At 29.9% G+C, this 179659-nt stretch carries 139 protein-coding genes and 1 tRNA gene (1 of these 140 cut by a window edge); 60 read left to right on the forward strand and 80 right to left on the reverse strand.

The window, feature by feature from the left end; translation table 11 throughout:
* The 4 genes from tig to BM335_RS06555 form a co-directional block, all read right to left on the reverse strand.
* Nucleotides 1-248 carry the beginning of a trigger factor gene (gene tig, locus BM335_RS06540; RefSeq protein ID WP_090224517.1) on the reverse strand. Its footprint begins 1075 nt before the window's first position, so 248 of the gene's 1323 nt are visible here — the first part of the coding sequence; it begins with the start codon at nt 246-248; the stop codon falls past the left edge of the window.
* Between the two features lie 91 nt (nt 249-339).
* A complete protein-coding gene (locus tag BM335_RS06545) occupies nt 340-690 on the reverse strand; it encodes a phage holin family protein (protein WP_090224520.1) in 351 nt (116 codons plus the stop codon).
* 57 nt (nt 691-747) lie between these two features.
* Entirely contained in the window at nt 748-1512 is a 765-nt protein-coding gene (locus tag BM335_RS06550; RefSeq protein ID WP_090224522.1) for an alpha/beta fold hydrolase, read from the reverse strand.
* Nucleotides 1513-1573: 61 nt separating this feature from the next.
* Nucleotides 1574-2293, reverse strand: a complete 720-nt coding sequence (locus tag BM335_RS06555; RefSeq protein WP_090224524.1) for a pyridoxine 5'-phosphate synthase — start codon at nt 2291-2293, stop codon at nt 1574-1576.
* A 97-nt stretch (nt 2294-2390) separates the two neighbouring features.
* On the opposite strand from BM335_RS06555, the gene BM335_RS06560 reads away from it, so the two are divergent.
* From BM335_RS06560 to murI, 8 genes are all read left to right on the forward strand, one after another.
* Nucleotides 2391-3047 (forward strand): CBS domain-containing protein, encoded by a 657-nt coding sequence (locus BM335_RS06560; RefSeq protein WP_090224527.1) that lies wholly within the window; start codon nt 2391-2393, stop codon nt 3045-3047.
* A gap of 2 nt (nt 3048-3049) precedes the next feature.
* Entirely contained in the window at nt 3050-3931 is an 882-nt protein-coding gene (locus BM335_RS06565; protein WP_090224529.1) for an NAD kinase, read from the forward strand.
* A gap of 119 nt (nt 3932-4050) precedes the next feature.
* Entirely contained in the window at nt 4051-4731 is a 681-nt protein-coding gene (gene porG, locus BM335_RS06570) for a type IX secretion system protein PorG (protein ID WP_090224531.1), read from the forward strand.
* Entirely contained in the window at nt 4731-5492 is a 762-nt protein-coding gene (locus BM335_RS06575; protein ID WP_090224534.1) for an isoprenyl transferase, read from the forward strand. The genes porG and BM335_RS06575 overlap by 1 nt, the downstream gene beginning before the upstream one ends.
* Nucleotides 5479-8040, forward strand: coding sequence for an outer membrane protein assembly factor BamA (gene bamA, locus BM335_RS06580; RefSeq protein ID WP_090224537.1), 2562 nt, complete (start codon nt 5479-5481; stop codon nt 8038-8040). The genes BM335_RS06575 and bamA overlap by 14 nt, the downstream gene beginning before the upstream one ends.
* A 66-nt stretch (nt 8041-8106) precedes the next feature.
* Nucleotides 8107-8892, forward strand: a complete 786-nt coding sequence (locus tag BM335_RS06585) for an OmpH/Skp family outer membrane protein (RefSeq protein ID WP_090224539.1) — start codon at nt 8107-8109, stop codon at nt 8890-8892.
* Between the two features lie 20 nt (nt 8893-8912).
* A complete protein-coding gene (locus BM335_RS06590) occupies nt 8913-9413 on the forward strand; it encodes an OmpH/Skp family outer membrane protein (protein WP_090224541.1) in 501 nt (166 codons plus the stop codon).
* Between the two features lie 86 nt (nt 9414-9499).
* Entirely contained in the window at nt 9500-10300 is an 801-nt protein-coding gene (gene murI / locus BM335_RS06595; RefSeq protein WP_090224544.1) for a glutamate racemase, read from the forward strand.
* A gap of 30 nt (nt 10301-10330) precedes the next feature.
* Here the strand turns inward: murI and BM335_RS06600 are convergent, their stop codons facing one another.
* The 23 genes from BM335_RS06600 to BM335_RS06705 all read right to left on the reverse strand — a co-directional run bounded on the left by BM335_RS06600 (nt 10331) and on the right by BM335_RS06705 (nt 30376).
* Nucleotides 10331-11194: a CPBP family intramembrane glutamic endopeptidase gene (locus BM335_RS06600; protein WP_245780622.1), complete on the reverse strand. Its 864-nt coding sequence runs from the start codon at nt 11192-11194 to the stop codon at nt 10331-10333.
* Nucleotides 11195-11206: 12 nt separating this feature from the next.
* Nucleotides 11207-11590: a hypothetical protein gene (locus BM335_RS06605; RefSeq protein ID WP_090224547.1), complete on the reverse strand. Its 384-nt coding sequence runs from the start codon at nt 11588-11590 to the stop codon at nt 11207-11209.
* Nucleotides 11591-12026: 436 nt separating this feature from the next.
* The gene (locus BM335_RS06610) at nt 12027-12533 is read right to left on the reverse strand and encodes a hypothetical protein (RefSeq protein WP_090224550.1); all 507 of its coding nucleotides are present in this window, start codon (nt 12531-12533) and stop codon (nt 12027-12029) included.
* A gap of 26 nt (nt 12534-12559) precedes the next feature.
* Complete coding sequence (locus BM335_RS06615; RefSeq protein ID WP_143102387.1) at nt 12560-12913, reverse strand: hypothetical protein; 354 nt, start codon at nt 12911-12913, stop codon at nt 12560-12562.
* Between the two features lie 108 nt (nt 12914-13021).
* Nucleotides 13022-13726, reverse strand: coding sequence for a VIT1/CCC1 transporter family protein (locus BM335_RS06620; RefSeq protein WP_090224555.1), 705 nt, complete (start codon nt 13724-13726; stop codon nt 13022-13024).
* 107 nt (nt 13727-13833) lie between these two features.
* On the reverse strand, nt 13834-15408 hold the full coding sequence (locus tag BM335_RS06625) for a carboxypeptidase-like regulatory domain-containing protein (RefSeq protein WP_090224557.1): 1575 nt from the start codon (nt 15406-15408) through the stop codon (nt 13834-13836).
* A 97-nt stretch (nt 15409-15505) separates the two neighbouring features.
* Nucleotides 15506-15664 carry a hypothetical protein gene (locus BM335_RS15710; protein ID WP_177219171.1) on the reverse strand — a complete coding sequence of 53 codons (159 nt, stop codon included), beginning with the start codon at nt 15662-15664 and terminating at the stop codon, nt 15506-15508.
* 16 nt (nt 15665-15680) lie between these two features.
* Nucleotides 15681-16424, reverse strand: a complete 744-nt coding sequence (locus BM335_RS06630) for a hypothetical protein (protein ID WP_090224560.1) — start codon at nt 16422-16424, stop codon at nt 15681-15683.
* Nucleotides 16425-16497: 73 nt separating this feature from the next.
* Nucleotides 16498-17409: an alpha/beta fold hydrolase gene (locus tag BM335_RS06635; protein WP_090224562.1), complete on the reverse strand. Its 912-nt coding sequence runs from the start codon at nt 17407-17409 to the stop codon at nt 16498-16500.
* Between the two features lie 336 nt (nt 17410-17745).
* The gene (locus BM335_RS06640) at nt 17746-18102 is read right to left on the reverse strand and encodes a hypothetical protein (RefSeq protein ID WP_143102388.1); all 357 of its coding nucleotides are present in this window, start codon (nt 18100-18102) and stop codon (nt 17746-17748) included.
* A gap of 74 nt (nt 18103-18176) precedes the next feature.
* The gene (locus BM335_RS06645) at nt 18177-18362 is read right to left on the reverse strand and encodes a hypothetical protein (RefSeq protein ID WP_143102389.1); all 186 of its coding nucleotides are present in this window, start codon (nt 18360-18362) and stop codon (nt 18177-18179) included.
* A gap of 194 nt (nt 18363-18556) precedes the next feature.
* The gene (locus BM335_RS06650; RefSeq protein WP_090224570.1) at nt 18557-19135 is read right to left on the reverse strand and encodes a hypothetical protein; all 579 of its coding nucleotides are present in this window, start codon (nt 19133-19135) and stop codon (nt 18557-18559) included.
* Between the two features lie 326 nt (nt 19136-19461).
* A complete protein-coding gene (locus BM335_RS06655) occupies nt 19462-19848 on the reverse strand; it encodes a hypothetical protein (RefSeq protein WP_143102390.1) in 387 nt (128 codons plus the stop codon).
* Nucleotides 19849-19978: 130 nt separating this feature from the next.
* Nucleotides 19979-21844 (reverse strand): mucoidy inhibitor MuiA family protein, encoded by a 1866-nt coding sequence (locus tag BM335_RS06660; protein ID WP_090224845.1) that lies wholly within the window; start codon nt 21842-21844, stop codon nt 19979-19981.
* Nucleotides 21845-21973: 129 nt separating this feature from the next.
* Nucleotides 21974-22486, reverse strand: a complete 513-nt coding sequence (locus tag BM335_RS06665; protein WP_090224574.1) for a hypothetical protein — start codon at nt 22484-22486, stop codon at nt 21974-21976.
* A 182-nt stretch (nt 22487-22668) separates the two neighbouring features.
* On the reverse strand, nt 22669-23106 hold the full coding sequence (locus BM335_RS06670) for a VOC family protein (protein ID WP_090224576.1): 438 nt from the start codon (nt 23104-23106) through the stop codon (nt 22669-22671).
* Between the two features lie 95 nt (nt 23107-23201).
* On the reverse strand, nt 23202-23966 hold the full coding sequence (locus tag BM335_RS06675; RefSeq protein ID WP_090224578.1) for a hypothetical protein: 765 nt from the start codon (nt 23964-23966) through the stop codon (nt 23202-23204).
* A gap of 29 nt (nt 23967-23995) precedes the next feature.
* Nucleotides 23996-24937, reverse strand: a complete 942-nt coding sequence (locus BM335_RS06680; protein WP_090224581.1) for an aldo/keto reductase — start codon at nt 24935-24937, stop codon at nt 23996-23998.
* Between the two features lie 169 nt (nt 24938-25106).
* Nucleotides 25107-25823, reverse strand: a complete 717-nt coding sequence (locus tag BM335_RS06685) for a hypothetical protein (RefSeq protein WP_090224583.1) — start codon at nt 25821-25823, stop codon at nt 25107-25109.
* A 52-nt stretch (nt 25824-25875) separates the two neighbouring features.
* Nucleotides 25876-26343 carry a DinB family protein gene (locus BM335_RS06690; protein ID WP_090224586.1) on the reverse strand — a complete coding sequence of 156 codons (468 nt, stop codon included), beginning with the start codon at nt 26341-26343 and terminating at the stop codon, nt 25876-25878.
* A gap of 63 nt (nt 26344-26406) precedes the next feature.
* Nucleotides 26407-27525, reverse strand: a complete 1119-nt coding sequence (locus BM335_RS06695) for an alpha/beta hydrolase-fold protein (protein WP_090224587.1) — start codon at nt 27523-27525, stop codon at nt 26407-26409.
* 156 nt (nt 27526-27681) lie between these two features.
* Nucleotides 27682-28233 (reverse strand): GNAT family N-acetyltransferase, encoded by a 552-nt coding sequence (locus tag BM335_RS06700; RefSeq protein WP_090224590.1) that lies wholly within the window; start codon nt 28231-28233, stop codon nt 27682-27684.
* 166 nt (nt 28234-28399) lie between these two features.
* Nucleotides 28400-30376 (reverse strand): hypothetical protein, encoded by a 1977-nt coding sequence (locus BM335_RS06705; protein ID WP_090224593.1) that lies wholly within the window; start codon nt 30374-30376, stop codon nt 28400-28402.
* A gap of 562 nt (nt 30377-30938) precedes the next feature.
* On the opposite strand from BM335_RS06705, the gene BM335_RS06710 reads away from it, so the two are divergent.
* A complete protein-coding gene (locus BM335_RS06710; RefSeq protein ID WP_090224847.1) occupies nt 30939-31340 on the forward strand; it encodes an HU family DNA-binding protein in 402 nt (133 codons plus the stop codon).
* A gap of 171 nt (nt 31341-31511) precedes the next feature.
* On the opposite strand, the gene BM335_RS06715 is transcribed toward BM335_RS06710, so the two are convergent.
* From BM335_RS06715 to BM335_RS06725, 3 genes are all read right to left on the reverse strand, one after another.
* Nucleotides 31512-32024: a gamma carbonic anhydrase family protein gene (locus BM335_RS06715; RefSeq protein ID WP_090224595.1), complete on the reverse strand. Its 513-nt coding sequence runs from the start codon at nt 32022-32024 to the stop codon at nt 31512-31514.
* 67 nt (nt 32025-32091) lie between these two features.
* The gene (locus BM335_RS06720) at nt 32092-33066 is read right to left on the reverse strand and encodes a PorP/SprF family type IX secretion system membrane protein (RefSeq protein ID WP_090224597.1); all 975 of its coding nucleotides are present in this window, start codon (nt 33064-33066) and stop codon (nt 32092-32094) included.
* Between the two features lie 80 nt (nt 33067-33146).
* Nucleotides 33147-33416, reverse strand: coding sequence for a hypothetical protein (locus BM335_RS06725; RefSeq protein WP_090224600.1), 270 nt, complete (start codon nt 33414-33416; stop codon nt 33147-33149).
* 159 nt (nt 33417-33575) lie between these two features.
* Between BM335_RS06725 and BM335_RS06730 the strand changes: the two genes are divergently transcribed.
* From BM335_RS06730 to BM335_RS06755, 6 genes are all read left to right on the forward strand, one after another.
* On the forward strand, nt 33576-33992 hold the full coding sequence (locus tag BM335_RS06730) for an HYC_CC_PP family protein (RefSeq protein WP_090224602.1): 417 nt from the start codon (nt 33576-33578) through the stop codon (nt 33990-33992).
* 112 nt (nt 33993-34104) lie between these two features.
* Nucleotides 34105-37920 carry an efflux RND transporter permease subunit gene (locus BM335_RS06735; protein ID WP_090224604.1) on the forward strand — a complete coding sequence of 1272 codons (3816 nt, stop codon included), beginning with the start codon at nt 34105-34107 and terminating at the stop codon, nt 37918-37920.
* Nucleotides 37917-39173: a TolC family protein gene (locus BM335_RS06740; protein WP_090224607.1), complete on the forward strand. Its 1257-nt coding sequence runs from the start codon at nt 37917-37919 to the stop codon at nt 39171-39173. Before BM335_RS06735 ends, BM335_RS06740 begins: the two co-directional genes overlap by 4 nt.
* A 1-nt stretch (nt 39174) precedes the next feature.
* The gene (locus BM335_RS06745; protein WP_090224850.1) at nt 39175-40959 is read left to right on the forward strand and encodes an efflux RND transporter periplasmic adaptor subunit; all 1785 of its coding nucleotides are present in this window, start codon (nt 39175-39177) and stop codon (nt 40957-40959) included.
* A gap of 23 nt (nt 40960-40982) precedes the next feature.
* Nucleotides 40983-41348, forward strand: a complete 366-nt coding sequence (locus tag BM335_RS06750; protein WP_090224610.1) for a heavy metal-binding domain-containing protein — start codon at nt 40983-40985, stop codon at nt 41346-41348.
* A gap of 85 nt (nt 41349-41433) precedes the next feature.
* Nucleotides 41434-43917 carry a heavy metal translocating P-type ATPase gene (locus BM335_RS06755; protein WP_090224612.1) on the forward strand — a complete coding sequence of 828 codons (2484 nt, stop codon included), beginning with the start codon at nt 41434-41436 and terminating at the stop codon, nt 43915-43917.
* 53 nt (nt 43918-43970) lie between these two features.
* Here BM335_RS06755 and leuB read toward each other — a convergent pair whose 3' ends face one another.
* The 4 genes from leuB to leuC form a co-directional block, all read right to left on the reverse strand.
* Complete coding sequence (gene leuB / locus BM335_RS06760) at nt 43971-45029, reverse strand: 3-isopropylmalate dehydrogenase (protein WP_090224615.1); 1059 nt, start codon at nt 45027-45029, stop codon at nt 43971-43973.
* Nucleotides 45030-45040: 11 nt separating this feature from the next.
* Nucleotides 45041-46558: an alpha-isopropylmalate synthase regulatory domain-containing protein gene (locus BM335_RS06765; RefSeq protein WP_090224618.1), complete on the reverse strand. Its 1518-nt coding sequence runs from the start codon at nt 46556-46558 to the stop codon at nt 45041-45043.
* Nucleotides 46559-46670: 112 nt separating this feature from the next.
* Nucleotides 46671-47267, reverse strand: a complete 597-nt coding sequence (leuD, locus tag BM335_RS06770) for a 3-isopropylmalate dehydratase small subunit (protein WP_090224621.1) — start codon at nt 47265-47267, stop codon at nt 46671-46673.
* A 91-nt stretch (nt 47268-47358) separates the two neighbouring features.
* Nucleotides 47359-48753, reverse strand: coding sequence for a 3-isopropylmalate dehydratase large subunit (leuC, locus tag BM335_RS06775; RefSeq protein ID WP_090224623.1), 1395 nt, complete (start codon nt 48751-48753; stop codon nt 47359-47361).
* A gap of 557 nt (nt 48754-49310) precedes the next feature.
* On the opposite strand from leuC, the gene BM335_RS06780 reads away from it, so the two are divergent.
* Nucleotides 49311-50315, forward strand: coding sequence for a sugar kinase (locus tag BM335_RS06780; RefSeq protein ID WP_090224627.1), 1005 nt, complete (start codon nt 49311-49313; stop codon nt 50313-50315).
* Nucleotides 50316-50376: 61 nt separating this feature from the next.
* Here the strand turns inward: BM335_RS06780 and BM335_RS06785 are convergent, their stop codons facing one another.
* The 23 genes from BM335_RS06785 to BM335_RS15720 form a co-directional block, all read right to left on the reverse strand.
* Nucleotides 50377-52212 (reverse strand): glycoside hydrolase family 2 protein, encoded by a 1836-nt coding sequence (locus tag BM335_RS06785; RefSeq protein ID WP_090224629.1) that lies wholly within the window; start codon nt 52210-52212, stop codon nt 50377-50379.
* A 26-nt stretch (nt 52213-52238) separates the two neighbouring features.
* On the reverse strand, nt 52239-53771 hold the full coding sequence (locus BM335_RS06790; protein ID WP_090224632.1) for a CotH kinase family protein: 1533 nt from the start codon (nt 53769-53771) through the stop codon (nt 52239-52241).
* A gap of 29 nt (nt 53772-53800) precedes the next feature.
* Nucleotides 53801-56113 carry a glycoside hydrolase family 3 N-terminal domain-containing protein gene (locus BM335_RS06795; RefSeq protein ID WP_090224634.1) on the reverse strand — a complete coding sequence of 771 codons (2313 nt, stop codon included), beginning with the start codon at nt 56111-56113 and terminating at the stop codon, nt 53801-53803.
* Nucleotides 56114-56142: 29 nt separating this feature from the next.
* Complete coding sequence (locus BM335_RS06800) at nt 56143-57405, reverse strand: glycoside hydrolase family 5 protein (protein WP_245780625.1); 1263 nt, start codon at nt 57403-57405, stop codon at nt 56143-56145.
* A 15-nt stretch (nt 57406-57420) separates the two neighbouring features.
* Nucleotides 57421-59550, reverse strand: a complete 2130-nt coding sequence (locus tag BM335_RS15975; RefSeq protein WP_317041027.1) for an ADP-ribosylglycohydrolase family protein — start codon at nt 59548-59550, stop codon at nt 57421-57423.
* Nucleotides 59551-59562: 12 nt separating this feature from the next.
* Nucleotides 59563-61488, reverse strand: coding sequence for a glycosyl hydrolase (locus tag BM335_RS06810; protein WP_090224640.1), 1926 nt, complete (start codon nt 61486-61488; stop codon nt 59563-59565).
* A gap of 51 nt (nt 61489-61539) precedes the next feature.
* On the reverse strand, nt 61540-62562 hold the full coding sequence (locus BM335_RS06815) for a glycoside hydrolase family 2 TIM barrel-domain containing protein (RefSeq protein ID WP_143102392.1): 1023 nt from the start codon (nt 62560-62562) through the stop codon (nt 61540-61542).
* Nucleotides 62563-62610: 48 nt separating this feature from the next.
* Nucleotides 62611-64971 (reverse strand): glycoside hydrolase family 3 C-terminal domain-containing protein, encoded by a 2361-nt coding sequence (locus tag BM335_RS06820; RefSeq protein ID WP_218157808.1) that lies wholly within the window; start codon nt 64969-64971, stop codon nt 62611-62613.
* Between the two features lie 20 nt (nt 64972-64991).
* Nucleotides 64992-66434 carry an MFS transporter gene (locus BM335_RS06825; protein ID WP_090224642.1) on the reverse strand — a complete coding sequence of 481 codons (1443 nt, stop codon included), beginning with the start codon at nt 66432-66434 and terminating at the stop codon, nt 64992-64994.
* A gap of 70 nt (nt 66435-66504) precedes the next feature.
* A complete protein-coding gene (locus tag BM335_RS06830; RefSeq protein WP_143102393.1) occupies nt 66505-67782 on the reverse strand; it encodes a glycoside hydrolase family 17 protein in 1278 nt (425 codons plus the stop codon).
* Nucleotides 67783-67816: 34 nt separating this feature from the next.
* A complete protein-coding gene (locus tag BM335_RS06835) occupies nt 67817-71263 on the reverse strand; it encodes a hypothetical protein (RefSeq protein WP_090224645.1) in 3447 nt (1148 codons plus the stop codon).
* Between the two features lie 23 nt (nt 71264-71286).
* Nucleotides 71287-72606 (reverse strand): glycoside hydrolase family 2 TIM barrel-domain containing protein, encoded by a 1320-nt coding sequence (locus tag BM335_RS06840; RefSeq protein ID WP_143102394.1) that lies wholly within the window; start codon nt 72604-72606, stop codon nt 71287-71289.
* Nucleotides 72607-72614: 8 nt separating this feature from the next.
* Nucleotides 72615-74129: a sugar porter family MFS transporter gene (locus BM335_RS06845; RefSeq protein ID WP_090224648.1), complete on the reverse strand. Its 1515-nt coding sequence runs from the start codon at nt 74127-74129 to the stop codon at nt 72615-72617.
* Nucleotides 74130-74157: 28 nt separating this feature from the next.
* Complete coding sequence (locus BM335_RS06850) at nt 74158-75645, reverse strand: glycoside hydrolase family 30 protein (protein ID WP_090224650.1); 1488 nt, start codon at nt 75643-75645, stop codon at nt 74158-74160.
* Nucleotides 75646-75661: 16 nt separating this feature from the next.
* Nucleotides 75662-77098: a glycoside hydrolase family 30 protein gene (locus tag BM335_RS06855; protein WP_090224864.1), complete on the reverse strand. Its 1437-nt coding sequence runs from the start codon at nt 77096-77098 to the stop codon at nt 75662-75664.
* A 196-nt stretch (nt 77099-77294) separates the two neighbouring features.
* Complete coding sequence (locus tag BM335_RS06860; RefSeq protein ID WP_245780626.1) at nt 77295-78383, reverse strand: glycoside hydrolase family 16 protein; 1089 nt, start codon at nt 78381-78383, stop codon at nt 77295-77297.
* An 80-nt stretch (nt 78384-78463) separates the two neighbouring features.
* The gene (locus BM335_RS06865) at nt 78464-79414 is read right to left on the reverse strand and encodes a hypothetical protein (protein ID WP_090224656.1); all 951 of its coding nucleotides are present in this window, start codon (nt 79412-79414) and stop codon (nt 78464-78466) included.
* An 18-nt stretch (nt 79415-79432) separates the two neighbouring features.
* Nucleotides 79433-81502, reverse strand: a complete 2070-nt coding sequence (locus tag BM335_RS06870; RefSeq protein WP_090224658.1) for a hypothetical protein — start codon at nt 81500-81502, stop codon at nt 79433-79435.
* Between the two features lie 15 nt (nt 81503-81517).
* Nucleotides 81518-83029, reverse strand: a complete 1512-nt coding sequence (locus tag BM335_RS06875; RefSeq protein WP_090224867.1) for a RagB/SusD family nutrient uptake outer membrane protein — start codon at nt 83027-83029, stop codon at nt 81518-81520.
* A gap of 17 nt (nt 83030-83046) precedes the next feature.
* Nucleotides 83047-86142, reverse strand: coding sequence for a SusC/RagA family TonB-linked outer membrane protein (locus BM335_RS06880; protein ID WP_090224660.1), 3096 nt, complete (start codon nt 86140-86142; stop codon nt 83047-83049).
* Nucleotides 86143-86787: 645 nt separating this feature from the next.
* The gene (locus BM335_RS06885) at nt 86788-87486 is read right to left on the reverse strand and encodes a SusE domain-containing protein (RefSeq protein WP_090224662.1); all 699 of its coding nucleotides are present in this window, start codon (nt 87484-87486) and stop codon (nt 86788-86790) included.
* A gap of 5 nt (nt 87487-87491) precedes the next feature.
* Nucleotides 87492-90728: a carbohydrate-binding protein gene (locus BM335_RS06890; protein ID WP_090224664.1), complete on the reverse strand. Its 3237-nt coding sequence runs from the start codon at nt 90726-90728 to the stop codon at nt 87492-87494.
* Between the two features lie 151 nt (nt 90729-90879).
* Nucleotides 90880-91053 (reverse strand): hypothetical protein, encoded by a 174-nt coding sequence (locus tag BM335_RS15720; protein ID WP_177219172.1) that lies wholly within the window; start codon nt 91051-91053, stop codon nt 90880-90882.
* A 34-nt stretch (nt 91054-91087) separates the two neighbouring features.
* Here BM335_RS15720 and BM335_RS06895 point away from each other — a divergent pair, with 34 nt between their 5' ends.
* Nucleotides 91088-93850 (forward strand): triple tyrosine motif-containing protein, encoded by a 2763-nt coding sequence (locus BM335_RS06895; protein ID WP_218157809.1) that lies wholly within the window; start codon nt 91088-91090, stop codon nt 93848-93850.
* 76 nt (nt 93851-93926) lie between these two features.
* Here BM335_RS06895 and BM335_RS06900 read toward each other — a convergent pair whose 3' ends face one another.
* From BM335_RS06900 to BM335_RS06910, 3 genes are all read right to left on the reverse strand, one after another.
* Nucleotides 93927-96740, reverse strand: coding sequence for a helix-turn-helix and ligand-binding sensor domain-containing protein (locus BM335_RS06900; protein WP_090224869.1), 2814 nt, complete (start codon nt 96738-96740; stop codon nt 93927-93929).
* Between the two features lie 88 nt (nt 96741-96828).
* Entirely contained in the window at nt 96829-99456 is a 2628-nt protein-coding gene (locus BM335_RS06905; protein ID WP_143102395.1) for a CHASE domain-containing protein, read from the reverse strand.
* Nucleotides 99457-99564: 108 nt separating this feature from the next.
* Nucleotides 99565-100404: an endonuclease/exonuclease/phosphatase family protein gene (locus BM335_RS06910; protein ID WP_090224671.1), complete on the reverse strand. Its 840-nt coding sequence runs from the start codon at nt 100402-100404 to the stop codon at nt 99565-99567.
* Between the two features lie 498 nt (nt 100405-100902).
* On the opposite strand from BM335_RS06910, the gene BM335_RS06915 reads away from it, so the two are divergent.
* From BM335_RS06915 to BM335_RS06955, 9 genes are all read left to right on the forward strand, one after another.
* Nucleotides 100903-103698, forward strand: a complete 2796-nt coding sequence (locus tag BM335_RS06915; protein ID WP_177219174.1) for a LuxR C-terminal-related transcriptional regulator — start codon at nt 100903-100905, stop codon at nt 103696-103698.
* A 223-nt stretch (nt 103699-103921) separates the two neighbouring features.
* Nucleotides 103922-106942, forward strand: a complete 3021-nt coding sequence (locus BM335_RS06920) for a SusC/RagA family TonB-linked outer membrane protein (RefSeq protein WP_090224675.1) — start codon at nt 103922-103924, stop codon at nt 106940-106942.
* 16 nt (nt 106943-106958) lie between these two features.
* Nucleotides 106959-108494: a RagB/SusD family nutrient uptake outer membrane protein gene (locus BM335_RS06925; RefSeq protein WP_090224677.1), complete on the forward strand. Its 1536-nt coding sequence runs from the start codon at nt 106959-106961 to the stop codon at nt 108492-108494.
* A 27-nt stretch (nt 108495-108521) separates the two neighbouring features.
* Nucleotides 108522-110273: a LamG domain-containing protein gene (locus BM335_RS06930; protein ID WP_090224680.1), complete on the forward strand. Its 1752-nt coding sequence runs from the start codon at nt 108522-108524 to the stop codon at nt 110271-110273.
* A 108-nt stretch (nt 110274-110381) separates the two neighbouring features.
* Nucleotides 110382-111758 carry a glucoamylase family protein gene (locus BM335_RS06935; protein ID WP_090224683.1) on the forward strand — a complete coding sequence of 459 codons (1377 nt, stop codon included), beginning with the start codon at nt 110382-110384 and terminating at the stop codon, nt 111756-111758.
* Nucleotides 111751-113130, forward strand: coding sequence for a glucoamylase family protein (locus BM335_RS06940; protein ID WP_090224685.1), 1380 nt, complete (start codon nt 111751-111753; stop codon nt 113128-113130). Before BM335_RS06935 ends, BM335_RS06940 begins: the two co-directional genes overlap by 8 nt.
* Nucleotides 113120-113914, forward strand: coding sequence for a carboxylesterase family protein (locus tag BM335_RS06945; protein ID WP_090224687.1), 795 nt, complete (start codon nt 113120-113122; stop codon nt 113912-113914). The genes BM335_RS06940 and BM335_RS06945 overlap by 11 nt, the downstream gene beginning before the upstream one ends.
* A 2-nt stretch (nt 113915-113916) precedes the next feature.
* Nucleotides 113917-116226, forward strand: coding sequence for a beta-glucosidase BglX (bglX, locus tag BM335_RS06950; protein WP_090224690.1), 2310 nt, complete (start codon nt 113917-113919; stop codon nt 116224-116226).
* Nucleotides 116227-116246: 20 nt separating this feature from the next.
* Nucleotides 116247-118019 carry a discoidin domain-containing protein gene (locus BM335_RS06955; RefSeq protein WP_090224693.1) on the forward strand — a complete coding sequence of 591 codons (1773 nt, stop codon included), beginning with the start codon at nt 116247-116249 and terminating at the stop codon, nt 118017-118019.
* A gap of 14 nt (nt 118020-118033) precedes the next feature.
* On the opposite strand, the gene BM335_RS06960 is transcribed toward BM335_RS06955, so the two are convergent.
* Nucleotides 118034-119224 carry a serine hydrolase domain-containing protein gene (locus BM335_RS06960; protein ID WP_090224695.1) on the reverse strand — a complete coding sequence of 397 codons (1191 nt, stop codon included), beginning with the start codon at nt 119222-119224 and terminating at the stop codon, nt 118034-118036.
* 407 nt (nt 119225-119631) lie between these two features.
* Between BM335_RS06960 and BM335_RS06965 the strand changes: the two genes are divergently transcribed.
* The 9 genes from BM335_RS06965 to BM335_RS07005 all read left to right on the forward strand — a co-directional run bounded on the left by BM335_RS06965 (nt 119632) and on the right by BM335_RS07005 (nt 135860).
* Entirely contained in the window at nt 119632-120186 is a 555-nt protein-coding gene (locus BM335_RS06965) for an RNA polymerase sigma-70 factor (RefSeq protein WP_090224698.1), read from the forward strand.
* A 76-nt stretch (nt 120187-120262) separates the two neighbouring features.
* On the forward strand, nt 120263-121447 hold the full coding sequence (locus BM335_RS06970; RefSeq protein WP_090224700.1) for a FecR family protein: 1185 nt from the start codon (nt 120263-120265) through the stop codon (nt 121445-121447).
* 201 nt (nt 121448-121648) lie between these two features.
* A complete protein-coding gene (locus BM335_RS06975; protein WP_245780628.1) occupies nt 121649-124996 on the forward strand; it encodes a SusC/RagA family TonB-linked outer membrane protein in 3348 nt (1115 codons plus the stop codon).
* A 21-nt stretch (nt 124997-125017) separates the two neighbouring features.
* Nucleotides 125018-126565, forward strand: a complete 1548-nt coding sequence (locus BM335_RS06980; protein ID WP_090224704.1) for a RagB/SusD family nutrient uptake outer membrane protein — start codon at nt 125018-125020, stop codon at nt 126563-126565.
* Between the two features lie 162 nt (nt 126566-126727).
* Nucleotides 126728-128710 (forward strand): MGH1-like glycoside hydrolase domain-containing protein, encoded by a 1983-nt coding sequence (locus BM335_RS06985; RefSeq protein WP_090224707.1) that lies wholly within the window; start codon nt 126728-126730, stop codon nt 128708-128710.
* Between the two features lie 5 nt (nt 128711-128715).
* Complete coding sequence (locus BM335_RS06990; protein WP_090224710.1) at nt 128716-131745, forward strand: aminotransferase class III-fold pyridoxal phosphate-dependent enzyme; 3030 nt, start codon at nt 128716-128718, stop codon at nt 131743-131745.
* A gap of 19 nt (nt 131746-131764) precedes the next feature.
* Entirely contained in the window at nt 131765-134908 is a 3144-nt protein-coding gene (locus BM335_RS06995; RefSeq protein ID WP_090224713.1) for a beta-galactosidase, LacZ type, read from the forward strand.
* Between the two features lie 75 nt (nt 134909-134983).
* Nucleotides 134984-135265, forward strand: a complete 282-nt coding sequence (locus BM335_RS07000; RefSeq protein WP_090224715.1) for a LysO family transporter — start codon at nt 134984-134986, stop codon at nt 135263-135265.
* Nucleotides 135255-135860 (forward strand): LysO family transporter, encoded by a 606-nt coding sequence (locus tag BM335_RS07005; protein ID WP_090224718.1) that lies wholly within the window; start codon nt 135255-135257, stop codon nt 135858-135860. Before BM335_RS07000 ends, BM335_RS07005 begins: the two co-directional genes overlap by 11 nt.
* Before the next feature lie 497 nt (nt 135861-136357).
* On the opposite strand, the gene BM335_RS07010 is transcribed toward BM335_RS07005, so the two are convergent.
* Nucleotides 136358-136430 (reverse strand) — tRNA-Met (locus BM335_RS07010).
* 96 nt (nt 136431-136526) lie between these two features.
* Between BM335_RS07010 and era the strand changes: the two genes are divergently transcribed.
* Nucleotides 136527-137408 (forward strand): GTPase Era, encoded by an 882-nt coding sequence (era, locus tag BM335_RS07015; protein WP_090224720.1) that lies wholly within the window; start codon nt 136527-136529, stop codon nt 137406-137408.
* On the opposite strand, the gene BM335_RS07020 is transcribed toward era, so the two are convergent.
* A complete protein-coding gene (locus tag BM335_RS07020) occupies nt 137409-137912 on the reverse strand; it encodes a GTP-binding protein (protein ID WP_245780629.1) in 504 nt (167 codons plus the stop codon).
* A gap of 119 nt (nt 137913-138031) precedes the next feature.
* Here BM335_RS07020 and der point away from each other — a divergent pair, with 119 nt between their 5' ends.
* Nucleotides 138032-139333, forward strand: a complete 1302-nt coding sequence (gene der, locus BM335_RS07025) for a ribosome biogenesis GTPase Der (RefSeq protein WP_090224724.1) — start codon at nt 138032-138034, stop codon at nt 139331-139333.
* Between the two features lie 51 nt (nt 139334-139384).
* Here the strand turns inward: der and BM335_RS07030 are convergent, their stop codons facing one another.
* The 3 genes from BM335_RS07030 to BM335_RS07040 all read right to left on the reverse strand — a co-directional run bounded on the left by BM335_RS07030 (nt 139385) and on the right by BM335_RS07040 (nt 144578).
* Nucleotides 139385-141910, reverse strand: a complete 2526-nt coding sequence (locus tag BM335_RS07030; protein ID WP_245780630.1) for a S9 family peptidase — start codon at nt 141908-141910, stop codon at nt 139385-139387.
* A 134-nt stretch (nt 141911-142044) separates the two neighbouring features.
* Complete coding sequence (locus BM335_RS07035) at nt 142045-143586, reverse strand: glycine--tRNA ligase (RefSeq protein ID WP_090224727.1); 1542 nt, start codon at nt 143584-143586, stop codon at nt 142045-142047.
* A gap of 107 nt (nt 143587-143693) precedes the next feature.
* On the reverse strand, nt 143694-144578 hold the full coding sequence (locus BM335_RS07040) for a hypothetical protein (RefSeq protein WP_090224730.1): 885 nt from the start codon (nt 144576-144578) through the stop codon (nt 143694-143696).
* Between the two features lie 186 nt (nt 144579-144764).
* Here BM335_RS07040 and BM335_RS07045 point away from each other — a divergent pair, with 186 nt between their 5' ends.
* The 3 genes from BM335_RS07045 (at nt 144765) to BM335_RS07055 (ending at nt 147997) form a co-directional block, all read left to right on the forward strand.
* Entirely contained in the window at nt 144765-145451 is a 687-nt protein-coding gene (locus BM335_RS07045) for a ComF family protein (protein ID WP_177219175.1), read from the forward strand.
* 79 nt (nt 145452-145530) lie between these two features.
* Nucleotides 145531-147132 carry an Ig-like domain-containing protein gene (locus BM335_RS07050; protein WP_143102396.1) on the forward strand — a complete coding sequence of 534 codons (1602 nt, stop codon included), beginning with the start codon at nt 145531-145533 and terminating at the stop codon, nt 147130-147132.
* A gap of 61 nt (nt 147133-147193) precedes the next feature.
* The gene (locus tag BM335_RS07055; protein ID WP_090224736.1) at nt 147194-147997 is read left to right on the forward strand and encodes a THC0290_0291 family protein; all 804 of its coding nucleotides are present in this window, start codon (nt 147194-147196) and stop codon (nt 147995-147997) included.
* 3 nt (nt 147998-148000) lie between these two features.
* Here BM335_RS07055 and BM335_RS07060 read toward each other — a convergent pair whose 3' ends face one another.
* The gene (locus BM335_RS07060) at nt 148001-148456 is read right to left on the reverse strand and encodes a DinB family protein (protein ID WP_090224738.1); all 456 of its coding nucleotides are present in this window, start codon (nt 148454-148456) and stop codon (nt 148001-148003) included.
* A gap of 77 nt (nt 148457-148533) precedes the next feature.
* On the opposite strand from BM335_RS07060, the gene BM335_RS07065 reads away from it, so the two are divergent.
* Nucleotides 148534-148875, forward strand: a complete 342-nt coding sequence (locus BM335_RS07065; protein WP_090224740.1) for an arsenate reductase family protein — start codon at nt 148534-148536, stop codon at nt 148873-148875.
* Between the two features lie 124 nt (nt 148876-148999).
* Nucleotides 149000-149911 carry an outer membrane beta-barrel protein gene (locus BM335_RS07070; protein WP_090224741.1) on the forward strand — a complete coding sequence of 304 codons (912 nt, stop codon included), beginning with the start codon at nt 149000-149002 and terminating at the stop codon, nt 149909-149911.
* A gap of 58 nt (nt 149912-149969) precedes the next feature.
* Here BM335_RS07070 and BM335_RS07075 read toward each other — a convergent pair whose 3' ends face one another.
* The 5 genes from BM335_RS07075 to BM335_RS07095 form a co-directional block, all read right to left on the reverse strand.
* On the reverse strand, nt 149970-150443 hold the full coding sequence (locus BM335_RS07075) for a DUF4252 domain-containing protein (protein WP_090224743.1): 474 nt from the start codon (nt 150441-150443) through the stop codon (nt 149970-149972).
* Nucleotides 150444-150505: 62 nt separating this feature from the next.
* Nucleotides 150506-151108, reverse strand: a complete 603-nt coding sequence (locus BM335_RS07080) for a DUF4254 domain-containing protein (protein WP_090224745.1) — start codon at nt 151106-151108, stop codon at nt 150506-150508.
* Nucleotides 151105-152106, reverse strand: a complete 1002-nt coding sequence (locus BM335_RS07085; RefSeq protein WP_090224748.1) for a DNA adenine methylase — start codon at nt 152104-152106, stop codon at nt 151105-151107. The genes BM335_RS07080 and BM335_RS07085 overlap by 4 nt, the downstream gene beginning before the upstream one ends.
* 18 nt (nt 152107-152124) lie before the next feature.
* Entirely contained in the window at nt 152125-152760 is a 636-nt protein-coding gene (locus tag BM335_RS07090) for a hypothetical protein (protein ID WP_090224750.1), read from the reverse strand.
* Between the two features lie 6 nt (nt 152761-152766).
* Nucleotides 152767-153528, reverse strand: coding sequence for a hypothetical protein (locus BM335_RS07095; RefSeq protein ID WP_090224753.1), 762 nt, complete (start codon nt 153526-153528; stop codon nt 152767-152769).
* Between the two features lie 179 nt (nt 153529-153707).
* Between BM335_RS07095 and BM335_RS07100 the strand changes: the two genes are divergently transcribed.
* The 3 genes from BM335_RS07100 to mscL are packed head-to-tail and all read left to right on the forward strand — an operon-like array spanning nt 153708 to nt 155889.
* On the forward strand, nt 153708-154325 hold the full coding sequence (locus BM335_RS07100; RefSeq protein ID WP_090224755.1) for a thymidine kinase: 618 nt from the start codon (nt 153708-153710) through the stop codon (nt 154323-154325).
* Complete coding sequence (alr, locus tag BM335_RS07105) at nt 154315-155424, forward strand: alanine racemase (protein ID WP_090224758.1); 1110 nt, start codon at nt 154315-154317, stop codon at nt 155422-155424. Before BM335_RS07100 ends, alr begins: the two co-directional genes overlap by 11 nt.
* Before the next feature lie 60 nt (nt 155425-155484).
* Nucleotides 155485-155889, forward strand: a complete 405-nt coding sequence (mscL, locus tag BM335_RS07110; RefSeq protein ID WP_218157811.1) for a large-conductance mechanosensitive channel protein MscL — start codon at nt 155485-155487, stop codon at nt 155887-155889.
* Between the two features lie 68 nt (nt 155890-155957).
* Here mscL and BM335_RS07115 read toward each other — a convergent pair whose 3' ends face one another.
* The 6 genes from BM335_RS07115 to BM335_RS07140 form a co-directional block, all read right to left on the reverse strand.
* Nucleotides 155958-156506, reverse strand: coding sequence for an MOSC domain-containing protein (locus BM335_RS07115; protein WP_090224763.1), 549 nt, complete (start codon nt 156504-156506; stop codon nt 155958-155960).
* The gene (locus tag BM335_RS07120) at nt 156503-157999 is read right to left on the reverse strand and encodes a GH3 auxin-responsive promoter family protein (protein WP_090224765.1); all 1497 of its coding nucleotides are present in this window, start codon (nt 157997-157999) and stop codon (nt 156503-156505) included. Before BM335_RS07120 ends, BM335_RS07115 begins: the two co-directional genes overlap by 4 nt.
* Nucleotides 158000-158002: 3 nt before the next feature.
* Nucleotides 158003-158872 carry a M23 family metallopeptidase gene (locus tag BM335_RS07125; RefSeq protein ID WP_090224768.1) on the reverse strand — a complete coding sequence of 290 codons (870 nt, stop codon included), beginning with the start codon at nt 158870-158872 and terminating at the stop codon, nt 158003-158005.
* 84 nt (nt 158873-158956) lie between these two features.
* The gene (gene nadD, locus BM335_RS07130) at nt 158957-159538 is read right to left on the reverse strand and encodes a nicotinate (nicotinamide) nucleotide adenylyltransferase (protein ID WP_090224770.1); all 582 of its coding nucleotides are present in this window, start codon (nt 159536-159538) and stop codon (nt 158957-158959) included.
* Entirely contained in the window at nt 159539-160111 is a 573-nt protein-coding gene (gene gmk / locus BM335_RS07135; protein WP_090224773.1) for a guanylate kinase, read from the reverse strand. It abuts the gene before it with no gap.
* Between the two features lie 11 nt (nt 160112-160122).
* Nucleotides 160123-160980 carry a YicC/YloC family endoribonuclease gene (locus BM335_RS07140; protein WP_090224776.1) on the reverse strand — a complete coding sequence of 286 codons (858 nt, stop codon included), beginning with the start codon at nt 160978-160980 and terminating at the stop codon, nt 160123-160125.
* Between the two features lie 130 nt (nt 160981-161110).
* Between BM335_RS07140 and BM335_RS07145 the strand changes: the two genes are divergently transcribed.
* Entirely contained in the window at nt 161111-162139 is a 1029-nt protein-coding gene (locus BM335_RS07145) for a glycosyltransferase family 9 protein (protein WP_245780631.1), read from the forward strand.
* Nucleotides 162140-162203: 64 nt separating this feature from the next.
* Nucleotides 162204-162854, forward strand: a complete 651-nt coding sequence (upp, locus tag BM335_RS07150; protein WP_090224778.1) for a uracil phosphoribosyltransferase — start codon at nt 162204-162206, stop codon at nt 162852-162854.
* On the opposite strand, the gene BM335_RS07155 is transcribed toward upp, so the two are convergent.
* The gene (locus BM335_RS07155) at nt 162849-163772 is read right to left on the reverse strand and encodes a hypothetical protein (RefSeq protein ID WP_090224781.1); all 924 of its coding nucleotides are present in this window, start codon (nt 163770-163772) and stop codon (nt 162849-162851) included. The genes upp and BM335_RS07155 overlap by 6 nt on opposite strands.
* Nucleotides 163773-163812: 40 nt before the next feature.
* Here BM335_RS07155 and BM335_RS07160 point away from each other — a divergent pair, with 40 nt between their 5' ends.
* The 13 genes from BM335_RS07160 (at nt 163813) to BM335_RS07220 (ending at nt 178195) form a co-directional block, all read left to right on the forward strand.
* On the forward strand, nt 163813-164010 hold the full coding sequence (locus BM335_RS07160; RefSeq protein ID WP_090224783.1) for a DUF6341 family protein: 198 nt from the start codon (nt 163813-163815) through the stop codon (nt 164008-164010).
* A 48-nt stretch (nt 164011-164058) separates the two neighbouring features.
* A complete protein-coding gene (gene trmB / locus BM335_RS07165) occupies nt 164059-164730 on the forward strand; it encodes a tRNA (guanosine(46)-N7)-methyltransferase TrmB (protein WP_090224786.1) in 672 nt (223 codons plus the stop codon).
* 5 nt (nt 164731-164735) lie between these two features.
* Complete coding sequence (locus BM335_RS07170; RefSeq protein ID WP_090224788.1) at nt 164736-165350, forward strand: LysE family transporter; 615 nt, start codon at nt 164736-164738, stop codon at nt 165348-165350.
* Nucleotides 165347-165685 (forward strand): MGMT family protein, encoded by a 339-nt coding sequence (locus tag BM335_RS07175; RefSeq protein ID WP_090224791.1) that lies wholly within the window; start codon nt 165347-165349, stop codon nt 165683-165685. The genes BM335_RS07170 and BM335_RS07175 overlap by 4 nt, the downstream gene beginning before the upstream one ends.
* 107 nt (nt 165686-165792) lie before the next feature.
* Complete coding sequence (locus tag BM335_RS07180) at nt 165793-166917, forward strand: Mrp/NBP35 family ATP-binding protein (RefSeq protein WP_090224793.1); 1125 nt, start codon at nt 165793-165795, stop codon at nt 166915-166917.
* Between the two features lie 9 nt (nt 166918-166926).
* Nucleotides 166927-167175: a NifU family protein gene (locus BM335_RS07185; RefSeq protein WP_090224795.1), complete on the forward strand. Its 249-nt coding sequence runs from the start codon at nt 166927-166929 to the stop codon at nt 167173-167175.
* Nucleotides 167176-167482: 307 nt separating this feature from the next.
* Nucleotides 167483-168643 carry a homogentisate 1,2-dioxygenase gene (locus BM335_RS07190; RefSeq protein ID WP_090224797.1) on the forward strand — a complete coding sequence of 387 codons (1161 nt, stop codon included), beginning with the start codon at nt 167483-167485 and terminating at the stop codon, nt 168641-168643.
* Between the two features lie 11 nt (nt 168644-168654).
* Nucleotides 168655-169812 carry a 4-hydroxyphenylpyruvate dioxygenase gene (gene hppD, locus BM335_RS07195; protein WP_090224799.1) on the forward strand — a complete coding sequence of 386 codons (1158 nt, stop codon included), beginning with the start codon at nt 168655-168657 and terminating at the stop codon, nt 169810-169812.
* A 106-nt stretch (nt 169813-169918) separates the two neighbouring features.
* A complete protein-coding gene (locus BM335_RS07200) occupies nt 169919-170716 on the forward strand; it encodes a DUF3108 domain-containing protein (RefSeq protein WP_090224802.1) in 798 nt (265 codons plus the stop codon).
* Nucleotides 170717-170775: 59 nt separating this feature from the next.
* A complete protein-coding gene (locus BM335_RS07205) occupies nt 170776-172038 on the forward strand; it encodes a peptidoglycan DD-metalloendopeptidase family protein (protein ID WP_090224804.1) in 1263 nt (420 codons plus the stop codon).
* Between the two features lie 3 nt (nt 172039-172041).
* A complete protein-coding gene (gene pgi / locus BM335_RS07210; protein WP_090224806.1) occupies nt 172042-173619 on the forward strand; it encodes a glucose-6-phosphate isomerase in 1578 nt (525 codons plus the stop codon).
* A 211-nt stretch (nt 173620-173830) separates the two neighbouring features.
* Nucleotides 173831-176359: a TonB-dependent receptor gene (locus tag BM335_RS07215; protein WP_090224808.1), complete on the forward strand. Its 2529-nt coding sequence runs from the start codon at nt 173831-173833 to the stop codon at nt 176357-176359.
* Nucleotides 176360-176377: 18 nt separating this feature from the next.
* Nucleotides 176378-178195, forward strand: coding sequence for a hypothetical protein (locus tag BM335_RS07220; RefSeq protein WP_090224810.1), 1818 nt, complete (start codon nt 176378-176380; stop codon nt 178193-178195).
* A gap of 489 nt (nt 178196-178684) precedes the next feature.
* Here BM335_RS07220 and BM335_RS15955 read toward each other — a convergent pair.
* Nucleotides 178685-179659, reverse strand: a 975-nt coding sequence (locus BM335_RS15955; RefSeq protein ID WP_143102397.1) for a T9SS type A sorting domain-containing protein, incomplete at its 5' end; no start/stop codon positions are given.

Here is a 179659-nt window from a genome sequence, read left to right on the forward strand (position 1 = left end):
TTCTCTTCTACCAAGAAATTATTTAATGATTCTTGTAATAATTTGTTTACCTCATCAATCATTATAGATTTTCCATATTGTTTTTTAACCAATCCCATTGGAACTTGTCCTTTTCTAAATCCAGGAATATTGGCTTTCTGACGGTAATCTTTTAAAATTTTATCTACTTTATCTTGGTAATCAGCAGCCGAAATTTCTACCTTCACAACTGCATTTAATGCATCAATACTTTCTTTTGTAATATTCATTTTATGCTATTTTACTTAAAATCATTAAAAATTGGGTGCAAAAGTACTATAATTTATACACTTTTCAAATATTTAATTCATTCAAACTCAACTATTTTTTATCATCTTCATTTAAAAATGAATAGAGTATAGATTGCAGTATTGATAATAAGATGCTAAATAAAAGTGCTGTCCAAAACCCTGCAACCTCAAATCCATCAACAAAATAACTTGCTAATAAAATTATGATGGCATTTATTACCAATAAAAATAAGCCCAAAGTTAAAATGGTGGCTGGCAATGTTAAGATTATTAAAATGGGTTTTACCGTAATTCTTAAAAAAGCAAGTACAATAGCTAAAAACAAAGCACTTACAAAATTAGTAACGGTAACTCCTGGTAAAAAATTTGCTATTACAACTACCGCAACAGCAGTTAAAAGCATTCTTAAGATAGTTTTCATTATATTCATTTATAATTATAAACTATAAACTTAACTATAATTATGCCATTTTGCTAATTAGTTTAAAAAAGAAATCACTTCACTATAAAACTGTGTTGGATTTTCAGCATGAAGCCAATGTCCTGCATTTTTGACAGTTACTATTTTTGCATTTGCAAAATGTGCGTTTATTAACGGAATTTCTTCTGAAGTGATATAATTAGAATTTTCACCTTTTAAAAATAATGTTGGTCCATCAAAATGCGTAAATGATGGTAAGGCTTCGCCTACTTCACTGTTATTTACGGTTAAACTATGTAAATTAAAACGAAAAGCTAACGTTTGTTTATTTTTTCTGAAGACATTTTTTAACATAAATTGCAACACACCTTCATCTTTCATATAAATTCTTAAAGCTTCCTCTACTTTGCTTCTGGTATTATGCAATGAAAAATTAACTGAATTTAATGCAGCTAAAATTGATTGATGATGTGGCTCGTAATATTTTGGGCTGATATCAGCAATGATTAGTTTATCAACCAATTCTGGATACGTAACAGCAAATAACATCGCTACTTTTCCACCCATTGAGTGGCCTAACAATAGTACTTTTTCTAATTTATAATGTTGAATATAAGCATACAAATCTTCAGCTAAAAGTTCATAATCAAAATAATCGGAATGAAAACTTCTACCGTGATTGCGCTGATCTATTAAGTGAACTTCATAATTTTCAGAAAACTGATTTCCCAACGTTTTCCAATTATCACTCATTCCAAAATAGCCGTGCAAAATTAAAAATGGATGACCTTTTCCTAAAATTGTTGAATGTAATAATTGCATGTACTTGCTAATTTTTGAGTTTCAAAAAAAGAGATTCCTGCCTTGGCAGGAATGACAATTTTTATTTAGAACTTAATCTATATTTATACATATTCACCACATTTTCTAATCCTAAATATAATGATTCAGAAATTAAAGCATGTCCAATAGAAACTTCTAATAAATTGGGAACATTTTCTGCAAAAAACTGAATATTATCCAAACTTAAATCGTGTCCCGCATTAATACCTAAACCAAGTTGTGTAGCTAAAATGGCGCTTTTTGTAAACGGCTCAATAGCTTTTTTGTTACCTAAAGCAAATTGTGTAGCGTATTCTTCGGTGTATAATTCAATTCTATCGGCTCCTGTAGTTGCAGCTGCTTCAATAAGTTTGCTGTTTGTATCAATAAAAATAGAAGTTCTAATACCTTTTAACTTAAATTCTGCAATGATTTCTTTTAAAAACGATTGATGTGTAATAGTATCCCAACCAGCATTAGACGTAACTGCATCAACTGCATCTGGCACTAAAGTAACTTGTGTTGGACGAATGGCTAACACCATTTCCATAAATTTTGGAATTGGATTTCCTTCAATATTAAATTCTGTGGTAACCACTTTTTTTAAATCGTAGGCATCTTGATATCTAATATGACGTTCATCGGGTCTTGGGTGAATAGTAATTCCTTCAGCACCAAAACTTTCAATATCACAAGCAACTTTTACCACATTTGGAAAATCTCCTCCACGTGAATTCCTTAAAGTTGCAATTTTATTTACATTTACGCTTAACTTTGTCATTTTTAATACCTTTTATGAAATGAGTTGGCAAATTTACGAACTAAGAATATGTTTTTGGTTTTATTTTTGATTAATTTGTACTATAATACAAAACTAAATGGAAACTACCCCATATATTTTAAATGATTTAAAAGCCTTTTCTCTTGAAAATACAATTGAAGAAGCAAAGCTATTGTTTGATGAAACCTCATTTTCACATTTTCCAGTTTTACAAAACAATCAATTGATTGGTTTAATTTCTGAAGAATCTATTAAAGACCTTGAAGAAAATGAGAAAGAAATTGGCTATTTTCAATATTTATTTAGCCATTTTCATATTCAAAAAAACAGTAACTTGTTAGATGTTTTAGGTGTTTTTGCTAGTAATAATACTAATTTAATTCCTGTAACTGATAACAACGACTATGTTGGTTATTATGAAATTAATGATATTCTTCAACTAATTAATGACACTCCGTTTTTAAAAAGCGAAGGTGTTGTAATATTGTTAGAAAAAGAAACTGGCGGCTATTCATTTAGTGAAATTTGTCAAATAGTTGAGTCTAACAATGCAAAAATTGTTGGTTTGTTTGTGTCGGAATCTAGCGCAACTACTGTAAAAATTACAGTAAAAATTAATTCAAATGAAATTAATGAAATATTACAATCATTTAGACGCTATAATTACACCATTCTTTCCTCTCATAAAGAAGATTTTTTTATAGAAGACTTAAAAGAAAGATCTAATTATTTACAAAAATATTTAAACATATAGCTATGAAGGTAGCCATTTATGGGCAATATTATAAGCCTGAAGACAAAGAATATCTTAAAGAACTTTTTCTGCTTTTAGAAAAAAATTCTATTGAGTATATTATAGAAAATCATTACTATACAGGCTTAAAAAAAGAAATTGATTTAAAAAATGTTGTTACCTTTTCTTCACACAAAGATTTAAATGAATCATTTAATTTTATGATTACCATTGGTGGTGATGGAACTATTTTAAGAGCTGTAACTTATATACGAAACTCCAACATACCAATTGTTGGTATTAATACAGGACGTTTAGGCTTTTTAGCCACTGTTCAAAAAGATGAAATAAACAATGCTATTGAGCAACTTTTAAGTAAAAACTACAAAATTAAAGAACGCTCTTTATTAAGCGTTACTACCAATCCACCAATAAAAAGCTTAAAATCATTAAATTTTGCTTTAAATGAAGTTTCGGTAAGTCGTAAAAATACCGCATCTATGATTACCATTGAAACCTTAATCGATGAAGAATATTTAAATTCATATTGGTCTGATGGATTAATCATTTGTACTCCAACTGGCTCTACGGGTTATTCATTAAGTTGTGGCGGACCAATAATAACGCCGCAAGCAAAAAGTTTTGCAATAACACCAATTGCTCCGCACAATTTAAATGCACGGCCAATGGTTGTTCCTGATGAAACAACAATTTCATTAAAAATTAGCGGACGTGAAGATGAATTTTTTTTATCGCTTGATTCTAGAATAGTTTCGGTAAATAATGCTACTGAAGTGTGTATTAAAAAAGCTGCTTTTAGCTTAAAAATGATTCAAATTAACAATCAAACCTTTATAAAAACATTACGCGAAAAATTATTATGGGGACAAGATACCCGTAACTAAATTAATATTAGCACTAAGTTATACCACAATAAAGTAACGTTTATGTTGTTAATCAAAAAAGACATTGTATAACTTCAATAAGCAAATAGATTTATTTATATTTGCACGCTAAAATATTTATGAAAAAAATAATTATCTTTTTTATACTCAGCTGTATAACTATTACATCTAAGGCGCAACTTTACGAAGCAGGAATATTTGTAGGTGGCAGCAATTATATTGGAGATATAGGTTCAGAATATTATATTAAGCCAAATAGTTTAATGGGAGGTGTTATTTTTAAGTGGAATTCAAATTCGCGTGTAGCTTTTAGAGGGACTTTTACCTATGCTCAAATAAAGGCTGATGACAAAGATGCTACCAACAGAGCTCGTTACTACAGAGGTATTGGTTTTACAAACACCATAAAAGAATTAGCAGTTGGTTTAGAATTTAATTACTTTGAATACGACTTAAGTGATTTTAGAAAAACTCATACACCATACATCCTTTTAGAATTAGCTGCGTTTAACTACAGCATAGTTACCAAAGAAACCGGAGTAGAACAATATGAATATAGTTCAAATACCTCTTTTGCTATTCCTTTTGGTTTAGGCTATAAAACTAAATTAGGCGGTGGCTTTGCTATAGCAGCTGAAGTAAGAGCCAGATATACATTTGTTAACGATATAGATTATAATAATAACAATATAAACTCATTAACATTTGGAAATCCAAATAGTAATGATTGGTACGTTTTAAGTGGTATTTCTTTAGTGTACACTTTTGGAAGACCCCCTTGTTATGTGACGCCTTATTAATGGAAAATTTAAAATTAAAAATACAAGAGCACAATGTTCCAAACCACATAGCCATTATTATGGATGGCAATGGAAGATGGGCGAAACAAAAAGGACAACCACGCGTTTTTGGACATAAAAATGGTGTAGATTCTGTTAGAGATGTTATTGAAGGCTGTGCTGAAATTGGAATTAAATTTTTAACACTGTATGCTTTTTCTACGGAAAATTGGAACCGTCCAAAAATAGAAGTTAAAACTTTAATGTCTTTACTAGTTTCATCACTAAAAAAAGAACTAAAAACACTTCAAAAAAACAATATTAAACTCAATACAATCGGAAACTTAAATGACCTTCCCAAAGGCGCTCAAAAAGAGCTACTTGAAGTTATTGAAAAAACTAAAAATAATACAACTTTAACATTAACGTTAGCCCTTAGCTATGGGTCGCGCCATGAAATTGTTAATGTTATCAAAAATATATCAAAAAAAGTTGTTAATAATGAGATGACGATTGAAGAAATTAATGAAAATATTATTAATAATCATTTATATACGTTTTCTTTGCCTGATGTTGATTTTATGATCCGCACAAGTGGAGAAAAAAGAATCAGCAATTTTTTATTATGGCAAATAGCCTACGCAGAATTGTATTTTACAAATACGCTTTGGCCAGATTTTAGAAAAGAAAACCTTTTCAACGCCGTAATAGAGTATCAAAATAGAGAAAGACGATTTGGTAAAACAAGTGAACAAATTGAAAAAATCAATGAACAAAATTAAAATAGCCCTTTTACTTTTTACAATTATTACATCCGTTAATATAGCAGTCTCACAAGAAGTTGAGAATACCATTGTAAAAAATGTTGAAATTAAAAACGACTCAATTAAGCGAGATTCCATTTTACCAATCAAAAATACAGCACCTTTTCTAAAAGATAATTCATACGAATTAGGTGGTATTACAGTAACAGGTTTACGCAAATTTGAAGAAGAAACAGTAAAAGTTTATACAGGTTTACTTGTTGGACAGGAAATAAAATTACCTGGAGACAAACTTACAAGCGCCATTAAAAAATTGTATGAAACCAAACAATTTAGCAATGTTGATGTATACATTTCTAAAATTGATGGCAACACAGCTTATTTAGAGTTTGAAGTTGAAGAACTACCGCAATTAAACAACATAAAAATAACAGGCGTAAAAGAAAGCAAAGCAAAAGAATTACAAAAAGATGCTGAACTAAAAAAAGGCGCTATGGTAACAGACAATTTAATTGTTACCACAACAAATTATTTTAAAAAGAAATACCAAGAAAAAGGATTCTTAAAAACAAAAGTAACTTTAGATACGAAACCAGATACCTCATCGGTAAATACAGTAAATATGTTAGTTCATATTGACAAAGGTGAAAAAGTAAAAATTAAAAATATCACCTTTACTGGTAACGAAGCTTTCTCTGATAAAAAATTAAGAAAATCACTTAAAAAAACAAAAAAAGCAGTTCTTGGTAGGTTTTGGAAAACATCCAAATATATTGAATCTAACTTTCAAGAAGACTTAGAGAAACTAATTGAAACGTATAGCGAAAAGGGTCATAGAGATGCACGTGTTGTTGACCATACAATGACTTGGAACGATGACAATACTTTAAACTTAAATATTGAAGTTGAAGAAGGTAAAAAATATATTTTTGGTGATATTAAATTCTTAGGAAACAGCAAATATACTGATGAACAATTACAAAGAATTTTACGAATTGAAAAAGGTGACACCTACAACGGTAAAATTTTAAAAGAACGTGTTACTGGAGATGGATCACCAGACTCTGAAGACATAGCAACAGTATACCAAAATAATGGATACTTATTTTCTAGAGTAATGCCCGTTGAAACAAGAGTAAATAACGATTCAATTGATGTTGAAATTCGTATTTATGAAGACCAACAAACAAAAATTAAAAAAGTTACTGTAAATGGAAACGACAGAACCAATGACCATGTAATTTACAGAGAAATTAGAACTAAACCTGGGTATTTATATAGCAAATCCGATATTATTAGAACCATTAGAGAAATAGGGCAATTAGGCTTTTTTGATGCCGAATCTATTACTCCAGATATTCAACCAAATTATAGTGATAAAACTGTTGATATAGATTATACTGTTGCTGAAAAAGGTTCAAGTCAAATTGAATTACAAGGTGGTTACGGAGGTGGATCATTTATTGGAACACTTGGCTTGTCCTTCAACAACTTTTCAACAAGAAATATTTTCAACAGAAAAGCATACAAACCTTTACCAATGGGTGACGGACAAACTTTATCATTACGTTTACAAAAAAGCAGGTATTATACAACCTCAAGTTTTTCATTTATGGAGCCTTGGCTAGGTGGCAAAAAACCTAAATCATTATCATTCTCTATCTACAATTCAAAACAGTTTAGATATGACTATTACTCTAATAAAGTTGATAAAGACCAACGTTTAAACATTATTGGAGCATCAGTTGGCTTAGGACAGCGTTTACAATGGCCAGACAACTATTTTACATTGTCTCAAAGTGTCAGTTACCAATTGTATGACCTAAAAGAATATGGAATGCGTATTGGTAACTTAACGTTAAGTAATGGTAATTTAAATAATTTAGCATATAACATATCGTTAGGAAGAAACTCTGCAGGCCCAAACCCAATTTTCCCAAAATCAGGTTCTGAATTTACCATTGGAGCTAAACTTACCATTCCTTATTCATTATTAAATGAAAAAGATTATACCAATATGGAACTAGCCGAAAAATATAAATGGCTAGAGTATTACAAAGCTTTTTTTAAAGGAAAATGGTATACTGCATTAACCAAAGATTTAGTGATAATGACCAATGCTGAATTTGGGTTTTTAGGAAATTATAATAAAAAATTAGGCGATTCTCCTTTTGAACGTTACTTTGTTGGTGGAGATGGAATGGCATCTTATCAATTAGATGGTAGAGAAACCATTGCATTAAGAGGTTATGAAAATGGTAGACTTTCATCTATTGATGGTGGTACTGTTTATAATAAATTCCAACTAGAATTAAGATATCCAATAACATTAAAACCATCAGCATCAATTTATGCTTTAGGATTTCTTGAAGCGGGTAACTCTTATGATGGGTTTAAGAATTTCAATCCTTTCCAAATGAAAAGATCAGCAGGGCTTGGTTTAAGAATATTTATGCCTGCCTTTGGTTTATTAGGTATTGATTTTGCTCACGGATTTGATGCATTACCTGGAACAACTGTAAAATCTGGATGGCAAACACACTTCATTATAGGACAACAATTTTAATGTAAAACAGTTATATTTGTATATGAATAATAAATTGGCACGATTTTTTCTAAATACATTATAGTTATGACAAAAAATGTTCTTTTACTTGCTTTTCTAATTTTAAGCCTAAATTCAATAGCCCAAAAAGCACAACGAATTGGATATATAGATATGGAGTATATTTTACAAAATATACCAGACTATAATGAAGCTCAAAATAAAATAAATGCAAAAGCCATCACTTGGCAAAATAACATTGCGTTGCAACAAAAGGAAATTGAAGATTTAAAAACAGAATTAAATAACGAAAAAGCATTATTAACAAAAGAACTAATTGTTGAAAAAGAAGAAGACATTCAAATTAAAGAAACTGAATTAAAAAAATTACAAGAAACCTATTTTGGTAGCAATGGTGATTTATTTTTTTTAAGACAGCAGTTAGTACAACCTATTCAGGATTTAGTTTATAACGCTGTTCAAGACATCGCATCAAAACGTAATTATGATTTTATTTTTGATAAATCAAGCGATTTAATTATGTTATTTTCAAACAAACAATACGATGTTAGTGAACTTGTAATTAGCAGTATTACCAGAACTGAAAAATTAAATGAAGTAAAAGCTAAAAGAGAAGCCTTAACAAATAAAGAATCAGCAACTGTTACAAATGATGATGGCGCTACTGAAAATGCACTTTCTGAAAGGGAACAAAAAAGAGCTGAATTACAACAAAAACTAGAAGAAAAAAAAGCCGAACAACTTAAAAAAAGAGAAGCTTTAAAGAAAGCTATAGAAGATAAAAGATTACAAAGAATAAAAGAAATAGAAGAGGCTAAAAAAGCCAAAGAAGCAAAAAAAGAGAATAATTAATTTAAACATCAAGCAAAAAAATGAAAAATTTTAAAACTTTATTACTAATTGCAATAGTAACTTTAGGGTTAAACACAGTACAAGCACAAACAAAAGTTGCTCATATTAATACTGATTTACTATTAAGTTTAATGCCAGAAACAAAAGTATTAAATGCTGATTTAGAAAAACTAAGCAAAACATACGAAAACGAACTAAAAGCCGAAAGTGATAAATTTACAGCTAAATTAAAAAAATATGAAGCTGAAGTAAATTCACAAACTGATGAAGTAAACCAACAAAGAGGTGCTGAAGTTGAACAAGATCGTCAAAATCTTTACCAAGCTTCTCAAGTTGCAAGAGAAGAAATTGCTAAAAAAAGAGATGAGCAATTAAAGCCAATTTTAGACAAAGCTAAAAAAGCTATTGAAGATGTGGCTAAAGAACAAGGTTTTGTATATGTATTAGACGCTTCAAGTTTAATTGTTGCTAACGGTACAGATTTATTACCTGCAGTAAAAGCTAAATTAGGAATTAAATAAATCTATGATTTATATCTTATAAAACTAAATCCCGCTATTTTGCGGGATTTTTTTTACATTTATATTTTACTAAAAATTAGGCATTCGTGAACACTCAACCCATAGGTTTATTTGATTCTGGTATTGGAGGTACATCTATTTGGAAAGAAGTTATAAAATTACTTCCTAATGAAAACACTTTGTATTTAGCAGATAGTAAAAACGCACCATACGGAGAAAAAACTTCCGATGAAATAATTGCTTTATCAGTTAAAAATACCGAATACTTATTATCTAAAGGTTGTAAATTAATTATTGTAGCCTGCAATACTGCAACAACTAATGCAATAGATTATTTAAGAGCTACATACAACGTTCCTTTTATTGGCATTGAACCAGCCATTAAACCTGCAGCACTATTCAGTAAAACAGGTGCTATTGGAATATTAGCCACCAAAGGCACATTAAGTAGTAAACTGTTTGAAAAAACAGCAAATGAATACACTAAAAACATTACAAAAATAGAGCAAGATGGTGAAGGTTTAGTTCCTTTAATTGAAGCTGGCAAAATAAATTCACCGCAATTAATTAATTTACTTACAACCTATTTAAAACCTATGCTAAATTTTAATATAGATCATTTAGTATTGGGCTGCACACATTATCCCTATCTAATTCCTCAAATACAAAAAATTTTAGGCGAACAGGTTAAAATTATAGACTCTGGCGAAGCAGTTGCAAAACAAACAAAAGCCATATTAGAAAAAAATAATTTGTTAAATACCCTATCTAAATCAGCAACAAAACAACCAACACATCAATTATTTAGCAATATAAATATAAATATTTTAGCGCAGTTGATTAAAGACGTTCCGGTACAATACACCGTTGAGAAACTAGACTTTTAATTTCAGTGTATATTACTTAAAATTTAGGGTCTAATACTCCACTCTTTTGTTAGTTTTTTTCCTTTCGTAATAAAGCCAAATTCCACCAATTGAAATTACCATAGCAATTACAGATAATATAGAGCCTTCAAATCCAAAAGCACCTCCGTTTAATAGCGTATTTTCAGAAATACTAAACTCTATTAATGAATACGAATCTTGTCCGCTTACGTTAAATCCTAAAATTGTTTGAAATAAATTCCAGCTTAAGTGCAATGCTATAGGAAACCATAAATTTTTGGTATGGATGTATGACATGCCTAATAAAATACCTGCTAAAAAAATATTGGTCATACTAAACAAATCAATATTAGGATTAAATCCGTGCATTAATGCAAAAATAACTGATGATGTTACAAGCGCAATATATTTATTAAATGAAAGCATTAAATTTCTTAAAATATAGCCTCTTAAAAGTATTTCTTCCATAAAGGCAACTATGGTAAACAAAATAACTGAAAGTATAATTTCTTTAAAATTAAATACGGTTTTTACATATATTATTTCATTTAAATACAGTAAAATAAAATATCCTAAAATCATTATTACTGCGCCAAGTACAATACCAAAAATAAAGTCAGTTAATCTATTTTTTGTTTGAAAACCTAGATTTACAAATTTTTCTTTATCTAAATATTTTATAAAAATCCAAATTACAAGTAACGTTCCAATTAATGAGAAAAGTGACATTATAACGTGTTGTTCTGAGCTTTTTTGAAAATTAGGATCCATTATATCAGCTCCTGCAACTATAGTTCCGACATATTGGAAGATTCCAACAATAAAAATGTAAGGTAAAATAATCAGTAATACTCTTTGCCAACCTCTATGCTTGTTTTCCATTTTAATAGTCATTTTTTAACAATTTTAAACGGACATATCTAGTAACACCCAATTGACCGCAGCATCCATTGTTGAAAAAGGTTTAATATTTAATTCTCTTTCTTGCTCATGACCTAAAATTGGAAAAATTATAGTTTTAGGATTATCAGCAATTACAGCAATTTTAATGTTTTTTATATATTTCATACTTTTCATATAGTTTAGTAGCAATGTAAAACTTTCCAAATCCATCATAAGTTCACAACCTTGCAAATTATTTATTAACCCTTTGGTACTATCATTAATAAGTTGATGTTTATACAAATATTTCCAAGATTCTATAATATCGTTAGCCACAACCTTTCCAACAAAATTTCTAATTAAAATAGCTTCTGGATACAAACTATGCTTTTCATAAGTAATATTCATATAAGCGCTGCCTTATTATTTTAAATAATTAAAATTTTATGATATTTAATTAAGCTATAAACAATTAGTTTTTATAACGTTTTACATTAAAAAAACCGATGCTTATTTAATCTTAAATATACATAAATTTTAATAATGTTAGAAGAGTGCGCGCTATTATTAATTACTACCTAATTTTTATATTTGATAATAGCACATCCATGTATTTTTTATTTTTATATCCTTTTAATTTATAAGGTTAAATAAGTTCATCTTGTATAGTTCAACTTTTTTTAACCATCCTATTCGATTGTATTTTTTACCCCTCAAGGTTTTATGTAAATAAATATTTAATATACAAAAGAGGTTATGGTTTAAACCATAACCTCTTTATAGTTAAATTTAATATAGTTGTTTGCTAGAAACAAACTATACTTTCTTATCAGAAATATTTTAATCAATCATCATCGTTCTCTGAATGATTACTTTTTAGATTTTCATCGCCACCTTGATTGATATTACTAACTGTTCTAATTTCAGAGTGTCTTATTTGTCCTCCTAAATTACCTACCTGAGCAAATAAACCAAATGTAACTATTGAAACAATTAAAGTAATTAAAGTTAGTGTTTTTGAAAATGATACTTTTTTTAAAATTGCAACTAAACTAATTAATGATAAAACTCCTAATAAACCCATAACCCAAATTGCTTTTTCGGCAAGTTCTTCGTGGTTTTCAATTAATTGTTCTGAAACTCCTGCTATATTTTCAACAGTTTCTGCTGCTTCTTCTCCTGTAAGAAAAACTGGAATTGTTAATAAAGCCATAACTATAAAAGTTACTAGTGCTACTTTTTGAATTTCTATTTTTTTTAAAATTTGACCATATATCAAAATTCCAATTCCTATAATTGTTCCCACTATAGGGAAGTGTGTTAATATTAAATGAAGATGTGTTGCATCCATAATTTTAAATTTTTATTGTTACTAATTTATATCTTGAATTCATTGGTTATAAGAGCAGGAGGGCCTCTTACACCATGCTGTGTAACAATAAATAATGTATAAATATTAGATTTTAAATTTTTATAAACTTTTTTGTTTACAATTTTTGAGGTATTAAAATATGTTATAGCAATCGCTAGATGTTGGTTCTCAACTTTAATTTTCTTATCAATGTTATATTGAGCAAAAACTAAAGAATCTAAATTTTCATCGTTGCTTTCGTGAAATATTAATCTTAAAACACCATAAATGGAGTGCGAATTAGAATGAAGCTTACGATGTTCTTTTAAACCCAAATCCTCCGAATGTGGATGCGGAATGATTGTGTGAAGTAAAATCACAAGCAAAGCACTATGAAACAATATATTTCTAAAAATTTTATGCATTCATTTTTACTTAAAAAAAACTATAAAATTACTTTTAAACAACGCTTCATTTAAAACATATTATTACACATTTACACCAAATAAATACCCAACTAAAGCAGTCAACCCCATTGCAATAGTTCCCCAAAATGTTATTCTAACAATTGCTTTTCTTAAACTTGAGCCACCTGTTTTAGCAGCTAATGAACCTAAAATGATAAGAAAGAAGAGTGCAAATCCATAAAGTGAATATTCCATACCTTTTAATGGTAAAAAAAGAGCAACTAAAAGTGGCAGAGCACCACCAAAAGTAAATGCAGCACCTGATGCAAAAGCTGCTTGAATTGGTTGTGCCTGACTTATTTCATTTAGTCCTAATTCATCTCTTATGTGCGCACCCAAAGCATCTTTTTCGGTTAATTCTTTAGCTACAGTAAGTGCAGTTTCTTTTTTTAAACCTCTTTTTTCATAAATTTCTGCCAAACGTTGTAGTTCTAATTCTGGCATTTCTATTAACTCTTGTTTTTCTCTTTCAATATCAGCTTTTTCAATATCTGTTTGAGAGCTTACGGAAACATATTCACCCGCAGCCATAGATAATGCACCAGCAACTAACCCTGCTAAAGTTGTAAAAACAATTAATTCTCTACTATCACTTGCTGCGGCAACACCAATTGCAAGACTTGAAGTTGATAAAATTCCATCATTTGCGCCAAGCACAGCTGCTCTTAACCAATTACTTCTATGAATGTAATGATTATCTAAATAATTATCTGCTAAGTCTTCCATCTTTTATATCTATTTATCTAACTTAAACTTCTTGTTTTTATTGCTATTTAAATTTATTATTTAAACCCTTTTTTAATTATTTTTTCGCAATGTTTTTAGTAAGCACCTTAATCTTTTTCATCTTTAATACCTACGGGTGTATTCATCCAATAGTTGTTTTCACCAGAAAATTTTGAAATACAACTATTAAATAAAGGATTATTACCCAAATAACAACTATCCTTAAATTGTATTTTATCATTGTATTCCTGTACAAATAATTCTCGGTATTGGTAGTATTCTAATAGCTTTTTTTGATTGATACGATTTCCATCAATATCTTTAAAGTTACTTGTATTTATACTACATTCAATCTCTATATAATTCTTTTTATTGTTAAAGTTAATAACCACAGTACTATCTTTTACTAAAATACTTTCGGTTTTTAATCGATTACCATCACCTAAAAAAACATAAAAATCTTTATTATTAACGGAGTTTTCATCCACTAGTTTATTCATTTTAAATTCAACATACGAATTATGAACTTCCCTTTTTAAAATTTTAAAGTATAGAGAGTCTTTTTCATCAATAACATTAAATAGATTATTGAAAGAGAGGTATTTTAACCGCATAGTAGAATGCGTTTGTTGCGTGTAACCATATTCAATTTTAAAATTGAATATTTCTTTGTTTGTAGTGCTATTTAAGCAAGTGTAACTAATTTTATGTATAGAATAATCTTTTGGTTGAATAAAAATTTCTCCCGAAGCTGTAACTAAACCGCGTTCAATGTATGGTTTTGTAGTAAATTTAATTTTAAAGAGTAGTAAATCATTATTATAAACGGGTTCAATTTTTGAGAAATTATGATTTTCTAGGAAATTTTTCGAAAACACATTTATAAATGAAAATGAGTTTGATTTGTAATTTCTTATAGGATCGTGCGCCAAAAGAATAAATAATTCATTTCCACCTTGGTTGGGTAAATATGCATTTGGAATAAACTTATTTGGATTTTCATAATTAGGTGCATCTATCGTATCGTATAGCAAAAAAAGATTGTTTCTTACAAAACTAGAATCGGTTTTATAATTTAATAATCTAAAATCATTTAACACATCATCGGTAGTAAATCCATTATCATAGGTATGAATTATAGCTTCATTTAAATTTAAATATTCTTTGTCTTTTTTTTGATAATCTCTATAATACGACACATGAGAAAAAGGAGTTATAGCATAGTTGTTAGGAATGTTTTCAATTGCTTTTTTAATTAGTTTTTTAGCATTTATTTTTTTGTATCTATTGGAGTTGTTGCGGGTGTTATTTTTATTATTTAAACCACTTATTTGTACTTCTTTTAATTGTATTACAGCCGGATTTAAATAAAAATTATTAACGTTTTTAGCACTTAATTCACTGTATTTAATAAGTTTTTGATCGTACCCAATGCAAGAAATTTTTAGCGTATCTGATAAAAATTTTGGATTGATATTAATTTTAAAATCGCCTTCTTCATTGGCAATAATTCCCAATTTATTTTGATTAAGTGTTATAAATGAAAATGGAATTGGTAACTGGGTTTTTGAATCAAAAACTTTTCCTTGAATATACACTGTAGATTGCCCAAACAAATTCACCGAAATAGTAAAGTAAATTAAAATTACAATTAATATATGTTTAGTTGTGATGGGTATCATTTATACAAAACCATTAGTGTATGCTACTTCAAATTTAAGCATAACTTTTTACAAGTTGTTGTTAAAATGTGTCAATAAATTATAAATGTAATGTTCTTTAGTTATTTTTTATCTCTTGTTCAACTAATGCAATAGTAGCGTCAACTTTGGTTAATATTTCGGTGAGTTGTTGCATTAAAAGATCATTATTAAAACTTGCTAAAGTAAATCCATTTTTAATCCGTTTACTTTTAAGAGCTATTTCAACATCCTCCATAGATAATTCAATATTTTTATTTAAAATGATTTAATATAATTGTGCCTTCAAATTCTTCAAAGACTTTTTTAAGGGTATAATCTCTGTGATCAGCACCTACTAAAAAAATCATTTTCTTTCCATGGTTACTTTTAATTATTTCCAAAATATTTTCAGCAATCATTTCATCTCTTTTTTTATAAAAGTCAGCTAAGGGTTTAAACTCTGTGTTATTTAAGAGTAATTTTAATTGCTCATAATAAATATGATTCATCAAATCATATTTTCCATCATTTAATTCCGTAAGAGAGGCGCTTACGACAAGTTTATTCTTTTCCTGTTGAATTACATTTGTTATAGATAGTTGCTGTTGCATACTACTATCGGCAGCCAATTTAAGTTGTAATTTTTTAATAGTACTTTTTTCTTTCCAGTAGTTTTCAGGTATTGCTTTACCAGCTATAGCATCACCCAACCAATCAAAACCAACTACTTTCTTTGAAGCATACTTAGTTATACATTCGTACATCTCAAAAGGGTAATTACTTTTTAGATATAAAACAGTACTATCAATATCTTCTTTTCTTATTTCAACCCCAATTATATCCGGATTATATGTTTCAATAAATGTAAAAAGCGAATCATACGAATAATTCGGATTGACTTTATGTGCTCCATGAATGGTACTAATTATCAATACTTCACTTTTTTTGGTTTGTGCCATTACGGAAATGACTGCAAGTGTTGCTAATGTAAATAGTAGTATAGTCTTTGTTTTCATGCATTTCTTTGTTAAAAATTTTATTCAAAAGATACCATAAATAACAACTCCTATTAGGTTTGGTTTATTGAAATTACAAATGGAATTTTTTTACAAATTTATCTATTGCTTTTGCTAAATCCTCTTTATTTTCTATGAATGGAACGTGACCTACTTTACTCTTCCATAATAGCATATTAGGAAATAAAACGCCTTTATAATGGTTAGGACCAATAGTCCAATCATTTTCACCATAAAAAAATAATACCGGCATTTTAATATCTGGAGTGTATTTTTTAAAATTAGTCATGTAATCTTTGTGAGAGAGACCGATACTACCGAAATCATTATTCCAATTAGGGATTTCGTTAAAAGTTGCATTCATTAACGTTTCATTATCTTTATTTTCATAGGCTAATTTCCACGTTAAATCTTTTTCATTGAGCAATGGAAAAATGCGGTTCAGTTTATCGTGTATATCAATAGTATCATTTTTAAAATAAGACACATCTTTTAAACTAAGAACTTCACAAGCTTTAGGTATCCAACTCTCATTAATGCTCTGTGTAAGATCTAGCGAGCAATTAAACATCATTATCCCATTTATAGATTCTGGATGCTCTTTTGCGTAGCCTGTTACCATTGTGCCTGAAAAAGAGTGTCCCATAATAATCCAATTTTCAAATCCCAAAAATTTTCTAATTTCTTCAAAATCTTGAATCATTCTATCCATACTATAATTACCATCAGCTGGGCTGCTTGAACGACTAACACCTCTTAGGTCAAGATAAATCATGGTAAAACGTTTTTCTAAGATGTCACCAGAAAATTTTTCCATCCAATAACTTCCAGAACCAGGTCCGCCGTGAATATAAAGGCAAGGATTGCCTTTTCCTTTAACTTTTACATATAAGTGTACGCTATCAGAGGTGGTAAAATTGTATTCTTGAGCTTTACTAGTTAGTGTAAATAAAGTCAATGAAATTAATATAAGTAGTTTATTCATTCCTAAAATTTGTTTAAGTCTATATTATTTTTATCAATTTATTACAGCATAGACGATAAACCCAGGAGTTTTGTTACACGTGTTTTAAGTTGATCAATCAACTCAAATTTAAAATTATTTTTGTTGTTTGCAAACCGCTTTAAGCAATGGTATTTAAGAGTTGTTATCTGTGTAAATAATAACAATATCATTTATCATTCACGTTGTTAATAACAAGATTTGAAAGCGCTTTTTAAATGATTTGCACTTAATTAATCTTCTAATTCAACTATTAAAATTCAGTTTTTAATAGCTTTAATGGATATTAAAAGTGCTAATAACTGTGTTTTAAATCTATTAAAATCTGTAAGTTATTTTAACTTTTCCTTTAGTTGCTTTATAAGGATCGAAAGTTATATATTCTGGTGCTCCACCATAATAGTCACTTCTAATTTCCTTTTTAAAATCACCTGTTAAATAATAATAGTAGTCTTTTGAATCATCTGCTTTACTTGGACTTATTCTAATTGTATCATTTGAAGTTCCTTCAATTTTAATATAATAAACAACATAAGATTTATTAGGAATAGGTATTAAGCTATCTACAAATTTTTCATTAAAATTATCAATTGTAATTTTTTTACTATCCGTTGAATTTCCACATGAAATTAGCAATAGTGTTATTGTAATTAATTGAATGTAAGTCTTTTTCATTTTGGTAGTTTTTATTTTAGTATCAATTTTATATTCTGGTAAAATATATGGTTCCAAGGAATAAGAAAACGCTATTATTTAACAGTTCTGAAAGTTCCTAAAACGGTAGCTAACAGCAATAATCCAAGTCCAATTCCTATGAATGAACCTTTCATTAAATCAGGTAATACAATATAGTAAGAAAGTACTTGAGAAATGGCAATTACAAACATTCCCATTGCTAATAAAATCAATGCTTTTCTTTTCGTGATTTTCATCATTTTAAATACGTTTTTAATTATTGGTAGCTGAATTTTGATAGTTGTTACAGCGATGCCTACAAATTTTAGCAACTTGTTGGAGTATCATTTCATTAAATGTTTCATTAAATACTTACCAAATAAAAAATGCTATCGAGTTTATCATAAGCAAACGAACCTCAACAAATAATTATACAAGCTGTAGTAACCAGTACTTATTCAAATTTAGAACTTAAAAATGCATCCAGCATTTGCTGTTCAATTGTTTTATCTACAGCAGTAATATTCATTGTGAATTCCTTTTTATCAAATAAACGGCTAAAACCGATAGTTTTCATTTTTATTCCATTAGGATACTCTATGGAAACGTCAAATCGATAAAACTCTAATCCGCTTACATTTTGAATAGATGAAACTGAATCGAGTTTTGCATCAGGTATTTGGTTTTCATACGTTTGATATAACATCTTGTTTATTTCAGCATAAGTATCCAAGTATGCTCCGTCAATTTCAACATCAAAAGGTTGCCAATTTGCTTCAAAGTTGTTATACTGTCCATTTTTATAGGTAAATAGGGTTACAGCGTTATTTTCTACCTTTTCATCAAAGGTATTTTCAATAGCATTTATTCCTTTATTTAGGGTTTTGTTCCATTCTTCTTTATTTATTGGTTCAAAATTTTCCGGAATGCTTACCGTCCAATTAAACTCTTCTATTTTTAAAGTTTCTGAATCACTGTTACAACTCAAAAAGGTGATTATCAATAATAAGTAAACTATTTTTTGTGTTTTCATTTTTTGTATTGGTTAGAACTTGTTTGTGTATAATTTTGTTAGATGTTTACGCAACTAATATATTGAATATTAACCAAATATAAAATGCTAATGGATTTTTGTAAGCAAACTAACATCGGTAATTAATTATGTACGCTGATGTACTGCTGTTAATTATCTTCTATTTCAATAGTAATACTTTGTCTAATTTTTTAAAAGAATTTTATCACCAGTTATTGGTTTGTTATAATAAAAACATAACGTATTTGTGTAATGTTTAGTTATATTAACAATAACTAAGTTAACAAAAAAACTGAGTAATTATTTTCGCCTTTTTTTGAGTGCCGTTAGTCTTTTATTCTGTTAAAAATCATTTCATTATTTTCTGTGAAATCAGTAGGACGTTCTCCATTAAAACCAATAGAGAATAAAATCTTATCATTATCTATTTTTTTTGCTATACACAATAATCTTTTCGTTTTATTGCCATCAAATATTGTAAAAATAAAATCTATCTCCATTGGAGATTTAGAGTAATCAATTTCATACTTTACACTCCCTCTTTTTCCTTCTATCTCAAAATCTTTTCCGCCAATTTTAAGTCCTTTAACCTCTATATACGCATAGCCTTCTTCATCAAAAAGAAAATAACCAGTTTCATTTCCGTCATCTCCTTTCCATTTTCCTACAATGCTAAAATCAGAAATATTATCCGTTTTAAATGAGGATAGCATCAAAGTAGTTATAAGTAATAAAATAATTTTTTTCATAGTTTCGTTTTTTTTATAATCGTTGTAAATGTTTTAAAAACATTCTATTTTACTCAATTACGCGATTTTTTATACACATTGTTTTATATAGTTTTTACTCTATAATCAAATTTCTATTCTTTGGATATTTAACCGTGTACTTTAGTTCAAATTTTTTACTTTCATTAGGATCAATTGAAAAGTCCCATTTAATTTCACCTGTCTCAATGTTGTGTTTTGCTCCTGAAGTTTCAGAAATATCTACTTTAATTTCTTCAAGTGTTGAAACAGGAACTTGATCAAAAATTAACATATTAATTGTTTGACTTTTATTATTTTTTACATTTATACTCCAAACTCTAGATTCCTCTTTTTTGCTTCCAATAAATTGCTTAGTAGTAAAGTTTTTTACTTTTTCTCTTTTTACAGAAACATTTTTATCTCTTCCCAATGAAATTTGTAATGTGTCAGTTGCATACCTAATGTCTAATAATGTTTTTCCTATATACGTATCCTCGAAAAAAATATTAGCTTCTCCCTCAAGTAAATTATATTTTTCCCAATCAGAAATGTTTGCAATCAAAAATGCATCTTTATCTATTTTTGGTACACAAAAATATTTATATTCTGCAGGTAAATTGTAATTTGCCATATCAACAGAATAACTTTTGTTATCTGATTTTATTGAATATGGAATTTCAATTTCAAAATCTACAGTTGTTTGTTTTTTAACTTGTGTTGAAGGAATTTGTAAACTACTAGCTCCTTGTATTTCTAAACCTGCAACTCTACCTTCTAAAACTTCTGTAACCGATTTTTTATTTTTTCTTCCATACCCAACAACTACAACCTCTTCTAGACTTTGACTATCTTCTTTTAAGTAAACATTTAGTGTAGTGCTTGTTATTGGTATAATTTGACTTTCATAACCGATATAAGAAAACTCTAACTGACTTGAATTATTTGGTATTGTAATTGAATAATTCCCATCAAAGTCAGTACTTGCGCCAATAGTAGTACCTTTAACAACAACGTTTACACCAGGTAATGGTAATTGATTTTCATCAACAACTTTTCCTTTAATTTCATTAGATATAAGATTATATGTAGGTGGTAATGTATTGTAATTTAAAAAATAAGTTTTCAATTCTGGTGCAACTCCTGAAATATTTGGATTAGCAGAGGATAAACTTAATTTTACATTATTCCAGTCAATTTTGGTATCTTGTTTCACATTCGCTTTATAAATAATCGCAATAGGTTCGTTTATATTTTTGGCTCTTATATCATATGATGGATACCAACCTGAATTACCTACTAAATATGAAAGTTCAAAATTTGCTTTGGTATTATTTTTCGAATCAATTTTAACAAGTATTTCTCCATTAGGAAAATCTCTTTTACTGGTTAATGTTTTAATCTGAAGATTTAAATCAATTTTTGATTTGTTTAACTCGCTTAAAGTTTTATTTCTTTCTATTTCTTTAAGTTTTAGTGCAGTTAATTTTGAGCTGTAAAAAATGGATGCCTCTTTAAGATTTGTTACACTTAATTCTTGATTTTTTCCTCCTATATTTCTGTTTCCTTGTAAAAAAGCTAGTTCTTCTTTTAAAATATCTAAATACGTTTTTTCAATATTCATTTTACTCTCAATTTCTTGAAGTTTTGATTCCAAGTCTAATAATTCTTGTTGTTTTTCAAGTTTGTCAATGTAATTTTGTTGATGGTTTACAGATAACACGGTTACATTTTCATTGGCCTTAACTTGAATACTTTTAGCATCAATAAATGGTGATAAATTAATGAATTTTAAGGTGGTTATACCCTGTGATAAATCAACAGTTTTTTTTCGTGTAATTTGAGCATCTTTAATAAATACTGTTACTTCATTTACTACAGTTATAACTTTTTTCTCATTTATTTCTTGAGAGTATATGTTGCTAAATATCAAGCAAATAATTAAAATCAATAGTTTTTTCATAGTTTCGTTTTTTTTAATCGTTGTAATTGTTATAAATGTTTTAATATAACCCACGTTATGGTTTTGTTATCGCAATTTTTTGTTGTTTCTTAATTGAAAGTAAAGGATTAATGGTATTGGTTGTAGCTTTTAATCGACTAGTGATTTGGAAATCGTTAAATAATCATCTCTTAAATTATCTTTATATTCAGATAAAGTCCAACATAATATTTTATAAAAATGCTCTTTTGTTTCAACAACAGTTATTAGCATATAAATACTACCTTCCTCTGAATTCCAACTCATTTCAACTTGAGCGTGCTGATTTTTATTTGATTTAAATTCAGTTATTTCAGAGATTGTTCTATTTTCAGATTCTAATTGATATTCTTTTGTAAAGTTTTCAAGAAACTCTGTAGGGTTTTGAAAAATCATACTTAAAGAATTTAACTCTTCTTTAGAATCTTCAATAACAATAACATACGCTTCTTTTACTGCATTTTTATATTGTAAAGTTGCAGCATCATTCAAATCATAGGTTTTAGCCATATAATTTGGGATGCTTAAACTATAACAGTTTCCAGCATTTTTTGTTGTAAAATTTTGAGAAAAAGAATGAGTTGTAATTGATAGTAGTAAAATAATCATGTAAAGTTTTTTCATAGCTTCTTTTTTATAATTGATTTAATTGTACAAATGGTTTTAGTATCATCAAAATTGCGGTTTGATGATTGCCATTTTTTGTTAGATAAATTTAATAAATTAAAAGTTTAGAATTATTCTATTTTAGTGGATGTAGTATTTTTTTATGGATGTTATTGCTTACTCCTAGCTTTACTCCTTAATTATTTTTGTCCGTGATATTTTGGATCAAAATCTACCATCCATTCAATACCGTATTTGTCTCTAAACATTCCAAAATAAGAACCCCAAGGACTGTCGCTAAGAGGAAATTCAACAACTCCACCAGCAGAAAGTCCCTTAAACAATCTATCGGCTTCTTCACGAGATTCGGCGCTAACAGATATCTTAGATCTGTTTTCATTTTCATTAACACGTCCCAAATGTTCTGGAACATCATTAGCCATTAAAATATTATTGCCAATTGGTAAAGCAATGTGCATAATTTTATTTGCTTCTTTTTCCGCTACAGGAAATTCTGCGCTTGATAAATCTTTGAAACGCATAATTTTTGTGAACTCACCACCAAATACTGATTTGTAAAAATTGAATGCTTCTTCAGCATTTCCGTTGAAGTTAATGTAAGGATTAATAAGAGCCATAATTTTATTTTTTAGATAGTTTGTAAATCTCAAAGTTATTACAACTTTAAATTCATAAAAATAGTATCATACAAGAAATGATGTTTTTTATTTTTTTACCATGAATGAAAGTAATGCATAAAACTTCCGTCCTTTTTTAAATATAGCGTAAATCTTTCTCCTTCTGAATACATATGAACAACAGTTGCCACTGAATTATATTTCAACGGATTTTTGGTAAAATACAATCCGGTCAAATTTCTATCATACAATCCAGTTATTGATTTTTGCCAAATTACATTTCCATTTTTGTCTTTACTTGTAAGTATGGTCTTATCATCAACCTTTGAAATAATTAAGGTTCCAAATGCAGTTTCCTGAATTTTAATTGGTTTTAATTCAAATTTTTCATCATAGTTAATTCCGTAAAAAGGACCATCATCAAAAGTCATTGTCATTTTTGGTAGGTAATTTATATTTTCTACCTGAGAATAGAAATCTGCTCGTATAAAATCAATTTTTTCAGCAATTGATTTATTTAGTAGTTGGGTACTATCTATTTCTCTTATTTTCAAATACACTGCTGTAATTGTATTAAAATACAATGTGTCAATTTTCTTAGTGCACTTAGGGTGAAACTCTTTTAACTGATACACAATCATTGGAATTAGAACGTTTGTCTTAATTTCAGATTGCCTGTTGTCTTTAGCAAAATCCATTTTCAACAATCCATCAAGCTCCGATGGAGGCCATTTTGTTACTTCTGTTTGATCTAATCCAAAAAAGTCAAGATATTTTATTTCATAGCAATCTGTTGATTCAGATTCTTGTCCAAATAAAGTCAGATTTAATGTTAAAAGTACTAATGTTAAAATTTTCATTTTTTGTTACCAAGTTACACAACGTATTTTTACCAAGGCAGGTTTCGTTTTTTAATTTCAGTGTGATATAAATTTTCAAGTTCTCTAATAATACTTGGTGAAATAGAAATATCTGCACTTTGCACATTGCTTTTTAACTGTTCAATAGTTACATTACCAGGAATAACCGTAGAAACAGCATCATACGCCAAACAGAAAGCTATGGCTTTTTGAGCCAAGTTTTCATCTGTTCCAAATACAGCTTTCACTTTGTTTACTAAGTTAGCTCTGGTTTCAATATCTTGTTTAGACCATCTACTTCTAATATCATTAAAGCTACTTTCGGCATTATATTTACCTGTTAACCAGCCAGAATCCAATGGAATTTTTACGATAATACCTACTTCTTCTTTTTGTGCTTGTTCAAATCCGCGCAAAGTATCTTGATGTAAAATATTAAAAAACACCTCCATTACTTTTGAGTTTGTGGTATTCATTAATAACTTCATATCATCATAAGTATCTAAAGAAGCACCGTATGCTTTTATTTTTCCTTCATCAATTAACCTATCAAGTATTTCGTAATGGTCATTTTTATTTCCATCAAAACATTCAGAAGGTGGGTTATGAATAATCAGTGAATCAACATAGTCTACTTGCAACCTTTTTAAACTTCCTTCTAAAGATTCACGTATATTATTAGCATTATAGTTTTGTGTACCGGTATGTGTATGACCAAATTTTGTGTTAATTACAACTTTACTTCGATCAACTCCCTTAAGCGCTTTACCCAAACGTGCCTCGCCTGTTCCGTGTCCATAATTTGGCGCTGTATCAAAAAAGTTGATTCCAAAATCTAACGATTTATGCACAAGTTGAGTGGCTTCAGTTTCTGTCATGCTTTTCCAACCAGAGTTTTGTCCTAATTGCCAAGCACCAAGGCCTATTTCAGATATATTTATGGTGTTTTTTATGTATTTTTTATATTTCATTGTGTAGAAATTTCTTTGTATTTGATTTTAAATATTGAGTATAAATAACTATTTTTTATAGTTGCCAACCGTTTTGGCTATGCAAAGTTACAATTTTGAAAACGCAATTTTCCAACGATTAAATTTAATACATTAAAGCTTTAGAATTATTCTATTTTAGTTACTGTAGTTAATTTTTTAGTTTTAAGTCTTTTAAATTGTACTGTCCGCTGGGTATTTGTTTATCATTTACGCGATAATATAACTTGCCATTATTTAAAGATAGCCCTGCTCGCATTGTGCCATTTACGCCTTTTTTAAAAAGTGTTATCACATAAAATAATGCTGTTTCATTGGGCGGTATTGTGCTGTGAAGTGAACCATAATTATAAAGATTACCACCCAAAGTAGCAGCTATATCCGCTATTCCATAATTAAATAATGGCGCTTTATCAAGTGTCATTTTTTCCAGTGGAAAAACTATTTTAAAATAATTATTTGGTGATGATGGTAATTCAAAAAATTCTGAAGACACTTTTAAAGACAATTCAAACGGATTGGTTGTTTCATTTTTTATCCGCGTCCAAAAAATAGCATACACATATTTTGTATTACTAGAATCCGTATATGTTAGCCCACCTTTTGGCAAACTATTTTCTATTGTTAGCCGTTGGTTGTTAACAGCAACATATTCATATTTAGTATCAATGTATTTTTCAAGTGCTATTGCAGCACTATCTTGCAAGCCTACATTATTAATGGTATTAGAAATATTTATATCATTTTTAATTTTAGCTGATTTTGATGTATTTTCTTGCCCACAAGCATACAATACTGGAATTAAAATAAGGAATTGAAGCAACTTTCTTTTTATATGTATACTGTTGTGGTTTGTATTATAATACATCACTTAAAAAGTATTTTTCTATTTACCAATTGTTGGCTGTAGTGTTTTTATTTTAATCCCATAATTCAGGTCTATTAATATTCATTGCTCTTAAATACGATAAAAATTGTCCTGCGTGAACAGCTTCGTGATACCCTATTCTTAATAAATATTTACCGAGTGTTTTATGTTCTCCATTTCCTGGATGAATGACTTTCGTTTTTTTTAATTCAGTTTCTGAAAATTTGCTAACACTTTCCAAGAATTCTTTTCGATAAGGTGCAGCAAATTCCAGTTCATCCGCAACACTCACAAAAGGTTTGTTTTCCCAAGGCGTTTTGTAATTTGTCATATCTCCTTGATTGATAATTATATTCCATCCATAATCAGCTTGTAACACGTGTCTAATCATTTCTATTGCGGTTATTGCTGTTTCATCAGGTTTCCAATTGTAATAGCTCTCTGGCAGTGCTTTCCAAAGTTTTATACTTTTTCTTCTTATTTCATTAAAATTTAAAATTATAAATTCGGTCTGTGTCATTTTCTGTTATATTTTATCATATTAACAACATAAATTATAGTAAGGTGTTACCCATTGCATTTATTAACTCTTGGTATTAAGTTCAAGTGCTTTTTTATAGTTTTCGGTTGCTTTTTTCTTATTACCTAAAATTTCATAAGCCTCTCCCAAACTATCATAGGCATTGGAAGAATTAGGGAAATTTTCTGTATTTAATATAAAGAATTCTAATGCTTTTAATTTGTTGTTTTCGTTTCCACTCCTTAACATACTATATCCTATTTGGTTCACAAGTTGTTCAGGTGGTTTAAAACTCCAAGAAAGTCGTTGAGAAATAGATTGGAAATGTTCAATTAGCTGTGCTTTGGTATCTACATCTCTGAAAGAAATATCATAATCTTTAAAAATCGTAGAAATTCCATCATAAAAAGCAATTGGAGGAACGGTACTATGGCTTTCATTCTCAAAATATGCTAGTTTCGCATAAAACGCTCCTTCACATTTACTATTTAATGCTTCATACAATCGTATATGGCGATCTCGGTTTCTAAAATTTCTTTTACCCCAATTGGCTGTTGCAAAGTAAATAAACCTTTTAAAAGAATTAGCCGTTACGGAATCTAATTTTTCATCCATAGTTTTGGCGTCCCAAGTTCCAAGACTTGGATCAACGCTAATGAATGCGTTAAAAAGAGTTTTTTCTTTCATATAGGCATAAGTAGCAAGTAAACCACCTAAAGAATGACCATATAAAATTCTATAAGGTTCTGTTCTGTAGTTTCTATCCAGTTCAGGTATAAGCTCATCTTCCAGAAATCTTAAAAATTTCTCCCCTCCTCCTGAATTATTTTCTCTTACTGTAACGATTTTGTCTGGCGTAAAGTCTCGTCTTCTATCTACATTTTGAACAGCTACAACAATCATTTCCGGAATTTTTCCGTTGCCACTCATATGGCTTACCATTCCAGTTATAGGTTTAAAATGAGTATTCCCATCAAGTATAATAAGAATAGGGTACTTTTTGTAAGATTCCTTACTATTATGGTATGATTCTGGTAGGTTAATCCAATACGCTCTTTCTTCATTTAAAATATTGGAATGTAGTGTATGTTTTGTACCGATTATAATTTGTTCAATATTTTGTGATTTTACCTGATTTAATCCGAATAGAAAAAACAGTGCTGCAATTATAATTTTACTCATTCTGTTGATGTTATATGATTACCAAAGGGTTTGTACAACATTCGTTGCGTTGATAAAAAAACTAATATAATAAATATTAATTGACCTCTAAAATTAGTAAGGATTTTTGTAAGTAGGCTATAACCAACAATTACGTATAGCTATTGCAAAGCGTTATTATTTATTCCATTCATCTTTTAAGATACTATAATACAAAGTATCTCGTCTTCGATTATTTGTCATCAAAGTATGACTTCTTAAAACGCCTTCTTTAATGAGGCCAACCTTTTCCATTCCTTTTCTAGCAGGTATATTCAGAATGTCTGTCTTAAATTCAATTCTTAAAGTTGCTGTTTCACTAAATAAATATTCAAATAGTAGTTTTTTTACGTGTCCGTTAATTCCAGTGCCTTGATATTCTTTCGAAATCCAAGTCCATCCAATTTCAACTCGTTTATTTACCTCTGAGATATTGCCAATTCTTGTTGTTCCAATAATATTCTCCTTTTTAGGATCTACAATTGTTAAAGGTAGTGCTTTATGCTGCTTTAGGTCAGATATGGCTGTTTTAATCCATTGCTTTAAAATTATTTCATCAGATAAGTCAGCAGTAAAATAATACCACATTTTGGGGTCAGTTGTCAAACTTTTCATTTTTTCAAAGTCGTCGGTTTTCATCGGTCTAAGAAAGACTCTTTCAGAACGTATTATTTTTTTAAAATCTATCATTTATTTAGGACGAGTGATAATATTGTACAACTAGTTAGAATATGAAAAGTTATAAGTTTTAAAACGTAATTTTCCGTTTTTTAAAATTAATATTTATTTGTTCTATAAATATTCTATATTGTTGAATTTAGCAATTTTTTATATGTATTGTTGGTAGCTGGCTTTTTTATGTTAAGCTCAATTTTTCAAATAAAACTCTATTCCGTTCATTTGAGTCTTTCAATATTTTATCAAAGCTCATTATTTCAACGTACATATTGTAATTGTCGTTGAAAAAGAAATAACCATCTCCACTCGGTAAAAGTTTGTAACCTGCATCTGATGCACTTGCTTTAAGTTTCGTAGTTAAATCACAAACTATGTAAGCATAAATTGGTGTATTTTTTCTTAAATCAAATTCTCTTTTATTCTTGTCTTTAGCAATACCATTAATTACCTCTCTTGCATAACGATTTACTTGCGTAATCGGATTTTCTTTATCCGAATAATCATCTCTCATTGGTCTTTTAAACTCAATGATTACAATAGATTCGTATGGTTTTTCATCATTGGCAAATGCAAAAGGTTTATTAAAAATCAATAAATCGGGTCTTTCGTTTGATTCCGATTCCATTGCCTTTACTTTATTAAATTTTTTGTCAGAAGCCAAGTATTTATGATAAGAAAGTTTCTCATCTATCATCCATAAATTATGCTCTTCAAATCCTATTTCGTCAGATAATTTTTGTAATGGAAATATTAAGTTATGTACTGCCTTTTCAGATGCTTTTTCTTTTAAAAACTTGCCAAACAAGTCTAAAACTAATTTACGATGAATTACATATTCTGATAATTTCGAGTTACCAACTTCAATTATTTTTGCATATAATTCTTGATGTTTTTTTGAAAATGCTTCTTTGTCTTCGTCACTTTCAATGAAGCGCAATATCTGTCTTGCTTCTTGCTTAACTTCTAACTCAAGTTCTTGTTGAATCTTAAAAAGTTCCAATTCCATTTTCTCCTCATTGAGTGTCGAAGGAATTTTTTTGATTTGACTTGGTTTGTATTTTAGAAGTTGTCTATATCTCGGATGCTGCGAAACAAACTCTTTAACTTTTGTAAATCGAGTTTGAGACAGTTTTTCAATTTGGTCTTCAAATTCGTTATAAATCATGGAAGTTATTTCTTTTCTTAATTCTTCTTGTGAAGTTTCATCTGGAAATTTCACTTCACCTTTTGCAAAAGTTATGGAAGTTCTTTCATCGTTAACATTATTATCTAAATAGTCCCCTTCTACGTAAACAGAAATTGAGAATGGATTACCTTCTTTATCGTAAAGAAAATTATCCATTTCTGGGATATCTGTTGAAATTTTATCAAATGTTACTTCTCTGGTATTTGCACAATAATGGATTTTGTTATCAATTTTATTACTGTAAAGTTTTACAACGCTTAATTTAAAAGCATTGGTTCTAACTTTTATATTTTTGGTTTTTACTTGTCCTTTGGTGAAAAGTTTAAAAAGGTCGTTTACAACTATTTTATTATCCAAATCATTTATTATTATTCGAGGACAATCATCACTTAAAAAGTATACGAATGTGTGTTCAATAATTTTTAGAGCAATATCTTCTGGATTATTGTTACACCATTTTCTGTAATCAGCTTTTAATCCTCTCAAAGCTACTATTGTGTATCTCTCTTGTGTTGTATTTACTTGATTTAAAGTATGATTCTCAATCCCTTTTTTTGTAGGTTCAAATTGAAACTTTCTTAAATTCCATTGTCCGTTTTCTTTATAGCGACTTTCAATTTCAGCTTTTCGGAATGCTCTCAACCAAGTAAATCGTCCGATTCCTTTTCCTCCTTTACCGTACTTGTATGTTGAGTGAGCAAAATTAAAAGAATCGTAATTATTTTCATTAAAGCCAATTCCATTGTCTTTTACTACAAAATCAATTATTTCGGGTAAAATTTCGTTTTCGGATAGTTCTAATTTTTTTTGAGTTGAACGAATTATATCAATTTCAATAATTCCAGTTTTGGTTGAACTATCTTCTTCTATTGCTTGAATAGAATTAACAATTGCCTCAAATAAAGGAAGTAGTGTATTGCTATAAGCAAGTTTCTTTTCGTTAATTTTTCCTTTGATGTCTATTTGCATATTGTTCTTTTTTCAGCTTAACCACAACTATATATCTCCAACCAAATACAACCCTACAGTATTACTATTTTCTGTATAAACCTTTGTTTTATAGTTGTTTTTGAATTTGCAATTTTTTTATGTGTATAAAAATACTAAAAAAATAAAAAGGGAAACCTCTTTGTGTATTTTTTTTTAACAGTACGCCCTCACTTTTATATGGTACTGCCTTAGGGCTTTTTAAAAAAATACAGCTAACAAATAATATACAGTGCTAAGTGCTTATAATTTAATAAAGACTTTTGTACAATTTATTAAGGACTTTATTATAATTTGTGCTGAACTTTAATAAAAATATTGTACAATTTTGTGTAAAAAAATTGTAGAATTAAATTAAAATTATTGTACAATTAATTTGAAGAATTTGTACTATTAAAAAATAGTAGTAAATTAACAGGCAGTTAATACAGGATGGTTAAAGATACATAATTAACATTATTTAACCGCTGTTATGGGTTATTTTTTATTAACAATAACCTTTATAATATTAAAATAGTAACCACCCATTTAAAAAATGTTAAAAATGCCTATACGCTACAGAATTACCAAAAGAAGCAACAACATTGCCCTAGAAAAGAAATCGAACTATATTATGCAGGCCGTTAGTACCGGAACTATAGATATTAATAGGCTTAGCTATGAAATTAGTAACGAATGTACTTTAAGCAAAGTAGATGTAAAAGCGGTTTTGTTTGCCCTTGGTGAAAAACTAGAATTTCATTTAAAAGAAGGCAAAACCATAGATATTGAAAATATTGGAAAATTTAAAATTGGTTTTAAAAGCATTGCTGCTGAAAACGCAAAAGATTTAACACCTAAAAAAAGTATTGTAAAGTATCATTTAAATTTTCAACCATCGGTATACATCAAACGTTGGCTAAAAAAAGGACTAAAAACCTATAAAGAAGGCAGTACTAGTAACTAACTGTTTGCTGTTAAAATTATAAAACCAACAACGTTCCTTTTAAAGTTACACTGTTGGTTTTATATACTTATTTTTATGGTTTGCATAGCGCAATTTGGTTGCCTCTTTTTAAAGTTTTTACAAACAGTAAAAAGCAAGTAACCTTAGCCTAGCTTACAAGGTAACGCCCAACTATTGTTTATACCAACCTGCGTATTTAACGTAGTTATTGGCAATTCTATCAATTTCGCCAGAAATTAGTTCTTGACTAATATCTTTTACTTTTTTTGCTGGCACACCTGCGTAAATAGTTCCAGACTCAATATGTGTACCTTTGGTAACCACCGCACCTGCAGCAATAATACTATTGCTTTCTACCACACAATCATCCATTACAATGGCGCCCATCCCTATTAAAACATTGTCGTGAATGGTACAACCGTGTACCAAAGCATTGTGTCCTATAGATACGTTGTTGCCAATATTTGTTGGGTATTTTTGATAGGTTGCGTGTATCACAGCACCATCTTGTACATTTACTTTGTTTCCTAATTTTATATAATGTACATCGCCACGTAATACCGCATTGTACCATATACTACATTGGTTGCCCATACTTACTTCTCCTATAATTACTGCGTTTTCTGCAATAAAACAGTCTTCACCAAACTGTGGCTTGTTTCCGTTTAATTCTTTAATAATCATATTTTATAATACTAAATAATACCTTCTGTTTAGATGGCAAAATTACTTAAATAAAATTGAAAGTGTATTAAAATGAGCCATTGATATTAGGACAACCACCAATTCTTCTTGGTGAACGGCAACCAAAATTAAACCCTAAAGATATTTGATGATACCCAGCATCATCAAATAAAATTTCACCAGATTGCTTGGTGTATGTGTAAGAAATCATAAAGTTATTAAAGTTAACACCTACAATGGGTGTTAGGTAGTTTAACTCTTCGGTATTGGCATTATCAAAACCTTTTCTGTAAGAAAAAGCTGCCCATATTTGCGCATCTTGTACTTCTTTATATACTTTTAAATTAAAGTCTACAAACTTCTCTCCTGTTCTTTCAATAGTTTGCGCCATTACAGATGGCTCTAGCTGAAAATTATCGTTTTGGTCATAATAATACCCCAAGGTTACTAAATACCTGCGTAGGTTTAAAGATTCATAGCGGTCGTTATACAAATTACGCGCACTTAATAAAATGTTTTTTGCAGTAAAATACGAGAAAAAACCGCCTTTGTGGTACGCCATACTAACATCGGAATTAAAGTAACTTTCACTTTGTACAATTTGTGAAATTACAGGATCTGGAATGGTAAAATCACGTTCATCAACATTGTTATTGACCACCATAAAAGAAAGTCCGAATGATAATTGGTTTACCTCATCATATCTATTGCCAAGTTGAATGTGGTACGCATACGCACCTTGAGCTCCTTGTTGCGAGTGATAGCCATTTTTATCATTAAATAAAATAAGCCCCAAGCCCATATTTTCACCCACTTTGGTATGGGCGCTTAATGTTTGTAATGATGGTGCATCTTCTATTCCTGCCCACTGTGTTCTTGCAGTAAACCTTAATTTTCCACAATTTCCAATTCCTGCTGCTGATGGATGTACTAAAAAAACATTGTCTGATAAATAATCAGCATAAATAGGCAATGTTTCCTGTGCATTTAAAAAAGGAAGCGTTAAAAAAAATGTTACTACAAATACTTTAAAAAATTTCATTACGTAAAAAAATCGACCTTCAAATATATGCTATTTATACGTATTTATGAATTGAGAAAAATTATAATTGCCACTAAGCTTTAAAAAAGCGATAAAACTTTTGTTTGTGATTCTTCGTTTTTACCAATAAAAATTTTAATTTTCATAAATTCTAATACTTTTAAAAGTGTTCCAAAATGGTAATCTTTATCCGTTAAGTGCGCACTTAAAATACTGTTAACAGCAGTTTTACTTAAATTGGTTCCGTTTATAATTTCAATCTTTTTAATGCCATTATTCTCCATTTTTTCACGAATAATTTTAGCAATTTGCGCTTTACTATTTACTTCAAACAAATGAATTGATAACATACTATAAAATTTAAATTTACCACTACTATATACTGTATGTAAGTTACGGATTTTTAATAAATTAGAAAAAAATCAACCGTAAGAAATTAAAAAACAATTTTAACATTTAACAGCATTTTAATACACATTTGTTATTTTTTTTTACCTTTGTAACACCTTATGAAGCAATTATTTAGAAAAATAACAGCTATATTAATGGCATTTGTAGTATTGTTTTCTACAATGTCATTTACCTTTAGTGAGCACTATTGCGGTGACTTGCTTGTAGATAGTGCGTTGTTTTCTAAAGCAGAAACTTGCGGTATGGCCATGGAAACAGCCCCTGCAACTAGTGATTGTAATGCTATAAAAAAAGATTGCTGTTCAGACACGGTGAAACAAATTGAAGGACAGTCCAATCTAAAAATTGACTTTCAAAAAATTTCTTTTCAGCAAGCATCATTTGTGATTGCTTTTACCTATGCTTACTTAAATTTATTTGAAGGAACTAATACTACAGCTGTTCCTTTTACAGCATATTCGCCGCCGCTGGTCAACAAAGACATTGCGGTACTTTATCAGGTTTTCAGAATTTGATTTTAAACTTTTTAAATTGAATTGCTATTGTTTTGGTCTTTCTCCAAAATAACAGCTAACCACCTAATGCTATTAGGTTTAAACATTCATTTAAAGTTTAAAATTCATTTTTATGTTGCATAAAATAATAAAATATTTTTTAGAGAATAAGTTGGTAACGGCGCTCTTATTGCTGGTTTTTATTGGTTGGGGTATTGTAACTTCTCCGTTCAATTGGAATGTCGCATTTTTACCAAAAGATCCTGTGCCTGTTGATGCCATTCCTGATTTAGGAGAAAATCAACAAATTGTATTTACAGAATGGCCTGGCCGATCACCACAAGATATTGAAGATCAAATAACATATCCGTTAACAACGTCATTGTTAGGAATTCCCAACGTAAAATCTATCCGAAGTTCTTCTATGTTTGGAATCTCTAGTATTTACATCATTTTTGAAGAAAAGGTAGATTTCTATTGGTCGCGCTCCAGAGTACTAGAAAAATTAAATTCCCTACCCTCAAACTTATTACCAGAAGGCATCAATCCTGGGTTAGGACCTGATGCTACAGCTTTAGGCCAAGTGTATTGGTACACCATTGAAGGTAGAGATCCTGATGGAAATGTAACAGGTGGTTGGGATTTACAAGAGCTACGTTCTGCACAAGATTATTATGTAAAATATGCTTTAAACGCCGTTTCAGGAGTTTCAGAAGTTGCTTCTGTTGGTGGATATGTTAGAGAATATCAGGTAGATGTAAATCCAGATGCATTAAAAGCCTACAATATTGGTATTGATATGGTAATGATGGCGGTTAAAAATTCTAATCGTGATATTGGTGCTAAAACTATTGAAATTAATAAAGCAGAGTATTTTATTCGCGGATTGGGGTACATTAAATCTACCAAAGATTTAGAAAATACGGTGGTGCAAGTAACCAACAATAAGCCTATTTTAATTAAAGATATTGCTACTGTTAATTTAGGTCCAGCCACTAGAAGAGGTGTTTTAGACAAAGGAGGTGCAGAAGTTGTTGGCGGTGTAGTTGTAGCGCGTTATGGTTCTAATCCGCTAGAAGTAATTAATAATGTTAAGGCAAAAATAAAAGAGTTTGCACCTGGTTTACCTAAAAAAACATTGGCAGATGGCACTATTAGTCAATTAACTATTGTTCCTTTTTATGATAGAACACAATTGATTCACGAAACGATAGGAACCTTAGAAACCGCACTATCACATGAAATATTAATAAGCATTATAGTAGTGCTAGTGTTACTTTTTAATTTAAGAGCCTCTATCATTATTTCTAGCTTATTACCTGTGGGTGTTTTAATGACGTTTATTGTGATGCGCTATGCAGGTGTTGATGCAAATGTAGTGGCACTTTCTGGTATTGCTATTGCCATTGGTGTTATGGTTGATATTGGAATTGTATTTGTTGAAAATATTATTCGGCATTTAGAAATGCCCGAAAACATAGGTGCTAAAGGAAAAGCCCTACTACAAGTAATTTACCGAGGAACCACAGAGGTTGCTTCTGCAATTACAACTGCCTTAGCTACCACCGTAGTAAGTTTTGTACCTGTTTTTGCCATGCAATCTGCAGAAGGTAAGCTATTTATACCGCTTGCTTTTACCAAAACTTTTGCGCTGTTAGGTGCATTTGTGTTAGGTATTGTTGTTTTACCATCATTAGCGCACGTTATTTTTGGTATTAATTTCAATAACAAAAGAGTAAAACGCATTTGGGGAATTGTGCTAATAGTGGCAGGTTTAATAATGGCTATTACTTACCTTACTTGGCTTCCATTAGTGCTTTGTATTTTAGGAGCTCAAACACTTTTTGAACATCAAATACCAGCAAAATTTAGAAAACATTCAAACAAAATAAATGTTGGTTTAATGCTATTTATAGCCACGTTTTTTCTTGCACAAGCTTGGATGCCTTTAGGTCCACAAAATAGTGTATTTGCAAACTATTTATTTGTTATAATTATCATGGGGTTAATTTTAGGCGCCTTATTCTCTATTGTGCATTTTTACGAAACTATTTTAAAATGGTGTTTAGATAACAAAGCAACATTCTTTTTAATTCCAGTATTTACCTTGTTTTTAGGGGTGTTATCTTGGATTGGTTTTAACAACACTTTTAGCTTTGTTAGAAATGGCACTGAAAAAATAGGTTGGAATATTAGCGAAACCACGGTTTGGAAAACCGCATCGAATACTTTTCCTGGGATGGGTTCTGAATTTATGCCCTCATTAAATGAAGGTAGTTTTTTATTAATGCCAACAACCATGCCACACGCTGGTATAGAAGAAAGTAAAAACACGCTTCAAAAATTAGACATACTTGTCGCAAATATTCCTGAAGTAGAAAACGCCGTAGGAAAATTAGGAAGAGTTGAAAGCGCCATTGATCCAGCACCAATTTCAATGTTTGAAAACATCATAAACTATAAGTCAGAATTTATTGTAAATGATGAAGGAAAACCTAAAAGATTTCAGGTTGATAACGATAATAACTTTGTATTAAAAGATGGAACGGCAATTTCAAATGAAGATGCATTAAAACAAGGCATTACGGAAACAAACTTAGTATTAGATGCAAATGGCGAGTACTACAGAAACTGGCGATCGCACATTAAGAATAGTGATGATATTTGGAATGAAATTGTAAAAGTTACCAATATTCCGGGAGTAACATCAGCACCTAAACTTCAACCGATTGAAACACGATTAGTAATGTTACAAACGGGTATGAGAGCGCCTATGGGTATAAAGGTTTACGGACCTGATTTAAAAACCATTCAAGATGTTGGTTTAACGCTAGAAAGTATTTTAAAAGAAGTGCCATCAGTTAAAAGCAATGCTGTGTTTGCCGATAGAATTGTTGGAAAACCTTATTTAGTAATTGATATAAATAGAGACGCCATTGCCAGGTATGGTTTAAGTATTGAAAAAACACAACAAATACTTGAAACGGCTATTGGAGGTATGAAAACAACGACCACTGTTGAAGGCAGAGAGCGTTATCCGGTGCGAGTTCGCTACCCACGTGAGTTAAGAGATGATCCAGAGAAAATTAAAAAAATAGTAGTCCCAACACCTACAGGTGTGCAAGTTCCTTTAGGAGAATTGGTAACAATTAATTTTATTCGCGGACCTCAAATGATTAAAAGTGAAGATACTTTTTTAGTGGGATATGTGTTATTCGATAAAAAAGAAAACTATGCTGAAGTGGATGTGGTAAATGATGCACAAGCATTAATTGATTCTAAAATTGCTGATGGTAGTTTAGTAGTTCCTAAAGGGGTGAGTTTTAAATTTTCAGGAAGTTATGAAAACCAAGTACGTGCAGTTAAACGATTATCTATTGTAATTCCAATAAGTTTAGTGGTTATTTTTCTGTTATTGTATTTTCAATTTAAAACCGTTATTGCATCTTCTATCCATTTTTCAGGTGTGTTTGTTGCCTTTGCCGGTGGTTTTATAATGCTTTGGTTGTATGGGCAAGATTGGTTTTTAAACTTTTCTGTTTCAGGTGTTAATATGCGCGATTTATTTCAAATTCATACTATTAATTTAAGTGTGGCTGTTTGGGTTGGATTTATTGCCCTCTTTGGAATTGCAACCGATGATGGCGTTATTATGGGAACTTACATTCATCAAGTATTTGAAGAAAAAAAACCAACTACAGTTTCTGAAGTGCGTGCCGCAGTACTAGAAGCAGGTAAAAAACGTGTACGACCAGCAATGATGACTGCCGCCACAACCATAATTGTATTACTGCCAGTGTTATCTTCAACAGGTAAAGGGTCAGATATTATGATTCCTATGGCAATACCCACTTTTGGTGGAATGATCATTCAAATTATGACCATGTTTGTGGTCCCTGTTTTACAAGCATATTGGAGAGAGTCTGTCATTAAAAAAAATAATAAATGAAAACGAAGTTTATATATAAAATATTAAATATTAGATATTTAATTATACTAAGTTTGCTATTTTCATTTCAAGTAAATGGACAAACTTTAGATGCGTATTTACAAATTGCGTCAAAAAACAATCCTGAGGTAAAATCGGCTTACGCAAAATTTGAAGCTGCTTTACAAAAATCGCCTCAGGTAAGTGCTTTACCTGATCCTACTTTAACTGTAAGCGCATTTGGTAGGATGATTGAAACCAGAATTGGTAGACAAGAAGCGCGCTTTAGTTTAATGCAAATGTTTCCGTGGTTTGGCACTTTAGCAGCAAAAGAAAACGCCGCAAATTTAATGGCTGAAGCACTGTTTCAAAACTATGTTGATACCAAAAATGAAGTGTTTTTAAATGTAAAAAAAGTATATGCTGAAATGTACGAGTTACAGCAAATGATCACGTTAGAAGAAGAAAATTTAAACATTTTAAATACTTATAAAGACTTAGCCTTAAACAAATTTAAAAATGGAAAAGGTGTCATGGTTGATGTAGTTAGAATTGATATTAAAAGAAACGAAAGTATTACCAATATTCAGATTCTAACAAATAAGAAAAAACCTTTACAAATAGCACTCAATACTTTGTTGAACAGAGAAAATACGATAGAGATTCTTTACCCAACTAAATTACCTACAACAAACTTAAATGTGTTGATAGCTTCAGATTCACTGTTGAATAACAATCCGAAATTGGTGCAATTAGACCGGCAAAAAGAAGCATTTGAAGCACAAAAAAAAGTTGCTGTAAAGGAAAGTTATCCAAAAATAGGCATTGGACTAGACTATTCAATTATTGCTAAAAGAGATGTGCCTGATTTAGCAATGAACGGACAAGATGCTATAATGCCTATGCTTTCTGTTACACTACCTATTTTCAGTAAAAAATATAAGGCGGCACAAAAAGAAGCAGCGTATATGATAACAGCCACTGAAGCGCAAAAAATAGCCACAACTAATAATTTAATAAGCAGTTATAGCAGTTCGCAATATGAGGTGTCAAAATCAACTGATTTATTGAAATTATTTGAAAATCAGGTAAAAAGCACCAAACAAGCAATGTCGCTTTTAATTGCTGCTTACAGTAATTCTAATGCAGATTTTATTGAAATATTACGGTTAAATCAAGATGTTTTAATGTATAAAAAAGCAATGGCTACTGAAGTTAAAAATCAATTTATTGCAGCAGCAAAACTTGCGTATTTACTTTCTAAAAATGACTAAAATGACAACAAAAATAAAAAACACTCTAAAAATAGTAGGCCTCCTTTTTATAGGAATTTTACTAGGTTGGATACTTTTTGGTGGTAACGATGCCGCTAATAATACACACAATCATACTGCTGAACAAGAAGCAACTATTTGGACTTGCTCTATGCATCCTCAAATTCGTAAAGATGAAGCAGGCCAATGTCCGCTTTGTGGGATGGATTTAATTCCTATGGCTAAAAATGATGTAGAAACCGATCCAAACGCACTTCAAATGAGTGAAAATGCACTAAAGTTAGCAAACGTTCAAACGATGATAGTAGGCACTAAAGAAGCCAATAAAGAACTTCGCTTAAATGGAAAAGTACAGGTTGATGAACGAAAAGTGTATACGCAATCTTCACATATCCCTGGAAGAATTGAAAATTTAAGCATCAATTTTACGGGTGAAAGCGTGTATAAAGGGCAAACTTTAGCTTATATATATTCGCCTGATCTTGTAACTGCGCAAGAAGAATTGTTACAGTCGTATGCTATCAAAAATTCGCAACCTGAATTGTTTGATGCTGCCAAACAAAAATTAAAGAATTGGAAAATTGGTGAAAAAACGATCAATACAATTATTAGTACTAGTAAAACAATACAACAGTTTCCAATTACTGCAGATGTTTCAGGAATTATTACCGCTAAAAAAGTGGAGCTTGGTGATTATGTAAACCGAGGAATGCCAATATATGAAATTGCCGATTTATCATCACTTTGGGTACTTTTTGATGTGTATGAAAGTGATATGGCTTGGGTAAAAGTAGGTGACAAAGTTTCATATACCGTTCAATCAATTCCAGGTAAAACGTTTGAAGGAACAATCTCTTTTATTGATCCTATAATTAATGCGCAAACAAGAGTTGCCACAGCAAGAGTTGAAGTTAAAAATGATAAAAATAACTTAAAACCTGAAATGTTTGTGACTGGAATTTTAAAAAACAACCTGAGTACAAACAATTCAAAAGAACTTATAATTCCTAAATCTGCTATTTTGTGGACAGGTGAAAGATCGGTAATCTATGTAAAAAATAAAACTGAAAATGCTATAAACTTTACCTTAAGAGAAGTAACATTAGGCGCATCGCTTGGCAATGCTTATATTATAAAATCTGGTCTTGAAACTGGTGAAGAAATTGTAGTAAACGGAACATTTACGGTGGATGCGGCTTCGCAATTAGCAGGAAAACCAAGTATGATGAATTTAGAAGGTGGCAAAGCTGCTACTGACCACTCAAACCACAACAATACAGCAACAATAAATAATTCAACAGACAGTCAAACAAATATGGAAACTACCATGGTGGTTTCAAAACAATTTCAACAACAATTAAATAATGTATTTGAAATATACCTAAATTTAAAAGATGCATTGGTTGCTGATAATGGTAATAAAGCTAAAACAGCTGCTCAAAATTTATTAAAACAACTAAGTAAGGTTAATATGAAATTATTGACTAATAATGAAGCACATACCCAATGGATGGTTATACATACAAAAATTAAAACCCTAACAACGTATGTTTCTGAAACTTATGATATAGAAATTCAAAGAGATCACTTTAAAGATATTTCTACACAACTTATAAAAGCCATTAAACTATTTGGCATAAATAAAATGGTATATGAGCAATTTTGCCCAATGGCTAATGATGACCATGGTGCTTATTGGTTAAGTACATCAGCAGCAATTAACAATCCGTATTTTGGTAGTAAAATGCTAAAATGTGGCTCAACAACAACAATAATTAATAAATAATAACACTTTAAAATAATTAAAAAATGAAAACAAAAATTAGTATTGTACTCATGGCTTTTGTACTTTTTTCAATAAGTACAGCAAAAGCACAACAAAAAGAAGTAAAAACAACTGCACACAAACACGTAGAAAAAGTAATGTATGTGTGCCCAATGCATGCGGATATTAAAAGTGAAAAACCGGGCACTTGTTCTATTTGTAAAATGGATTTAAAAAAAATGGAACTGAAAACTGATTCTACCAAAATGAAACATAAACTTATGAAGCAGCCGGTATATTCTTGTCCAATGCATGCAGATATTAAAAGTAATAAACCTGCCAATTGTTCTAAATGCGGTATGAAACTCGTACTTAAAAAAGAAACGAAAGACACCGATCAAAAAAAGTAATTTTTACGAGTGTTGGATACTTTAACACGAATGAATTCAACACTCATTTTTCTTTCAATATTAATTTTCTTAAATTAAACTAATTATGAAACACCTATATAAAATAACTGGAATGTCATGTAATGGCTGCAGAACCAACGTAGAAAATACTTTAAACAATATAAATGGTGTACTAAATGCAACTGTTGATTTAAAAGAAGAAAAAGCCACTATTGAAATGGAATCTCATATTCCAATTGAGAAATTACAACAAGAATTTTTAAATGCTGGATTGCATTATACCATTTCAATAGATGATCCAAATGAAAAAAATACACCAAAAGTAACCGTAAAACCAGTAGATGGTAATGGCGTTTTTTATTGCCCAATGCATTGTGAAGGAAACAAAACCTATAACAAAATGGGAGATTGTCCTGTTTGCGGTATGGATTTAGTAGAACAGCCAAAACTTACTGAAGACAGTCAATATACTTGCCCAATGCATCCTGAAGTAGTAAAAGATAGTCCTGGAGATTGTCCTGTTTGCGGCATGGATTTAGTTCCTACAACTCCAGAAAAAAGCGCAGAAAGCAAAACGTACGATCGTTTGTTAAAAAAAATGAAACTATCTATTGCTTTTGCACTTCCTGTTTTTATTATTTCTATGTCAATGCATTTACCATCAAATCCATTGCCAAAATTAATGCCACAAGTTTATTGGGACTGGTTGCAATTCATTTTAACACTACCCATTGTATTTTATACCTGTTGGATGTTTTATGAACGTGCCTGGAAATCTATAATTACCTGGAATTTAAACATGTTTACTTTAGTTGGTATTGGAACTGGAGCCGCATTTTTATTTAGCATTATTGGTTTGCTATTTCCTGCCATTTTTCCAGATGAATTTAAAAGCGCATCCGGGGAAGTTGGTTTATATTTTGAAGCAACTGCAGTAATTTTAACCTTGGTTTTATTGGGACAATTGTTAGAAGCTAGAGCCCATAGCCAAACAAGTGGCGCTATTAAAGCACTTTTAAAACTAGCACCTTCACAAGCAACATTGGTTAGTGATGGTGAAGACAAAATAGTATCTATAAATTCCATAAAAAAAGGTGATTTACTACGCGTTAAACCTGGCGAAAAAATACCAGTTGATGGCGTTATTACTGAAGGAGCTAGCAGTATTGATGAATCTATGATTACAGGTGAACCAATTCCGGTTGATAAAGAAGAATCTGACAAAGTAAGTTCAGGAACCATCAATGGCACAAAATCATTTATAATGAAAGCTGAAAAAGTTGGTGCAGAAACTTTGTTAGCTCAAATTATTCAAATGGTAAGTGATGCCAGTCGCTCACGAGCACCTATTCAAAAATTAGCAGACACTATCTCAAAATATTTTGTACCAATTGTGGTGATAATCGCTATTATAACTTTTATAGTTTGGGCGTATTTTGGACCTAATCCTGCATTAGTATATGCTTTTGTAAATGCTGTAGCTGTTTTAATTATTGCTTGTCCGTGTGCATTAGGTTTAGCAACGCCAATGTCAGTTATGGTGGGTGTTGGTAAAGGTGCACAAAACGGAATTCTTATAAAAAATGCTGAAGCTTTAGAATTAATGAACAAAATTGATGTATTAATTACCGATAAAACGGGAACGCTTACTGAAGGAAAACCATCAGTAGAAAAAGTATATTCTGTAGATAATGAATCAACCGACTTGCTTGGTTATATTGGCTCTTTAAATCAAAACAGTGAACATCCTTTAGCACAAGCAATAGTTGATTATGCTAAAAAAAATGACAGTCAATTTTCAACAGTTAAAAACTTTGAAACGTATGCTGGAATGGGTGTTGTTGGTACTATTGATAAAGAAAATATTGCCTTAGGAAACGAAAAATTGATGCTAAAATTAGATGTTACGGTTTCAAATACCTTAAAAAATGAAGTGCTTAAAGAGCAGCGTTTAGGGAAAACAGTTTCATTTATTGCTATAAATAATACAGCCGTTGGTTATGTAAGTATTTCTGATGCTATTAAAAAAACTAGCAAACAAGCTGTTGAACATTTAATAGCCAATGGCGTTGAAGTAATTATGCTTACGGGTGATAATGAAAACACTGCAAAAGCAGTTGCCAAGGAATTGAATTTAACTAGTTTTAAAGCAAGTTGTTTGCCTGAAGATAAATTAGAGTTTATTAAAAAATTACAATCTGAAGGTAAAATTGTTGCAATGGCAGGTGATGGTATTAATGATGCACCAGCTTTAGCACAAGCAAATATAGGAATAGCAATGGGCACAGGAACAGATATTGCTATTGAAAGTTCTGAAATAACTTTGGTAAAAGGCGATTTAAAGGGTATTGTTAAAGCAAAATATTTAAGTCACGCTGTGATGAAAAATATCAAACAAAATTTATTTTTCTCATTTGCTTATAATATTTTGGGTGTACCAATTGCTGCCGGTTTGCTTTATCCATTTTTTGGCATGTTACTATCGCCAATTATAGCTGCTTTGGCTATGAGTTTTAGTTCCGTTTCGGTAATTACAAATTCGTTAAGATTAAGGTCTGTTAAATTATAAAAAAAGAAAAAGCCGTTTATATAAACGGCTTTTTCTTTTTTTATAATAGTTATTTAAATATTTTTAGCTAACCAATCTCCTACTTCACTTGTTTTATAGGCTTTGTTTTTTCCTGATAAATCTTCAGTTACAATACCTTCTACCAAAGATTTATTTACAACATTTTTAATGGCTTCAGCTTCTTGAGTTAAACCAAAAGCATCTTCAAACATCATAGCTGCAGATAAAATTGTTGCTAACGGATTTGCAATATCTAAACCTGTTGCTTGTGGATAAGAACCATGAATAGGTTCGTATAACGATGTTTTTTCACCCACAGAAGCACTTGGCATTAATCCCATAGATCCTGAAATTACAGAAGCTTCATCCGTTAAAATATCTCCAAATAAATTTTCGGTAATTAAAACATCATAACTATTTGGCCATTGAACTAAACGCATTGCAACAGCATCAACAAATTCATACGAAACTGTAACTTCTGGATATTCATTTTCCATGGCTTGTACTGTTTCTCTCCATAAACGTGAGGTTTCTAATACGTTTGCTTTATCCACACAACATAATTTTTTTGAACGTGTCATCGCTAATTCAAACCCTTTTTTTGCTAAACGTTGAACCTCAGCACGTGTATATACGCAGTTATCAAATGCTGTTTCTCCATCATCTCTTCTTCCTTTTTCTCCAAAATAAATTCCACCTGTTAATTCACGTAAAAAAACCAAGTCAGTTCCTTCAATACGTTCTCTTTTTAACGGAGAATTATCAATTAATGATGGAAAAGTAAATGTTGGGCGTACATTGGCAAATAGGCCTAATTTTTTACGCATTTTTAACAAACCTTGCTCTGGACGAACTTTTGCTGATGGATCGTTATCATATTTTGGATGTCCAATTGCGCCAAATAATACAGCATCTGCATTTACGCAAATTTCATGAGTTTCATCAGGATAAGGTTCACCACAAGCATCAATAGCTGCAGATCCAGTTAATGCAGGCGTCCAATTAATTTCATGGTTAAATTTTACAGCAACGGCATTACAAACTTTTACTGCCTGATCAATTACTTCAGGACCAATTCCATCTCCTGCTAAAAGTGCAATATTCAATTTCATTTATTCTAATTTTATATATTTAACATTCTTTGTGTGGCTTTAATTGCAGATACTGTTTGATCCGAATCTAGCCCTCTTGTTATAAATCTTTTATGGTCGTTTTCCCAAGTTATAATAGTTTCACACAAGGCATCAGAAGTACTTCCTGGCGGAATTCTAACTGCGTAATCTACTAACTTTGGCAATATCATTTTTTTCTTTTTATACAATTTTTTTAAGGCATTCATAAAAGCATCAAACTGACCATCACCTTGCGCATGTTCTTCGTAAGCATTACCATCAATTTTAACTAAAACAGTTGTTGAAGGTTTTAATCCTTTTGAATGCGTAAGTACATACGACTCAATAGTAATGCGTTCTTGATATAAATTACTATTTAATACATCAGAAATAATGTACGGTAAATCTTCTTTGGTAACCAATTCTTTTTTATCACCCAATTCAATAATACGTTGGGTAACTTTCTTTAAATCTTCATTATTTAAAGTTAGCCCTAATTCTTGAAGATTCTTTTCAATATTCGCTTTTCCTGATGTTTTTCCTAATGCGTATTTACGTTTTCTCCCAAAACGTTCAGGCATTAAATCGTTAAAATACAGGTTGTTTTTATTATCACCATCTGCGTGAATACCCGCAGTTTGTGTAAACACATTATCACCAACAATTGGTTTGTTTGATGGAATTCTAACTCCTGAAAAAGTTTCTATTAACTTACTTACAGAATATAATGAAGTTTCTTTTACTGACACTTCAATTTCATCTTTAAAGAAATCGTTAATTACAGCAACAACACTTGCTAAAGGTGCATTTCCAGCGCGTTCACCCATTCCATTCACAGTTAAATGAACACCTTTTGCACCTGCATATAATGCCTCCATTACGTTTGCAACGCTTAAATCATAATCATTATGCGCGTGAAAATCGAAATGAATATTTGGGTATTTAGCAGTTATTTTTGAAACAAATTCTTTAGTTTCTGCAGGCGTTAACACACCCAAAGTATCTGGTAATAATATTCTGGCAACAGGTTGTGTTACTAAAAAATCTAAAAATTGAAATACATATGCTTCAGAATTTCGCATTCCATTACTCCAATCTTCTAAATACACATTTGTTGTAATTCCTTCTTTTTGCGCTAAATCAATTACTTCTTTTATTTCAGCAAAATGTTGTTCTGGTGTTTTTTTTAGTTGATGTGTTAAATGATTTAAAGAACCTTTGGTTAATAAATTTTGAACTTTTGCACCAGCACCTTTCATCCATTGTATCGATTGGCCTCCATCAACAAAAGTTAACATTTCAACCTTATTAATATGTCCATATTTTGATGCCCAATCTGTAATGTTTTTTACTGCCTGAAATTCTCCTTCTGATACTCTTGCCGAGGCTACTTCAATTCTATCAATATGTAGTTCTTCTAATAGTAATTTTGCAATTGTTAATTTTTCTGCAGAAGAAAAAGAGACTCCTGAGGTTTGTTCACCATCACGGAGTGTGGTGTCCATTATTTCTATTTTCCTTTTTTGCATCTTTTATAAATAAGATTATTGTCATTTCGAGCGCAGTCGAGAAATCCTTTTTTCTAAATTGTTAAACATTTCGACTGCGCTCAATGTGACAATTTAATCATTTAATTTTTTACTAAAACGGCCTGTTTTCAGCAAATTCCTGAATTTCAGCTTTCATTTTTGTTAAATAATCTATATCATCAAAACCATTGATCATATTTTGTTTTTTATAGTCATTTATTTCAAAAGATTCTTGCGCACCAGTTGCTAATAACGTGATGGTTTGTTTTGGCAAATCAATCTCTAATTCTGTTGCTGGATTTGCTTCAATTGCTTTAAATATTTTATCTAAAAAACCTGCACTAACTTGAACTGGAAGTACGCCAATGTTTAAACAGTTACCTCTAAAAATATCGGCAAAAAAGCTTGAAACAACGCATCTAAATCCGTAATCATACACTGCCCAAGCAGCATGTTCTCTTGATGAACCTGATCCAAAGTTTTTACCTCCTACTAATATTTTTCCTTTATAAATTGGGTTGTTTAATATAAATTGTTCTTTTGGAGTATTGTCTGAATTATATCTCCAATCTCTAAATAAATTATCACCAAATCCTTTACGTTCTGTTGCTTTTAAAAAACGTGCTGGTATAATTTGATCAGTATCTACATTTTCAATTGGTAATGGTACTGCGGTACTTTTTAATATTTGAAATTTATCGTATGCCATGTGTTTAGTTTTTAGTTCTTGGTTTTTAGTTGTTAGTTCTCTTAAACAAGTAAAACCTAAACATTTAATTTTTAAATTTTAAATCTTTCAATTACAAAAGTGTTCTCGGATCTGTTACAACACCTGTAACTGCAGTTGCAGCAGCAACTAACGGACTTGCTAATAACGTTCTTGATCCTGGACCTTGGCGCCCTTCAAAGTTTCTGTTTGATGTACTTACTGCTACTTTTCCAGCAGGAACTTTATCATCATTCATTGCTAAACACGCAGAACATCCTGGCTCGCGCAATACAAATCCAGCTGCTGTAAAAATATCTAACAAGCCTTCTTCTTTTATAGCCGCTTCAACAACGTGCGATCCTGGTACTAGCCAAGCGGTAATGTTATCGGCTTTTTTTCTTCCTTTTACAATAGAAGCGAACGCTCTAAAATCTTCAATTCTTCCGTTGGTACAACTTCCAATAAACACGTAATCAACTGGTTTTCCAATCATTGTGTCACCTTCTGCAAACCCCATATAATCTAATGATTTTTTGTAGGTTGCAACACCGCCTTCAACATCTTCAGCTTTTGGAATATTTTGAGAAATACCTGTTCCCATACCTGGATTTGTTCCATAAGTAATCATTGGTTCAATATCGCTTCCATCAAAAGTTAATTCTTTATCAAAAACTGCATCCGCATCGGTAGTTAATGTTTTCCAATAGTCCATTGCTTTATCCCAAGCAGCACCTTTTGGCGTATATAAACGATCTTTTATATACTCAAATGTTTTTTCATCAGGTGCAATAATTCCGCCTCTTGCGCCCATTTCAATACTTAAATTACATACGGTCATACGACCTTCCATAGTCATTTGCTTAAATACGTCACCTGCATATTCAACAAAATAACCTGTTGCACCCGAAGTTGTTAATTTAGAAATAATAAACAACGCAACATCTTTTGGTGTTACTCCAAAGCCAAGTTCGCCCGTAATATTAATTCGCATTTTTTTAGGTTTTGGCTGCATAATACACTGCGATGAAAGTACCATTTCTACTTCTGAAGTACCAATACCAAAGGCAATTGCACCAAAAGCTCCGTGTGTAGATGTGTGCGAGTCTCCACAAACAATAGTTGCGCCTGGTAATGTAATTCCGTTCTCTGGACCTACAACGTGCACAATTCCATTTTTTTGATGTCCTAATCCCCAGTGAGAAATTCCGTATTCGGCAGAATTTTCTTCTAATGCTTTTAATTGATTTGCCGATAAAGGGTCTTCAACTGGTAAATGTTGATTTATGGTTGGTGTATTATGATCGGCTGTAGCAAAAGTTCTTTCTGAAAATAAAACTGTATTATTTCTGCTTTTTAATCCTAAAAAAGCAACAGGACTTGTAACTTCATGTATCAAATGTCTATCAATAAACAACACATCTGGTCCGTCTTTAATTTTACGAACTACGTGTGAATCCCATACTTTGTCAAATAATGTAGTGCTCATTTATCTTTTTTTATTGTATTTACTTCTTAATTAAATTTAAAAACGTTGCAAATTTAAAAAAAGCTAAAAAGAACCTACGTTGAATAATTAATATATACGATACCCAAAAGTAGTTTTATTAACTTTTCACTTTTACTGAATTCTGTTATGCTATTAAACAACACGTTTTTTAGTGTTTTAAAAAATTATAGAATTAACTTTTAAGAAGTTTGTTTAAATATTTTTCAAATTGATTATTTCATATATTTTACCGTAGTTAATCCTTAAGAATTATATACCATTCAATAAAAACCTATTTTTAATACATTTTTAATAGGCACAATAATTTATAAATGAATTTTAAATTTTTGCCTTTCTTATAAAAATCAAACTATTATTGCGTAAAAACAGGGTTATTTCTTTTAAAATGATACTACGATATTCAAAAAAAAACACTTGAGTTTCATTTATTATTTTTATCAAAAAAATAACAAATTATGCATATTCGTGTATTCTATGACAAAAGTTATTTAATTACAGTTTCAATTTTTTAATTTTAGCCCATTAAAAAACATATTATGAGCCAGATTATCACTTTTGGAGAAATACTTATGCGTTTATCTCCTCAAGGCAACAAAAAATTTATTCAATCTAATTTATTGGAATTTTATTTTGGAGGAACCGAAGTAAATGTTGGTATTTCTATCGCAAACTTTGGTGGAGATGTAAAACATATTAGTTGTATATCTAATGATTTTGTTGGAGATACCGCAAAATCATATCTTCAAAAATTTGGAGTAGATACCTCTGCAATTGTAAGATCTAATCGCCCATTAGGCGTTTATTTTTTAGAAGTTGGAGCGGTAATGCGCCCAAGCACTATATCTTATAACAGATCTCATTCCTCTTTTTCTGAAATTCAACCATCTATGGTAAATTGGGAAACCTCTTTAGAAGGTGGAAAATGGTTTCATTGGACAGGTATTACTCCGGCACTTTGCAAAGGCGGTTATGAAACATTAAAAGAAGGTTTAATTTTAGCCCGTAAAAAAGGAATGACAGTTTCTGCCGATCCAACCTATAGAAAAGGATTGTGGAAATATGGTGAAGATGCAAAAGATGTGCTTAGTGATTTATTAAATTATTCTACCATTTTTATTGGTGGAGTTAATGAAATAAATGAAGTTTTAGGAACAAACTATAGCTACTCTGAAGAAGATTTTATTGAGGCCAGCAAACAATTGATGCAAAAATTCCCATCTATAGAAAAGGTTTTTGATAAAATTAGAACTGCTGTAAATTCCTCATGGAATAAAATTAGAGCTAGAATGTGGAATGGTAAAGAATTTAGGGAAACCCAAGATTTAGATATTACCCATATTATTGATAGAATTGGAACTGGCGATGCTTTTGCAGCTGGTTTAATTTATGGATTACAACATTTTGATGATTACAAATCTATGGAATTTGCAAGTGCATCAAGTGCTTTAAAACACACGTACGAAGGCGATGTTAACTTTTCTTCGGTGGATGAAGTTATGAATATTTTAGAAGGAAATATCTCTGGCAGACTTAACAGGTAATTTTAAAGAGGTTGGTTGAAATTTGAAAATTACACCAACCTCTTTATTAATTTAAAGTCTTTTAATTTTTAGCATCGTAGAAATTTTTCAACACATAAAAAGCTTTTTTCTTTTGCCCATCTTCAGAAATTAAGCCTTTTCTGTTATATCCATCTTGAATTTTTGGCAATACTCTTCTTGGCGATTTAAAATCTACTAAAATCCAAGGTGAAAAACCTTGTAATTGCTCAATACCTTCTAACATTTTTAACGTTTGGATATAAACATCTTCTTGGTATTCTTCTGTCCAACGCGTTAATTTATCGCCGTGTAAACCAACTTTAGCACCAGCACCAAATTCAGAAATTAAAACAGGTTTATTTTGCGTTATTTTCCAAGTAATTTGCCCACACTTTTCTGGCAAACCATCATACCAACCAACGTATTGGTTAAAACTAAGTACATCAACAACATCTGCAAAAGAATCATGAATAGTTCTCACAGAAGAATCTCCTTGATAATTTGATTGCTCTAAAGCGGCACTAATTAATCTGGTTGGATCTAATGCTCTAGTATGTTTTGCTAAGTTAGTAAGGAAAATATTACGAGGTTCACTGGTTGGCGTTTCATTTGCCATAGACCAAATAATAACTGAAGCTCTGTTTTTATCTCTATTGATAACTTCAGATAATTGATTTTCGGCATTTTTATACGTTTCTTTATTATCCCAAGCTATCGTCCAATAAACAGGGTTTTCTTCCCAAACCAATATTCCCATTTTATCTGCTAGACGAACCATGTGTTCGTTATGCGGATAATGTGCCAAACGCACATAATTACAGCCTAATTCTTTTGCCCAATTTAACAATTGTTGTGCATCTTCAACAGAATAACCTCTTCCTCCTCTTATTGGACTTTCTTCATGAATAGATATTCCTTTTAAAAATATTTTTGAATCGTTTAAATGAATTTCTTGTCCGTTGGTTTTAATCGTCCTAAAACCAATTTGATCTTTTAATTCATCATCACCAAATTTTAAAATAACATCATACAAATACGGGTTTTTGGTTGACCAATAATTTATTTTTTTTGAATATAATGCAATAGCAGCCTTACCTTTTGCGTCTGTTACAACTTTTGTTTTAATTTTAAGTGCAGGAATTGTTATAAACACTTCTTTGTTAGCAATATTAGTACCGTTCAGTTGCACAAAACCTTTTATTTGTTGCTTATTTTCAGGATTTAATTGAATAAAATAATCTTGAATAAAGTTGGCTGAAGTTTCAATAAGTTTTACATCTCTAGTAATTCCTCCATAATTAAACCAATCGGTATTAAGGGTTGGTACAGCTTCTTTTTTACGTTTATTATCAACTTTTACTACTAAAAAATTATCAGATTCTTTCAATAAATCTGTAATTTCAAAATTAAACGGCGTAAAACCTCCAATATGTTTCCCTAACTTTTTCCCGTTGAAATATACATCGGCTTGGTAATTTACTGCTTCAAAATATACAAAAACACGGTTTGTTTGATTGGTTTTTACAAAGTCGAATGATTTTTTATACCAAACTGTACCTTCATAGTAATATAAATTTTCTTTTTGCGTATTCCAATCACTTGGCACTTCAATAACGTCAGATAAATCAAAATCATACTCAATTAAATCGGTCTTATCTTTTGGTTTAGCATTTGTAAAAAAAGCACCATTCGCTGGATTTTCTTGATTTTCAAAAGGCTCGTAACGGTAATTATAGAAACCATTTTCATAAGGATCAACAATATAATTCCAATCGCCATTTAAACTTTTAACGGTTCTATTATATGTATTTACTATTAAATTTTCTTGAGCATTTAATTGAAAAAATGCTGAAAAAACACTTATAAAAAAAAGTGTGATTCTATTTATTTTAAACATTTTATATTGATTTTACTATTTTAATTTTATAAACTATTGTATGCTGTTGACAACCAATTCATTCGTTCTGTATACCAATTTTTTAAGTGATTTACTTCTTCTTGATATGTGTTGTAAACCACAGGATTTGGCCATACATAATTACCTAAAACATTCCATTTTGCATCATTTTCATCTTGAGCATATTTCAAATAATTAGCATAAAAATCCATTTTATTTAAAATAAGATTTTGATTGCTTTTAAAATAACTAAAACGAGATTTCACTTTATTTACAAATACTGGATCTTGAAAAAGACGCGCATACCATTTATGATCTTTTACCCAAAAACCCGTTGGATTTGTAGCCTCTGAATAGTTAACATTTCCAAAGGCTAAATCAAAATCCCAAAGTGGTCCCATTTTAATTTTTTCGCCTGGCATTACATTTAAAAAGATACTTGAAAAATCTCTAGAATCTTGATTTTTAGTAATTTCACTTATTAAATACCAATCAATAAAACTATCTACATCAATATATTTAGCATAGCCTGTTGTTGGATTTTTAAAATCGGAACTTTTTAAAACCAATTCAAATTCATTCACTAAATCTTTCACATAATTATATTCACTACTATTATATTCTAAATCTGGTTCTTTTATATTTATTAAAAAATCATTGGTTCTAAAATATACATCCTCTGGGTCTAATCTTTCCAACTGATCAATTTCTAATAAATAACCAGTATCGCCTAAATTTACTCTATTACTACTTTCTTCTACTTTTTGAGAAATATTATATGTACCTACATATTCATTATTTACAAAAACTTCTGCAAATTCTGATTTTGGTGTCCAGTCTAAATTACTTAAGTATCCCATTTCAAAAGCAATTTTATTACGCATCAACGTTTTGTCAGAATATTCTGCTAAAAAAATCCATTTTTTATCTTTTGGCATTCCTAAAACTTCTGTTTTATCACTCAATTTCATTTGATATGGTTTTTTAGGATGTATCGACCAGGTTGAATTTCCTCTCCCTCTAATTTCCATTTCAGATGACTCTATGGCGCTAAAATTACGCACACCATTTACTTCAAAAAAACCATCAACTTCAACATCTTTAGAATCAATTGGTACATTGCCAACTGTATTTACATATACAATTGGTAAACCTGTAAAATAGGTAACATCAACTTCATAATCTTGCGCTCTTCCATCAGTAGTTTTAACTGTAAAAGTTACTTTGTTTGTAAAATCATTGGCTGTAATTCCTGCATCTTGAACAGTATTATTTACTTCAACTTCTAAACCATTTTGAATATATGAAGCAACTAAATTTTTAATATCTACAGTATAAGGAACTCTTCCTTTAAACGTATTTCCTTCTTTATTTAAATAAACATCGCCAGAAAGATTCGGATTATTTGCTTTTAAAAAAGCAAAATCAATCATTTCTGTTCCTTCCTCTATTGGCTGAACTTTAGGTTCATTATCACTGCATGAGGTTAAATATAATGCTGTAATTAAAAATAGTATTTGAACTGATTTTAGTAATATTTGGGTTTTAAAATTTTTCATAATGGCATCCTACATAAGGATATATTTTATTATTTATTATTTGAATTTTTGTAATACACTTTGTGCTTTAATACGTCTTTTGAATTTGGGCCAACTTGTACTTCAAAATCACCATCTTCAACAATCCATTTATTATCAATTCCAACATTTTCAAAATCTTTGGTTGATAAAATAAATTCAACAGTTTTTACCTCATTCGGTTGTAAAAGAATCTTATTAAAACGAACCAATTTTTTAGAATCTGGCGACACTGTTGCTACTACATCTTTTAAATACACTTGAACCGTTTCTTTACCTTCTCTTGCTCCACTATTTTTTACATCAATTGACACTTTTAAGTTTTCTTTTCCAATAACTGTGTCTTTACTAATTTTTAAATTTTCATATTTAAAATTGGTATATGAAAGTCCAAAACCAAAATTAAACTGCGTATAAAAACCATCATAACCCCAATTTACATCTCTGATATCTGTTTTTTTATGATAGTACGTTACTGCGTTTCCAGAATACATTGGATACGTATATGGTAATTTTCCACTTGGATTGATGTTTCCAAAAATCACATCAGAAATAGCTCTTCCACCTTCTTGACCTGGTAAATATCCCATTATAATTCCATCAACCAATGGTTCAATTTCCTTTATAATTCTTGGTCTGCCTTGCACCATTACCAAAATAATTGGTTTTCCTGTTTTGGCTAATTTTTTCACTAAATCTTGTTGTGCTTTTGGCAAGTCTAGTTCATTAATATCTGATGGTTTTTCTGATGCTGGAATTTCACCAACGCACACCACAATATAATCGGCAGTTTTAGCTTTTAATACTGCTTTATCAGAATTTATATCCTCTAAATAATCTGTTCCTTCAACAAAATCTACATTTTGCGCTCCAACTTGTTTTTTAATAGCCTGCAGAATTGTAAGCTTACTTGGATCGTTATAAATGGTATCTCTTCCTAAAAAAGAGCGTGACCAAGCACCGTTTAAAACATTTATAGAATTTGCAGCATAACCAGTTACCAATATTTTTTTATTAGCTGAAAGCGGTAACACATCATTTTTATTTTTTAATAAAGTAATAGATTCACTGGCTGTTTGATAATTTACTGCAATGTGTTTTTCACTACCAAAATCTGGGTATTCATTTGGATTATTATATGGTTTTTCAAAAAGATTTAAATAAAATTTTAAACGTAAAACTCGCGTAACAGCATCATCAATTCTATCTTTTGATATTTCACCTTTTTCAACTAAATCTACTATCAAATCAACCACATTCGCATCATACGGGTTCATTAACAAATCAATTCCAGCATTTACAGCTAATTTGGTAGCTTCGCGCATATCTTTAGCCGATTCATGTGCTACAACTAAAAACTCAACATCACTAAAATCGGAAATTACAACCCCTTTAAAATTTAATTGTCCTTTTAAAATATCGGTGATATAGCGCTTGTTTAAATGACAAGGAATCCCATTTACAGAATTAGAACTAATCATTACTCCCATTGCCCCATTTTCAATTGCTTTTTGAAAAGGTGGCAAATAGTATTGATACAAACTGTTTTCTGGAATAATAGCATTTGCTCTATCTTTTCCATTTCTTCCAGCGCCATAGCCAATAAAATGTTTTACACAAACTGCAGTACTTGTTGAATTTTGTAAGCCTTTTTCTTGCGAACCTGCAATGTAAGCATTGGTCATTTCTGAAATTAAATACGGATCTTCTCCAAAACTTTCAGCAATTCTACCCCAAAGCGGATTCATAGCAACATCGGCATTTGGATTGAAATTCCAAGGAAGTGATCCTGCTCTAGATTCATACGATGTTATTTCGGCTCCTAATTTAGACAGTTTAGTATTCCAAGTTGCAGCAACACCAATTTGATGTGGAAATATTACAGAGCCATTTACATAATTAGCACCATGAATATTATCAATACCATATAAAACAGGTATTCCTAAACGTGTTTTTTGCATTGCAGAATCCTGAATTTTTTTAACGAGTTTAAACCATTCTGCTCTTTCTGCAGGATATTGTGGTGTGTTGTGAATTGACCCAACTGCATAATCAATAATAAATTTTTTGAATTTTTCTTCATCAAAATTTACGCTATCTCTTACATCCCAATATTCACCTTTTAAAATTGATGGCAATCCAATATTTAGCATTTGGCCTGCTTTTTCTTTTAAAGTCATTTTTGAAATTAACTCATGTATTTTAGCTTCCGTTTCTACATATTGCAAATCACTTACCTTAACACCACTATTGATTGGCTTATCATTTTTATCACAACTAATAATAACCATTATTATTAAAATTATTTGGGTTACTTTCTTCATTTACGTATAATTATATTCTAAATATTTTTTTAATCTACTTTAAAATTTAAAGCTTTAGTATATCCTTTATTCACAAAATTATTTTTGTACAAACTATTTTCTAAATATTGATTTAAAGCTTTTTGCACTTTTACAATATCTGGCCTGTTTTCTCTCACTTTTGCATATGTAGAACGATCACTTTTGGCATATTCAGTAATTAAATGATAATTTTCTGGTTCCTTAAAATTCATAATTCCACGTGTGTTATTCATTTTTTTATAAGGCCAAAAACACCAATTAATAGCGTGCTTATCTAATAACAATCTAAAATCCATAACCCACTCATCTGTATTTTCACCAGTTTCACCAATATAAATTGGCACATTGTGTTTTTCTCTAAAATCTAAATAAACTTGTATAGCTTCTTGATTTACATCAAACCAATATTTATGAAATTCATATACTACATTATCATCAACCAACTCTTCAAAAACATCAAAATTTCCACTCCAATTAGAGCCATTTAAAAAAATGATATGTTTTTGATCTACTGCACGAACTTCTTTAATTATACGGTTATATAGCAAATACAGTTGATGATTTAGTTCATCTAATTCATCATTAAAATAATGCGCAATTGGCTCGTTAACAATATCATAGCCAATAACTACTGGCTCGTCTTTGTATTTTTTAGCTATATCTACCCAAATTTTTGTCATTAAATCTTGAGACGATTTACTTTTAAACAAATACGGATAGCCATAACTATCATCAATATTATCACCTGTTTGTCCGCCAGGAGCACAATGCATATCCAATAAAACATACAATTGTTCTTCTCTGCACCAATCAATTAATCTATCAAAATATTTAAAACCAGCGTTTCTTTCACCCATATACAAATCATCGGTAAACATTTTATAATGAAAAGGTAATCGTAAATGATTAACACCAATACTTTTTAAGTATTTTATATCATCGTGTGTAATATAATTATCTAAAAAGCCTTTCCAAAAAACTTGTAAACTATCTGGGCCCACTAACTCGTATAGTAATTCATCTATTTTACGAGGAGAGTTTACTTGTTCCATTTTAAACATATAGCCTTCTGGCACTAACCAATTTCCAAGATTAGTTCCTTTTAAAAAGATTTCATTTCCCTTTTCATCCACTAATTTTGTGCCTTTTGTTTTAATAAAACTTAACGTGTTTATTACTTTGTTTTCAGGTTTTTTTTGAGGAACCTTGTTACAAGAAATGCCCATTGAAATAAATACAATTGCTATTAAAACGTTTATAAGATTTTTCATTTTTATTATTTTTGTTTATTTACCTTCTTTAATATTTAATTCAATCATTGGTATATACCATACATCTTTTTGAAGATCTACTCCTCCACCCATTTCTTCTTCAACAACTCTATCAACAATACCAATACCTATTTTTGCCATTTCATTAAAAGTATATATCCCATTGTTTGGAAAATTGGTTCTGGTTCTATGAATATTAAACGTATTGGAGAATTTTTTTTGAAAAGTATTTTCAATTCCTTCTTTTCCCATCATAAACCCTAAAAGTCCACCCCAAGTTGCAGTTGGATTGTCAGAATCCCAACCAGCTAAAGTTCCTATTTTAATTGTTTCTTTTAAATCTCCTTCGCCATATAATAAACTAATAATACTCGATCCAAAATTAATTCCTGCAGCAAAACAACCGTTGCAATACAAGTTTTTTGAAGTAATTGTATAACCGTCTTCTTGTTTTACTTGATATCTTTGATAAAGTTCATCTCTTGTTTGCTCCCAAGGAATATTTAACGTGTAATTATTCTTTACAAAATCGTACATTTTAGCAGCATACGATTTGTTTGGCAATCTTTTACGAGCTTCATTTGCCATCCATAAAATTTGATCTTTTATTGGCTGATTTTCATCAACATACGATGCTAAAGAATACATAATAACATAAAATTCTGAAATCCACTCTGCATTTTCACGTGCTGTAGTTTGGATAGGAAGTTTTGCCATTTTTAAGGCTATATCAGGTCTAGAAGGTGCAAAAAAACCAAATATTTCTGTAGTTAACTGCGCATCAATCATTTCATAATGCTCATTGTTTATTGGAAGACTTGTATTTGGCGGTAGCATTCCTTCATTCATTAAATCAAAAGCTTTTTGGTTTGATACCCATAAATAATTCTCTTCTTCTAATTTAATATGCTTTAACCAGCCTTCTCTAATTTGTTTGCCAGTTAATATGCTTGTTTTATTACTTTGTAATAAGTGTTGGTACATAAATTCAATATCAGTATCATCATCAGAACCCCAAACACTATCATTCTTGGCAAAAACAAAATCTATTGTTGGCGACAAATTGCTTGGCACTCCTTCACCCCAAATACTTGGATGATCTGGTTTTCCCCAATCATCTCTGGTATAAAAATCACCTGTTTTAATAGCACCAATATTGCCAATTTTATCCATTTCAGTCACTAAGCCTGTCCAATTACCTATACATTCTCCAAGCCAAAAACCGTATAATTTATTCAAATATTTGGATCGAGAAATTACTTTATCAGTAGGTTTAGGAACGTAATTATTGTAACCTGTTTTTGATTCTAATATTATTTTAGTTTGTGATTTCTCTTTACATATTTTTTCAACTTCATTTAATAAAATAGGAAATGCTGGTTGTGCCATATTATGTCCGTAACCACCTAATTCATGAAGTGTTGTTTTGGTATGACCAACAATTTTCATCATACGCATTAGGTAGGCATTTTCTTCATATCTCCCTAATAATTCTAATTCTCTATCTCCAGTAATCAACAATAATGGTGGTGCATCTGCGCGTACGTGATACAATGGTGCTAAATCATCAATAATAGCTTGGGTTCCTGGAATTCCACGTTCTTCTCTAACCGTAAAATGCGTTATTGCATGACCACTAAAAGGAATGATTCCTGCAATTGCATTGGCATCAATATTATGTTTAGCAAGCCACTTTTTATCCAAACCAATCATACTTGCTAAATAACCACCTGCTGAATGTCCTGAAACAAATATCAACTGATTATTACCTCCTAATTTTGCAATATTATTGAAGGTCCAAGCTACTGCAGCTGCAGCATCTTCTATATATGCTGGTGCTTTTACTTTTGGAAACAACCTATAATTAATACCAATAATGGCAACGCCTTTATTTTTTAATTCCTCAGGAATTTCTTTTTGAAAACTTGTTAATCCACCTCCATGAATCCACACTATGGTTGCAAAGTTTTGAATGTTTTTTGGGTAGTAGATATCTAATACACAACGCTCATTAATATACGTATCTGTTTTATTTATCGAATCGTTATAATAGTGTACATTTTGCTTTAATTCGTAGGTAATTTGTTGTCCAAAAACAGACAAACCGATTAAAAAAACTGCTAAAACATGAATAATCCGTTTCATTATTTACTTGGTTTAAATTTTAACAATCTTTAAGTTTATTGGTTCTGACACACCAATTTTTGCGTTATAAACTCCAGATGCTTCCCCAGCTAATGAAATTGAAACCTTACCATTAATAACAGCATAATTACCATTTAAAATTAAGTTTCCTTGCATATTATAAATTGCAATTTGAACTTGATTTTGACTAAATGGTAAGGTAATTTCAAAATTCTCACTTGTAGGATTTGGGAATGCTTTTATTTCATCGAAGAAATTAATTTTTTTTGTTATAATGCCTTCACAGGGAATTGCAGTTTTTACCTGAATAACATCACCTTGTTGTATATTAATGTTAAATTGTGTTGCGGATGTGTCAAAAGCTTTTTGATTATTAACAAATACATTGTATGGAGCGGTTCCTTTATCAATCTCTACTTCAACACTTTTAGAATTAATAACGCTTACTTTTCCTGAAACCGATTTCCCTTTTGAAATTTCAAATGTATAGCATTGTTGAGTTGTTTCTCCAACTACTGAAACACACAAATCATAAGTACCTGGTGCTAAATTATTATAAATTTTAGTGAGTGCAAAAGTAGAAGCTACGCCATTTAATGTTGCTTTGTAAACACCCTGATCTTTTGCTGTGATAACTAATTGTCCGTTTTTTTTATTTTCACAAGTTTCACCTACCGTTTTAATATCGAAACTTGTTGAAGGCGCTGTGTTGTTTGAAATTGAAATCCAATTAATGTTAAAGCCTGCATCTTTTATCACCATTTTTAGCAGATGTTCTCCTGCTTCTAAATCAATTGTTGAAGTAATTGTTTGCCATTTTTGCCAACCACCAGTATTTGGAGTATTTAAAGTTGCTTTTAGTTGATTGTCTACTAAAAAATCAATTTTCCCAGTATCTGAGCCTGCAATTCTTGTTGAAATAGTATAAGTTCCTGTTGTGGTAACATTAATTTTGTAAGAAGCCCAATCATTATTCTCGGCCCATCCTAAGTTTAAAAAACCATCTGTATCTTCAGTAATTTCAGCGAATAACCCAGACATTAAATAGTATTCCTCGGCTTCAATTTTACCTGGAATTTGAAATTTGTAGTTAGGATCATACACAGGAATTTTCATATAAATTTCGCCTAACTCCGTTAGCTCTCCATTAGCACCATACAAATCAATATAAGGATATGCATTTTGTCCAGAATTAGTTCTACCTACAAACCAAGAATAACGATATATATCTGGATCTCTCTCCAAAAAATTTACAGTTCCTGCCAAATATTTTTTTTGTTCAGCTACATTTTGTACTGGATTAGAATAATCCCACGAAGCAAATTCTGTTACCCAAATTGGTTTGTTATATTTTCTGGCATCATTTACATAACCAACGATTGAATTTCCACTACCATACCAATGCAATGCTATAAAATCTACTTCACAATCTGTACAAGCTGCAAAAAAATCATCTAAATATGTAAAGGCATTTGTATAAGTTGTTCCATTTTCTGTCACACAATTTCCACAATAATTTACTGCAGGCCCAACAGTTTTTAAATTATAACTTTTAGCTATTGCTTGAAATGAAGGCCAAGCAGCAGCAGCTTGAGAAGGAGTCATATTTGCTTGATCTGTAAAATTAGGCTCATTAAAACCTAAAATATATTTTACTTTAGCATCTTGTCTTACCCAATTATTTACTGCAGGAATTCCTGTAGCATTCCAAGCCATTGGTGTAAAATCTACATTATAATTTTGGTAAGTTGTTCGAATTGCATTTTCTGGTTGAGCACCCCAATTGTACCACCAAGAAATATTTTCTGAGAATTTTTGCATATCATTTGCAGAGTGATATCCATAAGCTACTCCTCTTTTATAACTTTTATTTTGTGCATAGCAGTGTATAAAAAATAGCGATAAAATTACTGCAAATAATATTTTTTTTATAGGCATTATTATTTAATTAATTACACTCGTAAAATTTATTTAAATTGGTTTCTAAACTTACTTTTTATTGAATTTTTCCTTTATACTATAAAAAACTTCTTTTTTGTTTCTATCAATATCTACAATTCCCCAATATTCTTCGTTGGGCGTACCATCGTATGGAACACCACTGCTATTTGGCGCCCAACCTCCTGCATTATATTGATTATTATTGCCCGCTTTCCACAATTCATCATTAAAAGAAAAGAGTGCTACTCCAGCACAAATTTTATCATTTTCAAAAATGCTTTTTAAAATATTTTTTGTAGCATCGGCTTGTGCTTTTTCATTGACTCCTTTTGTGTATTGATCTTTTGAAATTGTCATATAACTATCAGCACCTGCTTCAGATAAATACATTGGTTTATTGCTTAAGTTTTCCCATTGATTAAAAATACTTTCAGGATTATCCCATCGATACACATTTAATCCCCAAATATCAATATTAGGATTTAATGAAATTACCTCAAAACTTGGCAACTCACCATGAGCAGTTGCTACCGGATGATTGGCATCATTTTTATGAATTAAATCAGCTGCAGCATTTAATGTATTATACCAATTATTAATATCGTTTTCAAACCATTCTGGGTGATAATTGTATTCGTTTCCAAGTTCCCAAAATAAAATAGCTTTATGATTTTTATAGGTATTGATATAGTTGATAAATGAACCAGAAAGAATATCAAAATAACCATTTTGATTGTAGCCAAAACCCATAATAACTTTAATGTTTGATGCTGCTATTTGGTTTAATACAGCGATATCATCAATTGGAGAATACACGCGAATAGTATTTATACCAGCTTCAACCATTAAAGCTAAATCTTGCGTTAAATTCTCAAAACTTCGTTCATTACTCCCTCTCGGAACTGGGTTATAGCAAACTCCCTTTATTTGATAGTTTTTATTGTTTAATACTATTTTTCTACCAGAAACTTTTACGATATCTTGATTGGTTTTTTCTTGACAACAAACTAATGTGCAATTTAATATCACAATAAAACCTAGAGTTATAACTGCTTTTAATTTTTTAATCATTTTAGAATTAAAATTATGATTACATGGCTTTAACGTGAAATAAAAAAACTATGGTGTATATGTTAAATTTTTACACTTTTCAACTATTTCCAATACTTGTTCATGAGTAATTTCACCACTTGTTATATATGGATACTTAATTAAAGGGTGCTCTACCATAAAACCTTGGTACTCTCTAATTTCAGCTTCATCACCTTCAGTTACGATACCTCTTATCCAATTTGGCATGTATTCTAATAAAATTTTTCTTGTTTGTTTATTGTTCCAATACTCAAGAAAAAATGTATATTCATCAAAAGCTAACGGCACCAATTGTGTTGATTGTAGGTTTATTTTTTCAGACACTCTAATATCTCTTGATGAAGCTCCAACTGAAATTACATAATCGCCACTTTCAGCAATCCACCTATTTCTTTTTGAATCAAAATAAGAGAAATCATTACTTTCCAATTTAAAAGAAACTGTTTTTTCTTCGCCCGGATTTAATTCAATTTTTACAAATTTCTTCAACTCTTTTTCTGGTCGTTGCAACGTACTTTCTTGGTCTGATACATACAACTGAACTACTTCCTTACCTTTTACTTTTCCAATATTTTTAACTGTTAAACTAACTGTTAAACCTTCTTTATCTGTGGTGTTTTTTGATGATACTTTTAAATTGCTATATTCAAAATTGGTATACGACAAACCGTATCCAAAAGGAAATAAAGGCTCTATTTTTCGTTCATCATAATAACGGTAGCCAACAAAAAAACGTTCACCATACAACACATCGCCTTGTTCACCTGGAAAGTTAAAAAACGCTGGTGTATCTTCTAAACGCATTGGAAAGGTTTCCGCTAATTTTCCTGATGGATTTACTTTTCCAAACAACACATCTGTAATTCCACCTGCACCTGCTTGTCCTCCCAACCAAGTTTCTAAAACTCCTGATACATTTTTAAGCCAAGGCATGGTAACTGCACTTCCGTTTGTTAGCACAACAACTGTATTTTTTTGAACAGTTGAAATTTCATTAATTAATTTATTATGAGATGCTGGCATATTTATATGCGTACGGTCAATTCCTTCAGACTCGTATTGTAATGGTAATCCAGAAAAAATTAAGGCAACATCTGCATTAGCAGCTATTTTTTTAGCTTCTTCAATTAAAGATATATCGTTATCATCCGCTAAATTATACCCTTGTGCGTAGGTTATTTTAATATCTTTTCCATATTCATTTTTTATGATATCTAAAGCTTTATCTAGTTGAGTAGGTTTTACTTGTGAACTTCCATTTCCTTGATATCGAGGATTCACAGCAAATTCTCCAATAATGGCAACTTTCTTATATTTTTCTTTAGTTATTGGTAATACTTCATTGTCATTTTTTAAAAGAGTAGCAACTTCAGCAGCTACTTTTCTTGCAAATGCGTGATCTTTTTCAATATTAAGTTGTATTCCTTCTTTTTCTAAAGATTTAGCTTTAAAAACTATTGTTAGTATTTCTTTTACTAAACCATCTACAACGGCAATATCTAATATTCCATTTTTAATAGCATCTACAACAATGGCATTATTTACAGCACTAACTTTTGGCATTTCAATATGCATTCCTGCTTTCATTGCTTTTACTCTATCAACAATGGCAAACCAATCTGAAATTACAATCCCTTTAAAGCCCCATTCATTTTTTAACTTTTCAGTTAGTAAATATGAGTTTTGAGTTCCGTATTCGCCTTGCACTCTGTTATAGCTAGCCATAACTGTCCATGGCTGTGCTTTTTTTACAGCAATTTCAAAAGGTTTTAAATATATTTCATTTAAGGTACGTGTATCAACATTTGAGTTATTATACATACGCATAGTTTCTACATTGTTTGCTGCAAAATGTTTTAATGAAGTTCCAACGCCTTGACTTTGGACACCATTTATGAAAGCAGCTCCCATTTCACCTGATAAAATTGGATCTTCTGAAAAATATTCAAAATTTCTGCCGCCTAATACTGATCGTTTAATATTAACACCAGGACCCAATAAAACATTTACATCTAAAGCCTGACATTCTTCGCCTAAAGTTTGTCCAACTTTATAAACCAAATCTATATCCCAAGATGCTGCTAAAGCTGAAGCTGTTGGAAAACAAGTGGCTGGTAATTGATCTCCGTAACCTGGTTTATTTGTTGCTGGTGCACGCCGTATTCCGTGAGGACCATCTGAAAGCCAAATCCAAGGAATATCTAATCTTTCAATTGGCATTGTACTCCAATCATCTCTTCCTGAACACAATGCTACTTTTTCTTCAATGGTTAATTGTTCTATTAGTTTCTCAATTTTATTTTGAAGCGCAACATCATTTGCTGATATTTGAGCATTCATAAATGATGAAATTAAAAAAATTGTTATGTAAAAAAAACCTTGTTTCATTATTTTAAACTTTACTTATTTTATTTATCTTCATGTGCTACTTTACCTCTGCGAACTACTAAAGCTTCTCTAATTTCGCGTGCTTTCGTTTCGGTAATATCATACTTCCAAACTAAGATTATGGCTATAAAAGCGGTAACAATTGGAATTGCTATATCCGCAATTCTAAGATTTGTTAAGGTTTCTGTAGTTTGAACTTTAATTGATTCATCAAACCCAATATAATGTAACACAACACCACTAGTAAGCATTGCAATAGCTGTACCTAATTTAACCATCCACCAATACACCGCACCAAACATTCCTTCTCTACGCTCACCATTATTTAGCTCATCTAAGTCACAAACGTCTGCAGTCATAGACATCATTAAGGTAAACAACCCTCCAATACCAAATGAAAGGAAAGGAATTGGCATGAACATTAACCAAGGATTTGTAGGATTAAATCCCCACCATTTTAACATGTAACCAATAATTGAAATTAAAGTAGCCACAATAAAAGCATTTTTCTTACCAAATTTTTCAGAAATTTTTGTAACAACTGGTATTACCAAAAACATAGTGGCTAAAGCAGATATTGAGCCAAACCAAGCTGGCCAATGCCCTGCAGCACCAGTATCTCCGTTAAACAGATAATAAACAATAATAAAAAATGCAAATTGCGCAATGGTTTGAAAGCCGTTGAAAATAAAGAAAGTAGCTCCACATAGTTTTAAAAATGGTTTATTTTTTAATGTTAATTTAATTCCATTTATAAATTCTTTTGCATTGTTAGACAATTCGCTCATGGTTAAATCTTTCATTTTATCCTGATTAGGAACAATCATTTCTTTATTAAAAAGCGCTGGAAGAATTCCTAAAATCATACATAAACCACCTACCCAAATAGCCATAATTTTCGCTCCTTGGGGTGCGCTTTCAAATAACGATTGATCATAAATAATTACCCAAAACCATGGTGCAATAACCCAAGCTAATTGTCCCATAAATTGTGACACCGCCATTAAACGAGTTCTTTCGTTATAATCTGGAGTCATTTCGTAGCCTAAACCTATAAGTGGTGTGGCAAAAATGGTATATCCAACATAAAAGAAAATAGAAATAACTAAGAAATAAAAAAAGTTATACAACTCAGAATTTTCAGGATTTAATTGCCACATTATCATATAGGTAACTCCTGAAATAACACTACCTAACAAAATGTATGGCTTTCTACGTCCCCATTTAGATTTTGTATTATCTGAAATGAAGCCCATAATTGGATCTGTTAATGCATCTATAAACCTTGGCAATGCTCCTAATATTCCGGCAAGAATAGGGTTCATTCCTAATGACATTACTAATACAACCATAAAAACACCTAACGCTGCTGGAAATAATTGATTGGCTAAATGTCCTGATCCAAAAGCTAGTTTTTCTCCAACGGGAACAATGTCCTTGGGATCTGTTTTGTAATGTTTCATTATATATTTGGTTTAGTTTGGTTTGGGTTTGTTTTGTAAAAGGTGCTTTTTAAAAAACACCTTTTACTATTTATTCTTTTACAGCCTTTACTGCTGGTGGTGCAGAAACGTCTTTCATCAACGCAGTTTTATCTCCATTATATGTTTTAGTAATTTGTTGTCCGTCTCTAGTTAATTCTTCAAAAATTCCTGCATCTACCAAATCCCAAATAGCATATTTAGCTTGTCCTTTTAAATTGATTAATCCAAAATGGTTTTCAGATCCTACTGGATTTGCAGCATCTTTCCATTGTTCATCAAAAGCTTCAAAATAGAATAATGAAATTTTATCTTTTGCAGTCCATTCACGCATAAGTTTATAATACGTTCCGGCTTTATATTCATCAGCAGCTCTTGAGCTTTCTTTTCCGTAATGACCATCTGAAATGGTTGTCCAGCCCGATTCACCAATATGAATTGTTTTTGTTGAATCTATACTTTTAACATAGGTTGAAACATCTTGATATTGTTTTTGGGCAAATTCCAATGCACGTTGCATTGCAGCGTCTACTTTTTCTATGTCCGTTAGTTCTTTTTCGTTTTCTGGAATTTCCCAAAACTGCGGGTTGTAATAGGTATTATGCATTGGGTATGTGTGCATAGACACATAATCTACTGCTTTAATAAGTTCTTCTAAATCTTTTGTTTGATAGCTAGGATCTCCACCTCCCCAAGAAGCAAAATCATCGGAACTAGTAATCCATAAATCAGAAGGAAGTTCTCCTTTCTTTTTTAATTCTTGTAAGTGATTTACCCATTTTAAAATTACTGATGGCTGCACATAATAACTTGCTGCCCAACGAACCATAGCCTCATTTCCAACAGCTATAATTTTTACAATATCAGGGTATTTTTTTGCTAATGCAGCGGCTGTTTCAATTTCAACAGCATTTCTTTCGCTTTCTAAATTATGATCTGGCTCTAGTTCTGTCCAAGCATTTTTACAATCTATCCAAGCGCCTAACATTACATACATTTCAAAAGCTGCATCTTCTTTTTTTAGCTCAGAAATTGCTTTTAATACATTTGAAGCTTCCTCTAAATGCACATTATAAGTACGTAGAATTTTAACATTCATTGCTGCTAAAATTTTTAAATCGTCTTTAATTTGATTTACAGTTGGAACTGAATCGCGCGTTGTTTCACGATAACCTCCATAAGAGATTGCTAAATACGCTGGATTTCCTAAAATATCTGCAGCTACTTTATCTTTTTTCACTGGTTCTTCAGATTTTTTAACTGCTTGTGAACATCCTATTAAAGAAATAAGTACTGATAGTATTAAAATATAGTTTAAACTTTTTACCATTTTATTTTATCTAATGTTTTATAATTTCTGAAATTTATTTTTTTAAATACACTTCAATTTTATTGATTTCACCTGTTCTTTCGAATATTTTTTTACTTGTTGAAATATCTAATAACAACTGCTCAAATTCTTTTATTGAATTATTATTAAAATGCACTTTTACACCTTGTTTGTCTACTAATTTGTAAATTATTGGTACTTGGCAATACGTAAAACACAATGAATCTTTAGATAATTCTAATTGTACTTTTTCCTTTTTAATATTGGTGTATTTAAAAACTTTTGATTCTTGTAAAAACTCGGTTCTTCTTAACAATCTTGGATTGAATTTTAACACACCTTCTTCAACAAAAACACCTAGTTCTCCAAATCTACTTAGCACATCTTCTTTAACCTGCCCAGTCATTCCTGGCTGTTGCGCTCCTTTTCCTGCTGGAGTATGCGAGTAAGGATCTGTTGGAAATGCACCATATAATTTTGGTGATTTATCAACTCCAATGCCTGCATTTATTTCGTAATAATGGTCTAATAATTTACCAATTACCACATCGCTTTCATTATTTTCAATTGCCAATAAACACGTTTCCTGAACACTTAATAATAATTTAGAAACCATATGCCAGTAAATTGAACCTAAACCTTCATACCCAAAAAATGTACCTGATCTTCCTGTAAACGATTTATGATTGAAAACACTTTCAAAAGCAGCTAATACTAATTTTGAATCTTTTTCAATTAATGATTCATACTTATCTTCTAGTAAATTTGATAAGGCTTTTTTAAGACTTGCAGCATTATTAAAATTACCATTAAAATGATAGTTTCCTAAAACATCTTTTTCAATAATTTGTGTATTTCCATCTTTTATCAATTGTGATAAAAGTGCTGAATCTTCCACCTTTTTAGTTGGAATGTTGTTCTTTTTGGAGAATCTTGGTAATTCCTTATTTGGATATAAAATATAACTGTATTGATCTTCTCTAAACAAGGCGCTACTTTTCATAGCGTCTAATAATTCTAAAGAATCTTTGCCCGAAATAAATCCTGAACTTAATACTGCTACTTGACCTTCTAACATTTCTGGCAAGTAAGAAATTGATATTTCTTGATCGTTTTCAACAGTCATTAAATTGTAGGCATGATACAAATTGTCTGCGCGTTTATTTGCAAGAATTGAATGATCTATAAACTGAAGTGTAATTTTTGTGAAGTTTAACAAGTCTTCTTTTGAAATAGTTCCTTTGTTACTAGAAAACCCGTTTTCATACACACTATTTCTAAAATTGCTTCCGGCATTTCCTAAACCATCAAGTATTGCTTTTCTATCTTTATCAGAAATTTTTCCTTTTAACAAGTGTTGATTTTCAGTAAAGGTTGAAACTACTTCATTAAAAAATAATGCCAATTCTTCTGAAATTTCAACAGTATTTAATGCTGAATTTGAGATTGTTTTTTCAAAGAAATTTAAAAATCTTCTTAAATAATAAAGAGTAACCATAGATACTCCGTTACCAACCAAAGCGTTGTTAGCATCGTTCCACTCCGGACGTTGGGTGTTTAACCAAATTCCACCTTCAGGAATAAAATTAGATACTTTTGCCAATACTGTAGCTAATAATTTTTCAATTAAATTAACCTTATAAATAAAGTAATTTTCATCTCTCAATAAAGCACCATCAGCACCTAATTCACCTTTCTTTTTATTGATTTCTTCATCTAATTCAACATCAAACTCAATAGTATCTTTTGGGTTTTTTAGAATATCGTGATAACTTTTAATTTTATACGGAACATTTGCATACACAAACAATTCCTGATTAAAATAGCTGGTTAATTTACTTGGGTAATGTTTTTCAATAAATTCTAAAAACTTCAACAAATAAATGATTTGATGATCTCCCCAATAACCAATGTACGACCAAGGGTTATCTGGCTCAATTGTTTCCCAATCAAAACCATCTTTTGTAACACGGTAAGGATTGTAACCATCAAAAGTTGTGGCATTTAAAAACTTATGAATCATACTTTCAATAAACTCTGGGTATGAATGTGCTAAAGCTTCCCAATTTTGAAAAATATCTCTCCAGTTTCCTTCGTAATCTAATATTTTTGAGCCATCAACTTCACTTCGTGTATTAATTGAAAACTTGTTCCAAGGTCTGCTCGGATCACCGTGTCTTCTACTAAACTTAAGTGGCATATATTCAAAACAAAGACGTTTAAAGTTTTTGTCTTCATCTTTTTCGGTAATTTCTTTTAAATAATTAAGTGTAAAAAGGGCTGGTAATTGGTCTAAAATTTCTTCTTTTTTCTTGAATACTTTTTTATTTGCTTTTGAAATATACAGCGTAAAATCGGCTTTTTCAATTTGATAGTTATCATCAAAAATTCCACCACGCATTATATTAAATAACGTGTTTGCAAAATGACGTGTATTGCGCAATGTATCGGCTGTTAACTGCAAACCATCAGCATTGCCATTTAACTCAATTAATTGTTTTGTACCAAACTCAATATCTTCTTCAACAATTGAAATAAGGTTTTTTTCTTTTTTTATTGTTTCAGCAATTTTATTTACAGAAACAATAGACTGATTAACTTCGGCAACGGTAATCCATTCTTTTTTTGAATTAGCAGCAATTAAAATATCAGCACCTATAAAATAAGCACCTTTTTCAGCTTTCATATCTATTTCTTGCTGAATTGGTAACCCTTTTCTGAAATTATTTAGTTGTAAAGATGATAATAAATACGTTGGATTTTCTAAACCTAAAGACCAAACAATACTTGCTTTTAATGCTTCGCTTGGCTCTGCCTTATCAACAATAATGGCACTTAAAGCATAAATTCCCAATCCAACTTCTGTTTCTAATTCGCATTTTTTATACGCATCTACTAAATTGCTGCTTGCATTTTGCAAATCTGAAGAAACACCATGAGGAATTAAATTTTGAAGACCATCTAAAACCGTTAATTTAACTTCGTTATTAGAATTGTTAATGATGGCTGATTTTTTTACAAATCCAAATTTATCACTTGAATTCCATTGGTATTGGAATGTAATTCCCAAATCGTGATTAATTTCTTCAAAAATTACTTTATTACCATAGTTATTTTTGTATAAATTACGTTGCGTTTTATATACACCTAAATAACGTTGTGAAAACGGTTCCCAAAGCATAGTTTTACCTTGAGAATGGATTTGAATGATTGTTTTACTTCCAGTAATTTCTGCAGATTCTGTAATTTTATCATCAGTATAATAAGGAAATAATGCACTATTGCTATTTTTTCTTCCAGCTGTTAAACCACCATTACTTGCAATAAACATCCAATGATTGGAATTGCTCACAATGCTCATAAAAAACGGTCTCATTTCATCTACATTGGAAATTTTATAATAATTTTCATTTCCAATTACAACAGCTTCTCCTTTTACCTCGTCTGCTTCAAATGCAGCTTTATTACTTCCTATGTACATTTATTTTGTATCTTAATATTTTTTTATTCTACTAAAAATGGAATATTTGCAGTAGCAGCATTCGCGTTTCCATCTTCTGCATATGCAAATAATCTATATGCTCCTTTATCCTCTGGCGCTTTAAATTTTAACTCGCCATTCTCTGAAGTTATTATTTTAATTTCAATTGCTTTTGGTCTTTTTTCAAAATCACCACCATCTTTCAAATCTGTACTTTCAGGTAGTAATTCCCATTTAAAATCAATGGTATCATTTTCCAAATCATTAACTGTAAATAGTGCGGTAACTTCTTGATTTTGTTTTAAAATTACATTCTCATACGCTGTTTTATCATTTAATGTATACGATGCTATTTGTGGCGCTCTATTTTCTGGCCATTTTCCACTCCATACATAATGCATCACATCCACAGATTCTGTTTCGTTTCCATTTTCTAAAAATGTACCATACCAAGTTGGGGTTCTTTCTTGTTTTTGTCCCCAAAGAAATACATAAGAACCAACACATTTTAAAGAATCTGCTTCAATAGCAACTTGATATCTTTTTAAATAGTTTGCTGCTTTTACAGTACTATTTTCTTCAATTGGAACTCCCCATGATGTTTTAGGCACTTCCCAATGTCCTGTTGCGCCCCATTCTGTAACCATATACGGACCTTCCCAACCATACTCTTTAATTAATTGCGGTAATTCATTTATTTTACCATACAATTGAACAGATAATAAATCTAAATCGGGACATCTTTCTTTAATATAATTAACTTCTTGTTGAGAAATTCCAGCTAAGGTTGTAGTTGTTAAATGATTAGGATCAATTTCATGAATCATTTTTGAAATATCATTTACAGCATCCCAAACTTTTGGATTTGTGGCTCTTAAATTTAACTCGTTACCAATAGCCCAAATTAATAATGCTGGATGATCTTTTAATTCAGTTACTTCCTTTTTTATACGCTCAAACTGTTCTTTAACAGCAGCTTCATCATTATAATCAAAACCGTGACGTTCTCTGGCAACCTCAATTCCCATAGTTACCATTAGATTATTTTTTAGCGCTTCATCTAAAACTTCTTTACCGGTTTGCTTGCCATTGTCAGTTCTCCAAGTTCTAAAAGAATTTCCTTGGTGTTCAGCCACTGAAGCAATTCTACCAAACTCAAGCCCCGCACCTTTTATATAAAAAGGCTCATTGTTTACATATATTTGAAACTTACCATTGTCGTTTTTTAATTCAACTTTTGCTGGTTGCAGACTTTCTTCCGCCTTTGATTCATTTTTAGGTTGATTTGTATTACAACTTACTAAATGGATTAAAAAAATTAAAAAAATTGTTATTTTATTCATTATAATGATTATGATCTGATTAATAATTCTTCAACTTCCTCTAAACTCTTTCCTTTTGTTTCAACAACATATTTTAAAACAAAAAGTAACGATAAAGCTGCCAACACTGCATAAATTGCGAATGTTATTGTTGGACCCAAATTTGAAAGTTCCCAAGGGAAAAATTGGGTTACAGTGTAACTTACTAATGAATTAAAAAAACCAACAATTGAAATTGCTATACCTTTTACGTTGCCTGGGAAAATTTCCGAGAGCATTGTCCACATAACCGGACCCAATGAAATAGCAAAGGCCGCTACATATAGTAAAATTGCAATTAAAACTAGTGTTGAGTTTATACTAATAAAATTTTTGATTTCATTTTGTTTAAATGATGTAAACTGATTTTCACTTAACAATGGCTTTACAGTATTAAATACTTCGGTTTGAGAATAATAAGAATTCCCATTTAAAGGTTGAAGAGCAGTTTTTATTTCTAAATCTCCAATTTTTTCAATGGTAGTAGTATTAAAATCATAAATAGCATTATTAAAAGCAAGTGTTGCCATAGATAATGAAATTGCCATTGCGGAAGTTCCTATGATTAATAAAGGTTTTCTTCCTAATTTATCAATTAACCTAATGGCTACTAATGTGAATACTAAATTTGTTAAACCAACTACAATTGCTTGTAAAAAAGAAGCATCTGTACTACCTCCTGCTTGTTCAAAAATTGTTGGAGCGTAATAAAATATTGCATTAATACCTGTTATTTGTTGAAAAAATGCCAAACCAAATGCAATAATTACAATGGTTGTCATACGTTTACTAAAAAAATCTGCATAAGTTCCTTTGGCTTGTTTTTTTGCAACACCTCTTAAAATTTCTTCACAAGTATTTTTTGCAAATTCATTACCCCCTATTCTAATAAGAATTTTTTCGGCAAGATCAACTTTATTTAATTTTTGAATTAACCAACGAGGACTTCTAGGAACTAAAAACAATGCAAAAAAGTAAAAAACTGCAGGAACTGTTTCAACACCTAACATCCATCTCCAACTTTCACCTTCAATATCTTTTAAAAAGTAATTTGAAAAATATGCTACAGAAATACCAATAACAATGTTTAATTGATTTAATGAAACTAAACTTCCTCTTAATTTTGGTGGTGCAATTTCAGCAATATAAATAGGTGCAATTAATATAGCTCCTCCAATTCCTATTCCACCAATAATACGCGCTGTTACAAATGCAATGTATGTAGTTGCAGTAGCTGACCAAAGTGCTGATATTGTAAATAATATTGCTGTAATTATGAGTACTTTTTTTCTTCCAAATCTATCGCTTAACGGACCTGCAGTAATGTTACCTGCCATGGCTCCAAAAATTACACAACCTACTGAAAACCCAAGTTCCCAATCAGACATCTGAAAATAGGTTCTAATTCCGTTGATTGCTCCAGAAATTACAGCACTATCAAAACCTAAAAGAAAACCTCCTAAGGCTACAATAAAACTAATGCTAATAGTATATGATTTATTCATAATTACTTTGATTGGGTTTGGTAATAATTTATTTTAAAACAATAGTTTGAATTGAGTGTGCTTCAATATTTAATTTTGCGGTTTTTGATCCAATAGTTAATGTATATGGCAACTCATCATTACTTTGATTCATAGCTACAATAACAATACTATTATCTTTATTTAAAAATGCGGTAGATAGAATTTTATTGGTATTAGACCCATTAGCTACTCTTTTAGCCCCTGGTCTAATAAACTTTGAAAAATGACCAATATAATAATATGAATTTGTAAAAGTTAAATCACCTGTTTTAGTATCTCCATGTACTGGTGAAAAACATAAATTTCCAACGTGATTTGGTCCTCCAGTTTCATCTAACAAAATGTTCCAATCTGTCCAAGCAACTGTTCCATTATTAAAATCATTGATCATAGATTTTCCGTAACGTTCGGCTAATTTTGGATCTTCAGAAGTAATTCTAGTTATATCGTATTTTTCTGTACATCCTTCAGTAAACACTAAATTAATATCAGGGTAGGCTTCATGAACTTTTGCAACGTTATCAAACATTGGTTGTCCATCTTTCCAATCTTCATACCAATGAAAACCAACTCCCCAAACATATTTTGAAGCTTCAGGATCGTTTAAAATTGTAGTAGCTCTTTGGTAAATTAAATCGCGGTTATGATCCCAAACAATAATTTTTTTATCACCCAAACCTTCTTTTTCAAGTGTTGGTCCTAAATAATTTTTTAAAAAATCACGTTCCTCTTCAGCGGTATAAATACATGACTCCCAAATTTGTGTAGCCATTGGTTCATTTTGAATGGTTAACCCCCAAATTGGAACTCCTTCTTTTTCGTATGTTTTTATAAATTTTGCATAGTAATTTGCCCAAGATTGCGCAAATTCTTGTTTTAGTTTACCTCCATGCAACATGCTTCCATTTGTTTTCATAAAAGCAGGTGGACTCCAAGGAGAAACATACATTTTTAACTCACCTCCAGCTGCTGCAATGGCTGCTTTAATAAATGGTAACCTAAACGCTCTATCGTGATCAATATTAAATGTTTTTAATTCAGCATCGCCTTCTTCAATATATGTATAGCTTTCGCTACCAAAGTCGCAGCTATGGATATTTGTTCTGGATAATGAATAACCAATACCTTTGTCAACACTGTAATATGCTTCTAAAAATTTAGCTTGATTTTCTTCTGAAAGTTTATAAAAAGTTTCTGCAGATGCATCTGTAAGTGCAGCTCCAATTCCTAAAAAAGTTTGAAACTCCTTTGTAGGGTCAACTAATATTGCAGATTCGGTTTCTAATGGTTGTTGAAATTCACCAAATTTTAATATTTCTGTAAGTTTTAATTTAATATCAGAACCATGGACTGTTGAATAAACACTAATTTGTTTACCTGTTACATCTATACTTTTAGGTTGTTGTATATTTTCTTGTGTTTCAACACTAGCCACTTTTTTATTACAACTAAAAAATATAAATATCAACACTATTATTACGCCTATTTTTTTCATTTTTTTATTATTTTATTTACCAGATATATGTTGCTACTGATCCTGATTCTAAAGAAGAAACAAACCATTTACCGTTATATTTAATATTGAATATTTCGTTTGAATTCCCATCATTCTCAACAATTAAAACGTTTTTACCATTTGGTGTTTTAAATGCCACATTGTGCAAGTTTCCAGCAATTGTACTTGCTATTCTTGTTGAACCTGTTGGAACGAATTTAGAGGCATGACCAATAATATAAAACCCTACATTTTGTGTATATGAAGAAGTACTTGTAACAGTAATTGCACCTTTACAAGTGGTACAACCCCCATCTGTATGTGGACCAAAAGTAGCATCATTTGCTAAGTTCCATTCCAAAGCATTTTTGCTCCAATTTCTCATAGAACCTATTACAACATTTTTTAAATGCCATTTTAAATCGCCGGCAAAATCGCCATCACTTGATGTATATTGTTCTGTAAAATAGACATCTTTATCTGGATGTGCATTTTTAACCGTAGATAAGGCACTTATATCACCCGCATATAAATGAAACGCCGATCCTGCAATAAATTCTTTAGCATCTGCATCATTTAAAATACTTATTGGATAATTTGGGTTGTCGCAATTATGATCGTATATAATTATTTTTGTAGTAATGTTTGCTGCTTTAAAAGCTGGCCCTAAAGCATTTTTAATAAAACTTGCTTGTTGTGCTGCAGACATATACATACTTGGGTTATTACCAGGATGCAATGGCTCATTTTGTGGTGTAATTGCATCAATATTAATTCCACGAGCTTTCATTTCTTGAATGTATTTTACCAAATAATTGGCATATACATTGTAATATTTTGATTGTAAACTTCCTCCAACGGTGCTATTATTATCCTTCATCCAAACAGGAGGTGACCAAGGAGTTCCCATAATTTTTATTGATGGATTAATAGCCAATATTTCTTTTAATAATGGAATTAAATTTTCTTCATCTGGCGCTAAACTAAATTGATCTAAATTTAAATCAGTTTGCCCCGAAGGTAAATCGTTATATGAAAAAGTATTTCCATCTAAATCAGAAGCTCCAATGCTAATTCTTAAATAACTAATTGAAATTCCTGTTTCACTTGCTCCAAAAAGTTTTTGAAGTAATTCTAGTTTTTTTTCTGGATTAAGATTGTTTATTACCTCAGCACTTCCTCCGGTTAATGAAAATCCAAAACCATCAACAGTCTGATATTTTTGAGATTCATTTACTTCAATGGTAGCATAATTATTAAAATCATCAGAAAATGCTAAAACAATATTCTGTTTTGAAATTTTTACTGAACCGTCTGATTTTGTTAACCAAAAATCAACTTCATTAACTACTTCAGGTTGCGGATTGTTAGTGGTATCTTTCTCTTCAGTAGATGATTTACTACAATTTGATAAAGAAACAAATAAAGCAATAACTATTACTAAAGGTTTCATTGTATTTATTTTTTTAAAGCACATTAATTTTTGAGGTATAATTAAACAAATTTTATGTTGAAGTTTTTATATTAACAACTCACTAAACTAAATTTGTTTTTTTATAAAGAATATTTAATAATAAATTTTATTACCAAAAATACCCAACTTGTATTATAACTTTTAATACTATTTTGTCATTAAAGGAGTGAATATTTTATTGATACACTCTCACATAATCAATTACAAATTGTTGAGGGAAAATTGAGTCATCAACTCCTTGAGCCCCGCCCCAATTACCACCTATTGCAAGGTTCAAAATTAAAAATTGATTTTTTGTAAATGGCCAAGTTGCTTCATTATAAGTTGTAGGCTTGTAAGTGTAATGTAGAGTTTCATCAACAAAAAAACTTATTTCAGTTGAAGTCCATTCTATACCATATACATGAAATTCTTCTTCGGCAGTAGTTAAATCATAACTTTTATGATTTACCGTATTTCCCGAACTTGATGTTGTATGAATTGCACTATGCACTACATCTGGTTGATATCCAACATATTCCATAATATCAATTTCACCACAAGCAGGCCAACTTACCGTTGAAATATTTGATCCTAACATCCAAATTGCTGGCCAAGTTCCTTTTCCGCTAGGTAGTTTTGCTCTCACTTCAACTTTACCATATTTAAAATCAAATTTCCCTTGAGTTTTGATCCTCGTTGAAGTATATTCAGCACCCTCATAACTTTCTTTTTTTGCAGTAATTTTCAAAAATCCACCTTCTACAACTACATTGTTAGCTCTATTGGTATAATATTGAAGTTCATTATTTCCCCAGCCGCTATTTCCAATATCGTAACCCCATTTAGAGCTATCTGGCAATCCAGTACCATTAAACTCATCAGACCATAAAAGACCTGAGTTAATTTTTACAGTAATTGAAATACTCTTAGAAATTTGCTTATCTAAATTATAAGCCGATATATACACTTGAAATGTTTTTAAACCTGATCCTGTATATGTATATATTAAAGTATTTGATGACGTTTCAATTATTTCATCATTTCCTAAATTAATTTTAAAATTAGTGGCATTCTCTGCCGAAAAATTAAATATCACCTTTCCACTACCATCTCCATTAGGATTTGACGTATCAGTTCCAACAATAGTTGCATTAATTATTAAATTAGTTGGAGTTAAATTTAATTCCTCTCCAGAACTAGATCCACCACAACTTATAAATAATGTAAAAGCAATTATTAATATTCCAATAATTGGAAATGAATGTATTTTAGTATGTTTCAAAATGATGTTGTTTAATTATAAAAAATAATAAAAACAACCAGAATTATTAAAATTCTGGTTGTTTGATTGTATTAAAAAGTTTATTGAACTGGCTTCATTTTTATCCACCATCCATTTCCAGTCTCAGTTCCTTGAACTCTAAGGTACAAATAATCTGATGTAGCTTCTAGAATTTCATATTCGCTTTGTAAAGCACCATAGCCAATATAGGCTTCATTAGTTGCAAGTTTAATTGCTATCTGAGTTGAAGGATATGTTGCATCAACAGCAATTCCAGAGCTTGAAGGAACAAAGTTAAAACTTGTTGATCCTCCAGAATATTCGCTATAACATCCTTCGTCACCAGAAGCTGGTATTCCTGGGATATTTGCTAAATCTCCTGTTTTTGTAAACGCTCCATCTGCAGATGCATCTACTGTTAATTTAAATGTACCATTTGCATTTTTAATAAATGTAAATTTTGTACTATAAAAACAAGGTGCGACTTCAAGTTTTTCATCAACGCCAGCAGTCCACCAAATTGGAGATTTTTCTCCCCAAGGACCTACACCGAAATGTGCTGGTACATCTTTATTAACAACCCAAGTTTTTGAATCATCATTAGTTATTGCAGTAACAACTTCAGGATCTGGAACATAATCACTTCTTACAGTTATGTCCTTTGTTAAATTAGATGCAACTCCCCCAGGACCAAAAGCAATCATTGAAATTCTATAGGTATTTACACCTGGATCTGTGAATTTTTGATTTATTGTTCCAGAAGCTAAAACTTTATAGTTTACTGGTGCAAAATCATCAATTTTATTAAACCCAATATGGTACGTAATGGCATCATCTGCATTTACAGTAATAACTACTTCACCAGAGCCATCTCCATTTGGATTTGAATCTGACATACCAACAATATCGGCATTAATTACAAGATTTGAAGGAGCTATTAAATCCCCAAATTCGTAGGTATCCTCTTTACAACCAGCAATAATTACCAATGTTAAAAGAGCAATTCCAATTATATATTTTATGTTTTTCATTTTATAATATTTTTTTAATTACTTAACAAGCTTAAATGTCCAATATCCTGCTCCATAATATAACACCAAAGTCATTGTATTTCCACCATCAGAAAAAGTAGCATCATAGGTAATTGAACCTGGAGCATTTGCTGGATCTGATAATTCGCCACCATTATATGGTTTTGGAATTCCTAAATATGCACCTGTTCCAATAACTGTTACAGTTCCTGCAGTTGCATCGTACGAATATGTTGCTAATGTAGAGCCATCATGAGGCGCCACAGGAGTACCACAACCTTCTGTTCCTTGCCAAGTTTCAATCCAAGTACTTCCACCTAATTCATTTTTAAATGAACCATTTGCTGAGAAAATATATTCGTCATCAAATAAACAAGCTCTTCCTGTTACATCATCTGCACTATTTCCCCACCAGTTTCCTGATCCGTAAGAGTCTCCAACCATAAAAGCATAAGCTTCAGGTGCCAATTTCCAGTTACCAACAACTGGAGGTACATCTCTAACAAGTTTAAACGTCCAAAAACCAGCGCCATAGTAAAGTGATAAAGTCATTGTATTGTCATTATCAGAAAGCACAACATCATATGTAATAGAATCTGGAGCATTTGAAGGTGAAGCTAACTCTCCACCATTGTAAGGTTTAGAAATTCCTAAATAAGCACCCTTTCCTGTAACGGTAAGTTTACCCGAAACTTCATCATAATAAAATGATGCTGCAGCAGAACCATTATGCGGAGCTACTGGAGTTCCACAACCTTCAGAAACTCCTTGCCAAGCTTCAACCCAAGTTGATCCATCCATAACGTTTTTAAAAGAACCATCATTTGCAAAAACATATTTGTCATCAAATAAACAAGCTCTTGCAGTTACGTCTCCTGCGCTATTTCCCCACCAATCACCAGAACCGTAAGTAGGTCCAACTTTAAAAGCATTTGCTTCAGGAGCTAATTTCCATGTTCCTGATAAAACTGATGGTGCAGATGGTGCTTTGTAGAAATAAATATTATCTACAAAAATAGATCCAGCTCCTACAAATTTAAATTGGTGAATATTATCTAATGCCAATCCTAAATCAGAAAAATATGATAAAGGAATATCAAAACTATTCCATTGGTCAGCTAAAAGAGTTAATGCAAAGAATTTTTCGTTTTCAGCAGCAATTCCAACTGGAAGTGGATAAAATTCAATAGTATTTGCAGTTGCAGACCAAACATCAATATGTAAAGTTTCCATTCCAGAAACGTTTTGAGCTGCACCAATTTGAATACCTTGGTAATTTAAATTACTGTATTGTAACATTGCATCGCCATTTAAACTAAATGCAGTGTAAATAGTGTTTTGCCACCAATATGGATTAAAATCACTACCTGCAACATTGGTATAAGAATCACTAAAAATAGAAATATAGTCAGTTGCCTGTCTTCCTGGTTGTGCTGGTGCAGATTTTATTGGTTGTAAAATTTCAGTTACTTCAAAATCTGTCACAACATATTCAGTTGTTGCAATTGCACCACCTTTTAATACTACTTTAATAGTATAAGTTCCAGGATTTGCATACGTGTAAGAAACTTTATCACCAACATTTGCTGTTAGCACTGTTTCAACTCCATTTTCAACAAAATATGCATCATAAAACATAGCAAATTTTGTGTCATTAGGAACCGTAACATTTACTTGTTTCGATTTTGCTGCATCATTCGCAATAATTGGATCAGTTCCAAACTCAGGCGCTTGAAATGATACAACTATTTCTTTAGCATATTCTGTTGTTAATCCTGTTATTCCTTTTGCTGCAATTCCTACTGTATAAGACCCTTCGGCATATACATGTGAGGCTTTTTTTCCAGCTTTAATAGTTGCAGAAGCTGATGTATCTCCAAAATTGATATCATAAGCTACGGCTCCTTCAGCGCTTGGTGCTATTGAGACTAATCCTGTATTATCTTGAGTAATTGTAAACAGCGCTTCAACATTTGTTGGAGCCACTGCTGACTTTGTAAAATCAAGATTATTCATTTCGTCATTTGAACAGCTCCAAAGTACTGCAATCAATAAGATTGCGTTTAAAATATATTTAAATACTTTCATAATTTTAATTTTTATTTAGTAGTTTGGATTTTGTACTAATTTGGTATTTTCCAATTCCTTATAAGGTATTGGGAAAATTTCATGTTTCCCAGAAACAAATCCTCTAGAAGCCAATTTAGCTTGTAATTTTCCATTTCTTCTTAAATCGAACCAACGGTGTCCTTCACCTGCTAATTCTAATCTTCTTTCAGCTAAAATATTATCCATACTTACAGGAATAGAAGGCAAACCAACTCTTGCTCTTACGGCATCTAATAATGCTTGTGCTCTTGTGCCAGTTCCGTTTAAAGCTTCTGCTTCTAATAGATACGTATCAGCCAATCTGATTACATAAGAATTTTGACGGTGATTTAACCACATATCCCCTGCTCCTGTGTGCTCTTCTGCAACAGTTGGAGCAAATTTATTTAAGAAGTATCCAGTATCTTGATACCCTGGAGAATATTGAATTTTACCTTGTTCTGATAATGCTTTTAAATCTAAAACAGTTGCTTCAAATCTAGGATCATTTTTAAGTAAATCATATAATTCAGGAATAATAGGATTAAAGCTCCATCCTGAAGAATATGCAGGAACATTATCATTTACATCTAAATCTACAAAACCTCTTGGCCCCACCATTGTACAAATCATGTTTCCTTCAGCATCATCGTTATAAGCATTTCCCCAACCAGCTAAACTTAAATTAGTATGAGTAACTTCTAAAATAGATTCTGTATTAAATTTATTATCAATTTGCCATAGGTCATTGAAATTAGCTAATAATTTATATCCATAAGGACTAGTAGCTCCTGGCGTACCATTTACAGCTGCAAATTGGGCTGCAGCTTCCGCTTTTTTACCTTGTTCTAAGTAAACTTTTCCTAAAACTGCTTGCGCAGCTCCTTTCGTAAATCTACCTAATTCATCAGAATTTAATGTAGTTGGTAATCCTGCAATTGCATCTAATAAGTCTATTTCAATTTGAGCATATACTTCTTCTGGTGTTGATTGAACAACATTATAAGTTTCTGCTGGATCTACCGGTGCTGTAAATAATGGAATGTTTTTAAATAAACGTACTAAATTAAAATGGTAGTAAGCTCTTAACGCTTTTGATTCTGCCATATATCTAGCTTTTAATGTTTCATCCATTGGCACATCTGGTAATTTCAAAATCATCATATTTGCTCTAAAAATACCTTTGTAATAATCACTCCAGAATGATGAAGGCATTTCAATTGCATTTAAAGTATAATTTGAAAAAGACTGGATTCCTGCTCCATCAGTAGAGTTACCTCCACCTGCATAATGGTCATCAGAACCTGCGTTCATCATAGTTACCATGTTTTCAAAACCTCCAGAGTTTTTTCTCATAAAATCATATTCTGCAACTAACCCCGCAAATGCTTCAGTTTCGTTTGCATAATAGTTTCCTGAAAGAAACTGTCCAGAAGGATCTACTTCCAAATAGTCTTCAGAACAAGAGAATATTGTCGCCAATAATGCTACTGCTAATATTGGTAACCTATATATTTTTAATTTCATAATTCTTTTCATTTTTATTAAAATTGTACGTTAACCCCCATCATAAATGATTGTGCTTGTGGGTAATACCCCTTATCAATTCCCATTACACTTCCTCCAATTTCAGGATCGTATCCTGTATAATTAGTTATTGTTAGTAAATTTTCTCCTGTTACATAGATTCTAAGTTTGGAAGCTCCAATTTTTTCAACTATGTTATTTGGTAATGAGTATCCTAATTGAACCGTTTTAAATCTTAAGAAATCACCATCTTCTAAATAGAAATCTGAGAACTTCCCAAAGTTACCATTTGGATCGTTATTTGTTAATCTTGGGTATGAATTAGTTGATCCTTCTCCAGTCCATCTTCCTAATGCAGATGTTTGGTGGTTTGCATTAGCTACATCTAGTCTTCTTAAACCTTGGAAAATTTTATTTCCAGCAACTCCTTGAGTAAATACCATAAAATCAAATCCTTTATAATCTAAGTTTAATGTTAAACCAAAAGTATATTTTGGTAATGGTGTTCCTAAGAATGCTTTATCTTCATCAGAAATTTCTCCATCTCCATTGTTATCCTTCCATTTAAAATCTCCAGGTACTGCATTTGGTTGAATTGGAGTTCCTGCATCATTTACATAAGAATTTACTTCATTTATGTTTTGGAAAACTCCATTGGTTTGGTAACCATAAAATGTGTTAATAGATTCTCCTATTTGAATTCTAGTAACCTCACCCATCGATTGAAATCCTGCACCTCCACCAATAAATTCTTTACCATCTCCTAAGTAGGTAACTTCATTTTTAATGTAAGATACGTTTCCATTAGCTTTAAAATTAAAGTCTCCAAAAGATTTTCTATAGCCAACTTCAAACTCTAATCCCGTGTTTTTCATATCAGCAACGTTTCCTAATGGACTTCCTGAAGCTCCAACATATCCTGGAATTTCAACAGGTCTTAAAATTCCATTAGTTTCTTTAATGAAATAATCAAAATTTACATCAATGTTTTCAAACAATCTTGCTTCAAAACCAATGTTTGTTTGTGCTGTCTCTTCCCATTTTAAATCTGGGTTATCTGGAGCATTCGGGCTATAACCTGTATAAATTACACCAGGATCTCCAAAAGTATAATTTCTACCACCTCCTACTAAAGCTAAATATCCAAAATCTCCAATGGCATCATTACCTGTTATACCATAACCACCTCTAATTTTCAATTTAGTAACAACATTATTTTCTGGCCAGAAAGCTTCTTTTGTAGCTACCCAACCTGCAGAAAATGAAGGGAAAATACCAAATTTATTATTAGTACCAAATCTTGAAGAACCATCACGACGAACAATACCTGTAAATAAATATTTTTCATCATAGTTATAGTTTAATCTAGAGAATAATGATATTACTTTATGCTCTGTTCCCGTCCAAGAATAACCAACTTTTTGATCATCTGTTACTGGAAAATTAAAACTAGCTTGATCTCTTGAAGTTACTGGTAAATCAAAATAAGTGATACCAACCCCACTAGAAATACCATCAACATATACACCTTGTCCTAATAAAACAGAGAAGTCATGTAATCCAAATACTTTTGAATATGATACCGTATTTTCTAAATTCCATCCAAAACCTTTACTTCTACTTCTAGATAAACGGTTTTGAGAATTTACACTTGTTGCTTGTAAATAATATTCAGGAGTAAATCCTTCATCTCCCCAATAAGACACTTTTCCACTTAATGATGATTTAAAAACTAAATTCTCTATAGGTGTAACATCAATATATACATTTCCAACAACATCATCTGACCAACCATAGTTTCCTATAGATCTTTGAATATCTGCTAAAGGGTTTGTCATTTCTTGTCCAACCCAAGTTGAAATTCCATAAGGATTTCCATTTTTATCTCTAAAAACTGGATTAGTACTATAAGGAGCTCCATTTGCAACAACAGGATCTGTTATAACTAAAGGTGTAATTGGATCTAAATTTATTGCAGAACTTAATGGTCCACCAAATTCTGAATTTGTTCCAATTCCCATTGATCTTTTATGAGCATATCCTAAAGTTTGACCTACTTTTATATAGTCAGAAATTTTGTGAGTAGAGTTTAATCTAATATTCTTTTTATTAAACTGTGAAACTTCAGACATTACAATTCCTTCTTGATCACTTAAACCAAATGAAGCATAAAATGTAGAAACATCATTACCTCCATTTAAATTAATTTCGTGTGAAGTTCTCATTGCACTGTCATTAAAAATAACATCTTGCCAATCTGTTCCTTGTCCAAGAGCTGCAATATTTGAGAAAACAATTGGTCCACCATCTGCAACAGATTTTTCATTCATTATCGCTCCATATTCAGCAGCATTTAATAATGATAATTTTTTTGAAGCTTGAGAAACACCAATAAAAGTGTTATAACTTACATTCACCTTTCCTTGCTTACCTTTTTTAGTTGTAATCAAAATCACCCCTGCAGCGGATCTTGCGCCGTAAATAGCCAATGAAGCAGCATCTTTCAGTACTTCAATAGATTGGATGTCTGATTGATTTAGGTAACCAATTCCTCCTGAGTCTACTACAACACCATCAATAACCCATAATGGATTATTATTTCCAAAAGTTGTAATACCACGTACTCTTACAGTTGACGAAGATCCAGGTTGTCCAGCATCTGCAGCAATTACTACCCCTGAAACTCTACCTTGAAGTGCTTGTTCAACTCTTTCTACTGGTAAACCTTCTAAGTCCTCTGCTTTTACACTGGAAATTGCACCAGTAACAACACTTTTCTTTTGAGTACCATAACCAACTACTACAACTTCATCTAAACTTTGAGTGTCTTCAGATAAAGTTACCTTCATAGGGTTACCATTAACTACTAATACTTCTTTAGTAGTAAATCCAATATAGGAGAAAACCAATGTTTCGCCTTTTTCAATGTTAGAAATTGTAAAATTTCCATCAAAGTCTGTAGAAGCACCTTTAGTTGTATTTTTAACAACTATAGTTACACCAGGTAATGGTGAACCATTTGTATCGACTACATTTCCTTTTACTTCATAGTTTTGTGAGTAAGTACATAACCCTACAAAACTGAGAAAAATTGATAATAAAAGTGATTTCATATATAAATGATTAATTAAGTTTTTATAAAGATACCCTGATTTTAAGCTTTTTCTTAAAATGATACCTATACAAAAAACATACATCTTGTAATTTAATAAATGTCAATTTAACATATAATTAAGATAATTTTGATCTTAAATTCAGTGTTTACAATAGTGCAGCGGCCATTTTAAGTCTTTATTATCATCACTATTTTTTTTTAATATTGTAACTACTAAAACCTTATAGTTAGCGTAATGTTGAGTTCATGTTGTGGTAAATTTTTTAACTGTAGTGGTAAATTTATATTTTTAAATACCTACAGCATAAATTTTCTTCTTATTTGGTAAAGGCATTAAGGATTATTTAACAAAACTTCTTAATTTTTTCAAAAAAAATGAGCTCAAATAGACTCCATTAAATTTACAACAATTTTCTATAAAATTATATTTAAAAAAATGATTTACAGTGATTTATACACATAAAATTATGAACAGTATTTATAATTTTGATACCATTTTCTTGCATAAAGAATAAGATAAACCTTAGTAAAAAATTTGGATTAAAAGATGAAAAAATACCATAAAAAAAAGAAGCATTGTGCTACAGTGCTTCTTTTTTTAATTAAATCAAGTATTATTACAGTATAAAAGTGAAAAGTTAATTTAATCTGTTTGAAAATTCCAAACTTGACCAATAGTTTGTCCTCCTTTATTGTCTTTAACAACCACTTTCCAATAATAAGTTGTTGAGGCACTCACATTTTTAGCAAGTGTTTTACCACTAATATTATCGGCAATTTTTGCTTGGGGTGGATTTACAGTATCTAAAAACACATCATACGTTAAAGTATCTGAACTATCAACATCAGAAGCATTCCAAGCTAACTCAACTGTAGGGGTTTGAATCAATAAATTTAAAGTTGGTTTTATCAGTTCCGGAGTGAAAGGTGCATAATTAGCTACACCTATACCATAGGTATAAAACTTATAACTTGGTGAAAAACTTCCAGCTAAACTTTTACTATCAATGGCTTTTACTCTCCAATAATACGCTATATTATTTTCAAGCGTAATTAAAGCACTTGTTGAACTTGTGTTAATATTTTGAATAATTTGAGCAAATTGATTATCCTTTGCTACTTGTATTTCATAACTTATTGCATCGTTGTTAGGATCTGTTGCAGCTGTCCATTCAAAAGTTACAACCTTATCGACACACAATGAATTATTAACAGGACTTGTTAACGATGGAGTGGAAGGTGCTTTGTTTAGATCTGGAGTTACTGGTGAGGGATCATCACCTCCTCCTCCGCAAGAAAATAATAAAATACTTACTATACTTAAAATAAAAATGTGTTTCATAAAATTTAATGTTTTATAATTTTAACATTAACAGGATTATTATCTAAATGAACTTTTGCCAAATAAATGCCATTTGAAATATTAGTTAAATCAATTGTTACTTTACCAAATTCCACTTTATATAATTTTGACAAAATTAATTGTGAACTGTAATTAAAAACTTCAATATAAACTTCATTTTCAGATGTTGGAATTCCTATTTCAAACAACCCGTGAGATGGATTTGGAAAAACCTCAACAGCTTTAAATAAATCAATAGATTTTGAATAAACTCCTTCACAAGCTACACTTGTTTTTACCTGAATTAAATCACCATTTATAACTGGAATTTCAAAGTTTTTTGACATTGTTTGGAATAGTAACTTTCCATTCACTTCAATATCAAAAGGTGCTGTTCCTTCTAATATTTCAATGGAAGCTAACTTGTTATCAATAGCAGATTTCCCTGAAACTGTTTTACCAGCAGGAATTACAATGGAGTAACACTGCTCAAAAGATTGTCCAACAACTGATATACAAAAATCATATGTACCAGGGCTTAAATTACCAAACTTTACTGTTGCGTTGCCTACAAAATTATGATTAACATTATTAATTGTAGTTTTGTAATTGTAATTAGCATTTCCTTTAATTACTATTTGTCCATTATTCATATTTGGACAAGTTTCTCCAACACTATTAATTTCAAAATTATCTTTTGGTAATATAAAACATCCGTTAGAATCAACTGTTGCACCTAAAGTTGTATTCGGGCACAAATCTAAGGTATCTGGCACTCCATCATTATCAGAATCTTTTTCTTGTAAAATAAACTCCATCCAGTTTAAATTAAAACCGCCAGTTAGAACTTTCATTCTTAATGTATGTTTTCCTTTAGGAATAATTAAATCTCCAGAAACTGTTTGCCAAGTTTGCCAATCACCTGTAACAGGAGTTGATATTGTTAATAAAGATGTTTCACCACCATTTTCATTTGCTAAAAACAAACCAATTTTTCCAGAATTATATGGACAAGCAACTCTAAAGTTTACTTTATAATTATTGTTATCTTTTGAGTAAATAATATAATCTGCATAATCATTTGTATCTGTATAACTAATGTTTTTACCTTCGCCAATATCAGTGGTATTTTCTGTTGAAAGACCAACCATTGTTGTATAATTTTCAGCTTCAATTTTTAAAGGTAAAACAGCAATTGTAGGCAGTGAATTTCTAATAACCAAATTTGAAAATGCAGCTAACTCTTTACCATCTACCGATTTTACTGAAGTTCCAGAATAACTAACTAATATATTATCTGAAAATAATAAACTTCTATTTGTAGTTAATTTTATTGTTTTTTCTTTTGAATTTATTGTAGTAATAGTTGAAATTGGCTCAACAACTCCATTAACATACATTGTAAAAAGCTCTTTTGAACCACTTAATGAACTTAATAAAACAGCATGATTTACTGAAATTTCAACTGATTTTTCATCAGAATTAGTTTGTCCATTTATGGCTTCAAAAGCTACAGACTCTACTGTTCCAGTTTTAACAAACTCAATACTACTCATGTTGTATTCAACCTCGTTATCAAACTGCAATTTTAATACTTGAGAACCTTGATTTAAAACAATATCAGGTATTTCAACAGTTTGAAAATTTGTCCAACCACCTGTAGAAGGAATTGTTTTTCCTTTAGTAATATCTTCTCCATTTACTGATAAATGAAAAACACCTCCACTATTTGGTGAGGCATATCTTACTTTTGCTTTGTATGCGGCAGATTCAGATACGTTTACCGTATAACTAACCCACTCACCTTTTTTAATATAGCCAATATGGTAACCATTACCATTTACTGGATCATTATTTTCACTAATATCTACACCATCATTTCTGTAAATCCAGCCAGAATTCCAAGCTTGAAAATCACCAGTTGAACCAGAATAATTAGCTACATCAGTATCGTAATATGCTTTACCATTTTTCCCTAAATCAAAATCTGACAAATAAACTACTCCAGGAATATTGTGTTTTTTATATGGCTTAGTAGCTTCTGTTTTTACTTGCCTAATCATAGCATCTGGCACATCTTTTTGGTGAAAACAATTGGAGCTATTTGAATTATTAGCCAATTCCATCATTGCACTATGTGCTTCTGCTTCTGTTGGTTTTGCACCTTCTCCTCTCCAATAACTTAATATTCTTTTATATCCATCAGTAAAGGGTATAGAATAAGGACCAACTATAGTTTCTATGCGTTTTAATGGCCACCAAGACCAACCAATATTATTATCTTCAAATAATTTGATAGCATCTGTAAACCAAACATTTGAGTTTTCACCAGCTTCACCCATCCATAAAGGAACATTTTGTTGTTCTCTTAAATTTAAAACCCATTGTATTGAACCTTGATCATTAAACGTCCAATATTTATGAAAACTATATACCATATTAGAATCCCAAGTTGGAGTTAATCCTGTAAAATTATTTGCCCAATCATGACCTTCTATAAAAATTATGTGCTTTGTATCTACCTCACGTATGGCGTTGGTAATTTGTATATAAAACTGCTTTAATTGTGGACCAGTTACGTGATCTCCATTTACTTCGTTAATTAAATCATAACCCCCAATCCAAGGTTCATCTTTATACCTTTCAGCTAATTTTCGCCACAGAGCAACTGTTTTATTTTTATTATCCTGACTTTGCCATAAAGATGGTTTGGTATTATCATAATCAGAAATTGCTGCATTTGTTCCTTGCCCACCTGGCGCTCCGTGTAAATCTAAAATTAAATACATATTGTTGGATTCGCACCAATCCAACAAATTATCAACCAAATCAAAACCCTTGGTTAACCAAGTATTTTCCCCTGAAACTGGTTCAGCTTCTATTGGTAATGTAAATAAATTATAATGCATTGGTAGTCTTACACTATTAAAACCCCATTTTGCTAAAGAGTCAATATCTTTTTTTGTTACATGATTTGCTAACCAAACGTCATAAAACTCGTTCGTTTTATCTTCACCCATTAACGCTATAAGTCTATTTTTAAATTCATGTTGCGTGTCTGCTACATCACTAGATTGCATCATGTAACCTTCTTGAAGCATCCAGCCACCCAAACCCATTCCGCGTAAAATGACTTCATTTCCATTTTGATCAACAATTTTTTTGCCTTGTGTTTTTAACCCTTGACTCCAACTAAATAAAGTTCCAAACATTAAGATTATTAGAAATATTTTATTTTTCATTTTATAGTATAAAGATTTTATAATTTCCGAAAATTTGTAATAGTCAAAATTAGCTTTGCTTTAATAATTGACAACACTTATAACTTGCATTTATCAAATAAACATTAAAGCCAAATAACTATACAAAATAACATAAAATATCTTAAAAAAATTAAGAATATAACACATTAAAAACTCGCTTTACAGTTTTTATAAACTCATCAAATACTTTCACTAAAAGAGAAAAAATTCTTATAAATCCTTTATTTTCAATATTTTTATTAAATTCACGGAAAATTATTATTTCATCATTAATGAAAAACGTATTACGCATTATATCTTTCATTTTAATAATATTTCAACAGGTGAATTCACAAAGTGTGAAACCTAATATTTTACGAAACACTCCTTTAAAAGAACATTTTGATTCTAACGATTACAAAGGTGGAATTCAAAACTGGGCTTTCGACCAAACTAGTGACGGCATTTTATACATTGCAAATAATGAAGGTCTTTTAGAATTTGACGGAAGAGAATGGAATAAATATGAGGTTCCACTTGCTACAAGATTAAGAGCACTAAAAGTAGATAGCCAAGATAGAATTTTTGTTGGAGGCCAAGGACAAATTGGGTATTTCACCAAAACAAAAAACGATTTAGTATTTACATCTTTATTAAAATATCTACCAAAAAATAAACAAGATATTGCCGAAACTTGGAAAATACTTGAACTTAACGGAAAAATAATATTTAATACAGAAAGTGAATTATTTGTTTTTGAAAACAACAATTTAAAAGCAATGACTTTACCAGGCTATATGCGCTATGCATTTAATATTGAAAATAAGGTTTTTGCTCAATTTTATGGAAAAGGCCTATATGAGTTTATAAATAATGAGTTTATACCTATTAAAGGTACCGAAATTGGATATGACATTATTGCTATTTTACCAACTAACAAGGGATATTACTGTTTAACCAGAGAAGGAGAAATGAAATTGTTAGATAATAAAGGTTATACTCCTATTGACCTAAAAGTAAACCTTGGAACAGTTAATGCTGCCATAAAATTAACTTCTGGTGAATATGTTGTTGGAACCCAAAGCAATGGAATTTTTATTTTTAATTCAAACTTTACGCTTAAAAATCATTTAACTAAAAAAGAAGGATTATCTGACAGAACTGTAAAATCTTTATATGAAGATGCGTTTCATAATTTATGGGTAGGACTAAACAATGGAATTGATTACCTAAAAATAAATTTACCATTTTCATTAATCAATGAAGAAGTTGGCATTGAAGGTACGGGATATGCTGCCATAAGACATGATAACGAAATATATCTTGGCACAAACACTGGTGTCTTCATCCAAAAAAAGGAGAAAAATAACTTAGATGGATATCCTTTTACAATAATAACAGGAAGCGAAGGGCAAGTTTACAATTTCTCTGAGGTTGAAAATAAACTTATTTTAAACCACGATCGTGGTGCATTTGAATTAAAAGGTAAAAATCTTACGCAAATTCAAGACATTGGAAGTTGGAAATTTATGAATACCAAAATACCAAATTTAGTAGTTGGTGGTGATTATAGAGGAATTTCCATTTTTAATAAAAATAATGACAATTGGTCAGTTGTTCAAAGAGTTGAAAAATTAGAAGAACAATCTTCAAGAATTATGGAATTTGAAAATGATTCAACGCTGTGGATGACACATGTTTCTAAAGGAGCTTTTAGAATTGAATTCAATTCAAACTTAACTATTCAAAAAAACACCCAAAAATTTGGTAAAAAAGATGGACTACCTTCTAATATTATGATAGATGTTTATTCGTTGAATAACAATTTAGTTTTTACAACAGAAAAAGGTATTTACGATTTTAACTCAAACACTCGTACTTTCAGTCCTAATTTACATTTTAAGAAATGGCTTGGAACCGGATATGTAAGTACTATGGTTTCTAATGAGAATAATGCTATTTATTATATTCAGAACAAAAAATTTGGAAATTTAGTTCAAAAAGGGTTTGGTACTTTTGAAAATAAAACCCATATTTTTAAACACATTAATAAATTTATAAGTGATGATTTAGCAAATATTACAATACTTGATGAAAACAATGTACTTATTGGTGCTAAAGAAGGTTTTATTAATTATACACCTAATAAAAAACCATTTATAAATGAAAATTTCCATGTATTACTCAGAAAGGTTGAAACGCAAACTTCCATTGATTCTATTAATACCTATAATCCTGCTTATACAGATCAAATTGAAATTACCGAAAAACATTCCATAAAATTTCATTATGCAGCGCCTTATTTTGACGGATTTGAAGATTTAAAATACAGCTATAGACTTGTACCGTTAGATGAACAATGGTCTAAATGGTCAAGCTTAGGAGAAAAAGAATTTACACATTTACCTTTTGGAAAGTATACTTTAGAAATAAAGGCTAAAAATATTTATGAAATAGAAAGTAATGTGTCTACCTTTTCTTTTGAAGTTTTAACTCCTTGGTATTTTACAAATTGGGCTAAAATGTCTTATTTAATTTTAGCAATCATTTTTTTGTTTTTAATTCCTATTATTCAACAAAAAAAATATAGAAAAGAAAAATCTATTATTTACAAGAATAAAGATGAAGAAATAAAAATAAAAGATAAAGAAATAAATAAATTAGAAAATGAAAAGTTAAAAACAGAAATTAATCTTAAGAACGATCAGTTAACAACAATCACTATGCATTTAGTTAAAAACAACGATTTTATTCAGGATGTTCAAAACAAAATTATTTCATCTTTAGATCAAACTGATTCGAAAAAAGAATTAAAGAAAATAATTAAAACCATTGACAGTGAGCTTTCAAACAACGACTCATGGGATCAATTCGCATACCATTTTGATCAAGTTCATGGTAATTATTTAAAAAAACTTTCTGAAAATAACATAAAACTTTCACCACGAGAAATTAAACTAGCAGCATTTTTAAGAATGAACATGAGTTCTAAAGAAATCTCCAAAATGCTTAATATTACATCACGCGGAGTAGAACTTGCCCGATATAGACTACGAAAAAAATTAAAGCTAAAAAGAGCGCAAAATTTAGTTGAGTATTTAATTGATTTAGATAACTCTTAGTTCTTTCAGTTTGTATTCTATTTAACAATAAATATTAAATATTATCAGTAAGCTACAGTTATATAAATTTTTAAAACTATAATTCTAAAATATACTCTACAAGGCTTTTTTCGTGAGGTAATTCCATTTTTTTTCGCAATCTATATCTTTTAATTTCAACGCTTCTAGCAGAAATATTTAATAGTGGAGCTATTTCTTTAGATGATAGGTTTAAACGCAAATAAGCGCATAATCTTAAGTCGTTTGGCGTTAAATTAGGATGTGCTGTTTTTACTTTTTTCAAGAAATCACTATCGGCATTATTAAATGCTTCTTGAAACATTTCCCAGTCACTATTATTTGATAAATTTTTATTAATAATTTTTATAACTGGCTTAATTTTATTTTCGTCTTTTACAACGCCTAATTCGTTTTTTATAGTATTTAAAAGCTCATTCTTTTTAATAATACTCATTGTTGAGGCCGACAATTCTCTGGTTTTACTTTCAATTTCATTTTGTAGCTTTTCGTTTTTCAATTTCATAATTTCTTTTTCATTTTCTAATTGTGTCATTGAAAATTCTTGCTGCTTTTTATCCATTAATTTTTTCTTCTGTTTGGTATAATATCTTTTGTAAAGCGTATGAACCACTAATGATAAAACAATAAGTAAAATGGCATAAACAATTATAATTTCATTAGATAAAAACCAGGGTTTTTCAATAATAAACGAGAAAGTAGCAATATTTTTAGAAACTATATTTCCAACTCTTGCTTTTACATTAAATGTATAGCTCCCATAAGGTAAGTTTTTAAAAGCAACTTCAGATTCTTTAGACCAATTACTCCATTTATTATACATACCTTTGAGTTGGTATTGATAATTTACCTCATCATATTTCTGATATATAGGTGCACTAAATTTAAAAGAAACATTATTTTCTTTATTTTTAAACCTAACATTTTCATTAGTTAATGAAACGGGAATTGCAGTTATATTAATAGTACTTTTTTCAATGGTATTTATTACAATTGTAAAATCCTCTTGTCTTATTTTTTTTAAATCTAAAATTAAATATCCTTCTGAAGCACCAAATAAATAAGTGTCATTATTTAAATGCAATACACTTTCAAAACCTGCAATAAATTTTCTTGAAGTAGCTTCTAATGCAATTTTTGAAACTTTTGCAACATTGTTTAATTTTCCCGGTGTAAAATATATTAAGCTTTTGTCTGTAAATCCCCAAAGCGTATTTGAAATATTATCATTTAAAAGTTTACCTGACACATAACCATCTTCTTTTAAAAAGTAGTCACTTAAAATTTTATCTTTATCAAAATTTTTGGTTAAAGAATTATATCTAAAAATTCCCATATTTGATGCGTATAACAAATCATCTTCAAAATTTGTTATGGCAGATTTTAAAGCTTTTGGTGCGCTTCCTAATATTTTATAACTTAAAACTTTTCTAAAATCACTATCTACTTCTATTTTAAAAACTCCTTTATATTCGTGATTCATTAAAATACTACCTTCTTTAGTAAACTCAAAAAATCGACTTGTAGGATTAAACCCTTTTATTTTATTTCTAAACTGCCAAGTACCGTTTCTTTTTTCTATTACATTTAAACCACTATAATATCCTTGAATTAAAATATTTTTATTGTTTTTTACGGGTTTTATTTCCATAGTTCCCATAACATCTGTTATCAGGTTTGCAACACCATTATTAACAATAAAAGTTCCTTTATTATGTCCACAAAATAGTGTGTTATCATATACTTTTAAACACCAAACCTGCCCGTCAGTACCTTCAATAAAGCTAAAATCATCATTGGTATGTAACTCTTTATAAAACAAGCCTTGATTGGTTCCTAAATACAGTTTATTGTTAAAGATTGCCGATGTATATACAGAACCTAATTTCCCACTAAAATCATTATAAACTCTAAATGGTGAATTAAAATTAACAACACTAATTCCATTATCAAGGCCAAGCCAAAGATTGTGTTCTTTATCTTCAAACAAAGACAATACGGTATTGTTATTTAATCCTTTTTCTTGATTTATATGCGTTAATAAATTTCCGTTTTTGTCAAGATGATACATTCCATTTGAAATGGTTCCAAGTATAAAACTTCCATCTTCTAACTGCAGGCTGCTATAAATACTTACTTTTGAAATTATACTATTTGATGAAATATCCCATTTACTAATTCCATTTTCATTTAAATAATAAAAACCATCTTTTTGTGTTTGATACAATATTCTGTTACCAGATTTAAAAATATTTATTACAATATTCGTTTTTAACAAATTATTATCTGAAACCAATTCAGGTACTCCATTTTCAATTTTAAAAATACCTTCTTCCATTTTTTGAAAATAAATACTATTATCTACCTTAAAGGCTTTTGGAAGCTGTGTTTCTGAGTTAATAATTTTTATAGATTCATCTGAAGTATTGTATATATATATTCTGTGAAGCGACTGAAAAAGTACCCAATCATCAAAAGTTATAATATTCCAAAAATCCTCTTCAATTAATGATTCTTTTAATTTAACACTTAAGGATGTGTATGTTAAACTTCCAAATTCATTTTTTTCCCAATAACCAAACTCCATATAACTTCCCGTATATATTTTATTATCCTGAACATTTACCGAACGAATTATTGTGTTATTTGGTGAAGGATATAATTTCCATTTTGCGCCATTAAACTCTAACAAACCACTATTGTTTGCCACATAAATATATTTTTCTTCTGATTGAGAAATTGACCAGTTTTGATTTTCAGCTCCATAAATTGTTGGTGCATAATTTTCAACTGGTGGTAACTCTTGAGAAACAATACTTGTTGAAAATAAAATAAATAAAAAATTGAAAAATATAAGTTGTTTTAATTTCATTGACATCAAACTTTTTTGAAGTACTACAATATTACAATTTTTAAAGGATATTTATTTTGAAGAAATAAATTATCTGATATTTCAACTGTTATTTTGCAAAACTTACAGCATATTTACTCATCAACTTTTTAAAGCTTTTAATACTTATTGGTTTTGAAATAAAATCATCAAAACCTTTTAACAACGCATTTTCAATTTCTTCATTTGAAGTATATGCAGATTGCGCAATTACGGTTAAATGTGGTTTCATTTCTTTGATTTTTCCAACAGCTTCAAACCCACTCATAATAGGCATTTTTAAATCCATTAAAACCAACGTAATTGCATTGTTAGTTTTGCAAAGTTCTACAGCTTCTTTACCATTTTTTGCATGTAAAATATTACAATTTAATTGTAGTATTTCATTGATTAGGGTTTCTAAAAACAAGTAGTTTACTTCTTCGTCTTCCGCAACTAAAATGGTGTATTTTTCTTTATTAATAGCCGCGTTATTCGTGTTTTCAGTTGACACGTGAACTTTATTATAAGGAATTGTAATATAAAAGGTAGCTCCAGCTCCTTTTTTAGATTCTAGTCTAATTTTTCCACCTATTAATTCTACATTTTCTTTTACTATAGATAAACCCAAACCTAATCCTCCCATTTTTTTTGAAAGATCTTTTTCAGCTTGTGAAAATCTTTCAAAAATTAATTCATGTTTTTCAGCTTCAATTCCAATTCCTGTATCTTTTACATAAATTTCAAGTTGGTTATCTTTTAATTCATACCCAAATTCAATAGAGCCTTTTTTAGTAAATTTTAAAGCATTTTCTAAAAGGTTGCTAATAATTTTTATTAATTTGGATTTATCGGTAAATATGGTGCTTTCAGTATCCGAAAGGTTATTTTTAATGTACAGTGGAATTTTATTTTCTTTTGCTTTTAGATCAAAAACAGAAAATAACTCTAAAAATAAATCATTTAAACAAACTTCACTTTCAATGACCCTCACTTGTTTGGTTCCTAATCTAGAAATTTCAATAATATCATCAATTACTTGAAGCAATTGGTGCCCACTACTTTGAACAATTTTAATGTAATTTTTCCTTTTTTCATCACTTAAATTTGGGTTTAATAGAAAATCGGTGAAACCTAAAATTCCATTCATTGGAGTTCTTATTTCATGAGACATATTGTTTAAAAACTCTGTTTTTAATCTATTACTTTCTTCGGCATTTCCTTTTGCTATAATTAATTCATTTTCAACCTTTTTTTGTTCTGTAATATCTATTTCTATTCCATCCCAACACACTTCACCTTTTAAAATTCGTGGTTTAGAAACATAGTAAGACCACCTTGTTGAACCGTCTGGATTTAAAACTCTAGCTTCTTTCCTAAAAACAGACATTTCCTTTAACGCCTTTTTCTCTTTTTCAACAAGATCTTTAATGTCATCAGGATGAATTCGCCCGTAAATAAAATCAGGATTTTCCTTTACTTGCTCAACTGAATAACCATATAAATCTTTCACAGTATCACTTACATAAGTAAATTTTCTTCTGTTTTCATCAATAGTAATAACTTGATAAATCATACCATTTACCAAGTTATTTGAAATAAGTTTTAATTGTTTTTCACTTTCTTCTGCAACTTCTTTTGCTTCTATTAGTTCTTCATTTTTTTGACTTAAATCTGTAGTTAATTTTTTGGCAATTCTTTTTGCAAAACTGGCGGTATTGACTAATGAAAAGATTAAAAAACTTAATAAAATACTAATAATAAATCCTATGATTAAAACCACAAAACTAAAACTACTAAAAAATGTTTTTTTTGGCTGCACAAATTCAAGTGTCCATATTTTATCGTTTAATTTTATGGGTAAAATTAAATTGTAGAAGTTATCAGGATTTGTATTGTTAAATTTTACATCTGAATTATATAAAAGTGATGCCAAATTTAATACATCTCCATCAAAAATATTTAAGTTAATTTGGGTTTCTCTATCTAAATTATATTGATCAATTACACCTTCCATAAAGTCATTTATTCTAAATGAAATTGCTGCCCAACTAGTAATAGCTTGCCTTCTTTTTGTGACGCTATTTAAAGGCATATTTTTATTATAAACTGGAGAATAAATTACAATACCTGGCATACTATTTTTGGTTCCTTCTTGAATTAAAATAACCTTATTAGTTAAAACTGCAGTGTTTAAATCTCTCGATTCTTCTATGGCTTTTTTCATAATAGCATTAGAGCTAATATTAAAACCTATTGCTTTTAAATTTCTATCAATTAACGGCTCTATAAAAATAATAGGAGTAAATTCATCCATTTCAACATTAGGAAAAACATTGTAATCGTTAGAAAATTCATTTTTAAACCGATTTGTATGTTTTTTAAGCTGATCTTTTGGCACAATTGTAACATAAGCAACTCCTTGAAAACCTTTTAAATAACTGCTTACGTTACTTTTTTCAATAAAATATTTCCAGTCACTTCGTGTAATTGTATCCGAAGCCATAAAAAATGAAGAACTGCTTTGCGAAAATTGAATATAAGCGTTTAATCTATTTTCAATTTTTGACTTTATTTCATTTGCAACAATATGAAATTGTTGCTCTTCTATTTTATTATTATCACTTCTTACAAAATACATTGCAAGAATTGATAAACCTAAACTAAATAATAGTACAAGCAGTGGTGTTAAAAAAGCTCTATTTTTAATTACGGACATAGGGGTTTGGAAATTTTCACCCAAAGTAAACTATTTTATAATGCAAACAAAAAATATTGTTAATGAAGTTTTACTCCTATGGTAAAAATGTGACATTAATTATTGTATTTATTCAAGTGTAAAATTAACCAAAACAGGGAAATGATCTGATGGATATTTCCCATGATATTTTTCCCTTAAAACTTTATATTTATTCACTTTAATTGAATTCTCACTAACAAAAATAAAATCGATTCTATCCACACTTTCTTTAACTATATTAAAGCCATTAAATGTTCCTAAAGTATCTTTTACTTTGTTTTTTGAAAGTATTTTTGAATCTTTTAAAAAAGAATTTATATAGTTAATTACCTCACTATCTTCTGTTAAATTAAAATCACCCATTAATATTACGGGTAATTTTTCGGTATTTAATTTTCGTATTTTTTGAAGAATTAATAGTGCAGCTTCTTCTCGGGCTTTTACACCAACGTGGTCAAAATGAGTATTGAAAACCCAAAACTTTTTATTACTTTTTTTATCACTCAATTGTAAATATGTGCAAATTCTTGGGTATGCAGCATCCCATCCTTTTGATGGAACTTCAGGAGTTTCGGACAGCCAAAAGGTATTTTGCACATGCAACTGATATTTATTTTTATTATAAAAAATTGCTGAAAATTCACCTTTATTTATACCATCATCTCTTCCAACTCCAACAAAATTATAATTTACCAAAACACTATCACAATAAGCTACTTGATTTGGTAATCCTTCTTGAATTCCTAAAATATCAACTTTATTGTTTAGTACTTGTTTTAATAATGCATTTTTTCGAACATCCCACCTATTATCGCCATCATTTTGTGTGTCTAAACGAATGTTATATGTCATTACATTTAAGTTTTGACCAAATGAAATTTGAATAAATAATAAGTACGTTACTGATAGTAAGGCTAAATTTTTCATTTACTTTATAATTAATTATGTTTGGTAGTCTTTAAAACATTAAAATACCATTGTCTACAAATTAGAAGTATATTATATCCTTCTTTTAATTGAATGTCATTTTTTTATTTAAATAACTTAAATACTATTTTAAAATCGGTACAATTTAATATTAAAAAATGTAAGTAAAAGTTTTACGCTTTATAAAAATTATTCTTACAAAAGATAACCTATAAATTTATAGATATTTATCTTTTTATCAAAAAATTAAACCCTCTTTTTAATTACATCAAATAGTAAATTTTCCTTTTCTATTAATTTTTATATCACATTTATAAATATTTCATTTAAAATATTTTAGGTGAGTTTTATTTATCACAAAGCTAATGAAGTAATTATTTTTACATTACATCAATATTAAAAATAAAGTTTTAAAAATTGAAATGTATGAAACCTTAAAAATAAATTAAATATTGTAATTTAGTTTATGTAAACCAAATGTATTTTTCTGATAAAGTTATGTTCAAAAAAAATTATACTCACCTTATTTTTATAAGCATTCTGTTTGTAACATCGTTTGCTACATCACAAATAAAGTTACCTCCAATAAGTAATTTTAATTCAACTGATTATGGTGCTGGAAATCAAAATTGGGGAGTTGACTCTGATAATGAACATATATATGTTGCTAATAATGAAGGCCTTTTGGAGTTTGATGGCGTGAATTGGTTTTTAAACAAATTACCAAACAAAACAATTATTCGGTCAGTTAAAGTAGTTGGAGATAAAATTTTTACAGGATCCTATGAAGAATTTGGTTATTGGACTCGTTTAAATAATGGCAACTTAGTTTATACAAGTTTAAGTAAATTTTTATCTCCTAATAAAATTGCTTCACAATCTATTTGGGGAATTTATGCAATTAAAGACAAAATAATATTTAAATCATTCAGCGATTTGTTTATTTATGAAAATGAAAAAATAAAAAAAATAAGACCAAATTTAATTTTAATGGCAGGTTTTACAGTTAATGACAGATTTATTGTACAAGGGGTTGGTAAAGGATTACTTGAACTTAAAAATGATAAACTCTTTGTATTAAAAAATACTGAACTTCTAGCTGAAGATAGAGTTCAAGCCATATCAAATTTCAAAAACGATCAATTATTAATCGGCACATCACTCCACGGTTTATATACTTACTCTAATAATAAATTAGAAAAATGGGACAATAATTTTAATAATTTACTTAAAGCACATCAACTAAATTCTTTATCATACACTAACGGAACTGTTTTTGCAGGCACCATTAAAAAAGGAATTTACCATTACAACACCAATACAAATACTTTTATAAATTTAAATGTAAAAAATGGTCTTCAAAATAATACTGTTTTATCAAGCACAATAGATGCATCTAAAATTTTATGGTTAGCATTAGATAATGGAATTTCTGCTATTCCAATAAATTACTTTGCCTACTACTTAAATCCATACAAAGAAGATATAGGTGCTGTTTACGATATGGTTAAATTAAACAATGAAGTTTATTTAGCCACTAATACAGGTATTTATAAAGCAGACAACAATGGTGTAAATTTTATTGAAGGTTCACAAGGTCATATTTGGTCATTAGCACTTATAAATGATCAAATTATATGTGGGCATAATACGGGAACCTATAAAATACAAGACAACAAATTAACATTTATAAGTGAAAAAAATGGAGGTTATATTTTTAAATCAATTCCAAGTCAACCAAATAAATACATTCAAGGAAACTATTCTGGACTTACATTGTATACTATAAAAGATAATAATTGGGAATACAGAGACGTACAAAATATAAATTTTCCAATTAAAAATATTGTTTTTGAGAATTCATACACAGCATGGGTTTTACATTCATACAAAGGCGTTTACCGCATTCATTTTTCAAATAATTATGAAAAAATTATCAAAATTGAGGAACAGTTTAATAAAATATTTGATAATGTTTACGACTTAAAATTATTTAATATTGAAAGAAATATCGCATTTTTTAGCAATGAAAAATGGTCAGTTTACAACCCTATTGAAAATAAAATAGAACCTTTTAAATCAATAAATAAAATTTTAGGAAAGGATAAAAATTCCATCATATTAAACAACAATAGTCAAAATAATGTTGTTGTTTTTAAACGTAGTGACAATACAATTTTTATAAGGCAAAATATTCAAGATAGTCTTTCACAAATATATTTACCTACAAAATATTATAAAGATAAATTGGTCAGAGGCGAAGGTGATCAACGTGCTGTTGTTATTAATGATAGTTTGGTATTTATATCATTATACAATGATGTTTTAGTGGTAAATCCGAAGAAAATTAATCAGAATATTAAAATAATCCCTCCTACAATAAGCAGAATATATGTAAACAACCAACCTAAAAGTTTATTAGAAGAAATCGAGATTAAAAAAAGTGACACCATACAAATTAAACTTAAATCGCCACACCTTTCTAATAACACTATTGAATATTCTTTAGGAAATAATTATTGGATTGCAACAAATGGAAATATTGAATTAACGGGGTTACCATATGGTTCGTTAAAATTATTAGTTCGTTCATTTTTAAACTTTAAAGAATATAGCCCAATTAATTCCGTAAAATTATACATAAAACCGCCATGGTATATGGGCTTATGGGGAGTGGTTTTACTACTCAGCTTTTTAACACTTATTTTCTATTTAATAACTATTATTAATAAATATGTACTTATAAAACATAAAAAATATTTAGATGATCAATACCAACATCAACAAGAAATTCATAGAAAAGAAGAAGCCTTAAAAAACGAAATGAAATTAAATGAACTCCAAAAAAAACAACATGAAATTGAGCTTGATTCTAAAACCAAAGAATTAGCAAATACTGCAATGGGTATGACCAGAAAAGATGAATTACTTGAAAATATCAAAAAAGAATTAGAACAACTAAAAAAAGAAATTATAAATAAACCTAAATTAGAAAAATTACTTTCAACAATTAATAAAAATATAAATACAACTAAAGATTGGGAAGTTTTCGAATCTAATTTCAATGAAATTCATGATACTTTTTTTAAATCATTACTTAAAAATACTGAAACGCAATTAACTGCAAAAGACTTAAAATTGTGCGCTTATTTAAAAATGAATTTAGCGACTAAAGAAATTGCTCCTTTAATGGGTATTTCAACTCGTGGTGTTGAAATTCACAGATATAGACTTCGAAAAAAATTAAACTTAAGTAATGATCAAAATTTAAATGAATATTTTATGAAATTGTAATTTTGTATATAAAACTATTAAAATAGCATAATTACATACATCATTAATACATCATAAAACGTTTTCGTTAAATTTTTACGTTCATCAATACCTAGATTATCATACAAAAAAACTGAGGTTTTAAGCCTTTAAAAAAGATGATGTAGTTAAGAAGTGTCTTCATTATATACTTCAAACAAATTAAAAAATAACTTTACCCTAACTAAATTTAAAACTTTATACAATGAAGAACAAAATAACATTTTTACTCCTTCTACTTTTTTATTGTTCTACAATTTTTGCCCAACAATTAAAAGTATCGGGTACAGTAAGTGATCAAAATGGAATTCCACTTCCAGGAGCTTCTGTTATAGTAAAAAATTCAACAATTGGTGTGCAAACCGATTTTGATGGAAAATTTACTTTAGAAAATATTTCTAAATCTGCTACCCTAGTAATTAGCTACTTAGGATATTTTACTATTGAACAAAATGTGAATGGACAAAGTGAAATTAATATTACACTTAAAGAAGACGCACAAACACTTGATGAAGTTGTAGTTGTTGGTTACGGTAAAATGAATGTTAAAGATTTAACATCTTCAATAACCACAATTAAAGCTGAAGAAATTGCAAAAACACCAACAGGAACTGCAATGCAAGCATTACAAGGAAAAGTGCCAGGGCTCCAAATAGTAAGCAGTGGAGGACCAGGTGATAGCCCAACAATTAGAGTTAGAGGTATTGGTTCTTTTCCAGGAGCAGGAAGTTCTGCCCCTTTATATGTAGTTGATGGAATGTTTTTTGATAATATTGATTTCTTAAATCCATCAGACATTACTTCTATTTCTGTTTTAAAAGATGCTTCTGCATCAGCAATTTATGGTGTAAAAGCGGCAAACGGTGTAGTACTTATTGAAACAAAATCTGGCGGTTATAATAAAGTAACCGAGGTTGTGTATGATGGTTATTCTGGGTATCAAGTTGCACAAAATGTATTAAAAATGGCAAATGCAGAACAATTTACTACAATGGCATTAGAATCTGGTTCAGCTGCAGATATTAGTTTTATTGCCAATGCTATGCAACGTTATGGAAGAAGTAGAATAAACCCAAATGTACCTGATGTAAATACAGATTGGTATAAAGAAATTTTAAGACCCGCAACAATCCAAAACCATAGTATTGGAGTAACTGGCGGTAGTGATAAAGCATCCTATTCAATTGGTTTAAACTATTTTGAACAAGAGGGTATTTTAGATATGAAAAATCAATACGAAAGATTTAACTTACGATCAAAACTAGATTTTAAAGCAACCGATTGGCTAACCATTGGTGGTAATATGATTTTAAGTAATGCTACTAAATTTAATGAAGAATCCGCAGCTTGGAATCAAGCATATTTTGCAGTCCCAATTATACCAATTTATGATGACGCTAATACCGATGCTTGGCCAATAAATTACTCTAGTGCCCAAAGTATTGGTTATAGAAGTGGACAAAATCCATTCCCTGCATTAACATATAACAACAATAGAGATAAAACCAGAAAAATACTTGCAAATTTTTATATGGAATTTGATTTAATTCCTAAAAAATTATCATTTAAAACTACTTATAATCATAGTTTCGCTTCACTTGATGCTAGAAGTGTAGATTTACCTTACTATATTACTAATGGTTTTCAACGTTCAATTTCAGCAGTAACAAAAAGATCTGAAACATTTTCAAACCAAATTTGGGATAATGTACTTACATATAATGATAAATTTGGAAATCATAACTTAACGGTAATGTTGGGTTCATCATTTAGAGATGATGCATGGAATATGCTAACAGCAAGAGGAGAAGATATCCCTTCTATAGACCAAGAAGTTGCCTGGTACATTAGCCAAGCTGGAACAATTAATATAGCAAGTGTAAGTGATGGAGGAAGTAGACAATATGGTCTTTCATATTTTGGAAGAGTATCTTACAATTTTAATGATAAATATTTATTATATGGTACATTAAGAGCCGACGGTTCATCAAAATATCAAGAAAAATGGGGATACTTCCCTACAATTGGTGCAGGATGGGTGCTTTCTGAAGAAAACTTTATGAAAGAAAATAATTTTACAGATTATTTAAAACTACGTGCAAGTTGGGGCCAATTAGGAAATAGTAACGTACCTGCAAGTGATGGGGCTAATACAACAAGTATTGTTGATACAGCTATTGATGATGTGTTAGTATCTGGAACTGTAGCCTCAAGTACATTTTCATCACTAAAATGGGAACTAACTGAAGAAACTAACATTGGTATTACTTCTCGTTTTTTTAACAACAAACTAACATTAGATGCTGATTATTTTATTAGAGATACTAAAGAAGCTGTAATTCCTGTTGGATTTCCTTTAATTCCAGGCAGTGTAAACAAAAGTGTGGGTTCAATTAGAAACGCTGGTTTTGAATTAGCATTAAGTTGGAATAATCAAATTTCTGATAATTTAAGTTACAATGTTAGCACAAATATTTCAACACTTAAAAATGAAGTATTAGACCTTTATGGACAAGAATATATTGATGGTGGCTCTGCAGAATTTAGACAAAGGTCTTATGTTGGTGAACCTCTATTAGCTTTTTATGGTAGAGAAGTAATAGGTGTTTATCAAAATGAAGCTCAAATACAAGCAGACCCTGTTGCAGTAGCAAACGGGTTGGTTCCTGGAGATTTAATCTACAAAGATCAAAACAATGATGATTTAATTGACGATAGTGACCGCGTTATTTTAGGTTCTTATTTACCTTCATTTATGTATGGTTTAAACATTGGAATTAACTACAAAAATTTCGAGTTTTCAACAAGTATGATGGGTCAAACTGGTAACAAAATTTTAAATAGAAAGCGTGGTGAATTAATTTGGACTTCAGATGGGAATTTAGATGCAGATTTAGCAATTAATCGTTGGCATGGTGAAGGAACTTCCAACTCATATCCATCATCAGCAGGATTAAGAAAAGGTTGGAATCAAAAAATGAGTGACTACTTTGTAGAAGATGGATCATTTTTTAGAATTCAAAACATACAAATTGCATATAATTTTAAACAAGGAAGTCAATTTGTAGGTACAAAAATACCAGATATAAGACTATCCTTAACTGCAGAAAGACCATTTACATTCTTTAAATACAATGGATTTAATCCTGAAGTAGCAAACGGAATTGACACCCAAACCTATCCAATACCAGCAGTTTATACATTAGGTGTAAATATTAAAATTTAATTGAAAAAATAACATTATGAAATATATTAATACTTTAAAGAAACTCACTTTTATATTTGTTGCACTGTTGTTTTTTACAGCTTGTAATAACAAGTTAGATGAGTTACCTGAAAACAGATCATTTACCGAAGAAACAGACTATACAAATTCTACTGATATGATTTTACCATTAATTGGTGCTTACGCTGAATTTCAGTCAAGAGGATGGGAAGAATTTCCACTTATTTCAGTAAGAGGAGATGATGTAAATGCAGGAGGTTTGGGAGATCAACAAGATTTTTCTGAAGCCGATAAATACAACTATAATAAAGATTATTGGATGTACAATTCTCTTTGGCAAAATTATTATGGAGATATTATAAAAATGCACTCAGCTATAGAGCAAATTGAATTATATAAAGAAAATGGTGGTGATGCAACTTTAGCAAACCAATACATTGCTGAAGTAAAAACACTACGTGCCTTTTTATTATTCCAATTATCAAGAGTTTGGGGAGATATTTTTATCACAACTAGTTCAGATCCATCAGATTTATTAGTTGCTAGTTTATCAACTAAAGATGAAGTTATGCAACACATTTCAAATCAAATGGAAGAAGCAATCACATCCTTACCAGATATTCGACCAAACCAAAGAACTGATATTAGAGGTGGCGTTACTAAATATACTGCACTAGCTATAAAAGCTTTAGCAAATTTAGAACTAAAAAATTATCAAGGTGTTGCTGATGCTACATCCAAGATAATAAGCTCAGGTAAATTTAATTTAGAACCAGATTTTTATGAACTATTTAAATTAGATGGAAAACTTAATAATGAAAACCTATTAGAACTACAATATTCTGATTTTGGACAAGGAGCCGGAAGTACACAAAGTTATTTATTTGCTTTCTTTGGTCCACAAGGATGGACTCCAAATGTAGCAGGCTCTAATAGTGGTTGGGGATTTTACGAGCCTAGTTTAAAATACATCAAATTTATGCTTAGCAGAAACGAAACCATAAGACTAGAAACAAGCGTATTATTTACAAATAGAGGAATTGAAGCAATAAAATCAGATCCAGCATATGCAACTATACCAAGTTGGATTACTAACACAACAAGAGATGGAGACGTAATTAATGATTACGCCAGAGCACTATTTGCAAGTGGTAAACACTATTTACCATCAAACCAACTTACACCTGGAAGAAAAGACTACGGAACCAATAAAAACTTAACTTGTATTAGATATGCTGAAGTATTGTTAATGCACGCTGAAGCAATTACTCAAGGAGCAACTGGAACTGGAATGACCGCTGATCAAGCTGTAAATGAAGTAAGATTAAGAGCTGGACTAAACAGTTTATCAGGGGTTACAAATGCTCAAGTAATGAATGAAAAATTTGCAGAATTAGCAATGGAATGGGGAACTCGTTATTATGATATGATTCGTCTTGAAAACTATAATGAACTAAATTATGATGGTAGAGCTTTTTCTGAAGATAAAAAATTTCTTCCTTATCCTCAAACACAAGTAGATAAGTTACCAATCTTACGAAGTAATGAATAATTTTATTATTTAAAAAACTTAAACAAAATGAAAATATTAAAAAATATATGTCTTGGAATACTTGCAATTGTTTTTACAATTTCATGTAATGATGGTATAGACTCAATTACCCAGGTAGATCCAGGAGCCGATGAAACAGCTCCTGTTATTAAAGTAACCTATCCTTTAGAAGGTACTAAAATACAAGTATTAGATATTGTTACATCTATCAATATTAAATTTGAGGTTATTGATGATATAGAAATTGGAAATATAGTTGTTACAGTGGATGATACTGAAATAATGACGTACTCAAATTTTAAAGATTACAGAAGATCTGTAAATGAATTACCATTTAATAATGTAACAAATGGAGATCACATTTTAAAAATTGTTGCTACAGATCTTGAAGGCAAAACAACCACTAAAACTATTAATTTCATGAAAGTATCACCATATACAGTTAAATATGATGGTGAAATATTTTATATGCCTTTTGATGGTGATTATTTAGATTTAGTTAGCTTAAAAGGAGCTACAGTAGTTGGATCACCTAGTTTTGCCGGACAAAGTTTAAAAGGATTAAATGCTTATGCTGGCGCCACAGATTCATACTTAACATTCCCAACTGATCAATTTAAAAACAATGAATTAAGCGCTGTCTTTTGGGTAAAAATAAATGCAATTCCAGATCGTGCAGGAATATTAGTAATGGGTCCTGAAGACACTGCCAATCCAACTGCCCAAAATAATAGAAAAAATGGATTTAGATTTTTTAGAGAGAATGCCGGAGGAAAACAACGTTTTAAACTAAATGTTGGTAATGGAACAGCTGACACATGGATTGATGGCGGTATAGCAGCTGATGTTGATCCTACAATTGATAAATGGGTAAGTATGGCATTTACTATTTCAGGCTCAAGCGCAACAGTTTATATTGATGGGCAATTAGTAAAACAAAGTACAATTACCGGAATAGATTGGACAGGTTGTGATGTACTTTCAATAATGTCTGGCGCACCAAGATTTTCAGGATGGAATCATAAATCTGATTTAAGTTTTATGGACGAATTAAGAATATTTAATAAAGCTTTATCACAAACTGAAATCCAAAATATTATTACAGGTGAAACTGGTGCAACATTCTCATACACTCCAAAATATGACGGAGAAACTTTTTATATGCCTTTTGATGACATTAATACTGAATTAGTTAGCGGAATAGAACCAACCGTTGTAGGAACACCTAGTTTTTCTACAGATAATGTTTTAGGCGGAAGTTCTTTTGTTGGAAATACTGACTCAGCAATAACTTTTCCTATTAATGGAGTTTTTGGTTCAGAATTTAGTGGTGCTTTTTGGTATAAAGTAAATGCCTCTCCAGATAGAGCAGGCATTTTAGTTGTTGGAAATAATATTCCTGAAAATCGCAAACAAGGTTTTAGATTATTTAGAGAAGGTAGCGCAACTGAACAAAGAATTAAATTAAATGTAGGAATTGGAGCAGATGAAAGTTGGAATGATGGTGGTGTAATTAACGTAGCTGATGGAGAATGGGTTCATATTGCGTTTACCGTTTCACTAACAAAAAGCATAATATACTTTAATGGTGTTGAAAAATTAGCAGCTACATATACAGGAGGCGTTGACTGGACTGATTGTCAAACCCTAACTATAGGTGCAGGAGGAGAAACCTTTAGTTATTGGAATCATAAATCTGACAGTAGTAAAATGGATGAATTACACTTATTCAATAAAGTACTTACAACACAAGAAATACAAACTATAATGAATGAGTAATTTGTTTTAAATAATTAAAATTTCATAGTTAAATAATAAATTGAGTTTTATAATTATTGGTTGCACTCTTAATTGAGTGCAACCATAATTATCAAATAAGAAACAGTTATGAATGTAACAAAAAAAATACTTGTATTAATTACAACTTTACTAATTGTATGTATTAGTACTAGTTGTAACTTCAATAAAACAAGTAATAAAAAAACAAACATTTCTTTACAAGATGAAGACCTTCTAACACTTGTTCAACAACAAACATTCAATTATTTTTGGGAAGGTGCCGAACCAAATTCAGGTATGAGTTCTGAACGAATTCATATGGATAATATCTATCCTTCAAACGACAAAAATATTGTAACCACAGGAGGAACAGGATTTGGATTAATGGCAATTTTGGTTGGTATTAAAAGAGGTTTTATTACTAGAGAAGAAGCATTTAATAGATTTGTAAAAATTACAAATTTTCTAGAAAAAGCAGATCGATTTCATGGTGCTTGGCCACATTGGTTAAATGGTGAAACAGGAAAAATTAAACCCTTTAGTAAAAAAGACACTGGTGGAGACTTAGTTGAAACTGCTTTTTTAGTACAAGGTTTATTAACTGTTTCAGAATACTATAAAGATGGTAATAAACAAGAAAAAGAATTAGTTACTAAAATTGATAAATTATGGAGAGAGGTTGAATGGAACTGGTATACAAAAAATGGTGAAAATGTGCTTTATTGGCATTGGTCTCCAACTAATGAATGGGACATGAACTTTCCTGTTGGCGGATATAATGAGTGTTTAATTATGTATATTCTTGCAGCAGCATCACCAACATACCCTATAACAAAAGACGTTTATGAAAAAGGATGGGCATTAAATGGTAAAATTGTTTCAAATGAAAAATATTACGGTGAAGATTTAATACTAAATTATTTTGAACATGACAATGACAAAATTGGTCCTTTATTTTGGGCACATTATTCCTACTTAGGCTTAAATCCTCAAGGATTATCTGATCAATATGCCGATTATTGGAAGTTAACCCAAAACCAAGCAAAAATTCATTATAAATATGCTATTGATAACCCTGAAAAACATCTTGGATATGGAGAAAATCTCTGGGGATTAACCTCAAGCTATTCAATGAAAGGATATGCAGGACATAGGCCTGGTAAAGATTTAGGAGTTATAGCTCCAACTGCAGCTCTATCATCTTTTCCATACACTCCAGAAGAAAGTATGAAAATGTTGAAATATTTATATCAAGACGCAGATAGCTTAATTGGCAAATATGGTCCCTATGATGCCTTTAGTATTGAACATAAATGGTTTTTACCAAGATATTTAGCAATTGATCAGGGTCCAATTCCTGTAATGATTGAAAACTACAGAACAGGACTTATTTGGAATTTATTTATGCAAAATACCGATGTAAAAATTGGTTTAAATAAACTAGGATTCTCCAGTACTAAATATAATTTGAATAGTAATGAATAAATTTAAATTTTTCTTTTTCACGGTTCTTTTAACGCTGCTTTCTTGTGGTAGTGATGATTACACCTACACACCAATTGATTTTCCAGATGGAATTGATGAAACTGATACCGAGCCCACATTAAGCGATGAAGAATTATTAAACCTAACCCAAAAAGAAACTTTTAAATACTTTTGGAATTTTGCTGAATCAAATTCTGGTGCGGCAAAAGAAAGATACCATCCAACCAACCCAAGTTTAAATCAAAATGTAATTACAACTGGGGGGACAGGATTTGGGCTAATGGCTATTTTAGTAGGAATTGAAAGGGGATTTATTTCAAGAGACGAAGGTTATAATAGAATTCTTAAAATTGTTTCTTTTTTAGAAACAGCAGACCGTTTTCACGGAGCTTGGTCACATTGGATTGATGGGATTAATGGTACTGCAATTCCATTTAGTTCACAAGATGATGGTGGTGATTTAGTTGAAACCTCATTTTTAGTACAAGGCTTAATTTGTTCACAAGAATATTTTAGAAATGGCAACACTAATGAAAAAGCTTTAGCTAACAAAATTGAAACTTTATGGAAAGCTGTAGAATGGAATTGGTATACACAAAATCAAAAAACATTGTATTGGCATTGGAGTCCAAATTTTGGATTTGCAAAAAACTTACAATTAAAAGGCTATAATGAAGTTTTAATTACTTATGTATTAGCCGCAGCATCCCCAAATTTTTCTATTTCTAAAGAAGTCTACTCAAATGGCTGGGCTTCCAATGGAGGCATTAAATCAGGCAATATAAAATACAATTTACCTCTTTTGGTAAATCATGCAGGCTCAACGGAGTTTGGAGGACCTCTATTTTGGGCGCATTATTCTTATTTAGGATTAAACCCAAAAGGACTTTCCGATGAATATGTAAATTATTGGAATGTTAACACCAATCACTCAAAAATAAATTACAATTATTGTGTACAAAACCCACTAAACTATAAAGATTATAGTGCTGATTGTTGGGGGTTAACAGCTAGTTATTCCAGAAATACCGATGGTTCAATAGGGTACTCTGCACACAAACCTAATAATGATTTAGGCATAATTTCACCAACCGCTTCATTAAGCTCAATGCCATATACTCCAACAGAGTCTATGAAAGCATTGCGCTATTTTTATAAAAATAAATCAAAACTTTTAGGTCCTGCTGGTTTTTATGATGCTTTTAGTCCACATTACAATTATTGGGTAGCTGATGCGTATTTAGCAATAGATCAAGGGCCTATTATAATTATGATTGAAAATCACAGAACAGGACTATTATGGAAATTATTTATGCAAAATACAGATGTTCAAAAAGGATTACAAAAATTAAATTTTAATTATGAATTATAAACTATCACCCTTTTATATTTTTTTATTCATTTTTTCTTTTGGTACAAAAGCACAAACTACCAATGACTTATTGTATGAAAAAAAAGAATTTATTGTAAAAAGCGACACATTATTGTATAGAATAATGTATCCAGAAAATTTCTCGGAAAGTAATCAATACCCATTAGTTTTATTCTTACATGGTGCTGGTGAAAGAGGAAATGATAACAATACACAACTAACCCATGGGAGTTCGCTCTTCGCATCACCAGAAAATAGATTAAATTATCCTGCAATAGTTGTTTTTCCTCAATGTCCTAAAAATGATTATTGGGCTAATTTAAGTGCAGACAGAACGGTAAAACCAATTTCATTTAAATTTCAGAATGGTGGCGAACCAACCAAATCATTAAAATTAGTAATGCTTTTATTAGACGAATTACTTACAAAACCATATGCTAAAAAAAATCAAATTTACGTTATGGGATTATCAATGGGTGGTATGGGAACTTTTGAAATCTTATCTAGAAGACCTACAACTTTTGCTGCAGCAATTCCAATATGTGGAGGAGCAAATCCTAATACCACAAAAAAATATGCTTTAAATACTGAGTTATGGATTTTTCATGGTGCACAAGATGATGTGGTAAACCCACAATTATCAATTGAAATGGTTAGTAGTATATTAGCTGCTGGCGGAACGCCAAATTTTACACTTTTTGGCAAAGATAATCACAATAGTTGGGATTCAACTTTTGCAGAACCAAACCTTTTACCTTGGTTATTCACTAGAATTAAAAAATAAAAATGAAAACAACAACATTTATAAATACAGTATTAGTATGCACTATTTTATTACAAATAACATCGTGCAATAAAAATAACAAAATTATCTCTAATAGTTCTAATCCCTATAACTCAAAGACAGATTCTATAATAAATTTAATGACAATTGAAGAAAAAATTGGTCAATTAAATTTACCTTCATCTGGCGATATCACTACAGGTCAAGCACAAAGTTCAGATATTGCTAAAAAAATTGAAGAAGGAAAAGTTGGCGGTTTATTCAATATTAAATCTGTAGAAAAAATTAGAGAAGTTCAAAAAATTGCAGTTGAGAAAAGTCGCTTAAAAATTCCTCTTCTTTTTGGTATGGATGTAATTCATGGTTACAGAACAACATTTCCAATTCCATTAGGGTTATCTTGCTCTTGGGATATGGAAATGATTGAAAAAACAGCAAGAATGGCCGCAATTGAAGCGAGTGCAGACGGGCTAAACTGGACATTCTCTCCAATGGTTGATATATCAAGAGATCCACGTTGGGGACGTGTTTCTGAAGGCTCTGGTGAAGACCCATATTTAGGTAGTGAAATTGCAAAAGCAATGGTTAAAGGCTACCAAGGAGACGACTTGAAAGCAAATAATACTTTAATGGCTTGTGTAAAACATTTTGCTTTATATGGAGCATCTGAAGCTGGTAGAGATTATAATACTGTTGATATGAGTAAAATTAGAATGTACAACGAATATCTTCCACCATATAAAGCAGCTATTGATGCTGGTGTAGGAACCGTTATGGCAGCATTTAATGAAATTGACGGCGTACCATCTACTGGGAACAAATGGTTATTAACTGACTTGTTACGAGATGATTGGAAATTCAACGGATTTGTAGTAACCGATTATACAGGTATCAATGAAATGGTTGAACATGGGATGGGTGATTTACAAACAGTATCAGCTTTAGCCTTAAATGCAGGTACAGATATGGATATGGTTGGTGAAGGCTTTTTAACTACAATACAAAAATCTATTGATGAAGGTAAAATTTCTATAGAACAATTAAATGCTGCAGTTAAAAGAATACTAATTGCCAAATATGAATTAGGGTTATTTGATAATCCTTATAAATATTGTGATCAAAACAGAGCAAAAACTGAAATTTACACCAAAGAAAATAGAGATTTTGCAAGAAAAGTTGCCGCAGAATCAATGGTATTGTTAAAAAACAACAATAATATTTTACCTTTAAAAAAATCAGGAACTATAGCTTTAATTGGACCATTAGCTGATACTCCTGAAAATATGGCGGGTACTTGGAGTGTTGCCACTAAACAAAGTGAATCTATTTCCTTTCTTGATGGAATTAAAACAGTTGTAGGTGATAAAGCATCTATTCTTTATGCAAGAGGTAGCCATTTAGACTACGACAAAGAATTTGAAAAAATTGCCACAATGCATGGTAAAGCTCTAAAAAAAGAGAGTAGAACAAATGAAGAATTGAAAGCTGAAGCATTAAAAATTGCAGCAAAAGCAGATGTTATTGTCGCAGCCTTGGGTGAATCTGCAGAAATGAGTGGCGAATGTAGTAGTAGAACGAATATTGATATTCCTCAAGTTCAAAAAGATTTATTAAACGCTTTATTAAAAACTGGTAAACCTGTGGTTTTGGTACTTTTTACTGGAAGACCTTTAGTATTAGTTGAAGAAAACAATTCAGTTCCAGCAATATTAAATGCTTGGTTTTCAGGAAGTGAAGCTGGATTAGCAATTTCTGATGTATTATTTGGAACAGTAAATCCATCAGGTAAAATTACTGCAACTTTTCCGCGTAGTGTAGGGCAAATTCCTATTTATTATAGTTACAAAAATACTGGTAGACCATTAGATAATACTGAAGGAAAATTTGTGAAATTCCTTTCAAATTATATTGATGAAAGAAATGAACCACTATTCCCTTTTGGCTATGGTTTAAGTTATACCAGTTTTAAATATGACAATATAAAACTTAGTTCTGATAAATTATCAGAAAATCAATCAATAACAGCTTCTGTTGATGTAACAAATACTGGTAATTATGATGGTAAAGAAATTGTGCAATTATATATCAGAGATTTAGTAGGATCAGTAACTAGACCTGTTAAAGAATTAAAAGGATTTCAAAAAATAGAATTAAAAAAAGGCGAAACTAAAAAAGTAACATTTACAATTACAATTGAAGATTTAAAATTCTACAATTCCAATTTAAGTTTTGAGGCTGAACCTGGGGATTTTGAAGTTTTTATAGGAACAAATTCATCAGAAAATTTAAAATCTACTTTTAAACTTCTTTAATAATTTAATAAACTCAACTAATGGTGCGCAAAATAAAGATTGTTAAAATAACATTGATTATTACAATATTAATTTCAATAACTTCAATAAAAGCTCAGCAAAAAACATATTGTAACCCTATAAATATTGATTATGGTTATACCCCTATTCCAAATTTTTCAGAACAAGGTAAACACAGAGCTACTGCCGATCCAGTTATTGTTAATTTTAAAGGAAAATATTTTTTATTTTCAACAAATCAATGGGGTTATTGGTGGAGCAACAACATGCTTAACTGGAATTTTGTATCTAGAAAATTTTTATTACCTCAACATAAGGTTTACGATGAATTATGTGCACCAGCAGTATTTGTTATGAAGGATGAAATGTATGTAATTGGCTCTACACATGGTCCAACTTTTCCTATTTGGAAGAGCAAAAATCCAACAAAAGATGAATGGGAAATTGCAGTTGATTCATTAAAAGTTGGCGCATGGGATCCAGGATTTTTATATGATCAAGAAAAAGATAAGTTATTTTTATATTGGGGATCTAGTAATCAATTTCCACTATTAGGTACAGAAATTAATACCAAAACATTACAATCTGAAGGTTATGTAAAACCTTTAATTTCTTTACAACCTGAGGATCATGGATGGGAGCGTTTTGGCGAATATAATGATAATTCTTTTTTACAACCTTTTATGGAAGGTGCTTGGGTTACAAAATATAACAATAAATATTACCTACAATATGGTGCTCCTGCAACGGAATTTAGTGGTTATGCAGATGGTGTTTATGTTAGTAACAGCCCATTAGATGGATTTGCATATCAATCACATAATCCATTTGCATATAAACCTGGAGGATTTGCAAGAGGCGCTGGTCATGGTGCAACATATCAAGATAATTTTGGTGAATGGTGGCACGTTTCGACTATTATTTTAGGAGTTAAAAATAATTTTGAAAGAAGAATTGGCATTTGGCCTGCAGGTTTTGATAAAGATGATGTGTTATATTGCAATACCGCATATGGAGATTACCCAACCTATTTATCTAAAGAAAAAGCTAACCATATGGAAGGATTATTTTCAGGTTGGATGCTTTTAAACTATAATAAACCAGTACAAGTATCTTCAACTTTAGGAGGTTATCAGGCAAATTATGCTGTAGATGAAAATATGAAAACATATTGGTGTGCAGAAACAGGAGATAAAGGTGAATGGTTACAAACAGATTTGGGGGAGATTTCAACAATTAATGCTATTCAAATTAATTATGCCGATCAAGATGTTGAATTTTTAGGGAAAACAATTGGCACTTTCCATCAATATAAAATTTACAGTTCAAATGATAATAAAAAATGGAAGATTGCAATTGATAAAAGTAAAAATACAACTGATGTTCCACATGATTATATTGAATTAGAAAAACCTATAAAAGCTCGTTATTTAAAATTAGAAAACATTACTATGCCTACTGGTAAGTTTGCCATTAGTGGATTTAGAGTGTTTGGAAAAGGAAATGGTGAAGTACCAAAACCTGTTGAAAAATTTATAGTACTACGCGCATCTGCAAAAAAATATGGTGAAAGAAGAAGTTCATGGATTCGTTGGCAACAAAATAACGATGCTGATGGTTATGTAATTTATTTTGGTAAATCTGCCGATAAATTATATGGCAGTATTATGGTTTATGGACAAAATGATTATTTTTTCACTGGAATGGATAGAACAGATGCTTACTATTTTCAAATAGAGGCATTTAATAATAATGGCATTTCTGTAAGATCTGAGGTTGTTTTTTGCGAGTAAAATAAAATTTATAATTATGCCTTAAAGTTTTTAGTAACAATTTTTTTAATTGAATTGTTTAGAGCAGTTAAACCTTTATAGCTAGTGTGTTCTAAAATTATTATAACCAAATCTTCTTCAGGATATCTTGTTAAAGAGGTACTAAATCCATTCCAATTTCCGTGATGATAAATTGCTTTTTCATCTCTTTCATCAATTCTAAATCCAAAACCATATGGTATTTTTCTCCCATTAATAGTTTCTCCTTTTGAATACATTAAATTTAAAGATTCTTCAGAAAGTATCAATCCATTATTTAATCCTAATGTCCATTTTAACAAATCTTCACAAGTAGAATATACATTTTTATCACCTACAATTGCATCATTTAAAGATTTATTAATTCTAAAATGCTTCCAACCTTTCACTAATTTATATCCATCTAATTGGTTTGTTCTAACACTATCCATTTCAAAGCTATAAACAAATGAATCTTTCATTTGAAGAGGCTCAAATATGTTTTGCTTTATAAAATCTCCAAAACTCAAACCTGATACTTTTTCAACTATTGATGCTAAAACAAAATATCCGGTATTTGAATAATCAAATTTTTGACCTGGTGAAAAAAATCTTTGAACATTTACAGAATCTAACAACTGCATCATTTCACTATTTGTAGGTGGTTTTTGCTGTTTCCACTTATTATCTGTCACCCAAAAATACTTTGGCAATCCGGCTGTATGATTTAATAAATTTTTTATAGTAACATTTTCATACGGAAAATTGGGAAAATAATTATTCACCAAATCGTTTAACTGCACTTGATTTCTCTCATACAACAACATAATTGCCGCAGCCGTAAATTGCTTACTAACAGATGCTAATTGAAAAGTAAAGCCATCATTTAAAGGCTCTTTTCTATTGAAATTTGCGTAACCAATTTGGTTTTCATACAATATTTTACCATTTTTAGCTACCAATAAAGATCCATGAAAATCGTTTCTTTTGTGAACTCTTTGTAATAATGAATCTAATTTTAGACTCACATATTTACTTTCATTTTTAGAATAATGCTCAATTACAATTGATGTAGCTTTCTCAGTATCTTTGACTGATGAACTAATTACCTTCTTACTATTTTCGGAAGATCCAGACCTTGCGCTGAGTATAAAAATTGACAAAGTAATTACTAAAACTGGGGGTAAATATTTATAAGAAATCTTCAAAAGTTTAATATTGGGGTTTATTTAAAGGTCGCAATTTAAGCATCCAAATTAATATTTCAAAAGGTTGCGATATATTTAACTTATTTTTTTAGATTTTAAAATAACTATAGATGTTTATGTATTTGTAATAACTTATTTTGTTCATCTCAATTATTTAATTTCATTTAACATACAGGTATAAAAAGAAAGGAATGCAAAAAAACTAGAACATTAGTACTTTTAAATAAAATCTACCATTTCATTGGTTAAGCGTGTAGAAAGGTTTTCACTACCATTTTTATGTTACAATTTTTACTATGTTTCTTTTTTATTACTTAAAATTATTTATTGTTTTGATAGCTATGAAATTGTTTAAAAAAAATTACATTAGCAATAAATTCAAACTTTTTTAATCAATTTAAAAAAATATGAGATTAAATGATTCTAAAATACTAGAAAAATTAAAAAAAGAAGATTATTCTGGCTATAGAATTTTATTTGATCAATATTATAAACCACTTTGTATATATTCATTAAAATATTGCGATTCATTTAGTCAAGCAGAAGATATTGTTCAAGAGTTATTTGTAAAGTTTTGGAATGATAAATTATATATGAAATTAAATGGAAGTATTGGACCATACCTTTTTAAATCTGTAAAAAATAATACATTACTATTTATTAAAGATAAAGGTAAGTATCAATTTGAAGATATTGAAAATCAATTGAATCAACTGATGGAAGATGAAATAATAGATTTTGAAAATATTGAAAAAGAAAAAATTAAAATATACCAAGAAATTGAAGCTCTACCTGAAAAATGTAAAGAAGTATTTAAGGCAATAGTTATTGAAAATTTAAAATACAAAGAAGTTGCTGAACAACTTGGGGTTTCAGTAAATACTATTAAAACACATTACTCGAGAGCTTTAAAACAGCTTAGACATTCCTTAGACATTATTATACTTTTATTCTTAGTTTAAAAAATAATTAAAATTTCTTTCACCCATTTTTAGCATTATGCAATACTATTAATATATACAATATTGAGAGTTTGAAATGCAAGAAAATAATATAAACTTTTTACAACTGATTCAGGATTATTTATTGAAGGAAATAAGTGATAATGATTTTATGCTTTTGAAATCATGGATTTATGAAAAACCTGAAAACAAAAAAATATTTGAGGAATATTTACTACTTTATAAAAAAACAAGAGAAATCGCTTTTATTGAAAAAATTGATATTAAGAACTCTTGGGAAAAAATTGAATCTCGTTTAAATAAACCTAACAAAACACCTAGCTTAATTTTAATAAAATTTAAAAAAACATTTAAATATGTAGCTGTGTTTATTGCATTTTTAGGAGTTAGCTATTTCTTATTTAATCAAAACAAACCTTCAAGTAATACTCAAAATCAACTAATTATTGCTCAAGAGAGTATTAAACTTGAACTTGAAAATGGTGATATTAAAATTATTAGTGCTGATGGTACTGAAAAATTAACAAATAAATCTGGACAAATTGTAGCCGAACAAGCAGGAAATTCTTTAACCTATAATAAAAAAAGCAATCATGATATTTTGGAATATAATAAGCTTATTATCCCAAATGGTAAAAAGTTTCAAATTGTTTTATCTGACGGCACAAAAATTTACTTAAACTCAGGAACAACTTTAAAGTATCCGGTAAAATTTATTGCAGGAAATAATAGACAAGTTTATTTGTTAGAGGGTGAAGCGTATTTTGATGTTGCAAAAGATGCAAAACATCCATTTATTGTAAATAGTGAAAATATGAATGTGAGAGTTTTAGGAACAGAATTCAACATGTCTTCATATCCTGAAGATAATTCAATTAACACTGTACTAGTTGAAGGTTCTGTGAGTGTTTTTGAAAAAGAAACATCCTATGATAAAAATACTTCTATAGAATTAAAACCTGGTTTTAAAGCCTCATGGAATAAAGCTGAAAATAAAGCAGCTATTGATAAAGTAGATGTAAGTATGTATACAGGCTGGGTTGATGGAAAACTAATCTTTAAAAACACCCAATTTAAAAATATTATTAAAAAATTGGAAAGACATTACAATGTTACTATAACTAATAATAATCTTAAATTAAATGAACAATATTTTGACGCAACTTTTGATATTGAAACCATTGAGCAAGTGTTAAATTCTTTCAATAAAAGTTATAAAATTGAATACAAAATAGAAAATAATCAAATATATATTAACTAATTAAATAATTACAACCATATGAATTGAAACTATTTTTAAATCAATTCACTTTAAATAAAAAAAACGGAAGATGCTACGAACATCTCCCGCTAATAAATAAAGTGAATTAAATTATTATTAACCACTAAACAAACCAAATGTATGAAAAATCTTATTAAGAATAAGAGCATGACCTTATTCTCCTTAAAATTTAATTTAAAAATGAAATTAACAACATTTTTACTAATTATTTCCATATTTAAAATTGGAGCCAACAACTATGCTCAAAATACCAAAATAACTTTAAACCTTCAAAATGTAACAATTGAAAAAGTTTTAAATGAAATTGAGGTTAAAACCGACTTTAAATTTCTATTTAATAGGAATGATATTGATATAAACAAAATAGTATCAGTAAATGTTGATAAGGAAAAAGTAAAAAACATTCTAAATAATATGTTTTTAGATATGCCAGTTTCTTTTGAATTACTTGACAAACAAATTATTATAAAAAAAACACTAGAAATTAAAGAGAAAAATCAGATTAATTTAATAAAAAATCAACAAATAGAAATTAAAGGTAAAGTTACAGATGCTTTTGGCACTCCACTTCCTGGTGTTAATATTATAATTGTTGGTACGGTTAAAGGAACTGGAACCGATTTTGATGGAAATTTTACTCTTGAAGCAAAAGAAGGAGATATTATTGAATTTTCTTTTATAGGAATGAAAACTGAAAGAGTGACCGTTGGAACATCTACAGTAATCAATGTTAAATTAACTGAGGATTCTGCATCTTTAGATGAAGTGGTAGTAGTCGGTTACGGAACGCAAAAAAAGAGCGATGTAACAGGTGCTGTTGGTCAAGTTAAAGCTGAAAAATTAACAAAAGTTGTTACCACAAACCCAATGGATGCTTTACAAGGTCAAGTTTCAGGTGTTTCAGTAACCTCTTCAACTGGTGCTCCAGGTGGAGTTGCAGATATATTAATTAGAGGAATTGGTAGTTTTGGAAATAATCAACCACTCTTTATTGTTGATGGTATTCAAGCTGACCCATACTTTATAGATTCCAAAAATATAGAATCTATCGAAGTTTTAAAAGATGCAGCATCAGGTGCAATTTATGGGACCAAAGCTGCAAATGGAGTAATCATTATTACAACTAAAATAGGAAAAAAAGGAAAACCAGTTGTTGATTTTGAATCTTCAGTAAGTATTAATACAGCAAGAGATAGAATGAATCTGTTAGACGCTAACGGCTATGTTAAAGTTCATAAACAAATGTATGAAAATGCAGGAGTAAGCCTTCCTCAATATATTCAAAATCAACCAAATGTTAATACAAATTGGATTGATCAAACACATAGAGGTGGACAATTAAGTCTAATGTCCGTTAGAGCTAGTGGAGCAACTGATAATGTTAATTATAGTGTTGGAGGAAACTTTGCCGATGAAAAAGGATTGTTAATTGGTTCTCAATTTTCAAAAAAAGGAATATTTTCTAATATTGGTATTAACAAAGGAAAATTTACTATTAATACGAATTTAAATTATAGTGAAACGTATCAAGAAGCTTATAAATTCTCAATTAGAGAAACCTATTTTATTTCACCGTTAATTCCAGTTTTTGATGAATCTAAGGTGTCTGGATATGGATATAGAGATGGAGATATTCCAGATCATAGAAATCCTATTGCAGAAGATCATTTTATTGAAGGATATTCTAAATTAAAATATTTTTTAGGGAATGTAAGTGTTGGATATGAATTAAAAGAAGGTTTAACAGCCAAAGCAAATTTCTCAGTTTCTAATAGGGCTAATAACAGTTTTAGTTTTCATAAGCCTTTTAAATCAAGAGATATTGATGATAATCCACAAAATGAATATGCTTTTATTTCAGAATTTAATAGTGAATTCAGACGGATTAATCAAGAATACATTTTAAATTATAAGTTTGATGTTGATAAACATTCAATTGATTTATTAGCAGGTTATCAAAGAATTTCCGAACCTTATAAAGAAGCATATGTTCAAGCAGAAGGTTATAAAATTGAAAGTGAGATTGTAAATGGAGAAATAGTTGATACTAAAGTTCCAGCACTTATTTTAGATTCAAATTTCAAAACCTTAAATGCTTTTAGTGATGGAACTTATTCAGGAAGAGGAACAAATGCAGAATATAGTTTAGTATCACAATTTGGTAGAGTAAACTATTCTTTTGATAGCAAATATTTATTGCAAGCTTCTCTTCGTAGAGATGGTAGTTCTAAATTTGGTAAAAATAATCAATATGGGGTTTTTCCTTCATTTGCTTTAGGCTGGAAAATTACGGAAGAAGACTTTATGAAAAATCAAGATGTTTTTGAATTTTTAAAACTGAGATATAGCTGGGGACAAGCAGGTAATGATAGTGCTCTAGGATATTATGATTATGTTGCACTTATTTCTCAAGGTAAAAGTCAAGATGATGGTGGTTATGTTTTCGGAAACCCACAAACTTCTTATATTGGAAGTATAGCTAGAGACTTACAAAATGATGATTTACAGTGGGAAACAAATACATCTTCAAATATAGGGATGGATTTTAGTTCATTAGAAAGCAAGTTAAAAGGTTCTTTAAATTATTATTATACAACAACTTCAGATTTGCTTATTACAAAAGTTGTTTCACCTTCCGCAGGAATTAATAACCCAATTGTTAACGTTGGAGAATTTGTAAATAAAGGTTTTGAATTTGAACTAGGTTTTATTAATAACTATAATAATTTTAATTATTCTGCATTTGCAACGTTTACCACTATAAATAGTGAAGTTACTAAATTAAGTACATCAGATCAGGTTTTATATGGGGATGGACTAAAATTTGGTTCTGACCATTTTGTAAATCAAACAAAAGTTGGTTATGAACCTGGCGCTTTCTTTTTACCAGTTGCTGATGGAATATTTCAAAATCAAGTAGAAATCGAAGCTCACGAAGCTCAGCCAGATGCAGCTCCTGGAGATATTAGATTCATTGATCAAAATCATGATGGAGAAATCAATGAGGCTGATGAAACATACCAAGGTACAGCAATACCAAAATTTGAATATAGCTTAAACCTATCAGCTGATTATAACAATTTTGATTTTAGCATATTTTTTCAAGGAGTTGGAGGTAATAAAATTTACAATGGTAACAGTTTTGAAATGTTAGGAATGGATGTTGGTAAAAATTTTAGAACTGAAACTTTAAATGCTTGGACACCACAAAATACGAATACAAATATTCCAAGAGCCGTTCTTGGAGATCCAAATCAAAATAATAGAGCATCTACTAGATTTTTAGAAGATGGAGGTTATTTAAGAGTTAAAACTATACAAGTTGGGTATTCTCTTCCTTCAGAAGTTGTTGAAAGTTTAGATATCAGTAAATTTAGAGTCTACATAACTGGTCAAAATCTATTTACGTTTACAAATTACAGTGGTTTAGATCCAGAAGTTGCGGGAGATATATTATCAAGAGGTATTGATAGAACGTTATATCCAAAATACAAATCGTTAATATTTGGGTTACAACTAAAATTTTAAAAACAACTTAAAAATATAAAAATGAAAAATATATATAAAATATTTATAGCTTCTATTTTATTAGTTGTTATAGCATCATGTAATGATGATGAGTTTATTGAACAAACATCTCCAGATCAATTGACTTCACTATCTTTTTGGAGAAACTTAGAGGATGCCCAATCAGGTTTAACAGCTGCATATTCTGAATTAGAATCAAGAAGTAATTTTTGGGATGGTTGGCAAGAAGGAAGACCAGTGGTAGAATATTTTAGATCAGATTATGCTCTTCCAGGACCAGATGCAATTAATTATGCGCATTGGATGTCAATTTTTAATTTTAATTACACTAATGGACATACGTTTGTTGATGTTTTATGGGGGACTAATTATAAAGGATTGAATTTTGCTAATCAGGTAATTACTAAAGTAGGAGAAATGACTTTAGAACAAATATCTGACGCTGATAAAAAGCAAATTATTGGTGAGGCGACATTTTTAAGAGCCTATTACCATTTTAAATTATTAACACTATATGAACAAATAATTATAAGAGATCAAATTATAACCCAGGAAACTTTAGATAAACCATTATCTACAAGGCCAGAGGCATGGGATGCCATAATAACTGATTTTAGTAATGCAGCAGAAATGTTGTCATCAACAAATACACCTGAAAATTATGGTAGAGCAACTAAAGGAGCTGCTTTATCTTATTTAGGAAAAGCATATTTATATAAAGCTGGTGATCCAACTTCATCAGAAAATGATGATTTTCAAAATGCAGTAATCGCCTTAAAACCTGTTGTTGAGGGTGCTGTTGGAAGTTATGGATTAGAACCAAATTTTTCAAGTTTATTTAATGGCGAAAATGAAAATAGCCAAGAATCTATCTTTGAACTGCAATTTAAAAGTGGAGATGCTACATCATGGAATGCAACAAGGTTACATGCCTTTGTTGGAGACTGGTCAGTTGGTGGCTGGGGTGGTATTGAAGCAACAATGGCTGTTGTCAATGAAATGAAAAAAGAAGGAAAGATTGCGTCAAATGGTTTATACGATAATAGATTATATGGATCACTTTATTTTAGAGATTCTTTTTATAATGATACGAATACAAATGAAATGCAAGGAAGTACTTGGGATAATTTGATGAATTCAACTTATGGAGATATTTATGAAAATCATGCGTATTTTAGAAAATGGTTGCCAAATTATGTTTGGAATAATGGATACGTAGGTGTAAATGTTGTTTTAATGCGCTATGCTGATGTTTTATTAATGTATGCCGAAGCATTAAACGAAACAGGAAATACGCCATTGGCTATTCCAATAATAAATAATATTAGAAATGTTCATGGTTTTATGCCTCAAATAACAGTCACTTCAAAAGAAGCAGTTAAGGCACAAATAATTCATGAGCGCACCATGGAATTGACACTTGAATCTGTTCGATTTTTTGATTTAAGAAGATGGGGAATGTTAGATCAAGCTATGCAAGCGGCAGGAAGAAGCAATTTTAGTGCTGCAGCACATGCGTATTTACCAATTCCATTAAGTGAAATAAATTCTAATTCTAATGTTAATTAATAGAATGTTTTAAGGTTTGTTTAATATACGGAGCAATAAAATTGCTCCGTATATTCACATACATAAATTAATTTTTTATTGAATTATCTTATTGATGTTTTTAGTACATCAACTACTTTTTAAGTTTATTCTTCATATTTTTATTATATAAATTATAACTAAATGAAATCAATTCTTTCGTTTCTTTCAATAGTTTTAGTTTTTACTAGTTGTAAAACTGAAATAGAAAAGTCAGGTTTAATTAATAACACAACTCAAATTTCAAATGTTTTAAATTTTAACGGAACTCCAAAAACTGCTTTTGATAAAAAAATGCTTATGTTTTCGGATCAAGGAGCTTGGTTTGCATACAGTTTTCCTGATACAATTTCTAACTTTGGTGGTTTTTCTGGACCATTTTTAATGACACAACAAAACGGAGTTTGGAGTAGTGCAAATCTATCTCAATTAGTTTTAAAAGATGTTAATTGGAAATCTATTGAAACGAATAGTTATGCAAGTCATTTAGAGCAAATTTTTAAAAGTGATAGCTTAGAATTGAAACAACAACTTGTTTTTAGTTCTGGTCATACAGCACTTATAAAATCTGAGATTACAAATATTAGTAATAAAGAAGCTGAACTATCAATTCATTGGAAAAATCAACCAATTTTAGCTGAAGGTATTGAAATTACTTCATCAAAAAACGAAGTGATTATTAAATCAACAAAAACTAATGCAATAGGTCATCTCCTATTTCCAAAAGGGACATCAATTAAAAACACAGATAGTACTTATAGTACTGAATTAGAAAATATTTCGTTAAAACCAAATCAAGTCAAAGAAATAACCATTTCACAAACTTTTATTTTTACAGAGTATTCATGGGAAAAAGAGAAAGAATCACTTTTAGCCACTTCTTTTGATTCCGTTTTAACAATTAGAAAATTGGAAAAGGAAGCACAATTTTTATCATTAAAAAATAATTTAAAGTCTCAATTTAAGGACAGCATTTACCAACAAGTTTTAGCAAAATCACTCGTAACACTTCAAAATAATTGGCGTATTGCAGCAGGTGAACTTAAATATGAAGGTTTGTTTCCTAGTTATCATTATGAATGGTTTCACGGATTTTGGTCTTGGGATTCTTGGAAACATGCTGTTGGATTGTCATATTTCAATACCAATTTAGCAAAAAACCAAATGCGAGCACTTTTTGATTTTCAAAAAGAAGATGGGTTTATAGTTGACTGTATTTATAGAAACACATCTATTGAACCTCATAATTATAGAGATACTAAACCACCTCTTTCGGCTTGGGCTGTTGAAAAAATTTATGAAATAGATAAAGATTTGGAATTTGTTAAAGAAATGTATCCTAAATTAAAGAAATATCATAATTGGTGGTATAACAAAAGAGATCACGATAAAGATGGATTGTGCGAATACGGCTCAACTGATGGTTCTTTAATTGCAGCTAAATGGGAAAGTGGTATGGACAATGCTATCCGTTTTGATGATTCCAAAATATTAAAAAATGGAGATGGAGCCTATTCTTTAAATCAAGAAAGTGTTGATTTAAATGCTTATTTATATGCTGAAAAAAAATATTTAATACTATTAGCTGAAGCATTAAACTTAACCGAAGATGCTAAAACTTATAAAAAAGAAGCTGCCCTATTAAAAACCAACATTCAACAACAATTTTATGACACTAAAGATGGTTGGTTTTATGATACTAATTTAGAAGGAACAGTATTTATTAAAGGAGAAGGAAGTGAAGGCTGGACAGCACTTTGGGCAAATGCAGCGACACATGAGCAAGCAGAAGCTGTAAAAAATAAAATGATGAATCCTTTAAAATTTTATACCAAAGTTCCTTTTCAAACTATGAGTGCAGATCACTCAAAATTTGATCCGTTAAACGGTTATTGGAGAGGTCCAAATTGGTTAGACCAGGCTTATTTTGGTGTAAAGGGATTGCGAAATTATGGATTTAATGTTGAAGCTGACAAAGTCACTGTTCAAATTTTAAATGGTGCAGAAGGCATTTTAGGAAAGGGCAAATCTATTAGAGAAAATTACCACCCAGTAACAGGTGAAGGTTTAAATGCCGAAAATTTTAGCTGGAGTGCCGCACACATTATTATGCTTTTAACGGATTAACACCTATGAACTACAACAATTTAAAAATTTCAATTAAGCAAGCTGAAGAAATACTTTTAAATCTTTATGACATTAAAGGAAAAGTGCTTGAACTTCCTGGTGAAGTTGATTTTAATTTTAGAATTAAAATTGAAAATGAAGAAGGTTTTATTTTAAAAATATCTAGACCAAATGAAGATTTAAAATACCTTGATTTTTATCAAAAATTGTTGCAATACGTTGAAAAAAATGATAGTAATTTAATTGCCCCTCAAGTTATAAATGATATTAAAGGCAACTCAATATCAAACATTACTGATGTGCATGGAAGCATTAGAAAAGTAAGATTACTTACTTGGATTCCTGGAAGAATATGGAACGATGTAAACCCACAATTAGATGGTCTTCGTTTAAGTTTAGGAGAACAATGCGGATTGCTAACTAAAGCTTTACTTGGATTTGAACACCCTGCTGCCACTAGAGAATTTGTATGGGAAATCAATCAATCTTTATGGACTAAAGAGTACATTCATTTATTTAATGAACAAGAAAAGGAAATTATAACCTATTTTCAAAATCTTTTTGAAGCTAATTTTAATGATTTTCAAAAACTTAGAAAATCGGTTGTTCATAATGATGCAAATGAAAATAATATTATTGTAACTAAAAATTTAAAAAACCCAAAGGTTACCGCAATTATTGATTATGGAGATGCCGTATATACTCAGATTATTAATGATTTAGCTGTTACTTGTGCCTATGCAGTTATGAATCATTGTAACCCATTAGATGCGGCTTTGCCAATTATAAAGGGATATCATTCTAAATTTCCATTAACTGAAAAAGAGTTAATTCATTTATATGTTGCTATTGCAATGCGATTGGTTATATCAGTGACAAAATCGGCTTTAAATAAAATTGAAGAACCTGACAATACGTATTTGGTTGCTAGTGAAAAACAAGCTTGGGAAGTATTAAAAAAGTGGTTTTTAATTTCTCCTGATTTTGCACATTATTGTTTTAGAAATGCTTGTAACTTTTCTGCACATCCCAATGAAGTTAACTTCAAAAAATGGGCTTCTCAAAATTCTTTTCAATTAAATGATTTATTTCCTACCATCAAAAAAAATGAAATACAACCTTTAGATTTAAGTGTTTCAAGTACATGGATAGGGCATCAAGAAGAGTTCAATGATTTGGATTTATTTGAATATAAAATTAATAAATTACAAAAAGAAGAAAATGATAAAATTATAGCTGGTGGCTATTTAGAACCTAGACCAATTTATACTTCATCTGCGTTTGACAGTATTGGAAATAATGGGAGAGAAAGTAGAACTGTGCATTTAGGTGTAGATTTTTGGTTACCAAATACTACACCTATACACGCTTTATTTAATAGTGAAGTTGTTACAGCTGTTATTGATGCTGGTTATAAATTGTATGGTGGACTTCTAATTTTAAAACACCAAGTTGAAGGATTAACATTTTTTACATTATACGGACATTTAAGTGTTGACAGTATTTCAACCAAAAAAATTGGAGATACTATTAAAAAAGGTGATGTTATTGGTTTTTTAGGAAATAAACTAGAAAACGGTAACTGGGTTCCTCACCTACATTTTCAAATAATGCTTTCTATGCTAAATTATAACATTGATTTTCCTGGAGTAGCGTTTCATAAACAAATTGATGTTTGGAAAAGCATTTGTCCAAATCCAAATTTTCTTTTTAATACAAAAGGTCTTCAACAACCTAAAACGAATTCAAATGAAGCGTTACTATTATACAGAAAACAACATTTAGGAAAAAGTTTAAGCTTGCAATATCACGTACCAATAAAAATGGTTCGCGGTTTAGGCTCCTATCTAATGGATCAGTTCGGAAAAAAATATTTAGATACGGTTAATAACGTTGCTCATGTTGGTCATGAAAATTACCATGTGGTAAAAGCTGGTCAAGAACAAATGGCTTTAGTTAACACCAATTCTAGGTACTTACATGAAAATATTAATCTGCTTACTAAAGAATTATTAGAAACGTTACCTCCAGAATTAAATGTAATTCATTTTGTTAATTCAGGAAGCGAAGCTAATGAGCTAGCTATTAGAATGGTAAAAGCGGTTACTGGCGAAAGAGATATCATAGCTTCTGAGGTTGGATATCATGGGAATTCTAATATGTGTATAGCAATAAGCTCCTATAAATTTGATGGTAAAGGAGGAAAAGGAGCTCCAAAATATACTCATATATTTCCTTTGCCAGATACTTTTAGAGGTAAATATAGAGGAAATACCGTTGGAGACAGTTATGCTGAAGAAGTGAAAAAACGAATTAAAAAGATACAAAATAAAGGTAGAAATGTTGCAGGATTTATTATTGAGCCAATAATTAGTTGTGGCGGACAAATAGAACTACCAACCGGGTTTTTATCTAAAGCTTACCAATATATTAGAGAGGCTGGAGGTATTTGTATCTCAGATGAGGTGCAAACAGGTTGTGGTAGAATGGGTAAAACTTTTTGGGGTTTTCAATTGCATAATGTTTTACCAGATATTGTAACTATTGGAAAACCTATAGGAAACGGACATCCGTTAGCTGCTGTTGTTTGCACACAAGAAGTTGCGGAAAAATTTGCCAATGGGATGGAATATTTTAATACGTTTGGAGGGAATCCAGTTTCTTGTGCAATTGGTACCGAAGTTTTATGCTTTGTTAAGAGAGAAAAATTACAAGAAAACGCATTAATTATTGGGGAATATTTAAAATCTGAATTAAAAAAACTTGCCATAGAATTTCCAATTATTGGAGATGTTCGTGGGCAAGGTTTGTTTCTTGGAGTAGAATTAGTTGATGAAAAAAGAAATCCGCTAAAAGCACAAACAAACTATTTAGCCAATAGAATGAAAGATTATGGAATATTAATGAGTACTGATGGTCCAGATCATAATGTGCTAAAAATAAAACCACCTATTGTTTTCAATAAAGAAAACGCCAAAGAATTAATTTTCTACTTAAAAAAAATATTTGCAGAAGACTTTATGAAGTCTTATTAATCCAAAGATTAGAAAAACAATGAAATTAAAATTAATAGTATTTGTAATTGCTGTCATAGTTATAAGTTGTAAACAACAGCAACTTATACCTGTTCCTGAGCAAAAAAATCATTTCAATCATCAAATTTATGAAGAAAGTAAGTTACCTCCAAGGGCTACTTTTTTTGGAACTGAATCAGTTCAAATTATTGAAAAAGAAAATTCTAATCGTTTTATCAGCCTAAATGGCAATTGGAAATTTCATTTTGTAAAAGACCCTAAACAGCGACTCACTACCTTTCAAAACATACATTTTGATGATAGTGATTGGGCGACAATACCAGTTCCAGCAAACTGGGAGGTTGAGGGTTACGATTATCCAATTTATTTAGATGAACGTTATCCTTTTGATACTAAATGGCCTGATGCACCAACTGATTACAATCCCATTGGAACTTATAGAAAAGAAATTAACCTTTCAAAAGAATTTTTAGCTGAGGACATTGTTCTTCATTTTGCAGGAGCTAAATCGGCTATGTATGTATATATAAATGGTGATTATGTTGGTTATTCACAAGGTAGTAAAACACCTGCAGAATTTAACATTTCAAAATATCTTAAAGTTGGAAAGAACTTAATTGCATTACAACTATTCCGTTGGAGCGACGCTAGTTATTTGGAAAGTCAGGATATGTTACGAATGAGCGGTATTGAGCGAGAAGTTTATTTGTATTCACAACCAAAAGTAACGGTTTCAGATTATTACACCTATTCAAGTTTGGATGAATCATATATCCAAGGAATTTTTAAAGGAATGGTTTCTATCACTAATAATTCTTCAGGGAATGCTTCAAGAAATGTTGTTCTTGAATTGTTGGATGGAGAAAAATCAATTATTAAAGAAACTAAAACGTTAGAAATTGCTGCTAATACCTCCATAGATTTTACCTCTGAAAATATAATTGAAAGGGTAAAACAATGGTCGGCTGAAAATCCAAATTTGTATACATTGAAAATTTCATTGGAAGACGAAATCAACTCTAAAAACAACACATATATTACAAGATATGTAGGTTTTAAAAGGGTAGAAATTAAAAACAGTCAGGTTTTAATTAATGGAAAAGCGATTTATATTAGAGGTGTTGATAGACACGAGACAGATCCTTTTACAGGACATGTAGTCTCTCGTGAATCTATGGAAAAAGACATCAAGTTAATGAAGCAAAACAACATAAATGCTGTTAGGAGCTCTCATTATCCAAACGATCCTTATTGGTTAGATTTATGCGATAGATATGGTTTATACGTGGTAGACGAAGCTAATATAGAAAGTCATCCTTTAGCTATTGATGAAAATACACAGATTGGAAATGAAATGAGTTGGTTACCTGCGCATATGATGCGAATAAAGCGTATGTTTTACCGAGATAGAAATCATCCTTCAATTTACGCTTGGTCACTTGGAAATGAAGCTGGTGAAGGGGAAATTTTTAGAACTACCTATAAATGGTTAAAAGACCACGATAACAATAGAATTGTTCAATATGAACCTGCAGGCAAAGAAGATTATACTGATTTATATTGCCCAATGTATCCAAAACCTGAAGATTTAATTGCTCATGGAAAATCAAATTCAAAGAAACCATCCATCATGATAGAGTATGCGCATGCAATGGGGAATTCCGTAGGGAATTTACAAGATTACTGGGATATTATTGAAATGTATCCTAACCTCCAAGGAGGCTTTATTTGGGATTGGGTTGATCAAAGTTTGGAATACAAAGATGAAAACGGAAAACCTTATTTGGCATATGGGCACGATTTTCATCCCGACTTACCTACCGATGGTAATTTTTTAAACAACGGTTTGGTTGATCCTTATCGCAATCCTCATCCACATTTGACTGAAGTAAAAAAAGTTTATGAACCTGCACAGTTTTATTATTTAGGAAACGGCGAAATTGAAATTGAAAACAAAAACTTTTTTACAGACTTTTCAGATAAAAATATTGTTTGGAAAATATTAGCTGATGGTGAAACTTTATTAGAAGGAAGCATTCCTAGTGTTAAGGTACCACCTCAACAAAAAAAGAGTTTTATTTTACCACATTTTCCTAAAAATTTTGACTCTAGTGTAGAGTACATTCTAGAAGTAAGACTATTTCAAAAATATGCTGCAAATTTATTATCTATAGGTCATGAAATTGCTTGGGATCAATTTATATTAAATAAAGCTGATAGAAAATCAGTTCTAAATTCAACAGGAAACACGTTAGAAATTATTTCTTCTGAAAACGGAATTGAACTAAAAAATGATATAACTAATTTAAAATTAAACGCTAAAACTGGAGAAATTATTTCTTGGGTATTTGACGGAAAAGAAATTACAAACGAACCTATACGCCCTAATTTTTGGAGACCTCCAACAGATAACGATTTAGGAAATGGAATTGATAAATGGGCTAAAATTTGGCAAAATGCAACTTATAATTATACTGCAAAGTTAATTGAAACTCCTAAAAGTACTGCATTGGGAATCTCTTATAAAGTTGCTTATAATCTTCCCAATAACGAAGCAAATGTTAGTATCAATTATAACCTTCAAGTCAATGGAAATTTAAAAGTTGACTATAGTTTTATACCAACTAAAAAAGATCTTCCTAATATTCCTAGATTAGGTATGTATGTAACTTTACCTAAAGATTTTACAGTGGTATTTTGGTATGGTAATGGACCTGAAGAAAGTTATTGGGATAGAAAAACGGGTGTTAGAGTGGGTGTGTATTCAGGAGAGATAGAAGCGCAGTTCCATCGTTATGTTAGACCACAAGAAACAGGTAATAAAACGAATGTTAGATGGATGAAATTAGCTTCTAAAACTATGAATTTAAAAGTTTCATCCGAAACACAATTATTAAATGCAAGTGTTTGGCCCTTTGATATGAAAGAACTTGATTTTAATAGTGATGATGCAGTAAAATCAGCATCAGGTTTAGTTCCAGTAACTAAAAAACACGGCGCAGACATTAAAATTGGTAAAACCATTCAATGGAATATTGATTTTTTACAAATGGGGGTTGGAGGTGATACGTCTTGGGGAAGATTACCACATTCCGAATATATGATTTCAGCGAATAAAAATTACAATTATTCATTTACCATTCTACCAACCATAAAAAAATAGTTGAAAGAATCATAGACAATTACTTTCAGAATTGTACAGTGCTAATTTAAAACAGCCAAAAGAATATAATTATATATGATACCAGTACTACTTTTAATGACAATTGGTTTTATTCTTGGATATGTGCTCCGAAATAAAACCAAATTCATTCAATTTTCAAACAAGGCTACAACACTCATAATTTATTTATTATTATTTCTATTAGGAATTGGTGTCGGTTTAAATGAAACTATTATTTCTAATATGGATACTATTGGTTTACAAGCTATTTTAATAACTTTTGGAGCCGTTTTAGGAAGCCTAATTTTTGCGTATATCACTTATAAATTATTCTTTATTCAAAAAAATGAAAAATAGCATCATCATACTTTTAATGTTTATACTGGGTGTAGTTTTAGGACTGTACAAATTCTTGCCAGATTTTTTGATTACAAATGATTTTTCTAAATACTCATTATATGCTTTAATGTTTTTTGTAGGTATTGGTATTGGAGCAGATGCTGATGCGCTTAGTATAATTCGTAAAACAAAAATTAAAATTATACTCGTTCCATTTTGTGTTATTTTTGGTTCATTATTAGGAGCGGCAATAACCTCTTTTTTTATTTCTGAAATTAGTATGGCAGAAACTATGGCTGTAGCTGCTGGATTTGGATATTATAGTTTGTCTTCAATATTTATAACAGAAATTAGTGGAGAAACCTTAGGTGTTATCGCCTTATTATCTAATATTTCAAGAGAAATAATTACGCTTTTAGCAACACCTTTTTTTGTGAAATATTTTGGTAAATTAGGAGGTATAGCTTCAGGTGGAGCTACGTCAATGGATACTTGTTTACCTATTATTTCAGAAAGCACAGGAAAAGAATGGGCTATAATTGCTGTTTTCAGTGGTGTTGTATTAACTATATTTGTACCATTTTTAGTTCCTTTTTTATTAACATTTATTTAAACTAATATGACTTAAGAGATAAAAAATAGATTGCTATAATTTGTTTTATTCTCTATAGCGTTATAATTGGTGTTGGTATCAAAAATTTGCAAAGAATTGATCTATAACTCTGGAAAAAAAGAAAAAATAATAAAATAAAGTTATCTTCTGAAGACACTTATAATATAAGAATTTATTTAACTCCAGATTCTAATTTATATGGCACAATAGTATAAAATCTTCAACATAGCCTTATTTTGATAAGAATAATTATTTACATATGGCTTCAAAAGGAATTACAATTAATTATGTAGCCTTTATTCAGAACTAGTCACCAACGTTTGGATAAATCCCCATTAGCATCATAAATTTTGGGATTTGAATAATTCTTTTTCATAGACAAATCGTATGCACTTTCGTATGCATTTTGACTATCAAAGATAAGAAATTTGTTAAAATTAAACATAAAAAAACAGTTTAGGAATCTAAACTGTTTTTTTACATTGTTTTAAAAATAGTAGCGGGAACAGGACTCGAACCTGTGACCTTCGGGTTATGAGCCCGACGAGCTACCTACTGCTCTATCCCGCGATTTGGATTGCAAAGATACATGTTTTTTCAAAAAAACAATAAGTTTTTACAAAATAAAAATATTAAAGTTTACCTTTGCACTCTTAAATCTTGAAAATGAAGCACAAAGCAGGTTTTGTAAATATTATTGGAAATCCAAATGTTGGAAAATCAACATTAATGAATGCATTTGTTGGTGAAAGATTATCAATCATCACATCAAAAGCACAAACAACCCGTCACAGAATTTTAGGAATTGTGAATGGTGATGATTTTCAAATTTTATTTTCTGATACTCCCGGAATTATAAAACCAGCTTACGAATTACAAGTTTCAATGATGGATTTTGTAAAATCTGCATTTGAAGATGCAGATGTGCTTATTTATATGGTTGAGCCAGGTGAAAAAGAATTAAAAGATGAACAATTTTTTAATAAAATTAAAAACTCTAAAATTCCAGTTTTATTATTAATTAATAAAATTGATACCTCAACACAAGAAGTAATTGAAGAAAAGGTATTGTATTGGAAAGATAAAGTACCAAATGCTGAAATTTTTGTAATTTCTGCCTTAGAAAATTTTAATATTGAAGCTGTTTTTAATCGTATTTTAGAAGTATTACCAGAATCTCCTGCCTTTTATCCAAAAGATCAATTAACAGATAAACCCGAACGTTTTTTTGTAAACGAAGCTATTCGTGAAAAAATATTGTTGCATTATAAAAAAGAAATACCATATTCTGTTGAAATAGACACTGAAGAATTTTTTGAAAGCGATAAAATTATTAAAATTCGATCAGTAATTATGGTTGAACGAGAAACTCAAAAAGGAATTATTATTGGTCATAAAGGAGCGCCGTTAAAGCGAGTAGGTACGGAAGCTAGAAAAGATTTAGAAAAATTCTTCAACAAAAAAATACATTTAGAATTATATGTAAAAGTAAATAAGGATTGGAGAAACGACAAACGTCAATTACGCCGTTTTGGCTATAATGATTAGTTATTTTTGCAAAGTTTTCATCATAAATTGATATAATTCATCCATTTGTTTATTTCCAGTACTTTTTCCTAATCTACCTAAAAAGTACATTAAAACCCAAACAATAGGCAATGCAATAACAATGGTTAAAGCAAGAGAAAAATCTGTTTTTAAACTCCACTGTACATAAGCCATTACGGCAAAACCAATAAAAGCAACCGCTACAGCAAAATGAAAAAACATAAATAAAGTCCAAACTTGCGGTTTTGGTCCAAACAATCCTTTTACAATAGTTTTATCAATGTCAGTTTGTTCAATTTCAATATTTAATTGTGGCGACCAAAAATGATTTTCATTTTTTGGAACATCAATAACAATATGACCATCAACAATTTTACTACAATATTTACAATCGCCGTCACTTAAATTAGCTTTAAATTTAGAAATTAAATCATCCTGATTTTCATTTAATTCCATTTTAAACCTTGGACGCAAATGAATATTGCTGTTTGTATTTGTGGTCATAAATCATAAAAATTTGTTTTGAAATATACACATTTTTATCAAATGTCTAATTTAGAGATGTTAATACTTAAATTACCAAAATAAAATTATGTAATTTTGCAAAAAATTTAAAAACACGAATGAGTAATATAGTAGCCATAGTAGGAAGACCAAATGTTGGAAAATCAACATTGTTTAATCGTTTAGTACAACGAAGAGACGCCATTGTTGATGCGGTAAGTGGTGTTACAAGAGATAGACATTACGGTAAAAGCAACTGGAATGGTAAAGAATTTTCGGTAATTGATACCGGTGGATATACCGTTGGTTCTGATGATATTTTTGAAGAAGAAATTAGAAAACAAGTTAATTTAGCCATTGAAGAAGCTGATATTATTGTTTTTGTAGTTGATGTTGAAGAAGGAATATCTCCAATGGATGAAGAGGTTGCTAAATTATTACGAAAAGTTAAAAAGCCAATTTTTATGGCAGTTAACAAAGTTGACAACTCTATGAGAGATGCTAACGCCGTAGAATTTTACAATTTAGGATTAGGTGAATATTACACAATTTCATCTATTAATGGAAGTGGAACTGGAGAGTTGTTAGATGCAATGGTTGAAGAAATGACTGATATTATTGAAGAAGAAACTGAACTGCCTCGTTTTGCAGTTGTTGGTCGTCCAAATGCAGGAAAATCTTCATTTATAAACGCATTAATTGGAGAAGAAAGAAATATAGTAACAGATATTGCAGGAACAACACGTGATACCGTTGATACAAAATACAATCGTTTTGGGTTTGATTTTAATTTAGTTGATACGGCTGGCATTAGAAAAAAATCGAAAGTAAAAGAAGATTTAGAATTTTACTCCGTAATGCGCGCTGTAAAAACCATCGAGTTGTGTGATGTTGCTATTTTAGTTTTAGATGCTACGCGTGGTTTTGAAGGACAAGATGAAAACATTTTTTGGCTGGCTGAAAAAAACAAAAAAGGAATTATTATTTTAGTGAATAAATGGGATTTGGTTGAAAAAGAAACCAATACAATGCGTGATTTTGAAGCTCAGATAAGACGAGAAATTGCTCCATTTACCGATGTGCCAATTATTTTTATTAGCGCATTAACAAAACAACGTATTTTTAAAGCAATTGAAACTGCTGTTGAAGTTTATGAAAACAGGAAAAAACGTATTACTACTAGCAAATTAAATGATACGATGTTGGAAATTATAAAACACAATCCACCACCATCTAACAAAGGAAAATTTGTAAAAGTTAAATACTGTATGCAACTTCCTACACCAACACCTCAATTTGTATTTTTTTCAAATTTACCGCAATACGTGAAGGATCCTTATAAACGCTATGTTGAAAATAAAATGCGAGAAATATTTGACTTTAAAGGGGTTCCTATAGTAATATATTTTAGAAAAAAATAATTAAAATGTTGGTTAAGTATCTTTTTATAAAATGCTTAACCAACTTTATTTTTATCCTTTAGGTTTATCTCTATTCATTTCAAGCATATCAACATTGGTGTTTTCTATACCTAACAAATACTTACTGAAATAATCTGCTTTTAACCAAAAGAAATATTCATTCATATCTCCAAATCCATGGCGTTGCCCAGGCATTATCATATAATCAAAACGTTTATTTGCCTTAATTAATGCATTCGCCATTCTAATTGTTGCTCCAGGGTTTACATTGTTATCAACATCACCAGTAACTAACATCAACTTACCTTTAAGGTTTGCAGCTAATTCTTGATTTTTATCAATATCATATTTATAAGAAATTTTCCCATCAGCATCTTTTTCTTCTTTAACACCATGGTGCGTTTCACTCCACCAACTATTATAAATGGTATTATCATGATTTCCCGCAGAAGAAACAGCTACCTTAAAAAAATCTGGATAAACAAGCATCGCTGCTGTTGACATAAATCCACCACCTGAATGTCCAAATATTCCTACTTTATCAATATCAATAAAAGAATATTTATCTGCCAACTGTTCAGCTACATATTTTTTATCCGCCAAACCATAATCGCGTAAATTTCCATAACCGTAATTATGATACCATTTTGAACGATCTGGATGACCACCTCTGTTTCCTAAACTAACAACAATAAACCCAACTTGAGCCATTCTATCGGTTCTGTCCATATTTACTGAAAAAGATTTGCTAACCGCTTCTGTTTGTGGTCCAGGATAAACATATTCAATTAAAGGGTACACCTTTGTTGAATCAAAATCGTAAGGTTTATATAGTACACCATAAATATCAGTAATACCATCATCTGCTTTCATAACAAATGTTTCAGGAAACTTATAGCCCGTTGCAAATAATTGCGACAAATCAGCTTCTTCTAAATTTAATATTAAAGCGCCCGTTGTTGATTTTAATTCGGACTTTGGAATTGTATTTACCCGTGAAAAATTAGTTACAAAATATTTATTTGAATCAGCTACACTAACATCTGTATTAAAATCTCCAGCATTTATACTTTTCATTCCTGTACCGTTTAAATTAATTCGGTATAAATGTGAATAATACGGATCTATTGTTTTATTTACACCATTTGCTGTAAAATATAAAACACGTTCATTTTCATTAATTCCTTCAAAATTATCTACGTGAAATGGTCCATTTGTTACTTGTTGTTTTAAATTTCCATTGGTATCATATAAATAAAAATGTGCCCAACCATCTCTTTCAGCCCAATGCAACATTTCTTGTTCATTATTAAATAAAACTAACGGACGGCTTTCAATATACGTATTAAAACGTTCTTCAATAAGAACTTTTACTTCACCAGTTTCTATATCAGCAACACATATATCCAATTTTTTTCTATCTCTACTAATTGTATTGAAGTAAATTTTCCCTTTTTTAGAAAGTAATAATGATGGCGAAAAATCATCATCATACGTTGATTTTTTTCTTGGAGCTCTATAAACCGAAACGCTTTGTTGTTTTACAGTATCTAATTGAACTTTTACAATTTCTTTTGAAGGAATATCAAAAATTAATAATTCATCTTTTGAAAATTCTTGCTCTCCAGGCATATGGTATTTATAAGTTTCAAGTGTTGGTCGCTTTTTTGAAACCGAATTAATTACCCATAAATCTTTCAACATTCTATCATCAGATTTCTGAAAAATAAATTTTTTAGAATCGTGTGACCAAACTCCCCAAACGCCTTTTCTGTCATCTTTTTTTTCTTCCATAGACTCATTATTTTCGCCATAATAATTCCCTCCATATCCAAAATCTTTAACACCATCTTTAGTCCATTGATTTTCAACAATTGTAGAATCTTTTTCATCTTTTACAGCTTTTAAAAAATTCTCTTTATCCATCCAATATAAATTGAAATTTTTAGAAAATAATACAATAGAACTATCTGGAGCAATATTTGCCCAACGTTTTATTTTTTCATCTTCTTTTTTATTATCAATTATGGTTAGTTTAGAATCTCCTAATTTATACTCTAAATGATACACTTTTCGTTCCATTTTAGGCTTCCCTCTTTTGGAAGATTTTTCACTAATTGAATCCTTTTTTGATGATGTGTTCTTTTCATCATCAACAGCTTCAACTTCTTCAGTTGCTGTAACTCTAAACCTAATAGCTGTTTCGTTTTTAACAAATTTAAAATCAAATTTAGGTAAATGTTGAGCGTCGTATGGGTCTTTGGTTATTTCTGTTAACCATTTTGCCATTTTAACATTATCAAATAATTGTATTTTCGATTTTCTATCTGCATCAACTAGATAATAATTAGATCCTTTAGTTGTTTTGTATTGATACCAAAATCTATTTCCGTTTTTTAACCAATGTGGATTTACAGTTGTTGAATGCACTAGTTTTGAAATGTTTTCGGGTGAAAATTTTGATGCTAATCTGTAATTTGGTTTGGGTTTACTGTTCTCTAAATGGTTGCTTGTATTTTGTCCGTATGAAAAACAAATTCCTATAAAAAAAAGGAACATAACTTTATTAAAATTCATCTTGTAAGTTTGGTTTATTAAAAAGTTAAATTTCAATAATTTGAATTACATTTCAAACATTTAAATCAATTTATTTATATAAAACAAAAAAAGCCGAGAAATATTCTCGGCTTTTTTTGTTTTTATAGTTTAGGTTACATTTTCATTAACCAGTTTTTTACGTCTACTTCATTTTTAATAATCTCGCGTAAATCTTCAATTTTTACACGTTGTTGTTCCATAGTATCTCTATGTCTAATTGTAACAGTATTATCGTTTAAAGTATCGTGATCAACTGTAATACAGAACGGAGTTCCTACTGCATCTTGTCGTCTATAACGTCTTCCAACGGCATCTTTTTCATCATAATCAACATTAAAGTCCCATTTTAAATCTTCCACAATTTTTTTAGCAACTTCTGGTAATCCATCTTTTTTAACCAAAGGTAAAATAGCCGCTTTGGTTGGCGCTAAAACTGGAGGTAATTTTAAAACAGTGCGTGTTGTGTTATTATCTAATTCTTCGTCAACTAAAGAATTTGAGAATACTGCTAAAAACATTCTATCTAAACCTATAGAAGTTTCTACAACATACGGTACATAGCGCTCATTTAATTCTGGATCAAAATATTGTAATTTTTTTCCTGAATATTTTTCATGGCTAGATAAATCAAAGTCAGTTCGAGAGTGAATTCCTTCTAATTCTTTAAAACCAAATGGAAATTTAAATTCAATATCTGCAGCGGCATCAGCATAATGTGCTAATTTTTCGTGGTCATGAAAACGGTAATTTTCAGCACCCATTCCTAATGATAAATGCCATTTTAAACGGGTTTGTTTCCAACTTTCATACCATTCTTTTTGAGTGCCAGGACGTACAAAAAATTGCATTTCCATTTGTTCAAATTCACGCATACGGAAAATAAATTGACGTGCAACTATTTCATTTCTAAATGCTTTACCAGTTTGTGCAATTCCAAAAGGAATTTTCATTCTTCCAGATTTTTGTACATTTAAAAAGTTTACAAAAATCCCTTGAGCAGTTTCTGGACGTAAATATAAATCCATTGCGGTATCAGCTGAAGCGCCTAATTTTGTTCCAAACATTAGGTTAAACTGCTTTACGTCTGTCCAATTTCTTGAACCTGATAACGGACACGCAATTTCCAATTCTTCAATTAAAGCTTTTACGTCTGCTAAATCTTCTTTTTCTAAAGATTGTCCCATACGCTTTAAAATTGCATCACCTTGCTCTTTGTATCCAACAACTCTTGGGTTTGTAGCTAAAAACTGATCTTTATCAAAAGATTCTCCAAAACGTTTTGCTGCTTTTTCAACTTCTTTTTCAATTTTAGCATCTAATTTACCAACATAATCTTCAATAAGAACATCTGCTCTATATCTTTTTTTAGAATCTTTATTATCTATTAAAGGATCATTAAAGGCATCTACGTGACCTGAAGCTTTCCAGGTTGTAGGGTGCATAAATATTGCTGCATCTAAACCAACAATATTTTCGTGCATTTGCACCATTGCTTTCCACCAATAATCTCTAATGTTTTTCTTTAATTCTACACCGTTTTGAGCATAGTCATATACTGCGCTCAAACCATCATATATTTCACTTGATTGGAATACATATCCGTATTCTTTTGCGTGTGAAACTACTTTTTTAAATTGATCTTCTTGATTTGCCATTGTGCAAAAATAATAAAGGTTTTAGTACAAAAAAATAAAAAAGTGGAAATAGCCTAAACTATTTCCACCTATTCACATTAAACAATATTAATTTGGAGTTATCTTTTTTACTTTAGTGTAATTTGAGAAGCTCCAGCAAATTTATTTTCTATAAAAATATTTACAGTGTAAACACCGTCTTTTATATTATCTCTATTTACTTCAACTAAAGAAATAATATCTATTGGTTCATTTACGTAATTTACAATTGTTTTGTCGCTATAATCAATGCTTGTATTATCAAATAATACTAATTGTCCTTTTCTAGCTATTGTACTTCCTTTTAAATCAACTATTTGTATATATACATTACGTTCACCTGGTTCAGAAATTTCATTTTTTGCAATGGTAAAATTAACTCTAAAAGCATCTGTATTTCTTGATCTTGAGGTTTCAACTAATTTACCTCCACTACGCTCTCTCATCGCTAAAATTTTAGCTGAATTCACTTTCAAGATTGAACCAATTTTCACTTTTTCGCTCAATCCTTGATTTAAAACTGTAAGCGTATCGTTTTTAGCCAATTGGTTTGAAACTACTACTTTTACACTATCTAAATTGCTTGATAATACCCTGTTTTCACTTATTAAAATTTCATTTTTTTGAAAAAGTTGCTTGTTAGTTTCTTCTAATTTAAAAATTTGACTTCTAAATTTACGCAACATTTCATAATTTATCACTTTCATGTTTTTGACAGAATCGCGTAACATTATAATTCTATCTCTTTCTAATGACAACTCATTAGACATTGATGTGTTTTTTGAGATAGCATCTTCATACTTAACAATCATACTATCTAAATTTGATGCAATTTCATTTTTCTCAACCTCAATAGCATCATTAAGTTTATTAAGTTTAGTACTGCTATAAAAAGTATAAATTGATATACCAACTAATAATAAAGCTAAAGCAATAATTAAAAACTTATTATTTGAATTTTTAGAATCTTCCATTTTCTATATATTAAATTTTTGTATGTATAACGCAAAATTAAGTGAATTAAGTATATAAATCACAATAAATTATTTGAGGGTAGTAAATTTGACTAAGAAAACTTAAATATACGAATTTAATTATCAAATTCATAATCATAAAGGCTTTAAAAACCCAAAAAATAAGTATATTTATTAAAAAATACTATGAAAATTTTAAAAGACATTATAAATGTTTTTTATCCTGATGTTTGTTTTTGCTGCAAAAATTATTTAACCAACAACGAAAAGTTACTTTGTTTGTTTTGCCGAAATGATTTACCATTAACAAACTTTAGTTTTGAAACACCTAATTTAGTTGAGAAAACTTTTTATGGAAGAATTCCTATTGAAAACGGCACAGCATTGTTTTATTTTATAAAAAAAGGCAAAGTACAACAACTTATTCACCAACTTAAATACAACGGACAACAACAAGTTGGCAGTTTTATTGGTAATTGGTTAGGTGAAGAGATGATTAGTAGCGAAAGATTTCATGATATAGATTGTATAATTCCTGTTCCATTACATCATAAAAAACTAAAAAAAAGAGGTTACAATCAAGTTACAACATTTGGACAAAGCTTATCGAAGATATTAAACATTCCGTTTTATGAGAACATATTAAAAAAGAAAACAGCCATAAATTCACAAACAAAATTAGTACGATTTGACCGCTGGAGAAATGTTGAAGAACTTTTTTATATTGAAAATGAAGTTTCATTATCTAACAAACACATACTTCTTATAGATGATATTATAACAACTGGCGCAACTCTTGAAGCTAGTTATTTAGCCTTAAACACTTTTAAAAATATTAAAATAAGTATTGCAAGTATGGCATACACTAAATAAAGTATTAAAAAATACAATAGTAACCAATGTAGTGCGTTTTTTTAATAAATTAATTGTTATTTTGCATTCAAAAAAATACATGAAGGCTACATTTTTAAAGTTACTTATAGTTACTATCTTGTATACTGCATTTTTTGGTTGTGCTAAAAGAGGAACTCCCACTGGTGGTCCAAAAGATTCTATTCCTCCTGTTTTAGTAAATGCAATACCTAAAATTGAAACAATTAACTTTAAAGAAAATAAAATAAAGTTATATTTTAATGAATATATTAAAATTAAAGATGTTAAGAAAAATTTAGTTATATCGCCTCCTCAAAAATACGACCCAATTATTACACCGGCGGGTACTGCTAGCAAATTTATAACAATTAAAATATTAGATACACTAGATTTAAATACTACTTATTCGTTTAATTTTGGAAATAGTATTGTAGATAATAATGAAGAAAATAAACTTGAAAATTTTAAATATGTTTTTTCAACAGGAACGTTTATTGATTCATTAAAACTTTCAGGAAAGGTAACCAACCCACTTATAAAAAAATCTCTTACCAATATTGATGTAATGTTATATGAATATAATAGTCAATTTAACGACTCTATTATTTACAAACAAAAACCTAGATATATAGCCAACACTTTAGATTCAACCCTTTTTGAAATTACTAACATTAGAGAAGGAAAATATTTATTAATTGCTTTACAAGATGCAAATAGCAATAAAATTTACAACCCTGAAATTGATAAAATTGGTTTTATTGGAGATACTGTTACACTACCAACAGATAAAACATTTGATTTTACAATTTTTAAAGAAATTCCTAAACTAAAAGTAATTAAACCAAAAGAAGTAAACAAAGGACATGCTATTTTTGGTTTTGAAGGAAATGCAAACGATTTAATTATTGAATTACTAACGCCAACACCAGAAGATTTTAAATCGGAAATAGTTTATGAAAAAAATAAAGACACAATAAATTATTGGTACACACCTTTTGAAACCGATTCCTTAAATTTTAAAGTCTCAAAAAATAATTACTCAGAAAATTTCACATTAAGCCTTAGAAGTTCAAAAACAGATTCATTAAAAATTACGCCAAGTGCAACTGGTATTTTACATTTAATTGATACTTTTTTTGTATCCACAAATACGCCAATAATTGATTTTAATGCTTCATTAATTAAAATAACAAAAAAAGATTCAACAGAAGTTCTTTTTACACCTATAATATCAAAATCAAAAAATAAATTATATTTAAATTTTGAAAAAGAAATAAATACCGATTACAATTTAGAAATATTACCAAAAACAATTACCGATATTTATCAAATTTCGAACGATAGTATTTCCTATAAATTAAAAACCAAATCACCTGAAGATTACGGCACAATAAATTTATCATTTGAAAACTCAAAAAACACACCTTTAATTGTTGAATTATTAAATGAAAAAGAACAGGTTATTAGAAAAGCCAAAACAAATAATCAACAAACTATAAGTTTTGAACTATTACTACCAGGAAAGTATTTAGTGAGAGTAACTTTAGATGAAAATAATAATGGTATTTGGGATACAGGAAATTTTTTAACCAGAAAGCAACCTGAAACGGTTAAATTTTTTGATCAAATTATAGAATTGCGGGCTAATTATGAATTAAATGAAACATTTAATATTAATTAAGTGCTTTTAATTTTTATTTAACTTAAAAAGAATTTATTACATTTGATATATTAAAACCTCAATGAATAAAAAACACTACCATATAATCCTTCTTTTAATTTGTATAAATACTTTTAACAGTATTGCTCAAGATAACAGTAGCCATGAAATTGGTTTTATTACTGGTTCTGCTTCATTTACAACAGATTATGGAGAAAGAAATCATTTTAAAAGTAATGTTGGTGGTAATGTTGGCACTGGGTTTGGATTGATTTACTATTTAAATTTTACCGATTATAGATATCGATGGAATGAAAGGTCTAGCTATTTTGTACATCATTTTAGACTGCGAGGAGAATTATCATATATGACTGCAAAACTTGATCATTTTGGAGAATGGGTTCAAGATTACAGAACAACTCCTGAGGCAGACAAGTTAAGAGCACATCATGGTAAAGCAAGTATTTTTAATGTAGGAACACAACTTGAATTTCATTGGGTTGATATTGTAGACTTTGGTTCTCGTAGAATTCCCGATTTAAAATGGTCGCCATATGTAAGTGCTGGTTTGTTCGTAAACTTTTACAACCCAACTATAAGTTCTGATATAGGCGATTGGAAAGAACCAGGTATTCTTTATCCAAAATGGGATCCAAATATAGATCCAGCAGCGGCACGAGATACGTCTGGAATTACAATGTCTGCAACTTTAGGTGTAGGAACAAGACATAAATTAGGAGAATATTCCGATATTTTAATAGAGTCTCGTTGGCAATACTTTTTTTCTAATTATGTTGATGGTTTAAATTCAAGACCAGACCCTTCCAATAAATACAACGATTGGTTGTTATGGGTCCATGTTGGTTATGTTTATTATTTAAATTAAGGGTTATACAAACTTTTTAAGTTGAAGTATAATACCTAAATGAATGCCTTCATGTAATAAATTAAATGTTAAAGCATCATTTATATTTTTTAAAGTAACAGCTACACTTGTTGTATATTCATTATATTCTGTAAAAATTCCTTTTTCATAATCTGCTGATAATTTTTCTGGCAAAGCTAAAAACTGCGTTTTAATTTCTTTAAACTCTGCCTCAGAAATTGTATAAGTTGGCGCAGTTCCTTTTTGAAAACTAGTAATCATTTCATCAGAAATCAAACACTTTAAACCAGCTAGTTTATAACATAATAATTGTTGTGTTACCACCAAATGAGCAATATTCCAAGCTATATTATTTTTAAATCCTTCAGGAATTTTATTTAACTGATCAATTGAAAGCCCTTCAATAATTTTTAATATTAAAATTCTAGATTTTTTTAAAGCGTCAAAATTTTTATTCATTTTCTCTGTTTTATAATAAAAGTCTTCAAATTTAAACTAAAAACATTTTAAATTTACCCGTTAAATAACAAAAACTTATGAAAAAAATTTATTACTTAAAAACCTGTGACACTTGTAGAAAAATTTTAAAAGAAATAGATACGTCTGACTATATTTTACAAGAAATTAAAACAGAGCCCATAACTGTTAAACAGCTAGATGAGTTATATGCACTAACAAAAAGTTATGAAGTATTGTTTAGCAAAATGGCAAAAAAGTACAAACAAATGGATTTAAAAAATCAAATTTTAACCGAAAATGATTATCGCCAACTAATTTTAGACGAATACACCTTCTTAAAACGCCCAGTTATTATTAATGAAAATGAGATTTTAATTGGAAATACAAAAAAAAGAATCTCTTTTTCCAAAAAAAATTAAACAAAAAGCATTAATCCTATGTTTTTAAAATTAAAATGATAATTTAAAAATAATGTAACATTTATCATTTGAATTATTTTTTATAAAAACTATATTGTGCGCTTACTAAACAATTAAGCTAATTATGAAAAAACATTTATTATTATTAGTTGCTTTAATTATAGCAACAAGTGCAAGTGCACAATTTTATGTAAGCGCCAGTGGTGGATATTCAATTTCTAGTGCAGGAATACTTACTGGAACTTCTTTAAACGATAGTCAAACCAAAGCTACTAATCACTACGGTAGTTACGGAGAGGGAATGACTGGTCAATTAAGAATTGGGAAATTTTTTAATGAAATGTTTGGTGCTGAATTAGGTTTAGCCTATTTACATGGAGCAGATCAAAATATTTCTTCATACCTAACTAATGATGATGGTGACATTAAAGAATATACAGATGGTAATGCTCACGCAAGAGCTTATGGTTTAACTGCATCTTTAATTTATAACTTCAATGAAAACTTTTATGGAAAAATTGGAATGGTAACTAAACTTGGAGGAAAAACTGAAGCAGAATTTACACGATATACAGAAACACCTTTAAGTGCTTTTGGTGTTGACCCTATAAAAACTCAAGGTATTAATGATTACCACGGAAGACTTCCTTTAGGTTTTACTGCTGCAATTGGTTACAAACATAGCCTTGGTGGAAATTGGGGTATTTTTGCTGAATTGGAATATTTAGGAATAAATGTAACTCGAGATTACTCAGAATTCGCAGAACTATCAATTACAACTCCTGCGACACCAGCTTTACCTGCTGGAGCAATTGGACCAAATGCAGTTCCTGCAATACCTGCTATGACTTGGAATTTAGGAGATGCCCCTTTAAATCATCCAATTTTTGGAACTATAGCGGCGCCTAGTAAAGTAACTTATGAAGATTCTTTACCTCAACCAAATAATGATCCTTCAAAATCATTATCATCAGTTGCTCCTTATTCATCTTTTGGAATAAACGTTGGTATTACTTATACTTTTAGTAAAAAATAATATCTTAACAACAATAAATAAAAAAGCCATTTAAATATTTAAATGGCTTTTTTTATAGCTAAATTCCCGTTAATTTTAAATCCGAATTTTCCATTAATTTGTTAAAATCATCTTCTGAAATATTGGTTTTTAAACCTAGTACTACAAAATCTTCATCGCTTTTTATTTTTAAAACAACTTCTTTAATAGTGTTTTTGCTCTCTAAAAAATACAATTGAACTTGATCACCATCACTATTAACTCTAAATATAGAAGCGTAATTTTTTCGTTTCATAAATTTATCAAACTGTTTATCAAGTGATGCTTTTTCATTTTCAAAAATCATAACTTTATAATGTTTAACATTTTTAAACAAATTTTTATATTCCTTAACATCATCTTTTGGAATAAATAAATTGGCAAAAAAGGCTGGAGTACTTATTGATAAATCACATTCGTCTTTATGCTCTGCATAAAAAGAATTAAAAGATGATTTTGATGCGCAAGAAGTTAGCAATACTACTGTTACTAAAATTAGGAAAGTATTTTTCATAAAAAAGGTGTTTAATCTATGACGAATAAACACCTTTTATGTAACGTTAATTATTATTATTATTATTTTTTTGAATACAACATTGGATTGGTATCCTCATCGTTGTACATTTTCATTTGTTTATAAACTTTCATATATTTTTCGCCAGCAGCAAAATCGTTTAATAAATCGTCAATAGCTGTAGATAAATCTACACGTTGTTCTAACAAAACATTCAACTTTTCTTGGCATTTTGCTCTATGTGCTTCAGAAGCACTTTCTCTAGTTGCTTCTTCTTTCATATGATAAATTTTTAACGCTAAAATAGACAATCTATCAATTGCCCAAGCTGGCGTTTCTGAATTGATTTTTGCGCCTTCTTTTACTTTAACATCTTTAAATTTATTTAAAAAATAACTATCAATAAATTCAACCATATCAGTTCTATCTTGGTTAGATGCATCAATTTTACGTTTTAAAACAATAGCATCAACCGGATTAATATCTGGTAAACGAATAATATCTTCATAATGCCATTGAACGGTGTCAATCCAATTTTTTCTGTACAATAAATGTTCAAATGAATTTTTATCATAAGGATTTTCAAATGGTTGATCTACGTCATCAATAACGTGGTATTTTTTTATAACTTCATCAAAAAGTTTGTTGTATTGTTGTGCACTCATACTAATTTTTCTAAAATATGTAAATATTCAACTGTTGCAGTTGCTTTATGGTTTCTGTTTTCTGTTTTATCAGCTTTAAACCGTTGATAATTGGTGGTTTTTAAACTGTATTTTCCGTACTTTTCCATTATTGTACGAACCTCATTTTCAGCCATTAAACCTTCGTTATTATAGCTTAAAAAAACGTACGTAAAGTTAGCATTTTTAATTAACTCTTCGAAAGATTTTTTAACTTCATTTTTTTTGCAATATGCAGAGCGATAATAATTTCGTAATCCGGTTTTTCCTTGCGGCTCAAACAAATCGTACTTAGCAATGGTGTTTAATAAGTGGTAATTTGAGCCATATTGACGTGCATTGTACGGCGGATCTAAATACAGAATATCTCCTTTTATTTTTTTTATAAGCAGGTTACTATCTTCATTAAAAACTTTATGAGCGTTTTTGCTAACGTCAAAATTTGCAGGTTTTAAAACCAACCTTTTTTGAGCAGACTTTTTTAACTTTTTTAAATAAGCACCATAAACTGAAGCTGTATTTGCCACTTTATCGGCACTTTCTATTAAAGAAGCTAGTAAGAAAAAATATTCATCATCAGAAATTTCATTCGTGTTTTTCCATTCCTCAATTTGTTGACGAATCGCATCAATTTTTTTTCCGTTTTCAGCGGAAAAATACAACCTATTTTGCAATCCGTTTTCGCAATAATTTTGAAATATAAATCCTTCTATTCCTTCTAAATTATTAAGGAAAACTAATTTTTCATCAATTTCTATGATTTTTGAATTTCCTATGTAATTTCTATTTAACACATAGCTATAAAACTCCACATCATTTGCTATAACTTGTTTTACAATTGGTTTAAAATTTCTACCAACAATTCCGGTTCCAGCAAATAAATCACAAAAAACAAGGTTCGATAAATCGTTGCCAACCACACTTGTTATTGACTTTTTTAAAAACGATGAAAGTTTATGTTTAGAACCTATATAATTCAATAGTTACAGTTTTTGAGGTTATTTTATTGCCCAAATAATATCGGATTTTACAATGTTATTTTGAAAGTAAAAAGTCTCTAATTTATCTTCCGTAAAAGTACTTAAATATGTTGAAATAATTTTTTGAAGCCATAAAATCTCGGCTTTTAATTTCCAATGTTCATTTTGTTCATTAAAATCAATTAAAACAATAAATAACCTGTTTTTTAAATGCTTCCGTTGTTGTTGACTTTGGTTTTTATACAACCATGCTATCAATTCTCTTTTGTGTTCAATAGCGTATGGAATCGATTTTTTAAAACCTGCTGGAAAAACTGTAGTTTTATGATCAAAAGGAATGGAATTTACAAAAAAATCTGTGTATTTATCTTTTGAATTTTGATGCGGATGTACATTTTCATGCTCGCAAAAAATAGCTTCAACTCCTTTTGCTGACCAAAAATTAAACCATCGGTTTAAAGCATAGTTTTTAAGTTCCGTAAAATTTAAACTGTTTTTAAAACTAGTTTCAATTTCACTTAAAACGGCATCAAAAGTGTTTATTTTGTAAATAAAATTGGTTTCAACATCTAGTTTATTAGTTTGTTTTCTCCCCCAATTATAATCAAATTTTAATCTTTTTTTTAATTCTTTTTCTAGCAATTCATAGTTCATGTACGTTTATGAAAATTTACGTTCTATTAAATCCATCAATCTGTTTTCGTATTCTTCTTTATTTTGCCAATTATAATCTGGTTTTACAAAATCATTTAAAAATGAAATGGCTTCCTGTAATTCTGTAAATGAATTTAATTGCGATAAAACTCTGTTAAAATCTTCCTGACTTCCGTCAAACAAATATTTTACAAAAGCAATTCTGTCATTTAAACCAACTTGAATATTTTTGTTAAATAATGCATCATTTAAAGAGCGTTTTTTTATTTCTTCAGTTGAAATATTTTCTACTATAGGAGTTTCTTTTGTTACTTTTTCAAATAAATTAGTAGCAATATCAGCAGAAATAGCATCTTTAAATTCTTCTTCTAAAGAAATTTGTAAAGATGGTAAGTCTTTTTCATCGTCTTTTACAAAAACCTGTTTTGTTTCAAATATTTCTTCTATTACTTCTTCTGAAATCACCTCCTTTTGCTCAGGTTCAAAAACAATTTCATCGTTATTTATTTCTTCTAATTCAATTGTTATTTCAGTTTCCTTTTTAACAACTTTTTCAGTTATTTCAACTTCTTCTTCTAAAACAACTTCTTTGTTAGTTTCAACTGCTGTTGGTTTTACATCTAAAAATTCATCAACAAACTTTAAAACAGATAGTTTTTCATAAATTTCTTGTGCTTTTTTATGCAAAACTTGTACATCATCTTTATTTTCCATTTTTAAAATGCTGTGTGCCAGACTCACTAATTCAGCTTCTAATTTTTTGTGCATAAGTTGATTTGTTAAATGATTTTTGATGAATAATTTTTCTCTAAATTTGTAAGGCTCAAAATTGAATATTTCAGCTTTGAATTAATTTATAACGAATGTAAAAAAATAATCACTATTTTTTTAATCATTTAAATTAAAACTAAAAAATTACAATAACCTTTCAAGCGTGAATTTACAAAATGTTTCTTGAAAATACAGTAAATCATACCGAACAATTTGGCTGGATAGAAGTTATTTGCGGCTCAATGTTTTCTGGTAAAACAGAAGAGCTTATTCGCAGATTAAAACGCGCCCAGTTTGCAAAACAAAAAGTAGAAATTTTTAAACCTGCTATTGATGTTAGGTATGATGATGAAAAAGTAGTTTCACATGATGCCAACGAAATTAGATCTACACCAGTTCCTTCATCTTCAAATATTAGAATTTTAGCTAGTGATTGTGATGTTGTTGGCATAGATGAGGCGCAATTTTTTGATGACCAAATTGTAGCAGTATGCAATGATTTAGCCAACAGAGGAATTAGAGTTATTGTTGCTGGTTTAGATATGGATTTTAAAGGAAATCCGTTTGGGCCAATGCCTGCACTTATGGCAACTGCAGAATATGTAACTAAAGTACATGCAGTTTGTACAAGAACCGGAAATTTAGCACATTATAGCCATAGAACTGCGGCAAGTGAAGAATTGGTTTTATTGGGTGAAACTCAAGAATACGAACCTTTAAGTAGAGCTGCTTATTACAAAGCCATACAAGAAGAAAAAATTAAAAAAGCCCAACAAAATAACAATGGAAAATAGCCATGTTACAACGCTTGAAATAGATTTAAACGCTATAGATTTCAACTTAAATTACTTTAAATCTAAATTAAAAAAAAGTACCAAAGTTTTGGTTGTTGTAAAAGCTTTTGGTTACGGTAGCGATGCACAAAAAATTGCAAAATATTTAGAACCTAATGTAGATTATTTTGCAGTTGCTTATACAGATGAAGGAATTGCACTTAGAAACGCCGGCGTAAAAACACCTATTTTAGTTTTACATCCGCAAAAAAGCAATATTTTAAAAATTATTGAATACAATTTAGAAGCAAATATGTATTCCGTTGGAATATTAAAATCTTTGTTAGAAATTGTAAAATCCGAAAAGCTAAAAAATATTCCAATTCATTTAAAATTTAATACTGGTTTAAACCGATTAGGTTTTAATAAAAAGGATATTTCCGAGATTGTTTCGTTAGTGAAAAATCAGGATGAAGTTTATATAAAATCTATATTTTCTCATATTGCAGCTAGTGAAGATTTAAACGAACGCGCTTTTACATTGCAACAAATAAACGATTTTAAAGCTATTGCCGATGAATTAATTCCACAATTAAAAAATGTTCCTTTTAAACATATGCTAAATACTTCTGGAATTATTAATTACGCAGAAGAAGCTCAGTTTGAAATGGTACGTTTAGGCATTGGATTGTACGGTTTTGGAAACGACAAAAATGAAACAGCAAAACTAAAAAATGTACTTACTTTAAAATCGGTAATTTCTCAAATTCATACTATAGAAAAAGGAGAAAGTTTAGGTTATAACAGATCTTTTATTGCTGAAAAAACCACAAAAACTGCCACAATACCTATTGGTCACGCTGACGGAATTTCTAGACAATTTGGAAAAGGTGTTGGTTTTGTTTACATAAATAACCAAAAAGCACCTATTGTTGGAAACGTTTGTATGGATGTAATTATGGTAAATATTACTGGAATACCTTGTAATGAAGGTGATGAAGTAATTGTTTACAAAAATCAACAACATATAGAAACATTATCAAAAAATACAAATACTATTCCATATGAATTGTTAACAGCAATTTCGCAACGCGTAAAAAGAGTGTTAAAAAAATGTTAATGCAATTGTATTTTTTTATTAAATTAGCAACCATTAACCAAAAACAACAATTAAATGGGAATGTTAAAAGAATTTAAAGATTTTGCAATGAAGGGAAACCTTGTTGACATTGCAGTAGGTTTTGTTATGGGTGCTGCCTTTAACAAAATTGTTTCTTCATTTACAGGTGGAATAGTTTCTCCACTTATTGGTCTAATTTTTAAATCAGACTTTAAAGATTTAAAATACGTAATTAATGAAGGAGTTATGGATGAAGCTGGAGCAGTAACTAGTGAAGTTGCTGTATTATACGGTGAATTTTTAACAAACCTTATCGATTTTATTATTGTGGCATTTGTAATGTTTATGATGATAAAAGCTATCAATAAAACTAAAAAGAAAGAAGTTCCTGCTCCTGCAGCACCAAAAGGACCTTCTCAAGAAGATTTACTAATTGAAATTAGAGATTTACTAGCAAAAAAATAATAAAGAATTTTAACCAAACTTTCTTTAATACTAAAAAGGTTCGCGATTGCGAACCTTTTTTTATGTTATTATTTTTCCTTTTGTGTTTTATAAACTTCAGCAATTGTGGGAGAATTTGTTGCTTTTTTAATTAAAACCATAACATCCCCTTTTTTCACATTTCCGGTTTGTAGCACTTTAAAATAAATACCACTTTTTGTAGAATTCCAAAATTGTTTTACTACTTTTTGTGTTCCAAAACGCAAACCTAATTTATAACAAGGATCTCTTGGTTTAGTAACTTCTAAAATAACTTCACCCAATTCATAAGTATCTCCAACATAAATTTCTGTTTCTTCTAAATTAGAAATTGTTAAGTTTTCACCAAACATTCCGTATTTCCAATCTAAATTTGGATACAAACTTTTCCAATAGTCATAATGATTTTCAGAATATCCGTACACTGCTTTTTCTATACCACCATGATATCTTCTATCAATAACTGCATCACCTACAACATCTTTTTCTCCTAAAAAAATAGCTTCATCAACAGGAAATTTAAAAATACCTGTTTCAATACTTTTCCCTTTGTAATTTAGTACTTTCTTTTCGCCTAAATTTGCTGAAATTACTTTCATTTTTCTTCAAATTTTATAAGTTCATCTGCAATTTTTCTGTCATTTGCTAATCGTGGTACTTTATTTTGTCCGCCTAATTTACCAACCGATTTCATATAATTATTAAAACCACCTTTTTCAATTAATGTTATTTTTAAGGGTCTAAGAATTTTACCAACAATTAAATCATAATAATAACTATTTTTTTCTTGAAGCGCTTTATCTACTTTTAAAGCAAAATCTTCTAAATTATCTGGTTTATTACCAAATTCTATAAACCATTCGTGATAAGGTAATCCTGTTTCTGGCGAAATTTGTGGTGCTACAGTAAATTCGTTTACAGTGATTTTTGTATTTATAGTTTGATTATTTATAGCATCTTCTACCTCTTTTCCAATAACGTGTTCACCAAAAGCCGAAATAAAATGTTTTATTCTGCCAGAAACTACAATTCTTGGTGGATTCAATGAAACAAACTTTATAGTATCGCCAATATTATATCCCCACAAACCTGCATTGGTATTTAAAATAATGACATAATTAATATCTAATTTTACATCTTTTAATGAAATTCTTGTTGGATTTTCATTAAAAAACTCATCCGCAGGAATAAATTCATAAAAAATTCCGTTATTAATGGCTAACAACATTCCTTCTTCTTTTTGAGAATCTTGATACGCAATAAATCCTTCAGAAGCTGGATATAACTCAATAGCGTCAACTTTTCTTCCAATTAAATTTTCGAATTTATTTCTGTAAGGTTCATAGTTTACGCCACCATACACAAACAAATTGAAGTTTGGAAAAACCTCTCCTACTTTTTTACCTGTTCTGGCAACTATTCGTTCAAAATACATTTGCACCCACGAAGGAATTCCACCAATTAAAGTCATATTTTCATGAATGGTTTCATCAATAACAGCTTCAACTTTAGTTTCCCAATCTTCAATACAATTGGTTTCCCAACTTGGCAATCTGTTTTTAGTTAAATAACTTGGAACGTAATGTGCTGAAATTCCTGAAAGACGTCCAATTTTAATTCCGTTTTTTTCTTTTAACTCCGGACTTCCTTGTAAAAAAATAACCTTACCACCTAAAAAATCAGCTTTTTTTGTTTCATTTATATACATTAAAAGTGCATTTTTAGCCGATTCAATATGGGTTGGCATGGATTCTTTTGTAAGAGGTATGTATTTTGTGCCTGAAGTTGTGCCTGATGTTTTAGCAAAATATAATGGTTTTCCTTTCCATAAAATATCTTGTTCACCATTAATTACTTTTTCAATATATGGTTTAATGTCTTCATAATCAGCAATAGGAACGTGCTGTTTAAAATTCTCATACGTTTTTATTTCAGAAAAATGATGATCTTTACCAAACTCAGTATTTTGTGCTAGTTTAATGAGTTTTTTAAATACTTTTTCCTGCACTTCAATGGCATTTTTGCTTTGCTTATATACTTTTAAAGCTACAAGTTTTGCATAAGGTTTTGCTAAAATAGATTTAATGTTCATTACTTATTCAAAATCAATATAATAGGTTGGATTTACTGGATAACCTTCGCTCCATAATTCAAAATGCAAATGTGGGCCAGTACTAAACTCTCCTGCATTTCCAGCAGAAGCAATTACTTCACCAGATTGCACAAAATCGCCTTGTTCTTTGGTAAGTGATGTATTGTGTTTATACACCGAAATAAATCCGTTATTATGTTCAATAATTATTACATGGCCTGTAGTTGCTGTCCATTCTGCAAAAATAACAGTTCCATCGGCAATAGATTTTACGGGTGTGTTCATTTCAACGGCAATATCTACTGCAAAATGTTTTGCTTTTGGACTGTAACCATCTGACAGCGTACCAACAACAGGCGCAAAAAACACTACTTCTGTGTCCTTTATTGCTTCATCAAAAATACTAAATCTGTCAATTCGTTCAATTTCTGATCTAAATTCTAAATCTTGATCACTCGGAGCCAAATTCATACTATCCTTATTATATTGAACGGATTGCATTACAGAATCTCTATCAAACATTACTTCAGATATTTTACCAGTAAGCAATTCTTTTACTTTAGAAATGTACAAATTATTTACATCTAATACTTGTTGTAAAGAGTCTACTTTATACACTAAATGTGTAGCTTCTTTTTTTAATTTTGTTGAAGAATAACCAGGAATGTATTCTTTTAAACCTGTAAAAGCTATTAAATATGTAGTACCAACAATTAATAATATGGAAAACAACCCACCAAAAACAAACACATTTAAACGTGTTAATTTGAACGTTAGTTTTTCTTCAAAAGTATCTTCATTTAAAATTACCAAGCGGTATTTATTAAATAATTTTTTTCGAATCCGTCCTTTATTATTTTTCTTTTTGGCCATATTTTAATTAAAACAAATATACAACGAAATATCGTTAATTAAATTTCAACATAAAATTCCGTGACTGTTAAAACTTCGCTAAAGTTATGCTTTATAAAAGTTCATTTCATCAATATAATTCCAAACCTTTTCAGGTAACATTGGCTGTATGTTTTTGTTATTTTTTATAGATTTTCTAATAAAAGTTGATGAAATTTCTACAATTGGCGCAGCTACTCTATGTACTTTTGGATGATTTAAAAACTGACTATCTGTTGTTCCATCAGAAATTCTTGGATACACATATAACTCGTAATTTTGAACAATAGTTTCGTAATTTTTCCATTTATGAAATCCCTTTAAATTGTCTTCACCCATAATTAAACAAAATTGATGTTCTGGGTATTTTTCTTCAATATGAATTAATGTATTAATAGTATAATTTGGCTGCGGTAATTTAAATTCTATGTCAGATGTTTTTAATTTTTGATAGTCATCAACCGCAATATTTGCAATGGCCAATCTATGATGATTACTAAGCATTGATTTTTTTTGTTTGAATGGACTTTGTGGTGTAATTACAAACCAAATCTCCTCTAAATCAGAAAATTCAGCCATATAATTCGCAATTATTAAATGCCCAATATGAATGGGATTAAAAGTGCCAAAAAACAATCCAACTTTCATTTATTTTATAAAATTTTTAACCAATTTATATGCTTTTTCTTTTGCTTCTTCTAAATTATCATTCACTAAAATAACATCAAAATCTTTAGCATATTTTAATTCTTTTTCAGCTTTTGCTACGCGTTCTTGTATTTTTTCTTCGCTATCTGTTTTTCTTCCTCTTAACCTTTTCTCCATTTCTTCAATAGATGGTGGTTGTACAAAAATTGCCAACGTTTGTTCTGGAAATTTCTTTTTTATATTTAAACCACCAACAACATCAATATCAAAAATTACGTGTTTTCCTTGTTTCCAAATGCGCTCTACTTCTTCTTTTAATGTGCCATAATAATTATTGGTATAAACCTCTTCATACTCAATAAAAGCATCATTTTTTATGTGCTTTTGAAATTCTTCAGCTGAAATAAAATAATAATCTTTACCGTGTATTTCAATTCCCCTACTTCCTCTTGATGTTGCTGAAATTGAAAAATCTAATTCAAGTTCTGGCATTTGCAATAAATGCCTTACAATAGTTGTTTTACCAGAACCCGATGGCGCTGAAAAAACAATGAGTTTGCCTTTGGTATTCATTGTTTTCAATTTTATAAAACGTTTAAACTTTGTTCTTTAATTTTTTCTAACTCATCTTTCATTTGCACCACTAATTTTTGCATATCCGCGTAATTAGATTTTGATCCAATGGTATTTATTTCTCTTCCAATTTCTTGGGTTATAAATGCCAATTTTTTACCGTTAGAATCATTGGTGCTTAATTCTTTTTTAAAGTACTCTAAATGGTTTTTTAATCGTACTTTTTCTTCGGTAATATCTAATTTTTCAATATAATAAATGATTTCTTGCTCAAATCTATTTTCATCTATTTTTACTTCCAATTCAGCAATTCCTTTTCTTAATTTTTCTTTTACTAAAACAATTCTTTCTGGATCAATTTCAATTACTTTTTCTAATAAATTTTCAATATTTGAAATTCTTAAAATAAAATCATTGCGCAGCACTTCACCTTCGTCTGATCTGTATTTATTAATTTTCACAACTGTTTCTGCAATTGCTTCAACAATTTGATGCCATTCTTCTTCATCAACTTCTTCACGTTCTGTTTTTAAAGAATCTGGTAATCGAACTGCCATTTTTAACAATTCAACTTCGTTAGAATCAACAATATTTCGTAGTTGATTCATATAATCTTTTACAACATTTTCATTAATTTTTGATGATCCTTCACCTCCATTTCCTTCAATAAATATAGAAAAATCTATTTTCCCTCTTTCTAAAACGGCAGCTAAATTTTTACGAATATCCAACTCCTTTTCTCTGTAGTACGAAGGAATTCTAACATTTAAATCTAGATTTTTACTATTTAACGATTTTAATTCAATCGTAATTTTTTTGGTAGATAATTGTAATACGGTTTTACCGTATCCGGTCATTGATTGTATCATGTAAATTTGAATATTTAAGCAAATTTAAGCATTTTCTAAAAAGTGGCGATTTTTAAATTTATGTAAGCTTATTTTTAAATTTTTGTTGCCAAAACATTTGCTTATTTTTGTTGAACCAAATTAACTTATTTTGACAAAAAATACGCATTTATTAGTCATAAGATTATCTGCTATGGGTGATGTTGCCATGACCGTTCCTGTTGTAAGAGCATTAATTAAACAACATCCAAACTTAAAAATAACTGTTTTATCTAAACCATTTTTAAAACCTTTGTTTAATGATGTAGAGAATGTTACTTTTTATGCAGCTGAAGTAAACGGAAAACACAAAGGCTTTTTTGGAATTTACAAACTTTATAAAGAGCTTAAATTGCTTAATATTGATGCTGTTGCAGATTTGCACAATGTTTTACGTTCTAAAATTTTACGGACTTTTTTTAAATTATCTAATACTAAAGTTGCTTTTATAAATAAAGGTAGAGTAGAAAAAAAAGCATTAACCGCAACTAAAAATAAAATTTTTAAACAACTAAAAACAACCCATGAACGCTATGCTGATGTTTTTAGAAATTTAGGGTTTTCATTAAATATTGCTAATCCTACTTTTCCTGAAAAAATAAAACTGACTCCAGAAATAATTAAAATTACAGGAGAAAAAACAACTACTTGGATTGGTATAGCACCTTTTGCACAATATGCTTCAAAAATGTACCCAATAGATTTAATGGAACAAGTAATTTCTGAAATATCAAAACAGGAAAATATGAAAATTCTATTATTTGGTGGTGGGCAAAAAGAGGTTGAAATTTTAGAAAGTATAGCCACTAAATATCCAAATACTATTAATATTGCTGGAAAAATAAAGTTAGATCAAGAACTTATTTTAATTTCTAACCTTGACAAAATGTTAAGTATGGATTCTGGAAACGCACATTTTGCTGCTATGTTAGGCATAAACACTTTCACTGTTTGGGGAATTACACATCCATTTACTGGGTTTGCTCCTTTTAACCAACCATTTGAAAATGCTATTTTACCAGATTTAAAAAAATACCCAAACATACCATGTTCAATATATGGAAATAAAGTTTGCGAAGGTTATGAAGATGTAATGCGAAGTATTCTTCCTTTAGAAATAGTAAAAAAAATCATTCAATAAAATATCGAAATTAAGTATCTAATTTTATAATTATAATAGTTATTTTTGTAAAAATTTTACAAACATGCTTGTCAACGTCCTTGATTCAAAAAAATCTATCTTAAATAAATTCATTTCAGAAATTAGAAATATTAACATTCAAAAAGATTCTTTAAGATTTAGAAGAAATATTGAACGTATTGGTGAAATTTTAGCATATGAAATTAGTCAATCTTTATACTACGAAAAAAACACAGTTCCAACACCTTTAGGGACAAAAATAATGGAAACTCATAAAAAAGACATTGTTTTATGTTCCATTTTAAGAGCAGGACTTCCTTTACATACTGGCTTATTAAATTATTTTGATGATGCTGAAAATGCTTTTATATCAGCTTACAGAAAACACCTTAACGAAACCGATTTTGAAATTAAAGTTGAATATTTTGCTTCACCAAGTTTAGAAGGTAAAACGTTAATTTTAGCTGACCCAATGTTAGCAACTGGCCAATCTTTAGTAAGTGTTTTTGAAGGCTTAAAAAAACATGGAACACCAAAAGAAATTCACGTTGCTTGTGTAATTGGTTCTAATGAAGGTATTGAATATATTCAAAAAAATCTTCCAAAAGAAACAAAACTATGGATTGCTACTGTTGATGAAAAATTAAACAATCGCGGTTATATTGTTCCTGGTTTAGGTGATGCTGGAGACTTAGCATTTGGTGGAAAATTATAAAAAATAAACACTTATTGAAATTACAAAAAACAAATACAAAATCAGATTTTTAAAATTTGATGATTGACTTTTTTGTAAAAAATTTGCAGTAATTATTGCACACGGAAACAGCAGAAAAAATAGTTCAGAACCATCTTTTAAAGGCGCTATAAAAACAACTACACTTGCCACTATTAATTGGTTAATTAATATATTCCATGACATTCTTAAATTGTTACTCACCAACACTATTTTAGGGCTTACCACTACTAAAGACCACATTGTAATAGTTATTAATAATGTAATTGGTATTAAAAATTGCATTTGATTGTAAACCGTAAAATCTAACCCTAAATTAAGTTTAAAAATACTGTAAAAAGCATCCATCTTGTCATAATAAAAATTATAAGTAAAAAACAAAAAAATTGGAATTATTAAACCAATAAAAGGTATTATAAAGTTTTTAAAATAAATTTTTTGATAAATTATAATGGCAATAAAAATTAAAAAAACATATAAAATACTATGCGGATAAATAATTGTTGCCACACCAACCCAAAAAGCGGCATCAAATAATTTTTTTGAAATATTTAAACCCGATTTAATACTATAAATTTTTCGATAACTAAAAAGCAACAATAAATTTGAAAAAAGAATTTTATTATTAAACATTGTTTCTTTAAATGTACCAAATAATAAAACAATAATTAACAAGCCATATAAATTATCTAACGTTAAATTGTTTCTTTTTATAATAAAATTAGTAACAACAAGAAATATAATGAAACACAAGAAAAAAGCAGCTTTTTTAATAAAATATAACCACAAAAACTCCTCTGGAAAAGAAATAACACTAGCAACTATGTAATATAAAAACAACAGTATTACTAAGTTAAAAACATGAACTGGCTTACTTTTACTAAAAAAATTTGCTATCATTACTATATTTTATACTTTTGCCTGTAAATATAATTAAGATATGATTGCAAACAATATTTTTAAAGCGATTGGTGATTTTTTTACAAACGTTTTATTTACTCCATTTAACGAATTAAGATCAATGGATAATTGGTGGTTACAAAGTACCATAAGCTGGATATTTATTGTAATTACTTTTATTGCATTTTTTTATTGGATGGGAGAAATAAGAAAATACAAAAAAGCAGGAAACGAATAATTATATTCGTTACAAACGCTCTTTCCTTTTAACAAAACCCAAAAAACTGTGGGAAGCAAAAATAAATTGAAAAGATTTCGTGAAAACGAAACATTTCCAAATGTAATTCAACCAACTCGAGAAGAGGTTATTGAAGGCTTTCCCTTAAAAGGGAATTGGCAAACTCATTTTAATAATAACAATCCAATTATTTTAGAACTTGGTTGCGGTAAAGGCGAATATACTATTGCTTTGGCTCGTAAAAATCCAACTATTAATTATATTGGTATTGATATAAAAGGTGCACGATTTTGGCGAGGCGCAAAAACTGCAATTGAAGAAAATTTACCAAACGTAGCTTTTATCCGTACACAAATTGAATTGATAGATTTGTTATTCAACAAAAATGAGGTTACCGAAATTTGGATAACTTTCCCTGACCCTCAAATAAAATATACCAGAACAAAACATAGATTAACAAATCAAGAATTTTTAAAAAAATATCATCATATTTTAAAATCTGATGGTATTGTAAATTTAAAAACCGATAGTGAATTTATGCACGGCTATACATTGGGATTATTACACGGTGAAGGTCATGAAATTTTATACGCACATCATGATATTTACAAAAATTTCCATTCTCCGCAAGAAGTAATTTCAACAAAAACGTTTTACGAAAGTCAATACTTAGAGCTAGAAAAACCTATAACTTACATTCAATTTAGACTTAAATATTAATATTCATGGCGCTACAATTTATTTTAGGTTTTCTTACCTCGTTTGTAGCGGCAACGCCTCCTGGATTATTAAATTTAACATCTTTAAAAATAAGTTTAGAAAAAGGAAAAGAAAAAAGTTACAATTTTGCTTTGGGCGTTTCAATCATCATATTTATTCAAACGTATTTTTCACTAATTTTCACAAACTACATTCATAGTAAATCTAATATAGAAGCTTCTTTGCAATCCATTGGTTTTGTATTATTTAGCTTACTATCTATTTACTTTCTTTATAAGGGTATTAAAGAGAAAAAAACTCAAAAAATTAAAAAATCAAAAATTAAAAACACTTTTACACTTGGTTTAATTTTAGCATCTTTAAACCTTTTAGCAATTCCTTATTATTGCAGTGTTGGAGCTGCTTTAAATTCTTATGGTTATTTAGATTTTTCACAAATTAGTATTTTAGTATTTGTTATAGGATCAAGTGTAGGAACATTTGTACTTTTAAGTATATACAATAATTCAGCAAAAATTATTCAACAGAAAATTGGACTTCTAGCCAGAAATTTGAATATTTTTTTAGGAATTATTACGGGTATAATTGCCCTTATTGCATTAATTAGAATATTCAATTGAAAGAATCTATAAATTTTTTTGAAAAAGTATATGAAGTTGCTGCTCAAATTCCTTTTGGCAGAGTAACTAGTTATGGAGCCATTGCAACGTATTTAGGAGCAGCTCGTTCTGCCAGAATGGTTGGTTGGGCAATGAATGCCTCACACAATAATAATGATATTCCTGCACATAGAGTTGTAAATAGAAAAGGTTTATTAACTGGCAAACATCATTTTGATGGCACTAATTTAATGCAACAATTACTTGAAAGTGAAGGTGTTATAATTAAAGAAAATCAAATTCAAAACTTCGAAACCGTTTTTTGGGATCCTTCAAAAGAACTGCCAATTCTTTAAATATTTTAATTTTAAAAACCACTTCAATATTAGTTTTTAATTAGCCTCTTTAATTATTCAACAGAACTCTGTATCTTTGTTGTTTAGAATGATTTTATATAAACAACATGGCATACAATAAAAATGATATAACAAAAGCCCTTGAAACCATTACAGCACCTGGTGAAGGTAAGAGTTTAATTGAAAGCGGCGCAGTAAAAAATATAGTAACTTTTGACAAAGAAATTATTGTTGATGTAACTATTGCAAACCCTTCATTACAAGCAAAAAAGAAAATTGAAGTTGAAATTATGAAAGCAATTCATCAAGAAATTGATGTAAAAGCCGATGTAAAAGTAAACGTGACTTCAGATACAAAAAACGAACCTTTTAAACCAGAAAAACCAAAAGTACCTGGAATTCAAAATATTATTGCAATTGCTTCAGGAAAAGGTGGTGTAGGAAAATCTACCATTACTTCAAATATGGCAGTTTCATTACAAAAAATGGGCTTTAAAGTTGGTATTTTAGATGCTGATGTTTACGGACCGTCAACACACTTAATGTTTGATGTTGCAAACGCAAGACCTTTATCAATTGAAATTGATGGTCGTTCAAAAATGCAACCTATTGAAAGTTACGGCGTAAAAATATTATCCTTAGGATTTTTTACTGATGCAAATCAGGCTGTTATTTGGCGTGGAGCAATGGCTTCAAAAGCATTAAATCAAATGATTTTTGATGCACATTGGGGCGATTTAGATTTCTTATTAATTGATTTACCTCCAGGAACTGGCGATATTCACTTATCAATAGTACAATCTGTTCCAGTAACAGGTGCGGTAATTGTTAGTACTCCACAAAACATTGCTTTGGCTGATGCTAAAAAAGGAGTTGCCATGTTTAAACAAGAAAACATTAATGTTCCTGTTTTAGGTATTGTTGAAAACATGAGTTATTTTACACCTGCCGAACTTCCAAACAATAAATATTATATATTTGGAAAAGATGGTGCAAAAAATTTAGCAGAAGATATTGGTACTGCATTTTTAGGCGAAGTTCCTTTAGTGCAAAGTATTAGAGAAGCTGGTGATGTTGGACATCCTGTAGCATTACAAGACAACACTCCTTTAGAAAATGCTTTTGCTGAAATTACTAAAAATACACTATCACAATTAGTAAAAAGAAATACAGATTTACCACCAACAGAAATAGTTAGAATTACAACTATGAGTGGATGTAGCACAAAATAACATATATATATGACAGCAGACGAACTAAAACAAAATGTAGAAAATGCCTTACAAGAAATACGTCCTTATTTAGAAGCTGATGGAGGAAATATTTCATTAGTTGATATTACCGACGATACTGTAAGTGTTCAATTAGAAGGCGCTTGTTTGGGTTGTTCTGTAAATCAAATGACACTTAAAAACGGTGTTGAAGCTACTATTAAAAGACACGCTCCACAAATTAAAAGAGTGATTGAAATAAATGGTATTAGTTTTTAGTTTTTAACTAAAATAAATAAAAAAGAGCGACTTAAGTCGCTCTTTTTTATTTCTATAGCTTTCAAAAAAAAGTATATATTTGTAATAATGACAACTATTTTTACTGAATTATTAGCGCATCTTAAATTCTTAATTAAAAGAAACCCTGAATAATTTCAGTAGTTTACATACCCATTTATGTATAAAAATAAATGTGTATCTTTAATATTAATAATCCAACCTACTCCCCTTTTTACTCCTAGGTGGATTTATTGAAAGTCAACTTTCTCCCTTTTTTGGGAATACTAATAACTAAAAATTTTAATTTATGCCTAGATATTATTCATTAGGTAAAATACCACCTAAACGACATACAACATTTGAAAAACCAACAGGAGGTTTGTACCAAGAAGAATTATTTGGTACTGCCGGATTTGTTGGTATGTCATCGTTAATTTATCATATTAATCCGCCAACAGTAGTTTCTGAAATAAAAGAACTGAAAAATGTTACTCCAAAAATTGCTATTGAAAAAAATATGAAAGCCTTAAGTTTTAAAGGGTTTTCATTACAACCAGAAAAAGATTATTTAGAAAGCAGAAAAACACTGTTTGTAAATAAAGATTTACACATTGGTTTGGCTGCTCCAAAAGAATTTTCAAAAGATTATTTTTATAAAAATGCTGATGCCGATGAAATGCTTTTTGTGCACATTGGTTCTGGAACTTTAAAAACAATGTATGGAAATATTCAATTTGAATATGGCGATTATTTAATTATACCAAAAGGAACTATTTATCAAATAGATTTTGATTCAGAAGAAAACAGATTATTGTATGTTGAATCATTTAGTCCAATTGTAACTCCAAAACGGTACCGCAATAATTTTGGACAATTGTTAGAACATGCGCCATTTTGTGAGCGTGATTTTAAATTACCAACCAACCTTCAAACTTTTGACGAAAAAGGAAATTTTAAAATATTAATTAAAAAACAAGATGTTTTATGGGAATATATTTATGAAAACCATCCATTTGATGTAGTTGGTTGGGATGGTTTTAATTATCCTTACGCGTTTTCAATTCATGATTTTGAACCTATAACTGGGCGTATTCATATGCCTCCGCCAATTCATCAAACCTGGGAAGCCGCCGGCTTTGTAATTTGTTCCTTTGTGCCAAGAATGTACGATTATCACCCTAAATCAATTCCTGCACCTTACCACCATAGCAATATAGATTCTGAAGAAATTTTATATTATGTTGATGGCGATTTTATGAGTAGAAATAATATTGAAAAAGGACAAATAACCTTGCATCCTGGCGGTATACCACATGGACCTCATCCCGGAGCAATTGAAAGAAGTGTCGGAAAAAAAGCTACGGAAGAATTAGCAGTTATGATTGACCCTTTTAAACCTATAATGATAACTGAAGAGGCTTTAAAATTAGAGGTAGATGATTATTACAAATCTTGGTTAACCCATTAAATTAAAGAAAAATGTCAGATTTAAAAAATAAACAAAATTTTAATTACGGTTTAGAAAAAATATTTTCAGAAGCTGAAGATTTTTTACCGCTTTTAGGAACCGATTATGTAGAACTATATGTAGGCAACGCCAAACAAGCAGCACATTATTACAAAACTGCTTTTGGTTTTCAGTCATTAGCCTACGCAGGTTTAGAAACTGGTTTAACCGATAGAACCAGTTACGTATTAGTGCAAGATAAAATAAGATTGGTTTTAACAACACCAATGCCAAATGCAAATAATAAAGAAATTTTTGAACATATTTCAACACACGGTGATGGTGTTAAAGTTGTGGCACTTTGGGTAGAAGATGCTGTAAAAGCTTGGGATGAAACTACAAAAAGAGGTGCAAAATCTTATTTAAAACCAACCAAAGAAAGTGATAAAAATGGTGAAGTAATTCGCTCAGGAATTCATACATATGGTGATACTGTTCACGTTTTTGTAGAACGTAAAAATTACAACGGAGTTTTTCTTCCAAAGTTTGAAAAATGGCAATCTACCCACAATCCTACAAATGTAGGTTTACGTTATATTGATCATATGGTTGGAAATGTAGGCTGGAACGAAATGAACATTTGGGCAAAATTTTATAATGAAATTATGGGGTTTGCAAATCTTATTACTTTTGATGATAAAGATATTTCAACCCAATATACTGCTTTAATGAGCAAGGTTATGACCAACGGAAATGGTCGTGTGAAATTTCCAATAAATGAACCAGCTGAAGGAATAAAAAAATCTCAAATTGAAGAATATTTAGATTTTTATAATGGTCCAGGAATTCAACATATAGCCGTTGCAACAAACAATATTTTAGAAACCGTAAAAGAAATGACCAAACGCGGTGTTGAATTTTTATATGTCCCAGGTTCTTATTATGATACTGTAATGGATAGAGTTGGCGACATTGATGAAAATTTAGCCGAATTAAAAGAACTGGGAATTTTAGTTGATAGAGATGATGAAGGATATTTATTACAAATTTTTACCAAACCTGTCACTGACAGACCTACATTGTTTTTTGAAATAATTCAAAGAAAAGGCGCACAATCTTTTGGAAAAGGAAATTTTAAAGCCTTATTTGAATCTATTGAAGCAGAGCAAGAACGCCGAGGAACACTATAAATAGCTCATTAATTAATAAAAGCTTAACAACTATTGTTAAGCTTTTCACTATTTTTGGAACAGTTCTTGTATTTTTACTATTAATTATGAACTATTTAACTACTAAATGAAAAAATTAATACTATTAATTACCCTATTTATTACAACCGTTTCCTTTGGACAATCGGTTAAAACGGTGATTCCAGAAAAAAAATCGGCATTTAAGGCAGGTGAATGGCTAAGATTCAGAATGAGTTATAGTAATTTTTTAAATGCTGGCTATTCTACTATTGAAGTTAAAGGAACCAATAACAATGGAAAAGAAGCTTTTCATATTATAGGCAAAGGTAAATCAACTGGACTTGTAAGTTTATTTTTTAAAGTTGAAGATGATTACCAAACCTTTATGTATAAAGAATCTTTAAAACCATACCGCTTTATTAGAAAAATTAATGAAGGTGGTTACACCAAAGATCAAGAAATATTTTTTGACCATGATACACAATTAGCAACCGTAAACAACTACAAACATAAAACTGTTGAAAAACATCCAATAAGTAGCGACATTCAAGACATGTTGTCAGCCCTTTACTTTTTAAGAAATCAAGAAATTTCAAATTTAAAAAAAGGTGATAATATAGAATTACAAATGTTTATGGATGATGAAATAACTGTTTTTAAATTACAATTTTTAGAAAAAGAAACCATAAAAACAAAGTTTGGAAAAGTAAAAGCAATAGCTTTCAGACCATTAGTGCAAGCTGGTCGTGTTTTTAAAGAACAAGAAAGTGTAACAGTTTGGGTAAGTGATGATGCAAACAAAATTCCTTTACTTATCAAAGCAAATTTAGCTGTAGGATCTTTAAGAGCCGATTTAGATGCTTTTAAAGGATTAGCCAACCCTTTTAACATTATTTTTAAATAATTAAATTGTATTTTCGCGTTTTATTTTTTATCATATTTAAAATTTTTAAACCTAACAAATTGAAAAAATTTATTACGCTAATTTCTCTCGTTCTTTTTATCGCTTGTAAAAATGATCCTCAGCAAGCAAGTATTGTAGTTCCTGAACCAAAAATTATTAATGAATTTGGTTTTACATTAAATAATTATAAAGTAATTAACGACACTATAAAATCTGGAGAAATTTTTAGTGATATTTTATTAAAAAATCATATTGAATATGCTAAAATATTAGAAATTGTGAATACAGTGCGCGACACTTTTAATGTGCGTACCATGAAAGCTGGTAAACCTTACACAATTTTAGCAAAAAAAGATTCTACAGAACAAGCGCAGGTTTTTATCTATCAACATTCACAAGTAAACTATACTGTTATAGATTTTAGAGATTCAATTCCAGTGGCTCATAATAAATCTAAACCCATTAGAACTGAAATAAAAACCGCTTCAGGTGTAATTACAAGTAATTTATCAAATGCAATGGATGAACAAGGCTTAAACTTATATTTAGCCTATGATTTATCAGATATTTACGCTTGGACTATTGACTTTTTTAGACTTCAAAAAAATGATAAATTCAAAATAATTTACGAACAACATTACATTAACGATACCATTCCTGTTGGTATTGGAAAAATAAAAGGCGCTTATTTTGAGCATGTTGGAAAACCCTTTTATGCATTTAAATTCACCACAGATTCTATAAAAAACATTTCTGATTATTACGATTTTGAAGCTAATAATTTAAGAAGACAATTTTTAAAAGCTCCTCTAGAATTTAAAAGAATTACCTCACGTTTTAATTTAAACAGAAGAATTGCTTTTTACGGAAATCGTGTAAGACCGCATAAAGGAACTGATTTTGCAGGCCCAGTTGGAACTCCAATTATGAGTACCGCCAACGGAACCGTAATAGAATCACAATACAAAGGTGGTAACGGAAATTACGTAAAAGTAAAACATAACGGCACATACACCACACAGTATTTACACATGAGTAAAAGAGCTGTAAAAGTTGGCCAATATGTAAAACAAGGTGATGTAATTGGTTATGTAGGAATGACAGGAAACACTTCTGGACCTCATGTTTGTTATCGATTTTGGAAAAATGGTGTGCAAGTAGATCCTTTAAAAGAAAAATTACCAACATCCGAACCTCTTAAAACAGCATTAAAACCAGCATATTTTAAACATATTGAGCCTTTAAAAAAGATTTTAGATTCATTAAAATATCCAAAAATAACAGAAAAACCTTCAACCGAACAAGAAGAATTAAATACTTAGATTATGACCATGAAGAACGTAAACCCAACTGAAACAAAAGCTTGGCAACAACTTACAGCACATTACAATGCAACTAACAATATCCATTTAAAATCATTATTTAATAATGATGCTGATAGAAAAAACAAATTCACAATTAATTTTAATGAATTTGAATTTGACTACTCAAAAAATAGAATTACTGAAGAAACATTAAAATACTTATTAGAATTAGCGAACGAAGTAGATTTAAAAGGTGCAATGGACGCCTATTTTTCTGGTGAAAAAATTAATAAAACTGAAGGAAGAGCAGTATTGCATACCGCTTTAAGAAATCAGTCTGCAAATGAAATTATTACAGATGGCGTAAATATTATGCCCGATGTAAAAGCAGCTTTAAATAAAATGGAAGCATTTACTAATAAAGTTGTTTCGGGAGAATGGAAAGGTTATACTAATAAATCAATTACAGATGTTGTTAATATTGGTATTGGAGGTTCAGATTTAGGACCAGATATGGTGGTAGAATCTTTAAAATACTACAAAAATCACTTAAATGTTCATTTTGTATCTAATATTGATGGCGACCACGTACAAGAAGTTATCAAAAACTTAAACCCAGAAACTACCTTATTTGTAATTGTTTCAAAAACTTTTACAACACAAGAAACACTTACAAATGCAACAACTATAAAAAACTGGTTTTTAAAATCCGCTTCTCAAAATGATGTGCCAAAACATTTTGTGGCAGTTTCAACCAATTTAAAAAACGTAAGTGAATTTGGAATTGCAAACGATAATATTTTTCCAATGTGGGATTGGGTTGGCGGACGCTTTTCTTTATGGAGCACTGTAGGACTTACAATTAGTTTAGCAGTTGGCTTTGAAAATTTCAACAATTTACTAATTGGTGCTTTTGAAATGGATGAACATTTTAAAAATACACCTTTTGAAAAAAACGCTCCAGTAATTTTAAGCCTTATTGGAATTTGGTATACAAATTTCTTTCATGCAGAATCTGAAGTAATTTTACCATACTCACAATATTTAAGTAAACTAGCGCCATACTTACAACAAGCAATTATGGAAAGCAACGGTAAAAGTGTGGATAGAAATGGAAACAGAGTAAATTACCAAACTGGAAACATTATTTGGGGAGCTCCGGGTACAAATTCTCAACATGCTTTTATGCAATTATTGCACCAAGGAACCAAATTAATACCAGCAGATTTTATTGGCTTTAAAGAATCTTTATATGGAGATAAAGACCACCACAATAAACTAATGGCTAACTTTTTTGCGCAAACACAAGCATTAGCAGAAGGTAAAACAAAAGAAGAAGCGCATTTAGATTTAAAAACAGCTGGTAAAATGGATGAAATTGAAACATTATTACCATATAAAGTGTTTGAAGGAAACAAACCAAGTACCTCAATTCTTATTAATAAATTAACACCAAAAACTTTAGGAAGTCTAATTTCTTTTTACGAACACAAAATTTTTGTACAAGGAATTATCTGGAATATATACAGTTTTGATCAGTTTGGTGTTGAGCTTGGTAAAGAATTAGCAAATAAATACCTAAAAACAAGCAACTTATAATATAAAACAAAATTTCTCATTGAGTTTTTAACAATTTCTATAGTTTTCCTTAAGATTTGTTAATATTTATTTGACTGATTTTCAATTGCAATTAGTGATTTTTGTATATTTAGAAATTCTTAATTTTTTGTTAAAAATTAACAATTAATTAAAAACTGAATCAACAAATTTTTGCACTTTTGCAACACATTAATTCAAATCAAATTACACAATGAGAAATTTTAAAAATTGGCTTGTGATGGTTATGTTGTTTTCAACAGCTGTCATTTTTGCACAAACCAAACTTACAGGTAAAGTAGTTGATGAAACCAATCAACCATTGCCAGGTGCTTCAATAATCCTTAAAGGAGCAACTTCTGGAGTTTCAACAGATTTTGATGGAAATTTTATATTTGAAACAAGCGTTTCAAATGGTACTATTTTAGTTTCATTTGTTGGATATGAAGCTAAATCATTTACATTTTCTAAAAGCGTAAACTTTGGAACAATTGCGCTAAAACCTTCTGCTGAATCATTAGAAGAAATTGTAATTACTGCTACTTCTTTTGCAATTGAAAGAAAAACGCCAGTAGCCGTTTCTACTATTAAAGCCGATGTTATTGAAAACAAATTAGGATCCCAAGAATTTCCTGAAATTTTAAAATCTACACCAGGTGTATATGCTACTAAATCCGGTGGTGGATTTGGTGATGGTAGATTAAATTTAAGAGGGTTCAACTCTGAAAACGTTGCCGTTATGATTAACGGTGTTCCTGTTAATGATATGGAAAACGGTAGAGTTTACTGGAGTAACTGGGCAGGATTAGCTGATGTTACAAGTGCAATGCAGGTTCAAAGAGGTTTAGGAGCTTCAAAAGTTGCTGTACCATCTATCGGTGGTACTATAAATATTTTATCTAAAACTACTGATGCTGAAAAAGGTGGAAGTATTATTACGGGTGTTGGAAATGATGGTTACCAAAAATATGGCGCAACTGTATCTACAGGATTACTTGATAACGGATTTGCAGTAACAGTATCTGCATCTAAAACAAAAGGTGATGGTTATGTTGATGGAACTCAATTTGAAGGATACAACTATTTTATAAATGTATCAAAACAATTAAACGCAAATCACAAATTATCATTCACTTCGTTTGGAGCTCCACAAAGACACGGACAAAGACAAAATAGAAGTACTATAGAAACTTATAGAAATGCTGAAAGTGGAAATAAATTTAGTCCAGACTGGGGTATTAAAAACGGACAAATTGTGAGCACAGAAGATAATTTCTACCACAAATCACAATCTTCTTTAAACCATTATTGGACAATTAGTGATAAATCAGATTTATCAACTTCATTATACGCTTCTTGGGGTACAGGAGGTGGAGGTGGAATTGCTGGTGACTATGGCTTATTTAATGTAAGATTAGGTGGTAGCGATCAACCAATTGATTTAGATAATATTGTTGATATTAACAGAGCAAACGGTGCATTGGGATCTGTTTCTTGGTTAAGAGCTTCAAGAAATGACCATACTTGGTTTGGAATGTTATCTACTTTTAAAACTGAATTAAATGAAAATCTAGATTTTATTGCTGGTCTTGATTTAAGAACTTATACTGGAAAACACTTTACTGAAGTTACAGACTTGTTAGGTGGTGCTTATGTTTCTGATAATAGTGATATTAATAACCCAAACAGAACTCTTAAAGTAGGTGACAAATACAGTTACAACAATGACGGTAATGTAGGATGGCAAGGATTATTTACACAATTAGAGTATTCTAAAGATAATTTATCAGCATTTATTTCAGTTGCTGCATCAAACACATCTTACCAAAGAGTAGATTATTTCTTATACCTAGATAGCGATCCTTTAAAAGAAACTGATACTTATAATTTTACAGGATATAGCGTAAAAGGAGGTGCAAACTACAACCTAACAGAACAACACAACGTATTTGCAAATATCGGATATTTTGAAAAAGCTCCAGGATTCCAAGCAGTATTTCCAAACAATGATAACGTTCGTATTAATGATAAAGCTGAGAATCAAAAAATATTTTCTGCAGAATTAGGATATGGCTTTAGAGGTGAAAAATTTGCTGCAAACCTAAACCTTTACAGAACTCAGTGGAACGACAGAACTTTTACTCGTACCCTATATAATAATGGGCAAACTTATTTTGCAAACTTATTAGGAGTAAATGCTTTACACCAAGGTGTTGAATTAGATTTTACTTACAGACCTTCTGAAAAATTAACATTAACAGGTATGTTATCATTAGGAAACTGGGAATGGGATAACAATGTAGAAAACGTTCAAGTATATGATGAAGATCAAAACCCAATTGGAAATCCTTATAACTTATATATTGAAGGTTTAAAAGTTTCTGATGCTGCACAAACTACAGCAGCTTTAGGATTAGATTACGAATTAATGCCAAAAACTCACTTTACAGTTGATTACAACTATTTTGCAGACTTATATGCAGACTATAATCCTGATAGTAGAACAACTCCTGGAACACCACAACCATGGAAAGTACCTGCTTATGGTACTTTTGATGCTAGTGTAAGATATGGGTTTAAAATTGGAGATTTAGATACTACACTTACTGCAAGAATGAACAATGTTTTTGACACTGAATATGTTGCTGATGCATTAGATGGTATAAATAACAATGCTCAAACTGCATTGGTATGGTACGGATTTGGAAGAACATTCAACATCAGTGCAAAAATTAAATTTTAATTAAAAAATAATTAGACGATGAAAAAATTTATTTATTTAATAATGGGATTAGGCTTGCTAATAACAGGTTGTAACCCAATGGATGATATCCATTCTGATATTGACTCACAAGAAAATCCCGTAGTTGGTGATGCTATTATAACTTTGACTGATGAAGATTATGATGCTTTAGATTTATCTTATGGAAGCTTTAGCTCATTAGACGATGCTAAAAATATGCTTCCTGATTATTTAGCAAACCTATACCCAGTATGGGGAAAAGGATCTTCAGTTTTAGTAAATTATAAATTATACTTAGGTAACGCTTTTAAAGTAAGTAGCTATAGCTTAAAACAAGCTGATTATACACTAAGCGGAAGTAATTTGTTAGGTTTTAAATTTGATGCTAATCCTGCAAATTATCTTGGAGGGATTATAAATTCTAATATTAGTAACCCTAAAGAAGGTGATATAGCTGTAGCTCAATATTATCAATTTACAGGAGATGCTTACTCAATCACTCCTATGGTTTCTTTAGAAGAGAATTTTAATTATGGTGCTACTGCTGGTGATTTATTAACTGCATCTGCAGGGGCTTGGGCGTCTCATTCAGGTACTGCAAATCAATTACAGTATACTACTTCAAATTTATCTATGACAAATTACCCATCATCAAATGTTGGTGGCTCAATTGAAATTTCAAGTGCTGGTTCAGAAGATGTAAACAGCGCTTTACCAGCAACGATAAGTACAGGAACTGTATATTACAGTGCATTGGTAAATTTAAGTTCAGTAGGATCTGGTACTTATTTTATGCATTTTATGGATGATTCATTTGGATATGCTGCTAGAGTAGGTGCTAAAGACGATGGTTCTGGTAAAATTTCATTTGGAATTGGAGCTAGTTCCACACCTTCAGATTATAGCACAACTTCATATGAATTAAATACAACCTATTTAATTGTTGCTTCATACAATACTGTTAATGGAACAGCTAATTTATATGTTTTAGATGCTGCTGTAACTTCAGAGCCTGCAACGCCTGTGGTAAGCAATGTTGGAAATCCTGGATTAACAGTTCAAAAAATTGCTGTTAGACAAGGTGGAGGTGGTCCATCAGCAACAATTGATGGTATTCGTGTAGCAAATACTTGGTCTGCTATTATGAGCAATGCTGTATTACCTGATGTAATAATTGGAGATAAAGAAGCTAAAGAATCTGTATACACTTATTCAGGTGGGGCATGGGCTGTACCATCAAATGTTTATGTTTTAACAACTGATGACTATAACTCTATGGGTACTGCATCTGGACAACCAGGTAGATATGACAATTTTGATAGTTCTATGGGTACAGACAATTATATTACTAAGTTTTTAAGTATAAAATATCCTTATGCTAAAGATGGTGATGAATTAAAAGTTATCTATAAATATTATTCTGGTGGTGCACAAACTAGAGGTAATTTATATACAGTAGTAGATGGTCAGTGGACAGCTTACCAATCTACTCAAGAAACATCTTTGCAATTTGCACATGACGGTGTAACTTGGGTGCCTGATAATACTATAAAATATGAATTTTTAAAAACTGACTATGATTATATTGTAGCAACATTTGAAAATACTGATGGTTATGCAAATGCCGTTGGCAATCTAAAAAGTTATGGAAACATAAGTACATTTAACTGGACTGTTCCTCAAATTGATGCTGCAATAAATGCTGTTTTAATGCATAACTATCCAGGTATGGAAGAAGGTCAAAAATTTAGTGTTACTATTTACGTTTATGACGGAACGTCACATAACTCTACTATTAACTATATACTTCAAGGAGGTACTTATATTAGAAGTTAATAACATATAAATTTCTAACTTTAAATATCATTTTAAAGTTAAATTAAAATCTCCAAGAGAAATATTCTCTTGGAGATTTTTAGTTTTAAAACCAAACAAACACATTTTTTAAATACTTTCTTTAACTAATTAAAACTGCGCGTGTATAACAAACTAATTCTGTTGTTATATGTAGTTAATTTTCATCATTTTTTAAATGAATCCTTTAAATTCAATTCTACACAAAACTTTAATCATTTATAATATTTTGCATATACTATTGGAGTTAATTCCTAAAATAATTGAGATGGACAATACGATGTTACAAAATCTATTCGTTTATTATGTACTTGTTTTATTTTCTTAAAACAACATTTTAAATTACAAAAAAGATTATAAAAAAATATCCAGATGTTTTTAGTAAAACATCTGGATATTTATCACAAAACATTTAGTTGTTTTGTGATAACTCTACAGTGAGTTAAAAATATTGCTGCTTTAAAGCGATACTTATTTCTTTATTAATTTTAAAATCAGTGGCTGTTGGTTTTGCGTAATTTTTACAATATAAATTCCAACAGGATATTGCTCAATATTTAATTGAATTTTACCATTTTGAACATTATAACTATTTGATGAAACCAATTGTGATTGCATATTGAATAACTCAACAAATACTTCATCATTAGCATCTGAAATAACAATTTCAACATTTCCTTTTGTTGGATTTGGATATGCATAAATACCATCCAATACATCAATTCTTTTTGAAACAATGCCTTCACAAGTTATTGCTGTTTTTAACTCAACTAAATCTCCTTGTTTAACATCATTAATTAAAAAATCAAAATTATTTGTATTTAATACTTCATTATTATTTACAAACACCTTAAATGGTGGTGTTCCATTTTCAACACTAAACGAAATAGCTTTTGAAGAAACGTTTGTTTTTGCAGAAACAGTACTACCTGGGTCTATTTTAACTACAAAACATTGTTCATACGCTTCACCTGAAACAGAGATACATACATTATATGTTTTTGGTGCTAAATTACCAACTGTTAAATTATTATTTGAAAGATTATAATTAGTTCCGTCAATTGAAACCGTATAATTATAAGTAGCTACCGCTGATATTTTTATTTGTCCGTTATTTTTATTAGGACAAGTTTCACTAATTGTTTCAAAAGTAAAGTTATTAGATGCTAAGGTAAAACAACCATTTGCATCAACTGTTGTGCCTGCTGTGCTATTTGGACATTTGTCGACATTATTTTTTACACCATCATTATCATCATCTAACTGGCTACTTGAACAACCTGAAGTGTTAACAGTTTCTCCTGTCGGTGTATTTGGACAAGTATCAATATTATTCATTACGCCATCATTGTCATCATCTAATTGGCTACTTGAACAACCGTCGCTATTTACTTGTTCCCCAGCTGGTGTATTTGGACAGCTATCTTCGCTATTTATTACACCGTC

The sequence above is a fragment of the Lutibacter maritimus genome (genome assembly GCF_900116115.1).
In the GTDB taxonomy this organism is placed as follows: Bacteria; Bacteroidota; Bacteroidia; order Flavobacteriales; family Flavobacteriaceae; genus Lutibacter; species Lutibacter maritimus.

Excerpts from the sequence above, each read along its gene's own strand:
- BM335_RS06545 (WP_090224520.1), bottom strand. The coding sequence starts at position 690 with ATGAAAACTATCTTAAGAATGCTTTTAACTGCTGTTGCGGTAGTTGTA.
- BM335_RS06550 (WP_090224522.1), bottom strand. The coding sequence starts at position 1,512 with ATGCAATTATTACATTCAACAATTTTAGGAAAAGGTCATCCATTTTTA.
- BM335_RS06555 (WP_090224524.1), bottom strand. The coding sequence starts at position 2,293 with ATGACAAAGTTAAGCGTAAATGTAAATAAAATTGCAACTTTAAGGAAT.
- BM335_RS06560 (WP_090224527.1), top strand. The coding sequence starts at position 2,391 with ATGGAAACTACCCCATATATTTTAAATGATTTAAAAGCCTTTTCTCTT.
- BM335_RS06565 (WP_090224529.1), top strand. The coding sequence starts at position 3,050 with ATGAAGGTAGCCATTTATGGGCAATATTATAAGCCTGAAGACAAAGAA.
- porG (WP_090224531.1), top strand. The coding sequence starts at position 4,051 with ATGAAAAAAATAATTATCTTTTTTATACTCAGCTGTATAACTATTACA.
- BM335_RS06575 (WP_090224534.1), top strand. The coding sequence starts at position 4,731 with ATGGAAAATTTAAAATTAAAAATACAAGAGCACAATGTTCCAAACCAC.
- bamA (WP_090224537.1), top strand. The coding sequence starts at position 5,479 with ATGAACAAAATTAAAATAGCCCTTTTACTTTTTACAATTATTACATCC.
- BM335_RS06585 (WP_090224539.1), top strand. The coding sequence starts at position 8,107 with ATGACAAAAAATGTTCTTTTACTTGCTTTTCTAATTTTAAGCCTAAAT.
- BM335_RS06590 (WP_090224541.1), top strand. The coding sequence starts at position 8,913 with ATGAAAAATTTTAAAACTTTATTACTAATTGCAATAGTAACTTTAGGG.
- BM335_RS06600 (WP_245780622.1), bottom strand. The coding sequence starts at position 11,194 with ATGACTATTAAAATGGAAAACAAGCATAGAGGTTGGCAAAGAGTATTA.
- BM335_RS06605 (WP_090224547.1), bottom strand. The coding sequence starts at position 11,590 with ATGAATATTACTTATGAAAAGCATAGTTTGTATCCAGAAGCTATTTTA.
- BM335_RS06610 (WP_090224550.1), bottom strand. The coding sequence starts at position 12,533 with ATGGATGCAACACATCTTCATTTAATATTAACACACTTCCCTATAGTG.
- BM335_RS06620 (WP_090224555.1), bottom strand. The coding sequence starts at position 13,726 with ATGGAAGACTTAGCAGATAATTATTTAGATAATCATTACATTCATAGA.
- BM335_RS06625 (WP_090224557.1), bottom strand. The coding sequence starts at position 15,408 with ATGATACCCATCACAACTAAACATATATTAATTGTAATTTTAATTTAC.
- BM335_RS15710 (WP_177219171.1), bottom strand. The coding sequence starts at position 15,664 with ATGGAGGATGTTGAAATAGCTCTTAAAAGTAAACGGATTAAAAATGGA.
- BM335_RS06630 (WP_090224560.1), bottom strand. The coding sequence starts at position 16,424 with ATGAAAACAAAGACTATACTACTATTTACATTAGCAACACTTGCAGTC.
- BM335_RS06635 (WP_090224562.1), bottom strand. The coding sequence starts at position 17,409 with ATGAATAAACTACTTATATTAATTTCATTGACTTTATTTACACTAACT.
- BM335_RS06640 (WP_143102388.1), bottom strand. The coding sequence starts at position 18,102 with ATGAAAAAGACTTACATTCAATTAATTACAATAACACTATTGCTAATT.
- BM335_RS06645 (WP_143102389.1), bottom strand. The coding sequence starts at position 18,362 with ATGATGAAAATCACGAAAAGAAAAGCATTGATTTTATTAGCAATGGGA.
- BM335_RS06650 (WP_090224570.1), bottom strand. The coding sequence starts at position 19,135 with ATGAAAACACAAAAAATAGTTTACTTATTATTGATAATCACCTTTTTG.
- BM335_RS06655 (WP_143102390.1), bottom strand. The coding sequence starts at position 19,848 with ATGCTATCCTCATTTAAAACGGATAATATTTCTGATTTTAGCATTGTA.
- BM335_RS06660 (WP_090224845.1), bottom strand. The coding sequence starts at position 21,844 with ATGAAAAAACTATTGATTTTAATTATTTGCTTGATATTTAGCAACATA.
- BM335_RS06665 (WP_090224574.1), bottom strand. The coding sequence starts at position 22,486 with ATGAAAAAACTTTACATGATTATTTTACTACTATCAATTACAACTCAT.
- BM335_RS06670 (WP_090224576.1), bottom strand. The coding sequence starts at position 23,106 with ATGGCTCTTATTAATCCTTACATTAACTTCAACGGAAATGCTGAAGAA.
- BM335_RS06675 (WP_090224578.1), bottom strand. The coding sequence starts at position 23,966 with ATGAAAATTTTAACATTAGTACTTTTAACATTAAATCTGACTTTATTT.
- BM335_RS06680 (WP_090224581.1), bottom strand. The coding sequence starts at position 24,937 with ATGAAATATAAAAAATACATAAAAAACACCATAAATATATCTGAAATA.
- BM335_RS06685 (WP_090224583.1), bottom strand. The coding sequence starts at position 25,823 with ATGTATTATAATACAAACCACAACAGTATACATATAAAAAGAAAGTTG.
- BM335_RS06690 (WP_090224586.1), bottom strand. The coding sequence starts at position 26,343 with ATGACACAGACCGAATTTATAATTTTAAATTTTAATGAAATAAGAAGA.
- BM335_RS06695 (WP_090224587.1), bottom strand. The coding sequence starts at position 27,525 with ATGAGTAAAATTATAATTGCAGCACTGTTTTTTCTATTCGGATTAAAT.
- BM335_RS06700 (WP_090224590.1), bottom strand. The coding sequence starts at position 28,233 with ATGATAGATTTTAAAAAAATAATACGTTCTGAAAGAGTCTTTCTTAGA.
- BM335_RS06705 (WP_090224593.1), bottom strand. The coding sequence starts at position 30,376 with ATGCAAATAGACATCAAAGGAAAAATTAACGAAAAGAAACTTGCTTAT.
- BM335_RS06710 (WP_090224847.1), top strand. The coding sequence starts at position 30,939 with ATGCCTATACGCTACAGAATTACCAAAAGAAGCAACAACATTGCCCTA.
- BM335_RS06715 (WP_090224595.1), bottom strand. The coding sequence starts at position 32,024 with ATGATTATTAAAGAATTAAACGGAAACAAGCCACAGTTTGGTGAAGAC.
- BM335_RS06720 (WP_090224597.1), bottom strand. The coding sequence starts at position 33,066 with ATGAAATTTTTTAAAGTATTTGTAGTAACATTTTTTTTAACGCTTCCT.
- BM335_RS06725 (WP_090224600.1), bottom strand. The coding sequence starts at position 33,416 with ATGTTATCAATTCATTTGTTTGAAGTAAATAGTAAAGCGCAAATTGCT.
- BM335_RS06730 (WP_090224602.1), top strand. The coding sequence starts at position 33,576 with ATGAAGCAATTATTTAGAAAAATAACAGCTATATTAATGGCATTTGTA.
- BM335_RS06735 (WP_090224604.1), top strand. The coding sequence starts at position 34,105 with ATGTTGCATAAAATAATAAAATATTTTTTAGAGAATAAGTTGGTAACG.
- BM335_RS06740 (WP_090224607.1), top strand. The coding sequence starts at position 37,917 with ATGAAAACGAAGTTTATATATAAAATATTAAATATTAGATATTTAATT.
- BM335_RS06745 (WP_090224850.1), top strand. The coding sequence starts at position 39,175 with ATGACAACAAAAATAAAAAACACTCTAAAAATAGTAGGCCTCCTTTTT.
- BM335_RS06750 (WP_090224610.1), top strand. The coding sequence starts at position 40,983 with ATGAAAACAAAAATTAGTATTGTACTCATGGCTTTTGTACTTTTTTCA.
- BM335_RS06755 (WP_090224612.1), top strand. The coding sequence starts at position 41,434 with ATGAAACACCTATATAAAATAACTGGAATGTCATGTAATGGCTGCAGA.
- leuB (WP_090224615.1), bottom strand. The coding sequence starts at position 45,029 with ATGAAATTGAATATTGCACTTTTAGCAGGAGATGGAATTGGTCCTGAA.
- BM335_RS06765 (WP_090224618.1), bottom strand. The coding sequence starts at position 46,558 with ATGCAAAAAAGGAAAATAGAAATAATGGACACCACACTCCGTGATGGT.
- leuD (WP_090224621.1), bottom strand. The coding sequence starts at position 47,267 with ATGGCATACGATAAATTTCAAATATTAAAAAGTACCGCAGTACCATTA.
- leuC (WP_090224623.1), bottom strand. The coding sequence starts at position 48,753 with ATGAGCACTACATTATTTGACAAAGTATGGGATTCACACGTAGTTCGT.
- BM335_RS06780 (WP_090224627.1), top strand. The coding sequence starts at position 49,311 with ATGAGCCAGATTATCACTTTTGGAGAAATACTTATGCGTTTATCTCCT.
- BM335_RS06785 (WP_090224629.1), bottom strand. The coding sequence starts at position 52,212 with ATGTTTAAAATAAATAGAATCACACTTTTTTTTATAAGTGTTTTTTCA.
- BM335_RS06790 (WP_090224632.1), bottom strand. The coding sequence starts at position 53,771 with ATGAAAAATTTTAAAACCCAAATATTACTAAAATCAGTTCAAATACTA.
- BM335_RS06795 (WP_090224634.1), bottom strand. The coding sequence starts at position 56,113 with ATGAAGAAAGTAACCCAAATAATTTTAATAATAATGGTTATTATTAGT.
- BM335_RS06800 (WP_245780625.1), bottom strand. The coding sequence starts at position 57,405 with ATGAAAAATCTTATAAACGTTTTAATAGCAATTGTATTTATTTCAATG.
- BM335_RS15975 (WP_317041027.1), bottom strand. The coding sequence starts at position 59,550 with ATGAAACGGATTATTCATGTTTTAGCAGTTTTTTTAATCGGTTTGTCT.
- BM335_RS06810 (WP_090224640.1), bottom strand. The coding sequence starts at position 61,488 with ATGCCTATAAAAAAAATATTATTTGCAGTAATTTTATCGCTATTTTTT.
- BM335_RS06815 (WP_143102392.1), bottom strand. The coding sequence starts at position 62,562 with ATGATTAAAAAATTAAAAGCAGTTATAACTCTAGGTTTTATTGTGATA.
- BM335_RS06820 (WP_218157808.1), bottom strand. The coding sequence starts at position 64,971 with ATGAAACAAGGTTTTTTTTACATAACAATTTTTTTAATTTCATCATTT.
- BM335_RS06825 (WP_090224642.1), bottom strand. The coding sequence starts at position 66,434 with ATGAAACATTACAAAACAGATCCCAAGGACATTGTTCCCGTTGGAGAA.
- BM335_RS06830 (WP_143102393.1), bottom strand. The coding sequence starts at position 67,782 with ATGGTAAAAAGTTTAAACTATATTTTAATACTATCAGTACTTATTTCT.
- BM335_RS06835 (WP_090224645.1), bottom strand. The coding sequence starts at position 71,263 with ATGTACATAGGAAGTAATAAAGCTGCATTTGAAGCAGACGAGGTAAAA.
- BM335_RS06840 (WP_143102394.1), bottom strand. The coding sequence starts at position 72,606 with ATGAATAAAATAACAATTTTTTTAATTTTTTTAATCCATTTAGTAAGT.
- BM335_RS06845 (WP_090224648.1), bottom strand. The coding sequence starts at position 74,129 with ATGAATAAATCATATACTATTAGCATTAGTTTTATTGTAGCCTTAGGA.
- BM335_RS06850 (WP_090224650.1), bottom strand. The coding sequence starts at position 75,645 with ATGAAAAAAATAGGCGTAATAATAGTGTTGATATTTATATTTTTTAGT.
- BM335_RS06855 (WP_090224864.1), bottom strand. The coding sequence starts at position 77,098 with ATGAAACCTTTAGTAATAGTTATTGCTTTATTTGTTTCTTTATCAAAT.
- BM335_RS06865 (WP_090224656.1), bottom strand. The coding sequence starts at position 79,414 with ATGAAAAACATAAAATATATAATTGGAATTGCTCTTTTAACATTGGTA.
- BM335_RS06870 (WP_090224658.1), bottom strand. The coding sequence starts at position 81,502 with ATGAAAGTATTTAAATATATTTTAAACGCAATCTTATTGATTGCAGTA.
- BM335_RS06875 (WP_090224867.1), bottom strand. The coding sequence starts at position 83,029 with ATGAAATTAAAAATATATAGGTTACCAATATTAGCAGTAGCATTATTG.
- BM335_RS06880 (WP_090224660.1), bottom strand. The coding sequence starts at position 86,142 with ATGAAATCACTTTTATTATCAATTTTTCTCAGTTTTGTAGGGTTATGT.
- BM335_RS06885 (WP_090224662.1), bottom strand. The coding sequence starts at position 87,486 with ATGAAACACATTTTTATTTTAAGTATAGTAAGTATTTTATTATTTTCT.
- BM335_RS06890 (WP_090224664.1), bottom strand. The coding sequence starts at position 90,728 with ATGAAAAATAAAATATTTCTAATAATCTTAATGTTTGGAACTTTATTT.
- BM335_RS15720 (WP_177219172.1), bottom strand. The coding sequence starts at position 91,053 with ATGAAAGATATAATGCGTAATACGTTTTTCATTAATGATGAAATAATA.
- BM335_RS06900 (WP_090224869.1), bottom strand. The coding sequence starts at position 96,740 with ATGAAATTAAAACAACTTATATTTTTCAATTTTTTATTTATTTTATTT.
- BM335_RS06905 (WP_143102395.1), bottom strand. The coding sequence starts at position 99,456 with ATGTCCGTAATTAAAAATAGAGCTTTTTTAACACCACTGCTTGTACTA.
- BM335_RS06910 (WP_090224671.1), bottom strand. The coding sequence starts at position 100,404 with ATGAAAAATTTAGCCTTACTATCAGTAACGTACTTATTATTTATTCAA.
- BM335_RS06915 (WP_177219174.1), top strand. The coding sequence starts at position 100,903 with ATGTTCAAAAAAAATTATACTCACCTTATTTTTATAAGCATTCTGTTT.
- BM335_RS06920 (WP_090224675.1), top strand. The coding sequence starts at position 103,922 with ATGAAGAACAAAATAACATTTTTACTCCTTCTACTTTTTTATTGTTCT.
- BM335_RS06925 (WP_090224677.1), top strand. The coding sequence starts at position 106,959 with ATGAAATATATTAATACTTTAAAGAAACTCACTTTTATATTTGTTGCA.
- BM335_RS06930 (WP_090224680.1), top strand. The coding sequence starts at position 108,522 with ATGAAAATATTAAAAAATATATGTCTTGGAATACTTGCAATTGTTTTT.
- BM335_RS06935 (WP_090224683.1), top strand. The coding sequence starts at position 110,382 with ATGAATGTAACAAAAAAAATACTTGTATTAATTACAACTTTACTAATT.
- BM335_RS06940 (WP_090224685.1), top strand. The coding sequence starts at position 111,751 with ATGAATAAATTTAAATTTTTCTTTTTCACGGTTCTTTTAACGCTGCTT.
- BM335_RS06945 (WP_090224687.1), top strand. The coding sequence starts at position 113,120 with ATGAATTATAAACTATCACCCTTTTATATTTTTTTATTCATTTTTTCT.
- bglX (WP_090224690.1), top strand. The coding sequence starts at position 113,917 with ATGAAAACAACAACATTTATAAATACAGTATTAGTATGCACTATTTTA.
- BM335_RS06955 (WP_090224693.1), top strand. The coding sequence starts at position 116,247 with ATGGTGCGCAAAATAAAGATTGTTAAAATAACATTGATTATTACAATA.
- BM335_RS06965 (WP_090224698.1), top strand. The coding sequence starts at position 119,632 with ATGAGATTAAATGATTCTAAAATACTAGAAAAATTAAAAAAAGAAGAT.
- BM335_RS06970 (WP_090224700.1), top strand. The coding sequence starts at position 120,263 with ATGCAAGAAAATAATATAAACTTTTTACAACTGATTCAGGATTATTTA.
- BM335_RS06975 (WP_245780628.1), top strand. The coding sequence starts at position 121,649 with ATGAAATTAACAACATTTTTACTAATTATTTCCATATTTAAAATTGGA.
- BM335_RS06980 (WP_090224704.1), top strand. The coding sequence starts at position 125,018 with ATGAAAAATATATATAAAATATTTATAGCTTCTATTTTATTAGTTGTT.
- BM335_RS06985 (WP_090224707.1), top strand. The coding sequence starts at position 126,728 with ATGAAATCAATTCTTTCGTTTCTTTCAATAGTTTTAGTTTTTACTAGT.
- BM335_RS06990 (WP_090224710.1), top strand. The coding sequence starts at position 128,716 with ATGAACTACAACAATTTAAAAATTTCAATTAAGCAAGCTGAAGAAATA.
- BM335_RS06995 (WP_090224713.1), top strand. The coding sequence starts at position 131,765 with ATGAAATTAAAATTAATAGTATTTGTAATTGCTGTCATAGTTATAAGT.
- BM335_RS07000 (WP_090224715.1), top strand. The coding sequence starts at position 134,984 with ATGATACCAGTACTACTTTTAATGACAATTGGTTTTATTCTTGGATAT.
- BM335_RS07005 (WP_090224718.1), top strand. The coding sequence starts at position 135,255 with ATGAAAAATAGCATCATCATACTTTTAATGTTTATACTGGGTGTAGTT.
- era (WP_090224720.1), top strand. The coding sequence starts at position 136,527 with ATGAAGCACAAAGCAGGTTTTGTAAATATTATTGGAAATCCAAATGTT.
- BM335_RS07020 (WP_245780629.1), bottom strand. The coding sequence starts at position 137,912 with ATGACCACAAATACAAACAGCAATATTCATTTGCGTCCAAGGTTTAAA.
- der (WP_090224724.1), top strand. The coding sequence starts at position 138,032 with ATGAGTAATATAGTAGCCATAGTAGGAAGACCAAATGTTGGAAAATCA.
- BM335_RS07030 (WP_245780630.1), bottom strand. The coding sequence starts at position 141,910 with ATGAATTTTAATAAAGTTATGTTCCTTTTTTTTATAGGAATTTGTTTT.
- BM335_RS07035 (WP_090224727.1), bottom strand. The coding sequence starts at position 143,586 with ATGGCAAATCAAGAAGATCAATTTAAAAAAGTAGTTTCACACGCAAAA.
- BM335_RS07040 (WP_090224730.1), bottom strand. The coding sequence starts at position 144,578 with ATGGAAGATTCTAAAAATTCAAATAATAAGTTTTTAATTATTGCTTTA.
- BM335_RS07045 (WP_177219175.1), top strand. The coding sequence starts at position 144,765 with ATGAAAATTTTAAAAGACATTATAAATGTTTTTTATCCTGATGTTTGT.
- BM335_RS07050 (WP_143102396.1), top strand. The coding sequence starts at position 145,531 with ATGAAGGCTACATTTTTAAAGTTACTTATAGTTACTATCTTGTATACT.
- BM335_RS07055 (WP_090224736.1), top strand. The coding sequence starts at position 147,194 with ATGAATAAAAAACACTACCATATAATCCTTCTTTTAATTTGTATAAAT.
- BM335_RS07060 (WP_090224738.1), bottom strand. The coding sequence starts at position 148,456 with ATGAATAAAAATTTTGACGCTTTAAAAAAATCTAGAATTTTAATATTA.
- BM335_RS07065 (WP_090224740.1), top strand. The coding sequence starts at position 148,534 with ATGAAAAAAATTTATTACTTAAAAACCTGTGACACTTGTAGAAAAATT.
- BM335_RS07070 (WP_090224741.1), top strand. The coding sequence starts at position 149,000 with ATGAAAAAACATTTATTATTATTAGTTGCTTTAATTATAGCAACAAGT.
- BM335_RS07075 (WP_090224743.1), bottom strand. The coding sequence starts at position 150,443 with ATGAAAAATACTTTCCTAATTTTAGTAACAGTAGTATTGCTAACTTCT.
- BM335_RS07080 (WP_090224745.1), bottom strand. The coding sequence starts at position 151,108 with ATGAGTGCACAACAATACAACAAACTTTTTGATGAAGTTATAAAAAAA.
- BM335_RS07090 (WP_090224750.1), bottom strand. The coding sequence starts at position 152,760 with ATGAACTATGAATTGCTAGAAAAAGAATTAAAAAAAAGATTAAAATTT.
- BM335_RS07095 (WP_090224753.1), bottom strand. The coding sequence starts at position 153,528 with ATGCACAAAAAATTAGAAGCTGAATTAGTGAGTCTGGCACACAGCATT.
- BM335_RS07100 (WP_090224755.1), top strand. The coding sequence starts at position 153,708 with ATGTTTCTTGAAAATACAGTAAATCATACCGAACAATTTGGCTGGATA.
- alr (WP_090224758.1), top strand. The coding sequence starts at position 154,315 with ATGGAAAATAGCCATGTTACAACGCTTGAAATAGATTTAAACGCTATA.
- mscL (WP_218157811.1), top strand. The coding sequence starts at position 155,485 with ATGTTAAAAGAATTTAAAGATTTTGCAATGAAGGGAAACCTTGTTGAC.
- BM335_RS07115 (WP_090224763.1), bottom strand. The coding sequence starts at position 156,506 with ATGAAAGTAATTTCAGCAAATTTAGGCGAAAAGAAAGTACTAAATTAC.
- BM335_RS07120 (WP_090224765.1), bottom strand. The coding sequence starts at position 157,999 with ATGAACATTAAATCTATTTTAGCAAAACCTTATGCAAAACTTGTAGCT.
- BM335_RS07125 (WP_090224768.1), bottom strand. The coding sequence starts at position 158,872 with ATGGCCAAAAAGAAAAATAATAAAGGACGGATTCGAAAAAAATTATTT.
- nadD (WP_090224770.1), bottom strand. The coding sequence starts at position 159,538 with ATGAAAGTTGGATTGTTTTTTGGCACTTTTAATCCCATTCATATTGGG.
- gmk (WP_090224773.1), bottom strand. The coding sequence starts at position 160,111 with ATGAATACCAAAGGCAAACTCATTGTTTTTTCAGCGCCATCGGGTTCT.
- BM335_RS07140 (WP_090224776.1), bottom strand. The coding sequence starts at position 160,980 with ATGATACAATCAATGACCGGATACGGTAAAACCGTATTACAATTATCT.
- upp (WP_090224778.1), top strand. The coding sequence starts at position 162,204 with ATGCTTGTCAACGTCCTTGATTCAAAAAAATCTATCTTAAATAAATTC.
- BM335_RS07155 (WP_090224781.1), bottom strand. The coding sequence starts at position 163,772 with ATGATAGCAAATTTTTTTAGTAAAAGTAAGCCAGTTCATGTTTTTAAC.
- BM335_RS07160 (WP_090224783.1), top strand. The coding sequence starts at position 163,813 with ATGATTGCAAACAATATTTTTAAAGCGATTGGTGATTTTTTTACAAAC.
- BM335_RS07170 (WP_090224788.1), top strand. The coding sequence starts at position 164,736 with ATGGCGCTACAATTTATTTTAGGTTTTCTTACCTCGTTTGTAGCGGCA.
- BM335_RS07180 (WP_090224793.1), top strand. The coding sequence starts at position 165,793 with ATGGCATACAATAAAAATGATATAACAAAAGCCCTTGAAACCATTACA.
- BM335_RS07185 (WP_090224795.1), top strand. The coding sequence starts at position 166,927 with ATGACAGCAGACGAACTAAAACAAAATGTAGAAAATGCCTTACAAGAA.
- BM335_RS07190 (WP_090224797.1), top strand. The coding sequence starts at position 167,483 with ATGCCTAGATATTATTCATTAGGTAAAATACCACCTAAACGACATACA.
- hppD (WP_090224799.1), top strand. The coding sequence starts at position 168,655 with ATGTCAGATTTAAAAAATAAACAAAATTTTAATTACGGTTTAGAAAAA.
- BM335_RS07200 (WP_090224802.1), top strand. The coding sequence starts at position 169,919 with ATGAAAAAATTAATACTATTAATTACCCTATTTATTACAACCGTTTCC.
- pgi (WP_090224806.1), top strand. The coding sequence starts at position 172,042 with ATGACCATGAAGAACGTAAACCCAACTGAAACAAAAGCTTGGCAACAA.
- BM335_RS07215 (WP_090224808.1), top strand. The coding sequence starts at position 173,831 with ATGAGAAATTTTAAAAATTGGCTTGTGATGGTTATGTTGTTTTCAACA.
- BM335_RS07220 (WP_090224810.1), top strand. The coding sequence starts at position 176,378 with ATGAAAAAATTTATTTATTTAATAATGGGATTAGGCTTGCTAATAACA.